Origin of the sequence: Pseudoalteromonas sp. SCSIO 43201 (assembly GCF_023716725.1) — a bacterium.
In the GTDB taxonomy this organism is placed as follows: domain Bacteria; phylum Pseudomonadota; class Gammaproteobacteria; order Enterobacterales; family Alteromonadaceae; genus Pseudoalteromonas; species Pseudoalteromonas peptidolytica.
The window spans coordinates 427,844-658,529 of the sequence record NZ_CP072684.1; the positions used below are offsets into that span (position 1 = coordinate 427,844).

163 protein-coding genes, 1 pseudogene and 1 CRISPR repeat array (2 of these 165 cut by a window edge) are annotated in these 230,686 nt (G+C 42.4%); of the genes and pseudogenes, 90 read left to right on the forward strand and 74 right to left on the reverse strand.

Features of this window, described 5'->3' with window-relative positions:
• The 3 genes in view from J8Z24_RS18680 to J8Z24_RS18690 are tightly spaced (at most 2 nt apart) and all read left to right on the forward strand, a layout consistent with a single transcriptional unit that may run on beyond the window.
• Positions 1–230 carry the end of an AraC family transcriptional regulator gene (locus tag J8Z24_RS18680; protein ID WP_128730098.1) on the forward strand. Its footprint begins 571 nt before the window's first position, so only the last 230 of its 801 coding nucleotides appear in the window; its start codon lies beyond the left edge, outside the window; the stop codon is at positions 228–230.
• Between the two features lie 2 nt (positions 231–232).
• On the forward strand, positions 233–916 hold the full coding sequence (locus tag J8Z24_RS18685) for an AzlC family ABC transporter permease (RefSeq protein ID WP_252095977.1): 684 nt from the start codon (positions 233–235) through the stop codon (positions 914–916).
• Positions 913–1,212: an AzlD domain-containing protein gene (locus tag J8Z24_RS18690; protein ID WP_125251664.1), complete on the forward strand. Its 300-nt coding sequence runs from the start codon at positions 913–915 to the stop codon at positions 1,210–1,212. The genes J8Z24_RS18685 and J8Z24_RS18690 overlap by 4 nt, the downstream gene beginning before the upstream one ends.
• Positions 1,213–1,241: 29 nt before the next feature.
• On the opposite strand, the gene J8Z24_RS18695 is transcribed toward J8Z24_RS18690, so the two are convergent.
• Positions 1,242–1,661, reverse strand: coding sequence for a DUF4920 domain-containing protein (locus J8Z24_RS18695; RefSeq protein WP_252095978.1), 420 nt, complete (start codon positions 1,659–1,661; stop codon positions 1,242–1,244).
• Positions 1,662–1,817: 156 nt separating this feature from the next.
• On the reverse strand, positions 1,818–2,492 hold the full coding sequence (locus J8Z24_RS18700; RefSeq protein ID WP_252095979.1) for a TorF family putative porin: 675 nt from the start codon (positions 2,490–2,492) through the stop codon (positions 1,818–1,820).
• Positions 2,493–2,616: 124 nt separating this feature from the next.
• Between J8Z24_RS18700 and azu the strand changes: the two genes are divergently transcribed.
• The 6 genes from azu (at position 2,617) to J8Z24_RS18730 (ending at position 10,296) form a co-directional block, all read left to right on the forward strand.
• Complete coding sequence (gene azu, locus J8Z24_RS18705) at positions 2,617–3,072, forward strand: azurin (RefSeq protein ID WP_128730102.1); 456 nt, start codon at positions 2,617–2,619, stop codon at positions 3,070–3,072.
• A 473-nt stretch (positions 3,073–3,545) separates the two neighbouring features.
• Complete coding sequence (locus J8Z24_RS18710; RefSeq protein WP_252095980.1) at positions 3,546–3,881, forward strand: hypothetical protein; 336 nt, start codon at positions 3,546–3,548, stop codon at positions 3,879–3,881.
• Positions 3,871–4,125 (forward strand): hypothetical protein, encoded by a 255-nt coding sequence (locus J8Z24_RS18715; protein WP_125251669.1) that lies wholly within the window; start codon positions 3,871–3,873, stop codon positions 4,123–4,125. The genes J8Z24_RS18710 and J8Z24_RS18715 overlap by 11 nt, the downstream gene beginning before the upstream one ends.
• 3 nt (positions 4,126–4,128) lie before the next feature.
• A complete protein-coding gene (locus J8Z24_RS18720) occupies positions 4,129–5,721 on the forward strand; it encodes a PepSY-associated TM helix domain-containing protein (protein WP_252095981.1) in 1,593 nt (530 codons plus the stop codon).
• 318 nt (positions 5,722–6,039) lie between these two features.
• A complete protein-coding gene (katG, locus tag J8Z24_RS18725; RefSeq protein WP_252095982.1) occupies positions 6,040–8,226 on the forward strand; it encodes a catalase/peroxidase HPI in 2,187 nt (728 codons plus the stop codon).
• Positions 8,227–8,385: 159 nt separating this feature from the next.
• Positions 8,386–10,296 (forward strand): S9 family peptidase, encoded by a 1,911-nt coding sequence (locus J8Z24_RS18730; RefSeq protein ID WP_125251672.1) that lies wholly within the window; start codon positions 8,386–8,388, stop codon positions 10,294–10,296.
• Positions 10,297–10,642: 346 nt separating this feature from the next.
• Here the strand turns inward: J8Z24_RS18730 and J8Z24_RS18735 are convergent, their stop codons facing one another.
• Positions 10,643–11,527, reverse strand: coding sequence for a LysR substrate-binding domain-containing protein (locus J8Z24_RS18735; protein WP_125251673.1), 885 nt, complete (start codon positions 11,525–11,527; stop codon positions 10,643–10,645).
• A 114-nt stretch (positions 11,528–11,641) separates the two neighbouring features.
• On the opposite strand from J8Z24_RS18735, the gene J8Z24_RS18740 reads away from it, so the two are divergent.
• Both J8Z24_RS18740 and J8Z24_RS18745 read left to right on the forward strand, forming a co-directional pair.
• The gene (locus J8Z24_RS18740; protein ID WP_125251674.1) at positions 11,642–11,947 is read left to right on the forward strand and encodes a hypothetical protein; all 306 of its coding nucleotides are present in this window, start codon (positions 11,642–11,644) and stop codon (positions 11,945–11,947) included.
• Between the two features lie 387 nt (positions 11,948–12,334).
• Positions 12,335–14,026 carry a hemolysin D gene (locus J8Z24_RS18745; protein ID WP_125251675.1) on the forward strand — a complete coding sequence of 564 codons (1,692 nt, stop codon included), beginning with the start codon at positions 12,335–12,337 and terminating at the stop codon, positions 14,024–14,026.
• Positions 14,027–14,668: 642 nt separating this feature from the next.
• Here the strand turns inward: J8Z24_RS18745 and J8Z24_RS18750 are convergent.
• From J8Z24_RS18750 to J8Z24_RS18770, 5 genes are all read right to left on the reverse strand, one after another.
• Positions 14,669–15,802 carry a DUF1570 domain-containing protein gene (locus J8Z24_RS18750; RefSeq protein WP_252095983.1) on the reverse strand — a complete coding sequence of 378 codons (1,134 nt, stop codon included), beginning with the start codon at positions 15,800–15,802 and terminating at the stop codon, positions 14,669–14,671.
• Positions 15,803–16,479: 677 nt separating this feature from the next.
• Positions 16,480–16,854, reverse strand: coding sequence for a hypothetical protein (locus tag J8Z24_RS18755; RefSeq protein ID WP_252095984.1), 375 nt, complete (start codon positions 16,852–16,854; stop codon positions 16,480–16,482).
• 74 nt (positions 16,855–16,928) lie between these two features.
• Positions 16,929–19,013 carry a deaminase gene (locus tag J8Z24_RS18760; RefSeq protein ID WP_252095985.1) on the reverse strand — a complete coding sequence of 695 codons (2,085 nt, stop codon included), beginning with the start codon at positions 19,011–19,013 and terminating at the stop codon, positions 16,929–16,931.
• 3 nt (positions 19,014–19,016) lie between these two features.
• Positions 19,017–21,998 carry a DEAD/DEAH box helicase family protein gene (locus tag J8Z24_RS18765; protein ID WP_252095986.1) on the reverse strand — a complete coding sequence of 994 codons (2,982 nt, stop codon included), beginning with the start codon at positions 21,996–21,998 and terminating at the stop codon, positions 19,017–19,019.
• A gap of 4 nt (positions 21,999–22,002) precedes the next feature.
• The gene (locus J8Z24_RS18770; protein ID WP_252095987.1) at positions 22,003–22,605 is read right to left on the reverse strand and encodes a class I SAM-dependent DNA methyltransferase; all 603 of its coding nucleotides are present in this window, start codon (positions 22,603–22,605) and stop codon (positions 22,003–22,005) included.
• 616 nt (positions 22,606–23,221) lie between these two features.
• On the opposite strand from J8Z24_RS18770, the gene dgt reads away from it, so the two are divergent.
• The 3 genes from dgt to J8Z24_RS18785 all read left to right on the forward strand — a co-directional run bounded on the left by dgt (position 23,222) and on the right by J8Z24_RS18785 (position 27,777).
• Complete coding sequence (gene dgt, locus J8Z24_RS18775) at positions 23,222–24,745, forward strand: dGTPase (protein WP_252095988.1); 1,524 nt, start codon at positions 23,222–23,224, stop codon at positions 24,743–24,745.
• Positions 24,746–25,579: 834 nt separating this feature from the next.
• Positions 25,580–25,861 carry a hypothetical protein gene (locus J8Z24_RS18780; RefSeq protein WP_252095989.1) on the forward strand — a complete coding sequence of 94 codons (282 nt, stop codon included), beginning with the start codon at positions 25,580–25,582 and terminating at the stop codon, positions 25,859–25,861.
• Positions 25,862–26,382: 521 nt separating this feature from the next.
• Positions 26,383–27,777: a hypothetical protein gene (locus J8Z24_RS18785; protein ID WP_252095990.1), complete on the forward strand. Its 1,395-nt coding sequence runs from the start codon at positions 26,383–26,385 to the stop codon at positions 27,775–27,777.
• 223 nt (positions 27,778–28,000) lie between these two features.
• On the opposite strand, the gene J8Z24_RS18790 is transcribed toward J8Z24_RS18785, so the two are convergent.
• The 3 genes from J8Z24_RS18790 to J8Z24_RS18800 form a co-directional block, all read right to left on the reverse strand.
• Positions 28,001–29,377 (reverse strand): glycerophosphodiester phosphodiesterase family protein, encoded by a 1,377-nt coding sequence (locus tag J8Z24_RS18790; RefSeq protein ID WP_176032057.1) that lies wholly within the window; start codon positions 29,375–29,377, stop codon positions 28,001–28,003.
• 207 nt (positions 29,378–29,584) lie between these two features.
• Entirely contained in the window at positions 29,585–30,220 is a 636-nt protein-coding gene (tmpT, locus tag J8Z24_RS18795; RefSeq protein WP_176032056.1) for a thiopurine S-methyltransferase, read from the reverse strand.
• A gap of 69 nt (positions 30,221–30,289) precedes the next feature.
• On the reverse strand, positions 30,290–32,191 hold the full coding sequence (locus J8Z24_RS18800) for a M6 family metalloprotease domain-containing protein (RefSeq protein ID WP_252095991.1): 1,902 nt from the start codon (positions 32,189–32,191) through the stop codon (positions 30,290–30,292).
• Between the two features lie 505 nt (positions 32,192–32,696).
• Here J8Z24_RS18800 and nudB point away from each other — a divergent pair.
• The 19 genes from nudB to J8Z24_RS18895 all read left to right on the forward strand — a co-directional run bounded on the left by nudB (position 32,697) and on the right by J8Z24_RS18895 (position 59,441).
• Positions 32,697–33,149, forward strand: coding sequence for a dihydroneopterin triphosphate diphosphatase (gene nudB, locus J8Z24_RS18805; RefSeq protein WP_125251686.1), 453 nt, complete (start codon positions 32,697–32,699; stop codon positions 33,147–33,149).
• A 280-nt stretch (positions 33,150–33,429) separates the two neighbouring features.
• Positions 33,430–34,380: an SPFH domain-containing protein gene (locus tag J8Z24_RS18810; RefSeq protein WP_125251687.1), complete on the forward strand. Its 951-nt coding sequence runs from the start codon at positions 33,430–33,432 to the stop codon at positions 34,378–34,380.
• A 5-nt stretch (positions 34,381–34,385) separates the two neighbouring features.
• A complete protein-coding gene (locus J8Z24_RS18815; RefSeq protein WP_176032055.1) occupies positions 34,386–34,838 on the forward strand; it encodes an NfeD family protein in 453 nt (150 codons plus the stop codon).
• A gap of 368 nt (positions 34,839–35,206) precedes the next feature.
• Positions 35,207–35,893 carry an ABC transporter ATP-binding protein gene (locus tag J8Z24_RS18820; RefSeq protein WP_125251689.1) on the forward strand — a complete coding sequence of 229 codons (687 nt, stop codon included), beginning with the start codon at positions 35,207–35,209 and terminating at the stop codon, positions 35,891–35,893.
• Positions 35,875–36,825, forward strand: coding sequence for an HlyD family secretion protein (locus tag J8Z24_RS18825; RefSeq protein WP_176032054.1), 951 nt, complete (start codon positions 35,875–35,877; stop codon positions 36,823–36,825). The genes J8Z24_RS18820 and J8Z24_RS18825 overlap by 19 nt, the downstream gene beginning before the upstream one ends.
• Entirely contained in the window at positions 36,815–37,969 is a 1,155-nt protein-coding gene (locus tag J8Z24_RS18830; protein ID WP_128732393.1) for an efflux RND transporter periplasmic adaptor subunit, read from the forward strand. The genes J8Z24_RS18825 and J8Z24_RS18830 overlap by 11 nt, the downstream gene beginning before the upstream one ends.
• Positions 37,966–39,156, forward strand: coding sequence for an efflux RND transporter periplasmic adaptor subunit (locus J8Z24_RS18835; protein WP_176032053.1), 1,191 nt, complete (start codon positions 37,966–37,968; stop codon positions 39,154–39,156). The genes J8Z24_RS18830 and J8Z24_RS18835 overlap by 4 nt, the downstream gene beginning before the upstream one ends.
• Positions 39,156–40,391: an ABC transporter permease gene (locus J8Z24_RS18840; protein ID WP_128732391.1), complete on the forward strand. Its 1,236-nt coding sequence runs from the start codon at positions 39,156–39,158 to the stop codon at positions 40,389–40,391. Before J8Z24_RS18835 ends, J8Z24_RS18840 begins: the two co-directional genes overlap by 1 nt.
• A 388-nt stretch (positions 40,392–40,779) precedes the next feature.
• A complete protein-coding gene (locus J8Z24_RS18845) occupies positions 40,780–43,197 on the forward strand; it encodes a PAS domain-containing hybrid sensor histidine kinase/response regulator (protein ID WP_176032052.1) in 2,418 nt (805 codons plus the stop codon).
• Between the two features lie 792 nt (positions 43,198–43,989).
• On the forward strand, positions 43,990–44,526 hold the full coding sequence (locus J8Z24_RS18850) for a hypothetical protein (protein ID WP_147390062.1): 537 nt from the start codon (positions 43,990–43,992) through the stop codon (positions 44,524–44,526).
• A gap of 509 nt (positions 44,527–45,035) precedes the next feature.
• Positions 45,036–48,719 carry a PKD domain-containing protein gene (locus tag J8Z24_RS18855; RefSeq protein WP_252095992.1) on the forward strand — a complete coding sequence of 1,228 codons (3,684 nt, stop codon included), beginning with the start codon at positions 45,036–45,038 and terminating at the stop codon, positions 48,717–48,719.
• Between the two features lie 10 nt (positions 48,720–48,729).
• Positions 48,730–50,679 (forward strand): Hint domain-containing protein, encoded by a 1,950-nt coding sequence (locus J8Z24_RS18860; protein WP_252095993.1) that lies wholly within the window; start codon positions 48,730–48,732, stop codon positions 50,677–50,679.
• Positions 50,680–50,736: 57 nt separating this feature from the next.
• Positions 50,737–51,978 carry an internalin gene (locus J8Z24_RS18865; RefSeq protein ID WP_128729960.1) on the forward strand — a complete coding sequence of 414 codons (1,242 nt, stop codon included), beginning with the start codon at positions 50,737–50,739 and terminating at the stop codon, positions 51,976–51,978.
• Between the two features lie 11 nt (positions 51,979–51,989).
• Positions 51,990–52,829, forward strand: coding sequence for a GEVED domain-containing protein (locus tag J8Z24_RS18870; RefSeq protein WP_147390058.1), 840 nt, complete (start codon positions 51,990–51,992; stop codon positions 52,827–52,829).
• A gap of 11 nt (positions 52,830–52,840) precedes the next feature.
• Entirely contained in the window at positions 52,841–54,349 is a 1,509-nt protein-coding gene (locus J8Z24_RS18875; protein WP_252095994.1) for a hypothetical protein, read from the forward strand.
• Positions 54,350–54,496: a hypothetical protein gene (locus J8Z24_RS18880; RefSeq protein ID WP_252095995.1), complete on the forward strand. Its 147-nt coding sequence runs from the start codon at positions 54,350–54,352 to the stop codon at positions 54,494–54,496.
• An 87-nt stretch (positions 54,497–54,583) separates the two neighbouring features.
• Positions 54,584–55,720, forward strand: a complete 1,137-nt coding sequence (locus J8Z24_RS18885) for a hypothetical protein (protein WP_252095996.1) — start codon at positions 54,584–54,586, stop codon at positions 55,718–55,720.
• A gap of 151 nt (positions 55,721–55,871) precedes the next feature.
• Positions 55,872–58,550: a PKD domain-containing protein gene (locus J8Z24_RS18890; RefSeq protein ID WP_252095997.1), complete on the forward strand. Its 2,679-nt coding sequence runs from the start codon at positions 55,872–55,874 to the stop codon at positions 58,548–58,550.
• 354 nt (positions 58,551–58,904) lie between these two features.
• A complete protein-coding gene (locus tag J8Z24_RS18895; RefSeq protein ID WP_128731641.1) occupies positions 58,905–59,441 on the forward strand; it encodes a YaeQ family protein in 537 nt (178 codons plus the stop codon).
• 133 nt (positions 59,442–59,574) lie between these two features.
• On the opposite strand, the gene J8Z24_RS18900 is transcribed toward J8Z24_RS18895, so the two are convergent.
• The 4 genes from J8Z24_RS18900 to J8Z24_RS21920 all read right to left on the reverse strand — a co-directional run bounded on the left by J8Z24_RS18900 (position 59,575) and on the right by J8Z24_RS21920 (position 62,037).
• Positions 59,575–60,849, reverse strand: a complete 1,275-nt coding sequence (locus J8Z24_RS18900) for a hypothetical protein (protein ID WP_252095998.1) — start codon at positions 60,847–60,849, stop codon at positions 59,575–59,577.
• 12 nt (positions 60,850–60,861) lie between these two features.
• The gene (locus J8Z24_RS18905; protein WP_128731643.1) at positions 60,862–61,356 is read right to left on the reverse strand and encodes a hypothetical protein; all 495 of its coding nucleotides are present in this window, start codon (positions 61,354–61,356) and stop codon (positions 60,862–60,864) included.
• Between the two features lie 405 nt (positions 61,357–61,761).
• Positions 61,762–61,896: a hypothetical protein gene (locus J8Z24_RS21870; protein ID WP_286037154.1), complete on the reverse strand. Its 135-nt coding sequence runs from the start codon at positions 61,894–61,896 to the stop codon at positions 61,762–61,764.
• 48 nt (positions 61,897–61,944) lie between these two features.
• Positions 61,945–62,037 carry a hypothetical protein gene (locus J8Z24_RS21920; protein ID WP_353507005.1) on the reverse strand — a complete coding sequence of 31 codons (93 nt, stop codon included), beginning with the start codon at positions 62,035–62,037 and terminating at the stop codon, positions 61,945–61,947.
• Between the two features lie 893 nt (positions 62,038–62,930).
• Between J8Z24_RS21920 and J8Z24_RS18910 the strand changes: the two genes are divergently transcribed.
• The 3 genes from J8Z24_RS18910 (at position 62,931) to J8Z24_RS18920 (ending at position 64,639) form a co-directional block, all read left to right on the forward strand.
• Positions 62,931–63,407: a DM13 domain-containing protein gene (locus tag J8Z24_RS18910; protein ID WP_176032046.1), complete on the forward strand. Its 477-nt coding sequence runs from the start codon at positions 62,931–62,933 to the stop codon at positions 63,405–63,407.
• 424 nt (positions 63,408–63,831) lie between these two features.
• Positions 63,832–64,206: a winged helix-turn-helix domain-containing protein gene (locus tag J8Z24_RS18915; protein WP_128731645.1), complete on the forward strand. Its 375-nt coding sequence runs from the start codon at positions 63,832–63,834 to the stop codon at positions 64,204–64,206.
• 232 nt (positions 64,207–64,438) lie between these two features.
• The gene (locus J8Z24_RS18920) at positions 64,439–64,639 is read left to right on the forward strand and encodes an MbtH family protein (RefSeq protein WP_252095999.1); all 201 of its coding nucleotides are present in this window, start codon (positions 64,439–64,441) and stop codon (positions 64,637–64,639) included.
• Positions 64,640–64,759: 120 nt separating this feature from the next.
• Here the strand turns inward: J8Z24_RS18920 and J8Z24_RS18925 are convergent, their stop codons facing one another.
• The 13 genes from J8Z24_RS18925 to ahpC form a co-directional block, all read right to left on the reverse strand.
• Positions 64,760–65,692, reverse strand: coding sequence for a CPBP family intramembrane glutamic endopeptidase (locus J8Z24_RS18925; protein WP_252096000.1), 933 nt, complete (start codon positions 65,690–65,692; stop codon positions 64,760–64,762).
• A 113-nt stretch (positions 65,693–65,805) separates the two neighbouring features.
• Positions 65,806–66,675: a cupin-like domain-containing protein gene (locus tag J8Z24_RS18930; RefSeq protein WP_252096001.1), complete on the reverse strand. Its 870-nt coding sequence runs from the start codon at positions 66,673–66,675 to the stop codon at positions 65,806–65,808.
• Between the two features lie 12 nt (positions 66,676–66,687).
• A complete protein-coding gene (locus J8Z24_RS18935; protein ID WP_252096002.1) occupies positions 66,688–69,813 on the reverse strand; it encodes an efflux RND transporter permease subunit in 3,126 nt (1,041 codons plus the stop codon).
• Positions 69,774–70,934: an efflux RND transporter periplasmic adaptor subunit gene (locus J8Z24_RS18940; protein ID WP_252096003.1), complete on the reverse strand. Its 1,161-nt coding sequence runs from the start codon at positions 70,932–70,934 to the stop codon at positions 69,774–69,776. The genes J8Z24_RS18935 and J8Z24_RS18940 overlap by 40 nt, the downstream gene beginning before the upstream one ends.
• Entirely contained in the window at positions 70,927–72,012 is a 1,086-nt protein-coding gene (locus J8Z24_RS18945) for a hypothetical protein (RefSeq protein WP_252096004.1), read from the reverse strand. The genes J8Z24_RS18940 and J8Z24_RS18945 overlap by 8 nt, the downstream gene beginning before the upstream one ends.
• Positions 72,012–73,322, reverse strand: a complete 1,311-nt coding sequence (locus J8Z24_RS18950) for an MFS transporter (protein WP_252096005.1) — start codon at positions 73,320–73,322, stop codon at positions 72,012–72,014. Before J8Z24_RS18950 ends, J8Z24_RS18945 begins: the two co-directional genes overlap by 1 nt.
• A complete protein-coding gene (locus J8Z24_RS18955) occupies positions 73,322–77,407 on the reverse strand; it encodes a type I polyketide synthase (protein WP_252096006.1) in 4,086 nt (1,361 codons plus the stop codon). Before J8Z24_RS18955 ends, J8Z24_RS18950 begins: the two co-directional genes overlap by 1 nt.
• Positions 77,401–98,562 (reverse strand): non-ribosomal peptide synthetase, encoded by a 21,162-nt coding sequence (locus J8Z24_RS18960; RefSeq protein ID WP_252096007.1) that lies wholly within the window; start codon positions 98,560–98,562, stop codon positions 77,401–77,403. The genes J8Z24_RS18955 and J8Z24_RS18960 overlap by 7 nt, the downstream gene beginning before the upstream one ends.
• 36 nt (positions 98,563–98,598) lie before the next feature.
• Positions 98,599–99,747: a retropepsin-like aspartic protease family protein gene (locus tag J8Z24_RS18965; RefSeq protein WP_252096008.1), complete on the reverse strand. Its 1,149-nt coding sequence runs from the start codon at positions 99,745–99,747 to the stop codon at positions 98,599–98,601.
• Positions 99,748–99,787: 40 nt separating this feature from the next.
• Complete coding sequence (locus J8Z24_RS18970) at positions 99,788–101,086, reverse strand: amino acid kinase family protein (RefSeq protein ID WP_252096009.1); 1,299 nt, start codon at positions 101,084–101,086, stop codon at positions 99,788–99,790.
• A 5-nt stretch (positions 101,087–101,091) separates the two neighbouring features.
• Complete coding sequence (locus tag J8Z24_RS18975; protein ID WP_252096010.1) at positions 101,092–102,465, reverse strand: diaminobutyrate--2-oxoglutarate transaminase family protein; 1,374 nt, start codon at positions 102,463–102,465, stop codon at positions 101,092–101,094.
• Between the two features lie 498 nt (positions 102,466–102,963).
• The gene (gene ahpF, locus J8Z24_RS18980) at positions 102,964–104,532 is read right to left on the reverse strand and encodes an alkyl hydroperoxide reductase subunit F (protein WP_252096011.1); all 1,569 of its coding nucleotides are present in this window, start codon (positions 104,530–104,532) and stop codon (positions 102,964–102,966) included.
• A gap of 106 nt (positions 104,533–104,638) precedes the next feature.
• Complete coding sequence (gene ahpC, locus J8Z24_RS18985) at positions 104,639–105,208, reverse strand: alkyl hydroperoxide reductase subunit C (RefSeq protein ID WP_125251725.1); 570 nt, start codon at positions 105,206–105,208, stop codon at positions 104,639–104,641.
• Positions 105,209–105,436: 228 nt separating this feature from the next.
• On the opposite strand from ahpC, the gene J8Z24_RS18990 reads away from it, so the two are divergent.
• The 5 genes from J8Z24_RS18990 (at position 105,437) to J8Z24_RS19010 (ending at position 110,077) form a co-directional block, all read left to right on the forward strand.
• Positions 105,437–105,859, forward strand: coding sequence for a DUF3429 domain-containing protein (locus J8Z24_RS18990; RefSeq protein ID WP_125251726.1), 423 nt, complete (start codon positions 105,437–105,439; stop codon positions 105,857–105,859).
• A gap of 67 nt (positions 105,860–105,926) precedes the next feature.
• Positions 105,927–106,769: a GGDEF domain-containing protein gene (locus J8Z24_RS18995; protein WP_225740798.1), complete on the forward strand. Its 843-nt coding sequence runs from the start codon at positions 105,927–105,929 to the stop codon at positions 106,767–106,769.
• 148 nt (positions 106,770–106,917) lie between these two features.
• Positions 106,918–108,000, forward strand: coding sequence for a methyl-accepting chemotaxis protein (locus tag J8Z24_RS19000; RefSeq protein WP_147390997.1), 1,083 nt, complete (start codon positions 106,918–106,920; stop codon positions 107,998–108,000).
• A 261-nt stretch (positions 108,001–108,261) separates the two neighbouring features.
• Positions 108,262–109,050, forward strand: coding sequence for a class I SAM-dependent methyltransferase (locus tag J8Z24_RS19005; protein WP_128731659.1), 789 nt, complete (start codon positions 108,262–108,264; stop codon positions 109,048–109,050).
• 178 nt (positions 109,051–109,228) lie between these two features.
• A complete protein-coding gene (locus tag J8Z24_RS19010) occupies positions 109,229–110,077 on the forward strand; it encodes an EamA family transporter (protein WP_128731660.1) in 849 nt (282 codons plus the stop codon).
• Positions 110,078–110,397: 320 nt separating this feature from the next.
• On the opposite strand, the gene J8Z24_RS19015 is transcribed toward J8Z24_RS19010, so the two are convergent.
• A complete protein-coding gene (locus J8Z24_RS19015) occupies positions 110,398–112,881 on the reverse strand; it encodes an alpha/beta hydrolase family protein (RefSeq protein ID WP_502934635.1) in 2,484 nt (827 codons plus the stop codon).
• A gap of 270 nt (positions 112,882–113,151) precedes the next feature.
• Between J8Z24_RS19015 and J8Z24_RS19020 the strand changes: the two genes are divergently transcribed.
• The 4 genes from J8Z24_RS19020 (at position 113,152) to J8Z24_RS19035 (ending at position 120,537) form a co-directional block, all read left to right on the forward strand.
• The gene (locus J8Z24_RS19020; protein ID WP_252096012.1) at positions 113,152–114,159 is read left to right on the forward strand and encodes a LacI family DNA-binding transcriptional regulator; all 1,008 of its coding nucleotides are present in this window, start codon (positions 113,152–113,154) and stop codon (positions 114,157–114,159) included.
• Between the two features lie 544 nt (positions 114,160–114,703).
• Positions 114,704–115,930, forward strand: a complete 1,227-nt coding sequence (locus tag J8Z24_RS19025; RefSeq protein ID WP_125251733.1) for a threonine/serine exporter family protein — start codon at positions 114,704–114,706, stop codon at positions 115,928–115,930.
• A 443-nt stretch (positions 115,931–116,373) separates the two neighbouring features.
• Positions 116,374–118,950 (forward strand): TonB-dependent receptor, encoded by a 2,577-nt coding sequence (locus tag J8Z24_RS19030; RefSeq protein WP_252096013.1) that lies wholly within the window; start codon positions 116,374–116,376, stop codon positions 118,948–118,950.
• Between the two features lie 258 nt (positions 118,951–119,208).
• Entirely contained in the window at positions 119,209–120,537 is a 1,329-nt protein-coding gene (locus J8Z24_RS19035) for a TonB family protein (RefSeq protein WP_252096014.1), read from the forward strand.
• A 35-nt stretch (positions 120,538–120,572) separates the two neighbouring features.
• On the opposite strand, the gene J8Z24_RS19040 is transcribed toward J8Z24_RS19035, so the two are convergent.
• Entirely contained in the window at positions 120,573–122,678 is a 2,106-nt protein-coding gene (locus tag J8Z24_RS19040) for a winged helix-turn-helix domain-containing protein (protein WP_252096015.1), read from the reverse strand.
• 99 nt (positions 122,679–122,777) lie between these two features.
• Here J8Z24_RS19040 and J8Z24_RS19045 point away from each other — a divergent pair, with 99 nt between their 5' ends.
• Both J8Z24_RS19045 and J8Z24_RS19050 read left to right on the forward strand, forming a co-directional pair.
• The gene (locus J8Z24_RS19045) at positions 122,778–123,659 is read left to right on the forward strand and encodes a TonB-dependent receptor plug domain-containing protein (RefSeq protein WP_252096016.1); all 882 of its coding nucleotides are present in this window, start codon (positions 122,778–122,780) and stop codon (positions 123,657–123,659) included.
• On the forward strand, positions 123,557–125,377 hold the full coding sequence (locus J8Z24_RS19050; RefSeq protein ID WP_252096017.1) for a TonB-dependent receptor: 1,821 nt from the start codon (positions 123,557–123,559) through the stop codon (positions 125,375–125,377). The genes J8Z24_RS19045 and J8Z24_RS19050 overlap by 103 nt, the downstream gene beginning before the upstream one ends.
• Here J8Z24_RS19050 and J8Z24_RS19055 read toward each other — a convergent pair.
• Positions 125,360–126,265: a LysR family transcriptional regulator gene (locus J8Z24_RS19055; protein ID WP_125251738.1), complete on the reverse strand. Its 906-nt coding sequence runs from the start codon at positions 126,263–126,265 to the stop codon at positions 125,360–125,362. The genes J8Z24_RS19050 and J8Z24_RS19055 overlap by 18 nt on opposite strands.
• Before the next feature lie 95 nt (positions 126,266–126,360).
• On the opposite strand from J8Z24_RS19055, the gene J8Z24_RS19060 reads away from it, so the two are divergent.
• The 3 genes from J8Z24_RS19060 to J8Z24_RS19070 all read left to right on the forward strand — a co-directional run bounded on the left by J8Z24_RS19060 (position 126,361) and on the right by J8Z24_RS19070 (position 129,444).
• Positions 126,361–126,666: a GFA family protein gene (locus J8Z24_RS19060; protein WP_252096018.1), complete on the forward strand. Its 306-nt coding sequence runs from the start codon at positions 126,361–126,363 to the stop codon at positions 126,664–126,666.
• A gap of 117 nt (positions 126,667–126,783) precedes the next feature.
• Positions 126,784–128,838 (forward strand): S9 family peptidase, encoded by a 2,055-nt coding sequence (locus J8Z24_RS19065; RefSeq protein WP_128730811.1) that lies wholly within the window; start codon positions 126,784–126,786, stop codon positions 128,836–128,838.
• Positions 128,839–128,898: 60 nt separating this feature from the next.
• Positions 128,899–129,444 carry a GNAT family N-acetyltransferase gene (locus tag J8Z24_RS19070; protein WP_252096019.1) on the forward strand — a complete coding sequence of 182 codons (546 nt, stop codon included), beginning with the start codon at positions 128,899–128,901 and terminating at the stop codon, positions 129,442–129,444.
• Positions 129,445–129,479: 35 nt separating this feature from the next.
• Here J8Z24_RS19070 and J8Z24_RS19075 read toward each other — a convergent pair whose 3' ends face one another.
• Both J8Z24_RS19075 and J8Z24_RS19080 read right to left on the reverse strand, forming a co-directional pair.
• Complete coding sequence (locus J8Z24_RS19075; protein ID WP_211091699.1) at positions 129,480–129,692, reverse strand: TIGR03643 family protein; 213 nt, start codon at positions 129,690–129,692, stop codon at positions 129,480–129,482.
• Between the two features lie 375 nt (positions 129,693–130,067).
• Entirely contained in the window at positions 130,068–130,949 is an 882-nt protein-coding gene (locus tag J8Z24_RS19080; RefSeq protein ID WP_125251743.1) for a LysR family transcriptional regulator, read from the reverse strand.
• Between the two features lie 124 nt (positions 130,950–131,073).
• Here J8Z24_RS19080 and J8Z24_RS19085 point away from each other — a divergent pair, with 124 nt between their 5' ends.
• The 6 genes from J8Z24_RS19085 to J8Z24_RS19110 all read left to right on the forward strand — a co-directional run bounded on the left by J8Z24_RS19085 (position 131,074) and on the right by J8Z24_RS19110 (position 139,584).
• Positions 131,074–131,688 (forward strand): glutathione S-transferase family protein, encoded by a 615-nt coding sequence (locus J8Z24_RS19085; protein ID WP_252095646.1) that lies wholly within the window; start codon positions 131,074–131,076, stop codon positions 131,686–131,688.
• A 7-nt stretch (positions 131,689–131,695) separates the two neighbouring features.
• A complete protein-coding gene (locus J8Z24_RS19090) occupies positions 131,696–132,064 on the forward strand; it encodes a nuclear transport factor 2 family protein (protein ID WP_125251745.1) in 369 nt (122 codons plus the stop codon).
• A gap of 10 nt (positions 132,065–132,074) precedes the next feature.
• A complete protein-coding gene (locus J8Z24_RS19095; protein ID WP_252095647.1) occupies positions 132,075–132,287 on the forward strand; it encodes a tautomerase family protein in 213 nt (70 codons plus the stop codon).
• Positions 132,288–132,543: 256 nt separating this feature from the next.
• Entirely contained in the window at positions 132,544–132,990 is a 447-nt protein-coding gene (locus tag J8Z24_RS19100; RefSeq protein WP_176032026.1) for an Hsp20 family protein, read from the forward strand.
• Positions 132,991–133,278: 288 nt separating this feature from the next.
• Positions 133,279–136,362, forward strand: coding sequence for an Ig-like domain-containing protein (locus J8Z24_RS19105; RefSeq protein WP_252095648.1), 3,084 nt, complete (start codon positions 133,279–133,281; stop codon positions 136,360–136,362).
• Positions 136,363–136,521: 159 nt separating this feature from the next.
• Positions 136,522–139,584, forward strand: coding sequence for an Ig-like domain-containing protein (locus J8Z24_RS19110; protein ID WP_252095649.1), 3,063 nt, complete (start codon positions 136,522–136,524; stop codon positions 139,582–139,584).
• Between the two features lie 482 nt (positions 139,585–140,066).
• On the opposite strand, the gene J8Z24_RS19115 is transcribed toward J8Z24_RS19110, so the two are convergent.
• The 3 genes from J8Z24_RS19115 to J8Z24_RS19125 are packed head-to-tail and all read right to left on the reverse strand — an operon-like array spanning position 140,067 to position 140,832.
• Positions 140,067–140,288 carry an EF-hand domain-containing protein gene (locus tag J8Z24_RS19115; protein ID WP_147391515.1) on the reverse strand — a complete coding sequence of 74 codons (222 nt, stop codon included), beginning with the start codon at positions 140,286–140,288 and terminating at the stop codon, positions 140,067–140,069.
• Positions 140,289–140,345: 57 nt separating this feature from the next.
• Complete coding sequence (locus J8Z24_RS19120) at positions 140,346–140,567, reverse strand: EF-hand domain-containing protein (RefSeq protein WP_252095650.1); 222 nt, start codon at positions 140,565–140,567, stop codon at positions 140,346–140,348.
• A gap of 43 nt (positions 140,568–140,610) precedes the next feature.
• Entirely contained in the window at positions 140,611–140,832 is a 222-nt protein-coding gene (locus J8Z24_RS19125; RefSeq protein ID WP_128732147.1) for an EF-hand domain-containing protein, read from the reverse strand.
• 373 nt (positions 140,833–141,205) lie between these two features.
• Here J8Z24_RS19125 and J8Z24_RS19130 point away from each other — a divergent pair, with 373 nt between their 5' ends.
• From J8Z24_RS19130 to J8Z24_RS19170, 9 genes are all read left to right on the forward strand, one after another.
• Complete coding sequence (locus J8Z24_RS19130) at positions 141,206–142,576, forward strand: ATP-binding protein (protein WP_176033574.1); 1,371 nt, start codon at positions 141,206–141,208, stop codon at positions 142,574–142,576.
• Positions 142,573–143,109 carry a hypothetical protein gene (locus tag J8Z24_RS19135; protein WP_147390148.1) on the forward strand — a complete coding sequence of 179 codons (537 nt, stop codon included), beginning with the start codon at positions 142,573–142,575 and terminating at the stop codon, positions 143,107–143,109. The genes J8Z24_RS19130 and J8Z24_RS19135 overlap by 4 nt, the downstream gene beginning before the upstream one ends.
• The gene (locus J8Z24_RS19140) at positions 143,106–144,434 is read left to right on the forward strand and encodes a sigma-54-dependent transcriptional regulator (RefSeq protein WP_252095651.1); all 1,329 of its coding nucleotides are present in this window, start codon (positions 143,106–143,108) and stop codon (positions 144,432–144,434) included. The genes J8Z24_RS19135 and J8Z24_RS19140 overlap by 4 nt, the downstream gene beginning before the upstream one ends.
• 329 nt (positions 144,435–144,763) lie before the next feature.
• Complete coding sequence (locus tag J8Z24_RS19145) at positions 144,764–146,722, forward strand: methyl-accepting chemotaxis protein (protein WP_252095652.1); 1,959 nt, start codon at positions 144,764–144,766, stop codon at positions 146,720–146,722.
• Positions 146,723–146,832: 110 nt separating this feature from the next.
• Positions 146,833–149,004, forward strand: a complete 2,172-nt coding sequence (locus J8Z24_RS19150; protein WP_176033570.1) for a S9 family peptidase — start codon at positions 146,833–146,835, stop codon at positions 149,002–149,004.
• A gap of 261 nt (positions 149,005–149,265) precedes the next feature.
• On the forward strand, positions 149,266–150,057 hold the full coding sequence (locus tag J8Z24_RS19155) for a substrate-binding periplasmic protein (RefSeq protein WP_176033569.1): 792 nt from the start codon (positions 149,266–149,268) through the stop codon (positions 150,055–150,057).
• 279 nt (positions 150,058–150,336) lie between these two features.
• Positions 150,337–150,549 carry a transcription antiterminator/RNA stability regulator CspE gene (cspE, locus tag J8Z24_RS19160; RefSeq protein ID WP_010369631.1) on the forward strand — a complete coding sequence of 71 codons (213 nt, stop codon included), beginning with the start codon at positions 150,337–150,339 and terminating at the stop codon, positions 150,547–150,549.
• Positions 150,550–151,509: 960 nt separating this feature from the next.
• Positions 151,510–151,998: a DUF1579 domain-containing protein gene (locus J8Z24_RS19165; protein WP_128732140.1), complete on the forward strand. Its 489-nt coding sequence runs from the start codon at positions 151,510–151,512 to the stop codon at positions 151,996–151,998.
• 286 nt (positions 151,999–152,284) lie between these two features.
• On the forward strand, positions 152,285–152,746 hold the full coding sequence (locus J8Z24_RS19170) for a GNAT family N-acetyltransferase (protein WP_128732139.1): 462 nt from the start codon (positions 152,285–152,287) through the stop codon (positions 152,744–152,746).
• Between the two features lie 244 nt (positions 152,747–152,990).
• Here J8Z24_RS19170 and J8Z24_RS19175 read toward each other — a convergent pair whose 3' ends face one another.
• Both J8Z24_RS19175 and J8Z24_RS19180 read right to left on the reverse strand, forming a co-directional pair.
• On the reverse strand, positions 152,991–153,776 hold the full coding sequence (locus tag J8Z24_RS19175; RefSeq protein WP_128732138.1) for a hypothetical protein: 786 nt from the start codon (positions 153,774–153,776) through the stop codon (positions 152,991–152,993).
• Positions 153,777–154,115: 339 nt separating this feature from the next.
• A complete protein-coding gene (locus tag J8Z24_RS19180) occupies positions 154,116–156,095 on the reverse strand; it encodes an alpha-amylase (protein WP_252096022.1) in 1,980 nt (659 codons plus the stop codon).
• Between the two features lie 304 nt (positions 156,096–156,399).
• Here J8Z24_RS19180 and J8Z24_RS19185 point away from each other — a divergent pair, with 304 nt between their 5' ends.
• Positions 156,400–159,006: an ExeM/NucH family extracellular endonuclease gene (locus J8Z24_RS19185; protein WP_252095653.1), complete on the forward strand. Its 2,607-nt coding sequence runs from the start codon at positions 156,400–156,402 to the stop codon at positions 159,004–159,006.
• 157 nt (positions 159,007–159,163) lie between these two features.
• Here the strand turns inward: J8Z24_RS19185 and J8Z24_RS19190 are convergent, their stop codons facing one another.
• The 3 genes from J8Z24_RS19190 to J8Z24_RS19200 form a co-directional block, all read right to left on the reverse strand.
• Positions 159,164–160,129 carry a hypothetical protein gene (locus J8Z24_RS19190; protein ID WP_252095654.1) on the reverse strand — a complete coding sequence of 322 codons (966 nt, stop codon included), beginning with the start codon at positions 160,127–160,129 and terminating at the stop codon, positions 159,164–159,166.
• Between the two features lie 186 nt (positions 160,130–160,315).
• Entirely contained in the window at positions 160,316–160,786 is a 471-nt protein-coding gene (locus J8Z24_RS19195) for an energy transducer TonB (protein WP_147390140.1), read from the reverse strand.
• A 72-nt stretch (positions 160,787–160,858) separates the two neighbouring features.
• On the reverse strand, positions 160,859–161,389 hold the full coding sequence (locus tag J8Z24_RS19200) for a GNAT family N-acetyltransferase (protein ID WP_252095655.1): 531 nt from the start codon (positions 161,387–161,389) through the stop codon (positions 160,859–160,861).
• A 485-nt stretch (positions 161,390–161,874) separates the two neighbouring features.
• On the opposite strand from J8Z24_RS19200, the gene J8Z24_RS19205 reads away from it, so the two are divergent.
• Together J8Z24_RS19205 and J8Z24_RS19210 are read left to right on the forward strand one after the other, a co-directional pair.
• Positions 161,875–164,157 (forward strand): InlB B-repeat-containing protein, encoded by a 2,283-nt coding sequence (locus J8Z24_RS19205; RefSeq protein ID WP_252095656.1) that lies wholly within the window; start codon positions 161,875–161,877, stop codon positions 164,155–164,157.
• Positions 164,158–164,378: 221 nt separating this feature from the next.
• Positions 164,379–165,098, forward strand: a complete 720-nt coding sequence (locus J8Z24_RS19210) for a DUF4386 family protein (protein WP_252095657.1) — start codon at positions 164,379–164,381, stop codon at positions 165,096–165,098.
• 91 nt (positions 165,099–165,189) lie between these two features.
• On the opposite strand, the gene J8Z24_RS19215 is transcribed toward J8Z24_RS19210, so the two are convergent.
• On the reverse strand, positions 165,190–166,380 hold the full coding sequence (locus J8Z24_RS19215) for a helix-turn-helix domain-containing protein (protein ID WP_176033562.1): 1,191 nt from the start codon (positions 166,378–166,380) through the stop codon (positions 165,190–165,192).
• Positions 166,381–166,583: 203 nt separating this feature from the next.
• Between J8Z24_RS19215 and J8Z24_RS19220 the strand changes: the two genes are divergently transcribed.
• Complete coding sequence (locus J8Z24_RS19220) at positions 166,584–167,039, forward strand: DUF6326 family protein (protein WP_128732131.1); 456 nt, start codon at positions 166,584–166,586, stop codon at positions 167,037–167,039.
• Between the two features lie 42 nt (positions 167,040–167,081).
• Positions 167,082–168,071 (forward strand): tetratricopeptide repeat protein, encoded by a 990-nt coding sequence (locus J8Z24_RS19225; RefSeq protein ID WP_252095658.1) that lies wholly within the window; start codon positions 167,082–167,084, stop codon positions 168,069–168,071.
• Between the two features lie 100 nt (positions 168,072–168,171).
• Here the strand turns inward: J8Z24_RS19225 and J8Z24_RS19230 are convergent, their stop codons facing one another.
• From J8Z24_RS19230 to pdxR, 5 genes are all read right to left on the reverse strand, one after another.
• On the reverse strand, positions 168,172–168,720 hold the full coding sequence (locus tag J8Z24_RS19230) for a hypothetical protein (protein WP_252095659.1): 549 nt from the start codon (positions 168,718–168,720) through the stop codon (positions 168,172–168,174).
• A 358-nt stretch (positions 168,721–169,078) separates the two neighbouring features.
• Positions 169,079–169,594: a hypothetical protein gene (locus J8Z24_RS19235; RefSeq protein WP_176033558.1), complete on the reverse strand. Its 516-nt coding sequence runs from the start codon at positions 169,592–169,594 to the stop codon at positions 169,079–169,081.
• Between the two features lie 12 nt (positions 169,595–169,606).
• On the reverse strand, positions 169,607–171,439 hold the full coding sequence (locus J8Z24_RS19240) for a tyrosinase family protein (RefSeq protein WP_252095660.1): 1,833 nt from the start codon (positions 171,437–171,439) through the stop codon (positions 169,607–169,609).
• A 21-nt stretch (positions 171,440–171,460) separates the two neighbouring features.
• Complete coding sequence (locus J8Z24_RS19245) at positions 171,461–173,572, reverse strand: multicopper oxidase family protein (protein WP_252095661.1); 2,112 nt, start codon at positions 173,570–173,572, stop codon at positions 171,461–171,463.
• A gap of 192 nt (positions 173,573–173,764) precedes the next feature.
• Positions 173,765–175,210: a MocR-like pyridoxine biosynthesis transcription factor PdxR gene (pdxR, locus tag J8Z24_RS19250; RefSeq protein ID WP_252095662.1), complete on the reverse strand. Its 1,446-nt coding sequence runs from the start codon at positions 175,208–175,210 to the stop codon at positions 173,765–173,767.
• 94 nt (positions 175,211–175,304) lie between these two features.
• On the opposite strand from pdxR, the gene J8Z24_RS19255 reads away from it, so the two are divergent.
• The 3 genes from J8Z24_RS19255 to J8Z24_RS19265 all read left to right on the forward strand — a co-directional run bounded on the left by J8Z24_RS19255 (position 175,305) and on the right by J8Z24_RS19265 (position 177,195).
• Positions 175,305–175,880 carry a GNAT family N-acetyltransferase gene (locus J8Z24_RS19255; RefSeq protein WP_128731724.1) on the forward strand — a complete coding sequence of 192 codons (576 nt, stop codon included), beginning with the start codon at positions 175,305–175,307 and terminating at the stop codon, positions 175,878–175,880.
• Positions 175,877–176,461, forward strand: a complete 585-nt coding sequence (locus J8Z24_RS19260; RefSeq protein WP_252095663.1) for an FMN-binding negative transcriptional regulator — start codon at positions 175,877–175,879, stop codon at positions 176,459–176,461. The genes J8Z24_RS19255 and J8Z24_RS19260 overlap by 4 nt, the downstream gene beginning before the upstream one ends.
• Positions 176,462–176,727: 266 nt before the next feature.
• Positions 176,728–177,195 carry a hypothetical protein gene (locus J8Z24_RS19265; RefSeq protein WP_176033555.1) on the forward strand — a complete coding sequence of 156 codons (468 nt, stop codon included), beginning with the start codon at positions 176,728–176,730 and terminating at the stop codon, positions 177,193–177,195.
• A 56-nt stretch (positions 177,196–177,251) separates the two neighbouring features.
• Here J8Z24_RS19265 and J8Z24_RS19270 read toward each other — a convergent pair whose 3' ends face one another.
• From J8Z24_RS19270 to J8Z24_RS19295, 6 genes are all read right to left on the reverse strand, one after another.
• Positions 177,252–178,133 (reverse strand): hypothetical protein, encoded by an 882-nt coding sequence (locus J8Z24_RS19270; RefSeq protein WP_252095664.1) that lies wholly within the window; start codon positions 178,131–178,133, stop codon positions 177,252–177,254.
• Positions 178,134–178,314: 181 nt separating this feature from the next.
• Positions 178,315–178,680: a VOC family protein gene (locus J8Z24_RS19275; protein ID WP_147391132.1), complete on the reverse strand. Its 366-nt coding sequence runs from the start codon at positions 178,678–178,680 to the stop codon at positions 178,315–178,317.
• 102 nt (positions 178,681–178,782) lie between these two features.
• The gene (locus tag J8Z24_RS19280) at positions 178,783–179,250 is read right to left on the reverse strand and encodes a hypothetical protein (RefSeq protein ID WP_176033553.1); all 468 of its coding nucleotides are present in this window, start codon (positions 179,248–179,250) and stop codon (positions 178,783–178,785) included.
• A 338-nt stretch (positions 179,251–179,588) separates the two neighbouring features.
• Positions 179,589–181,523 carry a tetratricopeptide repeat-containing diguanylate cyclase gene (locus J8Z24_RS19285; protein ID WP_252095665.1) on the reverse strand — a complete coding sequence of 645 codons (1,935 nt, stop codon included), beginning with the start codon at positions 181,521–181,523 and terminating at the stop codon, positions 179,589–179,591.
• Between the two features lie 265 nt (positions 181,524–181,788).
• A complete protein-coding gene (locus tag J8Z24_RS19290) occupies positions 181,789–183,048 on the reverse strand; it encodes a metallophosphoesterase (RefSeq protein ID WP_147390742.1) in 1,260 nt (419 codons plus the stop codon).
• Positions 183,049–183,152: 104 nt separating this feature from the next.
• Entirely contained in the window at positions 183,153–185,942 is a 2,790-nt protein-coding gene (locus tag J8Z24_RS19295; RefSeq protein WP_252095666.1) for a TonB-dependent receptor, read from the reverse strand.
• A gap of 692 nt (positions 185,943–186,634) precedes the next feature.
• Here J8Z24_RS19295 and J8Z24_RS19300 point away from each other — a divergent pair.
• The 5 genes from J8Z24_RS19300 to J8Z24_RS19320 all read left to right on the forward strand — a co-directional run bounded on the left by J8Z24_RS19300 (position 186,635) and on the right by J8Z24_RS19320 (position 192,787).
• The gene (locus J8Z24_RS19300; protein WP_241651665.1) at positions 186,635–187,492 is read left to right on the forward strand and encodes a GGDEF domain-containing protein; all 858 of its coding nucleotides are present in this window, start codon (positions 186,635–186,637) and stop codon (positions 187,490–187,492) included.
• Entirely contained in the window at positions 187,492–188,484 is a 993-nt protein-coding gene (locus tag J8Z24_RS19305) for a helix-turn-helix domain-containing protein (RefSeq protein WP_125251785.1), read from the forward strand. The genes J8Z24_RS19300 and J8Z24_RS19305 overlap by 1 nt, the downstream gene beginning before the upstream one ends.
• A gap of 467 nt (positions 188,485–188,951) precedes the next feature.
• Complete coding sequence (locus tag J8Z24_RS19310) at positions 188,952–190,487, forward strand: S8 family serine peptidase (protein WP_125251786.1); 1,536 nt, start codon at positions 188,952–188,954, stop codon at positions 190,485–190,487.
• Positions 190,488–190,580: 93 nt separating this feature from the next.
• Entirely contained in the window at positions 190,581–191,423 is an 843-nt protein-coding gene (locus J8Z24_RS19315) for a helix-turn-helix transcriptional regulator (RefSeq protein ID WP_176033550.1), read from the forward strand.
• A gap of 227 nt (positions 191,424–191,650) precedes the next feature.
• Complete coding sequence (locus J8Z24_RS19320; protein WP_252095667.1) at positions 191,651–192,787, forward strand: PepSY-associated TM helix domain-containing protein; 1,137 nt, start codon at positions 191,651–191,653, stop codon at positions 192,785–192,787.
• Positions 192,788–193,173: 386 nt separating this feature from the next.
• On the opposite strand, the gene J8Z24_RS19325 is transcribed toward J8Z24_RS19320, so the two are convergent.
• On the reverse strand, positions 193,174–193,797 hold the full coding sequence (locus J8Z24_RS19325; protein ID WP_252095668.1) for a LysE family translocator: 624 nt from the start codon (positions 193,795–193,797) through the stop codon (positions 193,174–193,176).
• Positions 193,798–194,150: 353 nt separating this feature from the next.
• On the reverse strand, positions 194,151–195,044 hold the full coding sequence (locus tag J8Z24_RS19330; protein WP_252095669.1) for a LysR family transcriptional regulator: 894 nt from the start codon (positions 195,042–195,044) through the stop codon (positions 194,151–194,153).
• A gap of 93 nt (positions 195,045–195,137) precedes the next feature.
• On the opposite strand from J8Z24_RS19330, the gene J8Z24_RS19335 reads away from it, so the two are divergent.
• On the forward strand, positions 195,138–196,073 hold the full coding sequence (locus J8Z24_RS19335) for a DMT family transporter (protein WP_128732836.1): 936 nt from the start codon (positions 195,138–195,140) through the stop codon (positions 196,071–196,073).
• A gap of 41 nt (positions 196,074–196,114) precedes the next feature.
• Here J8Z24_RS19335 and J8Z24_RS19340 read toward each other — a convergent pair whose 3' ends face one another.
• Complete coding sequence (locus tag J8Z24_RS19340) at positions 196,115–196,894, reverse strand: substrate-binding periplasmic protein (protein ID WP_252095670.1); 780 nt, start codon at positions 196,892–196,894, stop codon at positions 196,115–196,117.
• A gap of 379 nt (positions 196,895–197,273) precedes the next feature.
• On the opposite strand from J8Z24_RS19340, the gene J8Z24_RS19345 reads away from it, so the two are divergent.
• The 3 genes from J8Z24_RS19345 (at position 197,274) to J8Z24_RS19355 (ending at position 201,004) form a co-directional block, all read left to right on the forward strand.
• The gene (locus J8Z24_RS19345) at positions 197,274–197,624 is read left to right on the forward strand and encodes a hypothetical protein (protein ID WP_147391283.1); all 351 of its coding nucleotides are present in this window, start codon (positions 197,274–197,276) and stop codon (positions 197,622–197,624) included.
• Positions 197,625–197,918: 294 nt separating this feature from the next.
• Positions 197,919–199,880 (forward strand): TonB-dependent receptor plug domain-containing protein, encoded by a 1,962-nt coding sequence (locus tag J8Z24_RS19350; protein ID WP_176033582.1) that lies wholly within the window; start codon positions 197,919–197,921, stop codon positions 199,878–199,880.
• Positions 199,881–200,179: 299 nt separating this feature from the next.
• A complete protein-coding gene (locus J8Z24_RS19355; RefSeq protein WP_128732594.1) occupies positions 200,180–201,004 on the forward strand; it encodes a hypothetical protein in 825 nt (274 codons plus the stop codon).
• Between the two features lie 198 nt (positions 201,005–201,202).
• Here J8Z24_RS19355 and J8Z24_RS19360 read toward each other — a convergent pair whose 3' ends face one another.
• Complete coding sequence (locus J8Z24_RS19360; protein ID WP_176033545.1) at positions 201,203–202,357, reverse strand: iron-containing alcohol dehydrogenase; 1,155 nt, start codon at positions 202,355–202,357, stop codon at positions 201,203–201,205.
• A 397-nt stretch (positions 202,358–202,754) separates the two neighbouring features.
• Here J8Z24_RS19360 and J8Z24_RS19365 point away from each other — a divergent pair, with 397 nt between their 5' ends.
• Positions 202,755–203,654, forward strand: coding sequence for a LysR family transcriptional regulator (locus J8Z24_RS19365; RefSeq protein WP_147391285.1), 900 nt, complete (start codon positions 202,755–202,757; stop codon positions 203,652–203,654).
• Between the two features lie 88 nt (positions 203,655–203,742).
• Complete coding sequence (locus J8Z24_RS19370; protein WP_128730932.1) at positions 203,743–203,976, forward strand: hypothetical protein; 234 nt, start codon at positions 203,743–203,745, stop codon at positions 203,974–203,976.
• Positions 203,977–204,461: 485 nt separating this feature from the next.
• Here the strand turns inward: J8Z24_RS19370 and J8Z24_RS19375 are convergent, their stop codons facing one another.
• The 12 genes and pseudogenes from J8Z24_RS19375 to cas3 all read right to left on the reverse strand — a co-directional run bounded on the left by J8Z24_RS19375 (position 204,462) and on the right by cas3 (position 218,108).
• A complete protein-coding gene (locus tag J8Z24_RS19375; RefSeq protein WP_252095671.1) occupies positions 204,462–205,328 on the reverse strand; it encodes a helix-turn-helix domain-containing protein in 867 nt (288 codons plus the stop codon).
• A 66-nt stretch (positions 205,329–205,394) separates the two neighbouring features.
• A complete protein-coding gene (locus tag J8Z24_RS19380) occupies positions 205,395–206,258 on the reverse strand; it encodes a helix-turn-helix domain-containing protein (protein WP_252095672.1) in 864 nt (287 codons plus the stop codon).
• Positions 206,259–206,617: 359 nt separating this feature from the next.
• The gene (locus tag J8Z24_RS19385; RefSeq protein WP_252095673.1) at positions 206,618–207,238 is read right to left on the reverse strand and encodes a hypothetical protein; all 621 of its coding nucleotides are present in this window, start codon (positions 207,236–207,238) and stop codon (positions 206,618–206,620) included.
• 150 nt (positions 207,239–207,388) lie between these two features.
• Positions 207,389–207,661 (reverse strand): annotated as a pseudogene (locus J8Z24_RS19390) (helix-turn-helix domain-containing protein); the annotation flags it as partial.
• A gap of 228 nt (positions 207,662–207,889) precedes the next feature.
• Positions 207,890–208,759, reverse strand: a complete 870-nt coding sequence (locus J8Z24_RS19395) for a helix-turn-helix domain-containing protein (protein ID WP_252095674.1) — start codon at positions 208,757–208,759, stop codon at positions 207,890–207,892.
• A gap of 521 nt (positions 208,760–209,280) precedes the next feature.
• A CRISPR array of direct repeats spans positions 209,281–209,907; the repeat unit is 32 nt; unit sequence GTTTCAATCCACGCGCCTGCGGGAGGCGCGAC.
• 176 nt (positions 209,908–210,083) lie between these two features.
• Positions 210,084–210,377: a CRISPR-associated endonuclease Cas2 gene (cas2, locus tag J8Z24_RS19400; RefSeq protein WP_147390926.1), complete on the reverse strand. Its 294-nt coding sequence runs from the start codon at positions 210,375–210,377 to the stop codon at positions 210,084–210,086.
• 12 nt (positions 210,378–210,389) lie between these two features.
• Complete coding sequence (cas1c, locus tag J8Z24_RS19405) at positions 210,390–211,421, reverse strand: type I-C CRISPR-associated endonuclease Cas1c (protein ID WP_252095675.1); 1,032 nt, start codon at positions 211,419–211,421, stop codon at positions 210,390–210,392.
• Positions 211,418–212,041, reverse strand: coding sequence for a CRISPR-associated protein Cas4 (cas4, locus tag J8Z24_RS19410; protein WP_252095676.1), 624 nt, complete (start codon positions 212,039–212,041; stop codon positions 211,418–211,420). Before cas4 ends, cas1c begins: the two co-directional genes overlap by 4 nt.
• Positions 212,041–212,910: a type I-C CRISPR-associated protein Cas7/Csd2 gene (cas7c, locus tag J8Z24_RS19415; protein ID WP_147390923.1), complete on the reverse strand. Its 870-nt coding sequence runs from the start codon at positions 212,908–212,910 to the stop codon at positions 212,041–212,043. Before cas7c ends, cas4 begins: the two co-directional genes overlap by 1 nt.
• A 16-nt stretch (positions 212,911–212,926) precedes the next feature.
• On the reverse strand, positions 212,927–214,894 hold the full coding sequence (cas8c, locus tag J8Z24_RS19420) for a type I-C CRISPR-associated protein Cas8c/Csd1 (RefSeq protein ID WP_176032815.1): 1,968 nt from the start codon (positions 214,892–214,894) through the stop codon (positions 212,927–212,929).
• Entirely contained in the window at positions 214,891–215,595 is a 705-nt protein-coding gene (gene cas5c / locus J8Z24_RS19425) for a type I-C CRISPR-associated protein Cas5c (protein WP_147390921.1), read from the reverse strand. Before cas5c ends, cas8c begins: the two co-directional genes overlap by 4 nt.
• 32 nt (positions 215,596–215,627) lie before the next feature.
• Complete coding sequence (cas3, locus tag J8Z24_RS19430) at positions 215,628–218,108, reverse strand: CRISPR-associated helicase Cas3' (protein ID WP_252095677.1); 2,481 nt, start codon at positions 218,106–218,108, stop codon at positions 215,628–215,630.
• A gap of 175 nt (positions 218,109–218,283) precedes the next feature.
• Here cas3 and J8Z24_RS19435 point away from each other — a divergent pair, with 175 nt between their 5' ends.
• Genes J8Z24_RS19435 through J8Z24_RS19445 form a run of 3 tightly spaced genes read left to right on the forward strand, consistent with a single transcriptional unit; the run spans position 218,284 to position 220,263 of the window.
• Positions 218,284–219,144, forward strand: coding sequence for an alpha/beta hydrolase (locus tag J8Z24_RS19435; protein WP_252095678.1), 861 nt, complete (start codon positions 218,284–218,286; stop codon positions 219,142–219,144).
• A 3-nt stretch (positions 219,145–219,147) separates the two neighbouring features.
• Complete coding sequence (locus tag J8Z24_RS19440; RefSeq protein ID WP_147390918.1) at positions 219,148–219,750, forward strand: TetR/AcrR family transcriptional regulator; 603 nt, start codon at positions 219,148–219,150, stop codon at positions 219,748–219,750.
• Between the two features lie 18 nt (positions 219,751–219,768).
• Positions 219,769–220,263, forward strand: coding sequence for a GNAT family N-acetyltransferase (locus tag J8Z24_RS19445; protein ID WP_147390917.1), 495 nt, complete (start codon positions 219,769–219,771; stop codon positions 220,261–220,263).
• A 230-nt stretch (positions 220,264–220,493) separates the two neighbouring features.
• Here the strand turns inward: J8Z24_RS19445 and J8Z24_RS19450 are convergent, their stop codons facing one another.
• Positions 220,494–221,846: a hypothetical protein gene (locus J8Z24_RS19450; RefSeq protein ID WP_176032811.1), complete on the reverse strand. Its 1,353-nt coding sequence runs from the start codon at positions 221,844–221,846 to the stop codon at positions 220,494–220,496.
• 145 nt (positions 221,847–221,991) lie between these two features.
• On the opposite strand from J8Z24_RS19450, the gene J8Z24_RS19455 reads away from it, so the two are divergent.
• The gene (locus tag J8Z24_RS19455) at positions 221,992–222,597 is read left to right on the forward strand and encodes a LysE family translocator (RefSeq protein WP_128731971.1); all 606 of its coding nucleotides are present in this window, start codon (positions 221,992–221,994) and stop codon (positions 222,595–222,597) included.
• Positions 222,598–222,630: 33 nt separating this feature from the next.
• Here J8Z24_RS19455 and J8Z24_RS19460 read toward each other — a convergent pair whose 3' ends face one another.
• The 3 genes from J8Z24_RS19460 to J8Z24_RS19470 all read right to left on the reverse strand — a co-directional run bounded on the left by J8Z24_RS19460 (position 222,631) and on the right by J8Z24_RS19470 (position 224,656).
• Positions 222,631–222,789: a YqaE/Pmp3 family membrane protein gene (locus tag J8Z24_RS19460; RefSeq protein ID WP_176032810.1), complete on the reverse strand. Its 159-nt coding sequence runs from the start codon at positions 222,787–222,789 to the stop codon at positions 222,631–222,633.
• Positions 222,790–223,115: 326 nt separating this feature from the next.
• A complete protein-coding gene (locus J8Z24_RS19465) occupies positions 223,116–223,364 on the reverse strand; it encodes a hypothetical protein (protein WP_125251814.1) in 249 nt (82 codons plus the stop codon).
• 389 nt (positions 223,365–223,753) lie between these two features.
• Complete coding sequence (locus tag J8Z24_RS19470) at positions 223,754–224,656, reverse strand: LysR substrate-binding domain-containing protein (RefSeq protein WP_176032809.1); 903 nt, start codon at positions 224,654–224,656, stop codon at positions 223,754–223,756.
• Positions 224,657–225,754: 1,098 nt separating this feature from the next.
• Here J8Z24_RS19470 and J8Z24_RS19475 point away from each other — a divergent pair.
• Positions 225,755–228,346 (forward strand): M1 family metallopeptidase, encoded by a 2,592-nt coding sequence (locus tag J8Z24_RS19475; RefSeq protein ID WP_252095679.1) that lies wholly within the window; start codon positions 225,755–225,757, stop codon positions 228,344–228,346.
• A gap of 375 nt (positions 228,347–228,721) precedes the next feature.
• Positions 228,722–229,450, forward strand: a complete 729-nt coding sequence (locus tag J8Z24_RS19480; RefSeq protein WP_147391054.1) for an alpha/beta hydrolase — start codon at positions 228,722–228,724, stop codon at positions 229,448–229,450.
• 57 nt (positions 229,451–229,507) lie between these two features.
• Here J8Z24_RS19480 and J8Z24_RS19485 read toward each other — a convergent pair whose 3' ends face one another.
• Positions 229,508–230,686: the 3' portion of a methyl-accepting chemotaxis protein gene (locus J8Z24_RS19485; RefSeq protein ID WP_252095680.1), read on the reverse strand. The gene runs 1,587 nt beyond the window's last position; 1,179 of the gene's 2,766 nt are visible here — the last part of the coding sequence; the start codon falls outside the window, past its right edge — the gene reads right to left on this strand; it ends in the stop codon at positions 229,508–229,510.

The following is a 230,686-nucleotide window of genomic DNA, read 5'->3' on the forward strand; positions in this document are numbered from 1 at the left end:
TTGATATGAGTCCTTTTTACTTTATTCGAGTATTTAAGTCACAAACAGGCCTCACTCCACACGCATTTCAAATTCAGCATCGCCTCAATCACGCAAAGGCACTTATGCGCTGTGGTAAAAGTGTTGCACATGCAGCTTTGACTGTAGGATTTTACGATCAAAGCCACTTTAATCGTCATTTTAAAAAAAATATGGGGATCACGCCCAGTCAATACAGTAAGGCCTGTTAACCATGAAAGTTGCTGTATACAAGGGCTTTTGGGATATGCTACCGCTCAACCTAGCAGTGCTCCCATGGGGAATATTATGTGGCTCTCTGGCCGTACAAAATGGTTTTACGCCATTAGAAGCGCAGCTTATGTCTTTACTCGTTTTTGCCGGCTCTGCGCAGTTGGTGGCAATAGAGCTTATTGCGAAAGATACCGCTTTGATCACCTTGCTCATCACCACATTTATCATTAGTGCTCGACACTTGCTGTATGGTCTTGCTATTCGCAATAAGATGGTAGATAAGCCACTCAAATGGCGAAGTTCTATAGCATTTTTTCTAACCGATGAACTGTTTGCATTTTCTCACCACCATCGCGCATATCAGGGGAAACTCAGGCTGCTTTATGCTCTGGTTGCTGGCGGAAGCTTTTATGTCGCTTGGAACCTTTGGACACTCATTGGCATTATTGCAGGTCAGTTCTTACCAGATTTGACCAATTTGGGATTAGACTTTGCTATTGCAGCAATATTCATCGCGCTGGTTATACCAAGCATTACCACAGTGCCTATTTTATGCGCCTGTATCTGCTCTGCCATCAGTATTCTGATATTTAAGCTAGTCCACTTTGAGTTTGGGTTAATCGCATCAGCGTTACTTGGCATGACCGTTGGATATTTGCTACAAAGTTACAAGGAGCGCAGATGATAACAACGATTTTAGCAATGGCCTGCGTCACATTCGCGACACGGTATTTATTTCTCGCAAAGCAACTGCCCTTTACTATCGGACCTAAATTGCAGCGATTTTTAAGCTTTAGCGCCCCGTGTGTACTCACCGCAATTTGGGTACCCATTGTGTTTATTCAAGATGAACAACTCGCACTGAGCGTACATAATCCTTACCTAATCGCTGCAACCTTTGCTGTGATACTCGCATATCGGTTTAAAAACTTATATATCACCACGCTTGGTAGCCTGGTGCTCTTCTATCTACTGTATTAACACCCGTCCGATGTTTAGCCAATGGTGTGTTAAGAAATAGTCACTGCGGTGGGCTCAAATCCCAACTGCATTAATAAGCGGTGCTCAGCGCGTTGCTCTAGTTGCGGCTGCGCGGCTTGCTCAACGCGGGTAAAGCGCCCAGTAACATGGGCTTCACGCCCAATTGCAGCGGTAGGGAAAACCATATCACCTTGTTCCACCTGAATATTCACATCAAGGCCGTCGGCAACTTGTAACGTCATCCAGCAACCTAACTTTTTGCACACACTGGTCACGACACCTTTGAGCGTGATGACATCACTACAATATTCATTCAAATTGGGTAAGATATGCTGTACATCTATCAATTTTGACATGTCTGCTCCCCCCGCAAATTCTAGAGGGCTAGAAAAACTAAAACGGGAGAAAATCGCAAGAGACAGTGCTGTTAATTTTATCGAATCCTTCATATTTCAGCTCCACAGCGTATATGTTGTTCTTATACACGTCACTTGTCAGGCATCATAAAAAAGCCCCCTAGTGACGTTAATTGTACTACTATATAAAAGTACAATTTGCAGCTAAAATCAATACAAAAGTTAATAAAACTTGAATTAAAGGTTAAATTACCAATCGATCACTGTTGAAATTGATAGTAAAAATGTAGAGTCGGCGTAGCTGTCAATATCATTGCTTTCGTATCCTAATGACATGCTCCAGCTGTGTATCGCGTATGTTCCAGTTAAATGCCAATGTGTGTAGTCATCATCCTCAGATTCCCATTCAAACTTATCACTGTCAAAGCTCATAGAATGGTCAACTCCTAGTGTGATAGACCAGTTATCGTCAAGTACTAGAGTGTGAGTTAACATTACAATACCGTGCCCTGCACCGGTACCAAAGTAATCCCACGCATACCAAAAATCCAAGCTGGTATGGCCATAACCAAGCTTGGCGTAAGCTTCAGCATAATTGTATTCTGAACTCACGTCATCGCCATGGTAGGTATATTGAGAAACACCAATATCTAATGTTACGTTGTTAACTAGTGTAAATTTATATCCTCCATAAATATCTCCTTCAAAGTCAGTGCCATCACCAAAATCGACCTTTGAAACCCAGCCCCCTGCGTACCACCCAGTATCGCCGAGCCAATCTAAACTGAGCTGTATTACTTCGTCTTCTTTACTTTGACTTACCCCATTGAACAAGTAATCCGAAGCCAATGTAATGGTTGAAGAGGTATCAGCATTTGCAAGTAGTGGACTGAGTAAAAGTGGTACAAGCCAATATTTATTCATGATCGATTCCATTGCTAAGTTCCGTATTAGCATCAAGCATAGAACAGTTTTTTTGATCTTGATCCATTTACAAACAATAACGTACATTTGATAATAAAAATGATTTTTATTTAGGAGTTAAATTATGAAACACCTTTTTTCTGTACTTTTGATTTCTCTTGCGGCGGGAACATTATCAAAAGCGGCCTCAGCCAATGAATGCGCACTGACTATTGAAGCAAATGACATGATGCAATTTTCAGCAAAGGCGCTTAGCGCTCCAAGCAGCTGTAAAGAAGTGTCTCTCACGTTAAAACACACAGGAAAGTTACCAGCAACAACCATGGGGCATAATTGGGTGTTGAGTAAGGCAGCAGATGTGCAAGCAGTCGCCACAGACGGCATGACCGCAGGTGCAAGCAATAGTTATGTTAAACCGGGTGATGATCGCGTATATGCGGTCAGTAAAGTCATTGGTGGTGGCGAACAAACTACAGTCACTTTTTCGACTGAACGCTTAAAAAAGGGTGAAGACTATCGGTTCTTTTGCTCATTCCCTGGCCACTTTGCCATCATGCAAGGTAGCTTCTCACTTATCTAATACCAATTTGACTTAATACTTGCTCAATTTGAAGGAATAAATCTGACGCTAACAACGTTAAAAATTTCTCATTTAGAACAACTAAATAGCAAAATTTTTGCCTTGCCTATATGGATGTAGGTACCTTAGCGATAGCAGGACGCGTTAGCGGAGTTATCGACAAGATTTTCTCGCCTCAAAATAGACCACTTAATTAAGCAAATTGGTATAAAAGCTAATTCACAATCAAAAGCCGTGCTTTCTTGTCATTAGCCGCACGGCTTTACTCGGCAAATACACCACTAAGCCTTCTTGACTACTATTGGAACAAGCTGCTAGAACTTATGGTGTAGATGGGAGTTACCCCCCTCACCAACATGAAGCTATAGAGTTTGTAAAGGGCGAATAGTTAATCTCGCATCTCGCAAATAACAATTATCACTCTCCCTCTTGCAGTGCCTACCCATAATGATTACAATCAATTGCAAACAATAATGATTATCAGCATCATGAGCTTTTTCTCAATTATACCAATTTGGTTTGCAACAACCTTACTCTACTTCGCGAGTCCAAAACAGCGCTACTTGGCAACTTCGCTAAAGCGCTCACCAAGCTATGCTATCGCAGCCTTACTGATTTTTTCTGGTTTTTATATTTTAACGCTACAATTTCCCATCGTTTCAGCAATGCTTGCTGTCGTCGTTGTGCTGATGTCGTCGTTAGTGTCGGTCACTTTGCTTAGTGCTTATCCAAAAAGACGCTTTTATCTGGCCGCCACAATGGTTTGTGCTTTTTCATTGTTATTGGGAGGCATAGCATATGTGGCCTAAAACTTTACTTGGATTTTTTCTCGGGCTGCTACTGTCTATCTCTTTAGTTTTAAACTTGAATTTACTTTTGCCGTTTTCTGAAGCCGCTAAGCTTATGCTAGGCCTTATTCTTGCTTTTCCTATTTGGGCTGGCGTGATGACATGGAGCTATGCTTTTACCACCGCAGGGGCTGCAAGTAAGCGTTTATTTACTATTTTGATCCCTTCGATACTCCTCAACTCTGCACTACTGTTAATGAGATAAAACATGAAAAATCAAACGCTAAAATCGTTGACTGAGGCGCACGCTTGGATAGGACTGATTATTTCAACAGTACTGTTTATCGTATTTATTACCGGTTCTCTTAGCCTCTTTAGAGACAATATAAACGGGTGGGAGCGAGCTCAACTGGCAGTAAAATCAGCCTCCGCAGAAGAGTCTATTTCTTATGATAAAGCTATTTCAAGCTTGCAACAGCAATATAATATCGATACGCATCATAGCTTTTTCATGCGTGAGCCAAGTGAACATAACCCATTTATTGAAGTTTATTTTGCTACCCATTTGGATGAGCCACACCCAGTAACAGGTGAAGACCACCAAGATCGCCACCTACTTCTCTCGCCAAGCTCTGGAGCCGTACTTGCAGACGCCGATACATTTGAGTTTGCCACATTTTTATATCAGCTCCACTATGATTTAGGGCTTGGTCGGATAGGTCTGTACTTTGTTGGCGTGATCACTTTATGCTTCTTTGTTGCTATCTTAAGCGGCCTTGTTATCCATTGGCGTAAAATTGCTAAAAACTTTTTTCAATATCGAACTGAAGGCAAGAAAGACAAGTGGCTTGATGCACACAACTTGATTGGCACCATGGGGTTGCCATTTCATATAATGTACGCATTTACCGGTCTGGTATTTAATTTAGTGATTATCTATCAGATCTCCTATGCGGTGTTGCTATATGGAGGCAACCAAACAGCACTGCTGCAAGCGGCTGGGTTCAACGAGCCAACCGTCGAGGCCGTCGAGCAATCAGCTACGATGACAGGCATTGATGCGCTGCGTGAAAAAGCACTCAACACCTTTGGAGATGTGACAATCACCTCCGTTGAAATCACCCATTTTGGTGATAAAAATGCGGTAGTTAGTATTAGTGCAAAGAGCAATGACGCCTTCTCTAACTACAACGAAGTGCAATATAAACTTGCTGACCAATCACAAATTTACCTCACAGAAAACAATTACGACAATGCCGTTCGTGCTGGGCTATCAACGATAGCAAGTCTACATTTTGGTGATTTTGCAGGCTATGGCATGCGTTTAGCTTTCTTATGCCTTGGCCTTGCCACCGCTTATTTAATCGTCAGTGGGAATCTGATATGGATAGACAAACGAGCCAAACAGCGCAAGCAAAGTCCAAGGAGTTTACTTTTTGTTAAGCGCTTAACCAGTGGCGCTTTTATTGGCGTGTTATTAGCCATAAGCGTTGGATTTGCACTTACTACAGCACTCCCAGTAAGTCATATTGATAAATTGGAAACCGTGAAGTTTTCTATGTTTTCAGCATTTATATTTGCATTGCTCAGCAGTCAATTCGCTAAGCAGGTGCTGTCATATAGCAAAGTATTGCTCGGTCTTAGCTGCATTACATTTTGCATCACAGCAATAATCAATCTGGTCTCATTGATAACACAATTTGATGCGCTTCCCCCCACAACACGTTTTGATTTTGCTGTAGTCATCGCACTTTTAACATTAATGACCTTAATTTGTTGGAAAACAATCTCACGGATAAATACCACAGCTACAAACACACAAACGACACCTAATACCCACTCTCAGCAAGTGATAAACTAGGGTCTGTTGACCTTTACTGTTGGTAACACACCTTCACCCATGCTTTTGCAATTATTGCAAAAGCATGGAGATACCCAACCCCCTCTAGATACTGGTAAAAGCCTCCAAGCGGAACTACCTTTATGCTGTATACCAATCCAAGAAATACCAATTACTCTTGATACTTGCGCAATTGGAAGGAGTAACTTGGTATACCGCTTGCCGTAGGTTTGGGGCATACAGTTAGTACAGTTTTGCTTGATTTTAAAACAGTGAGTGCCCACACCCTGTCGCTAAGATTGGTGTTTAATCTTCGTCACCGATAACCAAGGATTTATAATGAGTAAGCAACAAAGTACCCCATCAGTTTGTCCGTTTGCACATGGCGCAAACACTTCCTCTGCACAAACCCAACACCAGTGGTGGCCAAACAGCCTTAATCTAGATATTTTACATCAACATGACACCAAAACAGACCCAATGGATGACGGGTTTAACTACAAGACCGCGTTTAATAGTTTGGATTATCAAGCATTAAAGCAAGATCTCACTAGCTTGATGACTGACTCACAGCCTTGGTGGCCCGCTGATTGGGGACATTACGGTGGGTTAATGATAAGAATGGCATGGCATGCCGCTGGAAGCTATCGTGTAGCCGATGGTCGAGGAGGTGCAAATACAGGTAATCAACGTTTTGCGCCACTAAACAGCTGGCCAGATAACGGCAATCTAGACAAAGCACGACGTTTGCTTTGGCCTATTAAAAAGAAATATGGCAACCAAATTTCATGGGCGGACTTAATCATATTAGCAGGCAACGTGGCATATGAATCAATGGGTTTCAAAACCTTCGGTTTTGCCGGTGGTCGAGAAGATATCTGGCATCCAGAAAAGGATACCTACTGGGGCAGCGAAAAAGAGTGGCTGGCTCCTTCCAATAATTCAAACAGTCGCTATAGCGGTGAACGCGATTTAGAAAATCCGCTTGCCGCTGTGATGATGGGTCTTATCTACGTTAATCCTGAGGGCGTAGACGGTAACCCAGACCCACTTAAAACTGCTGAAGATATGCGAGTCACCTTTGCTAGAATGGCGATGAACGATGAAGAAACGGTCGCACTTACCGCAGGTGGTCATACAGTAGGCAAAGCACACGGAAATGGCAATGCTGATGAGTTAGGCCCAGCTCCAGAAGGAGCAGTTCTGCATGAGCAAGGGTTCGGTTGGATGAACCATACATCAAGAGGGATCGGGGCAAACACAGTCACCAGTGGCATTGAAGGTGCTTGGACAACCAACCCAACACAATGGGATAATGGCTACTTTTACTTGCTATTTAGCTACGAATGGGAGCAAACTAAAAGTCCAGCGGGCGCGTGGCAATGGCAACCTATCAACATTAAAGAAGAGGATAAGCCAATCGACGCTGAAGACGCATCCAAACGCTGCATGCCAATGATGACAGATGCCGATATGGCGTTGAAAATGGACCCTGCTTATCGAAAAATTGCTGAAAAGTTTTATGCCGAACCTGACTATTTTAACGATGTTTTTGCCAGAGCTTGGTTCAAACTTACTCACCGTGACCTTGGCCCTAAAAGCCGCTACCTCGGACCGGAAGTCCCTAACGAAGAACTACTTTGGCAAGACCCAGTCCCTAGCGTTAACTACACCCTAAATGACAATGAAATTAGTACGCTCAAGCAACAAATTCTAGCTACCGATGTCACTATTTCAGAATTGGTAGCCACCGCGTGGGACAGCGCCAGAACATTTAGACACTCCGACTTTAGAGGTGGTGCAAATGGAGCAAGGATCCGCCTTGCCCCACAAAAGAGTTGGCTCGCCAATGAACCGGAACGCCTAGCGAAGGTCCTCACAGCATTAGAAACCGTGCAAAGTAACTTTACGCCGACCATAAGCATGGCTGATTTGATTGTGTTAGGAGGCTCCGCAGCTATTGAGCAAGCCGCGAAAAATGCTGGTGTATCAATTCAGGTACCCTTTGCTGCGGGGCGAGGTGATGCCACAGACGAGCAAACTGACATCGAGTCATTTGACGTATTAGAGCCTGTCCATGATGGTTTTCGCAATTGGCAAAAACAACATTACAGCGTAAAACCAGAAGAAATGCTGCTTGATAAAGCCCAGCTAATGGGGTTGACAGCCAAAGAAATGACCGTACTTATTGGTGGTATGCGTATGCTCGGCACCAATCATGGGCAAACAACCCATGGCGTATTCACCGATAATGTTGGTAGCTTAAGTAATGACTTTTTTGTTAACGTAACCGACATGTCATATATCTGGCAGCCTATTGAAGAAAACCTCTATGAGATCAAAACACGTGATACGGGCACAGTAAAATGGACAGCCACTCGCGTTGATCTCGTCTTTGGCTCTAACTCTATCTTGCGTGCTTACGCCGAAGTGTACGCACAAGATGATAGTAAAGAGAAGTTTGTTCGTGACTTTGTTGAGGCGTGGACCAAAGTGATGAATGCAGACCGGTTTGACCTTAAATAATTACTCCCCCTAAACTTGGTATGTGATTGACCCTTTGACTGGAAAGCCAATCACATACCAATCCTACATTGGTTTACATAAATCCCCTGTGAGATGCTTGCCATTGATTTCTATCGTTATATGCTAGAAATCAATAACAATAACGAAAGTAGGGAAATTATGTTTAAAAAATCACTCCTAGCATGTGCGTTGCTCGCGTCACTCACAGCATGCAATCAAACCAGTCAACAAGTTAATCCACCGCAAACTACTCAAGCTATCTCTGACTTTAAAACGTATTCGGCAGAAACATTTTTTGACACCACAGATATTCAAGGTAACGCGTTTCGCCCTGATGCAAAGAAAATCTTGGTGGCCTCAGATGAGTCAGGCATATTTAACCTCTATGAAGTTGATGTTAAAACAGGCAAAAGAACACAAATAACCGATGCCGCAGACTCAACCTATCCAGTTGGATACTTTCCCAACGATCCCCGTATCTTATTCACCCGAGACGGCGGCGGTAATGAACGATTTCATCTCTTTGTCCGTGACGAAAATGGCAATGTAAAAGACCTCACACCGGGAGAAAAGGTCAGAGCAGGTTTTGTCGGCTTCTCTGAGGATAACAAGGCATTTTTTGTGTTAAGTAATAAGCGCGATGAACGCTTTATGGATCTATATCGCTTTGATGCCAGCACTTACGAAAGTGAACTTATCTATAAAAATGACAAAAACTTAAATGTCCAAAAAATGAGTGAGACAGACCGCTACCTTGCACTTGTCAATGCCCAAGGTAATAAAGACAGCGACCTATTCTTACTCGATTTACATAACCCAGATGCCCCACTCGTTGAGATCTCAAACGTGGAGCACGAGGCAAACTTTTTCGCTTCAGCATTTTCTAAGGACGACAAGTATTTATACTACAGCACTGATGCCCATGGTGAGTTCTCTCAAAGTTGGCGTTATGAAATCGCGACAGGTAAACACACACCCTACATCGTAAAAAATTGGGACGTACGATTTTTGTATTTCTCCGATTCCAACCGCTACCGCGTAGTGGGTGTAAACGAAGACTCCAGTATTAAAGTGACGATCACCGACCTGAAAACAGGCAAGGATATCAATTTACCCAAGCTCCCAGCTGGTAGCATAAACAGTGTTAACTTCTCTGATGACGAAAAGCTGATGACTTTTTATTTAAATTCAGATACGTCGCCAAATAACTTGTACGTATGGCAGGTTGGAAGTGACAAAGTTAAACAACTCACCTCGACGTTAAGTGAAAAAATCAATACTGACCACCTGGTCGAAAGCACTATCGCTCGCTTTAACAGTTTTGATGGTTTGGAGATCCCTGGAGTACTTTATAAACCAAAACTCGCAAGCTCAACAAATAAGGTACCGGCACTTGTATTCGTTCATGGCGGTCCTGGAGGCCAGAGCATGACAGGTTACAGTGCACTTACTCAGCACTTAGTTAACCAAGGATATGCCATTTTTGCCGTAAACAACCGAGGTAGCTCTGGCTACGGTAAAACCTTCTTCCACTTAGATGACAAGCGTCATGGCGAAGATGATTTACAAGATATCGTTTGGAGTAAAAAATACCTACAACAACTGGACTGGGTCGATGCTGACCGCATCGGCATCATGGGTGGAAGCTATGGTGGCTATATGACAGCTGCGGCATTGGCATTCGAGCCGGAAGAGTTTAAGCTTGGGATCAATATCTTTGGTGTAACTAACTGGGTCAGAACTCTTGAGTCTATTCCTGCTTGGTGGGAGGCATATCGCAAGTCACTGTATGATGAGCTAGGCGATCCAGCTACCGATAAGGAACGTTTGCATCGTATATCACCGCTTTTCCATGCTAAAAATATCACTAAACCACTGATGGTGGTACAAGGTGCAAACGACCCCCGAGTACTGCAAGTTGAAAGCGATGAATTAGTAGAAGCAGTTCGCTCAAACAATGTACCGGTCAAATACGTCTTGTTTGAAGATGAAGGACACGGATTCTCGAAAAAGGAAAATCGTATTGAGGCCTCTCAAGCCTATCTCGACTTTCTTAAAAAACATCTTTAATTAATAAGCCTTTGGATCTGAGCATATCGCTTTAAGTTATCTCGCTCAGATCCACTTTGGTCATATCTATTTGCGTTATTAACCTAATTCAGTCTCCTATATGAAGACAAAAGAAGCTTATTCATAACACCGCTACTGCGCCTTACTACCGTCAAAGCAAACTGGCATTATCCAAAGTATAATACCAATTTGACTTAATACTTGTTCAATTTGAAGGAGTAAATCTGACGCTAACAGCGTTAAAAACTTCTCATTTAGAACAACTAAATAGCAAAATTTTTGCCTTGTTATCGACAAGATTTTCTCGCCTCAAAATAGACCACTTAATTAAGCAAATTGGTATAAATTAAATACTTGTCCTTAATTCAGCCACTAGCCAATTTCGAAATGCCTTTAATTTTGGCCACTCAAAATGCCGTTCAGGTGCCACTAAGTAATAACGATATTCGCAAGGCCACGCAAAGTCAGGGTAGATCTCTAGTTGTCCAAGCTCCAAAGATTGGTTAACCAAACGTCGGCGCAATAGCGAAAACCCTTGCCCCGCCACCGTCGCTTGTTGTACCAATGCCGCATTATCTATTTTGAGGTTACTCACCGTATGCCCCATTAATCCAAGCTGCTGATTTAATGCAAGCCAAGCCTTTTCATTATCGCGCCCTTCGTCATAGATAAAATTCAATTTAGACAATTGCATGCGAATGGGCTGACTTGGGTCTATTAACCCCGGGCGATACGCAATAACTAGCTCATCTTCTGCGAGTAGTTCACTTTTTAAACCTGGATAGTCACCTAAACCAAAGCGGATCCCTATATCAATATCATCTTGATGGAAATCGGCTAGCTGCTCTGTGGGGTCGATGCGTAACTGGTAGTTTGGCAACGCCTTATTAAAACTGGCCAAACGAGGTAATAGCCAACATGTCGCAAACGATGGCAAAACGGTAAGATTAATCGTCGACGGACTTGGATCGGCTTTAAGGGTTAATAAGCCCATTTCAACTTGGCCAAATGCTTTGTGTAAATAAGGCAGTAACGCGTGACCCTGTTGTGTCAGCATCACTTTCCTGGTTTGCCTTTCAAAGAGCAAAATACCCAGTTGTTGCTCTAATAGTCTGATCTGTTGACTCACCGCAGCTTGGGTAACAAATAACGCTTCAGCTGCCTGCTTAAAACCGCCAAGCTCAGCAGCGGTTTTAAAGTACCAGAGTCCTTTTAATGGCGGTGCTTTCATTCTAAACATACTTAACAAAAACTTAACTATAGTGCACAATTTCTCGTTTGTCAGTTTTATGAATACGCACAATACTTTTTAGCGTTTAAACCAGAGACGGAAGGAGTCTTTATCATGAAATACGCAATTATACTGGCATTTCCCATGGTTGTATTTTCATCGCATGCAATATCAACACCGGCCGAGAGAGTATTTACTGACGCAGGTTACCCTTATAAAAACTTAATTATGAAAGCGGAAAAAGTGGAGCTTGTTTATTCAGAAGAACAAGATAAAACCACATGTCAGGTTAATGTATACAGCGGTGATTTATTACATCAAGGAGAAGCCAAGGAGGTGCCCGCCAACAAGTTTTTACGTATGCCAGTGCAAAGCTGCCTTTCAAGGGAAAATGCCAAGCGTATTTTGAGCTTGTTGTAGTGCTAAACCCCACTTGAGTATAGCAAAACGAATACTTCAACCTCGAGTGTACTTATGGTCAGAGTCCGACTTTACCAGCAAGATACACTCATTTTTTACGGTATTAAAAAGTAAGAGTAAGTGCGTGGCATAGGATAATGACGTATTTTCTCAAGCCCACTAAAATAATTTCAAATAACTAAATAATAAAACCACACCATATTATGCGAAGCGATGACACCTAATCACATCAACCCCAAAACAAGTCCCACCAAATTTACAAGTTAAACACTAAAAACACTTTAAAAATAAAAATTAAACTGTTGAAACATTTTAATCACAAACTATAATCGCCACCAATATAGAGCACTTGCACTATTTTTAGCTTTTAATTTTCAAGGAGTAGATATGAAAATAAAGCCGCTTGCGCTGGTATGTGGATTAGCGCTCACCTCATCTGTCAACGCATTTACACAATTTGGTGGCCAAGGTGTCATGCCTATGGGTCACGAATGGCTAACTCGAACCGCTGCACTTGAAGTGCTAGATGCCGAGCATGTCATCAGTCCAGATCCAAACGATCCACGCCATACATGGCGCGATGGTCTTGCAAAAAATATTTCGCTAAATACCGCACTTAACGAAGTGTCAAAGCTGCAAGCAAATCTAAACAACAACGCACTATATGAGCCAAGATATGATAGTGTAAATTCTGCCATTGTTGGGGAGCGCTGGGTTGATATTGCAGGTTTTAATGTCACCAATGCAAGCATAGATCCGACTGGTCCGAATTGTTTTAGCGCTGTCTCTCAAGAGCCTGCAGATATTCAACTTGACCATTTTATGCGCCGTTATGATGATATTGGTGGTCAAGGAGGTGTTGACGCCGCATATCGAGCTCAAAAACGCTTTATTCAACACTTTATTGATGCAGCGATGGCGGAAGAAAAACGCTTGAAGGTATGGGATGGCGGCGGTCATTCAGCGCTCACAGAAGTTGACCACAACTATTTTTTATTTGGCCGCGCTGTGCACTTATTCCAAGACTCGTTCAGCCCAGAACACACCGTTCGGCTACCGAATGACAATTATGAAAAAATATGGCAAGTCAAGGCGTATCTTTGCTCAGAAGGCGCAGAGCAACATAGTCACGATACCAAGGATGTCTTGGACTTTTCCAGTGGCGACGTAATTTGGCAGCCCGACACAAGATTAGAGTCAGGTTGGCAGTCATACCGAATTAGCAGCATGAAACCTGTGGCAATTGTTGCACTTGAGGCCAGCAAAGATCTGTGGGCTGCATTTATCCGTACCATGGCAACGCCAAAAGCACAAAGGCGTGACATTGCCGAACAAGAAGCAAAACAGTTAGTTGACCACTGGTTATCTTTTGATGAAGCAGCAATGCAGGCTTGGTATCAAGACGAGGATAAACGCGATGGTACTTATGTGCTTGCACCGAATGAGACTGGAAAGGGAAAATCCTTAGCGGAATGTATGGCAGAGCTGAATGTGGGGACAACCAATCAAGCTGAACGTGTTGCTCAATTAGAAGCCCAACGCAACCAATGCTTATATAACATTGAAGCTGAGCCAGGCTATGAAGATTTAAACGATCCACACCTTGATATTCCTTATAACTGGCGCTGGAAGTCAATCACTTGGCAAACGCCACCAGCGGGTTGGACATACCCACAACTCCGCCCAGATACAGGTAAGCAGGTTGCTATAAAATCACCAGTTAACAACCAGTTTATGGCTGCACAGACGCTCACAAATAATGCGCCCGTAACATTAAGCCAAAACGAGCCGCTAATGCTAACAGAAGTCACCAGCCCACAAGGTTACCACTACTACAGAAGTACACAGGCACCGTCTTTGTTCTTAAGCTACAGCAGCAAAGCAAGTGGTTATTTAAAGTTAGTAGACTCGCCCAACCAAGCGATGTATTCGTTAATTTATCAAGGTGGCCTTTGGAACATCAAAAATGAATTTTGGCAGCAGTACATTTGGTTTAATCAAGCACAAGAGCGGCCAGAGCTAAACCGTCATGGCAAGCCAGAAAACTTAAACGCAAAATGGATGCTTGAAGCGCTATAATTCCCCAACCAAACGGCTCTATAGCATCATTTTATAGAGCCTTTTATGCTTTTAATGTAGAGGGGTTTGCACCCTGTATTCAAGCCTACTAGCTTAAAAAGGATCAAACCAATTAACACCGCATTTAAGGTTACAGATTGTAGTGACCACCTTATCGCCAGCCATAAAAAAAGACCCTAATAAATTAGAGTCTTTGGTGACAATGGTCACATGAGATTAGGTATAAACCAACGTATGTACCCGTTAGCTTGATGGTGACAGCGTCGTTATTTGCAAAATATCAAGGTGTTTTAGGCTGTTATTATTTTACTGCAAACACATTTATTCATTATGACGTAAAAATGAAAATGACCGCACCACCATAAAAAACAATTTTTTAACAGTAACGTTGCGATGTGGCCGGTGTATAGCAAGGGCCGTTATAGCTATTAGAACCGCCTGCAATTTTATTGGTAACCAATTGGCTCAACATTTTACTATCAAGTTGTTTTATAACTTTTTTATTTAGGTTTAACGGTAACTTTTTATTGTTCATTTTTGTGTTTTTCCTTAGTATCGATAGTTATAATATAACCATTTTATAAAGGAATATGGAAGTATAGGTACATTATCCTTTGGTCTAATGAGTAACATTATTCTAACTCAGAGACGATGTGGTTCTACCGGACTCTGTACAAACCGTAAAAATCTGTCATGTAAATTTGGGAAATGCTCAGCTAGCAACTTGCTCGATTCTTGATGGTTGAGCGATCTGCAACGCTCAATTTGCTCGTACAACATTAATGCCTTGAGGCTCTGCCGCCCCTTGGCTGTCGACATCAAAAAGTGAATCGCTGCCCAGCTACTCTTATACATCAAGCCCGTATTATATGACTTCCAGTCAGACTCCGCGTTAATAAGGTCATAAGGCGGTAAAATATTTCCCTTTATATAGCCACTATCTAGTCTTGCAGAATTTGGATAAACAGTGCCAACCTGCATGTTAACTTTTATGGTTTGAAAGTAACCTGCAAGCCCTTCATTTAACCAGCGCGGTGAATATCCAATTACAGCTTGATTGATTGCATGCACCGCTTCATGAACAGCAGTTTGCATCGTTGCGTATTGACTTCTTTGCTCAACCAAGGCGAGATTATGCCTGCCAAAATAAATCCCGACACTTCCTTTTGGATCACCACCATAAGACCTCACCGCTTGCTCGTACTCACGCCTGTTTGGCAGCACTTTGATGGTCAACGTCACCTTTTGCATTGCATCTAACCCCACGATACTGGTATAGCCACGAAATACAGCATTTAGTTTAGTGCTCAACACATTTTTAAACTGATTGGTGATATGGGTCCCAGAAATATTCAGTTCAAAGAAATCAATAACCTGATTACGTTTTGGTTGGTAAGATAGCGCTGAAGAGTCTGGCTTTTTATCCGAGTAATTGGTGATGCCTTTTTCATCTACCCAAGTATATATTCCATTTTCAACACGATACTTAATCCCTGCTTTGGGCTTAGATTTACACCGCCCAAACCGTCTCAAATTGGCTTGATGATCACAAGTATCACTATTCGTTAATCGAGCTAAACTTGGCTTTTTGAACCGTTGCTCAGGAGCCACTGGCGGGTTATCTACCTCAGCTTTTTTATTACTGATTACATGGGTCAATTGAGGTTGTATCTGGGTGAGCCAAAACTCACGACCATCAAAAAAGAGAAACAACAACACCGATATTAAAACCAAACTGGTCTTAAAAATAGTCTCCCTCCATTTACTCCAACCCATCTTCATTCCCTTATCCTTGACTCTCTTTTTTATTGAAATATCGTAACTCTAAGCAGAGTAGCACCGCTACTACCACATTAGCTCCCCACCGATAGGAGCCGCTTTATGTGGCGCGCTCTACAACACACATCGCGGAATAAATCCGCTCCCACAACATCAGCCCCACCGATAGGCGCCGCTTTACGTGGCGAACCATCCAGCAAACATCGCGGAATAAATCCGCTCCCACCACACCAGCCCCACCACACCAGCCCCACCGATAGGCGCCGCTTTACGTGGCGACCCATACAACACACATCGCGGAATAAATTCACTTCCACCACACCAGCCCCACCGATAGGAGCCACTTTACGTGGCGACCCATACAGCAAACATCGCGGAATAGATTCACTCACACCACATCAGCCCCACCGATAGGCGCCGCTTTACGTTGCGATCCATACAGCAAACATCGCGGAATAAATCCGCTCCCACAACATCAGCCCCACCGGTAGGAGCCACTTTACGTGACGATCCATACAACACACATCGCGGAATAAGTCCGCTCCCACCACACCAGCCCACAGGTAGGCGCCACTTTACGTGGCGATCCATACAACACACATCGCGGAATAAATCCGCTCTCACAACATCAGCCCCACCGGTAGGAGCCGCTTTACGCGGCGATCTCTTGCGCACTATTCTTGAAAACCAATCCCTCGCACAACCTTTCGACGCTCCCAACCCCAACAAAGTGCCAAAGCAAACACACCACTTGCGTAGGTTACATACAAAGGCACTGAGGTGTCGGCATCCTCAGCATACATAAACACACTCGACATCACCCAAGCGACACCTGCACCAATCAATAACCACACCGCCGCAGAATACAACTTATACACCGGCGCACTTATATAACCCGACAACACCACACAAGCCGCTGCTACACCGCCTATCACCGGTTTTTTCCACCAGCCCGCATACTCCGCCAACATTCCGGCCAAGGTGGCTGACACGATAAAAGTTACGACGACGATCATAATAGACAGTAAAAATTTAAGGGCTTGGCTCATCGGTTTCTCCTTAGTCTTGAATGTATTGGTTGAGAACCAGACAACAATGTTGTAAACCCTGTTCTATAACCAAGTTATTCGAATTCATCTAATTTACTTGTAGCTCTAACATTCGTGGCAAAAACAGTCCCTTTGCGAGATATGCTCGTTGAAAATTCAACTTTTTCTCCAACCACTATGTCTTTCTTTGGATCGACTAAGCCACTTCCGTAAAAAATATAGTCCTTGCTCTGTTTATCTATTCGAGTAATGAAACCTTTTTGAGTTTGGGGATTCCATGACTTTACTTCTGATTTTAAAGAGAACTCAGTACCAAACTTCAGATTTCTCGCATGTAGCTCTCCAGAGCTAGATTTAACAATCTCAAAATTAACTATATTTCCGACTTTAATCTGGTCAAAATCACCATCTAAATAGCTATCAGCGCTAAAGAAAAAGTCACGGGAGCCATATTCGGATTTTATAAACTTGACGTTTCCATCAACATACTTTATGACTGACGTTTTTCTTTTTCCATCTTCTCTATACAGTGAAAGTATTCTATCTATTTGCTCAATGAATTGTGGTGCACCAGATAAGTAGCTGCTTTCGTTCACGATACTATGTGCTTTGGCACAATTGAACCTTGGGGTAGCTCTCTCCCTGTCCAGCGCGATTGCTGAACTACCGCTTTTTCGAGTCAACGCTCGACCGCTTCCTAATTTCATTGAAAATAAATCTAAAAATAGCCTTGGCCCCACACCACTATAAGGTCGAAAGAGAACTTTAGATTTACATTCTTGAGCTTCACCGTCTCTGAAGTGATGAACCATTTGACGTATAACATCTTCTTTCGATTTGCCGTCTTGTGCAACAGCATCAGGGTCAAAAATAGCATCACTATGCAAAGAGTTTGCACGACTCTTTGGATATGGTTCGATATAGACAACCTCTGACACACCTGAAGCAACGATATGTTTGGCACAATTGTGGCAAGGATATGTTGTGCAAAACATCTTTGCATCAGATATAGATATACCATTTCGCGCAGCCGCTGTAATCGCTGACATTTCAGCATGGACTACTCGCCCAAATTCAGTGATATCATTCAAAGTTGTAGTTCGCAGAGCCTCAAGGGCTTTTGCTTTAATGTCTTGGTTATCGATAAGAATTGACTGTTGCTCAAGCGCTGTAAATATTTCATCAAATATTTCGTTTTTAACATCAGCATTAGCATCACTTCCAAGCACATAATCACGATGATCTGTGCCTTTCAACTTGACTTCCTTCACTCCTTCATACGTCGCGGCTATGTACGGGCTTTCTGACCAATATTGTCCTCCACCACTTTTAGGCACCTCATTTGCTCCAAAAGAGAGTACATCATTGCGTCTATTAGCTATTACGGCGCCAACCTGCCTAGACAAATCAGCTGAACGCGTGGAATACATGTATGCCATAAACATACTATGCTCTTCTTCGCGCGGTGTAATTGTGGGCGCACCGAAAATCAGGTCAACAATCCTTTGAATTTCACTACCAACACAATAATCCCTATTTTCGCTACTTGTCAGATTTATAAAAAAGTCTGAAAGTTGATATGCTTTTGCCGTGTTATTTTTATATTTGGACGTACGACCTTCTATACGGAAATCGAAATCCTCATATACTTCTCTTGCTGCTTGGAAACTCCTACTCTCATTAACACTTGATCCAATTTGGTATCTAATCCTATCGGACACAGAAGAAGTTAAACCTATTGCATAAAAAGAATTGTCATAAATATTACGAAACGTTTCAATTTCAGAGGGGTGTTTAAAACCTTCAATAATATAACAATTTCGATCGCTACTACTTCTTAATTCGTTGATTTTATTGACTGCAAGTCTTGCATATATATCTTCATAATCAACACCTTGAATAGCTGCATCATCTACTAACTTTCTCAAGCGAGGCATTGAAGACACCAAAGAGTCAATTTCTTTCCTGCAAATATTCTTCTCGTGACTCAAGGGTTCAGTCAAACTTTGAATATTAATAACCTCAACCCTACACCCAAAATCAGCCAAAGCAGTACTTAGTGTCTTAATTGCCTCATCCACATTAACACCAATAGGTGACACTAGGCCGAAAAATAGTTCAAAATCTCTACTCATATAGTAAGGTTCCTTTCTAAACATTTGCTATAAACTCGTTCTCAACCGCGCAAACGTCACAAACTCATCGTTGGCTTCCATTACTGCATACTCTGGGTTTCTTGCCACAAGTAAGTAGGTTACTTCACCTTGCGCATTAATCTGTTTTTTTACATCTCGTAATAAAAATTGTTCGTCGCCAGCTGCGTCAAAGCGCTCGATGGCAATAGTAGTATTTGTAATTGATCCCGCATTGCTTGATGTGATCCGCTCTAGTAATAACAAGTCTCCATCGAAGATAGGGTGTTTCCCACCATTCATTGAATTACCACTGGCATGAGCTAAGAAATGTTTTTCAGGGTCGACTTTTCCACACCTCGGTGGCGCAGGCACGAAGGACATTTCGCTACTTTCACCTGTTTTAAAGTGACCACAAGCAATTTTTAAATTAGGAAAATATGGCAGTTGTACCACGTGTTCCGCAACATCTGTGCTTTGTAGCTGGTTTGGTATCGCATCATCGGTCACCGTCTGTGTACTTTCAGGTTCGGCTAGCCTGTCACGTTTGGTATTAAGATATCTAGCAAGGCGATAGCGACTTAACTCCAATATACAGTCGGTCAGTTGTTCAATATCTTGCCTTTTAACTTCAAGGTTTAGCTTGAACTGCGCTTCTTCAATGGATTGATTTGGTGCTTGTTCAATTGAAAACCAGTGGTGTGTTTTGCGCTTATGTTCAGGTTTTTTTGCTTCAGTGAAAGCGTTAATCGGATTATCGAACCAATAATTGAACCAAGCTTTACTACCTTTACTTTTGCTTCTGTCCTTTTCTGATATATCTAGCTTTCTTAACTGAGGATAGTGCAATAGCACATCATAACTCTTATCTGCCAACGCTCTCAATGTAGGTGGGTAAGCTATACCATCGAGCTGAACAAAGGCTTCAAGCAAAATGGCTTTAAAGCATTTTGTCATGTTGGTCACTTCGACACCCTCTTTTAAAAACACCTTGTAGGGCGCAAGCCACTTAGCTGAAATACGACTAACGCTCTTTGCTTTTACAACGAGTTCAAACCAACTTCCATAAGCCTTTACCTTCTTAAACTCACCATATTCATGGAAAAACTCACAAGCATCAGGCGCATGACCTAGTTGATCTGTTAAATTTTGATAATCATCAAGAGCCGTAGTTCGCTGTTCTTTAGCGAGTTGCCGCCAAAAGTCGGTAATTTCTAGGTCATAATTTACAAAACATCCTTCAGGTAGCTGAACTACTTGGTTATCTTTATTTAGTTTTGTAACTAAATCTTTAGGTGAGTGCGTAGCAAAGAGTGCATAAGGCTTGTTCAAAAAACTGTGGTGGTTGCCAATAAAATCTAAGACGACCAAATGCGTTTTCTGTTGATGGGTTCTCAGTCCACGGCCTAATTGCTGTAAGAATAAAACCTTAGATTCACTGGGCCTCAGCATCATCACAGTGTCGATACAGGGTAAGTCAGTGCCCTCATTAAACAGGTCAACACTAAAAATAATTTGTAGTTTTCCAGATGCTAAATGCGCTAAAGCCTCACTACGTTTTATGCTTGACTTTCCATGTACCGAAGCCGCGTCAATTCCCGCTTTTTTGAAGTAGTTTGCCATGTAGTCGGCGTGTGCGGTCGAAATACAAAATGCCAGTGTGCGTGTTTGCGCTAACTGTTTCCAGTGCTGTAAAGCATGCTTTGCCCTATGCTCTGTGGCAAATTGGTTGTTTAGAGTGGTTGGATCAAACTTGCCGTTACGCCAAGGAATTGCGGTATAGTCAACGCTTTTATCCCAAATACCATAGTAGTGAAACGGTGCGAGCGTTTTGGCGTCAATCCCCTGCACCATATTCCGCTCATAGACGAGGTTGTTGTCACATAGACTTAAAATATCGGCTTGGTCAGTTCGCTCTGGTGTGGCAGTTAACCCAAGTAAGAATTGCGGCTCAAAATAAGACAGCAAATTTCGGTATAATTTACTACTCGCGTGGTGAAACTCATCAACAATAATGTAGTCAAAGTAATCAGTTGCAAACTGCCTCAAACTCTCTGTTTTACCAATGCTCTGTATAGAGGCAAACAAAAAATCGGCATCACTTTGTTTTTGCTTGCCAGTATAAAACCCTGCGGTACAATCAATTAATCGTGCAAACGTCTTGGCCGCTTGCTTGAGAATCTCTTCTCTATGTGCCACAAATAGAACTTTTTTCGCAGCGACTTGCTGAACATCAAAAGCAGCAAGCCATGTTTTGCCCATTCCTGTCGCTAATACCACTAAGCCTCTTTTATAGCTTTGTGTTCTTGCGTTATTCAGTTTTTCTAGGGCTTCTTGCTGTTCTACTCTTGGGCTAATTGGCTCAATACTTATGTCGTCATCGACATTATTGCTAACGGTTTTAAACTGTGGCTTCTTACGGCGCTCTTGATAGTGCTGTATCCATGGGTAGCTTAAACATGCTGTTTGAGAGTGAGTAAATAAACTGGCAAACGCAGCCTTAAACTGCAAGAATGTTGCCTTGTTATTAGCACTGTGACTAGCTATAAAATCATGCCGAAAACACCACTCTAACCCTTGAGTTAGTGCCACTGCACTTATATTGTTTGAACCAATAAACGCACTACCCTCATAAATTTGGCCATCTTCACCTTTGGTTTTGGTGAAAATGTATGACTTCATATGGAAACTCTCATTTCCGCGTGTTTCATATACTCGCAGCTCAGCCCCTAAAGTATATAGTGTCATCAATTCTTTAAGTGCGAGCGGGCAAGTGAAGTCTAGATAGTCTGAAGTAAGTAACTTTAAGGTGGTGCCGTTTACTAGGGCGTCATACAAAGCATCAAAGAGTAAATCAAGACCAGAGCGCTGAATAAATGAAACGGTAATTTCAATCTCGTCAGCTTGCTCGATGGCATGAAGCAACGCAGGCAGTAAGGGGTCATCGCCCCCTACATAAAGTTGCTTATCCGTGCACGGCGCAAGTTTTCCTCCTTGGTAATTACTGCTCACTTGATTAATCCTTCCTAAGTAGAGCGTTTAACCAAAGCTCATTATCTCGGTTGGGTCTTCTATCTTCCGTCACCCATAGCTTAATGATGTTGAGATTTGGACATGCTGCGATAACTTTTGATAGCCCCTCTTCATTGAGATCTGTAAATCTGCGACCATTGTGCTCTCGTTCACCTGCACCATATTTGAACGAAACATACAACACGCCATGGGATTTAAGCGCGTCTTGTAACTTCACAAAAACATTGGGTAGATCTTGCTCTGCGACATGTAAAAGACTGGCACAGGCCCAAATACCATCAAAAGCAGCAATATCTTGTATCTCTTCAAAGAATTGGTGCCTCACTGGCTGGCCTAGTTGTGTAGCGGCAATCTTCACTAGCTTTTCGCACGCATCCATTGCGCTGACTTCAAAGCCAAGTTGTTTGAACGCTACCGCGTCGCGGCCACTGCCACAGCCTGCGTCAAAAATATGGATATGGCGTTTCTCACGCTTTGGTAATTCAGGAAGAAACTCCCGATAAAGCGGTTGCATGTCCACATTGAGTGTTGAGTTTGCAAATTCTTCTGCGTGTTGATCGTAATAAGCGAGCGTAATTTTGGACATTTTTTACCTAACATAACTTCATTTAGTGGCGCAGTGTAAATGACGAAAAGTATGATTTCCATGTCACCATTGAAACTCCGTCAGCTCACATTTGCTGTCCATTACCAATGTGATGCCACAGTAAAGCTGATATTACTAATCTAAATGGTTGGATAAACGCTCAAACACATAAAGATCCTGTTCGTGAGCGGTTACTTCATCCTTAACCGCTGTATATATTCATTTGAAATTAGATGTAAACGAATGCTGAGAGTATTAAACCCGAAAATCCATACGTTTTGTAGTGATTTGCGTCAAATTCCGATGCTTTTGTCACAAAAGTGTTAGATATATTTTGCTAACCCATTAAAGCCAGAGTTAATTTAAATTGGTAAAAGTAACAAATATAGATGAACTAGCCCATTACAGTACATTACAGCTATTTTTATCGATTTGCTGATTCTATTGGTATTTGTTGTGTTTTTCCTGCGGTTACTTCAGCTCAGAGTTACTGCGCAAGCTTGTCTTGTATGAGGGCTTGCTTGTAGGCTGACTTGATGAAGTGTCTATTCGGTTTACAACTTTTCCACATTCACCTACATTGGAAATGTAGCTTGGGTCTCAACAGGAAAGTCGCATGCACTTCAAAAATAAAATAACAAACGAACGTTCTTACAATACCGGTGGCAGCGAGGCGAGTAGTCTTGAGAGCGACCGTGGGCGTATTATCAACAGTGCTGCACTTAGGCGGTTGCAACAAAAAACTCAGGTATTTCCGCTTGAGCGTAATGCGGCGGTGCGTTCGCGCTTAACGCACTCGTTGGAGGTGCAACAAAACGGCCGTTACATTGCTAAAAAAATTGTTGATGCGCTGGTGCAGCAAGGTCAGCAAGATTTGCTGCAATATGAAGATAAAAACGGCCAGCTAGTGGATTTGTCTGAGTGTTTGATTACTCTGTCAGAAATGGCCTGTTTGATGCACGATATTGGTAACCCTGCATTTGGTCACTTTGGCGAGGCCGCTATCAATGATTGGTTCAAGCGTTATTTGAGTCAACATCGACGGTTTGCAAAAAGTACTCAGGCGGCACTCAGATATGGTTCAAATAAGAGCAAAGCGTCGGACTTGGCGGTATTAAATCAAGAAATGGAGTTACTGCTCGATATTTGTAGTTTTGAGGGTAACGCCCAAGCTATTCGCGTTATTCATACGCTTTCTCGCCTTAATCTTACCTATTCACAGTGTGCCACGGTGATGAAATATACCCGCTGCGCAACTACACCTAAATCAACTGTGGCTACTGACAAGTCTTATCTACAAAAGAAAGTTGGATATTACTTTAGTGAAAGTGGGTTTGTCAGTGAGCTGTGCGACAAATTGCAGATCCAAGTGGGTAATCGCCATCCTGTGGCTTACATCATGGAGGCGGCTGACGACATTGCTTATTGCCTTGCTGATATGGAAGACGCTGTAGAAAAAGGCATTATTTGCGTAGATGAGTTAACGGGCTGTTTAATAGAAGAATATCAAAGTATCGCCGCAGGGTTTGGTATTACTGATGATAAACACTTGGAGCTAATGAGTAAAAAGCTCCACTATGCCAATGATAAAGCCAGTAAGCATATGGCAAATTTTGATAATGAGTTTTTTATTTGGCTCCGCGTGGGGTTGTTACACCCGCTTGCCGAACATGCCAAAACGCGTTTTATCGATAATATTGAAGCGATCTACGAAGGGAGTTTTAACGCTTCGTTATTGGAAGATAACAGCCACCTTCATGCTATTGTAAAGTCGCTGAAAACGGTGGCAATCAAAAACGTGTTTTCGAACAAAGAGGTCGAGCAGTTGGAGCTTCAAGGTTATAAGATCACCAGCAGTATATTAAACGAATATCAGCGGGTGCTTGATTTAGATGCTGATGATTTTCACGCTGCATTAAATGGCGAGCATAGTTTTGCGATAGAGTCGCGATTGATTAATCGGATTTCCAAAAAGTATGTTGCGGTATACCGCGAGACCATAGCGCAGCTTAGTGAAGCTGAACAAGCCGAGCCGATTTTTGAGTTTTATTATCGCTGCCGCCTTATTCAGGACTTTATCAGCGGCATGACTGACCAGTTTGCTTATGATACCTATCGTGCGTTGACCGCGTTGGATTGAGGTTGATGTTTGAGCCTTGTTGAAAAGATCGCCGTGTAAAACGACTCCCACCGGCGGTGGCATTTAAAGAATTACCCAGTGGTAATGATATGCTGTGGGAGCGGGTTTACCCCGCATTCTTGTTGAAAAGATCGCCGTGTAAAACGGCTCCTACCAGTGGTGGCATTTAAAGAATTACCCAGTGGTCATGTTATGTGGTGGGGTGAGTTTACCCCGCATTCTTGTTGAAAAGATCGCCGCGTAAAGCGGCTCCCACCAGCGGTGGTACTTGAAGAATTACCCAGTGGTGATGATATGCTGTGGGAGCGGGTTTACCCCGCGATATTGTTGAAAGATCGCCGTGCAAAACGGCTCCCACCGGTGGGGTATTTGAAGAATTATCCAGTGGTAATGATATGCTGTAGGAGCGGGTTTACCCCGCATTCTTGTTGAAAAGATCGCCGCGTAAAGCGGCTCCCACCGGTGGGATATTCGAAGAGTTACCCAGTGGTCATGTTATGTGTTGGGGCAAGTTTATCTCGCATTCTTGTTGAAAGATCGCCGCGTATAGCTGCTCCTACCGGTGGGGTATTCGAAGAGTTACCCAGTGGTAATGATATGCTGTAGGAGCGGGTTTACCCCGCGATATTGTTGAAAAATCGCCGTGTAAAACGGCTCCCACCAGCGGTGGTATTCGAAGAGTTACCCAGTGGTAATGATATGCTGTGGGAGCGGATTTACCCCGCGTTCTTGTTGAAAAATCGCCTTGTAAAACGGCTCCTACCGGTGGTGGTATTCGAAGAGTTACCCAGTTGAAATGATATGCTGTAGGAGCGGGTTTACCCCGCGATATTGTTGAAAAATCGCCGTGCAAAGCGGCTCCCACCAGCGGTGGTATTCGAAGAGTTACCCAGTGGTAATGATATGCTGTGGGAGCGGATTTACCCCGCGTTCTTGTTGAAAAATCGCCGCGTAAAGCGGCTCCTACCGGTGGTGGCATTTAAAGAATTATCCAGTGGTAATGATATGCTGTGGGAGCGGGTTTACCCCGCATTCTTGTTGAAAAGATCGCCGCGTAAAGCGGCTCCTACCGGTGGGGTATTCGAAGAGTTAACCAGTGGTAATGATATGCTGTAGGAGCGGGTTTACCCCGCGATATTGTTGAAAAATCGCCGTGCAAAGCGGCTCCCACCAGCGGTGGCATTTAAAGAATTACCCAGTGGTCATGTTATGTGGTGGGGGTGAGTTTATCTAGCATTGTTGTTGAAAAAATCGCCATGTAAAGCGGCTCCTACCGGTGGGGTATTCGAAGACTTACCCAGTGGTCATGTTATGTGTCGGGGTGAGTTTACCCCGTATTCTTATTAAAAAGATCGCCGTGTAAAACGGCTCCCACCAGTGGTGGCATTTGAAGAATTATCCAGTGGTCATGTTATGTGGTGGCATTTGAAGAATTATCCAATGGGTGGTGTTTGAGGTTTATCCGTCTGTGAACGTTTTTAGTGCGCCGCCCCCAGCCGCAGTAAGATACGATTATTCTAAAACTTGAAATTCACAAGTGGTTTACTAAAGTTACAAACAAGTCTATTTCGACTTTCTCGTCTTTAGTCATGCAGTATAAGGACAGCTAACAACATAATAAAAAAAAGGAATATCCAATGAAACATTCCATTTTGGTATGTTCAATACTTCTTGCTGGCTGTAGCGGTAACCCAGAGTATTCTCATACAGGGGACAATAGAGTAAATATGGCTGGTGCATCACAGCTATTTCCTCATGGAGAGTTTGTTACCATCGACTTGGCACGGCAAATTGCCAACGACACACAACTGCAAAACTGGGAAACAGATAACGGTTATATGGTGTTAGGCTATGAAATTAGTCAGGGGTCTCAAACCCCTCCAAAGGGCAAACATAAAACTGTCATTACCAGCAAAAAATTATTTTGTGAACCAGACAGTGATCCAAGTAGCAAATCTTGTATCCTCGCTCGGGCGAGACTAGATTACGCTTTTGAGCTTTACACTCAGAAGCAACCAAAAGCACAAAAAAAAATCAGAAATGAATTACAAGATCGTATTATCGCGGCATCAGAGCAGCGCTGTAACGTGTATAAAATGTATTTGAAACGCTCAGAGTCACGAAATAACTTTTGGTTGGGCACATTAACCACTGTACTTGGTGGTGCAGGCGCACTTTTTACCAACCAAGTTGGTAATCGCATTTTATCGGGTCTTGCCGGTATAAGCAGTGGTGTTCGTGCTGAGTTTAACCAAGCTTACCTTGCCAGTCAGGCCGCGCAAGTAATCACAAAAGGTATTACCTCTCGGCGCAATGAGTTACGCAAAAAATTACAAGCTAAACATAATGAAGATACAACCGTATATACATTACAAGCCGCGATTGCTGATGCTATTGAATACCATGGAGCCTGCAATATTTTAACTGGTCTGGAAGCTGCTGAGTCAGCTATCGAAAAAGTAGAGAATCCAGGTCTGGATATGATGGCTAAAACGTTATACAAAAGCCGGCACATTGAAGAAATTCTCAAAGGCACAAACCCAGAACAATTTACATTTGATAAGCTGGCTAATGTAGGCGCGGCTTCTCAGTCTTCAAGCCAAGACACGGTAGCCATGCCATTTGCAACGCACTTTGTTTCATTAAAAGGAAATTTAATACAAGCGCTGTATACAAAAGCATATGCGAAGCCGGAAATAAGCGAAAAGCTATTTGCACTAATGGATGAAGAAAAGTCGGCAGGCAAAACTTGGTTAGATGCAATTGATGAAAAATATAATGACTTTGAGACAAAAATCCAAGCGGCTTATATTGATGAATTAAATAAGCTTAAAACACCCGCTTCCGAGCAAGAAAAACTCAAGGCAGAGTTAAAGTTACAGGCTTTAGATGCACAGTTAACAGCACAACGCCTGTATGTTTCGACACTACTCGAGCAGTTTTATCAGGCGCTAGACACTGTCGATAATAAAACACAATCTATTGCAGCTTATTTTCAGTCTTTGTTTGACGGATTACCAAGCTATTCGTAGTGTGTTTTTATGTTTCTATTTGATAGGCTGCCAACTCATGCGTAGCCTATTTTTTAGTCTCTGTTCGAAGGGCTACCAACCTATCCGAAGCCTAATTTCAATCTCCATTCGACGAGCTACCAAGTTGTTCGTAGCCCGAGGGCTGGGAAAGTTTATGCCGCTAGCGCTAAAACTAGCGGCGACAAGGTGTTAACTATTTGCAGCGAAAATTGACCGTAAACTATCAAATACTCGCAGGCATACCCATGCAGCTGGCATAGTAAGTCGTTGTTGCCGGCCAATCTGAAAACACACCTAACACACCGACTTCTTTTGCCAACACATCTAATACTTCGAATGTATCGCCATCGTTGTTTATCATCGTTTCACCCGCTAGGCTGCCGTTAATGCTTTGGTAATACCAGCCGCCACCATTGGCTAAGTGACCTGAACGCTCTAATGTCCATGTTATTATGCCAAGTCCTGCTGCTTTGGCTGCATTGGCATATGCTGAAGGTACGATTTTTCCATTTTCTTCTGTCAATAACATCCAAAGTGGTGGCGCAATAATTTTCACACCATCAGCCGCAAGCTCCTGCATGGTTGGTGATAATAGCTCGGGGCTATGTATTATTTGTTCAGATGAGAGCATTGCTTCCGCAGCAACCGATTGTGCCTCATATCTATCGTCAAGATACACCGCTTGCGTGCCAAACTCAGGCGCTTCTTTTATCCAGTAAAGTACATCTTCTAGGTTAAATGACTGTGCTAAAACATCTTTGGGATCAACGTTGGCAGTCTTGTACTCATTAATCATTTTTTGCGCATAGTCAGTTTGTGTAAACCCATCAAAAGGCATCGATACTGAGGGTGCTTTTAGCTCAGGTGTCATTTTGACACCTAGGCTTTTGAATAACTCAATGCTTTGCGCATGTGTCATCAAAGTCCCTCGACTTGCGTATAAGTCTGTGCGCCAGTTTGCGGTACCATTTAAATATTCATCTACTGTAGTGGCATTTGGGTTTGCTGCATCCATCTTACCTTGCAGCGTAATAAACTCCGCAAGAGTGATGTCACTGGTACAACATTTTGCTTGCGCGGCAATGCCATTGGCGGGATCTGCGGGTACAAACGGTGTTGTGCACTTCTTACCAAGCTCAGTGGCTAAAATATTGGTTGTAGTATGTAAATCACATTGAGAGTGGCGACACACAAGCGCTTTGTCTTTTGTGAAGGTTACGTCACATTCCAGCACGCCAGCACCCATTTTTGCAGCTGCTATATAAGACTCTTTGGTATGTTCAGGAAACTGCATCGGTGCTCCACGGTGCCCGATAGAAAAGTCAGTTTTGTAAAAAGGTCCGTTAGCACATTGGGCTAACTTGGTTTTCAGTGGGCTGCTTTGCATATCTTGCACCAGAAAGTCTGGTCGTGTACCAACTTGTATGTTGTCAGCACTGCCCGCAGATACTTCAACAATGACAGGAACCTCTACTACCTTCACCTCGGTTTTTGTTGTAACGACTGGCTTTTCTACCTGTACTACTTCGACGGAGTCGTCATCACACCCACAAAGTACGAGCGCCGCTGTCAGTGCTGACAAAATACTAATCTTATTCATTGTAAACCTATGCTTATTTTAAAAGGGATTAACATAAATTTGCTGACCATCTGTTCTGAATGAGGAGCGACATGTAAAGCTATCGGCTCAGAATATCGGTAAATCTCCCAAAAAAGGGACGATTACCGTAGCAAATTTGGTCATACGCTATAAGTAAAAGGTGACAATTGTAAGAATAATTAGTGATATTTATGTTAACACAATGGATTAACTACTCAGTAACCACACACTCTCAAAGGCGTGGCTCACTTCTTTTAACCCTCCTTCAAGAACCGTGCGTTCTTGAAGCTCGATGTGGTAGTGGGCACCATAATATCGCTCAACCATTTCCGGTGATACAGCAAATGGTGGTCCAGACATTAAACCTTGCTCATATTCAAAACAAATGAGAAGTTGCTTAGCTTCTTTAGTCAACGATACTAAGTGTTTTGTATAATCAGTCCGCATTGGCTCAGGTAAGGCAACTAATGCAGCGCGATCGTACACTGCATCAATACGCCCTAATAGCTGCGCACTCACAGCAAAAAAATCGCCGACAAATATTGTTAAGTTTGGCGCTTGATATACTCGAAACGCACCTTGTTGGTGAATACGAGGACTGACCTTTAATGATTCAAATAGCGCTACAACGGCTCCTTCATATAGCTCTACGCCAACCACATGTTGGCCGTGCGATAAGAAATGGGTGATGTCCATAGATTTACCACAAAGTGGTATTAGCACTCGCTCCCCCACTTTCAAATCGAGTAAGTGGTAGTACTTGTTAAGCATCCTATTAACTTGCCCTTCATGAAACCCGGTTTGGCCACTTACCCACAAGTCTTGCCAATATGTTGCTTCCATCCTGTTCTCCTATTATCAATACCTTTATTTGTACCAATTATCTTAATTAAGATAATTGGTATTATTTAGCTATTTTTGTACGGTTAAGCGGTAATCCCCGGCTCCACGGTAGGAATAAATGATAATACGATAATAGCCAGCGCTTGCGGTATAACGTATGGTTTCTTGTGACGAGGGAGTCTCAGAGATAGCGACCTGCTGCCATTGGCCATTTTTCCATGCTTCCAGTTTTAAATCAAAATCAGCACTTGCAGGCCCTGAGAGTACGGCGTCTATCACGCCGCCATTATATTGAAACCAGCGACCATTTGGCTGGATAGCTTGCTCTTTATCAGCCAAATATCCACTATAAATATCTCCTTTAGGAGGAGGCGGTAGTGTAGCACTTACGGTAAAACGGATCTCAGCAGCGGGATCTGAAATATTACTGATCCGCAAGCCCGAATCATCACCATTCCACCACAAGGCATTGGTTCCTCTTTGCGCTAGCGCATTGGGTAAAGTAGCACTAAACTCCCCTGCTACATTGAATAAGTCACCGTTATCACCACGATTTCGACCGTTTTCTGGATCACGGCTCGCATCGCCATGCTCCATCTGTATATATGGATACCATTCATTTGAGTTGTTCCCAGCTGGGTCTACATGCCAAATCGCCAGGCCCGAGTCCAATTGTTGTGAATGCTGCCCTGATTGATGAATCGCTTCGATATAAAACGCTTCATTGGTGTTATTGGGATTACTCCATTTATAAGAGGTATTCGAACCTGAAATATGGCTTAGCTGCCCTGATGGTGCATTACTATTTAACGCGGGGTTTAGTTCAATCACGTTATCCCATCCAGCAAGCGCTCTGAAGTGTGCAACCGGCGGTGTAGGTTCAAAACGGTTTGACGTACCGATAGCACCAAAACCCATCACCCCAAAACTTGCTACTGAACCTTCCGAGCTCCCATCATAATCATATAAGTCAGGCCAATTTGTGATCAGATGCCCAGACTCATGTACAAAGGTGCCTATTGCTAAGCTATCACCCATATCTGTAATTTGATACCGATCTGTGCATACACCGTCGGCACAAAAACGTGGGCTTAACCTTGCCATATGCGGCCATAACCCTTTAGACCAAGCACTATCAGAGTTGCCTGCATAGAAGATGTTTAAGCCTCGGATCTGGCCGCTGCTGTTGGTTGTCAACGAGCGAAAGTCGAACCCTTGGTTAAACTCCAACCAATTCAATGCTTCTTTAATTAACTCTTGTGACCGAACCGTTGAGCTTAACGAACTGTCAGCATAGTATGCTTTATTATTTTTAGCTGTGTAGTACGCCGTTACCGTATTGGTATAGTCTAGTTTGCCGCCCGACACGGACGTAAAATAGCCCCGCACAGATTGCGCATTGCCAAATTCAGAGTAATTTTCGTCATTCAAAAAGCGCTCAATCTGCGCTTTTGTGATCGTACCGCGTTCATCAGGGAAATCGATAATAATCGTAAGTCCTTTTACTTTACCTGTAATTGAGGTGTTCAACTGTGTAAGCTCGGTTTTATGCTCTTCGTGTCGACGGTGAGCCAAATCGTGACTTAGTAGCCCTAGCATGCTTTGCTGAGCAGTTTTTACTTTTTTTGCAATAATGGCTGACGATAACCCTTGCTGGTAGTCCTCCGACTGACGAACTTTTACTCCCTGCTTAGCGCGATTTGAGACTAAAACACCGGTGGAAATTAACGCCTCGCCGTCTGCCGATAACTGCGCATAAGCCATACCTCGCAGCGCATCATCATAGACAACTAATTTACCTCCTACTGTGCGCTGCTGAGCAAAATAGTTATTACCATTCAAGATTAACGTAATAGTCTCGCCATCTGGTTGAGTAAATTGGTAGTGTTTATCTTGGTAAGGGATAGCAGCGTTTACTAGCGTAGTACAGGTCAGTAATGCCACAGTCATTGCGGCTGATGTGAGTTTCATATTTTTGTTCCTAGGTTACATGTTGTACAAACCATTAACATAGAACCTACATACAAAATTGCAACATCCTTTGAATAATTACAGGTACAAATTTCACCAATCACATAAATAACAATTAGTTACGAGATTAGGTTAGATAGTATATTTTTACAGCTCAGTATTTAAAAGTGAACAAAAAAAGGGCATTTAAACTATTTTTTTCAATTTTTAGTTTACAAGAGGTAAACATTGCATTAGCATTGGTTTCGTTCCTTTGGGGCTGCACCTTTTTACCTGCGTACTTAGGCGTGCCTAAAGTCACAATTGAACTCCCGAGAAGTAGAGCTTGCTAACCAGGACGTTGGCATTATTGGGATTTCCTTGGCACAGCTTGTTGCTATTGGAGTTTTTATGCAGGCCAGATGGCCTGCTTTTTTTTGCAAAAATGCCATCTCGTTTTAGTTGCTCCCCCCTGTTCATCTCGCTACACTCAGACCTAGACTTTTAATCTCTATAAACTGTACCTATGTTACGAAAACCTTTTTCAGTTTTAGTTGTGATTTATAATGAGCTTGAGCAATTTTTGTTGCTACAAAGAGCTGATGACCCTGATTTTTGGCAATCGGTTACCGGAGGTATAGATCATGACGAGCTGCCAATTGAAACTGCCTATAGAGAACTTAAAGAAGAAACAGGGATCGACGCAAAAGCGCTTGGAATAGAGATACATGCCCACCATAAAACCAACCGATACCAGATCAGGCCGCAGTGGCTTCATCGCTACGAACCCGGTGTAACACTCAATACCGAATATGTTTTTAGTGTTCAGGTGCCGTCGAACACCCCTATTCAACTTGCTAAAGACGAGCATACGGACTTTGTTTGGCTAGATAAACAACAAGCATGTGAACGCGCATGGTCACCGAGTAATAAAGAGGAAATACAAGCAATTACCATCGTTGAGCCACAGAAATGCTAGCACACATCCACGCTGCCAAATGTGCTTCCTATTGATAAATAAAGCCGTCTCCTAACCAGATACACGATAGACTACATTCGCCTAGACTCAAGGTAACAAATTAACTGACTCAATCCATGCAAATTAATATAAAGTTGTTGATTATCCAGAATTTAAGTTATTTAATGCAAAGAATAACTCAAACTTCATCTATCTGAAGCTCAGGTTACCTATACCAATCAACTAAGCTTAATATGCAAAGTACGAAATTATTAGGACTTATAGACTCGGGAGAACTTACATGGATTTAGTCACATTTATCATTGAATACCTTTTTACTATTCAAGCATTTTTGCTGATTTTTGTCGTTGTCGTACTTAAAGGGAGTATCAAATTTGTGCCACAAAACCGAGCGTGGATTATTGAACGTTTCGGTAAATACCAATCTACCAAAGAAGCTGGTCTTAATTTTATCCTGCCATTTATTGACCGCGTTGCCGCTGATAGAAGTTTAAAAGAGCAGGCTGTTGATGTACCTTCGCAATCGGCTATCACCAAAGACAATATCTCACTGATTGTTGATGGCGTGCTTTACTTCAGAGTGCTAGACCCTTACAAAGCAACTTACGGTGTGGACGACTATATTTTTGCGGTAACACAACTTGCGCAAACCACCATGCGAAGTGAATTAGGCAAAATGGAACTAGACAAAACCTTTGAAGAGCGAGACCTACTGAATACCAATATTGTCGCCGCCATTAATTCAGCATCTGATCCGTGGGGGATCCAAGTATTACGCTACGAGATCAAAGATATTGTACCGCCAAATTCGGTAATGGAAGCAATGGAAGCGCAAATGAAAGCTGAACGTGTAAAACGCGCTCAAATTTTAGAGTCGGAAGGTGACCGCCAGGCTGCTATCAATGTTGCAGAAGGTAAGAAACAAGCACAAGTGCTGGCTGCTGAAGCAGAAAAAGCAGAGCAAATCTTACGAGCAGAAGGTGAAGCAAAAGCCATCATTGCCGTCGCTGATGCTCAAGCAGAGGCACTTAGAAAGGTGGGTGAAGCAGCAAACACTGACGAAGGACAAAAAGCGATCCAGCTCGACTTAGCAACAAAAGCAATTGCAGCAAAAGAAGCGATTGCTAAAGAGTCTTCGGTGGTCTTACTTCCTGATAATGGAACCGATGCCAGCTCATTAGTTGCCCAAGGCATGTCGATTATCAACTCGTTGAACAAAAAACAAGGGTGATCTTCATGGCCTTTTTACTTGAACATTTAGCTCAAGCTTTAATTGTTGTTGGGATCGCCTGCCTAATTATTGAAGTGACGGTGCTAGGCTTTGCCACTTTTGTATTGTTTTTTCTAGGCTTATCTTTAGTCATAAGTGGTGGATTAATGTATGCAGAGTTGCTAGAGCAAACTTGGCTTACCGCACTGTGGTTTAATGCTTTAGTTACAACGTTATTGGCTATTTTTTTATGGAAGCCACTCAAACGAATACAAGAAGTTACCGACAACAAAGAGGTAAAGAGCGACTTTGCAGAGCTCACTTTTACATTAGAAAAGGATCTCAACACAGACAGCCGAATATTCCACAATTATTCAGGGATTGCTTGGCAACTAAAAAGTAAGCAGCCAATTAGCGCAGGAACAGAAGTCAAAGTAGTAAAAAAAGAAGTTGGTGCGTTTTGGGTGGAGCCTAACTAAAACCAAGTTGTCAGAAAGCCGACGCAATTTTATAAAGTTACTATGACGCTAATTAACCTGAACTCGAGTTCAGGTTAATTAAGACCTGCTTTGAACAGATCAGTAGCTAAATTTTTGTCTGCCTTCAAAGCAGTAGCAAGGCGCACAAGTCATGTTGTCGCCTAGGCTTTCTTGGCTAACAACCTAACAGTAGAAAGCTTGCTTTAGCAAATTGATATTATAACTGTCAGCCGTTCTTATCTCCCTTCGCTTTGTGTTTGCTAGATTTACTCAGAGTTAATGGCTTGTTACACTGAATTTAGGGACTAGGTTTAACACCACTAAACCAACTATAAAACCAATAAAAAAAACAAAGGATTAAAATAAAAATGATTCGGGTCGAAAACTTAAGTCGCGTGTACGGAAGCGGAGAAACGCAAGTGCATGCACTAAAATCCGTTTCTCTTGAAGTGATGGAAGGCGAATTTGTCGCAGTGATGGGCTCTTCTGGCTCTGGAAAGTCCACACTAATGAATATACTTGGCTGCTTAGACTCTCCAACTTCCGGTGCTTACTATCTGGCAGATCAAGAAATTCAAGCTGTAGAAGATGAAGCGCTGTCACAAATTAGAAATCAGAAAATCGGCTTTATTTTTCAAACATTTCATCTGCTCACTCGACTAACTGCACTGGACAATGTCATCTTACCACTGAGGTACACCAATACCTCACCATCAGAGGCCAAAAGTCGAGGGCTTGCTATGTTAAAAAAAGTGGGCCTTGACAGCAGAGCACATCACAAACCTTTCGAAATGTCTGGAGGACAACGCCAGCGTGTTGCAATTGCTCGTGCGCTTATCAATGAACCTAAAGTTATTTTTGCCGATGAGCCAACTGGTAACCTAGATAGTAAAACTTCACATGAAATCATGGAATTACTTTGCCAGCTGCACCAGCAAGGCCATACCATTGTGATGGTAACGCATGAAGACGATATTGCCGAATATGCTGAACGAATCATCAGAATGAAAGATGGTGAGAAAGTGGAGGATAGCCAATGCGCAGTTATATTATAAGCTTAGCCCTGCTCACCTCTTCGCAGGCTTTTGCCAAGCAAATTATTATCTCAGGTGTTATTAAGGCTGGTGAAACTCAAGTCTTTCACGCACCAATGAGCGACTCTTGGAAAACGCAAGTTCAATGGATGCTACCCGAGGGTGAAGTTGCCAACAAAGGGGATGTTGTGGTTGTCTACGATTCAGGCTCCATTGCTACCTCAATCGACCAAGACAAAGTCGCGCTTGATGCCGCAAAAGATGAATACAAGCGAATTGAACAAGACGGCGCCCAAAAGATACTCGAAGCCCAGTTTCAGTTGAAAAAAACCATTTTGCTCGTTGAAAGAGCCAAAATTGATGCAAGCGTGCCAAAAGCCAATATCAGCACCTACGACTACGAGCAATACCAGCTGACGTTAGAAAAAGCGATCATTGAAAACCATAAAGCCGAAATCAGTTTAAGCAAGGCCGAAACTGAAGCAAAGGCAAATACTCAGAAACAGCGGCTGGAGATAAAGCGATTAGAAGCAAGTCTCACGCACAACCAAGAGCAGCTAGAAAAAATGAGTCTAATGGCCAGTAACAGCGGCCCCATTCTGTATGCGGATCACCCGTGGAATGGCAACAAATTATTTGCAGGTGCAACCGTACAACCAGGGTGGAAAGTAGCAGAGATCCCTTCTACAGCGGGCCTGTATTTAGAAGCTTGGATACATGAAGTGGATGCTGCTGGTATCAAAGAAGGCCAAACTGCTGATTTAAAGTTTGACGCATTTCGCCCCTCATCAACGCCAAGTACACTTACAGAATTATCAACACAACCTGAAAAACGCCAAGACTGGGGCCAAGGTATGTATTACCGAGCTAAATTCACATTCAACACCGATTTGCCACTACTACCAGGCATGAGCGGAAGCATCACTTTGCCAGGAAGGAAAAATGAAAAGTAAGGTACTGGCATTTATCATTCCACTCTATTTACTTGGCTGTACCCAGGCTCCCAGCGATACACATATCGTTAAGTCACAGACAATCACTATCACAGTAGAAGCGAATGGTGAATTAGAATCAAAAAGCCGAGCGTTGATAGCACCTCCTTCAATCAAGCGTATGTGGCAATACAAGATAAAACAGTTAATGCCTGAAAATACCCCAGTTCAAAAAGGCCAAGTTGTTGTTTCGTTTGACGATCAGAGCGTGAGAGATCGCCTGATGGAGTACAATTCGAAGCTTAGCCAAGCACAAAAAGAACTGGAAAATAAACAAGCTCAAGTCGAGGAGCAAGAAGAAGAATACAAACTTGCACTGGCTGAAGCACAGATGAACTTCGATAAGGCAAAACGACGGGCAGAGATCATAGATAACTCACGCTCAGACAACGATCGTAAAAAAGCGCAAATCGACTTCACCATTGCAACTAATGAGTTAGAGCTTGCCCGCAGCAAACTTGCTTTTCATCTAGACAACAAAGAACTGAGTATCCAATTGGCAAAAAGTAAAGTTGCACGAACAGATGCTGAAGTAAAAGCACTAAAACGTGATATTGAGCGTTTAAAAGTTAAAGCACCAATGAATGGCTTAGTTGCTTATAGAGCAAATAGAGCAGGTGAAAAACCCAGTGTTGGTGAGTCCATGCAGTTTGGCCAGCCTGTGGTCGAGTTGTCAGTTATTGAACAAATGCAAGTAAAAGCGCAAATAAAGGAAGCCGATTTTGGGCGGATTAAATTAGGGCAAACAGTAAAAGTGACCATTGACAGTGCCGACGGTTATGTCATAAGTGGAAAACTCGTTGAAATAGGAAAGGCCTTCAGGGAGAAGTCGTATCAAGATAAAAGCCGCATTGTTGATGCGATTATTGAACTGGATAAAATCGATACTGATAAGCTAAGGCCCGGATTAAGCGCTCGTGTAGAGATAGTGACGGCCCAACTCGATAACGCCTTAACCGTTCCGCTTAACGCTTTAAAACAAAGTGCTGGCAAAGTGCTGCTAAACACAAATTACGGTGAAAAAGAGGTGACAATTTCTCATACAACACCGACGCTTGCCGTGGTTTCTTCTGGCATTAGCCAAGGCACGGAGGTAAGGCTATGAGCAAAAAATTACTCGCGTTGCTTGTCCCTATTTGGTTGCTTGGTTGTCAAGAAGCATCGGATAAACCAACACAACTGCTCTACACTGTTGAGTCAAAACCATTTTCGATAACAGTGGATGCCGAAGGCGAACTAGAAGCAGCAAGCGAAACCGTGATATCTGCCCCAACTTCAGCCAGAGGAGCGCAAACACTTGCTTGGATAGTACCGGAGTATTCTCAGGTGAAAAAAGGCGATGTGATTGCACGCTTCGATGGCAGCCAGTTAGCAAGACGAAAACGTTTTAGCGAATTCGACAAAGGCAAAGTAGCGCAAGACATGACCGTGACAGATAGTGACTTAACGACAAGAAAGTCCCATTTAGATAGCGACAAAAGCATTGTCAGTGAAGAGAAGCGCTTTGCCGAAACCTTTTCAATAGATGACGAACGGATCCGCTCAAAGCTCGATATTTTAGATCAACTACAAAATGTTGAGTATCTCAACGCAAAAGAAGCATATTTTGAGTGGCAGACAGACCAATTTTCCTCCTCTGCACTGGGAGAAATGGAGCTACTGAAACTGCAATCAAAACAGCATGAAAGCAAAATTGCGATGTACAACGCAAATTTGGAAAGTCTCGAAGTTATCGCGCCACATGACGGCTTACTTACCCTAAACGCGGATTGGCGTGGAGAGAAGCCAAAGGCAGGCCAAGCATTATGGCCAGGGCAAAAAATTGGCGGGTTACCAGACATTTCGTCTCTGCAAGCTAAGCTTTTTGTTCATGAAAAAGAAGCGCTTGGCCTTGAGGTTGGGCAAACGGTTAAGTTTACTTTACTCTCCAATAGTGATGAACGCTTTGATGGTAAAGTCACAAAAGTATCGCCCTATCCACAATCTATTCGCCGTGGAGATCCACAAAAATACTATGAGGTTATAGCTAGCCTCAACGAAACTCCAAGCCACTTTACACCTGGCAATAAAGTACTCGCTACATTGCTTGTTCAAGAACGTAAACAAGCACTACTTGTGCCGAAACATAGCATTATCAATGACAACAATGCGTTTTTTGTGCTAGTGAAAGACGGTAGCCAGTTTCAACGTGTAAAAGTGGAGTTAGGGCAAAGCAACCTAAGCCACACCGAAGTACTGGAAGGTTTGTCCCCTAACCAACAAATTGCACTGGTCGCGAATAAGGAATTGTAATGAAATATGTAGAGTTATTTACCGACGCCATGGTGCAATTAAAGCAGCATAAGCTCAGAACCCTATTGACCTTGCTCGGTATGATTTTTGGTGTGGGCGCCGTGATTGCTATGTTAAACATAGGTGAAGGTGCTGAACGAGAAGCGCTTAAAATGATTGATTCCATGGGGATTAATAATGTTATTGTCAGCGCCAAAGACATTGAAGAGAATGACCTAAAAGAACAACGAAAACACTCGCAAGGTCTTAACTTATTAGACGGCCAAGTGATAGTCGATGCTTTGCCCTTTGTTAATGATTTTTCTGCTGAACGACTGGTAGATACCTATCAGATATATAGCGAGTTCGGCAGCTTTGAAGGTGAAGCTGCCGGTGTCACTGCAAACTATTTTAGTCTTGCCCATTATGAGCTTGCGGATGGTCGCCTACTTAATGCAGAAGATAGCAAGGAATATAGGCAAGTTGCGTTACTTGGTGAAAATACCGCAAAAACGCTTTTTCCCTTAGGAGACGCAGTTGGTCAACAAGTAAAAGTAAATCATTTATGGTTTGAAGTTGTTGGTATTTTGCAAGCACCACACCTAAATAAAAAGGAGTTTCAGGGCGTGGCATTAGGTGGTGAGCAAAGTCGTATTTTTGTACCTCTGACAACCGCTATTTACCGTTTTAATAAGGGGCTACTGGAGCCAGAGATCACTGAGTTGAAACTGGCCATCGACAAATCTCACAGTCCAATTTTAGCATCTCAAGCTATTGCTAACATTCTCATGAATCGCCATAGCGACATTGACGACTATAAGTTAACCATACCAGCTGCCTTGCTTGCTCAGCAAAAACAAACGCAGGCCATTTTTAATATGGTGATGTCTTGCGTAGCCGGTATATCCCTCCTTGTCGGTGGCATTGGTATTATGAATATCATGCTCGCGACTGTACTTGAACGAACTAAAGAAATCGGATTATTACGTGCAATAGGTGCCACTCAGAAAAATATTCAGGTTCAGTTTATTACAGAGAGCTTTACTATCTCAATCTTAGGTGGGCTGCTCGGGGTGGTGTTTGGCATTGTGCTTTCAGAGATCATTGCATTTTATTCAAATTGGGCTGTGTCTTGGTCTCTCAGTGCAATTGTGCTCTCTTTTAGTATTTGTGCATTAGTTGGCTTAATATTCGGTGTATATCCCGCCATTAAAGCCTCAAAGCTGGATCCTATCGAAGCATTACAGAGTGACTAATTTTATATTTTGTATGCGCTTTAATTTTGTTTTTGAAAGCTAAATGAAAAATAGAAAAATAGAAAAATAGAAAAATTAAATTATGTTACAAGGACTTAATTCTAGCGCGAAGAAAATCTAAACACCGACAGGCCTGTGCTTTGTAATGATACCAATTAGCGTAAATACTTGCTCAAGCTGAAGGAGCAAGTTTGACACTAGTTGGTATTATAAATTGCTAAAATTTAACTCTCCTCCTCCCTCACAGTTATCAATGAGAAGCGCCTATTCAGTGTAATTTATTCGTGAGGTTTGGTATTTATTTGCTACATTAATAGAAGAACTTACCCCCAAGTAACGCGGCATCAATCTGAGTGCTTTTTTATTGATGCAAGCTAGGACATAAAGAATGAATCGTAGCCCTCAGGAATTGGAACAAGAAATACAAACGCTAAAAGCGCACTTGGCGGCGACCACATTTGAACGGGATAAATATAAATCGCTATTTCTCGCCTCAGGCGACGCGCAGTCTATTGTTGATTTGGATTCAGGGAAGTTTGTGGAGTGTAACCAAGCCGCCGTAGACTTACATGGCATTGATAGTAAGGACACCTTTTTAAAGCTTGCGCCTTCTGATATATCCCCTCCATATCAACCTTGCGGCACATCATCCAAACAATTAGCCACCTATTTTATACAAAAGTGTTATCAAGATGGCGCACAGCTTTTTCATTGGAACCACAGTAAAACTGATGGCACGGTATTCCCTTGCTCTGTTTCCCTTACTGCCGTGCACATACAAGATAAACGCTTAGTGCTCGCTACTGTGAGAGATATCTCTGAACTTATTGCAACGAAAGAGAAATTAGATAAAGCCAGTACCGATGCTAAACAGTATAAAACTGCCTACCAGACAGAAAAAATGAAATTCGAGCGCTTTGTTAACTCCGCACCTATTGGGATCGCAGTAAACGCGATGGACGATGGCATTTTCCATTATGTTAATGACGAATTTAGTGAGATGACGGGCTACTCGGTAGAGGAATTAAACAATACTGACTATTGGAAAATCACTCCCGAAAAATATAAGGCACAAGAACAGGTACAGCTCGATAATTTGCAAAAAACTGGCCGTTACGGCCCGTATCAAAAGGAATATATTCACAAAAGTGGTCAAGTATTTCCAGTTCTCTTGTCTGGCATTAAAGTAGCAGATAGTAACGGCAAAAACTTCATTTGGTCAGTTATCCAAAATATATCATCACAAGTTGAAGCGCAAAAACAACTCAAAAAAGCGAGAAACCAAGCGGACTCGTTGGCACTGAGAATGCAGCTTGCAAATAACTCTGCCCAAATCGGGGTTTGGGAGTGGGACTTACTCACCAATGAGCTGATTTGGGATGATTGGATGTTTAAATTATATGGGATCCAAAAAGCACAATTTTCAAAGGTATATGAAGCGTGGGAGAGTGCTGTTCACCCAGATGATATCAAGTTCGCCAGCGCACAATTACAAGACGCTATCAATGGTACCGGTGAATATGAACCTGAGTTTAGAGTCGTTCATCCAAACGGTGATATTAGAACGATAAAAGCCAGTGCCCAAATCATGCGCGATAAGGATAACTTGCCCATTAAAGTGATTGGTGTGAATTATGATGTGACAGAGAAAATCAAAGCCATCGAAGTATCTGAAACCGCACGGCTAGCAGCTGAACATTCTTCTAAAGCAAAAAGTGATTTCTTAGCGAATATGAGTCATGAGATCAGAACCCCTATGAATGCGATTTTAGGTGGCTTGCAGTTACTAGAAAATGCAAACCTTGACAGTGACTTAAAGAAAATACTCACTAACGCGATATTTTCAGCAAAAAGCTTGCTAACCATCATCAATGACATCCTGGATTATTCAAAAATAGAGTCTAACAAAATAGAGCTAGAAAGCGCGCCGATTTCAATTCGCAATATTCTCGATTCTGTTAAGTATGATCTTGATGCTTTAATTAGTAATAAAGGGGTAGACTTTGTTGTCAACATTGATAAACACTTTAAAGATGGTTGGCTTGGTGATTTGGTTCGAGTCAAACAGATAATACTAAACCTGGCATCAAATGCGGTAAAGTTTACACACAAAGGTAAAGTGTCTATCACAGCAACTAACGTTATACACAATAACAACGCGGCAATTCATCTAAGTATCCAAGATTCAGGGATAGGTATGGATGAGCAAACCCAAAAGCGTATATTCGAGCGGTTTTCTCAAGCAGATACCTCTACTACTAGGCAATACGGTGGTACAGGATTAGGTATGTCTATCACGGTTAATTTGATCAAACTTATGAACGGCACGATTAATCTAACCAGCAAGGCAGGAAAAGGAACCACTGTTGATGTAACACTTCCGCTTGAACAGTCCAACTCTCAATCACAAGTAACACAAACAAAAGCGCTGACGCCACCAAACTTACAAAACCTAGAGATCCTGATTGCTGAAGATAACCCGATTAATCAGATATTAGTGAAAACCATGCTAAAAGAAACGGGAGCAATTATTACGGTCGTTGAAAATGGTGACCTTGCTGTTAAAGCTTGCCGCGAAAACTCTTTCCATCTAATACTAATGGACATACATATGCCAGTAATGGATGGTGTTGATGCGATTAAAGCGATAAGGAAGCTAGATATTAAGATACCAGTCATTGCTCTTACTGCTAATGTGATGGTTGAAGATGTAAAGCGATACTTTAAAATTGGTTTTAACGCCCATATTCCAAAGCCAATTGAGTTGTCTATCCTCTACGGAGTGTTATCGGACTATACGAGCTAAAGTCGACATCGCTGCGGATTGTAATGAACAGCTCCCCCTTATACCACTTCTCATGGCTTTGTTATTCGACTCCCCCAAAGTAGCCATTTACTGGAATCAATAAGCTTGAATTGGACAAACATATTACTGTTTAAATTGATCGGATAGTTAAGCTTTTTGATCCGCTGGCAAATTGACCTAAACCAATAAATAATCCGCTTTTTGTTGGACTTTTTTTCACCACACGGTAAACTTTTGTGCGATTCTTATCAAAAATGATACCAATTATCTTAATTAAGAGGTCTATTTTAAGGCAAGAAAATTTTGTCGATAGCGAGGCAAAAATTTTGCTATTTAGTTGCTCTAAATAAGAAACTTTTAACGCTGTTAGCGTCAGGTTTACTCCTTCAAATTGAACAAGTATTGAGTCTAATTGGTATAACAGGAAGCATTATCGGGTATATTCGCCCAATTTGAGGGAGAGGACTGGTATTGAATTGAGATTAGGATAAGGAGTGGTTGAATATCAGTCTAGTCGATTAAGTGAGTAATCTGGTGAATTAAAGCTCCCCATACTGGAAAGTAGGCAGTAAATTTAGCAAAATTAGCTCTTAAATAGTTGATTAAAAAAACCAGTTACTCAAAAGTCAGATCACTAACAATGAAAAAAACCACATCACAAGAATAAATACACTTTAGAGCTAAATGCTCATACTCTCACACAGACTAGCACCGTGATGTACGCAATAGTTGTACAGTCAAGGGGCAAGCAAGTGAGCAGTGGCGATACTCATGGAACTTCAAGGATAAATAATGAAAAGACTTACACTTATTGCGCTTTCAATGGCCTCTCTAACCGCATGTAAAAGCAACGATATAAACCGCGTGGTTAATGATGGTGTAGACGGTGCTATCAACGGTATTTTTGGCAGCTCTGGCACCGTAGTGTCAGCAAATAGTAGTGGTTCGAGCAGTGACTACTCAGTTAAAAAGGAAAAAGTATGGACACATCACGCGGAGAAAACTCCGCGTAACTATGGCTCACTTGCGTTTGTTAAAACCGCTAAAAACCCTGATGGGAAAACTAGGCTAAAATTTAATGAGTGCAAGCACCCTCGGATCGGAAATATAAAATGTAGGGGCTACTTATATGAGGTCTCACCTGAGGGGTGGCTTGTAAAAGGTGATACCATTCATTTTGGTACAAACCATTATTCAGACATTGTCATCCCAGCCGGTCAATATTATATTAAAATTGAAGGCAAGGACGTGAGTAAAGATGTTTATGCCACAGGTACTATTGAAATAGCGCCTTTTGTGACCAACTATATTAACGTCACTGTACAATAATATAGCAATAAAAAGTACCTAGCCCACCCTTACAGCCTAGGTACTTTTTACCAGAGACTGATAAATCTAATTATCCCACTTAAAAGCGACTTTCCTTATTCATTTTATTTCATCAATATTGCAAAAAAGTTCCTAATAAAAGAACAACCGCCACTACAAAAAATAAAAAAATAACGTTTTTTTACATTAACTTAGTGATTAACTCCACACTTTCGTCAAGTCCCCACAACTTTTACAGCACAAAACCGTTGAGATTTAACTAACAATAACAACCACTAACGTTAATTCATAAAAAACCAATGTTAAAATCTAAATTACCAAAGAAAACAAGAAGATGTTAAATTGTTTATTTTTTGTTATTTATTTATTTGAAATTCTTTATTACCGTAGAGTTTGTGCTCAAAGTAAAAGCACTAATCGCAGACCACACTCATTCGCACAGAAGTAGTCTCAAATTGAGCAGTGACGTTTAGGTGGGAAGGAATCTTAAAAATAATTATGGAGTTAATATGCAAGGGTTTAAATATCTGTGCGTTTTAGCGTCAATGTTTTCGTTGCATTGCCACGCAACTGAACGAATTTCTCTATTTAATAACGCAGATCACATTACATCTGCATTACAAAAAAAACAGCCACTGTTGGGGCGTATGGACGTGCAACAGCATAACTATTTGCTCGCATTAAACACATTCGCAACCCAATATACAGGTCAGTCGTTGGAGTTTCATCAAGAACAAATAAGCGAAACACAGCACAGCCACACAATTACTCAAAAATATCACAACATCCCAGTTTGGGATCAGGATCTCGTTGTACTAACTGATAATAATGGTGTTGTCGAGCAAGTATACGGCGACATTATCGTTAATATTGAAAAAGATATTCCTCACATTGCTGAAGTAAAAGCGCAGCAACTGGAAGATGCTTTAGCCGCTGTTATTGCCCAATTTCCAGCAGAGCGCCCACGGATTTTTAAACGCAAACATGCTGAAGAGGTGATATACATTGATGATCAAGGCAAAGCCCGACATGCGGCAAAAGTAAGCTTTTTCACTGACTTTCACTCAGCGCCTTATCAGCCTCAACGAATTTTAACTTTTGTGGATCTCACCAGCAACGAAGTTATAACTCAGGCAGATGTATTACAAAAAATCGTTCATGAAGGTGGCAGTGGCCCGTCTGGAAACGACAAAGTTTCTCGTCAAGATTACAAACAAGCCGACTATGTATCATACCCACCAAAAACTTTTGTAGTGTCTATGCAAGCAAATGGACAGCAAACCAACTGCTTGTTCGATGCAAAAAATGTTGAAACACGCAACTACAATCATAGTACGGCACAGATAAGTGTCCCCTATAGCTACGATTGTTCAAATTCAACAAGAAACGACTATAAAGAATATCATGGCGCTCGTTCGGCATTGAATGATGCCCACCACTTTGGTCAAACAGCGAGCTTGATGTTTGAAGCTTACCTCGGTCAGAAACCCTATTTTGATAAAAAGATCATTCAAAATGTCCATTACGGCCTAAACATGGATCAAGCATTCTATGAAAGTGGTGAAGTGTATTTTGGTGATGGTGATTATCTCTTTTACCCTATGGTTTCTCTTGATGTAGTCGCGCATGAAATAGCTCATGGCTTTACTGAAGAATATGGGTCAAATACACCAAAGTCTATGCTCACTGGGCAGGCTCGAGCAATTAACGAAGCGTTTTCAGATATGGCTGGAGAAGCAGCTGAGTTTTTTTATTCCGGTGTCAATGACTGGAAAAGTAATCATGAAACGTTTCGGCTCGGTGATGCTTTGCGTTATTTCAAAACCCCCACCCTCGATGGCAACTCGATTGATCATATAGATGATTATGATGACTCCATCACGTCTCACCATGGTGCCGGTGTATTTAATAAGGCGTTCTACTATCTCTCTACAGCAGAGCTTGCCAATGAACCTTCGCCATGGAATACCAAATATTCTTTTATTCTTTTCGCCAATGCTAACAAAAACTGTTGGACGAGTAACAGCACCTATCTTACAGCCGCAGATTGCGTGATGCGACAAGCCAGCAGTATAAGCGATCGATTAAGACAAGACGGCGTCAGCAAGCAAGACGGAAGCCAATGGCAAACCTCTGAGCTGAAAAACCATGTTCGTAAAGCTTTTTCACAAGTGGGAATTAAGCTAACAGTTAATCAAGGGTTAGAGTCCGAGCTTAACTTTGATCGTAAATTTTTATCTTTTGATTTTAAGAACTTAACCAGAAAAGATGGACAGCACATTTCCGTAGAAAACAGTGAAGGTTGGCAATGGGAATGGAACTTTGGAGATGGTAGCGCAACCAATAGTGCCTTTGAAATCAGCCATAGCTATAACGCCGCAGGAAAGTATGATGTCTCCTTGAAAGCAACCGACCCATCTGGTCAGTCAGATACCTACACACTCCCTATTGACGTGTACGCTGACTATTGCTCGGCACAAGGGGTTAACCATAGTAAATACTACCTTTCTTCAGTCACATTGAATGATTACATAAATGAATCTGCCTCTAGTAATTACAGTGATTACTCAAGCAATGTCATTGATATTAAAGATGGAAAAGCGCTGAACATCACACTCGTGGCAGCCCCTCATCCAGATACAAAGGATAAAACTAAAAACTTTTATGTCTGGTTGGATAGGAATAACGACGGCCTGTTTCATAAAACTGAAGAGCTGGCACTTTTTGGCAGCAATAAAACACAGTTGAGCGGAGACATTTCACTAAGCGGCGAATTAAACCAAACTTATCGCATTCGTACCATGGTGTCATTTGGAATTGTTAAGTCGGCATGCGGCGATATCTCTTGGGGTGAAATCGAAGACTACACCGTCAAGTTAATTGAAAATAACGATCCAGTAGAGATGAAGATCGCTGCAAATCAAGGTGTCAACCAGATCAACTTTGTTAATAACACTGTTGATGATCGCGTTAAGCGTTGGCAATGGCAGTTTGGAGATGGAGCAACAAGCTCGAAAATGTCGCCATCACATGCCTACGCAAAATCAGGAAGTTATGCCGTTAGTGTAAAAGCGTACGACAGATTTAATAAAGAAATCGGTAGCTGGAATAAACAAGTACCGTTTAGCACCACGATTACGCCATTGTTTACTCCGCGTGTTTCAGGCAACACTGTGTTTGTAAATACTGACCAAAGTGTGATGCCAGCAGGAAGCACCGTGGAGTGGCAATTTGGAGATGGTGCGACTTCGTTGGTGCAAAATACCCAGCACACCTATCAAAATGATGGCGAATATACGATCACGCTAACCATACGCCATGAAGATGGCGAGCAAGCGCTCAGTAAAGCAGTAAAAATAGGCCAATCTTCTTTTACTCCAGAAGTCAGTTTTACAGTAACAGAGTTGAGTGATGGTACGTTTGAAGTCACATTTAATAACACTACCTCAAAACCAGATAATGCCGCACGCAACCCAGATGTCACCCTAGTCTGGAACTTTGGCGACGGTACTACGCTGACCCAACATGGCGACTTTGGCCAAGATACACAACACATATATCAGTCTGCCGGAGCGTTTAGCGCCAGTCTCTCAATCAGTTATGACAAGCCTTGGTGGGATGACTGGGGAGATAGAGTGACAGGCACCAAGAATATGTTGATAACGCTTGAGTCTGCGCAGCCTGTTGAATATTGCACAGCCGCCGGTCTGACCGATTATGAACACATTGCAAACATCACCTTTAACCAAGATGGGCCATTTGATAATAACCAACAAGCTGGTGTGGTAAACCCTAACAACCCCATCAAGCTATACGCAACACAAAATAATACCTATCGAATTGAAGCAGGTTATGCCGGTAGTGAGGCATTCGCGGAAAATTACCATGTTTGGATAGACCTCAATGGTGACGGCCAGTTTGGCAATGGTGATTGGAGAAATGACAAGTCTGAATTACTCATTATGGACTTTGATCAAACAAACCAAGACTACGGTAAAGGCTATGTTGAGGGAGAGTTTAGTATCCCAAGTAATCAACTCTCACAACCTGTCACAACAACACGAATGAGAATTTTGCAGTACTACGGATTTAGCAGAGTAAATAGTATTGACCCTTGCTCTGACTATAGCAGTGCCGCTACCTCGGGGAGCGGAGAAATTGAAGACTACTTAGTAGAAATTTATAAGAATTAAGGAAAATAATATGAAAAAGTTTAACAAAAAGATATTCATTCCGCTCACAGTCGCGCTGGCCGTCAGCAATGCAGTAGCAGCCAGCACTATCAACGAGTCACACTTAGACAGTAGTATAGTGTCAACTCAATCAGGGCCTGCTGCTTTATATGGTCAAGCAGTTACAACGCCCGATAAATTCGGGATCCGTAAATTAGACATGAGTAACCCGCTTCATTATAAGTTGGCTACATCACGCCTCAATCAAGCTGGGCGAAAAGAAAGCCAGTTCCCACAGCTACATAAAACACTAGAGGTTGCCAAACAGCAACATCTCGTAGCAAAAACAGCGAAGTTGACAGCAACGCCACCACCGGTAAGTGAATCAGAAGTTGATATTATCAAAGAAGCACATTTCTTTATGGATATGAACTTGGCTATCTCAGCAGATACCAATGAGCCTTACATCATTGTCAGAGCAAAAAGCACACGGTTTGGAGGCACAAAAGCGACTTATATTGACCTACTACTTGAAGATGAGCACGGTAACCAATTGGCACCAGCGGGGTCTACATTGAATGTGCTTGACGGTAAAGATACCACAGCTGTTTCGACTATTTCACTTAAGTCTTTAAAGAAGCACTTTCCAAACATCGACACTATCTATGCTAGCTCTTTTGTAGAATTAGAGAATGAAGATGGCACCATCAGCTCGACCATAAAATATACTGAGTACCCATTCTCATGGGAACACGCTGAGACAATATATGGCGTGGTTGCTAAAGACAGTGCAAATAAATCCAGTGTAGCAGAAATGGGTATTACGCCCGCTCTTTATGATGGTCGCCCTCAATACAACGCAACGGCACCAATAGATAAAAATAACGACGCAGTAATTAAAGTTTGCTTAAACCGCCAACACTCAGACTGTGATTACATGCCAGATCAAGTTGGCGATCCAAATGAAATCACCGATGTAAATATTCCGTTCAATGGTGAGCTTCGTGTCCCTCATGAAATTTTAGAGATCTACCCTACTGAGGGCGCGTTACCAAATGGTATTGATGAACCTACTAATATCTACCTCCAAGAGGGGGTATACGGTGGGGCAACAAAACAAAGCTACCGAGGTATCGAAAATGCAATCAAGCAATTCTCTGACTATCTAGACGTGGAAGTCGATCCGGTCAATAAAGAATCCATTATTCGCTGGAATATCCCTCGCAACGAAGGACGCTTTGGCAACGCGAAATTGTTTTCCAATATTGCAACAGCAAACTGGTACATGACATTTGCAGTTAAAGGGAACCCATATTTCAAAACAGGCCGACGTGGGCCGGTGGCTTTCCAAGTTTCATTAACGTCTGAGGCGTCAACGCGTTTTGGTAACTTCTATAGTGAAGTACTACCTATGATGAAATTGGGTTATAGCTGCCTAGCAAAAGGTACGTTAATCACCATGGCAGATGGCTCTCAGCAAGCCATTGAAAATATCGGTAAAGGAGATCTTGTGCTTGGGGCATTGGCTTCCAACGCAAATGTGAAAGAGCCGATGCAAGTGGTCGATGTGTCAGTCGGTATCGAAGCTATCAAAATGTACCGCATTAAAGGTGCAGATGGCTCTGATATTTTAATGACAGAAACACACCCAATCTCCACGTCTAACAAAGGCATAGTATGGGCAAAAGAGCTTAAAGTGGGCGACCGTATTTTAACTGAAGGGGGTTCTGTACTCGTCACAGACATAACCAAAGAAAAATATAAAGACAAGATATACAACTTAAAACTTGCGCCAACAGCGGAGTCTGTATTGTCTGAGTCTCGTAACTTTGCCATGTTTGCCAACGGTATGGCGGTTGGTGATTTAGCAACTCAAGATGAGTTTAACTATAAAGATCAGGAAATTCGCATGTCAGAAGAAGAAATCCTACAACGTCTTCCTGAGAAATGGAAAACAGATTACATCAATAGTTTGAACTAATCACTACCCGGTGACCTTTCTGCTTGAAAGGTCACACTTCTCTGTAAGGAATTCAATATGAAATTTAGTTATTCTCCATTGGCACAGGCCATGGGGGTAGTGGGACTTTTTGCCTGTAGTTTGTCAGCAAACGCAGCTGATACCAAAGAGTTCACTGCCCAAAAAAACAATTCAAACCTAGATTCGGTAACATTGGGCACTGCATATCATAGCGAAAAAGAAGGCTTTTATGCGTTGCAAAGTGTACAAGGAATGGTTGATGAGACCTATGGTAACACTGAAATGGATTTTGTCGTTGGCGTCGACATGAGTTATAGCCAACTCTCTAGTATGTTGGACGGTAACTTAGGTGCAGCACTAGATGTTCCCGTTATCAAAGTTGGAGTCGGAGCCAGCTACGCCAAGCAAAACGCCGCTGATAACTACACCGGTACTTATACTCTGTTTCTTTCTTTGAAGCCAAAAAAACGCATGCTGGTTGCCGATCCGCAAATTGGCTTTCGACCAACTCAAGTTGCATTGGACTTAGCAAACGCCAATCCTGGCGACAAATTTAACAATATTGGTAATGAGTTTGTATCAACGATTGAGTATGGCTCTCAAGTGATGATTAACCTCAAATTTCAATATAAAAATGATGAAGATAAGGTGAAATGGGGAGGCCAGCTTGGTGTTGACTGGGCCGGCAAAGTCAGTGTCAGCGGTAAACTACAAAAAGTTGATGAAGACGTAAAACGTAATATTAAAATCACCGTTTCAGCGTTGCAGCTTGGTGGTGACCCTACTGAGCTACTGAAGGTGATCCCAAACCAGCTCGTAAATTGTACGATGGAAAATCCTACACCATGTTTCGATGTGTTCAAAAACAGTATTGATTACATCAAAACCAACTATGTCACTCAATTTGACACTTTAGACAAATATAACGTCAGCCGTGTATTCACTGAAAGCTATACCGATTCAGGACCAAGTTTATCTGCATTGGTACCAGATGATATCTACCCTGCAAAAAGTATCTTAACCAAACTGGCACTTAAAAATATGAGCGATGATTGGGTGCAGGCGATCCTTGATAACCGTCGCGCCGACAACCTCCTGAATTACTACGCAAGTGAGCTCAATAACGCACACCGAACAGCATTAGAAACCATTCGTGATAATGCGTTATTCAATTCGTTCATCCTTGCTGACGCAGTTGATTATTGTAAACGTAATCCAATTGGTAATTACTGCCGCGATAGAGAGCTACAAACCCGTGATCGCGTTCATCAGTATGACCGCAAATGGCTAGAATTATAAGGAATAAGACTATGTTAAAAGTCATGCTTACCAGCACATTTATTGCCTCTGTTGCGGCCATTATTGCGCCGACCGTACAGGCAAATACAACGCTATTTGAATCCCGTGATGTGTTAACTCCCCAGCAGGCGCTTGGGCGTTTTCAATGGTTAGAGAAATGCTATCCGGGGTTACTGGTGGAAGTCTCTGACAATATCTTTGATCCCACAACCCCAATTCCCAACGAAGAAAAAATTGCTAACCTCAAAAAAGTCATGCTGTATAAGAATAGCGCGCTGAGAAATGATGCGAAGTACCTTACCTTTGGGGATGAAGACAACGCCAACCCAAAAAATTGGTTTGCTGGCATATCTCCAACAACCTCCTGCTTACAAATCCCTTCAGATTACCGTATCAGCGCTGTAATGGTCACCCCAGCAATGCCTAACTATTGTGAGACTCGTTCGCGCGAGCGCGATTATGAACACATCAAATCGGTGAAGTTTTCAAATCTCGATAACACCAGTAGCAATACTTTCTACAGTAATTATGTTGGTGATACGGCAAAAATATATGCGGACAAAAGCTACCAGTTGACACTTACTCCAGGGTTCAGTGGTGCTGAAACATACCCTGAAACTTGGCATGTTTTTATTGACTGGAACCAAGATGGTGACTTTAAAGATAGCAAAGAGATGCTATTTGCAGGTGTCTCTGAACAAGCGCTACAAGTTGAAATCACTCCTCCGACAGGAGCGAAGAAAGGAATGACAAAAATGCGCGTAACTATGGACTACTTAGGTGGCAGTAATGACGCATGTAAAGAAGTAGACTCAGGTGAGGTAGAAGATTACCTCCTTTACGTGAAGTAATAGGTGGCAACATGAATTTATACAAAAACACTATCGTGGCACTACTTGCAAGCTCAGCTCCATTTGTTTGGGCTGAAACCAACTTTGTAAATGAAGCCACATTGATGCAAAAAGCACAAAATGTAAATACGTTTCAAAGTGAAATACCCGGCTTGATGAATGATCACGTGGTATTGGGTACCGCGTTTAATAGCGACCAGAAACGATTTCTGAATGTACAAACTGTTGCTGGTGAAACCGTAGAAACTCTTGGTAATACCCGCGTACAATTCGAACTCGTTAATAACGGCAGCTACGATGAAGTTCTGCGCCAACTAAACGGAAATGTTGATGTTGATGTAGGCTTTCCCGTCATTCGCGTCAAAGCTGGAGGCCACTTAGCTAAAGAAATGTCCTCTACTGAGTTTTCAAATACTTACACCTTTCAGGCATCATTAACACCGAAAAAGCGTGTGCTCATGCCCGCCGATCCTAATATCGGTTATACCCTGACTCCATCAGGAAACACATTAGCCAATGAATATCAAAGCAAGCTAATGAGTATGGCTGGCGATGCGTTTATCAGTGAAATTGAATATGGTGCCCAGCTACTCATTAATATGAAAATTGAATATTTGAGTGAGCAGCATAAAAGCGAAATTGGCGGTTACTTAGGCGTCAGCTACGGTGCTGGAAATATAGGGATAAGCGTTGATGGTAAACTTAACTATATAGATGAAGACCTCAAAAAGAGTGTCCGAATTACCGTCAGGGCGTTACAAAAAGGCGGTGATCCGAAACAACTGTTGAGCATCATTCCAAACAATATTATCACCTGTTCGCTTGATAACTACGAACCTTGTTTTACCTTGTTTGAGCAAGCGGTAAATTATGCAAAAAATGACTTTGGTGATCAGTTTAATGCGTTATCTGATTACAACGTAGTGCGTTACAAAGCGACTCCATACGAGATCAGCTCACAAGATGTTCGTCGTTTAGATTCTGGTAATAAAGATATTCGTTTTGAAACGACCTACCGTACTTTGTGGCTGGAAGATCAATTTAAAAAGTCAGTTAATCATGAACATCGTGCTAGAGGCGTACTTGCACAATACGCCAGTTGGATGAATGATGAGCAAAGACAAAAAGCGCAAGGGGTGCAGACCGCGGCGTATAACAATGCGTGGATCTATGAGCAGTATGCCAGAATTTGTCGTGATAACCCTTATGGTACAGCATGTACAGATGCCTGGAATGATTATCAAAATACCTGTAGTGGCAGCGGTGTTGGCTGTATTCAGAATTACACGCTGGCTGATTTGAATATTCCTTCAGATAATATGACGCAATATTTCAAATGTGAAAATGCGCGAGAAGCAACAGCAAACTTCGGTGTCGAGGAAAATCACGTTTCACTCGGGTTTAGACAGCTTGGTTGGGCACCCTCTTTTGTTGATGCTAACGACCCAGCAGCTGGAGTGATGGTGTGGCTGCCATGTAAATCGGCACTGCCCACTTACGGGACAGCCTTCGAAAACTAAATGCCATTTGTTCACTGGGGTATACTTGCGCGTCGCCGTGAGCATACCCCTAATACCGTTAATCATACCGATTGTATTGATTTAAAAAGTAGCTTGGAAGCAGAGCACTCCTCGGCAACAGAGTTAACGTTAGCCATGTTGATATGAGTAAATATAAATGTGGCTTAACGCAGTTGGATCAGCTCCAAAGCGCAGCGAATTAAGTCAATTGGTTTCACCTACAGGAATGTATGTATGCACTTAAGATCCATACTAATAGTGCTCTGTGGCCTGTTGAGCTCTACTGCAAATGCACACACCTACTACTCATTAAACACAGCAAAAGAAACGCTAGGTCAAGGGTTCGAACAAACGCTTGGCATTCCCTTAGAGCCCTGTTTGGATGGTCAATGGCAATTTCAAGGCGGCAGCATGGGCGACTTGGCTTATCGTGGCGATTTTGACTCTGATACCATGATCAATACCATTACTGGTAGTGTAAAGGCTGGTATCAACTTGGTTATTTTTGGTGGCTCAGCCAAATTTTCCATGCGCAGAAAAGTAACCAAAAATAGAAATTCAGCAGCTTCAGCGGTCGAGTTAACTTATGAAAAAGGCAGCTACAACTTTGAAAATAGAACTACAAAGCCCAACATCTCTGATCTATTGAACACCAGCCCCTCTGAAGTCAGAGGTCGCTGCGGCGATAGTTTTATCCACAATATAAAGCTAGGTTCTCGTATTTATGTCACTGCAAAACTTCACTTTGCAGATCAAACCAAATACGAATGGTTTCAAACTAAAATCAAAGTAAAATTTTTATTTTTTAGTAAAACATTTACCAAAACAAAAGTGTTCCAAGATGCAACCAAAGATGCCGTATACACTATTCAAGTAAATACCGACGGTGGCATGACACCAGAGCTGGCAAGGCTAACTAAAAATGGCACAATGCACTGCAAAACCGATAATCTAACTCCTTGCATAACATACGCAGACAACTTATTTAGCTATTTGTTAGATGGTGGAGATTATGTAGACGACCTTAAAGATGAACATTTAAACGTTTTAAAATACGAAGTCGAAAGCTATGAGGATTCCGGCCACTATGACCTAGCTTACGCAGGCCAACCAGCAATATCAGAGCGTTATATTGCTCTATCGGCTCGACTAAGGGGTTATCAGGACCTTGTATACGATGAAATTGAACGCTTAACTGCTTTTAGAGCTGTATCTGAGGATCCCAGCGAAATTGCACAGCTCAATACTCGCCTTCAAGCTCGAGAAAACCAGCGTATCAGCTTAGAGCAAGCGGGAGAATACTGTGCAACTTTACCCGGCACAACCTTATGTGAAAATAGAGTTGAATCAGCCATCGCCACTGTAGATTAACACCGACTCTCCCCTACTTTATGAGGCTAAAGAAGCCTCATTTCACCTTAATGGCCCTCATTAAATTGTTCATTTATTGGAAACATTTACCCTAATCAAGTACACTACGCCGGATAAACAATTTAACAATAACACTAAGTAAGATATCAAGATGATAAAAAGCTCTATATACAAAGGGATCTTCGCTTCTCTCCTAGCATCTACTCTCGCAGCCTGTGGCGGGGGCAGTAGCGATAAAAATAATGCAGATACCACTCCACCTCCGCCAACAAACAAAGCCCCTGTTATTGCAACTCTAGCCCCGGTCACCGCCATGGAACGAGACAATATCACCGTTGTAGCGAGTGCAAATGACGAAGATGGCAGTATTGCAACATTTCTATGGGAACAAACAGCAGGTACAACTGTTGAGCTAGCAAACAACAATAGTGAGACGTTAGAATTTAGAGCTCCTGATATTGATGAAACAACTACGCTCACGTTTAAGCTAACGGCTACCGACGATAAAGGAAGCGCAAGCTCACAAGAATTAACGGTCAACCTAAATGCTTACGCTCCACTTTCAAGCTTAACGATTTCAGACGCAGCGCTGGCGCAATGTTTATCAGATACACATCAAGACGTGGGTATTTCTGTTGTTGATTGTACAGACTACCCAATTGCAACATTAGCAGGGCTCTCTGGTATTAGTGGTTTATCTACGGTATCTATTAAAAACGCAGAATTGGATAATCTCGAAGAGTTAGCTCAAATTTCTACGCTCACCGCGTTAAAGCTCGATAACGCGTTTGCCGCGCCCCAACACAGCTCAAATAATGATGCACATTTAGAACAAATTAGTAAGCTCAATAAACTTGAGTCATTGTCTATTGTTGAAGCCCAAGGAAGTGATAATTATAGTAAACGCCTAGATTTTTCTTTGTTAGATTTATCAGGCTTTGCACAGCTTCATACGCTTGAAATAGACAACGACAGTAACCAATATGAAACGATACAGCTTAGTCAACTTCCAAGTGATAAGCTCACTCGTTTGGCATTACGTACTCTAGACATTGATGATAAAAATACTCTAAAACGCTTTAGTAACTTGCAAAGTTTATCTTTGACATATATATACGATCTGAGCTCGCTGTCATTTTTAAACTCTATACCTAACCTCACAGCATTAACACTTAATAATATCGAAGCCGCTGACTCAACGGCAATAGAAGCTAAAACAAATCTGACAACTCTTGAACTCAACAGGACGCAGATTGAAGATTTCTCATTCTTAGAAAAGTTTAGTGAGTTGGAAAAACTAGATCTTCGTACTTATTCCGACAATGTTAAGCTTGATATCGCGGACATCAGTGGTAATGCGAAGCTGACCTCTCTGTCATTAGACAATTTAACCGTTGATAATGCCGGCAAGCTTTCAACTTTTACGGAACTACAATCCTTATCTTTGGAGAGCCTGAACCTTTCTTCTCTTCGGTTTTTGCAAATGATGCCGAAGCTAACATCATTGAAGCTCAATCAGTTACACAGTGTTAATGACCTAGGCTGGCTAAGTTTCACACCAAACCTAATCGAACTGTACATTCGTAGACTGGATAATAACACAGATTTTAGCGCATTATCTGAGCTTGAAAATATGCGCGACCTGACCGTCTACAACGATTACTCAAGCTTTGCACTAGATACGTTAAGTAAAATGCAAGCATTGGAGAAGGTTAACCTGAACGTTAGTTTCGTTGAGGCTTCAAATGCGGCAACATTACCGAACTTAAAGACATTAAACGTAAAAGGTAACAGCTATTCAAACATGGTCAACTTGGCTAACTTTCCTGCGCTCGAATCAGCTGAGTTATTAAAAGTATACCATTATAGTAATAAAACCAAAATCACAACACTTGACGCTTTAGGTGTAAACACAAGTCTGAAATCGCTAAAGATCGGCGGCTTTACAGAACTAGAAGATATCACCCATGTATCTCAATTTGACAATTTAGACACCCTCTTTATTGACTATGCTCAAGCGGCTGATATCTCAGAGATAGCATCACTAACCAAGTTGAAGTCATTAACACTAAGCAACTTTTCTACGTTTTTTAGAGCTGACATGCTTGCCAGTTTAAACACACTGGAAAGACTTGAAATAAACAGTAGTGCCATTTATTGTGATGATCAGGAGCTATTAAAATCTCTTGATGGTGTCACAACAAGTGTTTCTAACTATAACTGTATTATGAAGCCGGTCGATTTGAGCTTAATTACCGATGAAGCATTTAAGCAATGTATTGAAAAGCGCGGATACCAAGATGCTGTACGTAATACCTCACTCTCTTGTGATGGCTCAGCAATTGAATCATTAAATGGAATTACACAGTTTGAAGCTATTAATAGTTTAACACTAAGTGGCTCCGTGAACAGTGCGTTGTTGCGGGATCCTAGCTTAGCTCAGCTACACACCTTAAAAAGTCTAGATATCTACAGACTCACGGGTGAACTAACGGCTAAGGCTACACTCCCTCCATCATTGACCTCCTTTGAGTTAAATACAAATCGCCAAACCGTATATGACTTCGCGCTTTTTGGCTTGCCTACTACCTTAATTTATTTAGACTTGGATAGCACCAAGCTGACAAACTATGGCTCACTTAAAGATTATGCCGAACTTACCCGCTTAGAGTTGAACTATACCAACGTTTCAGATCTGTCGCCGCTATTCAAGTTGACCAATCTGAATTATTTAAGTCTATATGGAAACCCAAATATCGACTGTGCTCAAGTAAGCACACTAAAAGAGTCGTTACCCAATATTTGGAATATCTCAAGTAGCTGTAATTAACTGCTAGGACGTTAGGTAATTCAAACAAACACAGTCTCATTGCGAGGCTGTGTTTCATATCCACAATCGCACTCTGTAGTGTTGTTATTTCGACCCCTGATTAAATACCAATTGAATTAATTCTCTAATCAATTTGAAGGGTTAAATACCCTCTTAGCTTCGTTAAAATTGCTCATTTGGAACAACTAAACAGCAAAATTTTTACCTTGCCTATATGGATATAAGTAACTTGGCGATAGCAGGACGCGAGAGCGGTGCTACTTAAGCTATTGCCCTGCCTCAAAATAACGCATTTACTTAATACAACTGGTATAAAATCCGCTATACTGGCGCAAAAATTTTTTAAGCAAGTTTATGGCGCTCAAATCTACAATTATCAAAGCCCAACTATCTCTCAGTGATATGGACAGGCATGTTTACCAAGATGTTAATTTAACACTGGCTCAACACCCCTCTGAAAACGAGCAACGTTTAATGATCAGGCTACTTGCTTATGCACTAAATGCCTGTGAAGGACTTGAGTTTACAAAGGGCTTATGTGCTGATGATGAACCTGAGCTATGGGTTAAGAATTACAGCGAAGAGATTGAGCTTTGGGTTGAACTAGGACTGCCTGATGAAAAACGCCTTAAAAAAGCGTGCAATAAATCAAAGCGAGTGATCCTTTATACTTATGGTGAGAACAATCAAGCTATTTGGTGGCAAAAACATCAGCCTAAGTTATACGACTTTAACAATCTGAGTATTTTCAGCTTGGATTATAGTGCGACTCAGGCTTTAGCCCAGTTAGCAGATCGCAGCATTAAGCTTACTATTACTATTCAAGATGGCGAGGTATGGGTAAGCTCTGATAGCGCTAATATTGAAATCAAACCACAGCAGTTAATGTAAGCTCCGGCCACAAAATTAAGACTAAGAATATGTGGTGCTGACATTTGTACCTGAATTTTATGCTAGGTTTGCACAAGTAAAAATCCTCCCTCATCAAGCCAAAGGTGACATTTGATGAGGGAAAAATCAGCACTTACAACTGCTTAGCAACGTCTCTTAACAAGCTTGAGTAAACAGAGCTATCACCCAAGCGTTTCGCCTCTGCTCGCAAACGCTCACTGATCTGCAACCGGGTATATTCATCAGGTAACAATGTATTTAATTCATAGGGTGATCGACTTATTAAAATGGCTTGCTCAAGTAGGTTAGTGGTATTATTTATTTGCTTTTTATATAAACTCTCACTGCTATGCAAGTCGTTTCCTTGCAGTTTAGCCATGGCTATTGATAAATCTGCATATAGCATAACCGCATCGTAATTAAACTCAGTACTTTCAACTTCAATCTTTGGCAATTCAGTCGCTAGGAAATCTTTTACCGTATTTTTAAACTCTTGTGGTGCTTTAGCAATAAATCTATCTATTTTAATAATATTAAATAAATCCTGACGTAAAGCTTCTTTTTCTATCGTTTTTTTAGGATCTGCACTTAGCGATTCAATATACTGCGGTAAAAACTCATTGCGAGAAACAGGGTTAGCCAATGCGAGTCGATTATAAATTCCCGCTTTTGTTGCTCGTGAGGTTTCATTCTGTTCACCTGATAAAGTCATAAAGTGGTCATCAATCAGCAGTTTGGCTTGGTCAAATGGAAGATGTCCAACCACAGTTTCCAAAATCGAGAAACCAAGTTCAGCATTGTCTACATTGACTAATTGAGCGCTGATAGTATCGAGCATTTGCTGCTTAGCTTGGGCTAAATGTTCAGCAGAGACTTTTGCTGCAGTGTTGTCCAAACGTAAAATGGACTCCATCACGTAAAGAAGGCCCAGCTTTGCTCGCGCCGAAACATTTATGAATAATACTGTAAGCTCCTCGGACAACTCAACCGGCGCTAACGTAGCCATATATTCAAGTACATATAGACCTTGCTCTGTTTCTACTCCCAGCTGGTGAACCATCGTCCATAAAAGGTTTATTTTGTCTTGTCGAGATATTGCCGGATTTTTCAAAATAGCAATAAGCTCAGCTTCAAAATCAAGCATTTCTTTTTTCCCAAAGCTGTGCCTAATCTTGGATACTAAATTATTTGCTAATATTTCTTTATTTTTGTCGCCATCGCTTATTTCCTTATCCATTACATAAAAGTCAGGTAAAGTTTCAATAAGCTCAGACTGGCTTATAAAAGGAGTAGTCGGCTTATCTGGCGAATTTATATTGTTCTCATCAGTTGATGTAGATATGAAATAAAGGACAACCAAAATAACAGCCAGAGATATACCTAGTAACAATCTTGCATTTAATTTCATATCCACTCTCACTTATCGACTGCTAGGGAAACTATTATATAGATTTCTAGGAGTGAAGACGGTAACCAAGTTACTACCAGTTACCTTTTTAAAAGAATAGTTCACAAATGTATCACAGCGGAACTTTGCTTTTATTTTAACTAGGCGACCATTTACTTCATCCCATTCACCTTCTCTATATTGTGCAGTGATAGTGTATTCAGGATCGAAATCTTTTTGAGCCCACCCAGCATTAATTATTTTATCATGCTGAGAGCCACGACCATATTTTGCTCCCCAGTATGATGAAGCGCTTTTAAAGCTACTCAATGTATTTTTATGAATCACTTTGTCATCATTCAATACTTCCAATACTTTTGAACCATCCCAAATGCCAACATGCCCAGCCCAGCCTAAGCCACTAATTGACAAGTCTCTTGCTACAACATCTCCAACACTCTTCGGGTTACCTGCAAACGCAGAGCTGCTTGCCACTAAAAGCAAGGTACTAAGTGATACTAATTTCATAAAATTTCCTTTTATTAGAAAAACCAACAAAATAATAACACCAAAACAAAAACGTTCAATAACTATATAAACCATGAAATTTAAGATACAAAAAAAGCAAAGATTCAACGTTGCGAAATATTAAAAAATAAAACAATAAAACACATAAAATATAGATTTTTATTTTATTCTTTATTTTGTTTTTTTGATGGTGACTTGCTTGATTAAAAATTATTTTTTTATTCACACCAAGTGACTGATATTTTTAAGACTTTAATTACGTACTAGATGTTTAGCGCCAAGCACTCGTCCATGGTGCCTAAAGCAGCATTTCTAAAATACTCGCTCAGAATTACACTAAGTGTAATCAATCATGTTTTACTCTATTTGAACTGGCAGGATATTTTCATGACACCCAGCCTGCATTCAAGATACTGATAGCACACCTACCAGTACCTTAAATACCACCAATTGGTTACAGTTTACGCCAAACAACTTAGTGCCTAGCTGCTGACCACGCGTCCACCAGTGAGCTTGGTATTCAGCGCCTTGATAAGTCACTTTGCCTCCGCCGGTATACGCCTTATTGGCATTTCATTCGTTACTTACCTATGACTTATCAACTAGCTCCCACGCATCACTTTGATCAGGCTTCTGGTCTTTTACCCACCATTTAGCGCAATAGTTTTTACCTTGATACACCGCCGTATCGCCAGCTGTATATATTCGCTCGGCACGTCATATGCCACCATTTGGTGATGTGCTTTGATTGGTAACTGTAATGGTGAAGCTCACTGCTTTGTCAAGTGAGCCATCAGAGACAGTTACTTGCCCTTGATAGTCGATATTTTACTGAACCTCAGACGCAGTCAACGTGATAGTTGTACCGCTACCGCTGTTGGTCAGTGGCGTAGGGAGCTGCCATGCAAAGGTGAGCGGTCTTGTGGTTTAGCTAAAATGAAAAAAGTGACGTGTGTTGGGGATCACTGACAGTTAGCTGATTAGTAGCTAGTTGTACAGCATCGAATACAATACTATCGTCACTTTGTTGTAAGCCACTCAGATTTAGATTAGAGTTGGCGAATGTTGTCTATCGATGTTTCCCACTAGAAAGTTACCCCTGTCTTACGAATTCCAATGCAATAAACACAAGCTCGATAGGCCATTGCACGCCTATGGCACACTCGCCTTCATCTTTGTGTAATAAAAAAGTATCTAGGTTAATTAAACTGTGCATTTTGGAGGGGTTTTATCCACAGAAAAAACAATAACAATAGCCGAGATTATTAGTTACATTTAGTACTTTAAAACTAACTTAAAGGTATCTCTGATCACAATGATGGCTATAGTCAGCTGATTACTATAACTATTACAATAAAATAAATAATTAAAATATTTTATTCTAGAATGGCTAACAATTAGAAAAACCAACCGTTTGTAAACATTTTTATGCATAAAGAACTAGATTACATTCAGTAAAAATCCTTTAAACAATCAATAAATATAGAAATTAAAACTTTTTAATTAGATACAGCCAATAGCTAAGTATCGCTATTTGACTATACTTCTGGTTTACGATTCATTTGGAGACGACTTTGCGAGCATTTCTTACCCTACTATTACTCATTGTGGTGTTTGTCACCGGCTTTGTTGCTGGTGTGTATACCTTACCGATAATGACGCAACCTCCAGCAGCCAGCAACGCTGAAATTCAGGCAATTAGTAAAGCCGCGACTCATAAAGGCCAATTTGTGAAAGCACTTAAAGACTCTGATGCGTTGCACTATGCCATCGGTGAAATATATTTCTCAGACAAGCATATTGCCTTTGCAGGTGAAATAGCCCCTGGTCCAGATTATCGGCTATACCTTGCCAAGACTTTTATTGAAACTGAAGCAGACTTTAAAATGCAAAAGCACACGATGCTCGAAGTTGCAAGAATAAATCAATTTTCACAATTTGTGCTACCAAGATATCTTCAGGCAGACTTAGCAGAGTTTCAAAGTGCTGTTATTTGGTGTGAACATTTTGAACAATTTATTTCAGCAGCACCGTTAAACGCTCTAAAATGAATGCAGTAACCTACTCTTTTTTAAACTTATATCTAGGAACTTTGTGACAGCAAGAAGGCACAAGATAGCAATAAGGTTCACGAATAATATTCATATCACACCAGTTACATTACTAATGCAGCTAAAACCACCACACTAAAAAATTAACTTATGTTGCTTAAATGCGAAAAACAAACTTGTAGATTATTTCATTTCGTCGCATATCTGTTGTATTAATTTTGATACAGCAGTATTATAAAACCACTACTTTATGGAGTGGTTCGTGTTTTTGGTCAGCCATTGTTATCTCACTTTTCACACAGAATAAGCAACACAATTTGTTTACATAACGAAGCGATACAAACTATAAAAAGGTATGATCCTAAATCTGTTCCCCATCAATAAAGTAGATGCTGGAAGTCGTTTTCAAAGAAGGAGTTAATAGATGAATACGGTAGCCGCAAATTCGTCTGACAACGCGATGGAATTAAACAAAGGATTCATTTTTTATCATGGTGAGGATTATATTCTCTCTGAGAACCAAGAAGTCGTTAAACTTGAACCTTTAGCATCCAAAGCTTTGCTTTATTTAATAGAGCATTCAGAGCGCGCAGTATCAGTCGAAGAGTTGTTGGTCAAAGTTTGGGGAAGTAAATTTAAATCGATGAAAGTCGTAAACCGCTGTGTGTGTTTGGCACGAAAAGCGTTAGCAGATGATATGCGTAATCCTAAATTTATAAAAACGATCCCAAAACGAGGGTATAAATTTGTTGGACACTGCATGATTAAAAATCATTGTTTAGAACTAACGGCCCATTAATACCAATTTTTCTTAATACTTGCTCAATTTGAAGAAGTACACCTGACGCTAACTCCGTTAGAAATTACTTATTTAGAACAACTAAATAGCAAAATTTTGGCTTGCCGATATGACCGTTAGTACCTTAGCGTGCATAAGATGCAGTAGTGGTGTTATCAACAAGGTTTTTTGCTTCAAAATAGATCACTTAATTAAGCAAATTGATATAACAAGCAATAGATAAGGAAACACGATGCTAAACACAATAGAAACGTATACGGTACTCATTAATGCTGAAAAGCAATATTCAGTTTGGTCCGCAACCAAAGCAATACCAAAGGGGTGGAGCCAAATTGATATTCAAGGCAGCTTAGAAGAGTGTAATGCCTATATTAACGAGCATTGGAAAGATATGCGTCCAGAAAGCCTACGAAAAGCAATGGAAAATAGTTAATAGCAAACCGCTCAAAAGTTACCGTTAACAATAACCATATAACCTTATGTTGGCAGGTTAACTACGAAAGCAAAAAGCAGAATATCAACATTTTGCTTTTTGCTTTTTATTATTTCGCTCCTAAAATTGCATATTTACTTGCAACAACGGCACACTACCACCATGTTCTAACTCAGCTATTCCAGCAATAACATTTATCCAATAATGAACAGCAACTGATTGTTCTAGGTCATAGTTATTACGTTGATGTAGCCAGCCCAGATAACCACCGATCGCCGTCGCAGCACCAAAACTTGCTTGGTTACCACTGCCGCTGTGCAAAGCACCAAATAAAAGGGATGACACAACGAGGCCTGAGCGTTGTCCCAGTTGATGGCTTAGTTCAGTGTTGAGGTAACCACGGAAAAACGCTTCTTCGCCCACCGCAGTAAACAGGTTGCCAGCAAGATTTGCACTGTGTGCCTCAAACAAACTAACACTATCATCTCTTTCTATGGCATAGACGTTATCGCGTGAAGAAACATAAGCCGCAACCAATAACAATGGAATATAAGTACTTGGTTTGGATAGATTCTCCCACTTGAATGGGGCTTTCCATAATTGTGATACTGGCGTGGCTGACACGGTGACGTCATGATCAAATTGCCGGTATTTGGCTCGACTTTGATACGCGTCGTAAGATGACATAAACATGCTGTTTAATGCCACATTTGAGGTGAAATCGGCCTTTAGCGTAGTGGCATTTAAATATTCAATGTCTAATACGTCGTTATCTCGATCATCATCATCGATATAATCATCTTGATCAGAGTAGTGGCCATATCCCGCAAAACCGACCAAAGTCGACGTGGCATACCATGTGGTTTTTTGGTATTGCCCATCCAAACCTTGGATCACTCCTGGAAGGACAAATCCTGATAGCGCCCCTAAATTAGGGCTATCACTTAATATACTCGGCTTAAAATCATAGGGGTCATTATCAGAGACTTCAGCATTTGCTGTATAAGAAAATAGCCATAACACAATGACCCCACCAATGGTCGAAAACTTCATGCTCTTATTCCTTTAACGTTAACTAGTTGCGCCACTTGCTTAGAATAAAAATCACGCAAGTGGTGCTGCTACCAATGCTACTTTTAGGTAGATTGGCAGTACCTCTTGACTACCTAAGAGACATAATTGAGGTAGCCTTTGTACAATCGGAAAAACACCCGCTCTGGTAACAGCTTCATCAACCTTAATAAACATAAAAAGTTGTAATAAAAGTTAGTTACTGGTATGCCCTCGTATAGCGCTTTAACACCACGCCACGCGCTATGTTGATTATGAAAATCAATATTAAAAGACACGCAGGTATCCATAGAGCGAACATGATGCAAAGTACCGCTTGGCATAAACAAAATATCACCGGCTTCCACGTCGACGACTACCGCTTTGTCCTTATCGTACTGAGCATATTGCTGTAGATCAGGTTGTTCGGGGTCAAGTTTGAACCAACGCCAGCCATATCTGCCACAATGACGACTATCTTCATATGGCAGTAGCGTAAAGCGTTTAGTCCCCTTGATTTGGAAGAACAAATTGTGCGTCAGTAAGCAGTCAAAATGTAGCGGTGTGACACTTTGCGAGGGGCCAAGAAAAAACTGGCAATATTTCCACCAATTACTATAAGCAATTGGCATAAAGTTACTAGGAAAATCATTTATATCCTGTTTCAATTCCGGTAAGGCATGAAATATTGGAATATCGTGACAATAAGCAGGGAATTCCCCTTCACCTCGCTCATACGCATCTAATTGGTCGCAATAATCTCCAAGCGGCATTGCCTCTTTAATAATATTGCCTTTTTCAAACCGCTTTACTGGTACTTGCTGATCTGGAAAATGCTGCTTGAAATAGCGGGTTCCCCACCCTTGGGTTGCTTGCCAATGTTTGATGGCCCCCTTAATCAGTACAGGGCGGCCTGGTTTTAAATAATTGCGCTTAAACTCAGAAGCTGTCAGCGAATCTACAATGTCAACTTTATACTTATCCATGAATTTTCCTTATTAACCCAAGTCAAAATTTGCAGCAGCGATAGTCGATTTATTGTGTTTTACTGCCGCGCTTTTTAGTAGTACAGGCAACATAAATAATGTTGCAAAAGAACTGGCTATCACCCCAAATGCTAAAGACACCGCCATTGGGATCACCATGTGTGCTTGTAAATCTGTCTCAAACATTAGCGGCAATAGACCGATAAATGTCGTCAACGACGTTAAGGTAATTGCCATAAAACGCTGACTAGCCACTTGTACAATGCGACTGCCCGGTTTTGAATGGGCCACCAATAAAATCAAGGCATCATTGACCGCGACACCAAGTGCTGCAATTACACCAAATAGCGACATTACGCTCATACCTAGTCCCATAACCCAATGCCCAAATACGGCACCAACGAAACAAAATGGCAGGACACTCAAAATCAGTAGAGGCTTTTTGTAGGAGCGCAGTGGAATGGCCAATAATGCGTAAATACCAAAAAGCGATAATAGGAATAGCACCGCTTGACGAGACATTCTGCCTTGTTGCTCTTTGAGCTCACCGTTTAGGTTAAATGTCAGCCCTGGAAACTCAGCTGATAGCTCAGCGAGAATACTCTGCTCTAACAGCTCTGAGATATCATCAGGGTCCGCAAGCAGCGGGTCCACTGACGCCATTAAGACAACATTTTGTCTACCATTATCGGAGCGAATTTCTGTGGGCGCTTGGATCAACTGATAGGTGGCTACGTCCGTAAACAACAATTCAGTCCCATCATCTAGGTGAATATATATGTTATCGAGCAGGTGTAGTTGAGCACGATAGTCTTGCGGATACTTGAGCATCACCTTAACTTCAAAGCTATCTCTTAGTACTCGCTGTACCTCAATACCATAAATTGCTGTGGTAACCTGAGACATCAACATCTCTGGTGTGAGACCTAGATTCTGTCCCATTTCATTTAATGCTAACCGAACCTCTACCTCCATATTACTTTGACTGTTTGTCACATCATAAACCGCAGACAAGACGTTTAGCTTTTGCTCTAGTTGCTTAGCGGCAGCATCAACTTGTAAAGGGACTTCCCCCACTACATTGATCTGAATATCTCGCGATTCAGGGTCGCCATCTAGTGTTTCTTGGATCCGATATTCTTTTAACCCTGGCATATTAGGAAGCGCTTGCCTCCAAAGCTTTGCCAATTCAAAAGTGTCTAATTTTCTCGCCTCATCATCTACCAACTTAACGTATAACTCCGCATTTTGCGGACCATCAAGGATCACCGCAGTGTGGGCAACCATACCTTGGCCATATTGTGAAGCCAGCGATTTATCAACATCTAACACGCTTTGTTCAAAAGCTCGTATCGCCTCTACCGTCATGGCTTCAGAGGCTGTACTTTCCATCCGAAGTTGAATTGAAGGGAAATCATGAGGAACACGGGCATCTCCAATCCACTTTACATGACCACCTGAGAGCATACCCATTGCAACCATAAATAACGCAAAAAATGCACTGACTACTGGCCAACGTTTTGGTAGCAAAGTTCGCAGCACAGGTTCATATACGCCACGAATAAACGACTGCATACCAAGCGCAATGGTGTCACGTAGTTTATCTAGCACAGGAGTCACCCGCTTCTTTGGGCCTATCGCAGCAAGGTGAGCCGGTAAGATCAATTTAGATTCGATGATTGAAAACAACATCGCGAACACCACAACAAACCCAATACTGCGAAATAACTCTCTTGATTCCCCTTCTACAAACAGCAGCGGTAAAAATGCAGTAACTGTGGTGAGTACGCCAAATACCGTCGCGACTGACACTTTTTCAACTCCTTTTATTACGCTGGCTTGTTGATAGCCTGTACGCTCACACTCATGATAGACACTTTCTGACACCACGATGGCGTCGTCTACTACGATACCCAGCACCAAAATAAAGCCAAACATGCTCATTAAATTAAGCGTTACCGATACACTTTCCATGGGCAGCAGCATCATAGTGCCAAGATAGCTAATGGGGATCCCAGCCATTACCCACATGGCAATACGAGGACGTAAAAATAAACTCAGAACCACAAAAACTAACAAAGCACCTGCAAACAGGTTTTCCATCATCATGTCCAAGCGCCCTTCAACATAGTAATTAAAGTCGAGCCAAGCGGTCGCCGTTAAGCCAGCTTCTAATGACGCTGAATGCGTAGCTAGATAGCGTTCAACCGCCTCTGATACGACCGCGATATCTTGCTCTGGGGCGGCACTGATTTGGAAAATACGAGCCGGTTTACCATCAAAGCTTGAAAAGAAAGCCCCATCCGCCAAGGTGTCGTTTACAGTGGCAACTTCCCCAAGCGGTACCGTGGCACCGTTGGATAAAGTAAGTACTGGGATCGTCGCAAATTCACCTGAGCGGTATGCCTGATTCTCCATTCGCACAGTGATTTCACCTTGCTCATTTCGGATAAAACCACCCGTTTGGTTTATTGAGTAAGCATTGATCCGTTCGCTCAATTGCGTCATGGTTAGGCCATAACGCCTCAGTGCATCAGGGTCTACTTCAATACTGACCTCAAAATCGCGACCACTGTCATGATCAACATATTGCACCTCAGGTAACAGTAAGAGTTCCCGTTGTAGCTTGGCTGCCGCCATTTTTAGATTTTTTTGATCTGCACTGCCGTACAAGGCTAGAAACATTACAGTATGGCGTGGCGATATATATTCAATCACAGGACGTTCAATGCCGACGGGGAGTGTTGATAACGCGTCAATTTCACGCTTCACACGGGCTAACAATTGTTGCGCATCACTATCGTCACTCAAGGTCAAACGAACTCGGGCCAACTCCTTGTTGCTGAGCCCCACCATACGGCGCACCTCAGGTAACCCTTGCAGTGCATTCTCTATTTTTTCGGTCACCCCAATTTTTACTTCAGCAGCCGATGCTCCTGGATACTCAACGATGATCTCAATTTGCTGATTGGGCTCAAGTGGCAATAACTGCTTATTAATAGACAAAAACGATAACACACCGCCAATCAATAAAAACAACATCAGTAAATTGACGGCGATAGGGTTTTTAATAAACCAAGCAATCACGTTGCGAAGCATCACTGCATCTCCTTGTTCGGTGTAGCCGTCTGTACCCACTGTTCACCTGATGAGATGTGTCTGACTTCAACTTGCATCCCAGCAACTGGGTTTTGCAGTGGAGTCACTATCAAGCGATCACCCGCTTCCAACCCAGCCGAAATTAATGCCTGATCTTCATAAAAGCTTTTAACGGTTAATTGCCTGTGGTGTAAGCGGCCCTCGCCATCTACAACCCAAGCGCTGCCTTGACGTAAAAATTTAGCTGGGATCGCTGTGTGACGGACACTCTGCTCAAGCTCTACCTTTGCTATTACATAATCACCAAATCGCAGCGCATCTAGGTCTGAATGTAAGGCTAACGGATCCATAACACGGACAACCACGTGATTTACCGCATGTTCACCCGTAGTGTTTTCAATACGTACAATTTCGCCATAGCGTTTTTTACTCAGTGATGAAGTAAGTTCAACTCGCTTTCCAATGAGTGATGGTGCGCGCTTTAGCTGAGCAACACTTAGTGGTAGTCGGATCTGTGCGATATCTGTGCTCATTAACTGCCCTAACACCTCTCCTTGTTCGACGTATTGACCCAGTCCCACCGAGCGCGTGGCTACAACGGCATTAAATGGTGCTCTAATCACCGTTTTGTTTAAGTCTCTTTGGGCAATCAGCAAGTCCGCCTTAGCAGCTTCAATGTTTGCCAGCTCCCTGGCTAGTTGTGGCTTATAAAGCGCAAGATCGGAAGGTGTTTGATCTGTGACACCTTGCCACTCTTGCTCTGCGACCTTGGCTTGCGCTTCGATCAAAGTGTACTCAGCTTGAGTGCGGCTAAGTTCAGCTTTTGCTTTTAACAGTGCGGCATGATAACTGTGCTGTTCAATACGGAGTAACGGGCCTTGATTACTGACCAAGTCGCCGTCGTTAAATTCGGCAGCCACTTCTTCGATCCGACCACTCACCTCCGCCGCCAGCTGAGTATGATACAAAGGTTCAACTCGACCTCGAGTCGTTAGGGTGATCGGTGCTTCCACTTCTTGCACTGTGATGGCACTTACGACGGGCAGCTGTTGCTGTGGTTCAATGACATCCGGCTCATCTTGGGCGCTTAGTCCAACAAAAGCGACCACACCAAAAACCAAAATTGCACCTGACAAGGCAACCGTTTTCAGCTTATTCATGGTGCGCCTCCAGCAGTAATACTGACAGCGATTGTAATTGATTAAGTAACGCAGGGATCCGAGCGCTAGCCTCGTGAACTGAACCAAGTACGGTGTCGGAACCTTGCTCCGAACGACCACAGACATACTCTTGGTGACGCCATAAAAGATATAACTGACGTAAGAACGCCTCAGCATAAAACGCAGTTTTTGGTACATGTTGGGTGATGCAGGTTTGCAAAAACCCTTCCCCTAATGGCGCTAAGTTCGTGACCCAAGCTCGCTCATCGTGCTGTGTCATGTTGCCGCCTAGAAGGAGCGGCCAAAAGTATACACAGTTAAGCCAAAAGTGCGCTAAAAATCGCAGTCCTGAATCGATAGATACTTGCGGGTCCATTACCGCAAGTTGTCCATTGTGCTGCAATACCAAGTTTTCTGGATGAATATCTTCATTTACCAATGTAAGTGGCCATTCATGTAACGCTTGCAGCTCATAACTCAGCGTTAGCGCGTCAATTAATGCCGTCGCTTCTGTTTCTATGCTTATTTCTTTAATAAGATTGATAAAGCGTTGTTTTTCAAATTGGTACTGAAGCTGTTGTGCGGTTTCATTTTGGCCCTTTAAACCGCCTTCAGTGGTCAAAAGTAACTTGCCCATACCGTCACAAGGCGCTGGCTTTTTATAAGCACTGAGTAAAGATCGCGCCAACGTGCAACCTGCCTGATGAGCTTGCTCAGAAGTAAAATCGGCAAAGGCCACTGCCTGTTCTAATTTTGACTCTATGACCCAAAATTGACCATCTAACTGGCCACTTTGATATTGCTGAGGGACTGCCAACTCACTACCTGCAAGCGCTTGGTAAAACAATTGCGTGCCTTTATATTCTCCGGCAATCAGCGACGCTGAATGGTTCTCTACTTCGCCATATGGAAAGCGCTTTCTAAACTTAACCACCATTGCGGGCTGTTGTGGCGATGTCACTTCATACGCAACGTGAATGTCCCCGTTTCCAAGCTCTTGGTACTGTATTCCTTCATGGCTTACAAACTGATCAGCAATGAGGTGATTAAGCTGAGTTTGACGACGTACTGATAACATTAGATACCTCCTGCTTTAACGGCTTTATCCAATGCGGGATAGCTGGTTTTTAAAAAGTCACCCGCCTGTTCGGCTTCTAGGCGCATAAAGGTTTTAAAATGCGGCAATAAATACAGGCAAGGTGCAACCACTAATGCAACAGCTCCTAACATCAATAATGTAGTTGAAAAGCCCACTTTATCTACACTTATCCCGACCGCAGACATGCTGACAGGCTCAATCCCTTTACCCATAAATCCAAGTGTTGCACCAATTCTTGAACGCAAAATATCTGGCACGGAAGCCATCACTTGCGAAGACAGAACCACATTTGCCCATACGGTTGCCAAACCAATTAGCGTCAATGAAACAAGTACTTGGTAAATGTGAATGTTAAATGCCATGGAGCCGATACACACACCAAGGAGTAGAAATGCAAAAAGCATGATGCGGTCTAACGACACTTTTTGGGCAATAAAACCGAACAACACCACACCTAAAATACTGCCGACTGCCAGTCCTGATTCAAGCAAACCTACGTACCAAGCTGGCAATTGCTCCACTTCTTTCACAAGGTAAGGAACCAGTACTTCCAATGGCGCAACAGTGAAATTGATAAACATGACAATCAATGACAAACCAAGCAGTATGCGTACTTGAAAAACCACTCTGAATCCCTCTAATACTGCATTCCACCAAGTTTTCACTCCCATCACACCACTACTCTCGCTGGCTTTTGTGTTAGCGCGGATCAGCAGTGAGCAAATCATCGCCACCAAGAAAGTCGCCGTATTGACCCAAAATGCCACCATCACACCAAACACAGATACTAATGCACCACCGAGCAGGCCACCAACGATCCCCGCCATCGCGTTGATACCCTCTGTTTTATTGATGGCCTCTTTGAGTAACGCTTTATCGACTAGCTGAGCAACAATACTGCGAGACGAGCTGCTAAAGAGCGCCCCAGCGGTGGTGTTCACAGTGAACAAGGCAACTAACAGTGCTTTATCAAAGTGGTCAAACATCACACAGGCCGCCAAAGCGACAAACACTATCGCGCGAATGATGTCACTCAAGGCAATCACATGCTTACGACTGTAACGGTCTCCGATGGGACCAAATAGTGGGGTTAGGACAACCCCTATCGCCATAGGAATGGCCAACATTGTACCCATCACAGCAGCCGATCCGGTTTTTTCTAGGATCCACCAACCTAACGCCAGCATGCCCACGGCATCACCAACTAATGAGAGGCTTTGTCCCAATCGGTAAATCCAAAAGTCTCTACCTAATCCTTGCTTTTTTGTGGTGCTTTTTTGCTCGCCCATTATTCTTCCTCAGTCAGTACTGCTGCACTTTTTTCTTGATTGTTAAGTTCAGTTACACAGGGTAAAAATCCACGTTCCATCAGTCTTTGGATGTAACGGTTTACCGTACCTGCGCTAATTTCTGGTAGACTGTGATGCTCCTTTTGTAACGTTTCACAGAGCAAGTCGTTATTAAAACGAAGCTGCTTATTGACCTCTGCTTCCCCCTCTTGCGCCTGCAACATACGATATAGCGGACGCTGCTGCGCTTCTGTCAGCATCTGAGTTACCCGTTTCGCCCAAAGTGTGTCATCGAGAATTTGCAGTGGATAACCTAATGATCTGGCTTGCTCGGCTAGGTCGTGGAAGGTCAATAAATTATGTGGTACTAAATGATATACCGAGCCTGCAGGTGCATGTTCGGCCAATGTATGAGTGATAGCGCAAGCTTGGTCAACCGGTAACATATCAACATATAATCCTGCCGCTGAACGAGGATAAGCCGACACTTGAATACAACCTTTTACCAGTGCCCAAATCGCATCTTTTTCATTGCATTGTCCGCTTTCTTGAGGACCGGTAATGTTACCTGCTCGCAAGACAAGCGTATCAAATCCACGTGCTTTGGCCTGCCAGATCAGCTGCTCTGCCGCCCACTTGCTGTGCCCATATCCAGAACTAAATTTGCCAGTTAACAGTTCAGGTTGCTCGGTAACTTGCGTTTCGCCCACATAAGCCGTGTTAGAGTAGACTGAAATGGAAGAGGCGAAAATAAGCCGCTTTTTCGGCCCTTGTGCGGCCAATTGCAAGCAAGTTGTTACGCTATCAATATTTGCAGCACGCAATGACTCAACACCATAGAAATGGTTAACTGAAGCTGCCAGATGGTATATTTTGCTCACTTGTTGGCCTAATGCCTCAAACGCCTCTGACGGCAGACCAAATAAAGGCTCACAGATATCACCGATGATGACCTTGATCCGCGAGCTGGCGATCTGTAGCGGCAATCCATACTGCCGAGCAGTTTGATACAACCTTTGCCTTGCGGCACTTTCGTCTTCAGCTCGGACTAAGCAATATAAAGTACTATCACTCGAATCTAGCAATTGCTGCAGCAGGTGGATCCCCCAAAACCCAGTACACCCAGTGATCAAAGCAGCGTCAACCTGAACATCGGTATTATTAGGTTGCAGTGTTTCACTCAGAGTGAGCGCGAGTTCAGTTCCATTCTTTTGCTCAGATTGCGAGGTAACAAATTGACTCAATTGACTGGCCGTAGGAGCTTGCAAGAACTGATCGAGTGTTAAGCTGGTACCGAGTTTACTGTTGATGTCTTTCAACACACTCACTAACAGTAGAGAGTCACCCCCCAGACTAAAGTAGTCGTCCTCCACGGTAAGGTCATCACGGTCAAAGTAGGATGAAAAGACACTTAGGATCTGTGCTTCAGGGCTGAGTCCATGAGCTTGAGGTTCAGACTTTGGCGTGACAGAAGCAGCAACTTCCGTATGGCTTAAGCGTTTTTCTCCCCACCAATAGGTTTTACGCTCAAACGGATAGGTTGGCATTACTTGACGTTGATAAGCGCCTTCTCCCAACATGGCGTCCCAATTAGGTTCAACCCCGCACGTCCATAGTTGAGCTATCGCTCGCAGCAACGACTGCTGTTCATGACCAAGTTGTTTTGCATTGCCAATGGTTGCCACGCCATAATGATAATCTTGTCGCTTCAATAACTGTGTGAACAGCTGCCCAGGACCTACTTCTACGCAAATATACTGCTGTGATTTTAGCAAGGCTAAACCATCAGCGAACTTCACTGTATGCCTTACATGCTCACTCCAATACTGGGGCGTTGCAGCTTTTACAAAATCGACCCACTCGCCGCTTCTATTTGAAATCCAAGGCGTACTAGGTTGAGTAAACTTAAGTTTCGTCAAATAACGCTCAAATTCGCTTAACATGGGAGCCATTTGTTGACTGTGATAAGCATGAGAAGTCTTTAGGCGTTTTGGTGACAGCCCTTCTTCAGATAGGATTAACTCGGCTTCCTGAATTGCCTCAAAACTGCCCGCAATAACACATGTGTCGTGACTGTTTTCAACGGCTAATTCAACACCGTCTGGCATCAAATCCGCAATACTTTGCCAACTTTTCGAGATACTTAGCATGGCTCCTGTGGGCATGCTATCCATTAATCTCGCCCGTTCAATAACGGCACCAAGGGCATCTTCTAGCGAAAATAACCCACTAAGACAGGCCGCGACCCACTCTCCTAAGCTATGCCCAAGATAAGCATCTGCTTGAATACCATAATAAGCCAGCAGCTTAGCTAAACTGTATTCCACAGCAAACAATACTGGCTGAGTGTTTTTGGTGATGGCCAGCTGAGCGTCATCACTGTGTAATAGCTGAATAATGTCTACACCGCGATTTAACGCATAGGCTGCGACTTGGTCTAAGTGACGACGATATTCAGGCTCACTGCGATATAACGCCATCCCCATTTGTACAAATTGGGTTCCTTGCCCTGGGAAGATAAACGCCACTTTGGCTTGATGTTGCGCTTGATGCTCACCAACCTGTCCGTATACTTCGCCTTGATGCAATAACACTGCACGCCTCAGCGGATAACGCTCGCGACCATGTACCATGGTTTTTACGCAATCTCGAGACAGATTGCCTCGGCGCTCAGCTTCCGCCAAAATGGCTTGGTTATAATCGCTCAACGATTTCGTTGATTTTGCGCTCAATGGTACAAAACTCCACGGATTAAGCTGCGCTGTTGCTTGCGTTTTAGCAGGCATATTCTGCAGCACCACGTGAGCATTGGTGCCACCAATACCAAACGAGCTAACTCCCGCCAATAGCGTTTCTTGCTGATTTAACGCAACCGCTTGCTGGTTTACTCTCAGTGGACTGGCCTGCATTGCAAAGGCAGGATTGGGCTGTTCAAAATGTGGCATCGGTGGAATAACGCCTTTATCCAATACCAGTGCCGCTTTGATGACTCCCGCGATCCCCGCAGCCGCATCCAAGTGGCCATAATTCGTTTTTAGCGACCCCACATAGGTTTGCTGCGCCGTCGCACCAAGCTCTTCATAGGCGCGACTCAAAGCATTGAGTTCAATTGGATCCCCCAACTTGGTGGCTGTTCCATGTGCTTCTACAAATTTAACTTGCTCAACGGATAAATCAGCGGCAGTCATGGCTTCAATTACCAATTCTGCCTGTGCATTTTCGCTGGGCGCGGTATAACCGACCTTCTCATTGCCATCATTATTTAGCGCTGTGGAACGGATCACCGCGATAATGTTGTCGCCATCTTCAAGGGCCTCTTTGGTGCGTTTGAGCACCACCGCAGCAACGCCACTGCCGGTCAAAGTACCTGACGCTTTTTCATCAAATGGTCGGCAAATTCCATCTTGCGAAAAGATAGCGCCTTCTATGTATTGGTAGCCCTTTTCATCTCCTAACTGAAGCGAACTGCCGCCCACCAGCGCCATATCACAATGGAAGCTTTCAAGGTGTTGCACCGCCACAGACAAAGCGGTAAGCGAAGTTGAGCAGGCCGTTGCCAGCGTCATTGCTGGCCCCCGGAGGTTTAAATGCCACGCTACGCGAGTTGCTAGTTGGTCTGGCAAGCTACCAGAAAACAAGCTCATGGCGTTGTGACTGTCGACATGATGGATCACATTTTCAATAAAGTATTGGCTTGGACTGACTCCCGCAAATACGCCAACCTTGCCGTCGACTTGGCTCGGTGCATATCCGGCGTGTTCCATAGCGGTTTGGCACACTTCCAAAAAGCAACGTTGTTGCGGGTCAATCATGGCCGCTTCACGAGCCGACAAATTATATAAATTAGCATCAAAGTCAGCGGCGCCCTCTAAATTCAGTGTTACTGGCACCCAATCCTTTGGCAATTGCGCTTGCTCTTCTGCACTCAGTTGATGCACTGTCATGCCACTTTGACCTGCACATAAGGTTTGCCAAAAGGCGTCGATATTTTCAGCTTTAGGAAAACGTCCAGCCATACCTATGATGGCAATGCTGTCTTCCAATTCTTCTGCCAGCTCAGTTATTGTTGTTGGTTCGCTTAGCATGTTTCTTTCCCTCTACGTTGACGTTGACGCGCTTGGCGTCGTTTATTACCAGCTTGACTACCTAGCTTGGGCTTAGCTGCAACTGTCTCATCACTTAACCAGCTGGCTTGTGCCGAAATTGTGGTGTGTTTGAATAAAGCCAATAATTCAACTTCTTTTTCGAATGCTTGATTTATCGCCGCTTGTAATCGCGTGGCGAGAATCGATTGGCCTCCAACATCAAAGAAATTGTCGGTTACTCCAAAGTCGCTATGACCCAAAATTTCCTGCCAGAGTGTCATTAAGGTTTGTTGTACCTGACCACTCGCTTGTTGCCTTGGGCCAGAACTCACCACCTCAGCAGCGGGTAAGGCTGAGCGCTTGATCTTACCGTTGACGTCGGTGGGTAAAGCTGCGAGTTCACACCACAACTGAGGCACCATGTAACTCGGTACTAGTGATTGCAATTGCGCTTTGACTTGTGCGGCTGGAGCTGTGGTTACAATATATGCAGCGAGCGCTGTGACGGTTTCGCCTTCGTACTGCGGCACCACCGCGGCTTGGCTTACTTCGGCTAAGTTGCACAGTACCGCCTCAACTTCTTCAAGCTCAACACGGTGACCACGCAGCTTTATCTGATTATCGGCGCGGCCAATAAACACCAAGTTACCGTCGCCGTCATAGCGCACGAGGTCGCCAGAGTTATACAAACGGCCATGGCTTGGATGCGTGGTAAACCGCGCGTCTGTCACATCTGGCTTGCGCCAATAACCTAACCCCACACATGGACCGCCGATGTATAGCGTACCAACAGCCCCAGGTGGCACTGGTTGTAATTGGTCATCCAATACAAACAACTTACTGCCTGGGCGTGGGATCCCCATGTGCGGTTTGCGATTGCGACTAATATCAAAATCCCCCAATGACACACCTACCCCCGTTTCACTCGGGCCGTAGGCATTAATAATACGGCGCGTTGGTGCACTCCAAGATTGCAACAGCGCATAGGAAGGCGCTTCACCTGCCGTTAAAATGGTGTGCAGTGCTGGATACGCATGAACAGGAGTATTGGCTAATACCGATGGGAATAGGATGGCAAAATTTACCTGCATGGTTTCAAGGGTTTGGGCCAAAGCAATGCCCGGCATAACAGCCATTTTGTCTGCTAACAGTAAAGTTGCACCATTCATTAACGCCGCCCAAAACTCTAATACGGCAGAGTCGAAGGCGATGGAAGCAAATTGCAACACCCGAGTACCCACTTGAATATCCAGTAAATTATCTGAATTACGGGCAAAGCCCATGACTGCACTATGCTGTAACAATGTGCCTTTAGGACGCCCAGTAGTACCCGAGGTATAGATCACATAAGCCAGTTGATCGCAACGAACCTTGATTTGAGGATTTGTCCGCTCTATAGACGCGATAATATGCTCAAAATCATCCAAAAATAAGCATTCCCCTTGCACTGACTGAGCAGTTTCTTGGGTACACAGCAACAAGTCAGCATCACTGTCTGATAAAATATAATCTCTACGTTCGGCTGGTAACTCAGGGTCTAACCCAATGTAAGCGGCACCCGCTTTCAACACAGCAAGGGCAGCAATCACACTGAGTTCATTACGCGGCAGGCACAGCGCCACCCTCGAACCTACTTGCACGCCTCTAGCTAATAGAACACGTGCTAAGCCATTGGCCTTTTCGTCGAGCATGCGATATGTCAGCGAAGTGCCATTTAACACCTCAACAGCAACGGCATCGGGATAAGCTTCTGCGCGGCGTTCAAACTCTCCGTGTAAGGTAGCGGTTTGCGGCCACTGACCATCAACTTGACTCCAATGACTAAGTTTTTGCTGTTGCTTAGGAGAAACTACACTTAGCTCATTGATAGGCATTGCTAACCAACTCGACAGTTGCGTTAATGCATATTCATAGCTACCAATTAAGCTATCAATCAGTCCGGCTTCAAACAAATCAACATCATACTCAAGTTGGATCACCATGCCGTCGTCGCTATGCTGAACAAACCAGCATAAGTCGAGTTTTACACTCTCAGGTTCACTTTCAACTGGAGTGATAGTTAACCCGTCTAATGTGACCGAATCCGAAGGCAAGTTGTGCAACGAGAAAGTGATCTGAAACAGTGGATTCATCCCAGCTAAGCGGTTGGGTGCAACAGCTTCAACAATTTGGCTCAGTGGTATGGTTTGATGATCTAGCGCATCAAATGCACTGTCACGCACCTGTGACAAGAATTGCTGGAGCGTCTGCTGAGGATCCAACTGACCGCGCAGTGGTAACGTATTCACAAACAAACCAACCGTGCGCTCAAACGCCACGTCATCTCGTCCCGACACAGGGAAACCTGTCACTAAGTCCGTTTCTCCGGTGAATTTATGCTGTACCAACTGCCAAGCTGCCAGCAGTAACATAAAGCTAGACATGCCTTGAGATTGTGCCAGTTGGGTCAAATCGTCAGTGACATCCTGAGTTAATACCACCTCTCGTCTTGCGCCTTGTTGACGGCTCAACTCTCGCTCCATTTGTAGCGGCAATTGGTGACTTTGCGGTGCAGCAGCCAAATGACCTCGCCACCAGTCTAAGCCTTCTTCAAGCTGCGTTTGCGGCAATGCCTGATACTGCCAGTAGTCTGAGCCACTGATCATGGTTGTGTTTTTGGCTTGGTATAAAGCCATAAACTCTTCAGCTAAAATGGTCAGTGACCAACCATCGGCGATTAAATGCGAGACTACAAATTGTAAGCACGCCTGCGCACCTTTGGTCAGCAATACCACTTTAAATAACGTATCTCCATCAAAGCTAAAGGGTTCTGCACCAAGTTGTTGCGCATGTTCGATTAATGATTCATTTGGCCCTAAATTGATGACTTCAAAGGGCGCAGGCGCGGTCGCTTCACGAGCATGCTGCCAAAGACCTTGGGTGTCTTGTTTTAGATACACACGTAAGGCTTTGTGACCCTGCCAAAGCGCAGTAACCGCGTGCTCGATACGACCAAGGTCATAGGTTCCATCAATCAATAACGCCAGCGGCATGTTGTAAGCACTCTTATCACCTAGCAAGCTCTGTGCAATCCAAAAGCTTTGCTGCATCAAAGTCGCGGCTTTACGCTCCACCTGAGGTAACTCTGCCAACTCGGTTTTTTCTTGCGTAAGCGGTTCGTCAGGACCAACCAAAGCAGCCAGTTCGCGAACGGTTGCCATTTGGAAAAAGTCACGCATGGCAATTTTGTAATTGAACTGCTTTTGTAAGCGCGATATGACACGAGTTGCTAACAGTGAGTGTCCACCAATTTCAAAGAAGTTGTCGTCTCGGTAAACCACTTCTAAGTCGAGTAATTCAGCAAATACTTGGGCGACAAACTGCTCAGAATTGGTTTGTGGCAATTCGCCCTCTCGAGCTTGCAATGCAGCCTTAGGTTCAGGCAATGCACGGCGGTCGACCTTGCCGTTGGCAGTCAGAGGGAAAGCTTCCATCATCACAAAATAAGCAGGCACCATATATTCAGGAAGACGCTGTTGTAACGCGGCTCGAAGTTGCTGTTCACTCGCACGACCTTGACTGTCCATGATATACGCCACCAAAGCAGTACCTCCCTGAGGCTCTTTGTGCGCCATGACCAACGCTTCATCGACGCCTGACATGTCACTTAGCAAGGCCTCGATTTCACCAAGCTCAATTCTAAAACCACGAATTTTTACTTGGTTATCGCAACGGCCGAGATATTCTAAATCGCCATCAACCGTTACCCGTGCCAAATCACCCGAACGGTAGAGGCGATCTCCATTGACTGTAATAAAGCGATCTGCGGTTTGCTCTGGTAAGTTGAGATACCCACGAGCCAGACCAGCACCTGCAACATAGATCTCTCCTGCTACGCCCACAGGCACTAAGTGTTGATGTTCATCAAAAATCAAAATATCAAGATCGGCTATACCATCACCAATTAAGCTGGCAGTGGCTGTCTGCTCAAGTACATCATTAGCTTGAATACGGCGGTGGGTTGCATGTACTGTGATCTCGGTGATCCCGTACATATTGATAATTTCAATTTCATCTTGATAACGCTCAAACCAGCCCCGAAGCGCCGTAAAATCGATTTCCTCACCCCCAAGTACCACGCGGCGCACTGGCAGTTGCTGACTACTTTGTAGGTTTTCTCGAACCACTTGTAAAAATGCCGATGGAGTTTGACTTAACTGAGTGACGCCTTGCTCACACAACAGTTGATGGAACGCTTCGCTGTTGCGTGTTGTTTCATAAGGCACCACCACCAATTTACCACCATGTAATAATGCCCCCCAGATCTCCCATACCGAGAAATCAAAAGTGCATGATGAGAACAGACTCCACACATCGTTTTCAGTAATTGGGATCCGTGTAGCGGTCGCATCAAACAGACGCACCACATTGCGGTGCTCTAGTAACACGCCCTTAGGCGTCCCGGTAGAGCCTGAGGTATAAATTACATAGGTTAAATCCTCAGGTTGACAACGCACCGGCGGGTTATCGCTGTTGTGGCTAGACATCATGGTCATTGCCGTATCGAGATACTCGACCGTGCTAAATTGCCCGCTGTACTGAGTATCGCCAATCACCAACGTAAGGTCAGCGTCATTAACAATATAATCAATACGCTGCTGCGGATGTGTTGGGTCTAGCGGCACATAAGCACCACCGGCCTTCATCACACCTAAGATTGCAATCAGCATATTAATTGAGCGATCTACACAGACACCCACTAAACTCCCCGCCGTAACGCCTCGTTCAATTAACTGCCAAGCAATACGGTTAGCGTGTTGATTGAGCATTTGATAGCGGATTGATTGTCCTTCACACACAATCGCAATGTGTTGCGGATATTGCGCAGCGATCCGTTCGAATCGGGCATGGGTCGTTTCATCGCACATAAAGTCCTGACGCGGTCGCTGGTATAGCTCACACACCTTACTCGCCACCTCATCACTAAGTAGTGGTAAGCTATCAAGCTGTGCCGTTGGCTGCGCCAACATACGCGCTAGTATCGCGGTAAAGTTAGACATCATGTCAGCAATTGTGCTTTCATCGAATAAGGCACTGCTATATTCCATTGTCAGCCATGTCCCCTCAGATTGAGGCGTAACATTGAGCAGCAAGTCGTACTTAGCTACGTCCAATTGTGGGTCGATGGCGCTTACCTCAAGACCATTAAGCTCCAAGCCGTCATAGGCCAAATCTTGATAGGACAGTACCGCTTGGAATACAGGCGTGCGGCTAGTATCTCTAACCTTTACGACCTCTTGCACAATGCGCTCAAATGGAACTTGTTGATTCGCCATCGCCGCTGCCAATTGACGTTGTACAAGAACCAGCAGCTGCTCGAAGCTCTGCTGCGCATCGAATTGCAACCGCAGTGGCAGCATATTGACGAAGAAACCCACTAATTGCTCAAGTTGCGTCGTCGCTCGGCCCGCCACTGGAGTACCAATAACAATGTCATCTTGGCCGGAGTAACGTCTCAACACAGTGGCAAAGGTCGCCATCATCACCATAAAGCCGGAATAACCTTGGCGTTCATAGCTATTCAATGTTGTCACCAGCGATTGCGGCAATAGGCAGCTATACGTCGCTCCAGCTTCACTGCGGGTCTGCGTGCGAGGTCTGTCGGTATATAACTGCAGATCGGGAGCATCGGCCAATGTATCACGCCAGTAATCCAGCTGTGCGGTAAACGCATGATCATCAAAATGTGATCTTTGCCACTGAGCAAAATCACCGTACTGACAGCTTAGTACCGGCAACTCTGGTGTTTGCTGGTCACAATAAGCACGATAGGCCTGTCGTAATTCATCAGCAATAATGGCCAAGGACCAGCCATCCGCCATGGCGTGATGTACATTGATAAGTAGTGCTACATCCTCGCTATCTAGCATAAAGACATCAGCACGAAATACTGGTCCTTGGCGTAAATCAAATGGCGTCGCGGATACCTTAGCCATCATAGCTTCAAGCTCATCCTCAGCGCAGTAGTGCAGATTAAAAGGCACTTTGGCGCTGGGGTCGGCTTGCTGGTAGGCTTGCTCATTGTCTAAAACAACACGGCTTTTTAGCACTACATGACGATTAGCAACCAATTCAATGGCTTTACTTAATGCGTCTAGCCTTACCTTACCGCGCATTCGGTAAGCAAGAGGGAGGTGGTACGCTAAGCTTTCTGGTTCCATATCGTGTAAGAACCACAGTCTTTCTTGAGCAAACGATAAGGGGTGTATCGCGTCAATAGCAGCGGCTTGGATGCGTTCTTGTTGCCCTGCCGCGCCATCGTTTTGAGCTTGTTGTAGCAGCGCTAGCTGATCCCCTAACCGCTGTTTTAGGAACACTTCAGCAATGGGCAGTTCGATATCAAATTCATCTTTTACTCGGTTTACAAGCTGCATAGCAAGTAACGAGTTACCACCTAAGGTAAAGAAACTATCTTGTAACGAGGGCTGTTTACCTAAAAGCTCTTGCCAGATATCAGCAAGCTGTGCAGCTTGACCTTCCAAGACACCGCTACTTGCCAATTGTCCCCAATCTTCTGCACTTGGCGTTGGCAATACTTTGCTGTCTATCTTGCCGTTTGCATTCAACTTAAAGCGCTCAACAAAGGTAATCGTCGACGGCAACAAATAGTGCGCCACTTTATCTGAGAGCCACTGCTGAAGAGATTGGCGAGTTAACGCATGACCTGGTTTTAGCTGCACATAAGCGGCTAAATAAACCTGCTCTTCGTCTTGACGAACTTGAACATAGCTAAGCTCTACGGCGTCATGTTGGTTCACCCGAACTTGCAGTTCTTCAGGTTCGATGCGGTGTCCACGAATTTTCACCTGATTATCAGTACGACCAATAAAGTGCAGTACACCATCGCTATCTTGACTCACTCTATCTCCAGAACGATAGAGTTTTTCTTCACTGTATGGGGTGAAAACAAACGCCTGCTCAGTTAAGTCTGGACGGTTTAAGTAGCCATGGGCGACACCTGCCCCACCGAGGTACAGCTCACCAGGTACGCCCAATGGTAACAGGCTACCGTGGTCATCCATTACTAAGTGATAACTCCAAGCACAGGCACGGCCAAGTGGCACATCTTGACCAGCAAGAACACTTGGTGTCAGCGCAAATGTGGTTGAGAAAATCGTATTCTCTGTCGGTCCATAGGCACTACACAATTGCCCCTGATAGCCACTAGCTAGTAAGTCACGGCAATAGCGGATTGGGATCACTTCACCGCCAGTCCAAAGTACCCGATAGTGATGTAATATTGTCGGGTCGGTTTGCACATATTGATTAAACAAGGCCACCGTCATAAAGCCATAGTCAACGCCATAATTCGCTAAAGCCTGCCCAAAGTCAGCGGGCGACAATACTTGCGAATGGGAGATCACGGCTAAGCATGCGCCACTTAGGAGCGCAGACCAAATTTCGAAGCTTGCGCCATCAAAAGCAGGGTTATTCATAAAGCTAACCACATTATTTTGGGTTAACTCACCTTGCTCTGGGTTAAGCACCAAGCGGCTGATCCCACGATGAGGAGTGATCACGCCTTTCGGCTTTCCGGTAGAGCCTGAGGTATAAATAACATGGGCAACGGTCTCTGATGAGACACTCTTAAACGGCGCAAGGGTAGAATAATGAGTGAGCGCTAAGTCCCTACTATCAATTGAGGTTAACTGGTTACTACTGAGCGTTGCTTTACTGTGCTTATCAACAAATACCAACTGCATTGCTGCTTGCTCGGCCACAAAATCTATTCGCTCTTGCGGCCAAGCTGGGTCTAACGGCACATAACCTGCGCCAGCTTTTATGATAGCCAAGGCATTGATAATCCAGTCTACCGAGCGAGACATCGCGATTGCAACAAGCGTATTTTTTTGCACACCTTGCTCAATAAGATAGTGTGCCAGCTGGTTAGCCTGCTCGTCTAATTGTCGGTAACTCAGTGCGCTATCTTGTTGTTTTACCGCTATACGCTCGCCGTGCTCGGCAACCACATGCGCAAAACCAGAGACGAGATCACTAGGTTCAGCCTGCGCCTCAAAATCGGCTTGTCCCAGCGCCATTAATTGCTCAGCTTGCGCTGCGGACACCAAAGAAAGTGATGCAATGGATGCCGATTGCGCTAAAACAAGCTCTCCAACAAAATGGATAAAGCCATTAACTAGTTGGTCGCCTAGCGCTTTAGGGAAGACATCCAGTGCAAACTCAAATTCACCAAACACCTGTCCTTCACGTTCAGCCATCGCGAGCAAGAGATCGAATTTAGCGGTGTCATGACTCATTTCAAGCTCGGAAAATTGCACCGTCTCTAGCTCAGCTCCCCCTCCTTGTTGGTCAAGCGTAAACAAAGTCTGTACTAAGGGGTTAACACCAGCGATCCGTTCTTGTTCAAGAGCGTCTACTAAATGTTCAAATGGCACATCTTGATGTGCAAGTACTCCTAACCACTGCGATTTAACCTGGGCAAGATAGTCTGTGAACGAAGCTTGATGCTGACACTGACTACGCAGAGGTAAAGTGTTAACAAATAACCCAACTACCCGTTCAAGTTCTGAATGTTCACGACCAGAAACAGGCACTCCAACTATCAGATCTTGTTGCCCAGTTAAACGCGATAAATAGGCATTATATGCAGCTAACAAGACCATAAATAATGATGCATCTTGCTGCTGGGCGAGCTTACTTAACCCAAGGCTAGTAGCATCATCCAAAGTAAATGCAATACTATAGCCAACAAACGAGCGCTGTTGTGGACGGCGATGTGGGGTTGGCAAGCTTAGCACCGTTGTCGCATCACCCAGCGTTTCTTGCCACCAATTGAGCTGCTCGGCAAGCTGCTGCTGATAACTATCACTCATTTGCCAGTGGACAACATCACTGAAGGTGATTACGCTTGGGTTTTGCACGGCTTCACCGCTTAACAGCCCCCGTAAGTCATCAAGCAGTAACTGACTGGACCATGCATCCGTGATCACATGGTGCATCATTAGCATCAGCACTTGCTCACCTTGCTTTGAACGCAACAGGTAAGGTGCAAATAAACTCGCAGCAAAGTCAAAGCTTTGTTCCGCTCGGTCGCGACACCAAGCCATGAGTGCCGCATCGGTATCAAATGTTTTAAGTTCAAGTGCTTGAATATCATCGCTGATATACTGTTGTTGCTGTGCCAGTTGCACCCTTGCTCTTAACATCGGATGTTGCTGCTGCAACTGCTCCATCGCGAGGTTAAGCTGTGCCTCATCCAAGTGTCCATGCACGCGCCACAACGTTGGCATATTGTACAGTGGCGTGCCCGGCTGTAAGGTCTCAAACCACACCATTTGCTGTTGTATCGCACTGAGTGGGAAATGCTGCAGTGGCATGAGTTCATGATGACTGATCTGCGCACGCGCCTCGGGCTGTAACTGAGTGATATATTGTGCCAATGCCTGTGGACTCGGCTGTTCAAATAGGTCTTTAACGGTAAGCGCATTACCTACTTCCAATACACGGCGTAATGTTGAGATCAGGCGCATTGCAAGTAGTGAGTGTCCTCCTAATTGGAAGAAGTCAGACAGCCTACCGATCCGATCGACATCAATTTTTAGTAAGGTCGCCATATGCGCCGCAAGTTCAGACTCCAGTCCCGGTTGCGGCGCTTCACCACGCTCGTCAATTCCCGCCTCCGCTAAATTGGGGAGAGATTTGCGATCCACTTTACCGTTGGCAGTAACAGGGATCTGAGCCATCAAGATATAATGGGTTGGCACCATAAAGTCCGGTAACCAAGCGGCAGCATGAAGCTTTAATTCAGCCAATTCAGCGCGGCTTTCTAAATAAGCAATGAGTACCCCGTTTTCGACACTGACGACACAGCGTTTTGTCTCTGGAGCTTGTTCCATCACAGATTCAATTTCGCCCATCTCAATCCGCATTCCTCGGATCTTAATCTGGAAGTCGCGGCGCCCCAGGAACTCAAGCTCGCCAAGATGGTTATAGCGTCCTAAATCTCCTGTTTTATAGAGTCGGCTGCCCGGTTCTCCAAATGGATTGGCAACAAATGCATTGGCGGTTAATGATGGTGCATTTAAATAGCCTCGACCTAATACCACCTCACCTGCAACACAGATCTCCCCTACCGCGCCTTGCGGAACAGGCAGCAGATCGGCATCGAGTAAATAGATGGCCGACTGATACACGGGCTTGCCAATAGGAAGTTGCGCGTAGAACGCTGCCGGTGTTTCTTTCATCACATGCAACGTCACATCATCACTACATTCCGCAGGGCCATAGGCATTCATCATAGGAATATGGGGATAACGCTTAAACCACCTTCTTGCCATTTCTGGCGGCAGTGCTTCACCGGTAGGAATAAGATGGCGCAAATCACCTAAGCTGTCATAAGCGCCTGCAGCAACTTCATCCATCAGTTGCTGAAGCTGAACTGGCACTGTTTGTAATACCGATACTTGATGACGTGTTAGGGCCTGTAAAAACAGCAATGGGTCAAGCACAGTTTCATCACTGAAAATTGCCACGCAGCCCCCTTTCATCAATGCGCCTAGGTACTGCCAAACACTGATATCAAACGACAATGCTGCGGTCTGTGCAAAGGTATCGACAGCGCTAAATTTAAGGGTATCTAGCGCCGCCCAATTATGGTTTACCATGCCCTGATGGGTGGTCATCGCCCCTTTAGGTTTGCCCGTTGTACCTGAGGTGAATAACACATAGGCAAGCTGCTCTGGATGTCGCACTACAGCGCTAAGATCAACGTTTTGCGTCGCTCGGTCATTTGGGTTTACCACACAAACGTCATCAAATGGGCCAGCTCTATCTGTGATCACTTGTTTTATATGATGCTCGTCTAACAACATGCGAATTCGCTCGGTTGGTAAACGCGTATCCAGCGGTAGGTAACATCCACCAGCTTTAAATATTGCCAACATCGCAATCATCACGTGGCAACTACGAGTGAGGTGAACTGCAACCGGATGATCCGCCACAGCACCTTGTTGTAATAACACAGCGGCCAGTCGATTGGCTTCGCTGTCTAGCTCTCGGTAGGTCAGGCTACGCTGGCCATCATCAACAGCAATTTTATCACCATATTGTGCGACGACTTCATCGAAGACATCCAAGTAATGTGCATTACGATGTTGAGTCGCGGGCAACGTTGCAAAGTCGTGCCAAATGCTGTTGTCGCCTTGATCAAGTAGCTCAAATTCTGCAATCACCTGTTCTGGCTTAGCACTCGCTTGCTGCAATAGCGTTAAGTACTTGTGTGCAAATCGGGCGATGGTTTCAGGTTCGTATAAGGTAGCGTCATATTCAAAGCGCAAACGTGTACCTTGCGGTAACGACTCAAGCACCACAGTCATGTCAAATTGTGGCTGATCCGCTGGCAAATCGAGTAATGTCAGTGGCTGTCCAGCTAACTGAAGAGAATCACTTGAGAAACTATTTTGCAGATCGAACATCACATTAAATAGCGGTGACTGTCCGCCACGAGAGAGCGCACTCATTACCTCATCATAAGGCAACATTTGGTTTGCCATCATGGCACCAAATTCATGACCCGATTGCTTGATAAGGTCAACAAAGCGCATTTGTGGTGAGTAACGTTGCCGATAAGAAAGCGTATTGACGAACATCCCTAATGTTTGCTCAAAGCCACTTTGCGTGCGACCAGCTGATACGGTGCCAATCACCAAATCTCGCTCACCGCTTGCATGGCTGAGCGCCAAACTAAAGGCACACAAATAAAGGTTAAATGGTGTAACAGCATATCGACTAGCCAGTTGCTCAATTTGAGCCACGACACTCGCTTCCAGATTAATATCATAATAAGCAGCGACAGGGTTACGCTCTGGACGCTTTTGGTGGTCAACCGGTAAGCTAATCCCTTCATTGGCTTGCTCTAAATATGCTTGCCAAAAGGCGCGTTGCGCTTGTGCTTCGGCGCTTTGCATCCAGTTCGTTTGTTGATAGCAATAGTCGTTATAATCCAATGCAAATGGTTCTGCGACAGCAAGTTCACCACCTTCATACGCTACAGCTAAATCATTGAATAACTTGTTTAGTGACCATCCATCCAAGGCAATGTGGTGTGCACTCAACGCTATAAAGTGTCGAGATTGGCTGTTGATTAACGTAACACGTAAAGGACAGTCGCAGGCCAAATCAAAGGCTTTGCTAACACATTGCGCTGCATATCGCTCGACCTCATGTTGATCATCACTATCAAGCTCAACCACTTCAAGCTGGCATGGGTTTCCTGCAATGCGTTGGATCACACCCGCTTGCTCTTCAAACCGTTGACATAGCACCGGATGCATATCGCTCAGCGCTATCAAGGCTTGCTGTAATTGCTTCGCGTCAAGCGCTGCACATTCAGCCACAAGATTGATGTTGTAAGCCGTACTTGTGGGCTCCAACTGCTGCATAAAATACATACGAGTTTGTGCAGGACTTGCTTGTGAGAATGATTCAGGTGTGGATATTGCAGCAACTTGAGACCGGTCAGCTTGCGTAAGTAACTCGGCTTGCTCTTCGAGCGTTTGCGCCATAAACAACTCAGCAATGCTTAGGTCTGTTGCTAATGCCATTTTCACTTCACTGACCAACTGCATCAGCAAAATAGAGTTACCACCAAGCGCAAAGAAGTTGTCTTTTGCGGTGGGTGTCACCTTTAATAGTTTATGCCAAATGGCGGCTAGTTTTTGCTGCTGTTGGGTCAGTGGCATGTCATCTATCACTTTGCCCCAATCAGCTTCAGTTGGCTCAGGTAAGGCCCGCGCATCTACTTTGCCATTGTGCGTAAGCGTAAATTGCTCAACTAGAGTAACAGTAGATGGAAGCAAATAATGGGCGACACGAGATTTCAGCCAAGTTAGCACTGATCCACGGTTTATCTGCGCTTGAGGTGTTACTTTGATATACGCAGCCAAATACGCCAGCTCACCGCGTTGTTTCACAACAACAACGCTATTTTCAATGTCTGGGTGCTGATCTAACTGATTTTTTAGCTCTTCAGGTTCTATTCGATGACCACGGATCTTAACCTGATTATCGATTCGCCCAAGGAAATGTATAGTGCCATCAGCTGCCATATACACCTGATCTCCTGAGCGATACAAGTTCCCTTCACCATAAGGGTTTTGAATAAATGCTTGAGCCGTTAGTTCAGGACGAGCAAGATAACCGTGCGCCAATCCTTCACCGGCTAAACATAGCTCACCCGGCGTGCCCAATGGCACTAATTGTCCTGCGGCGTTTAGTATAAGGTGACTACCCCAAGCACAAGCATGCCCAAGTGGTACATCTGTCCCTTGCACCATCGCTAAGGTGATCTCACAGGTTACAGAGAAAATCGTATTTTCCGTAGGGCCATAACCATTACACAATTTGCCTTTAAAACCACTTTCAAGCAGTGCCTTACAGCTCGGAGAAGACACCGCTTCACCGCCAATCCAAAGACGTCGATAGCTGTGTAGCATGCGCGGTTCGGTTTTCACATATTGATTGAATAACGCAACGGTCATAAAGCCATAGTTAATTCCCGTTTGTTCAACCACTTTGGCAAATTCAGTTGGCGCAAGCACTTGCTGCTCTGTCACCACAGCCAAGCAACCGCCGCTTAGCAGCGCCGACCAAATTTCAAATGTCGCGCCATCAAACGCTGGGTTATTCATAAAACTGACCACACAGTGTGAATCTAACCCACCTTCTGCTGGGTTCAGTACCAGCCTGGTGATCCCACGGTGTGGCGTCACAACCCCTTTAGGTTGACCCGTTGACCCTGAGGTATAAATAATATTGGCAACACTGTCGGCAGTTACGCTCTTAATTGGCGCCGTGATTGCATAGTCATTTAACTGAGGAAGCAGAGTGGGCAAAGAAAGTGACGAGACTTGCTCAGACAACGACTGCTCAGCAAATGCAATATTGATATTAGCCTGTTGTAAAACAAAGTGAATGCGCTCTTGCGGCCAGCGCGGATCAATAGGCACATAAGCCGCACCTGTTTTGATTATGGCTACTGCTGCAAGGATCCAATCCATTGAACGAGGCATAACAATAGCAACATTACCTCCTGCCTGAACCCCACTTTCAATCAAGTAATGAGCTAATTGGTTAGTCACTCGATCAAGCGCTTGATAACTCAGAGTTTTATCTCCTTCACGCACGGCAATTCGCTGTGGATACGCGGTGGCGCTGGACATAAAACTGCTGATAAGATCGCATGAAGTATGCTGAGGAGATACCAAAGACTGACCAAGCTTAAGCACTTGCTGTTGCTGCGCCGTATCAATAAGTGGTATCGCCGCTAATGGTTTGTCTGCATCTTGAACCACTTGCTCAACAAAATAAGCAAAGCCATTAACAAGTGCCTGCGCTTGAGCGTCATGGTAAAGATCGCTAGGAAGCTCAAAGCTCCCCTGACACAGCTGACCATCATAAGACATCGATAACAGGCAATCGAATTTGGCGGTATCGTGATCTGTGACTATTTCAGTGCAAGTCAATCCACCAAAAGTTTGCGATGCGCCACCTTGTTCAAAGTTGAACATCAGCTGCACAAGAGGGTTAATACCCGCGCTTCGCTCAACACCTAAACCATCAATAATAGCTTCCAGTGGGGCTTGTTGATGCGCAAGTATCTCTAACCATTGTTGCTGTGTTTTTGCCAAGTATGCTGTAAAACTGAGCTCAGGCTGGCACTGGGCTTTGAATGGCAGCGTATTCACAAACAAGCCAACTACCTCATCAAATTCAGTGCGGTCACGGCCTGCAACAGGCACCCCAGTTATTAATTGTTCAGCCCCTGTCAACAGCGACATATAAGCCGTATAACAGCTTAGCAATAAGGTAAATAAGCTAACTTCAGCATCCTGCGCCAACTCAGCAACCGCGCTAGATGCCTCAGAAGACAGACTAAAACTCCACGTTTGACCTTGGAACGTACGTTGCGGTGGACGCTTTTGCGCCGTAGGTAACGCCGACACATGCGGTGCATCATGTAAGTAGTCGCACCACCAAGATACCGCTTCTTGAACCTCTTGCTGATAGCTCGCTTGCTGCTGCCAATTCACCAAATCAGCGTAATGATAGGTGCTTGTGTCTTGCACTGGCTGATTGCTGTAAAATGCCATCAAATCCGCCAACATCACTTGGCTTGACCAAGCATCCGAGATCAAATGATGCATGTTAAATACTAATACCTGCTCACCACTTGGCCAGCAAAGTAAAATGGGCTCGAACAAGCCAGCTGACAGATCAAATGGCTGCTTGGCTATCAACTTAACTGCTTGCGACATAGAGGTGGTTTTGGGCACTTGAGTCACAGTCAGTGGTTGATTGTGTTCAGAGATAAACTGTAGGTTACGGGCCTCATCAATACGTGCGCGCAACATCGGGTGTTTGCGTTGTAAAAATGTCACCGCAGCCTCTAGTTTGGCACGCTCTAGCTCGCCATTAATTTGCCAAGCATTAGGCATATTATAAAGCGCGGTGCCCGGCTGCAGTTTCTCAAACCACAACATTTGCTGCTGCGTTTGTGTTAATGCAAAATGCTGGTTATCGGCAAGCGTTACTTGGGCCAGTACCTCACCCGGTGCAATAGTCGATTGGGCAACAAACGTGGCCAGTTCGCTTAAGTTAGGATAATCAAAAATCGCTTTAACGGTTGCTTTTTCGTTGAGTGAATAGTGCTTACGTAAGGCAGAAATTAGCTTCATCGCCAACAGTGAGTGTCCACCTAAACGGAAGAAATGCGCATCGCGGTACACTTGGCTTACTTCTAAATCAAGCAGTTGCGCGTATTGCTTTGCTAAATACTGCTCAATTTCCCCGTAAGGTGACTCACCCACTTCCGTTGTTCTAACTTGTGCCAATGTTGGGAGTGCTTTTCTGTCTACTTTACCGTTGGCAGTCACAGGCAAATTATCCATCACCACAAAGTAGCTCGGCACCATATGCTCTGGCAGTTGCTCCTGTGCATGTAGGCGCAGTGTATCGACGCTTAATTCACTTTCCAGATATGCTAATAAGAGCCCTTGTTCAGCACATACGATACAGCGAGCTGTGTTGGGTGCCATTTCCATCACAGACTCAATCTCACCAATTTCAATCCGCATACCACGGATCTTAATCTGGAAGTCGCGACGACCAACAAACTCCAATTCGCCCGCAAAATTAAAGCGACCTAAATCACCGGTTTTATACATTCTGCTGCCAGGCGCGCCAAACGGGTTTGCCACAAAAGCATTGGCGGTCAGTGCTGGAGCATTCAAATAACCGCGTCCAAGTACCACTTCTCCGGCAATACAAATTTCACCGATAGCGCCAACAGGTACCGGCTGCAGTGCTTCATCTAAAAGATATACACCACACTCAGTAATGGGTTTCCCAATAGGTAAAACGCTTTGATGAGCAGGAGGCGCTACAAATAAATGATGCAACGTCACATCATCACTACATTCTGCGGGGCCGTATGCGTTAAACATTGGAATGGAATAATTATCAAACCAAGTTCTCGCAAGACTTGGAGGCAGCGCTTCTCCGGTTGGGATCAAAATGCGTAGGGCAGCAAGCGGGTCATGTGCCAATTGCGCTGCTTGATCTATAAGTTGTTGCAACTGCGCAGGCACCACCTGCAACACACTCGCGTTATAACGTCCTAGCGCTTGCAAGAATAACAAAGGGTCGAGCACTTCTTGGTCGCTTAAAATAGCCACCCGAGCACCACACATTAATGGTGCTAAATGCTGCCACACGCTAATGTCAAAAGATAATGCAGCCGTTTGCACAAAACAGTCAGAAGTTGAGAATGACAGTTCGTCAAGCAATGCATAATTGTGGTTCACCATACCTTGATGGGTTGTCATTGCCCCTTTTGGTTTGCCCGTGGTACCAGAAGTAAATAGCGTGTACGCCAATTGAGCAGCAAAGCGTGGGATCTGTGTTAACTCTATGGTGTCACAACCAACTGCGTCCGAATCCACAACAGTAACGCCAGTAAACGGACCTTCACTGTCGCTAATCACAAACTCTATGCTTTGGTCTTCGATGAGACTGCGGATCCGCTGCGCAGGTAAGCGCATATCAAATGGTAAATAACTGCCACCCGCTTTAGCAATGGCTAACATTGCCACCAGCACTTTATGACCGCGCGCTAGATGGACCGCAACGGGTTGCTCTAGCTTCACTCCAGCCTCAACTAAAGCCCTAGCTAATGCGCAAGCCTGTTGGTCTAGCTGAGTGTAAGTCAGTGTTGTATGACTGTCTTGAACCGCGATAGCATCAGCAAACTCAGCTACACTGGCGTCAAAGGCGTCGAGATAGTGCTGATGGGGATACGAATTAGCTCGAACCGATGCATAGTTATCTACAAGCTGCTGCTCTTGGCTAGTAAGCGCCATTAGCTCGTATAGGGGTTGTTCTGGATGTTCGCATGCTCTGCCGATTAGCTCACGATAAGCGGAAATAAAACGCACAATCGTGGCTTCTTGATAGAGGCTCGCATCATACTCACAAATAATGTTAAGACCGTCATGCTGAGACTCTAAAGTGACCGTCAAATCAAACTGGGGGTCATCAACACGCATCCGCGTGCTAGACCAGTTCCCTTCACTGTTGCCGCCCCAAGTGATTGCGTTTTGCATATCAAACATCACGTTAAACAGGCTTTCACTGCCACTAATGCTATGCTGCACTCGCTCATAGGGTAGCTGTTGCTGTGCAAATGCTTGCTGATTTTCGGTGCCGACTTGTTTGCAGATTGCTTGAAAACTATTGCTAAGATCAACACTGAAGTTTAGCGCTAGCGTGTTGACGAACATGCCCACAGTATCAGCAAACCCACCCCACTCACGACCAGCAACAGCAGTACCTAAAGTAAGCTGCCTTTCACCATTTTGATAGCCTAGTTGCGCATAAAAAGCACTGAGGAAAACGTTAAATGGCGTTAGCTGCCAGCGCTTAGCCAGCTCAGTTACCTGCAGATTAATATCGTTACTGATCACTTGTTTATGCACAGCTGCACGTGCCTTATGATCCGCTTTTTTCGCAAAATCAAACGGCAATGCACTGCTAGGGTTATGCTCAGCTAAGTATCGAGACCAAAAGTCGGTACTCAACTCGGCCTGCTCACGGGTTAACCATTGCTGCTCTAGTTGGCAATAGTCGTCAAAAGCGCGGGCTTCTTCGTTGTGTTCAACACCATGATAAAGGCTATGTAGTGTCCGTAAAATAATATCTAGTGACCAGCCATCCACGATGCTGTGGTGTGCACCAATATATAACGTGGCACTATTATTATGAGTTAACAAAGCAACCCTAAAGAGACAATCTGTGTTTAAGTCATACACCTGCTGATTAAGTAAGTGCAGCTGTGTATTTACGTCTTGCTCGCTAGTACAGGCATGCTCTGTTACGCCATCAAAACGACGTGTTTCGCGCCATAATTTACCATCATAAGCAAAGCCTTGTGTCAGCACTTCATGTTGATGAATTAACTCGTTTACCGCGACAGCTAACCGTTTTGCATCAATGGGTGTCTGGCTCGTTAATGTTACTCCTAGGTTATAGGCAACACTATGAGGGTCTAATTGCTGCATAAAGTACATCCGCTGCTGCGCCGCTGATGCGAGCTTTTTACCGGTAGCACAAGCGGCTTGAAGCTCGACGTTACGCAATGGCTGCAGATGTACGGCCATTTCATGTAACCTTGGGTGTCTGCTAATACAAGCAGGGTCTAATTCAAAGCCGTGTAAATAAGCATGATGAACAAGCTTCATTGCCGCGATGGAATCACCACCCAAGTGATAAAAGTTGTCGGTTCTGCCTACCTTCACCTCGAGCACGGTTTGCCATAACGTCGCCATCGCAGCTTCTAACTCACCTTGTGGGGCGATGTATTCAGATTGCTCGCCACGATCAGCTGCGCTCGGCTCAGGCAAAGCTGCTTTATCAATCTTGCCGTTGGCATTTAAAGTAAAGCCAGAAACTTGAGTAATACTAGACGGTAACATGTATGGTGGAAGACGCTCAGCAAGCCAAGATAACAGCTCGGCTCGGCGCTCCGCCGACAATGTCGTCGTATTGGTAAAACATATAAATGCGGCTAGGTACTTTTGGCCGTTGCGCGTCATAACACGAACATGACTTTGGGCAATATCAGGGTGTTGACCGAGTTGCACCTGTACTTCCTCAGGTTCAATACGATGTCCCCGGATTTTTACTTGGTTGTCAGCACGTCCAACAAAGTGCAGTACGGCATGTTCATCCATCCACACCAAGTCACCAGAACGATACATAGTACCTAAGTTAAATGGATCACTCACGAATGCTTGTTCTGTTAATGTTGGTGCGGCTAGATACCCTTCCGCTAATCCATCACCCGCTAAGTAAAGTTCGCCGGTGACACCAAGTGGAAGTAGCTGCCCCTGAGGATCCAGCACATAATGATTGGAATAGGCACAGGCGCGTCCCAATGCAACCGAGTTTTGCTCTAGCGCTAACTCATCAAGCAGATGCGTGGTAGAAAACACCGAGTTTTCTGTGGGTCCGTAGCAGGCAATCAGTTTCCCTGAAAATGAATGTTGTAATAGGCGACGACAGGTTTCGACAGGGATCACTTCTCCACCGAACCACAAAGCCTCGAGACCACATAAGATGCTCGGATCAACTTGCACATACAAATTCACCAGCGCTACGGTTAAAAAACTATGCGTGACACCATGCTGAGTAAGTGCATTACCAAAACGCCTTGGATCTTGAACCTGCTCTTGTGAAATAACGGCCAACGATGCCCCATTTAATAGCGCCAGCCACATCTCAAAGCTACAAGCATCAAATGCGGTATTATTACAAAAGGCAACCACACTGCTTTGGTCGGTATCAACATGGTCTAAGTTGAGTGCAATACGATTGAGGCCTCCGTGCTTTAATATCACACCTTTTGGCTTCCCCGTAGAGCCCGAAGTATACAAAATACAAGCTCGAGTACTCGGGTCCAACTCACTTATCACAGGTTCAATAGCCGCTTCACTTAACGCTGTTTTATCAAGGTTTATCACCGCAACGTCGGGCACTCGCAGAGTAAAGCTTTCCCCGCACACAAGAGCGGCAAATTGACACTGTTCATGCAATAAAGTCAGGCGCTCTATGGGAGTATTTAACGCAATCGGTACGTAGGCGGCGCCCAGTTTAACGATTGCCAAGCACGTCTCAACCAGTGCGACTGAACGTGGTAGCGCCACCGCTACGGTATCTCCACTAGAAACACCAAGCCCCTGTAAGATGTGCGCCAATTGTTCACTGCGCTTGTCCAACTGCTCATAGGTAAGGTGAAGCGCTTCCTCTCGTACTGCTATTTGCTGCGGATGAGCTGCGACTCTTGCCCGAAAGACACTGACTAAGTCGCTGATCTCAGCTTTTGCCTGGTAGCTTGGCTGTCCAAGCTCTAGCAATGTTTCTGCTTGCTCTCCAACCAGGGCTAAGGTGTTTAATGGCGCTTGCGGTGTCGAGGTTGCAGCCTCTAAAAAACCTAAAAAGCCGCTAAATAGGCTATGAGCAATCGCTTCACTGTAAAGTGCGGTTGCAAATGACATCTCACAGCTATATCCAGATTCGGTATGGCGCAAACATAATAATATCGCCATTTGTGACAAGTTGACTTCAGCGCTTTGGCTGCAACTGGCAAATCCAAGTTGTGTAAATGAAGCGCAACCGGCATGACTTTCTAGTTCATGTTGCTGCGCCAGCTGGCTAAGCGCTTCATTTGATACGGGCGCAGCAGAGGCTAAAGTGGTCTCACATTCTCTAATTGCCTGAGAAAAGTCTGACGTAAAGTCAATATTGAACAACGCTATTTGCTGCGATAGAGGTGCAGCCTGTACTGCAAGCACTTGCTCAGAATGCAGGGTAAGTCTTGCTAAATAAGCGATAAACGCGGTGAGCAAAGTACTGCTGGCGGATGCTTCAGTTGCACTTAGTAAGCTTGAAACATCGGCTACATAGTGCGTATGCTCCTGATTTGCCGAATGCTGTGTATTTTCTGAGGCCGGTATCGCTGAGCGAAACCCACGTTTCGCTTGACTTTCGAACCAGCGCGCTGCTGTCGATAATTGCATTGAAGTCTTAGAATTATTGTTCATTTTTGTATTCCGTGAGTAAAACGTTCCTAGGGAAGCTCAGTGTTTATGGCGAATGTCAAAACTGGCGGCGTGAAAATTAATATGCATGCGAAGGCTGTCTGCGGTGTCGACACCCAATCGACCATCGCAACGACTATGGCTGCAATCTTGATGGTCGGCACGTACCGTCAGTTTTTTAAAATGCTGTGTGATCGATGGAAAATGGATGCTGATAGGGCCAAATTTAGCGGTTTTCTCCACCGCCCCTTTGCCCCCTAACCCATTAAACTTTCTCTCTTTCCAAGTGATGGATTGGTATTGTTCGGCACTTAAGTAATCACTGGTGATTTGACTCTCCATTGCGCCGGTATCTAAAAACCAGAGTTGATTTGTACTTTTTGCCTTGGTGATCACCATAGGGTCGTCAAACAGCCAGACGAGATTTCCGTTTTTCTCTTGCTGCAGTGTAGGCTTTTTGATTTCAGCGATTTGTTCTTCAAAATCAAGCGTTAAATCCAATGCTTTTATGATTGGCCAGCCGATAATGCCATCAAGTTGATACCAATTAATCCCCAAAAACCGCTGTTCGAGTTCAGTGTGATCAACAACGAGCGCAAGCTGATCTTGGGCTTTAACCGGACCGAGCTGAAACGGTGGCAAGCGCACTAAGTCAGCCTTGACTGTATTTGCAGTTGCAGTATCGATTTCGACTTGCTGCTGTGAGGCAATATCAAGTTGTAATTGCTTCACCACTTTGTCTGTCACTAGACTTTGAGAAGCACCGGTATCGAGCACAAAGTAGAATTCATGTCCATTTAGCCTCAGCTTTACTCTTGGCAGAGGCACTAACCAGTGGCCTTGCAACGGGATGGAGGCTTGTGATTGTTCGAAGTAAAGTTGTGGTAAAGAGCCAGAAGCGAGCGTGTTGGCTATCACAGCACTACTATGCGTAGGGGAAACAATTCCCTCGTCAACTAACTTGCGGATCTTTTCGTATTGCTGTTGCTCAGTCAGCAACGCAAGCCACTGCGGTAATACTTGCGGGACTTCCTTATATAGCTTTGCCAACTCGGTTTCAGCCAACGTAAAGTTGCCAGCTAGCATATGACGATAAATGTCGTTTAAAGTGCTTTGCTGCTTCTCGGTGATGGCTTCTAGTTTCGGTGCCCAAGCGTTTATCGCTGGGTCAACTTGTGCTTGGCTCATTGATATACCTAGGAATAAAATCAAAATAAAAAACAAGGTTCTATACTGCATCGTTCACTTCTATACATTGACTTTGTGTAATTTGCTGGCGTAACTGGGCATGTGCAATCCGCATTGCTTGCGCTTTTTCTTCCGCGACAATAACGAGATTCACGCATTCGTTGGCACCATCGGAACACACTGCCAATACCGATATCCCGTGCTTGGATAGCTGACTTTTTAACGCCTGAGTATCAATAGCAAACTGATTGCTGAATAACGTAAGCAGCAACAGGCTTTGACTTTTCTGTATCTTTTGAAGAGCATGTAATATTTTGTTTTGTAAAAATAATTCCATAATAAAACGCAGTTCAGCCGCACCTTTATCAACACAAAATAGTCCTAGGTGTTCGCCATGGGGCAAGACTTGCACGCCACTCAATAGTGCTAATGCACTTACAGGGGGGCGCTCGCCACCAAAATGAATATGAGTGGCTTTTGGCGTGTTTGGATTTTTTGGACACTTTAGCGAAAGTATTAAGCGCTGTTGTCGCAATAATTGTAACGCGGGGTAATGGATCACAGATGCACCAAATTGTGATAAAACACACAGATCGTCAAACGCAATATCGGTGATTAAATTGGCTTCTGGAATAATGTTAGGATCGGCATTACATAACCCTTTTACTTCTTTCCAAATTTCAAGGCGACTTGCATTTAACGCAACAGCCCAGATTGCTGCAGTTGTATCTGAGCCGTTGCGACCTAATGTGGCGATTTGTCCATCTTCCGCGCGAGCAATAAAGCCTTCACTGACATTAACGTGCTTGGCTTGTCTCGCAACCTGTTGCAACAAACGACTGATCTTCTCAATGGCTGGCTGATGTTCGGATTTTTCACCGCATAAATGAATAAACTCTGCGGCATCCAAATAGCCACAACTGAGCCCTAATACACGTAAAACACCGATCATGATCTGTGCGCTCAGCCGCTCGCCGAGTGTGAGTAAGTCATCATGAGCCACCTCCGGGTAATCAAGCAGCTCAAGTGCGTGGTCACATAGATCATAAATCACATGTTGGGTGGCGGTGAGTTCAGGCTCTGCCTGTAAAGTTAGGGCGCATTGCCGAAGTAATTCACTGTGGAACAACTTGACTTGTTCTAATGCGCGTTTTTGGCTCGGTTTGTGTGGGTCAGCAAGAATGGTTTCAAGATCATTTGTCACGTTGCCACAGCCTGACACTATCACGATGACTCGAGTGTGCTTCTGCTGTTGCTGGATAAGCCTTGCGACACGTAATATCGATTCAGCACATCCCAATGATGCACCGCCAAACTTCATGACAACGGGACAATTCATCTTACTTACCCCTGCGCTAGTTGACTCATGCTAAGATCAAGCAGTTCAAGCGCACGCTCGAGCTCATCCATCGAGATAGTTAAAGCTGGTAATAAGCGCAATACAGCCCCAAAGCGACCACCAGTTTCTAAAATCAAGCCATTGGCAAAGCATTGTTTTTTGATTGCTGAAGCCAATGAGCCATCGCCCAAATCAGGGTGCTTTGGTGATCTGGCTGTGTTTGGGTGAATAATTTCAACTCCTAACATCAAGCCCCGCCCCCTAACATCCCCGATAAAGGTGTACTTTTGCTTCAGTTTTTCCAACTCGGCTTTAAGCCATGTCCCTTTTTTTTGAGCAGCTTCGGCCAATTTATCACGACGGATAATTTCCATACCTTTGCGACCTGCAATCATCGCCAACTGGTTTCCTCGGAAGGTGCCGGTGTGCGCCCCAGGTTTCCAGTGATCATATTTTTCACGATACACAACAACTGACATTGGCATGCCGCCACCAAGTGCTTTTGATAGTAAAATCGCATCCGGCATGATGTCAGCACTTTGAAAGGCGAATAAATCACCAGAGCGAGCGAAACCGCACTGAATTTCATCGAAAATCAGCGGAATATCGTATTCATCACACAATTGACGTAAGCCTTTGAGCCACTTGGCAGGGGCAGGAATACAGCCACCTTCCCCCTGGATTGCCTCTAATATCACAGCAGCAGGCTTGGTTATACCGCTTTCTGGGTCGCTAAAGACGGTTTCAATATGGTGTAAAGAAGTCTCTATTAACTCGTCACCTTGTACCAAGTAAGGTGAGCGATAGTCATAAGGGAAAGGAAGATAATGCACATCAGGCATCAATGACGCTACAGCATCTTTGGCACTGAGATTACCGGTAAGTGATAATGCACCGGCTGTCATACCGTGATACCCACCATGAAACGCAAGTACCGTGCGACGTTTTGTTGCAGTTTTGAATAGCTTAATCGCAGCTTCAGTGGCATCTGCGCCAGATGGGCCGCAAAATTGGATACGTGCTTCATCACGAAACTTTTCTGGCAGTAAACCCAATAACTCTTTAGTAAACGCATATTTTGCGGGTGTTAAAATATCCAATCCTTGCATCACTTCATCTGTATGAAGGTACTTAATTAACTCTTGTTTAATTTCTGGATTGTTATGACCCAGTGCTAATGTCCCTGCACAAGCTAAAAGATCGACATATTCTTTTCCATCAGCATCGGTAAGGATTGAACCTTTACCAGAGACGATGACTTTATCGATAACTCGCGAATACGTTCTTGCACTTGACTCTACGTAGCTTTGATAGGTGTACCAGCTTGCTGTATCTTGTGATTCAGTGTAGTTGCTTGTTAATTCCTGTGTTCTATCCATTGTGTTATCCCCCTCATTGTTACATTGAAGTTTCATTCACATTACAATTAAGGCTGGTCAAGATATAGAAATATTCACACCACAGCAACGACTGTGAAATAATTTAAAATAAAACAAACCTTAAAATTAACACTACAAAAACAAAACCAAACCTTTTCATAAACACTAAATCCATATTAATCAAACAGTTACAAGTCATTTAAACTAAAAATTCGATTGAGTTGCTTTATTTTTGCTATTTACTAAAAGACTGTTGGAGCATAGAAAAGCCACTTCACAGCGGAAAAACAGGCACATTAATGCAAATATAGGGATAAAAATCACTTTTAGTCGTGCTGCGATGACTGCTCTTATCATTTCGCTACCCTATGTGTAAAACAAATGCTGACAGCTTAAGGTGGGAGGAGGGATAAATAAAAAAGCCACACTGCTGGAGTGTGGCTTGGGAGCATTGCATGGGTGTATAGTTGCAATGATTCTTTGTGATAATGCAAATACTTAAGCAGCTTGCTCGTCGTCTTGTCCTAACCGAATTAGATAATCAAAAGCGCCTAAACTTGCTGTCGCTCCCCCACCCATCGCAATAATAATTTGCTTAAACGGTGTGGTGGTTGCATCGCCTGCCGCGTAAACGCCCGCTAAACTTGTCGCCCCTTTGTTGTCAATTTCAATCTCACCAAAGCGACTAAGTTCGACTTCACTCGATTTTAACCATTCAGTATTTGGCACCAGCCCAATTTGTACAAAGATGCCAGCGAGTGCTAACGAATGAGTGTCACCGCTTACCCTGTCTATATAGTTAAGACCGGTTACTTTGTTACCATCTCCAACGACTTCAGTGGTTTGTGCGTTTTTGATAATGGTAATATTCGTAAGGCTGTTTGCTTTTTTGATCAGCACTTCGTCAGCTCTTAGTGTATCGGCAAACTCTAATACCGTGACATGCTCAACAATATTTGCTAAATCAATCGCGGCCTCTATACCTGAATTTCCACCACCGATCACCGCAACGGGCTTACCTTTGAATAACGGACCATCACAGTGCGGACAATAGGCAACCCCTCTTCCTTTATATTCGGATTCACCAGGTACATTCATACTTCTCCAACGCGCACCGGTTGCCACTACCACCGATTTAGCTTTTAACACTGCACCGCTTTCAAGAGTGATATCAATGGTTTCGCCTTTGTTAATCGCCGCTGCACGCTGGTTCTTCATCACATCAACGCCATATTGGTTAACATGCTCTTCTAACTGTGCAACCAGTTTAGGGCCTTCGGTTTTTTGTACAGAGATAAAGTTCTCAATGCCTAAAGTATCCGCAACTTGACCACCAAAGCGTTCAGCCACAACACCGGTATTTAGTCCTTTACGAGCGGCATAAATAGCAGCTGATGCGCCAGCAGGGCCGCCACCAACAACGAGCACATCAAACACGTCTTTGTTGTTAAGTACAGCTGCTTGTTTTTCGCCAGCTTTGCTATCAAGTTTTAGTAAAATATCGCTTAGGCTTACTGCGCCTTGACTGAATTGCTCACCATTTAAGTATACGGTTGGCACGGCCATGATGTTGCGTGATTCGACTTCTTCTTGGAACAAAGCACCATCAATCATCGTAGTCGTAATATTTGGATTAACTGCCGCCATGAGATTCAATGCCTGCACGACTTGTGGACAGGTTTGGCAGCTCAGTGAAATGTACACCTCAAAGTTCAATGGGTTATCAATACCCCTGATCAGTTCGAGATCGTCTGCCGATGCTTTAGTGGCATGCCCGCCTGAGTGCAATAATGCAAGAACCAAGCTGGTAAATTCATGCCCCATAGGTACGCCTGCAAACGTAATTTCACTCTTTGTGTCTACGCCGCGAACTGACATTTGTGGTACGCGCTCGCCTTCACTCGATTCAGATAGTGAAATTTTATCGCTCAAAGACGCTAAATCTTGCGCCAACTCTTTTAGCTCTTGCGATTTTTTACTGTCATCAAGACTAATGACGAGTTCAATCGGGCGTTGTAGAGAGCTAAAGTGGCTTTGTAGTTGAGTTTTAATTTGGTTGTCTAACATAAATGGTAACCCTCTGCAGAAACTACAGTAAAAATTCGCAAAAACAATGAACTCTGTTCATCTGGATGGTTGATTTGGGAGTGCATACTGCACTCCCTTTGACAATTTAGATTTTGCCAACTAGGTCTAGTGAAGGTGCTAATGTTTCTTCGCCTGGCTGCCAAGACGCTGGACATACTTCTCCATCATGAGATGCGATGTATTGAGCAGCTTGTACTTTACGTACTAGCTCTTTAGCGCTGCGACCGATACCTAGGTCATGCGTTTCAATAACTTTGATTTCACCCTCAGGGTTGATTACAAAAGTACCACGAAGCGCTAACCCTTCCTCTTCGATCATTACACCGAAGTTACGAGTAATACGGCCTGTTGGGTCGCCAATCATAGGAAACTGGATTTTCTTAATCGTTTCTGACGCGTCATGCCACGCTTTGTGTGTGAAGTGTGTGTCTGTTGATACTGAATACACTTCAACACCCATTTCTTGAAGCTGTGCGTAATAATCAGCTAAATCACCAAGCTCTGTCGGACATACAAAAGTGAAATCCGCTGGGTAGAAGAATACGATTGACCATTTACCTAATAGGTCTTGCTCAGAAACTTCTACGAAGTCGCCACCATGGTATGCTGTTGCGTTAAAAGGTTTAATTTTTGTGTTGATTAATGAAGTGCTCATCGCTTTCCTCACTGTTGTTTAGTTTGAATTAATGTTGGCAATTGCTATTCGCCTTGGCTTGAGTACAAAGATAAGGGGAAGTGATATTTAAATAAAATGGATTGTTTGAATCACTGTAATCGAAAAAACTGATAATAGCTTTTTGAGTGATCAACTAATTTAGCATAAGAGTATAAAAGTACTGTAAATACGGTATGATCCAATCATCAGATATAACAGAGCGTTACTATGCACCCCTATTTTAATCATATCCAACTTGGCTACCTTGGTTTTGTTCCCTTTCTTGCCTGTATTGCATGGACCTTAATGACCGGCGCATCAGCTAACACAGTACAAGCGTTTCAATTTTATAGTTTTGGTATTTTAGCCTTTATGGCTGGCAGTTTATGGCGTGCAGGTCAACAAACGCAAAGCCAAGCGATACTGGCTGTTGTTGTTGTGATCCCCTATCCGCTACTGAGTTTTCTAACGCTCGAGTGGTCATTGGTATACTTATCCGTGGCGTACTGGCTGGTCTATCTGATTGAACGTTTATCCCCAATGTGGAAAGAATACCATAAGGATTACCAGAAAATGCGCACCGTGCTAAGCGCAATGGTTTTCGTCGGGCACCTCTTTATGATTTCTCAAGCCCTTGAACTCAGCGCTTAGGAAACTTGCGTCCCATGACCCATTAACTATAACTAACTGTAGGCGAACCATAGCGAGCTAAATTACTTTGATAAAAACGGCAGTTCCATTGCTACTGTTCTGGATAGTGAATATCGCGTTAGCGGTGTTTATGTACACCAATGGTCACACAGATTACGAGAGTTTCGAGGAGCTTTTTTGGTTTGCTGTTTCGTTCACGTTATTTTTTATCATTACCAAAGAAGTCGTCAATAAACTATTACGTGTAGCATTACTTGTTTATTCCGTTGGCTTACTACTGGATATTTTTGACAGCTTTATCGGCAACACTAATCTGCCTATTTTAGGCTTAGATACATCTTTGAAAAATCTAGGTTTTTTATTAATAAGTGTCGGCTTTTATCGCATGATCAAAGAAAAGCGTAAAGACGTTTACAAGCTAAAAGCAGAAGTGGAAAGAAGAAGGCAGCTCGAACAGCAGATGCGTTACGAAGCAAATCACGACTCGATGACCGGAGTGGGCAGTCGCAAAGCTTGCTTCGAAGGGCTACAAGCACATAAGTTTGCGGGTCTATGGTTACTCTATCTCGATGTCGATAACTTTAAACAAGTAAATGACACGTATGGGCATCACGTTGGAGATAAGGTACTCATTAGCTTCACACAAAATATGCAGCAATACTTTGGTTTGTCACATTGCTTTCGGATAGGAGGGGATGAATTCATTGCTTATGTGGATTGTGAGCTGCCTAACCTAGATGAAATCAGAAGTGCATTACTAAACGGGCTGCTTGAATACAATATCAATGTCAGTATAGGACAGGTTATGGTCGACCCTGCAAAGCAAGCTGATTTACTTATCCATGAAGCAGATAAACAAATGTATGGTGATAAGAAAGGTAAATCTCTTCGTTCCAGCTCTAGAGGCTAAAAGACCCAAAAGCGGTAAATTTGTAAACAAAAACTGACTTTTTTGCAGTAAGAATCATCAGTTGACTTGCTGCCCTCACTAAATTTGTAGCACTAATACACAATAATTGCTAAGCTATCGTTAATATTAAGTTATAGGGGAATGTGCAGTGTTTGCAAAGCTATTTACAAACAACGAGACCCAGCAAGCGCTCGAAAAAGCGCAACAAGAACTGCTCCAACTGAAACAACAAAATGAACAGTTAAGTGCCGAAAATGAATCACTCAAAGCAGAGGTGGTCAGCGCTCAGGTGTCTCTGAATGACAACACAGATAATCAATTACTGCAATGTGCGCTGACTGGACTTGGTCAAGTGCAGGGGATCCGCGAAACAGTACTCGCAAGCTTTATGGGGATCGAAGAAGAAAGCCATTCTATAGAGAAAGTAAACGCTGCCTTTTCTAAGTCGGAAACGGCATTACGAAAAATACTCGTAGGCATGGATCAGCTTGGAACAAATATGGACAAAATGACGGCCAACATCTCTGGCTTGTCGCAAATGGCTGATAGTATAAATACGTTTGTAACCACGATTTCTAAGATTTCAGATCAAACTAACTTACTGGCGCTTAACGCCGCCATAGAGGCGGCGAGAGCTGGCGAAGCTGGCAGAGGGTTTTCTGTTGTAGCTGATGAAGTAAGAGCACTTGCCACCAACACGAATGAATCAGCGAATGAAGTTTCAGATCTCGTGAAGAAAATCATCGACACGACGCACACAACCGTGAATGCTGTAGAGGAAATTCAAGCCTCCAATATTACCCTGTCCGACAGTATTGGACATTTAAATGATGAATATGAAGGGATTGTTGCATGCTGTGATTCAATGAAAGACACAATTTTAGTGTCTACAACACAGACATTTATCCAAACAGTAAAGCTTGACCATGTGGTGTGGAAGGGGGATGTTTACAACGTGATTATCGGTAATAGTCACAAGGGAGTAAATGATTTTGCCGACCATACAATGTGCCGACTAGGAAAGTGGTGGAGCGGCGAAGGCGCTGACAAATTTGGAGCTCACAATGCCTTTAAACGTTTAGATGCGCCACATAAAGAGGTACACCGTGCAGGCGTGGAAGCAATTAGAAAATTCCAATCCGGTGATCCTCAAGGCGCAGTTAAGCAGCTTAATCAAATGGAACGAGCAAGTGTCGAAGTAATGGACTTACTTGACCAGCTAGGGCATTGATAAGTAAAGCGATACACTGTTTTATCGGATACCCGCTTTAACACTTAGGGAAATTATACGACGCCATAGTAAATGACCTATAGGCTGTATGTTTCTTTGTGTATTTTGCGGGTATTGCAACATTTGCTGCCGCGGCGAATTTATCTAATTTATACGAATTATATTCATTAATTGGTATTAATCCCCCCAGACAAGAGCCAACCGCTACAAGATACCAGCCTAATTTGGTAAACTCTCCGTTTTGCTGATTTAGACAGTTCCATGATCCTTGATAAAAACTGGCGTATTCTCACTGTTGGCGATGGTGATTTAAGCTTTTCTTACTCTCTAGCAAAGTACCTAAAGCCAATTCATCTCACTGCCAGTATTTATGACAGCGAAAGTGCGCTTAAACATAAATACCAAGACAACGCATTTGATAAACTTGCAAATATTGGTATTGATATTATCACCGAGTTTGATGTTACCAAGGCGAGCTGCTGGCATAGGCTCTCTAAGCAAAGCTTTGATGCGGTGATATTTCAGTTTCCATTAATCCCGGCATTTGCCTCTTATGAAAGCTTCCAGCAGCAAACACTGAGCGTAAACACGTTAAATCGCCAGTTGCTAAGAAAGTTTTTACTCAACGCAACAAAGTATGCGTTAGACCCAGCAGGTGTAAACCTTGGGATAATCACCTCTAAAGACGTCAAGCCCTATATTGAGTGGAATATAGAGCAGAGCCTGATAACAAACACAGACTTGTGTTACCTCGGTCAGTCTACTTTTGATATTTCACAATTCCCTGAGTATCTTATCCGTAATGTAGATCGAGATAAACATGTAAAGGATACTAGTGGCGTCAGCTATTACTGGTCGATAAATCACTCGCACCCAATAACCTCAAAACTGCAAATGCCACATTACTTAGCGCCAAATCACTGTACTATTTGTAGAGCAGGCCCATTTGTCAGCGAAGTTGATGCGCTATCACATCAAGAATCGAAAAAACATAAAAGTATGCAGAAACACGAAGACCAGTGGCAATTATATTTACAGCAACACAAGTAAAATAAAGGTAAAAAATAAAACATAAACCTCAATTAAAAGCAGCCTAGAGGTAACGTTTAGAGAGTCTGAAAAATAAAAAGAATAAAATATACAAAAATATTTGAGCCGCTCACTACAGAAGATTAGACTAACGCCATCTGCAAACTCTTTACCTGCTTTTTTATCTACAGGGGGCATAATGCCACTCATTAACCGTGACTTTATCATCGCGATTTTATGTCTACTGTGCGCTATGATAACAATCCAATCAGGTGCTTCTATTGCCAAGCAGCTGTTCCCATTCGTAGGCCCTGAAGGAACAACCGCATATCGCCTTGGCTTTTCAGCATTAATTTTATGTTTGGTATTCAAACCTTGGCGACACTTACCATCAAATTGGCGGCCGCTTATTGTATATGGTCTGTGCTTGGGTGGCATGAATATCACTTTTTATTATGCTATAGAGCGTATTCCAATAGGCATTGGGGTTGCTTTAGAGTTCACCGGACCACTCGCGGTCGCGCTATTTTCTTCTAAACGTAAACGTGATTATTTGTGGGTAGCCTTTGCGATTGCGGGCATTTTATTGCTATTGCCTGATCTGGGTGATGTAAATGGACTTGACCCAATAGGCGTCGTATTGGCGTTAATTGCTGGCGCTTGCTGGGCGGGGTACATTTTATATGGTAAGCGCTCAGGCAGTGAGAGTTCTGGTGGGGCAACAGTTGCCATTGGTATGAGTATAGCCGCGCTCGCGATTGTGCCATTTGGCGTGATCTCCCAAGGTACCGCTTTACTAGATTGGTCAATTATCCCGTTAGGGATTGCCATCGGCCTGCTTTCAAGCGCCCTACCCTACAGTTTAGAGATGGTCGCACTGCGAAAAATGCCAGCACAAGGTTTTAGCATCTTAATGAGTGTGGAGCCTGCAGTTGCTGCATTGGCTGGTTTTTTAATTTTGGGAGAGTTACTCACTGTATGGCAATGGCTGGCAATATTGATGGTTATCACTGCATCTGTTGGCAGCTCAGTATCGAGCAAAGAGTAATACCAATTAGACTTAATACTTGCTCAATTTGAAGGTGTAAATCTGACGCTAACCGCGTTAAAAATTTCCTATTTAGAACAACTAAATAGGAAATTTTTGCCTTGCCTACAGGACGTAGGTACCTCGGCGTGAGCAGGACGCGGAAGCGGTGTTATCGACAAGGTTTTCTCATCTCAAAATAGACCACTTAATTAAGGAAATTGGTATAAACTCACTTAAAGAGGCTTCAATAGCTAAGCCTTCTAAACACTCATAACAGTAATTATCTCGAATTTTTAGTTTTCATCTAAGCGCAGTACTGCGCTTAGATGAAAGTATGTTTACTGCTCAACAATAGCTTGTGTTGCAATAGAAGTCGGTTCATTAGGCAACATTTCTATCTCTTCTTGCGCTTTTTCTGGAAACAAATAGGTATCGAGCCACTGCTCTTGCTCCCAAAGAACATGTAAGATGCTCTCTCGTGCTTTATACCCATGACCTTCCTCAGGTAACATGACTAACCTTGCATTACCACCCAAGCCATTCATTGCAGCAAACATCCGCTTAGACTGCATTGGGAAAGTGCCTGAATTTGGGTCTTCCTCACCATGGATCATTAACATAGGCTCGTTAATCTTTTCCGCGTGGAAGAAAGGTGACATATTGGCATACACATCTTGTGCCTCCCAAAAACTACGAGGCTCACCTTGGAAACCAAATGGAGTCAGTGTCCGGTTATACGCACCACTGCGTGCGATACCGGTAACAAATAAATCACTGTGCGCTAAGAGATTCGCAACCATAAATGCACCGTATGAATGACCTGCAATCGCGATACGCTCAGGGTCAGCAATCCCTTTTTCAACTAACGTATCCACCGCAGCTTGAGCACTTGCCACCAGCTGCTTCCTGAAAGTGTCATTCGGCTCGGAATCTCCGGCTCCCACTATAGGCATAGTTGGATCATCAAAAATAGCGATACCTTTGGCAAGGTAAGGCATGGGTCCCCAATAACCAATATAAGGAAATTGATAAGGTGACTCTCGTACCTGAGAAGCAACCGCTTTATCTTTATATTCAAGTGGGTATGCCCACATTAATACCGGTATTCTGCCTTTAGAGGGATCATAGTTGGTTGGCAAATACAAATTACCCGATAGTTCAACACCATCATCGCGCTTATATTTGATTTGCTCTTTCACAACTCCTTTAAATGCAGGATATGGGTGTGGAAACTTTGTTAACTGTTCTAGCGTATCAAATTGTAAATCACGGACAAAAAAGTTAGGCTGCTCTTGACGTGACTCACGTACAGTAACAAACCGCATTCCTTCGTCATCGAGTAATGCCCGAACTCTTTCATAATAAGGTGCACTAGATTGCCATAGCCGAGTCGATGTATTCGTTTTTACGTCAAATCGATCTAGAAATGGGATATTGCCTTGATCAGATGCGCCATTGCCGGTTAAAAATAAATAGCGACCACCAACTAGCTTCAGCACACGAGAGCCTAAATCACTGTTTTCATATACAAAACTACCAGGGTCTTTGTAGGCATCATTATAACTGCGCTCTGAAAATACCACGCGGTTCATATCTGGGTTGCGAGGTGAGAATATCGAAGCGCGCACACTACGATCTGAAAAGCGCCACTCATTTAAAATAGCGACATTATTATCAGCCCACTGAATACTTGCAAAGCGTCGTTCAACTTTTGCAAATAATTCAGGCTCTTTTTTGAAAGGTGCACTAATTGTGTACAAATAGTCATGATATTCAACATCTTTACTCATATCACCACCATCTTGCGCCTCAGCCCAGATAAGAGTTGCCCCTTTGTCGTCCCGCCACTGGATTTTACGAGGCCCTTCTCTCACACTGTCAAAGCCCGCGGGTAAGGCGTCTGCAACAGGTTGCCTTGCCACTTCAAATAGCGGGAACCCTCTCATGCCCCACACCTGCCATACCGCAGGGAAACGGCTATACGGTACTTGGTAAGAAAATGGGTCATCCATCATGCCTACAATTAGATTGGTTGAATCAGGAGAGATTGAAAAGTCTTTCAAGTAGGTGGGGTTACCAATTTTTTGGGCACCTGAATTAAGGTTAATTTTTATCAGTTGGCCTTCAGCATAAAATTTAAACAACTGAATATCATAAGGGCTTGATAATAAGTTTTGATAAGTTCTGGTCGATGCTTTTTTACCAGATGTTGTCTGCACGATTGGCGCCAACTGCGACCTATCACGCTCGCTCGGTTGTTTGCCATGGTTAACCGCAATGTTTGCAACAATTGCAGTGCTGTCAGGCAGCCATTGATAAGGGGTTGAGGTCACTATTCCATTTAAAGTCGATTGCGTTAATTGCTTCAGAGCGCGCTTTTCTATATCAAATGCCCACAGCGTAGAGCTGTTCGCTTGCTCAAGAATAAACGCCAGATAACGGCTATCTGCACTCCAGCTAGGTGCCTTTATTTTACCCTCAGGTAGACCCTGTACTTTGATCAGCGCCCCAGTATCCACATGTTTAAATTCAATTGAGCTATATTGTCGACTGGACGTTCTCATAAAGCTCTCAGGATTAAATTTAATGCCTGCTAATGCTTTTTCCGGTGTACCTAGCTCTTCAAGAGAAAGGACTCGATTACGCAGCATTAGCGCAAGCCATTTTCCGTTAGCGCTCAACTTTGAAGCTGGAATGAGAGGAGCATCAACTAACTTAGCAAGTTCTGAAGAAGGCCTCATATAGCCTTGTTCATTTGCAAATACCGTTTGTGATACGGCAGTTATCATTATGATAAATGCAACTTTTTTTAATAATTTCACTGTATTCACCTATCTTGGGCGTTCATTGTGCGATCATATAATGATTTTTGGAAAATGTGCACAGATTTGCGATGTTATGTAAAGAAAACTTGCGGTACCATTAACCCTGAAAAATCGCTGTTGGTGAGTCTGGTCAATCTGAAAATTTTGATACAGATAATACCAGTTTGACTTAATACTTGCTCAATTTGAAGGAGTAAATTCAGCGCCGTTAGCATCACATCTAGATGTTAGAAAAGTATTCATGATCCGAAGTTCAGGTTAATTAGCATGAAAAATGATAAAAAACGCGCTAATGTCACCATCTTTGATGTTGCCAAAGAAGCACAAGTTTCAAAGTCTACGGTCTCTCTCGTGCTTACTCAAAGTGAGAAAGTGAGCGATAAAAGCAAAGCCAAAGTGCTACATGCAATTGAAAAGCTGGGCTATGTCTACAACCGAGAGGCTGCTGCACTTAGAAGTAAGCGTACCAATTTAGTTGCCTTGGTGATGAATGACTTAACTTGTCCTCTGTGCGCACAACTAGCTGTTGAACTCGAAAAGCAGGTATATACGTTAGGTATGGTTCCCATGCTGGTAAGTACGAATGAATGTATTGAACGTCAACAGCAAGCGGTACAGGCATTTAAAGAATATAATGTTTCTGCCTTCATTATGATCCCTGCCAAAGGTACTTCCCGACAGTGGCTAGACAATCTTTATGACTCCGGTTTTTTAGTCATCACAATAATGCGAGAAATTGCTTTTGCCAAAGCCCCCTCGATTCTGCCCGACAATAAAAAGGGGACTCACCTTGCAACTTCTCACTTGATTGAAGTTGGAGCTCGACATATTGCTGCACTTGGTGAGCAAGACTGCTTTGAGTACCAGGCTAAACTGGCGGGTTTTCAAAGTGCATTAACATCACACCACGTTAAGCATCAGGCGACTGTTATTGACGTCCAAAATAACCGTCGAGCCGGCAAAAAGGCATTCAAACAACTGATCGAAACTCATCGTAATATAGATGCGGTTATGTGTTTTAGTGATTTTATTGCCTATGGCGTTGTAGATACGATGCGGGAGATTGGACTTTCACCAGGTAGAGATATAAAAGTGATTGGTTTCAATGATTTTGCTGATTCTCAGTTTATGACCCCCTCCTTGAGTAGTGTAAAAATAGATATTAACGAGATATGTAGACGCACTTGTCAAACCCTCTCAGAGCAGCTCAGTGGCACAACTCCTGCGGCGACAACCATAGTCGATGTAACGCTTCAATTGAGGGATTCTTCGTAAATATGCGAAATCGGCTTATAGACAAGCGCTTTGATTACTATCAAATTACATTTTAAAAAAATGCAAATATTTGCGGCCAAACCTATAGACATTGTTGAGAATCTGGATAGAATTCGCAGCAATCTCAGCCGTCTATATTTACATTTAGGAAATATGCACAAGTGACTGATGTCGACTTACACCAATTATCTTAATACTGTAGTCTATTTTGAGGTGAGTAAATCTTTTCGATAACTCCGCTACCGCGTCCTGCTATCGCTAAGGTACCTACATCCATATAGGCAAGGCAAAAATTTTGCTATTTATATGTTCTAAATAATAAATTTTTAACGCAGTTAGCGTCAGATTTACTCCTTCAAATCAAGCAAGTATTAAAGATAATTGGTATTAAATAAATCTAGTAAAAGCAAATAGATGTACCATACTAGAATGGCGAGTTTATACTTGGCACAACGTTACTTTTGTTGTCATATTCCTGTTTTTTAACACTTTTACCAATCGTATTTTAAACAGATTGGTAGTACACATTTAAGGTTCTCTTTCGTTGAATAACGCAACCTTTACAGAGAAACGCCGCTTTATTGTGAAGTTAGGCAAAATGCTTCATAAATACGGTACCCCTGCCTATCGGCTCGAAGCACACTTAATGGAAGTTGCCACTCACTTAGGGTTAAAGTCTTCTTTTGTTATGTCCCCAACATCCGTCACATTTGTGATTTGGACTGAAGGCCATGAAGAAGAGTACACTCATGTGGCACGGGTTGACCCAGGCGATCATGACTTAGGCTCGCTTGCTGATACTGATGGCGTAGTAACTCGAGTGCTATCCGGAGAGTTATCACTGCAAGAGGCCGAGCAATGCCTCGAAGCCATTTTGCATGCCCAGCCCCCATATAATAAACTCCTCACTGGACTTGCTTTTGCTACTTCTGGTGGTGCGTTTGCAATGCTAATGGGCACCAGCTGGAACGACGTCGTGTGGTCAGCATTACTTTCCTTGTTGGTGTTTTTGTTTGTACTTTGGGCGAGTATCTCCAAGCGCGTGACCCATATGCTTGAGCCTTTGGTTGCCATTGTTTCGGCTGTAGCTGCCTGCGCAGTCTCTGTGTATATCGATCCACAAATAAATATCCGTTTGGTTGTGCTATCGGCGATTATCGTGTTTATTCCAGGGTTAGCACTCGCACTTGGATTTGCTGAATTATCAGCTCGGCATTTGGTCTCTGGAACCGCTCGAGTCATGGACTCGATCATGTTGCTGTTTAAGCTCTATTTTGGTGCTTTTTTAGGTATCACGCTAGGGTTTGCGTTATTCGGGAAAGTCGATTTTGTCCAACCCCTACCATTACCAAGATGGACAGCGTGGCTTGCTGTGCTTTTGCTTTGTAGCAGTCTTGTGGTGATATTTAGAACTAAATTAAGACATGCGAGTTGGTCGCTAGCATCAGGTTTTATTGCTTATGCAGCAAGCATCAGCTCTGCGGTTTACTTTGACTACGCACTTGGTACGTTTGTCGGTGCATTTGCAGTGGGTGTCTTTAGCAATATCTTTAACCGCGTTGTCAACGCTCCAGCTTCTATTGTTGCAATGCAAGGTTTGATTGTACTGGTCCCTGGTTCTAAAACTTATATTGGACTTAATTCACTGATCGAAGGCCAAAGCTTTGTCCATGCGGATCATATTGGCCAACAAACCTTCTTAATATTTATGTCTCTTATTGCTGGCCTTATCTTCTCAAACGTTGTGCTGCCACCTAAAAAGAGCTTATAACGTGTAAAAGGAACTGGAAAAGTGACTTTCCAGTTCTTTGTAGTTGTGAATGTTAACAAAAGACTAAGCAAAATCATTCAAGTAAACTTAACTTAAACTACAAAACCTCCAACTTAACTTATTTTATATCTATATATTTCAGTACAATGGTAATTATTGAAGTAGAAATCCATTGAATTCACAACTATTCATTTCAATTCAAGATTTAACAAACCCCGCTGGTGTTTAATCTTTCTCGAGGTCAACCTCTCAATCACAAGTAATACCAATTATCTTAACTAAGTGGTCTATTTTGAGGCGAGAAAACTTTGTCGATAACAAGGCAAGAATTTTGCTATTTAGTTGCTCTAAATAAGAAATTTTTAACGCAGTTAGCGTTAGATTTACTCCTTCAGACTGAGCAAGTATTAAGGCTAATTGGTATAGGCACTCAAGGGGAATGTATGTTTCGCAATAATAAGAAAAAACTAGTAGTCTTAATCAGCCAATCTTTGCTCGGCTCGGTACTTTTTGCACCAGGTATAGCGCTCGCTGAAGAGAGCAATAATCAAGAAGCAGCTAAAAATGGTGAAGTTGAAGTTATTCAAGTCAGAGGGATCCGTGGCAGCGTTGTTCAATCACTCAATACTAAAAGATACTCTGACGCCATTGTCGATGCAGTAACTGCCGAGGATATTGGTAAATTTCCAGATCAAAACGTTGCCGAATCGCTACAACGCATTACCGGTGTTTCAATCACCCGCAGTTTTGGTGAAGGTGAGCGCGTTAGCATTCGAGGCACAGGTGAAAGCCAAAACCGAACCTTATTAAATGGTCAAGCCGTTGGTTCAGCAGATTGGTGGACCAACTCAGCGGCGAGTCGTGGTTTTAACTATACAATGTTACCCTCAGAAATTATTTCTGGGCTTGAAGTTTACAAATCACCCGAAGCCGATATTGATGAAGGTTCTATTGGCGGCACCGTGATTGTGAGAACACGTAAGCCACTTGAGTTAGAGGCAAATAAAATTGCAGGTTCAATTATCGCACAGCACAGCGAAGTATCAGGTGAAACCGATCCGCAACTATCCGCTATGTACAACTTTAAAACCGATGATGAATCTTTTGGTGCATTAATTTCTGTTGTTCGCCAAGAACGTAACTTGCGCCGCGATGGTATTGAAGCATGGTCTTGGACCTATCGTGATATCACACTTGAAGATGGTACTGTCGTCAACAATGTCTACAGCCCTGGCGGTGGGGGCTCAGCCATGTTCTCACAGCAGCGCGTACGCACAGGCATAAACCTCGCCTTGCAATATCGTCCAAGTGAAAATATGGACATTGTATTCAATGCCTTAGACTCTACACTAGAAGCTGATAATGAAAACCAAAACTTCCTTTGGTTACCCGGTTACGGCGGCTCACAATACACTGACATTACCGTTATCGACCACCCTGTCGTTGGCAAAATGGCCGTTGGTGGTACGCTTGGCTTATCTCCAAATGCCAATAATATTCTGGATGAGACCAAAGTACGTAACTCTGAGCTCAAAACCAAGTCGTACGACTTAAAAGTTGAACATCAAGGACAACTTTGGGAATCGTCATATCACTTAGGTTACACAGAAGGTTCGGGGGGGTCGCAAGCTGATCGCTCCGTTGGCTGGGAAGGTAATTATGTTCACAGCTTTGATACGTCACAAGTAGAAGATGTAAAAACCAGTTATGCCGCCGATCCAAACGACGGAGAGAAGTGGAATTTAGGTTTTTTACGCTATGACAGTAATGATGCCAAAGATGATGAAACTTACTTTCAAGCCGATTTTAAGCGTCCAATTGATGTTGCCATCTTCAGCCAGATCAAAGTCGGCTTTAAATACCGTGACCACAGCCGCTTTAATACCAAACACACCACAGACAATCGTACCGACTTAAACTGGAGTTTGGCTGACTACTCCAAAGCCATGCCATCTGATTATCTATCAGGCATAGGCTCTTCAGGCACAACACGCAGCTATGCGATTACTGATCCGGACAAAATACGCCAAGAAGGTGATGCACTAGGTTGGAATTACCGAGTATTGAAGGCCAGTACTTTCGATATCAATGAAAAAATTACCGCAGGCTACATTAAAGCGAATCTGGATGCAGATGGTCTACGCGGTAATTTAGGTGTAAGACTTGTAAATACCAAACAAACCTCATCCGCGTTTGCAGGTGAGTCAGGTGCTGAGGTCTGGACAACGGAAGAAAAGGACTACTTCGACATTCTTCCAAGCATTAACTTGGCAATTGACTTAGATGATGATTTATTAATGCGCTTTTCTGCGGCACGAGTTATGTCTCGCCCAGATTACGCCGATATGACCGCATCAACTTCATACAACCTAGAAACACAAACCGGCACTGGCGGTAACCCTGACATCGACCCCTATCGAGCGACGCAGTTTGATACCGGTATCGAGTGGTACTTTAGCGACGCAGGCCTTTTTTCTGCGGTATTTTTCTACAAAGATATTCAGTCGTTTATCGAGAGCCAACCAGCACTTGAAACTCACGAAGGTAAAGAAGTACTGATCAGCCGCCCTGTTAATGGGAAAGCAGGCCGCATTCAAGGCCTAGAAATCGGTTATCAACAAGAGCTATATGAAGGTTTTGGCGTTGCCGCTAACTATACCTATGTTGATGGTGAAGCAAAAGATGATGAAGGTAACGACATCACTATCCCTGGTAACTCTGAGCATACCGTTAACCTAAGTTCTTATTATGAAAACGAATTCATTAGTGCCCGCATCTCATACAACTTCAGAACAGGGTATGATACTGGTCGAGACTGGCCAGGATACATTGACGATTATGGTCAAGTAGATGCCAACCTTACCTATAACTACAACGAGAATGTGGCGTTTATTCTTGAGGCCATCAACTTGACGGATGAACATACATTTAGCTATCAGGAAGAGGGAGTTGAACAAGCACTGACCGGTGTTTATGCCGATGGAAGGCGTTTTAGCGCAGGAGTTAGATTTAACTTCTAACTCTGAAAAGTGAATGAAACTTTTACCACTAAATCTGGTCTTACTAGTTGCATAGGAATAGTTTCATGACTCGAATTAAGTCGCTTCCAAGCTAACACAGGTTCGACTTAGTAAACTCCCTGCCCGGAGTTCCAAAAAGCTGATAGCATTTGCTATCAGCTTTTATTATTTAAATTTCCTTTATATTATGGTTATATAGCGTATTAAAAATGACCATAGCAACCCCACAGAGCAGGCCAAGGATGAGTAATCAATAAAATGCGCAACAATCTCATTTCTGGGCTTATTTTTACATTTTTTCTAGGTATGAGCTGGCTAACAAAAGCCGATCTTTACGACGCCACTCTTGCCTATCAAAACGAAGAATTTACTCTCGCATTTTCAAAATTCAGTCGCTTAGCGCAATTAGGAAATGCTGACGCTATGTATAATCTTGGGGTGATGTACTTGTATGGGCAAGGCACCGAACAAAGTGCTGCAAATGCCTTTGCTTGGTTTTCATTGGCTAAAGAGTTTGGTATCGCTGAAGCATTCCAAACTGCACAACTTGTTTTGCAACAGTCAAACGACCAAAGTGGCCTAAAGGACTTTTTAAAACTTCAAAAAAGCCGCTTGTCAAACACCTACTTGCTTGATTCAACGCTCACTAAGCTTAAACAACACAGTACTACACCAACACTGAGTAAAACCCACGATGTTTTACCTGAATATCCAGATGAAGCGGTAAGACAAGGGATTGAAGGCTGGGTTTGGTTGGAATTTGACATCGACCAAAGCGGTAAAGCAACCAATATTGAGGTTATTGACAGCTACCCAAGACATGTATTTACTGCAAGTCTGCTAAATGCTGTGGAGAAGTGGCGATATACGGGTTCAAAACAAGCACACACGTTGATCTACCACTTTGCAACGCATAAAGATGAGCAATATCGCGAAACTTTGGCTATTCAAAAAAAGGCTTACGAAAAACAACTAAGGCAGAATATCGACGCTGCGGAGCGTGGTGTGGCGCAAGTACAATACTATATTGCTAACTGGTTGAGTATGAAAGAGTACAACGCCTATCAGTTACTGCGCTACCATTGGCGTTCTGACGAACCGATGAATGAGCTCTATCTCGCTGCCGCCAAAAATGGCTTGGACTTGGCACAATATCGCTTAGCTACTCAGCTTATTAATGCAGGAGCACATCAGCTTGGTGTACTCTGGCTCGAACACGCAGCACAGACCATGGATATTGCAAAATATCGTTTAGCAACTGTGCTGCTTAACACCGGTGAACCTCAAGATGTTCCTCATGCACTACAGGTACTCATCGAGGCATCGAATAACGGCCATTTACGCGCCACACTGTTATTAGTAAATACGTATTTAACTCGCCTCAGCGATAAAGCTCAGGCCAAGGCTTGGCTGCGCCATGGTCTCATCATCGATCCCGAACACCCTGAGCTGCTGCTACTTTTGGCACGGCTTGCAGAGAATCAGGCAGAGGCCAAAAAGCTTGCTTCTCAAGCATTAAAGTCAGCATCTCAGCGCAATTGGAGTAGTCATGCAATACACTTATTCCTGCAAAAGCTTGCTAACTAACAACATCTATTTAGCGCTTCACAACATTAATGTCTTCACCTGTTACCGTACTCCAATAACACGATGTCGCTTTCATAGTTGTTGATCCGATTGAATATTACGTGCCTGCCATCAAAGCTTGCTAGTATCTGTAGCTCGCTAACCCCTGCATAAAGGTGTAATCCAATAGGTTGAATTTCTTCAACCTTATTTTCACTACTTAAATAGCGGTAAAGCACCAATTGATGACCTCTTTTTAGTACAAAGTAAATTCCATCTCTATAAACCGCCGGTTGGTAGAGCGATAAAGATCCGCGTAACTGCTCAATATCAAATATCTCAGCGAGTGCCGTAATTAGGTATTCCCTAACTTGTTCTTTATACCCTACAAAACTAGAATTCTTATGAGTAAGAGGTAGATCAGGGAAATAAGTCGCCAAGGGCTGTTGCTCACTGCGCCCTTGAGATACGGTAAATTGCCATGCCTGCCATTTTGCTTCCATAGCAGGCTTCGCTCGATAATACAGCTTTCTACCATCCTGTGACCAATGCAAATCAGCAATTTCGGTAAAGTTATCAACTACTTTTTTAACTTCTTTAATAAAAGAGCTGATTAAATACACTTTATGCGACTTTGATAATACAGCGAGATACTCGTTATTAGGCGAAAGTAATAACAGAATAGGCACTTCCCCCTGGGGCATGGTTCCAAGCAAACTAGACGTTGGTCGAAAAGCATGTTTATGCCACAACTCAAATTGTGGCGCATCATTATTTTTGGTTGTCACCGAAGCATACACAAAATGCGCACCATCACCAGATAAAGCAGCAAGTAAATCCATCCTTGCGGGCGACGTTAACTGCTTTTGCGCCGCTTTGTTTCGTGAGTCTACGTCAAGCTGATAATAGTTTATCTCAGCTACCCCCTCAGTGTGCGCCGAAACACGTAACTGCGCATTTACATCAATTTCAGATATCACGCCAAATCCAGAGTATAAAACCTGTTGAACGCGACCTTTAAGTACACTCAAGTTTTGTTTGGCAAGCATGATAGTATCGTCCTGATACCCATGGCTCAGCGCGGAAAAAGACTGTTTAGAGAGCGTGATTTTTTGGTTTTCAGACTCTGTAAGTTGATTTAGGTTGAGCTGATAAACCCCCTGCTCTTTTATCTGATACAACAGCGTTTGTTGATCCACTTGGTAATGTGTTACGTCGCGAATAGGTAACGCAACGATGTTGATCACCATAGGGTTATTGTCTGCAAAAGTAACCTCTACAGATTGCAGATAGGTTCCGGCTTTGTCCCAAGATTTAGTGATAAAATGGCCTGCTCGATATTCAAACCAAGGCGCTGAGTCTTGTGCACTATTACAATTGCCAAGCACGCTATCGCGCGCGAGTCGCCACATTTCTATTGGGCCTTTGACGTGTAACGCCCGTACTTCGCAGGAAACCGGATCCGAACGCGAATAAATCAGCCAATTACCATCTAAAGACCAGCTTGCCGACTCTTCACTATACCCACTGTTTTTAATGGTATGGGTTGTTTTGGTCTCAAGATCATAGACTGCAAGATCAAACTGATCAGCGCCCTCTGCTAAATAGCTGTATGCCAAATATTTACCATTTGGAGAAAAGCTAACAAACACTTCAGCACCCGGGGAGGACGTGATCCGAGTAGCAGAGACTGGATCTTGTTGCACGTCACTTTGCCACTGCTCAGCGATGAATAACGCAAGTACAGTTACCAGTAAACCAATAAAAAATCCGAGCAAAGCAAACTGTACACCGCGCCCACGAGACAGCTCCTCTATTTGCTCAAGTAACGTCGGGGCTTTTTCAATTTGCGCAATACACTGATAACCTAGGCGCGGTACTGTTTTAATTATTTTTGACTCGCTTGAGCTGTCACCAAGCAGCTTACGTAGCTGTACCACCAGCTGGCTCACAGAATTATCACTGACAATAGTACCCGGCCACACCGTGTCTAAAATGACTTCCCGACTGACCGCCTGCCCCTTATTGGCAATCAACAGACGCAATAGTTCAGCATGCTTCGCTTCGATGCTTCTCCAAGAACCGTCAACACATACAGATAAATTACTCAGGTCAACAAGTATCTCATTGATTAAAAAACGTTTATCTAAGCTTTCAATCATCAACCACTAAAAATTTGTGAAACTATGGTTAGGCTCGTAATAAAAGCGTATTATGAGCATTAACTAAAGGTAACTTACTCGTATTATAAGTTGAGCACAATGTCAGCATCTCTCATCCGAACCGTTTCTTGTTGTGTATTATTTATTACAACTGCAAGTGATGCCGTTGAGCAAAATCAGGCTGCTGAAAACTCCATAGAACGCATCGAAATTCGTGCCTTCCATGACAGCGTTGTCAAGTCTCTCAGTAATAAACGCCACAATCAACAAGTTTCAGATACGATCAGTGCTGAAGACATCGGGAAGTTTCCGGATAAAAACGTCGCAGAGGCGCTGCAACGGATCACTGGTATCTCACTCTCTCGAGCACAAGGTGAAGGTGAACGGATCGGCGTGCGCGGCACAACCCCTGAGCAAAATAGAACCTATTTGAATGGCCAATATCTCGCCTCGGCTGACTGGTGGATCTCAAGTCAGCCAAGCCGAGGTTTTAACTTTATCTTATTACCCAGTGAAATCGTTTCCAGCCTAGAGGTATTCAAGACACCACAAGCTATGCAGGATGAAGGCTCACTAGGTGGCGCAATCAATATAAAAACCCGCGACCCTCTGTTTACACCTTCAGGCTATGGCGTTACAACAGCCCAATTCCAATACAGTGACTTAAGCGATAAACTCGACCCACAACTATCTGCAATTTACAACTACCATAGCAAAAGTGGCGATTATGCAGTGCTTTTTACTGCGACACGACGAGATCGCAGCCTCAGGCGCGACGGCTTAGAATCTTGGGGATGGCACGATAGGACGTTATACCAAGGTAATAATGATACTTGGTATGCCACCCAGCAGAGCCCACAAAATAAAAGCCAGACGTTATGGTTTCCAGGGGGGGGGGATCTGCGATTTTTCAGCAGCAAAGAGAGTTGCACGCTTATACAGTCAATGCCGCGTTCCAGCTTTCCCCGCGGCTTCGATTAAATAGTCACTTACTTTATTCTCATCTAAACGCAGACAATAACAATCAAAACTTTCTCTGGCAAAGTGCAAAGTCTATTGACCTAGGCGGCGGGGTAACCGATTTACACGTACAAGATGGTACTTTGGTGAGCGGCCATTATTTACCCACAGCTGCACTGTTCAATACCAGCATGGAAGCCATTTGGCGAGACTCGCAGGTCAGCACAAAAAGTGCCCACCTAGACTTGGTCTATGATGGCATTTATTGGTCAAGCCAGTTTCAAGTCGGTCTAAGCCAAGGTTCAGGCGGTACCAAAGAAGACGTCACCTCACAATTTTCTGCTAACACCCAGTTTCATGTTGATACATCAATGCGAAAAAACATCGTTACAAGTTATGGTATTTCACCGTTAGATGCACCTAGCTGGTTTATCACCGAAGCTCGAAATGACAGCCAAGATGGCAAAGATAAATCATACTTCGCGCAAGCTGATTTTGCGTACGATATCGACTTTAAACAGCTCGACGCGATTAAATTTGGTGTTAAATTCAAAGACCATCAACGAGACTTTTTGCGCTATCGCTCCAAAGATGGAGGGCTTGATGGTCTAGCCGGTGAGCTTGGCACTACCCTGGCCGCCTATCCGGGCACTTTTGTGGATGATTATTTGCGCGGCGTAGGTAGTGACAACACTTTAAAAAAGTACAGTTTTGCAGATATTGCACTGCTTGCCAAAGACTTTAATACGCTCAATTTTGAACAAGAAATAGAAAAAGCCAGTCGTTTTCATATTACAGAAAAAACCGCCGCTGCTTACGGTCAAATGCAACTCGCTGGTGAATCCTATGCTGCCAACATTGGGGTTCGAGTGGTCAAAACCTTTCAAGACTCTGGCGCATTTAAGCGTGTCGCCTCCCCCATCGATGCGCCAGACAGCTATATTTGGCATGAAGAATCTCGGGATTACAGCGATATTCTACCCAGTGCCAATATCAAGTTTGACTTAAGCGAGAGCCTAATTAGCCGTTTTTCCATTGCACGCGTCATGTCACGAGCGCAATTTCACCATCTTATGCCCTCCACCAATTACAACGTGACGCAAGCTCAAGGACAAGGTGGTAACGCCAATCTAGATCCATATAGAGCAGCGCAATTTGATGTCAGCCTTGAGTGGTACTTTGACGATGCTGGGCTCGCCTCAATCGCGCTATTTAACAAAGAGGTGGAATCCTTTATTGAGTTTGAACGAAAACTTGAGCGTCATGAAGGCATTTTAATGTCTATCGATAGACCCAATAATGGCGCTGGCGGCAGTATCCGTGGCGTTGAACTAAGTTATCAGCAAACACTTGCGTACGGATTTGGGCTAATCGCCAATTACACCTACGTTGATGGAAAACGTGATAACGCTGAAGTTGGCTTACGGGACAAAGTGCCTGGCACCTCTAAACACAGCACTAACCTCACTGCTTACTACGAAAACCACCAATTTAGCGTACGGCTTAGCTATAATTATCGAACTCAGTTTGCCACCGGTGTAGGCGAGACCATGATGGATAATTACGGCCAATTGGACGGCAGCCTCACGGTGAAACTAAGTGATAATCTCGATGCACAATTTGAGTTTATTAATTTAACCGACGAACAGATCTATACCTATGATCGCAACGAGTACGCACCAACCGGAGTATATGTTAACGGCCGACGTTACTATGCGGGATTAAGATATCAGTTCTGATCGCGATGATAATCGTTCCTGCACAAACCCTAAAAATAAATCCAATTTAGCGGAATGCTCTCGCTTCACTTTATAAATGGCATGCAAAGGAACTTGTGGTCTATGTAGTTCAGTAAATAGTTCAACCAAGGCTCCTGAGTCTATATCTTTTTGACAAAAATAAGACGGCAGTATGGCAATTCCTAAACCAGCCAATACTGCCTCTCTAATATGAAAACGGCTGTTTGCTATTAGGTTACCTTGAAGCGGATAACTCTTAGTACCATCATGCCAGCTATCCTCGACATGATTAAGTTTAGATAACAATATGTTATGGCTACTTAGTTCATCAAGCTGTGCAGGTTTACCACGCGCAGCAAGATAACTAGGAGCAGCAACAAACGTCGCGTTTACGCTAAGCAATTTCAACACATAAAATTGACTATTTTTCAATGCTGCTGAGAACCTAAAAGCCACATCTATCTCGTCTTCGATTAAGTCCTGATTTGCCGCGGTAAACATTAATTCAAGTTTTATTTGTGGATAGCACTTTTGAAAATCGATACAGATTTGGCTCAGAAGCATACGACCAATCGTATTTGGGAAGGTAATTTTTAGATGCCCTGAATGATGCACGCCAACTTGCTCGACCTCCTCTTCTAAATCGCGTAATGCGCGGAGGATCTTTTTTCCTTTCTCGTAAACCAATTTACCCGCATCCGATAATGCAAGTTTGCGTGTTGTGCGATTTAACAATACTTGGTCATACACAGATTCTAACTGTGCAATCGATTTACTCACCGCTGATGTTGTGGTGCCAAGCTGCTCAGCTGCACGACTAAAGGAGTGCTGTTCAGCAACGCAGCAAAATATCTTGAGTAAGTGAAGTTTGTCGTATTCCTTCCTCATTGTTTCTCATTAGGAAAAAGTCTTTGTATTAAATCAATATATATCAACTAAAAATAAAAAGTAAACTTAACACATCAAACAAAAAGGACATCAACATGATCAGCACATCTTGTCACTGTGGACAGATCCACTATCGAATTTTTACCACTGTCACCATCACACAAGCTTCTACGGGTGTACAGTTCGTTAAAGCAAATGGCCTTATCGAAAACTCAAGTCAATCTTTGGAAAGGTTTGTAACTACACGCTCAGAAACACAGTCAATCCGAGAGCATGGTTTTTGTGGGCACTGTGGTGCATCTATCTATATTTTGGATAACCAAGGTTATGTTTCCTATGCGATTAATCACCTTAGTGCATATCAAGTCGAGCACTCAGGTGCGCTGAACTTTGGATTATAAGTGCCACCGCTTCATTTTATCAGCCTTAACCGGCAACTAATCGCAAACATTGGTTTTTATTTTCGTGACAAGTAGAATATCGCAGCTACAACAAGTGAGTAAAATTCAGGATAAATAATGAAACTACTTAAGTCTGCTTTGGCTTTAGCGATGGGCTTTACCAGCGCTGCTAGCCTAGCTAGTGATACTATCACCATTGAAGATATACCTAAGATCCAGTCGGTAAGTTCAACGTCTGTCAGCCCTGATGGAGAGCTTGTTGCTTTTACACGCTCAGTACCACGTGAGCTTTACGTTGACAAAAATGGTACAAACTACAACGAACTTTACGTAGTTGATGACGAAGGTGTTGAGCGCCCATTTATCACCGGAAAAGTCAGTATTTCAAGCATTTCTTGGTCGGCCGATGGTCAATTTATTTATTTCCTTACTAAGAAGAAAGAAGATAAGCAACGTGCGCTTTATCGCATCGCCGTGAACGGTGGTGAAGCACAAAAAGTACTTGCGCTAAAAGGCAGAGGGATCTCTTCATATAACCTAAGTCCTGATGGCAAAAAAGTAGCTGTTCTGGCAATGCCAGCCGCTGAGAAATCAGAAAAAGAGCTGAAAAAACTTGGTTTTATGGCTGAAGTATATGAACTGGGTTTAAAAAACAAACAGCTTCATATTATTGACCTTACGGCTTCTGAAAAACCGCTGACCCCAGCGGCTCTTAATATCGAAGGGTATGTGAGTGAAATCAACTGGGCTGACGATGCCTCAAAGTTGCTCGTTAAAACTCAGCCAACCGCACTTATCGATGATAAGTACATGAAGTCACAATGGCATGTACTTGATGCGAAAACACAAAAAATCACCACTTCGTTCAAAACAGAAGGTAAGCTTGGCACCGCTGAGTTTTCTCATGATGGTAAATACATCGCGATTTTAGGTGCTGAAGATAAGCACGACCCTGCAACTGGTCGCTTATACCTTGCCGATGCACAAAGCGGTAAAGTAGAAGAGTGGATCCCGAACTTTATGGGTCACATTGGTGATTTTGAATGGTCAAACCGTAAGAACCAGCTAACTTTTATTGCAAACGTAGGTGCTGAAAGCTTTGTAGGCCAAATTAAAGTCGGCTCTAAAAAATACAAGAAGCTTATCAAAGAAGGTAAGTTCATCGCATCGAATCTATCTATCTCTGATTCAGACAAAACCATTGCTCTACGTGCAAACACCGCTAAGCACCCAAATGAAGTGTTTATGATCCGCTCAAGTAAAGCAACTCGCCTATCAAACTCTAACCCATGGTTAGATAACAAGCGCTTTGCAAAGCAAGAGGCTATTAACTTTAAAGCCCGCGATGGCGTTGAAATTGGTGGTGTATTAATTTACCCACTGGATTATCAAGAAGGCACCCGCTACCCATTGATAATGTCAGTGCACGGCGGTCCAGAAAGCCATGATAAAAACGGCTGGCTTACCAGCTATTCTGATCCAGGTCAAATGGGCGCGGCACGCGGCTATGCGGTATTCTATCCAAACTATCGTGGATCAACAGGTAAAGGTGTTGATTACTCAAAGCTTGGCCAAGGTGACTACGCAGGTAAAGAGTTTGACGACTTGGTAGACATGAAAGAATACCTAGTCAATACCGGTTTAGTAGACACTAAGCGCGTTGGTATTACTGGCGGCTCTTACGGTGGTTATGCGTCAGCTTGGGGTGCGACAAAATTAACCGAACACTTTGCAGCAAGCGTGATGTTTGTTGGCGTAACCAACCAGCTGTCTAAGTTTGGTACTACCGACATCTCAAACGAAATGTACTTAGTACACGCTCGTTCTTACCCTTGGGATAAGTGGCAGTGGTACTTAGAGCGCAGCCCAATCTACTGGGCAGGCCAGTCTAAAACACCATTACTCATCATGCACGGTAAAGATGACCCACGTGTGCACCCTGCACAATCAATGGAGCTTTATCGCTACATGAAAGTACAAGGTAAAGACGTACGCCTAGTTTACTACCCAGGTGAAGGTCACGGTAACCGCAAAGTAGCTGCACAGTACGACTATAGCTTACGCTTGATGCGGTGGATGGACAACTACCTAATCGAAGGCAAAAAAGACATGCCAGATTACGAAATTGACCATGCAGCAAAGCTAAAAGCAGTTAAAGACGCGAATAAATAAGCAACTCAGTTTGTTGTGAAGGGCGCTAATTTGCGCCCTTTTTTATCAAGGAAAAAGATATTGCAATTAACTTCAATCAAACTCGACACCGAGCGATTCACCCTTAGACCCTTAATCTCACAAGACGCCGAAGCGCTATTTGCCATATTCTCAGACACAGACGTCATGCGATATTGGAACACGCCACCTTGGGATAGCCTCCATGATGCAACGCAATTTATTAAGCAATCACATGAAGATTTGACCACTCAAAAAGCGCTCACATTGGCCATCGTTTCAAAAGGTGATAAAGCATTAATTGGTAAATGTTTACTGTTTAGCTTGGATAAAGAGTCACGTCGAGCCGAGATTGGCTTTGGTATTGCCAAATCTCAATGGGGGCAAGGTGTTATTCCAGAAATTGGCACTGCGCTCATTGACTATGCCTTTTCAACACTAAAGTTAAGACGCATTGAGGCGGAAATTGATCCCGCTAATATTGGCTCAGCCAAAGTACTCGCAAAACTTGGGTTTACTAAAGAGGGACATTTGCGCGCTCGCTGGGAAATCGCTGGCGACGTATCAGATTCTGCGCTTTACGGCTTACTTGCAAGCGACCCTCGGTAAAGAAAAGAGTAAAAATCAAAGGTATGGATACAGAGTTACCTTTGTTTGTATTGGGTTTTGCAATACCCGCGATTGACCGCTTTGCTTCTAAGTTTAACATGCTTGGTGTTGCGCCCACTTACTCGTTGCCGCCAGAGCTTGAAACTACTGGGTTTTAGGCTGCTACGCATTAGCTTGATCACTTCAGGCTCACTCAGTTCAAACTGTCGTTCGATAGCTTCAAATGGCGTTCTATCTTCCCACGCCATTTCTATGATCCTGGAGATTTCTGAGTCACTAAATTGCACTTACTTAATCTTGTTGTCTTTTAATCGGAACCACAGATACGCATCAAGTGTCAAAAAGGATTAAAAATACTTACGGCCAATCAAGATTGCCATCGCAATGCCGATAGGTAAGGTGTACATTATTCACCCAGATGCAACGCCCACCGCTGCACCAATCCCACCCCGATAGCCAGCCCCAAACCTATTTTTCCATTGGTATTTTGCTTATCACATTTCATTGACTGTTCCATCATCCAAACCCGTAGTTATACCAATTTGACTTAATACTCGCTCAATTTGAAGGAGTAAAACTGGCTGCTAGAAAGGCATTAATTATCCGCAGCTTAGGTTATATAGTCAGTGCCCTTCTCGTTTAAACCAAGCCTGTAAAAACTCGATACACTGAAGTACCGCAGCTGGCACAAATTGGCGTGCTGGATATAGCGCATATAAAGTTAACTTAGGCTTTTTTGCATCCTGTAAAATACTCACAACTTCGCCCTTATCAAGCGCTTCCCTGCAAGCAAATTCAGGTAAAAAACCGACGCCCAAGTGGCTTTTAATTGCTTGCAGCATAAAAAGAACATTATTCACTTTAAGAGGGCCTTTTACTCGCACACCGTCGTCTAGTGGCCATAAATTTTTACGTTTTGAATAACTGTATTCAAAACAATTATGATGCACTAAATCCTGTGCTGAATGGATAGCGGAATGACACTCTAAATACTGTTTTGATGCACATACATGATAAGTAAATCGAGTAATTTCCTTACCTATATAGCTTGAGTCAAACGGGCGACTAGAAGCCCGAAAGCCTAAATCGAACCCTTGCTCTACTAAGTCGACATCCTCATCTCCTAAATGTATTTCGAGGTCGACATCTGGATGCGCTTGCATGAAATCAGCAAACATTGCAGCCAAGTCAGTGATCCCAAGCACCATTGGCACATTTACCTTTAACTTGCCTTTGGGTGCTTGCTGTGACTCTTGAACAAAGGTATCTGCGTCTTCTAACTTATTGAGAATATCTTTTGCCCGTTGCAAATAGCCTTCTCCCACGTGCGTAAGCTGCAAATTACGTGTGGTGCGGTGTATAAGCCGCGCGCCAAGCTCAGCTTCTAGTCGGCTGATCTCCTTACTGACCATGGATTTAGACGTATTGTACTGCTCTGCAACACGAGTAAAACTGCGTACCTCAGTCAGTTTTACAAACATTTCTATCGCTCGTAGCTTGTTCATACTTTCCTTGATAATTGTTTCCACTATGTGAACTCTTGGTTCTCATTGTAGCTATATATCAAACATCATCAAGTTTATACACTGAGCATATCTTTTAGCCAAGAAGCAAATAAGGAAAGCAACTATGTATACGTTATATTACCTACCGGGTGCTTGTGCGCTAGCAACACAGGTCATACTAAGAGAATTAAAGCAACCCTTTGAACTTGTTGACAAACGCGGTGTAGATAACTTTTTAGCCATTAACCCAACAGGTAAAGTCCCAGTTCTTAACGATGGCGAAAACACGTTAGTAGAAGGAGCAGCAATCCTACTTTATCTACTCAATAAACACGAAAATAACCTTCTTCCTCAAGCTGATGCTTTTCATAAGCAACAAGCAATAGAAAACCTTCTTTTTGCCAATGCCACGATGCACCCAGCTTACAACCGCCTATTTTTTGCTACAGGTGCAATTGCAGATGAGCGTGCACGTCAGCCATTTTTAGAAGCGGCAGCGATTGCCATCAACGAATTATGGATGTTGGTCGAGAAAAAGCTCGAACAGCAAACATTTTTAGGGGGCGATCAAATTTCCGCTGCGGATATCATGCTGGCTGTATATGCACGTTGGGGAGCCTATTTTCCAGTCGATATTATCATTCCCGAAAAAGTACGAAAGATGTTAGCGGCGGTTGAAGCAAGGCCTAGTTTTACCGCCTCGATAGCGGCAGAGCAAGCACACAGCAAATGCGCATGAGCTTAATATGACTAAGGCTATTTCTAAACAACAAGATTTAGACAAAGTAACCGAGGTTATCCAGCAATATTTTGAAGGGCTACACCAAGGAGATATTAAAAAGCTGGATGTAATTTTTCACGCAGACGCGGTGCTCAAAAGTCCTGGGGTGAGGCGCACTAAATCACAGTGGCTAGATTTGGTTTCATCTCGACAAACACCCAAAAGCCAAAATGCAGCTTTTAATTACCGTATTTTGTCCGTGGATGTTGTAAACCATCAAGCAATGGTCAAGCTGTATTGCCCTCTGTTTGAACATCACTACATCGACTTTATTGGTTTACTTAAAGAAGATGGACAATGGTGTATCGTCAATAAGATGTACGATGACCTGTAGGAGGTAACCTGTGCCAATCATCAATATTAAAATCACCAAGGAAGGCGTTACACCTACTCAGAAACAAGCCTTAATAAAGGGGGCAACTCAGCTTATGGTGGATGTCCTTGATAAAGCGCCGAAAGTTACTTTTGTCGTCATTGAGGAAATTGAAACTGACGACTGGGGGATAGGGTTTGATCAAGTCTCTATGTTGCGACAGCAAACCTTAAGCCCGAAATAATGCACTAAGAAGGAGGCATCAAATGATGCTTCTTTAACCTGCAAAGACATTTTTTTTTTAAAGAACCTTATAAAATTCAGGTAAATAAAAATTTTTTTAAAAAAGTTTCTTGAAAAGTATTTGCTTCGTCCATAAATAGTATTGTGAGGACGCCGACAGGGTCCCAACCCAAACTAAGTAAATGTTTTATATACTATTTATTGGCTTTAATTGAAGCAATAAATAGCTTAATTATCGCTTTATGAGGATACAAATTATGCGTACAGTAGACCTATCTCCACTTTATCGTTCATTCATCGGTTTTGACCATTTAGCACAATTAATGGATGCGGCATCACGCAACGAAAAGCAGCCAAGCTTTCCGCCATATAATATCGAAGCTACCGGTGAAGACAAATACCAAATTACCATGGCTGTTGCTGGATTTACTGAGCAAGAGCTTAGCCTTGAGTCAGAAAACAACACCCTGACAGTCAAGGGTGAAAAGCAAAACAAACAAGACAAAGCCGATCGTAAGTTTATTCACCAAGGTATCGCAGAGCGTAACTTTGAACGTAAATTCCAACTTGGTGACCACGTAAAGGTGATTGGTGCAGGCCTTGAAAACGGCCTACTATTTATTGACCTTGAGCGCGAAATTCCTGAAGCACTCAAGCCAAGAAAGATTGAAATTGGCAAAGGTACACTCATCGAAAATAAATAATCGATTGAGCTCCCCCCTGTTTTTACATGATGTCACGTTTCCAAGTCGCCCTCGGGCGACTTTTTGTTTGCAAATAACTAAAGTAAGCAGTTCAAAACAGCCTTAAAACAAGCAAACATAGTGTCGTGACATACTTATTTTTTAAGAGCTGCTAAAAAGTTAACATTCGCTTTCTCCATACCCTTCCCTAATTCAGTTACAGAATAAAGCAAATTATGCTAACCTTGTTTATGTCACCTATCGCCAGTATCAAAGTACATTGATAGTATAATAGTTTAAAGGAATAGCATGAAATTTATCATCACGTCTACACTTCTCACCTTGCTATTAGCAACCCAACAATCACAGGCTCACGTCGAGAAGATAAAGCATTTCTCAAGCTTTAGAGACTTGAGTAATATCAGAATCATCGATGTTGATAATGATAATAAAAAAGACATCGTTACAATGATTAATAACGACAAGCAACGATTGTATATTGTAAATACACCTTCTGAAAATGAAAGTATAAAAACAACACTGACTGATTCAATAAAACTCGAGAGCGACAATGAATCAATAGATTCTTTTGAAATTTATTATGATAGACGATCTGATAATCACTTTGCTGTTGTTATAAGCCAGGCACAAAACGTACACCTTCTCAATTTAACTGCTAGAAAATATGTAAAAGCGCTCCCAAATGTAACCGCTGATATCGTTAAATTTAAAGACATAGATAACGATGGTGACGTCGAAATCCTGCTGATAAATGAAAGCAGTATGTCTACGCTCGACATGCACACACTAGAAACCAAAGCGCACTACAACTTACCACACTCTGACTTTGTTGTTGGGAAGTTTACCAATCATCTGTTTAATGAAATGCTGACATGGGACGGTAAAATCTACCGAATTCAAGATAGTGAAATGAATCAAGTTGGCACGCTTGCGGTAACAGGCACTTATTTATTTACTAAAGATATAAACGATGATGGAACAGATGAAGTAGTTAGTGAGGACTGTACTATCGACGTAAAAAATGGCAGTGTTATTTGGCCTGTAGGGAATTCTCTAGAAAATTGTAATCAGGAGCCTGGCTATTCAAAGTATGGCCGAGCATCAAAGTTCAACAACACTTTATATCAACTTAATACGAAAATTATTAACGGTTACGATTTTCCCTATAATCATTACCTTTTAGATATTGAATACTATGATTACCTAACTCGAGAAAAAGAGGTTATCGGTAAAAGTTTCACAGAAGGAGGTGGAGATTATCAACCTAAAATCTATCACCATATCTATAGCTATTTAGACTTGTATGGTGATGAGCAAAAAGAAAAGATTGAGCAAAATACTAAACTTCACGTCGAAGAAGTTTTATTTGGTGAAATAACTGAACTGGGATTCAATGGTGATGTGTATTTAGCCAACCAAGATGGTGAATTAAGGATTATTGATGTAAATAAAAAGATTTCAGCAGGCGCTTACCCCTGGAAATCACCGTACCCACCGTTTATATTCCAAGATATTGTAACATTCAGCAATATATCCCCTATCACGCAAAGTGAATTATGGGCAAAAGAAATTGCTGGTAAAGACACTACGCAACGGTCAGTGTTGAGAAAAATTTCTGTTGATTCTTTTGGAAGCAACCTTGTTGATAAAATTGTATATCAGACCAGAGGTGAACCATATGACGAATATATTTATAAAACTAAAATAATGAATATGGATGGCTCGTCATACACAACAAAACCTATTCTTGGATATTTTCAGTTCTTGGGTGATATTGATGGTGATAATAATCCTGAGTATCTTCGCCAAAATAATCACTTAATACTTGACATTACAAGGCCATTCGAAATCAAAGACTTTAATAGTGACGTGGCTAAATATAGCATTTCACTGGTTGCTGAGCCCAACTACAAAACAGGATTAACAGCATCAATAGACTTTGATGGTGATGGTGTTAAAGAGTTAGTATTCAAACATGAAAATCAAACGACAATTTATAATCTTGTTCAAAACAGCCACTCATCACTTGACCTCGGCGATCTTAAATCACTCCACACGTTTACCAATAACGAGATAGAAAAGCTTTACGTGACGACGCAAAATGGCACTTTGCAGTCCATTTCAGCACAAGGAAGCAAACAAGAAATCACGACCTTATGTACATCGTCGAAATTAATTGATATAGAACAACACCCTGACGGCCAACTCCATGTTACCTGTGAAAATGAGTTGGGTACCTTTAATTTGGCTAGCCAACAATATAGTAAGCTGGTAAGCCTTGATGTGGCTGCAAGCCATGCAGATATTAAAGTAATCGGTCAGGATACTTATTGGCTAGTACGACATGCTAATGGCAGAGAATTATATAAAATTTCAGAAAGTACTGAGCTGCCTTTTCAGCTAAGTGCAGCTGAGTTTAATACCAACAAATTTACCCCCGTGAATTTTGCTTTGTTAGATGAAAAAGATGCTTTTAACTATCGCTTTTATATTTCTAAAGCACCGAGCAAAGGCAATATCTCCTTCTCTGATAGAACGCTGGGTCATTTCAACTATACACCCACAACAGGCGAAGTCGGACTAGACCAGTTTGAACTTTCTATGAGTGTTGGAGGTAAAGCTACCGAAAGCGTCTTAGTCTCTATTAATATTGAAGGAACTCCACTTCTTATTGAATCTAGTTCACTTTCTGCCCACTGGCGTACTCCGCTTAATGGCACATTGTCATTATCAGGCATAGACGAAAATACTGTTCTTCAGTTCGGAGTGACTAGCACACCGGCTTCAGGTGAGTTTGTATTCAGTAATACAGCAACGGGGGAATTTACATATACACCATCGACTTCAACGTTAGAGCCTGCAATGCTTACCGTGAATGTGAGTAATGAGCATGGTCTATACATTGAGAAAGTCATCACTGTAAACCATACGAATACGACGCCGCAGGCACCACCAGTCGAATTCGAGGTCAATCAATCTGGAGTGGCTGACATCCCGCTTTTGGCTAAGGATGCTGATTCAGACCCACTTACTTACGAATTGCTCTCACAACCAGATAAAGGTGCGGTCGAGATAAATAGTAATACGGGGCTGATGTCTTACACCCCAGAAAATGATGCTACTTATGAAGTAAACTTTCAGTATCGAGTGTTTGATGGCATGAGTTATTCAGAGCCAAGCAATGTTATCCTTAACGTCAACACGACAAAAGCTGGCGTCAACAAAGACAATACAGATAAAGAGTCAGGGGTCACTGAACCAAAGAGCAAAAGTGGCGGAAGCATGCCTATCTACCTGCTCTCTCTGCTGATGCTGGTAGGGTTCTTCCGCAAAGTGAGAGTCTGCGTTACTGCTCCCAATTCAACATTGTAATAATCAGTTTTTACCCTTGGATCAATTTACTTGATCCAAGGGTAATATCCGATCTCTCTGGTTATTCATGATAAGAAAATTATGTTAGTTTATTTTATATTCTATTTGGATTTTAAATAAAACTTCATTATAAATAGTAGAAAACCTAGAAGGAATAACATGAAATTTTCTACAACAGCACTTCTCACTATATTAATAATGACGCAATCATCATTCGCGCACGTAGAGAAAGTTAAGCATTACTCGAGTATTAACCAGATCGGTTATATAAACGTTGTTGATATTGGTAATGACTCGAATAAAGATATAGTTGGGAAGATTAACAGTGATCATAAAACACTAGCAATTATTGAAATCAACCGTAATGATAAACTTGTAAAAACAACAGTGACTGACTCAGTGAAGCTCGAGAGCGAAGATGAGTTAATTAGCGAGTTTGGAATTTATTACGATCAAAGATCGGACAATCACTATGCAGTTGTTATTAGTGATAAAAGTAACGTACACCTTCTAAATTTAACTGCCAGAAAATATGTAAAAGTGCTCCCAAATGTAACCGCTGATATCGTTAAATTTAAAGACATAGATAACGATGGTAACGTCGAAATCATGCTGATAAATGAAAACAGTATGTCTACACTTGATATGCATACGCTAAAAACCAAAGCGCACTACAACTTACCAAACTCTGACTTTGTTGTTGGAAAGTTTACCAACCGTCTGTTCAATGAAATGCTGACATGGGACGGCGAAATCTACCAAATTCAAAATAATGAAATGAACCTGATTGGTACGCTTGCGGTAACAGGCACCTATTTATTTACTAAAGATATAAACGATGATGGAACAGATGAAGTAGTTAGTGAAGGCTGTACTATCGACGTAAAAAACGGCAGTGTTATTTGGCCTGTAGGGAATTCTCTAGAAAGTTGTAAGCAGGAAACACGCGACTCAAAATATGGTTGGTCATCAATGTTCAACGATGAGCTAAACCAAGTTTTTGGAACAATTAGCTTTAATTCGGACGGTATCACTGTTTCAAACATCATTTATTATGACTATCTCACGAGAGAAAGCGAGATCATTGGCAAAAACATAACTAGACAAAACGCAGACTACCAACCAGATACATATAATTACATTTATGAATATCTAGACTTGTACGGTGATGAGCGAAAAGAAAAAATAAAAAGCACGAAGAAGCTCGATGTCAAGGAAATAACATTTGGTGATGTAACTGAGCTGGGATTCAATGGTAATGCCTATTTAGCAAAGCAAGACAACAAACTAAGAATTATTGATGAACATAAGACGCTAGCTGCTATCAGATTTACAAAATGGGAGCCAAGCTTCAACAAAGTCACTAGTGCAACATTGAAAAATATATCCCCATTTACTCAAAATGAATCATGGTCAAAAGAAGTCGCAAAGAATATCGACTATTTTACAGCAACAACACTTGAAAAGGTGTCAGTAATTCCTTTTGCTAAAAATAGCAACGATAAAGTAGTGTATCAGCTCTATGATTGGGGCCTTAGCAACAGAAAGAGCTATATATTGAACATGGATGGATCTAATCACATCAAAGAGCCCATTATTGGCAGTTTCGAATTTTTGGGAGATATTGATGGTGATGGTAGTCCTGAATACCTCCACCAAGAAGGACATTATTCTGCCAATATATCAAAACCATTCGAAATCAAAGACTTTAATAGTGACGTGGCTAAATATAGCATTTCACTGGTTGCTGAGCCCAACTACAAAACAGGATTAACAGCATCAATAGACTTTGATGGTGATGGTGTTAAAGAGTTAGTATTCAAACATGAAAATCAAACGACAATTTATAATCTTGTTCAAAACAGCCACTCATCACTGGACCTCGGCGATCTTAAATCACTCCACACGTTTACCAATAACGAGGTAGAAAAGCTTTACGTGACGACGCAAAATGGCACTTTGCAGTCCATTTCAGCACAAGGAAGCAAACAAGAAATCACGACCTTATGTACATCGTCGAAATTAATTGATATAGAACAACACCTTGACGGCCAACTCCATGTTACCTGTGAAAATGAGTTGGGTACCTTTAATTTGGCTAGCCAACAATATAGTAAGCTGGTAAGCCTTGATGTGGCTGCAAGCCATGCAGATATTAAAGTAATCGGTCAGGATACTTATTGGCTAGTACGACATGCTAATGGCAGAGAATTATATAAAATTTCAGAAAGTACTGAGCTGCCTTTTCAGCTAAGTGCAGCTGAGTTTAATACCAACAAATTTACCCCCGTGAATTTTGCTTTGTTAGATGAAAAAGATGCTTTTAACTATCGCTTTTATATTTCTAAAGCACCGAGCAAAGGCAATATCTCCTTCTCTGATAGAACGCTGGGTCATTTCAACTATACACCTACAACAGGCGAAGTCGGGCTAGACCAGTTTGAACTTTCTATGAGTGTTGGAGGTAAAGCTACCGAAAGCGTCTTAGTCTCTATTAATATTGAAGGAACTCCACTTCTTATTGAATCTAGTTCACTTTCTGCCCACTGGCGTACTCCGCTTAATGGCACATTGTCATTATCAGGCATAGACGAAAATACTGCTCTTCAGTTCGGAGTGACTAGCGCACCTACTTCAGGTGAGTTTGTCTTCAGTAATACAGCAACGGGGGAATTTACATATACACCATCGACTTCAACGTTAGAGCCTGCAATGCTTAGCGTGAATGTGAGTAATGAGCATGGTCTATACATTGAGAAAGTCATCACTGTAAACCATACGAATACGACGCCGCAGGCACCACCAGTCGAATTCGAGGTCAATCAATCTGGAGTGGCTGACATCCCGCTTTTGGCTAAGGATGCTGATTCAGACCCACTTACTTACGAATTGCTCTCACAACCAGATAAAGGTGCGGTCGAGATAAATAGTAATACGGGGCTGATGTCTTACACCCCAGAAAATGATGCTACTTATGAAGTAAACTTTCAGTATCGAGTGTTTGATGGCATGAGTTATTCAGAGCCAAGCAATGTTATCCTTAACGTCAACACGACAAAAGCTGGCGTCAACAAAGACAATACAGATAAAGAGTCAGGGGTCACTGAACCAAAGAGCAAAAGTGGCGGAAGCATGCCTATCTACCTGCTCTCTCTGCTGATGCTGGTAGGGCTCTTCCGCAAAGTGAGAGTCTGCGTTACTGGGCACAGTCCAGCCTTGTAAAGGCAGGCTTTACTCTTGGATACACATGTCTGATCCAAGGGTAAATCATACGGGCACCCTAAATTTTTCAAGCCCTGAACCTAAAAGCTTAAAAAGTAAGAAATGATTTAAGTTCAGCTTACTAAACCGGAAGAGCCTGAAAAACAAACAAAAAAAGCTTGGCTATTTAGCCAAGCTTTGGGCGCGGTGTGAATAATCGCCTTATTCTTACCGACTCTGATCCTTTAGTTTATTTCCCTAATGACATCCAAACTCTCAATTTGGAGCTCAAAGATTCTGATAGCGATGCCCCGCTGTAAGTATTCCTTTATACCAGTTTGTTTCAACTAGCCCGAAGACAGGCGCTTAGTTGCGCAAATCAGTAATATTGTCAGTTACTCAACAATCATCATAATCTTTGAACTCTATTCCCTGCTCCCTGGCATCAGTTCCTTTTCCTCACTCATTCCCTTGCGCAGGTATGTTTACTGCTCCAGCTCTAATTAGCCTTTAAAGTTTGCGAACTCTGTTGTGCTTAGCTCGCCATTTGCATCAGCGTCTAGTGCTTTAAATTGCTCTGCAAGTGCCGTGTGTGCTTGTGCTTCGCTCATGCTGATTGTGCCGCTTTGATCTGTATCTAGCGCTGCGAAGTCTTCACTCGCCATTGCATTAACAGACGCGAAAGATAAACCTGTGATTGAAAGTGCAATTAGTACGTTTTTCATCATTTGTTCCTCAAAAAATGTAAATACTGTTCGTCTTATAAATTGGAAGGCTATTACTTAGCCTTTAAAGTTTGCGAATTCTGTTTCGCTTAGCTCGCCATTTGCATCAGCGTCTAGTGCTTTAAATTGCTCAACAAGATTTGGATTTACCTTTGCTTCGCTCATGTTAATTGTGCCGCTGCCATCGGCATCGTATTTAGCAAAGTCGTCACCGGCCATCGCATTAACCGACACCATTGATAGACCAGCAAGGGATACTGCTACTAGTAAATTTTTCATGATCTTCTCCTTAACGATTAGAGTGATGTGATAACTCGGCAAATTAACCTTCGTAGTTATCAAATTCTGCTTGGCTTAATTGACCGTCTTGGTCTGCGTCTAGCTCGTTAAATTGAGCAAGAAGGTCTTCATCTGCTTTTGCTTCTTCAATAGAGATGTAACCATCACCATTCATGTCTAGTTTGTCGAAATCAGTGTTTGCATGTGCACCTACTGATGCCAAAGTCATTACTGCTGCTGATACTGCGATTACTAGATTTTTCATCGTGTCTACCTCATAAGATTAAAAACTAATTTCTGTGTTAACCGTTTTGCTATTAAAGCTAAAACTGATTTTGCATTTGTTTTTGCGTTTCGTTTTTTGCTTTCGAGATAACTATTCCAACTTTGATGCCAAAATTAAAAAAGCAATATTTATCAGATAGTTAAAGAAGTTCGCTTGGAAAGGTTAAGGTTGGATTAAGGCTAACTGTTGCTAAATGGCGACAGCTGAAGGTATGGAAAATAAAAAGTCTTTATTTCTCTGAGTATTAGGTTGTCGCATATTTGCAACAACGCCACTTTTTCACACTAAGTTTTACAAACCGAACAGCGCTACTTGGTCAAAATTAGTTCACCTTTGGGAAGGGTTTGGTATCGTGAAAAAAATTTTTTCTCAGTCTTTACAAAAACAGGCACTTATTGCCATGTTTATTGGTGTGCTTCCAATACTCACACTGACTTTGTGGTACGCCCAAGCACTGTCCAAAAACCAACAAAAAACGCAGGATATTTATAATAAAAATCAAAAGCTTATTCTTGAATACAATTTTGTAAAAGCAGATATCAGTGCGCTTGAAAAAGCACTGCAAAATAATCAACTGCTGCAAAGTGAAACACTGCAAGAAAGCATCGAGCAGAAGTGGCAAAACACCAAAAAACGTATTCAATTATTAAAAATAAACCTACCCGATTCGCTGTTTGTTGCTAAATGGCGACAGTTTGCTCCGGATGAGATCAATGCCACCTCAAAAGCTGAAGAGTTTCAACGATTGGTTAAAGTGCTTAATCAATTCGAGGAAAGCTTTCAGCAAACACTGAATAAGCGCTTATCAGATCAAGAAGCCCATTTCGTGCAGCTGCAAACATGGTTTATGTTTGGCCTCATCATCTTGCTACCCACCCTTATCGTGATCAGCATCTTTTTGATCAACCGGATTTGTCAGCAGCTTAATCAGGTAGAATCTGCGGTATCTGAGGTGGGTAAAGGTAATTTTGATAAGTCGGTAGAACTTTCTGGTAGCCATGAGTTACAGCAACTGGGTGACAGGTTAAATTGGTTAAGGCTCGAACTTAAACGCATTCAACAACAAAAAGAAACTTTCTTGCGCCATGTTACTCATGAGCTTAAAACCCCTTTAGCATCACTAAACGAGGGAAGCAGCTTATTAAATAGTGGATTGCTTGGAGCTGTTAATCCAAAGCAGCAACGTATTCTCACCATAATGGAAAACTCTGTTGCAAAGCTTGGATCGCTGATCGACGATTTGCTCAGCTATAGCGCGGCCAGTCACCCTGATAGCCTACATCACAACGCCGAAATGAATCTTATCCAAAAAGAAGTCTCAACGCATCTTAGCGATAAGCTAGGAAAGACTGATGTAATAGTGAACTGGCAAAACCATGATGACCTCAAAGTGCCTTATCTTCCCTGCAAATTAGTGTTAACTCAGCTAGTGAGCAATGCCATCGATCACGCTAAAAGCAATGTCACTATTTCAATTAAAGAGCAAAATGGCGAAGTATTGTTGATAGTCCGTGACGACGGTGATGGCATCGACATTAATGATGCCGATTCATTATTCCAGCCATTTGTTCGTGGTGAGAAAAATAAAAATAATAATGGCAGTGGCTTAGGTTTAGCCATTGTCTCTGAGTGTGTGAAGCAATTAAAAGGCTATGTGAAATGGCTACCAGTAGAATCTGGCGCCAGTATTCAAGTCGCCTTTCCAAAAAGGGATCCAAAATGAAATACATCGCATTAAGTATCATGCTATTTTTGCTCAGTGGTTGTGCCACAACGGAGCATAACGTCGAGCAAACAAAGCAGTTTATTGGCCCTGTGAAAACAGAAACTAGCGCTAGGTTTGTGCCTTTAACTGAAGTGATCAAAGCCTTAGTCAGTCAATGCGCCCAAAAACATAACGTGACATTTAACCAATACTATAAAGGTGCTCAGCACTTACAAGGCTTTATTCACACCTATTGCGGTACAGACTCAACCACCAAGCAACTTAAAGCCATTGAAGCGCTAAGACTACAAGATTATTGGCCGGAAGATTATAACATTTGGTTTGAATCATTAGCTTGGCATACTCAAAACCTTCGTGAGCAAAAAATCAGCAATTATTACGCTGACAATAAAGCACAACAGCACCAAGCACAATTGCTACAAACACAGAAGCAGCTTGCTGAGCTGAAACAAAAGTTGGCAGACATAGAAACTCAACGTCTAAAAACCGATCTATCTGAAACCCCATCACTTGAGGAGGATGTACTATGAGTCAAATACAACAGGGTGCAAAGTTGCTTTTAGTAGATGACGATACATCTTTGACAGAGCTGCTGGCGATACGGTTAGAAAGCCATGGATACGAAGTTGAAGTAGCGCATCGTGGTACGCAAGCATTAAACATCCTCAAACAAATGCCCATTGACTTGGTTATCACAGACCTAAAGATGGCGCACATGAACGGTTTTGAACTTAATGAACAGATAAAAAAACACTATACGGGAATGCCCGTTGTGATGATGACCGCTCATGGCTCAATTCCAGATGCTGTCGACGCTATGCAACAAGGCTTTGTCAGCTTTTTAACCAAACCCATTGACTCTCAACAAATGCTTGATGTCATCAATGAGGCGCTTGCTGGAAAAGTAAGAACAGCCCAGACTTCAGATCCTAATAACTTTCATGGCTTGTTGTTTCAAAGCGCCTCAATGCGTCAGTTAGTACAGCAAATCCAAGCGCTTGCTAGTAGCAACGCAAACATCCTGATCCAAGGCGAGAGCGGCACTGGTAAAGAGGTGACGGCAAAAGCGATCCATCTGGCAAGTAATCAATCTCAAGGGCCTTTTATCGCGATAAACTGTGGTGCAATGCCTGCCCACCTTTTAGAGTCAGAGTTATTTGGCCATAAAAAAGGAGCATTTACTGGTGCTGTGAGCGACAAAGAAGGTTTAGTACAAGCCGCCGATGGCGGCACCTTATTTCTCGACGAAATTGGTGATATGCCGCTTGATTTGCAAGTTAAACTACTGCGTGTTTTACAAGAACGAACCGTTCGTCCGGTGGGCGGCCAAACCGAGCATAAGGTCAATGTTCGTTTTGTCTCTGCAAGCCATAAAAACATTCAAAGCGCTGTTGCCGAAAAACAATTTCGTGAAGATTTATACTACCGCTTAAACGTGGTGTCCGTTGAAATCCCAAGCTTAAGAGAGCGATTGGAAGATATTCCACTACTTGCATCACGTTTCTTAAGTGCTCTTAGCGATGGCGAAAAGCAATTTAACCAACAAAGTATTACGCACTTGTTGAATTACCATTGGCCGGGCAACATTCGCCAGCTCCATAATATTGTAGAGCACTGTGTCGCCATCACTCCAGGTAAAGTGATAACCGAAGATATTGTACAAAAAGCCTTACCAAAAGATTGTGTGCAAAATGCTTTTACTGGGTTGAACGAAGCTAAACGTCAATTTGAATATGACTACATTCAAAAAGTACTCGCGCTTTGTGAGGGGAATGTCTCAGAAGCGGCAAAACTTGCACAACGAAATCGCTCTGATTTTTATAAATTACTTAAAAAACACGAGATCCAATGCTAAACCTATTTATAGAGGAAGATAAAATTATGCCTCACACGGTCGGATGCCCACTACCTGCAACCGACTGTAGTGAAGCCTAAGACATAGCACTTCGCTCAATTAAGAGAGTGAGTTTGGGTAAAATGCGTTGCCATGTAGGTACGCTCGTAGTAGCTCTAAACAAGAGGTTTTTAACAAAAATAGCGCCCAACTTACCTTCTCAAATTGAGCAGGTAGTGAAGCAAAAGACGGCAAATCATAGTGTCGCCAGCTCCAAAGTACTTCCTTCCCTAAATACAGTGCCGTGATATGGCACCTGACAACATAGTCCAATTAATGGGGTCTCTGCGATGAAGATGCGCAAAAAACTGATAATTAGCTTTGTACTCACCGTTATTATTCCTATTTTGGCAATTTCGATTGTGAGTATTTCGCAAACCAAGAAAGATTCTCTTGAAAAGTTTTTAGACGCATCCGGCAATGAAATTCGGCAAGCGGAACGGTCATTTGTATTATTTTTTGAGCAAATGAAAAAGAGCGCCCGGTTTTTAGCACAGGCCGAGGCTGTACAAAATGTTAGTGAAAATACCACCACTTACTTTGGTGCAGAGAAACCAATGACTCCGTTGCAAAATGGTCAGAATGAAGCGCAAATTTATGAGCTTTATCGCGCATTCGGACAAACCCATGAAGAGTTACTGTTTGTCTATTTAGGTACGAGTTCTGGTGGCTTTATCCAATACCCAGCAGAACCTCTGGGCAACTATGATCCAACTAAACGCCCTTGGTACAAAAAAGCCGCAGCAAACCCCAATAGCGTTATCCTCACAGAGCCTTATCAAGGTGTTACAGGGCAAGCTATGGTCTCAGTCGCGACGGCGATTAAGCGTAACAGTAGAATGATAGGTACACAATCGCTGGACGTGACGCTCTCCACTCTCACTGATATTGTTAGTAACATTCGCTTGGGGGAATCTGGCTATCTACTTTTACTCGACGGTAACGGTATTGTACTGGCTGACCCAAAAAACAAAGACAACAACTTTAAACACAGCAAAGATCTCAACAGCCCACTTTATAACGCAATTCGAGATGTGAAAAACGAAGCCTACCTCACCATTGAAACCGATAATAAAACCTACGTTGCTAAAATTTATCGTTCATCAAACCTTGGCTGGCAGTTTATTGCAGTTATTGATGAAGATGAAATTTTAGCTGCTGCATACGATATGACTATTAGTATTGCGGTAATTGCGATGTTAATGGTGATTATTTTTGTCATTACCGCTATCACACTGGCAAATAAAATTGTCCAACCGATAGAAATGGTTTCTTTGGGTTTGAGAGAAATTGCCCAAGGAGAAGGAAACTTATCGAAACGTTTAAAGGTGATCAGCAACGATGAAATTGGTGAACTTGCAACCTGGTTCAACAAATTTCTCGATTCGATTAACCTGTTAGTGAAAGACATTCAGCATAATGCCGCGACACTCAACAGCGCAGCACTAGACTCCCAAAAAAGTATTAACGATATTCGTAGACAATGCCATGCTCAAGCGGATGACTCTGCCAATGCTGCAACAACAACTGAAACCGTGGAGCAGCTTGCAATAGAAGTGACTGGACATTGCACCCAGACACTTGAAGATGTGGTTAGCGCTGACGAGCATGCCCAACACGGCAACAAAACCATCGAATTAACCGTGTCACAGGTGGCAAGACTCAATCAGTCACTAGCTGAGTCTGCAAGTGCGATGAATCAACTTGAGAGTGAAAGCCAAGACATTACCAATATACTTGGTGTGATCCGCTCGATTGCAGAACAAACCAACCTACTTGCGTTAAATGCAGCCATCGAGGCGGCTCGAGCAGGAGAGCAAGGTCGAGGGTTTGCTGTGGTTGCAGATGAAGTGAGGACACTGGCACAACGTTCTCATGATGCCACGCAAGAGATTGAGCAAGTGCTGACTAATCTTATCGCGCAAACTAGAAATGTATCTAACCAGATGACGGTGAGTGTGAGCGAATCAGAAACCACAATTACGCAATCGCAAAGCGCTCAACAAGCATTTTCAGACATTACAGCAGCCGTATCACGCATTAAGTCTTCGGTATCAAATATTGCAGCACAAGCAACACAGCAAGGTCAAAATGCTGGTCAAACCAAACGATTGATTGGCTCTGTAGATGTTTCGGTAAGGCAAGTTGGTGACGGTGCGGCTGCACTTAATGCCGGAGCTGACCAATTGGTGGCACTTGCTAAAGATCTAGAGCAATTAGTTGGCCGCTTTGATATTGATGAACAATAGTTAACCTATCCCATTTAATTATTGTTACAAAAATGGTGTACTGCCCAGTTGTCCTCATATTGACAACTGGTTTAGACTGGGCAAACTTATTTATCTATAGAAAAATAACAATGAAGAAATTTAAATTCACATTGATCTCTACTGCTCTATTTGCAGTTCTTGGTTGCCAAGAAGCTCCGCAACAAAACCAAATTGAAGCGCAAACTCAAGCACAACAACAAGTGGCGGTGGCAGCACCTATCGCTGAAAAAGTTCCACATAAAGTGATGATTCATGGGCAAGAGTTTACTGATAACTACCATTGGTTACGCGACGACACTAGAAGCAATGAAAAAGTACTAGGTCATCTCAATCAAGAAAATGCCTACGCAGACAGTAAACTTGATGCGACCAAGCAACTCCAACAAACACTTTTTGAAGAAATTAAAAACAAAGTTGTTAAAGATGACCGTAGCGTACCGACATTAAACGGTAGCTATTACTACTTCACAGCAACGGAAGGCGACAAAGAGTACTTTACCTATTTCCGTAGCGAGCATAAAGACGGTAAAAATGCTGAAGCAATTTTTGACGCGAATACTCGTGCTGAAGGCCAGAATTATTATGGTGTAGGCGCACTACAAATTTCATCTAACGAAAACCTGTTAGCATTTGCTGAAGATACCCTCAGTCGCAGAATTTATACTATTCAAGTTAAAGATTTAACAACAGGTAAATTGTTAGAAGACAAAATCGAGGGTACGTCTGGTTCAGTTGTGTGGGCTAATGACAACAAAACACTTTACTACATCAAAAAAGATCCCGTTACTTTGCTTGGCTTCCAAGTTTTTCGTCACACTTTAGGTACACCACAAAGCGATGATGAATTAGTCTATGAAGAAACGGACAACAGTTACTTCACCAATATTTCTAAGAGCAAAGATAAAAGCACTATATACATTCACCACGGCAGTACCGAATCGTCTGGTGTGTCTCTTATCAATGCTGACGATGCAAAAGCCAAACCAGAGCGTTTCATTCCAAGAGAAGCAGGTCACGAATACAGCATTAACAAACTAGGTGATTGGTTTTACGTTCATACAAACAAAGATGCTATTAACTTTAAACTAATGCGTGTTAAGGCAACTGATGTAAAAGATCGGTCAAAATGGCAGACGGTGGTTGAGCATAACCCTGATGCAAAATTAGAAAGTATTGCCTTGTTCAACCAGCACCTGGTTTACGAAACACGCGAAAACGGTCTAACTCAAATCACGGTTAGTAATTTAGATAACAGTAAAAGCAAGCGCTTAACGTTTAATGACCCAGCGTATACGGCATACCTGACAGGCAACAAAAACATAGACACTGACTCGGTGAGAATTGGCTATCAAAGTATGACCACACCAGCTTCTGTGTTTGATGTTAATTTGGAAACTCTTGATAAAACGTTATTAAAACAAAATAAAGTGCTGGGCGACTTTAATCCTGAAAATTACAAATCAGAGCGTATATTTATCACTGCACGTGATGGGATTAAAGTACCCGTTTCAATTGTGTATCGCAAAGATAAATTCAAGCAAGATGGGTCTAATCCACTGCTGCAATATGGCTATGGGTCTTATGGGTTGAATGTCGAACCAACCTTTTCTATAAGTCGCTTAAGTTTGTTAGACAGAGGTTTTGTGTACGCCATCGCTCATATTCGAGGGTCAGAAACACTTGGCCGCCCTTGGTACGAAGATGGTAAAAAGTTAAATAAGAAGAACACTTTTAATGATTTTATTGACGTGACCAAAGCATTAGTAGAACAAAAGTACGGTGATGCCTCAAGAATATATGCTAGAGGTGGTAGCGCCGGAGGTCTGCTGATGGGGGCGGTGATTAACCAAGCTCCAGCGCTTTATGACGGTGTTCATGCAGCTGTGCCGTTTGTTGATGTCATTAATACTATGCTGGATGAAAGCTTGCCACTTACCACTAATGAGTACGATGAGTGGGGCAATCCAAATGATAAAACCTACTTTGACTACATGCTATCTTATTCACCTTATGACCAAGTGAAAGCACAAGCATATCCGAACTTGCTAGTTACAACTGGCTTACATGATTCGCAGGTACAATACTTTGAACCTGCCAAGTGGGTTGCAAAGCTACGAGATCTTAAAACTGATGATAACTTGCTACTATTTAAAACCGATATGGAAGCAGGTCACAGTGGTGCATCGGGTCGATTTAAAGGGATCCATGATATAGCACTAAGCTATAGCTACTTTATCGCACTTGCTGAGAATAAAATCTAGCTTTTAGCTTTTCTAGACACCAAAAGAGGCAATGCTTCTTTTGGTGTTGCCCGCTCGCTCAACCAGTTATGTTGGCCTGCGTTTCTAAAGCATAAACGCTCATGATATTCCTGCCAGTTATATCAATTCATCAAATTACGTGATCTATTTGTGGGGAAATGACACCAAGCACCCGACTCAATAAGCACAATGGAGATTACTAACAAATTGCACCATTGTTGACTATATTAAAGAGACGACACATTTTTATATCAGTGAAAAATGAACGTATTTCGCTATGTTTTTATCTGGTATTGTTTAACCCTGCCCTTCGATAACTGTGCGACCCCTCATAAGCCGGAGCTAGCTGCACCGATCGCTGTTACCATTTTAGTGGATGATGCTTATCCGCCTTATAGCTATCAGATAAATGGCGAGCTGTATGGCATTTATGTTGATATTGTCAAACAAGCCGCTCGAATACTAAGCAAAGAGTATTCAATTACTTTGCGGGCCATACCTTGGAAACGAGGACTTTCTTCGATGGCATCAGCAGAGGCAATGGCACTCATGCCTCCCTATATTCATATAAAAAAAAGACCCTACATCTGGCCATACTCTGTACCACTGCAAGAAGAAGTGGTGGTCGCTTTTTGCAATAAAGGGGTCACGCTAAAAAAGCTCCCACATATAAAACCGGAACAAGCCATCAATGTCGGCATAAACGCAGGATATATGATCTTGGATGAAGACTTAATGGAAGCTCAAAAATTAGGCTTGATTAAGCTGTGGGAGAATAAAAGCACAAATTCAAATATCGAAAAGCTTTCTCGCGGCCGCATTGATTGCTATGTGAATGACAGGCTTTCCACCTTACTCGGAATAAATAAAACATCTCTCGCTTCTTCTCAGCTTAGCAGTGGAAACATTATTGAAGATAAAGTGATCATGAGGCGTACTGCACATATTGGTTACTTAAAAGGCTTTGAAGAAAAGTATCCACATAAGCAACACTTTATTTTACAAATGGACAATGCACTTAGGCAGGTACTCCAAAGCGATACGACTGAGTAACTCAGGCCACAGAGTCCATCCAAATAACACTTTGCAACCTAAAAGCGATTGCTTTTTGAACTATTTTATAAACTTCATTGGACAGCCATGTAAGAACGCTATATTATAATAGCGCTTTAGATACTTAGAGCACTTACTACTGCTGCACTGTTTTTTCTTGATACTCTTTTTTTTAAAAAGTCGTTTATAGATATACCAATGCGTTACTAGCTAAGTTTTATCTATCGCTTTAACGGTGATTTTCACCACACAATTAATTTTTTGAAAAAGGTTTCAATTATGTCTAACACAGTAAACGGCACAGTTAAGTGGTTCAACGAAGAGAAAGGTTTTGGTTTTATCACTCAGGAAAACGGCGGTAAAGATGTATTCGTACACTTCCGTGCTATCGTTTCTGACGGTTTCAAAACTTTAACTGAAGGCCAATCAGTGTCTTTCACAGTTGAAGAAGGCCAGAAAGGTCCTCAAGCAAGCAACGTAGTAGTTAACTAATACGTTTTGCAAAAGAGCTGGTGTAAACCACTAGCTCTTTAAAGCCCCAACCCCTTGTAGTCCTTGAGCAGCACATCAGGCAACAACAGCACAATTCATTAACAATGAAATAACACCCGTAATATCTGTGATAGTCGTCAGTACTTTTGGCGAAAATTTTGCAGAATCTAATCCAAACATTTTCAGTGCAATTGGTACGAGCCCCCATGACTTCCCGCAATCACAAGCGAAGAGAGCTTCACTGATACAAACCCCAAAACCTGAAACTTCTGACCTCACCAGTATCAAAAAGCGCATCGACCATGAAGGTCAAGTAAAACAACCAAACAGCCTACCACAGCTTTTGCAGACAGTTTTCTGAACTCGAGTCTTATTTGGAATTAGCCGAGCTTACTGGGAAGTATATTTACACCGATAAAAAGCAAATATCTTTGATTATCAATCTATTTTGTCTCAACGAAACATCGAACCTGATAATTGCGTGAGACTTACAACACAACTTTCTCGGCTCTTCCACTGCGCAGTTGGTCAAGAGCAAGTGCTCACTGCTTATTGTTGAACACTCAAACAACGGCGCACAAATCTAGCAAATTGTGAACGTTTGTAGGTTTAGCCAAAAAAAAGCTTTAAAGCTGGTTGAATCGCGGTACCTTTGTTGTGCGAGACTCTCTAGATTTAATGTCAAAACATGGATAACAGGCAATCACTTCCTCTGAAATGACGCAATACACTCACGCTTGCAACCCTTTAAGCAACTTTTCCCAGCATAACTAAAAAATAGAGTAAACAAGATATTGTGGGTGCCAGTGTTAACTTTGCGGATCTCAGCCTAAACCCTTTTGCCATCCATTTTGTGAGGTTACCCATCCAAAAATACACAAACATTAAAATAAAACTGTATAAATAATCAGTATTCATGTTATTGTGCTTTAAAATTACAACAACAAACAGGGTAGTAAGATGTTACTGGATTCAGAACCTAATGCGCCGCAAGATTTTGACTTCATCATTGGCGATTGGAATGTAAGACACCGCCGATTGAAAGATATACTCAACGGAGGTGAAGAGTGGATTGAATTTGATGGGCTCTCTTCAACCGTTCATACTCTCGGTGGTTATGGAAACATCGAAGATGTCCAACTGAATTTTCCAAATGCTTCAGTAAGAGCAAAAGCTATTCGTTCATATAATTCTGCAACAAGAGAGTGGTCTATTTGGTGGCTAGATGGTCGAAACCCAAGTGCACTAGATACACCTGTTGTTGGTAAATTCTCTGATGGGATTGGATGCTTCTATGCAGATGAGCGCTACAATGATACTCCAATTAAAGTGAGATTTCTTTGGAATTCAACTAACCCCATAAAACCTACATGGGAGCAAGCATTTTCAAAGGATAACGGAAAAACTTGGGAGACAAATTGGTTAATGGAGTTCACTCCGAAGAATTAATCTGCTTCGAGCCAATAACAAAAGATTATAGCGTCAATAGCTAATTTTACGCCTTTGGCGCTTCCCATATTACATCTAATTTAATCTCAAACTCACCTTCTGAAATTCGCCACTCTCCACTTCCTTTTAGATAAGGCATGTTTAATTAGAACTCTCTACAAGATCACAAATAGGAGAAACCGATGAAGACATGAAGACAAATATTGCTTTAGCACAAGGTCATTTTATAGAAGTCAAAAAAGCGATAGTATGACATGTAAAGTTCAATTATCACAAAGAGTTCATCATGAACATTGTCAAAGTAGACACTAATAATGCTCAGGTTTATGCCAACCTTTACCAAGGTTATGGCGCAGAATTTTCTCCAATTATAGACGATAAACCAAACGAAAATGGTTTGTTTGAGATTTACCCTCAGCTTACAGGCTCTGTTACAGGTTACTTATTATATTTGGACGGTATCCCAGCAGCTCTCACGGCAATAGACGAGAAATCTCCAAAAGCATATGAAATCTGTGATTTTTATGTATTACCTTGTTTTCGTAAAAACAAAGTAGGAAAACGTTTTATCTCCAGTTTGTTTGAGCAGCTTGGTGGTTCTTGGGAAATCAAGCAAGTTGCAGGAGCGGAACATGCAACCAGTTTTTGGAGAGATGTGGTCGGGGATTATACCTCAGGTAACTACATTGAAGACATTTATGAAGACCATAAGTGGGGTACCGTAACAAGGCAGTGTTTCTCACACTAATGAATGCCATCATTTAAGAGAGAATAGCTGCTAGGATCTTGTTAACGAGTATTTTCATAACCCATAATTAATATTTAGTGGTTTTTGTTGTAATATTTTTGGTTTAGCTTCACCTTACCCGATTAAAAAGCACAATATATTAAAAACACTAAATTCAATAAAAATTCAAATTAAAATATAAAAATAAATTTAAATAAATTGAGAAATATGAGCGTAGCTTTAGCCACGCTCTTTTTATTTTTTGTTACTTAATCACATGTTCTTCATGGATAACATTAATGCTATTTGGATTTGTTAATGACAAAACCTTAACTGCTAGTGTTTTTCCTGCCGCATTTTCACATTCAATGATCTGATACAAGACAGGCTGTCCAGCCTGAGAATTATCAACTGTGATGTCAGTCATAAATACATCTGAATGGAATGGACCTTTGCCACTTTCACCGTGGAAGAGTCCAAGTTCAACTCCGCGGTTAGACAGTGTTGTGCAGCGTCCACTATTACTTTGACTATCCACACTTAGGCGACTCTCAACATGATACGCACTATGGTAGCCGTAGGTATTCGGACGGTGTACAAATTCACCTGCAGGCTGCGCGTTTATCTCCCATTCTACAAGTGGTGCACCAGGCACATTAACATATACGTCGTATTGTTCCCCTGATGCGCTGGTGCAAGAGACTTCAACGCGTTTATTCGCTGTTAAGTACTGCTCAGGAATGGTAGCTGTTGCCTGCTGAACATAATTACTTCCTGATAGCCCTTGTACGTTAGCATGCGCGATTTGCTCACCAGTTGTATGGTGATATACGTTCGCGTAACTACAAAAATCGCCCTCTCCTCGTGGGTGTAAATCAACCTTTAGGTTATGTGCAAATTCACTTGCAAGGATCGCTGTTGCTACAGGACCGTTGGTGTATTCAGTTACGCGTTCGAATCCATCAGTATCATGTGCCAGACTTGGTAAAGCCATACTATTTGCTGAGACAAATACAGCTGCTAAGGATAGTGCGAAACAAAACTTCTTCATTTTAAATTTTCCTTTTTTAATCTCATAGAGGGCATTGTTGTCTATTTGAAAGGGCCCGTTCGTAAACAACGAGTTGATAATAATTCCCAATGACAGCGCTGACAATAGCTTGTGAACACATTTTAATGATTTAAATCAATTTATCTAATTTTATTTTTAAAATGTTAATTTATTGAATTTATATGACTACATTTTAATCTAGGTTAATTTTAAACTTATCATTATTGCAAGCAAAAAAGTAGAAGATAGTAAATAACAGAGGAAAGGCCATTTAAAATAAAAAGTGAGCTAAGTGCTTTTATCTCGACACTCAACTCACCTTATTATAAAGAATAGAGTTTATAAGGGTAAAATCATCGCTGAGTCTTTACCAAACTCAAATACATTCGTTTTTCCACATTGTGCAAAGTGGTTGTTACTCATATAAGGTGTACCCTGCTGATTAATATCAGCTTCCCAACCTTGTCCATTGTTCACAAAAGCTTTAACTTCAAACCAACCGTTAAAGGTATGATTGCAATTCATCTCGACTTCCAAAAGCCAGTAGTGAGCGCCCCACTGATTAAGCGGCATCACACCAAAACCATCTCTATCATAACGTTTTTCAGCTCCCCACTGAGCAGGCCATACATCTGAGGTCCAATCGAGTGGGCTCCCCTTTGCACCATTTGCTTGCCCGTTTTGAGCTTCAGACCAGTCCAACATGGTGTCACCTACCTTCCAAGGCGCAGTGGTTACATTTCTCATATTTAGATGCTTTATTGGTAATGCACAGCGCATGGGATTAGCAGAACAATCAACACCACGCTGTAATGACGCGGTATGGTCAAGGCCACCACGAATGAACATATCTTGTCCTGATTGTGTCTGTGCTTTGATAAATACTAAAGTGCGCTGCCAATCCTCTAAATCCGGTGGTGGCGCTGTTATTTTACTTTGGTGATGAATTGCAAGTGCCTGCATCGCCTCAATTGACACATGTGCATAGCCATTCTCGTCAACTTTTATACTTTGGCCTAAGCACTGTCCTTCAACCTTTGCACCTGTTAATACATTACAATAAGTACCTGGCTCCATGCCTGTCTGCAATTGTTGGTTCATTCCAAAAGGCTCTCTGTTTATCGCGACAAATCCTAAGTTACCTCGAGAAAAAGCGATTTGGTTATTGCCGTTATCCCACCAATTGTCGACATTCCAATTTCCCGATGTATGGTTTCTAAACTGCATTGCTCCAGAGATCATTGGACGACGATGCTCACATTGCCACTGTGCACTGTTACAATTTAGATTACCGTTTTGATGTACAGGTAATGAAGGCGCGCCAGCATCAGTATTACCGTTAAACTCATAGCTAGACATGACTTTTGGATAGCCGTAAGGAAACGCCAACATAAATACATTAGCTAAGTCATAGAGGTTGCCATCTTTAAAGGTCACAATCGAGCCTGCACCTCCATGTCCGCGTTGATTGTCATGATTATCCGTAAACACTACCGCTTTATGACTCGGCATTAATCCCCATGATTCACCAAAACTTTTTAGCCACGCCAGCTTGCCTTGTTTAAAGGCGTTACTGAGCTTTATGCTATATTTAAATTCTGTGACTAACCCATTTTGATGATATTCAGATGCGGTAATGGCTTCACCGCCTTGATCAATCACCTCTTGAAAAATCACCGCTGGCTTATTTAATTTAGCAAGCACATCGGCAATATCATTTGCCGGCATGTGCTTACTGGCATCAAGACGAAAGCCTGCAACTCCCAGTGACAAGAGGTCATTTAGAAAGCCTGCAATAGTATTTTGTACGTAGTCTGCGTCAGTATCTAAATCATGAAGCCCTACCAGTTCACAATGCTGAACTCGCCAAGCATTGTTTGCGTAATCTTCAGAGTTGATTGCACATGTGTTATGAAAGTCCCGAGGGCTATATATTGGGTACTGCTTGTTACCGAAGGCATTTCCAGCAACGCCTTCACCGCTCCCGTGTGCCATGTGGTTTATCACAGCATCAACATATATATCAACTCCAGCTAACTTACAACGTGAGACCATATCGGCAAACTCAGCGCGATTGCCACCGCGACTCACAATCTCATAGCTTACCGGTTGATAACGCGTCCACCATTGTGAGCCCGTTATATGCTCATTCGGTGGTGATACTTGCACGGCTGCATAACCGTTTGGTCCTAAAAATGTTTCACACTCAGTCGCAACGTCACGCCAAGACCATTCAAATAAGTGAACAAATGTTGTTGGATCGCCCTGCGAGGCATTAATAGGGGCAGCTAAGCCTAACGCAAGTAGTGCTGTAGCCATAGATTGGATTCGTTTTGTTGTCATCATTATTGCACCTTTTCATGTTACACAAATTTAACAATATAGGTATCAATAATGATCGATCCATTGAATACGTATGCAGCAGTGGTTTTTTGTCAATGCACTTAGAAAAGAGGCATAAACACGACTTTGCATAACTTCAATGACATTTGCCCTACAACCACAAACATTAAGTAAACCAATGTAAACAAAACATCAAGTTTAATTGAATTGTCATCAATAGTGATTAGAATATCGACCCGAATAAATATTCGAAAAATTATAATACACGGGAAAATAAAAAATGATTAAAAAATCAATTTTGGCCTCTGCTGTTACATTAGCTTGCCTAAACGCTCAAGCAGACGTCATTATCTCCGAATATATTGAGGGTAGTAGCTATAACAAAGCAGTAGAGCTCTATAATGGTAGCAATACTGCGGTAGACTTGAGTGGCTACTCAATAAACTTCTTCTTTAATGGTGCAACCGAAGCCCGCACGCAAATCGAACTATCTGGAGCGCTAGCGCCAAAGTCTACTTACGTTATCGCACATGCTGATGCAGCTTCAGATATCTTAGCCAAAGCGCAGTTAACTAACTCTAGCAGCTGGTTTAATGGTGATGATGCGATCACACTGACACTTGATGGCAATACTATTGATAGCTTAGGTCAGCTAGGTGTTGACCCAGGTAGTGAATGGATTGATGGCGAAATCAGAACAAAAGACAAAACTCTAGTCAGAGATCCGGCGGTAACGCTTGGACGCACCGATCCTAGTGAAGCATTTATAGGTGAAGGGCAATGGCTCGCGCTGTCTAAAGATGACTTTAGTAGCCTAGGTGTACACTCAAACGGTAATGATATACCAGAGCCAGAACCTGTAAAGTGTGGTGAAGACAATACCTTAATCAGTACAATTCAAGGTGCGGGCGATTCTAGCCCAGTTGCGGGTGAGGTCGTTGAGGTTCAAGCTGTGGTCACCTCAAGCTTGCAGTCTGACACAGGTCTTAAAGGCTTCTTTATTCAAGAAGAAAGCGCTGATTACGACAGCGATGAAAATACTTCAGAGGGTATCTTTGTCGCATATAACAACACCTCGGTTAGCGTCGGAGATGTTGTGAAGCTGCGTGGTAAAGTTGAAGAAAAATATGGCCAAACGCAACTTATAAATGTTGATGCAATTGAACTTTGTGGTACAACAAACGTGTTTGCAACCGCCATAACATTGCCTGTTCAAAGCAGCCTTGAGGCATACGAGGGCATGCTTGTTTCTATTACTAACGAGTTGGTCGTCAACGATACATACGGACTTGCACGTTACGGCGAAGTGCGTTTAGCTACCGAGCGCTTGTATCAGGCGACTCAAATCGCAGCGCCTGGTGAGCCAGCAAATCAATTAGAAGCACAGAACAAACGCAAAGAAATTTTGTTAGATGATGGTTCGTCAGTACAAAATCCTGAGGTGATCCCATACCCTTCCCCTACTCTTGACGCTTATAACACGTTACGTTTGGGTGATTCGGTGACTAGTCTCGAAGGGGTCATAGGCTATGGCTATAGCCAATACCGTATTCATCCAACCACAACACCAAACTTTGTTCATACCAATTTACGTACACAAGCCCCTGAAGTGGAATCCCGTGGCGATCTACGTATTGCCAGTTTTAATGTCCTAAATTATTTTAATGGAGATGGCCAAGGAGCCGGATTCCCTACTCCTCGAGGCGCTGACAACGCTGAAGAGTTCGAACGACAAAAAGCAAAAACAGTCGCAGCAATCACTGCACTCGATGCTGATATTGTTGGCTTGCTCGAACTTGAAAACGACGGTTTTGATGAGCGCAGTGCGATTGCTGATCTGGTTAATGCGCTAAATGTGTCAGATCCTGTTAATACCTATGCGTTTGTTAACCTAAATACTGAGCGAGTTGGTGGTGATGCTATTACTTCAGGCATTATCTATCGCAGCAATAAGGTATCCGAAGTGGGCACACCAGCTTATACGGAAACTGTCCCCTTTGACTATGGTAACCGTCCACCAGTAGTACAAACTTTTAAAGACATCACTAGTGAAGAAACATTCACTGTCGTAATGGCTCATTTGCGTTCAAAGGGAAGTTGTTCTAAAGCTGAGGGCTTAGATCAAGATCAGAACGATGGTCAAGGCTGTTGGAATCAAACGCGTGTCAATGCAGTAAATACGCTGTCACAGTGGTTAAATACCAATCCAACAGGGGTAGTAGAAGACGATGTCATTATATTAGGTGATATGAACGCGTATGCAAAAGAAGATCCAATTAACACTTATATTACAAATGGTTATGCTAATATCAAACAAGCCTTGCATGGTGATAATTTAGACTACTCGTACGTATACCAAGGACGTATTGGTAGCCTAGACCACGCGTTTGCTTCAACTTCCATGATGACAAAAATAAAGTCTGTGACTGATTGGCATATTAATGCAGATGAGCCTGTTGCGCTGGACTACAATACTGAATACAAATCAGATAACCATAAGGCAAGCTTGTACGCGCCACACCCTTATCGCGCGTCAGATCATGATCCAGTTGTTATCGATCTTAAGCTAGCGGTAGAGCCTACTGTTATCGAGGGTGAATTTTCTGGTCTTGCAGGGTGGTTTTGGTGGCAACATCGCGAAATAGAGCTACCAGCAGGTTTTGATAAATTAGAAGTGTCAATGACAGGTCAGGGTGAAGCTAATCTGTACGTGCGCCACCAGCATGTGCCAAGCTTTTTCCAGTATGACTGTCGCCCATACCTTTGGGGTAGCACTGAGAGTTGCACATTTAATCAGCCAGCCGAAGGAAAATGGAACATACGTGTGCGCGGTTTGTTGCCGTATTACAATGTCACTATTAAATATAAGGCAACCAAAGCAAATTAACCTAAGGTTTGGCTAGTTAATAACACTTATCAGCTTTTACTAATTGGCTTATTTAGATTTTCTAAATAAGCCAATTCATCACTTTTCAAAGCTTTCCTTAACAAGTTGAGCTAAGCAGAGGCTTTAAAACAATTTTCTTATTGAAATGCGCTAGCCGTTAAACGCAGCTGACTGGACACTTGTCGGGGCCAAGTGGATTTTTCCTACGTACGCTATCTAATTGTACTTCAATCGCATTTGAAATTTTTACGTTTAGTGAAGCTGTATGAGGCTGATCACTATATGTTAATGAATTACCAGACACAGAGATGCGAACCGATTGACCATTACTCATATTGCGAATAGCATCTTTGGCTTTGACACCCAAGTCTTCACCAGCATAGAAAAACTCACCACTGGGGATCGCTTTATCCAAAGAGAAGATGGTACGAGCGCCGCTGAGTTTATCGTCATTTACAAACCCTGCCATTTCTTTTTTCATTTTTGACTCAAAAAATGAATCAACGAGGTTAGAAAGACCAGGAATGCTGATCCCCAAAAAGCGTGTTTCAATATCAACATCTAAATTGATAGGTCTAACACTTAAGTTGGATACTTCACCACTGTAGGGGTTGTAAGTTGCGGTTGCCCAAATCTCAGGTGTACTTATTCTTCCATACGCTTTGAATATAATAGAAGGTGTGTTTTTAAGGGTAATTTTTGACTTTGAATTAATACCAATGCCGCCGATCTTAGCGGTTACTTGACCATTCGACTCTTTCAATTCAAATACCAAAGGCCCATTGATACTTGTTGAGACATAGTCTAGGTCAAAGCTGCCATTAAGATTTGCATCCATCATCTGATACATTTGCTGTTTGATGTCCGCTTCTAGCGCATTTCTACGTGCGGAAGTCTTAGCCAACACTGATTTTACATAATTGTTTTGATCCAATGCGCAGCTTTGATAGCTACCATACGCAACTGAAGCCGAAACACGTGTAACATAATCATCACGGTTATACTGCTCGAACAAGTTATATAGGTTACATTCGCCAATATTATTATTAATTGCGGCAGAAGCGGCTGTTGGTACAACGCCAGCGGTAAGCACAGTTGCAAACACAAGTGACTTTGAAATCATTTTACATCTCCTTTGGTCTATTTCAGATTTCGGGTACACGTTAATATTCCCAAACTTCATTGTCAAAGAATAATTAACCTAATTAACAACCAAAGTAAGGGTGTAACAAGTTGTTACACAAGTGTTTTGTTTTAGAGTTTTCATCCTAGCTGCAATGCCTAGCTATATGACAAACGAGGCAAAAGACTAACGCCTAAGTTGTGATGCAAACTGACATACTCGCTGTGCTTCATCTGCGTTGCTTTGCCCTTGGGTAACCCAAAACTCGAGCTTAGTATCAATAAGAATAGCTTGACGGGTAGAATTACCCGGCTCAGGCTCCCAGCGCCATTTATTTACCGCTTGAAGTGCTGCGTCATCAAAAACCCCTTCTGGGTAACTCTGGATCACTTTATAGCCCCCAGCTTTTCCCTCAGGAGTGATAGCTATTGATAAAGTAACGCATCCAGAGAGACCCTTTCTAGCTGCATCTATTGGGTATAATGGCTCACTCCTTTGGGTTTGCACCCAATATCCATCAGCTTGTACCTTCATCGGTAAATGTCTCATATCAAGATATTGGAAACGTTCTGCCTGTTTTTCGGTTGCTGTGGTAGCCGCATTGTTACTTTGGCACCCACAAAGTAGTAGTAATGCTACAAGCGAGATTTTTTTCATATTTAATGATTCCCTTTAAATAAAAGCGATAACGAGTGTGTAGTTGAATCTTACATATTTTGTTTGCTGCGCTTAACAGATTTTTTTATTGTAAATCTGATAGGTATAAGCATCATGCTTGTCACCCGCTATATCTAAAAATGCCGGTAAACAACTTTTACGTTTCATGCCTAATTTAACCATAAGTCTCTGAGATTGAAGATTATCGACAGCACATATGGCTTGAATAATATTAACATTAAAGCTGTTGAATCCCTGCTCAATGAGAGCGCTTGCTGCCTCTAATCCGTATCCTTTACCAATCTCACGTTCAGCCAAGCGAAGTCCAATTTCCCCTATTTTTTGCGTTTTATCAACATATTTGAACACCAACTCACCGATAAGTTGTGCTCGCGTTTTATGTATAATCGCAAGAATAAGGCGCTCACCTGATTCTGCGTTCCAGGGTTTACATGCTTGTCTCAGCCTTTCTTTTGCAGACTCTCGAGTAGCTGGCAAACCAATATACTTAGAGGTGATCGGGCTTTTTCTGTGTGCGAATACAGCATCTAAATCTGCCATTGTCATTCGCCTTATCGATAACCGTTTTGTTTCAAACTGCATCTTCACTTTCCTTATTAACCAACGTAAAACACAACCTTGCGGCCTACTCAAACACTGGCGTTACATGCTTTACATCACCACAAGGACTATTAGTTAATCGTAAAGATTATCGTTTTTTACATTTGTTCACAAATTGGAGTCAGTGGTGTCTCTGTAAAACCTATACATCATGATAAATTAGGTTGTTTACTCCAATATAAGTGCTAGTAACGCAATGTCAGATTGCTGCAAAAGTGCATCAGCGGGCAAGTACAAGATTTGTAATACAAATATGCTTAACTAAGTGATCGATTTTGAGGCAAGAGTTTTTCTGTTTAGGTGTCCTAAACAAGAAATTTTTAACGCAATGGGCGTCAGATTTAGGCCTTCGAATTGAGCAAGAATTAAGACTAATTGATATAAATTAACGTCTTAACAAAGACAGTACTCCAGCAGTTTAGATTATGCTCACTAGCAAGCTAGATAATAACTCTAAAGGAATAACAATGAGTTCAAACCGTTTATACTCAATCAAATTACTCTCTGTGCTATGTGGCATGACTATAATAACTACCCATGCTCAAGCGCAGTTACAGACTGATAACGTTATAGGCTCAGCAGTAGAGTGTAATAGCAAGATAGACTTGCTCACCGACAACCTTAAAACAACCATAGGTCACCATTCTATACCCGCAAAAGCGCAACTAGAGCTAATCGCTACAGACTGTCAGCAAGCGCAACCTACTACAACTGCCGACCGTACACCTCCTGAATTAAAGTCCATTTATCTCAGTAGCAAAACTGTTAATGTTGAACAAGGCGATAAGACCATTAATGTAACCATTCGGCTTTACGACGAAAGCGGTATCAAGAGTACGCGTGTGTATCTATCTCCTCCAACAGGGTTTAATTGGGGAACCAATAAGTCTGCGGTTGCAGCAAATTGGCAACAAACGGATGAAGTAGGCGTTTATGAAAGTACCGTTAGCTTTAACTTTACCGAAACAGACCTCAACGGCACGTGGTTTTTGACCTTAGCGATGCTAATAGATAACAACAACGCAGCACGCTTTTGGGTACGAGATAGCGAAATGGAAGCTGCAGGCTTCGACCCGTATGTCACCGTGGTGAATAGTAAAGTCTCAGAAACAGTTGCACCAGAAATAAAGAATATCACCATTTCAGCATCAGAGATTGATGTAGATTCTGGCGACAAAAACATTGATATAACCATTGAAGCTTATGATCAATCAGGAATGTCCAAAGGGGTTGTGAAACTATCGCCACCAACTCAGTATAAATCAGTAGCAACTAAACAGGCAGAATCTACACAGTGGCAAGAAACGCAAGAAGAAGGGATTTATAAATCGACTTATTCATTCGTATTTTCAGGGGATGCTCTGCCTGGTGAGTGGCTTATTTCTTCTGCAACATTAACAGATAGCAGTGGCAATACTGGCGTTTTCAACCATGGGCAATTACACCAACTTGGTGTGCCTGTTACTTTCAAAGTAAGCAACAGTAACCAGTTAGACATTTTCCCTCCCCGCACTGAATTTGTTGCGCTTTCTACAAATGAATTGTCATCCGCAGTAGGAGAGCAAAGTATTACTTTACAAGTCACTATGTCTGATACTTCTGCTATGGAAAAAGGCTACTATGTACTGCGCTCACCAGAAGGCAGCACGGCTCAGGATAAACTATTTACCATCGAGCAGTGGCAACAAGGCGACAAGGAGCATGAACAAATAGGCACTGCAACAATCCAGTTTAGTGGTGAAGAGCTAAAGAGCGCTCAAGGGGTGTGGACGTTCGAGTCAAGTATCCAAATCGACTCGAAGGGAAATTACAGCTTCGGTGCGACGGCTCGCGAACTAACAACTTTAGGGGCAACACCATACCTGTTTGTTGATGTTGATAATGTAAGTAACCTTGCAGTATTAAACCTACCAGATCCGCATTCCATTAAACTAGGTGCTTCACAGACAATAAATTTTGAAGTATCGGAGCAGACACTGAATTTGTTGCCTGACTATTTCACCATAGAAATAGACGCAGCTTCTGAACTGGCTGTGGATGTTAAATCAGAAGATCAAAATTATTCCGTGACCTGTAGTAATGAAGGCCAAACTAAATCATGTCTGTTTAGTGGTATTAGTGGAGTTAAATCAACTTCTGCGGCGCTGACTATCACGCCAAATAAAATAGGTACTTTCCCTGTATCTTTGAGACTGACAAGCCAAAATCATGAGTTAAAGTATAGTGATAATCAACGCACTTTAGCTGTGTTGGTTGATGAGCCAACGTTATTTGAAGTTATTTTTAAGAACTGGGATGGCACCTTACTCTCAACTCAAACCATTGCTGAAAATGCTCCTGCAACAGCCCCGGAAGTACCACTTAGAGAGGGCTACACCTTTTCAAACTGGAGCGCTGACTTTAGTAAAATTACGCAAGATCTCACTATTACTGCAAAGTTTCAAATTAATAAATACCAAGTCAAATTTGTAGATTGGAATGATGCGTCAATAGCAACCGTTGAAGTCGAGCATGGCGCCGCAGCAACACCTCCGAGTGCACCAACACGCAGTGGCTATACTTTTATTGGCTGGGATACGACATTTGAACGCGTAACCGGTGAGATGGTGGTAAAAGCAAAGTATCAGGCGGATCAAGGCACCGAGAGTGCTGTACAAAATGATGCCGGTAGCTCTGGTGGTAGTGTTGGCTTTTTCATTCCGTTATTGAGCGCCTTATTAATCTCGTTTAGACGTAAGTATCGTGCTTAACTAAAAGTGATGAAAGAAACGGCTCAATATAACGTATTGTGCTGTTTCTTTTTAGGGCATCATCGATTTTTCTTTGCATATCTTTTCAATTGATTTTCGCTACAGAGCGTAACCCAATATAACACCTCTTGTTACAAACAAAGCGATGCCCCTTGGTGTGTTCTACTTTATATGTTGCTAAACTGCTAACAACAATCACTTATCAGTTAGAAGGAACCTCTATGTCACTACAACAATGGGGAGGTATTGCTGCACTCACCAAAGCTGCAACTTATCTATTTGGTTTTGTGCTTTTTTTCGGTGTATTAGATACCAGTAAGTATGATACTCCTGAACTTTCTTTAGATTTCTTAATACAAAACCGAGATACATTTTTTCTTGGCTATATTGTTATCGGCATTATCTTTAGTTTAGCCTTAATTGTGTTAGTGCAGACTATTTACCAACGCTTTAAGCGGTTTTCGCCCGAACTGATGAAGTTCACTAGTGTTATTGGTTATATTTGGGCAACAATCGTGCTGGCAAGCACTTTTGTATTCTTGACCAGTATTGAAGTAATTGCAGCATTGTATGAACAAGATCCAACCTTGGCACTAACGGTAAAGCAAACCATTTCTATCGTTGTTAATGCGCTCGGAGGAGGCATTGAATTAGTGGGAGCCTTGTGGGTGCTGGCAATCAGTTATGTTGGCATAAAACATCGGGTATTTAGCCCTCTATTACATTATTGGGGGCTATTGGTCGGGTTAGCTGGGGTCTTAACTTTGTTTTCTGGTCTGTCTTTTCTCATCGAAAACCCGTTTTTTGAAGTCACCACGGCTATATTTGGTTTGGGACAGATCGTATGGTTTATTGCACTTGGTGTTATTCTCATCAAACACGCACCTGCTGGGTCATCTGACTCATATCAAGGACAAACGAGCAAGCATTCACCCATATAAAAAGTAGCTTGAATGGGAAAAGAGCTTAACCTCATTCTGTTTCAAAGCTTCTGGTTACTAGCGGGAGCTTTGGATACCACCTCCACCGGTATTATACGCGTCTGTGTTCAGTGTTTTTTTGTCTAAAAGCCTTTGGGGTCATACCCGTTTCTTTTTTAAATGCTTTGTAAAATGACGAGCGGGCATTAAACCCTACTTCAAGCGCAATATTAAGCACTGATGACTTACTTGATAGCAAATGTGACTTTGACGCTTCTATGCGCCATTGATTAACAAAATCAAAAAAGCTAACTCCTAAGGTCTCGTTTAGTGTCTGGGAAAGATAATTTGGAGACACCCCCGTGGCTTGCGCCAACTTTTGTAATGTCAGGTTGGGATCTAAAAATAATGCCTGATCTTGCATAGCCTCGTTTATTTTGCTCACAATGCGTTTTGACTGAGCAGCCCCAAGTGCAGATTTAGCGTATTTTTTATTGTCCAATTCGTTTACTATGGTTCCATCGGTTCCTTGCAAGGTGCCCGCAGCTTGAAACTCCAAAGGCAAAAGTAGCCGTTGCTTTTGTTGCATCGCAAAAAATGTCACACACCAGATCAATACCAATGCTGTAAACACCTCAAGTCTCAGTGTCAGTATGGCCTGACCCAATAAATTAGATAAAAACGTAGTAAATAGTACAAATATCCAAATACAGATCAACGCAAAGACTAAGCGCTTAGCAGCATAAAAGTGATGGTTGTCTAGGTTGGAATAGTAGCCTTTGATATGTGCATTAAATACAAACAGCCGCTTTGTGATGATAATAAGCGTATATGCACATTCAATTAACCACATACATATAAGTAACAACATCGAGACCGCTAATAAAATAGAGAAGCGTGCACTTGGCTCTTCATTTTTAACGAAAAGTGCATGGTGTTGCTCTGGTGGAAGCACGGCCATCATCGCAGCAACGAGCATCGCGGGCCATAACAACAAAAATGCGCGCAATTGTGAGCGATGCAACGTCCAGCTGTCTACCGTTGTGATCCCTTCAATATATAACCTCATTGCGGGGCACAATACAAATAGCATGACAAACCCAAAAACTGTGTAGGCTTGATACCACGTCGGTAAAAACGTCTGCACTAAGGTGTTCATCGCCAGCACACCACAAGCTGACAAAAATAGTACTAAAGGTAAGCGAAAAGTCCGAGCTCGTTGATGACTCAGCAATACTGGCACACTTAACACAATTTGACCAACAAGCATTGCGCTTAACACCATCACTATCGGATCTGTCACTTTTCACCCCTGAAATGTTATAAACAGACTTATATAGTCCTTTGTTTTTAATACTTTTAAATTTTATTTTGGCACTTTTATGTCCGTGCCTTTACGCATGGACGATCCATTCGTACATAACACTTATCCTCAAATGGCTCTGTAAGCAACCACGAAACAAAAAGTAACCTAAATGGGTACTTCATACGACTTAAGGAATTGGTATGACACATTCAACACCAGCAGATGAATACAAACAAGACCCAAAAATACGAATTAAACTAGCAACACTATGGCTTTTAGTCATGCTCAATATGGCATACGCTGACATTCTTGCTTTTGTATCAGCGTTTATCACACCAGGTGTGATTGATTCACTCATGGCCGGCTACTCTGGCGATGTTAAGCTATCACAACCTTTGCTACTGATCTCTGCAATATTAATAGAGATCCCAATCGCCATGATTTTTCTATCTCAGTTTCTTAACTATCAATGGAACCGAGTATGTAACCTGATTGCCGCCCCATTAACCTTTGTATTTATACTCGCAGGCGTTGAAACTGAGCCATTTTATGTTTTCTTGGCAACCATTCAGCTCACTTTACTTTTATACATCGCATGGACAGCCATTAGGTGGCCTAATCCACTCACCCTTTCTGTGCAAAAAACACTTTCATAAACTCGCAGCCATTACATATTGTTGAATTTAAGGAATAAAACTATGTATATTCACGCTATATTACTATTTATGTTATTCGCCCATAGCACACTTACCCATGCTAACCTTGAACTCAGTCAACAAGCGTTTGATGAAGGAAACCTGCACCTTGCTCAGTCATTGTTAATCGAGCAACCGGCCTCAAGTTATAAAAAACCATTGCTGCTTGCCCACATTGCCATGAGGCGCGATGATTATAAAGCGGCGCGACAGCAAATCGAAGAGGCACTCAATCTTTACCCAACAGTGCCAGAACTTTATTTTGCCCACTCTCAAGTGGTGGCAAAAATCGCTGAACAAGCCAGTATTTTTAGTGTTGCAAGACATATCAAATCCCTCAAGCAATCTCTTATCAAAGCTGTTGAGCTTGCACCAGAGCACTCCGATTATCGTAGCGCTCTCATCAAGTTTTACATTAATGCCCCGTCGATGTTTGGCGGTGATAAGCAAGAAGCTAAAAGACACATTGAAAAACTAGAAAAAACAGACGCTTTCTCTGCTCTATTAACACGGCTATGGCTGTATGCAAGGTTAGACGAGCAAGCAAAGTTTACTTATGAACTTGAACAAGGAGTACAGCAATACCCTCTAGAGCCTGCGCTTTATCATACTTTAGGTGCACTGTACTACGAATTAGACAAGCCACAACTTGCCTTATCATATTTACGTCAAGCCACCGAGATAAAAGCACAAACCAAAACACAACAAAAATACAAAGCCTTGTCGTTAGTATTGATAGGGACTGTTAGTCTGCAACTTGAAGCGCACTATGATGAAGGCCAAAAAGCGTTAGAGCAATACCTAAATAACATGACCCCAAGTCATGATATGCCTGATAAGAGTCAGGTTAAATTTAAGTTAGCAACCATCGCCATACAGCAAAACAATGGTGAAATTGCCCGGCAATGGCTACAAGCGGTAATACGGGAAACGCCAAGCAACAAACTCAAACGCGAAGCGAAATCCGCACTCAAGAAGCTGACTCGCTCGTAACGAGTACTTTCGCTTTGCAGCAACATAAAGTAAGAGGGCTTACCTGCACTCTTACTCTTTGTGCGTAAATTAGCCGCACTAGGATTATGACCGCTCTGCATTACTCCCAGCGCATCACACTATCGTAGGTTTCACAATACTGCATAGCGTCTTGCGCTTCTACAATAAAAAGTTGCTGAGACTCAGAAACAGGATAACTGAGATATTCCGAACATTTTGCACTTTGGCCATTGCCAACCACGACTTTGGTTCCAGCCTTTAACGTGCATTTTACCAACTTATCCAGAGGTGACCATTGGTAGCAAATCTCAAAATCTTTGCGATAGTCAGCTGTGAGACCAGATGGGCGTGAAAATGACCACCATTGACCAAACTGGCTTTTTGGATTGGTGCTGTTCCACGCTCTATACACAACAATGTCTTGCGTGCTTTGATAAACGGCGCCTTGACACAATTTGCCTTGCAATGGCGCTCCTATCGCCTTGGAAAGTAAAGCGTCGTCTTGGATTGGCAAAAATTTATCGCTAAATTCACTTTGCACCGCAGTACTGCCGATACAGTATGACTGTGGCTCTGCTGTTGCCGCTGTGTGGGTATTGGCACACCCTTGAAGCGCACCGAGAGCAATAAAAATACCAACCTTCTTCATATTAGCTACCTAATTTTACTGATTTAACCTGAGGTTTAGATAAGGAAAAGGAATGCGCTAACTCTGGTTTTTAAAGTCACACTGAATTATTGCTGCTCTAGCCAGAGAGTTTTGGCGAAAACACCGCTTCTGCTCACACCGAGGTACCTACATCATGTAGGCAAACCGAATTCACTTCCAATAGCTGGGATTAGAAGTGAATTCAATTCAGTTCGCGCTAACACCAAATGCTATAAAAACATTAATAATCAAAACTTTAGCTTGATTTAACCAAGCAGGCTACGCTTTTGCCTTTTCCAATTTAACTTTGCTACGCGCCAGCGTTGAAATTGAGATTAGCTTTGGCTTCTAGTTCCGCTTACTTTTGCATTCCTGTCGAAATCCAACTATCAAAATCTGCAATTTTATTTCGACTCAGGCGACCCGACGGTGGCATGGCATGGGCTGCATTTACGTGAATAATGGCTTGTTCGACACTGGCTTCGACAGCCCCTTCAATACCTTCCACAATCGCCTCTAATTTATGAATACTATCTATGATATCAATGAGACGACTCTCAAAGTTCACATTGAAGCCCTCAATATTATTAGATAATACATAGGTCTCAGTAGTACGCAGCGCTCGTAATTGGGCTAATACATTTCGCGCATCTATTATTTGTGAAAGGTATTCGGTGGTATCTGCCGCTTTAGTTTTGTCCAAGTCGTGACCATGAATTGCTACTTGTATTTGTGAGGCAAACCGCACCACAACATCATAATCAGACAAGTCTAAAAACTCTGTGCCATCATCATCCGAAACTTGGATGTTTCTCATGCAATTGGTTGCACTGGCAAAATTATTTTTGACTTGATCAAAAGTCACTTGAGCCATGTCCATTCCCCCTTATTTAAACTCAATTTTTAATGGTTCAAAGTGGTCAGCAGTTGCAGCTTCATGACCGCTTACTACCAGTACCAATTGCCATGGTTTGGCTTTATTTTTACCACGCAGGATGGCCCCGATTAGATGTACTAACTCTTGATCTAAAGAGACTGATGAGGCTTTACTCATATGTTCACTGTGTCCGCCATGACCATCGTGGGCACTATGATCACCTAGTGCCCAATACGCCGTACTGACCGCTAAGTGGCTCGCCCTAAAGTCATCATTTTTAATCACCTCTGGCGTTACTTTGACGCTTGCTGGAACCAAATAAATGTCAGCTTGAAAGCTGTAGTCTTCAATGTCCATAGGCTTGCGAACAATCTTTAACTGCGCCGTATTAATCGTCGTAAAATTAGCCTCAGGTAATATCAGCTTACTTGTTTTGATTTGCGACTCAGTTACGCGCGACGCGGGTGCATGTGCGCCATAGCTTAATAACTCACTGAATAATGACGCAGTCGTATCAATGGATTGACGTGTAGTGCCATCTTGAAGATAGAAGTCAAAGCCAGCATCGCGATGCTTTTTAATCAGCTGCGCGATAACTTCACCATCTATAAACTCCTTGCTCGGATCCGCATAGTTATAGCCAACTTTCTCACTATCAAAGTACAACTCTGCACGGCCCATATTGGCAAACCGTCCTTCAACAGGCTTGGTTTTTCCTTCACTAAAACCTTGTGGTACAGGTAATGAGTCACTTTGTGTGCCGCGCATGAACATACGCCCACCAGTGACACAATATTCGTTATTATTTACACATTTAGCAGCATTTGTTTGCAGCCATTGATCGTACGCAAAGTCGATAAAAGCATGAAACGAATAGAAAACTGGATCAAACCCTGCTTGGCTATTATCTTCCATAAAGCAAACTGGTCGATTTGACTGCCCTTCACATCCAGCATAAATGGCGTGCATTGGGTTATGAATTTGCGCTTCAAACGCGCCAAAATTACCCGCGCGGTTATAAGGAGAGCCACCAAACTCACGCCAATTATTAAAGTGGATTTGGTATGCTAGAAGATAGGGTGAGGTATAACCACAACTAAGTGGTTTGTCCGCTGTCGAGTCTGAGCGATTGAAGCCACAGAAATTTGGATCAGAGACCGTCGAACTGCGTCTATTGTTACTAGGGCTCAGCGCTGGCTTCATGTTTCGATGAATTGAATACAAGGGTGATTGTGTATTCTCAAATGCCTTAGGGTAGCGCTGGCCAGTCGGTGCTTTGGTAAAGTTCCAAAAAGGGACTGTTACATTTTTAGTGCTTGGGCCAAACTTGCCCTCGGGATCAGCATTTTGTAATGCCTTTTCAAAGAAGTAAAACTCCGCCCGATGCCAATGCAAAAATGTATCTTTGGCATGTTCACACTGACCAGGATGAACTTTCACAAAATCATCATCACCCAGCCCTAGTTTGCTTTTCAGCAAGGGTCTAAAGTCACAATATTGCAAAAACTCATTACTATTACCAATCCAGTCCTGTTGTGTGCTCAATGCTGCTAATGGCACTACACTTTGGTTCTTAGGTTGCCACACGGTAGGGCAATTATGCACCCAAGCTTGCCACAAAAAGCCTTGAGGATCGTAAATATTGTCACGACTCTTTTGCTTCATTCTGGCAATAGCGTGCTCATAGGCCTTTAGCTCATTATCCGTCAAGGCATCGATGTTTTTTCTGGTTAGCACTTCATCATGGCGTGGCGGCTCGCTTGGAGGTGAAGTTAACTTACAGCCCCCAGTAAAAGCCGCCAGAGTCGCTAACGCCAATGAGCTTAATGTATTACTTTTCATCTTCATTTTCCTTAACGAGTATTACTTGCTCTCTATTAACTTCACTTTTTGCATCATGCCTTGATCTTCATGATCCAGAATATGGCAATGTAATACAAATTCACCGGTGTATTGTTGTTTTACATTGCCGTTAAAGCCTGGCAGAGACTCCGGATAGCGATACTTGCTATAAACCACAGTATGCGGTGCCGAGCCTGATAAATTGACGCCATTTTTGTCAGTTTGAGGCTTATCTGCGCCTTTTTCTATCGCTAATGTATCTCGCCACACCCATTGCTCTTTTCCATCAGGCCCCACTCTTGGGGCATAAAAAGGGTTCACATGAATATGAAACGGGTGCATTGGCGCAAGCCCTCGAGTACATAAGTCCCATCTTTGCCATGTGCCCAGTGTCAATTCTCGAGTTTCGATTTGACCATAAGGTTTACCATCTACAGAGAAAATAGTGTCTTTGTCTTTCTCTTTATCACTGAGATGATGGTTATCTAAAAGCACCCCATTGTTAATATCTTCATTCCAAATGTTCTGACAATTAAAGTCTTTTTTCTCTTGTTTTGCCGTTGCTATCGCTGCATTGACTGACACGCGAGATCCCAGATAAAACATCATGCTTTCTTTATTTTCGCTCTTATCCATCGCGGCGATTTCACCTTGGGTTGGTGCATCATGAGCACGGTAAGATATTAGCTCAGCACTGGTTGGTAACACCGCATCTTTGCTGGCAACAGGTTCACCTTTTACTACTATTTGTAGTAACTCAGCGGTGTCTTCTGGTACACCCTGCAAAGATTTTTGCGGTGCAGAGTCTAAATCCACTAACCAGTACACCCCCGCTTTACTTGGTGCTTGATACAGGTAGTCAGCACGATAACCAGGTTGAAGTGCTTCAATTTCAGTCTTTTGACCGTCTAATTGCCATCTATCGATGCGGCCGGTATTGAGACCATCAACCGATATTTGGTTCAAAAAGCCCAGTGGAACTGGGTTCATATTGTTTTGCCATTCAGGCTTATCGATCACAGACAACTTTATCGTTTCTCGTACACCTGCATGGATAAAGCGCCAGCGCTGAATTTCATTTGGTCGCATCTCAATTTTTGGTACAACCTGACCATTAATCAGTGTTCTTCGTTTGGTTTTTTGCCAGTCTCCAGGGCCAAAAATATTGAGTGCTTTATCGTCCGCTTTACAATCCTTAACGTACTCAGGTCGTTCATCGGCTTCATAATATTCAATGGTACCATTACAGTCATAGGCAACCTGCTGAAGCACAAACAGCTGATCTGTCTTGTCTTTGATCTGAGCTTGAGTACCAATATCTTTTTTAGGGTTACCGCCTTCAATAATAATGGCACCTGCCATACCACTAGAAACTTGTAATGCTGTAGAGCCGTGAACATGGGCGTGATACCAGAATGTTCCCTGAGGATGAGATTCAGGTATTCTCACTTCATATTCAAACCCTTGACCTGGCTGGATCTCAAGTAGTACGTTGTCACTTCGCTCGCTCGGTGATACCCATAAGCCATGGGTATGGAAATTAGTGACATTAAAGTTATGCGGGGTGTTGATGTGATTGGCTTCTTCATCTGATAGCATGGCATTTGAGTGATGACCCGCATGACCTTTTCCTGAGCATAAATAATCAGGTGCAAGTTCACAGCTCGGTAAGCGATTTTCAAGCGTGAAACGCAATACATCTCCCGGAGCAACTTTAAGCGTCGGTCCAACTGGTGCAGGTTTAAATTCTTTTTGGCCATCTTGTTTATACGCATAGTTTCTTAACCACGTATTACACCCTGCTATCTCTCGCTCGTGATACTGTACCGCTAAAGTAAAGTTAAGTGAGCCACCTTTTGATTGGATGACGGCAGGCGCTACAAACTTATCCAGTTCTGGCGCAATATATTGATAGTCGCAGCTATTTATTCCTTGGGCATGGGCTGCTGATATAAACTCGGGTGTTATGTTAACGGGGTTATAATCTCGTAGATCAAAGTAATTCGGTTCGAATACTTTGTGCTGCTCACTATGGTTTGGGTGATCCGCTGTGTGGCTCTCATGTGAGTGTTCTACTGAAGTACATGAGGCGGTCATAACCACACCTAAAATCGGTAGTATCGGGTTTTTCATATGCGCTGCTTATATGCGTTACAAGTATGTAAAAACAATATTAAAAGCAAAAAAAATATAGCGCTATTACATGGCATTACATCAAATTACGAGCGTCAAACTGTTAATGCTAAGTTTTTCGAATAAAAATCATATTCTCGGCGAGACATCGAGCACCTTAGCTCTGGATACTTTGTGGCTCAATATCAAAATTCAGCAAACCCTTTCCACTAACTCAAATAACTCGTCAAGCCCAGTACGTTGCTGCTCAATGGCTTGTGCTGCAAAACCCAAGCGTATATGGCTAAACCGACTTCCTTTATCAAGTGAAAATTCTGGTTCACATTGCACATAAATATCCTGCTTTTTCGCCAAACGAGACAACTCAGAAACATCACGTTTGCTATCCACCCAATATGCCATACCACCTTGGGGGACAATAAAATCAATATTTAAACGCTCCTTAAGTTCACTTAAATGTGTATTCATGGCTTGATGACGCGTCTGATACGCTTTAGTCATGCGTCTCATATGCCGCTCAAACCCGCCCTCTTCCATCCAGTAAGCCACTGCCAATTGAGTTAGCGCGTCATTCTTATGATTCAACAATTGCTTTCGAGCCACAAGCTGCGCTAACACATCAGCCCGAGCACTCAAATATCCGACTCTTGCGCCTGCAAACATGATTTTAGAAAAGCTAGAAATATAAATCACAATGCCACTGGGGTCATTTGCTGCCATCGGCTGAAGCGGTGGACACAAATAATGAAATTCATGATCATAATCATCTTCAATGATGAACACGCCGTACTGTTGACATAGCTGATAAATTGCCATCCGCCGTGGTACAGATAACGTAACCGTTGTGGGATATTGATGCAGCGGTGTCAAGTACAGCAATTTAATATTATTTTGCCGCAAACAACGCGCTAGAGCCTCAACTTTGATCCCTTCATCATCCTGTGCCAACGCAAAAATATTAGCACCGATACTTTTAAAAGCATGTCTTGCGGGAGGGTAGCCCAGCATTTCAATTGCCACTCCATCGCCTTTATTGATAAACGCACTGGCAACCAACGATAGTGCCTCTTGAGCACCATTACACACCAATAAATCGTCACAAATAAGACCCCGGGCTCGGCGCAGGTACGTTTGGATTTGGACTTTTAATAACCCACAACCTGCACCACCTGCGTAATGGAAGTGCTCAATATTACTCTTACGACATGCCTTCACTAAGTAACGCTTAAACTCATCATATGGAAATGCACTCAAGTCAGGCAAGCCTCCTGCGAAATTATAGCGAAAGCCACTGCGCTCGCTGTCTTTAGGAGGGTTAAGAACAGCAGCAAACCTTGGCGCGACTACAACATTTGGCGACAATGCCGTGCTCACCTGCTCACTACTTGATATTGGCAGTTGAGCATTTACCCAATACCCACTTCTTTCCTTTACGACTAGCCACCCTTCAGCTACTAAATTTTGTAAGGCGGACATCACAGTGTGGCGGTTCATTCCGTGAAGTTGCGCAAGTTTACGTGCAGAAGGAAGCTTATCACTTGGCTTTAATTTACCTTGCTTGATCATGCTCCGTAATTGATTAGCAAGCTTTTTATGTTTTGCCTCTGACTGATGAGAGTTAGTGTCTATCGAAATCACAAACTGGTCTATTTAAATTGTATATTCTGGTTGTTTTATATCAACCAAAAACAGCGCATTATGCAAGCAGTAAAACACAAGAGGTGCAATTATAATGCTATCAAAACAAACCTTAGAATCTAGCCGGATAAGATTGGTTCCACTGGCGAGTGAACACCTTCCTGAATTACTACGCTGCGGTAAAGATAGTGAGCTTTGGAAGTGGGTATTTACTAACTATTGTCGAGATCAACGCACTATAGAGCAATGGTTTTATGGTTCTGCTCAATTTGATGAAAGCGAACAATTAGTGGTAGCAATCATAGACAAAGCATCAGGTAAAGTAGCAGGTAATACTCGGCTTTTTAGAGTCGATAAGTTAAACCTAAGCGCAGAAATTGGCCATACCTTCGTTGCCACTCAGTTTCAGCGCACTCATATAAATACCCACGCCAAGTACTTGCTTTTAAAGTACGCATTTGAAGCAATTGGATTAGTCCGGGTGCAGTTCCAAACTCATGAACAAAATCAAAAATCTCGTGATGCCATCACAAGATTGGGCGCACAGTTTGAAGGTATATCTCTCAAAGATAGGCGCTTACCCAATGGCAACTATCGTAACACCGCACGCTTTTCTATTACTGATGAAATGTGGTCAGACGTAAAAATGAATTTAGAGGCAAAGCTATGAGCTATCCAAGAAAGTATTACACCGAAAACAACCAAGAAACACTATATGCACTCATCGCGATGAACCCCCTTGCAACGATTAACGTGATCCAAGCAAACAAAGTTCGTTCTGTTTTTATACCACTCACCCTAAGTGATGATAAAACCTACTTACTGGGGCACGCTACTAAAGATAACCCACTCTTTAGTGAAGATGATGATAGCTTACAAGCCATTTTTCATTGTCAGAATCATTACCTATCACCTGCGCTGCTTCCCGACATCCAATTACCGACTTGGCTATATGCCAACGTGATTGTTGAAGGTGAGCTAACCTTGGTCAGCCAAGACAATGAAAAATACGCACTAATGCAAAACCAATTACAGCACTTTGAGCAGTTTTCACGAAGCAATTGGCAGCTTGATAGTGTACCACAACCACAACAACGGTCTCTTTTTAATGCCATTAACTTCTTTCAAATCAGGATCACACAACTACACGGCGCTTTTAAGTTAAGCCAAAACAAATCACCGCATACCCGCATGCAGATTAAGGCTCACCTTGAGCAGTATAAACCCACATTGAGTCAACGAATTATATAAATAACCTGCGAGTTGAACGTAATTTGATAGTAATCACCAACATTAAAAAAAGGTGACATCTATGCCTGTTTTTACTATGTTATCCAACGGATTGGATAACAATCAACCTAAATCTGTATCTATACTGCTAGACTGACCTTAGAGTAAGTTACTTTGTAAGGCTAATTTTCACCAAAACCGAATATATTAGGCTGGTGCTGCTAATAGTGTCTCACCGCACCAGCTGCTATGTTTCAATAAAAAACTTCTATTTTAAGGATAAAATAATGAAAAAATTGACCATGCTTGTCTCTTTATACTTACTCAGCGGTTGTGCAACAACAGACTACACTACTATCCCCCTCAGCAACGCCTCGCTATCTAATCTAAAAACGTCAGAAACAGGGAACATACAGCAACGAGAGCACACGGTTACTGTCTCGTTTGATTACGCCATTGAAAATTTCAATGAAGCAACCAATCTATACACTTGCTCTGTGCTATTTATTAACGTTGATGGTACAGCCGTCACCAGCACCAAAAGCGGTAAAAAACATCCCTGTATACTTGATAGTGCCAACGGCAGTATTTCTGTAAGCTGGCCTACACCACTGGATAAGAGCAGAAATGCACCTCAAATGGTGCTATCAAGAATGAAATATCCAATTGAGTACTTTGTTACTATCCATCAAAAAACGGGCAAACATTCCACAAAATTAATTGCAAAGTCAGAAGTAATTAAAAGCCGTCTATAATCTGACATTGTGAATATGCGTTAGCCTCACAGCACGTAAAGCGTAACTGTGGGCTACTACAGTTCACTTTGTTGCCTGATCTGCGCCCTTGTGGGCGCATTGGATGGTGTAAAATATTCAACTTCAGCATCCGCCCCAAAGGCTTGCGTAAACAGTTCGGCTACCTGCGAGGGGGAGCGCTTGGGATCTATCATAAACAAAGGCTCAAGTTCAGCGTTATCAATACCTTTTTGCTGCGCTATATCCAATAGCTTTCTGCCCATATCAGCAAAGCCATTTTCATCTATACCACCCACTATCTGGCCTTCCACTTTAAATACTGCCACTTGAGGAGCTTGATCAAACATGATTTTATTACGCAGATATTGGTCTTGCTCCAGCTTCGCTTGATCGCTTGCGTGCTGACGTGAAGTGATTTCTTCTGCCACAAAACTCTGAAAGCTTCGGCCAGTGTATCGCTCAAAGATTTCGGCATTAGTTGGCCGATTTGAACCTTGGAAAACCTCAACCATAGCGCCATCGCCATATTTTTGCTGAACTAGTCGTTGCAGCTGCTTTACATCGCCATTAGCTTGTTTGATAAGCTCTCCAGCTTCATTCTTACTTGTTATGTAACCCTGCTGATTTTGATATGCCTTCAGCTCACCGTTGATAGTAATACCAAGCACAACTTCCTGTGTTTGCCCATGCTTCAAATAGGCTGATTGAGCTACATCAGGTAACACCTGACTTCTTTCTAGGATCTGCTTAATGTCATTGAGGGCTTCTGTTGAAATCTTGTTGATGGCTTTATTTTCTATCTGAAACATCAGATTAGTTTTTCCAACAAGGTCTGTGGACTGTTCAGTAGCGTGTGCTTTTTTTGAGGATAATGATTCAGCCCCGGTGCTCAACATCGAGTTATATGCACCCTTTGGACTTACCGAATTAAAATACATAACCTAGCTCCTTGATTAAAAATCAATATCGGTGTTTTATTGCCGCATGGCGGCGCCTTTGTAGTTTTTAGCAAAAAATACGCCAAATTTATGAAAGCTAAGTCTTTATAAGTAGAGCCAATTTTTTTAATTAAACACACTATATTGAGGCGAGAAAGCATGGTTAAAAGCTAAGCTAGTGTCACTTATTCTCGGCAATACGCCATAGTACTCCACTTGGATCCGTCACACAAAATTCAAGCATCCCCCACGGTTGTTCAACAAGTTCAGAGATCTGAGCACTAAACTTTTCTTCCAAATCTAATTGTAAAATGTGCTTGTACCAGCTTTGCGCATCCTCGACGAGCAAGTGCATCATGAAGTTTTGACTGTGAGTTGGCTCATAAAAGTCTTGGAGTAAAAATGAGCACATGCCTAATTTAAAATAAGCAACGCCCTCAAACTCAGAGGCCATTTCGAAGCCAATAGATTGGTAAAATCGCTTAGAAAGTGCAAATTTTTTAGCAGGCACGAACGATTTTATTTCAACTGTATTGAGGTTATACATTTTATTGTCCTTGTGAAAAATATATGGAGGAAAACCATTTTTGCACTGCTAACCTATGCGTTTTAAAACCAACGCATGATTACAAGGTAAATAGCTTTCAGCTCAGTTAAATAGTTTAAACTCCTGATAAGACAAACCTTTGGAGCTTTCTATTGTGCCATCCTCTGTGAATGTCACCAGAGCCCACGCTTCACATACATCTCTACAATTACCTCCGCTCCAAAAGGCAATAATAGCCTCTCGTTTGTCTGTACATTGCTTGATCGTCGCAGAATAATACCTGGTGGGGTCTATGCGTTCATATTCAGGCCACACATTAGATATTGAATGTGTTGTGACGCCAGCCTTCGAGATATAAACCAGTTCTTGCGTCAACAGATAAGGGTTGCCAAAGTGACCCGCTGACTCATCTAAGATGGATTGTTCAGGGATGTTACGATTTAACTCAAGAGAAACTATTTTTAATTGATAGTCCCCACATTCAGAAACCACTTCCTTTCTAACTGGACCGGGCTGCGCACCAGGAACTGATGGTGAAAACAATATAAAGCTCAACAATAGCCACAACATAATACAATCCTTTTTTATAAAAATACCAATTCGCTAGATGAGCTTGTTATACCAATTTTCTTAATTAAGTGGTCTATTTTGAGGCGAGAAAACCTTGTCGATAACTCCGCTACTGCGTCCTGCTATCGCCAAGGTACCTACATCTGTGTAGGCAAGGTAAAAATGGTGCTATTTAGTCGTTCTAAATAAGACGTTTTTTACACTGTTAGCGTCAGATTTACGCCTTCAAATTGAGCAAGTATTAAGACTAATTGGTATTAACCCTAATGTTACTCAACAACACTATCGCACTCGCGATAATATATCAGAGTTCGAACAACTCTCATAAAAGTAAAGCATTATGGTTTTGTTTGTACTTCAACCCTATCTCTGCCTAACTCTTTGGCACGATAGAGGCATTGGTCAGCAGCTTTAAAGGCGCTATCATCATCCAAATTTGCGATTGGTCGGCTAGCGCTCACACCGAATGATGCGGTGACAGAAATGCGCAGCTCACCTAATTCAAAAGGTTCAGAGCGCAATGCAGAAGCCATTTTTTCAACAGCATCTTGAATGTTTTCTCGGGCCTTTAACACCATCAAAAATTCTTCGCCTCCCCAGCGTATAAATAGCTCTTGAGGCTGAACAAAACGCTGTAAGCGAGCGGCTGCTATCGCCAATACAATGTCTCCTTTATCGTGTCCATAGGTATCATTGATACGCTTAAAATGATCCAGATCGATGATCACTAAGTGATACTCTGCTTTTTTGTCCAGCATACTGGGAGTGTGTATTTCTTGGTGATAAAGACGGCGATTTGACGCTCCCGTTAATGGGTCTCGATAGCTTAAGTCATGTAATCTGCGGTTATCTTTTCGCATCAATCTGGTGTTTACTCCAAGCCAAATTAGGATGATCACGGCAGCAAACAACCACAGAGCAAGGAGCCTTAAGCGTTGTTTATCTACGAGTAACTCAAGCTTAGAAAGTTGATGTTTGGCACTCAATAGATCTCTTTCTTGTGCGATCTGCTGAATTTCTAATGCGCTATTTAATGCAGATAACTGCCCTATAATCATTGCTTTTTCTTGTGTATGAGCAGCTTTTAACACGTTCAGTGCATTGCTGGACTCCCCCAGCCCTTCCAGTATTTGTGAGCGTGTAAATTGACTTCTAAGCAACCACCTTTGATGATTCAGCGTAGTAAATATTTGAGTCGCTTGGTTAATCAAAATGGCTGCTTCATCTAAGCTATTTTGCTGATAAAGCGCCTGTGCTTGAATAAGCGCACAGATCCCCTGCTGCTTGGCAAGTACTTCCTGTTTGGCGAGCTGTATACATAACTGAGCTTTTGCTATAGCAAGCCTAGTATCGCCTTCAAGTAACAGTAATCTCGCTTCATTTTTGAGTAATATTGCCTTGTAGAATTCACTTGTCTGTTTATTTTTGAAGGTCAGCGCTTGTTGGAATTTCTCTCTCGCGTCACTAAGTTGGCCAAGACGACCATACGCAAATGACTGATTTAACAGAATAACCAGCATATAATTGGGGTTACTATTTGGTGATAGCGCGTATAGTTCTTGTGCTTTGCCAAGATGTAATAACGCATTTTGCCATTGCTCTAAATGCACATAGAGCAAACCCAAGTTGTTATTAAAAAGTGCATTAAAGTCACTTTCTGGGTATGCCCCCACCAGCTTTATACCATGTAAAAAATACTGCTGTGCCTTAATCAAATCATTTGTCGCATTATATGCAACACCAGCCGTGTTATAAATCTCTAGCAATAAAAGCTCAGCTTGCGCGCTTTTTGCCAGATTAACACTGTGCTCAATGGCAAGTTGTGCTTGTGCCAACTCGCCGGCTCTGATCGCTCGCTTGGCATCCTCCTGCGCACTCCATGCTGCCAACCAATCTAGCTGGTTTGTAACTGCAAAAGTGTCAATCTCACGCTTTATCTGTGCAAATTTAGTATCGTCTCCCATCTTTTGTGCCGCCCGTCTTTGCGTCCACAACAGATAAACTTGCTCTATGTGTGATAAAGATTGACGACTTTCACGCCAAGCTGATAGTGCTTTAAGCGCCGTTGCAGGTTCAGTTTTTGCGCGCTCATAAATGCTCAACAGCGGGTGGTCAGGTGCAATACGTTTTAACTGTGCTTCAGGCGTCAGCCATTTTGCTGTGGCTGTGTTTGTTGCCTTGTCGGCTTGATGAAACCAAAATGTATCTAGCGTTGCAACGACGAGCAATAACAAAAGGGTAAGGAGCAGCGCTATAGATACTTTTTTGTACATATTGGATATTGATAATCAAAATTTATCTAAATTATACAATAATGTCACCGGCTTGCCATGACCTCTCTTCGCAGATAGGAGTCGAAAATGTGCCTGTACCTTTGCGTGTTGGCCCCCATTTCGCCAACACGCTCCTGTCATTTTACCTCGATTTACTTTGTGTAAAAGCTCACTTTTAGATACAAACGCTTTATACTAATTATTAACCAGCTAATACCTTAGCTTTTCGTTCAACTTGAGCTGGAATCAAACCCACAGACACGTATCAGTTGCTACGATGTGCAAAACTAAAACGTTGCTCAGGTACAACTTGACCACTTAAGTCGCGTGGCGTGGTATAAAATGCCACGTTAAGAATATCATTGTGGTTATCAAGCTCGATATGGGCAAACCCCCAGATAAAAGCTTTGTTCCAGACTAAGTCATATTCTGGGTAACGTAGTGCTTGGTAGTGAGCAAGCGGAGAATGGGTGCCACGCATTTTTGAGGCTGCACCACTAATGATAAGTGGTAATTTAGGCTTTTTATTATTCGGTAAAACCCTTGAGCAGTCATCTGTTAGTAGCTCCAAATCATGCTCGTGACCCGCGATATAGGCATCAGCATATTCGCATAATTCAGGTAAAATCAGGCGGCGAAGTACGTGTGCTTCGTCATATTTAGTGCCACCCACAGACCAAATCACGTGATGGCCATACACAATTTTCCATTTTGCTGTGGAGTGCTTTAATCCATTTGCAAGCCATGCCAGCTGTTTATGATCTTCACCATTGACGGGCTGCTCATGTCTTTCAATATCTTCAACCTTAGCTTGACCACTAGCAAGTGCACTGGCAAGTCCTTGCTCGCTACCATCAGGCTTTAGAGGAATTTCGTAATAATGCTGACCAGAGAGCAGCATATTAGTATCTAACACAAAAAACTCAACGTCATTGCCTTGTTCTCCTATGGTATAGCTGTAGTATCCTTTCCTGCCCATATGAAAGTTAGCGTGCTTTTCCATCCATTGTGTTTGTAATTTGACACCACGGCGAGAGGTTTTCCAATCATGATTCCCCAAAGCAGAATAAACGACCAAATTAGGATTTTGAAGCAACAAAGGGCTAAGTGGCGCTAAAATTAAATCATCCATACGCTGCTTATCATCCTTACCATCGTTTGCAGCAGCGCCGTCAGGGTAAATGTTATCACCGAGCTGAATCGCAAAATCACAAGGTTTGTTTTGACATAACTCAGCCATCGCTTTGCCAACCACTGCGGCACCTGATGCTTCAGTTGCTGTTTCTGTTCCTGGGTAAACATAAATCGGCGCATGATTAAACTCTGCAATTGGACGGTGCTCTGCAAGCCAATCCGCTTTTTCAGCCGCGATAAACTCGGCCTTCGTTTTTGGAGAATGAATATGTTTAGCCTTGGGATAATCAGGGTGGTACCCACCATCTCCAAAAGCCAAAAAATTAATATTATTTGCGGCCAGTGCCGTGCTATTTAGCGTCAATAGTAAAACAACAAGGGTTATTTTCATTATTATTGCACCGTGTTACCACGGTGCGCTCCTACCTATGGAAGTGGGCTGCGGTATTTAAGGGATAACTCAACAGCAGCATATTCTAAATTAACCAAAAATAATTAAAATGAGGTCACTGTCACCCCAATTTCAAATGAACGACCGTAAGTCTCATATTGATAGTTATACCGTGTATCCCCTTGGTAAATACTCATCGCTTCATCTGTGATGTTTATTGCATTAAAATATAGTTGCGTCTTGTCGGTGTAAAAATACTTCATACTCAAGTCGAGTTGCAGATGGTCGTCTTGATAAACATCTTGATTGTTTTCTTCAAATAAAAAACTTTTGCTTTTATAAGATGCACTTAGACGAGCACTAATGAGGTTACTTTCGTAGCCAACCATAAAATTAGCAATGGTATCAGATTGATTTGGCAAGTTATCGTCAGCATCAATTAATGTGCCGTTTGCCGAGATCATCAACCCATTTTGGAAGTTTTTCGTGTAGGCTAATTCTACCCCTGTTAAATCAGCTGCACCGCCGTTAATGCTTTGGATAACTTCTTTGTAGCCTTCCCATTTGCCATTATCTTGTACCTGCGCTTTGATAATGAAATTATCAATACTCTTATGAAAAACCCCAGCTGATAGCACCCCAATAGAACCTGGGTAATACTCCAAAGAAAAATCATAATTACTCGACTTGTATGGGTCTAGGTCTGGATTCCCCACCTCAGCTTTGCGTTCAATTTCAATCGCATCATCTTCTTGTGTAGTTTCGGTCTCTATAAGTTGGAATGCCGCGGCATCTTCAAAGCTGGGTCGTGCAATGGTTTGTGTATACGCAAATCGGGTGATCAGTTGTTCACTTAGCTCATACCTCAAAGTCAAGTTCGGAAGTAAATGATCATAGCTATCTTCCACTTGCCACTGATTTATTGCTACACGTTCTATGTCACTGACTTCATCATTTATCAACTCGACACGATTGCCTGTGGTTGCGTAGTCTGTATCCTCATACCTAAATCCTGCAATGACATTCAGCTTTTCAACATCAACCGTTAACATGGCATATAACGCTGTCACAGTCTCTTCACTGGTGTATGAACGCCCTTTGGTTTCAATATCTGTTTCAAGTTGATTTATCGTAAGCGCATCACGCTTGCTAAAGAAGTAATCTTTGATCTGGTTGCGACTTAGGCCAAGGCCAAATTTACCAAGATCATACTCTGGCTCCGCTGCGCTGAAATCTTGCGCTGTTAACGCCCCAAAACCATCATCGTATAAAGTTGCATCAACACGATTAAATTTTTCACGATCCGCATACTTACCACCAAACTTAAACTGGGCATTATGTCCAAGCAAAACAAAATCTTTGGTTAAATCCAGCCTAAAACTGATATTTTCATCTTCACTTAAGTTGTTCTCCCATACGATTTCATCTAATACAAATTGATTAAGCTGACCAGATGCTTCGTCTGCGGCTAAAGTAGGTGTCTTGCCATCAAGTACATAACCAAGTGTAAAGTCCTCTCCAGCAAATGCGGTGTCTAAACGATTTGGCTCACTTTCTTCAGACTTTGAGTAGCCTAAACTGTATTCAATAAACCAATCTTGTATTAGGTTTTCTCCACCTAATACCAAAGATAAAATACTTTGTTCTTCGTATCTGTCCTTGGTATCTCTGTCCATCTCTGCGCCTCGAAAGTACGCTGCACTTTGACTTAATTCGTCAGCTAACACATCACCTTTGTCAAATTTGTACTCATTACGCTGGCGAAACTCATCATCAGAAAACTGACTGTAAAGTGTACGCAAGTAATATTTATTAAACCCTTTGTGATGGACGTCTACGTTCAATGCCGCCCCTAAACGCTCCCGAGTAATACGATAATGACGTTGTTCCATTTCTTCGGCACCGAAAAAACTCACTTCTTCATCAGTATTGACATCGGCCATCTCAAGTGTCTTCCACCCGCCATCGGTTTCAATATTATGAGAGCCAAACTCACGCTCGAACCAAGAAACCGCTGTCGCAACGCCAACTTCAGTGTTGTTGTTCAGTGTATAAATATCAGTAAAGCTGAAGGAGGCTTTAGGGCTAGTTTCGCTAACTTGTTGGTTATGCGATGCTTGCAGCGTGACACTATAACTTTGTTGCTCGCGGTCAAATGCACTTAGACTTTTGACTTCAATGCTACCCCCAACCGCAGAAGCATCCATGTCAGGGGTCACAGTTTTACTTACCTCTAGACTTTGCACAAGCTCACTGGGGATCACATCCATTGCAACTGAGCGCACACCAGCTTCTGGTGAAGGTACATTAGCACCATTGATGGTCACATTATTCAAGTTTGGATCGATACCACGGATAGCGACAAAGCGCCCCTCACCTTGATCTCGCTGAATGGACAGCCCAGGTAAGCGCTGGAGTGCTTCTGCCGCGTTTTGATCTGGCAATTGGCCAATCGAATCAGCGCTGACAATAGACTTTAACGATAAAGCATTTTTCTGTCTATTTAATGCGCCAGCTTGACCTGCACGTTGCCCAATAACAATAATGTCATCCATTTGGTTCGACTGTGAGCCTAATTGCACTTGAACATTAGTCACTTGGTTTTCATCAATGGTGATGGTTTTTGTTACTGTCTTCGCGCCTAGATAGCTTATCTCAAGTGTATAAGTGCCAGCCGGTACATTGGTTGCTGTAAAGCGACCATCTCGCTCAGAAATAAGCGTTCTTTCTAGCTCTTTTATTAATACTTTCGCCCCTTCAAAGTGGCTTTTTTGTGATACGGAGCTAACTTGGCCAGTTAACGTGTTAGCGCTTGCTGCTGAGCTAAGCACAGATCCAGCACAGATCATTGCAACAGCTGAAAGTTTAAAGCTCGTCGGTAGATTTTTTTTCATTATTTGCTCGCACAGGTTGAGTTATACCAATTTGCTTAATTAAGTGAACTATTTTGAGGAAAAATTGAGCAAATATTCAAACAAATTGATATTGGGTTTTGATACCTCGATAAAACATCGTGGCTACCCTAGTGCGAAAAGGTGACGTTTTTATTTCACGTAGATGCTCAAACTCATGACTTTACTGAATAAATATGAATAAATTAGCCGTCTGAGCCAATTAGACCCCTTTACAAGCAGGGCACATGCTTACCAGTTGATTGGTTTAGTAAATAAAGAATATTCTTATTACTAACAAGTCCTTATACAAATTTTAAGTTAGCATCGCTGCGCCTTTTCTTACCGTTAGACCTCGCCGCTCGATGGTGCAAGCATTAAATGCTTGTAGCACAGTCATAACACTTACCGTGCGTAGAAATGGGTGATTTACTTAACCTAAATTCGGAGTTAATAGGTAAGTTAATCAAACTAATACCAAAGTTCAAAAGACGTAATACCACGCTAGTCAAAAGTTATGATGGTCTTAAATTTTAAAAATTGCAGTGCCTGTCATAAAAATACCGCCTTTACTGCGCTAAATTGACCCTATCGAGTCCAAGCACAAGTTTTTACCATGGCACGCCTTTTAGAACTGAACGATTAATATGAAACTGCAACCTTTTTTGTTACACCAATCAAAATGGAGCACACTTGTGGGATTGACGTTGCTTGCGATAACGGCCACTTACCACACCTCTGTGCCTAAACCCTTAGCAGATATTAATTTACTCGACTGTCTTGGTGAAGGTGGACTGGCATTAATAACCTTAATGTGGATAGTCGTTACTCTCCTTACTCGTCCAAAAGGTCTGGTAACTAACCTATTGTTTGCAGGATTAAGTGCTATGTATGTATCAATGCTATGGGATTTTTTAGACGAAATGGTGATTTTTACGCCGCCCTATTTAACTAGTTTTGAAGCTATTCCCGCCTGTATTGGTATGATCTTGATGAGTATTGCTGCTCACTATTGGTACAAAGAGCAAAGTATATTTAATCAAACATTGATGAAAAAGGAGCGGTTTTATCGCGATCACAGTATCACTGATTTTGTGACTGGACTTTACAGCATCGAGTACATGAAAAATCAGATAAGCCATGAATTGGCACGCTTAGAAAGCGAACATTGTACTTTTTGTTTAACCATGTTTGATATTTGCAATTTCGCCGCCTTTTCGCGTCAACATGGTCTACAAAAAAGCAATCAACTACTCAGAGATACTGCTGATATGCTTTCTTTAAGTATGCGTGAAAGCGACTTACTATGTCGATTTGCGGCAGATAAATTTGTCATCATTCATCCTCAAACCACACAAGCACAAGCCAATGCTTTTGCCGCCCGCGCAACCGCTTTTATTGCTCGCCACGCCAACTACCATGACGACAAAAATCAACCACAATTCAGCGCGGTAAGGTGGAGCAGTATTGAAATACATAACCAGCAGTGGGAATTTGAGTCGCTCATGACAAATCTTGTCGCTGCATTAAATCGCACTAAGGTCGCTGCTTGATGCAAACGCTTGAATGTCATATGAAGCAATTAGAAAGTTGTTATTTTGCACAGCCTCTCGTCGATTTAGCGCAGCAGTGTGGTGTCCATGCAGACATTACACTAAAAGGCAGCAAGCTATTTCGCTCAGATCTTTTTGCAAACACTACAACCATTTCTTTTGAGCAACTTGAGCGCATTATCATCAATATTTGTGCACAGCCAAGCTGTCGAGAGTTAAGCTTTATATACGGCCAATATCTACTCAACACACTTATCAGTCACTACGGCTCTTTACTGTTTAATTGTCGCAGTATACAACATCTCATCAATGTATTACTGCTCAGAGGGCTGACGATATTTCCGCTTTTCCATTTTAGAAAGTTGCACAAAGAAGATGGTTATCACTTAACTTTTTCACCGGCTATCGCCCAAACTAACGCCACAGTATTGCGTTTTCTATATGAAGTACTGGCTAGTATCCTCTGCGGATATGTTAAATGGCGCTGCCCTGAGGCACGCTTTACCATACAGTTTCCTTTCGATAAACCAAAAGAAATTGCGCAATATCTCAGTTATTTATCTCAAAGCTATAGCTTCCAGCACAGTGACTTTGTGGTTGCCATCAACAAGCCAACATTAATAAAGCAGCAGATCAATAACTTCCCATTTTTGGTCAACAAACAATTACAAATAACACCAAAAAACACACGCGGATTTCTTGCACAGTTACACCGGCTGCAATTGAAATACCCAAAGTATCACAGTGAGCAAATAGCATCATTAATGGGCATGAGTGCGGCAACGTTCAAGCGTAAACTCAAACTTCACAACACGACTTTCTTAACAGAAAAAGATAGGGTACACCGTCAACAAGCTATGTTTTATGTCGCTGAACAAGGCTACTCAAATGAACAAGTCGCCAGTGCACTACACTTTAGTGATATTACAAATTTTCGCCGCGCTTTCAAGCGCTGGACAGGGCTTACTCCTTCTTATTTTCGTAAAACCTAATAACATTTCCCCAACTTGAAATGTAAAGAATTATTTACCAAAAAATTACAAAAAACATTAACAGATAGAAAATTCGTAGATATCTTTGAAAAAACTTTCCCTGTAACCATACACTATATATTTTAACAATTTCTAGAAAATTATCGTAACCTTCTGTCTTTTATACTTATAAAGTTACTTGTCTAATTCTCGTAATGAACTAAGTAGCACTTTACTCAGTGTACCCACAACACTTTGTAAATTTTATTTGTATTATTTGTTTATTTTTTAATCTTGTGTTCTATTATAATGTAACTAGTACGAGTTGATGTACCCAGGTTCAGTTGACTTTGGTTACCCTGATATTCATTTGTTACTTTTTAATCAAATTGAGTTGAATGGTGAGTAGAGTGTCTACAGCAACTGCGCCAAATCGAACTTGTACTAGATAACACAACTAAATAAAACAACATGTAAGGAACAACAAAATGCGTAAATTAAGTGCAATTAGTTTTGCCATTTTAGCGGGCATGACCTCGGTTAATGCTCAAGCGGCTAAGCTCGTTAGCGTAAGTGCTGAAAAAGCAATAGAGAACCAATATATTGTGGTGTTTTCTACACCTTCAGTACTTGATGTAAATGACAGTAAAGCCGTTGCAGCTTTTGCTAAAAAGCAAGCTAACGAGTTGCAAAACAAGCATAATGTCAGCATAACAAGAGAGTTTGGCGGTATCCTTAATGGCGTTGTGATAAACGCATCAGCAAAACAACTCAAAGGGCTAATCCAAAACCCGAATATCGATTATATCGAGCAAGATCAGACTGTCACCGTAACCCCTTCAATTTCTGCAAACGGTGATCAAGCTAACCCAACTTGGGGCTTAGACCGAGTTGACCAACGCAACTTACCCCTCAATTCAAACTATCATTATGATTTTGATGGCACGGGCGTAACAGCGTATGTAATCGATACCGGTGTTCGTATTAGTCACAATGATTTTGGTAACCGTGCCACTCATGGTTATGATTTTGTAGACAATGATAACGACGCAACAGACTGCAACGGTCACGGTACTCATGTAGCGGGTACAATTGGTGGCGGAGAGTATGGTGTCGCTAAAAATGTAAATATTGTTGGCGTACGAGTGTTAGGGTGTAACGGCTCAGGCTCATATTCAGGCGTGATCGCAGGTATTGATTGGGTTAAGAACAACGCTTCAGGCCCTTCAGTTGCTAACATGAGCTTAGGTGGTGGTGCTTCTCAGGCAGTAGATGATGCCGTGAATAATGCTGTGGCAGCAGGTGTTAGCTTTGTTGTTGCTGCGGGTAACGACAATAGCAACGCTTGTAATTATTCTCCAGCACGCGCAGCTAATGCTATCACTGTTGGTTCAACAACAAGTAGCGACGCTCGCTCTAGTTTCTCAAACTATGGTAACTGTCTTGACATTTACGCACCTGGCTCAGGTATCAAGTCTGCTTGGTACAACTCTGACTCAGCAACAAACACCATCAGTGGTACGTCAATGGCTGCACCACATGTTGCAGGTGCAATTGCACTATACTTGGATGAAAACCCAAGTTTAAGCCCATCTCAAGTTGATTCACTGCTTAGCCAACGCGCTTCTAAAGGTAAAGTATCTAACCCTCAAAGTGGTTCGCCAAATGAGTTACTATACACACTTGCCGGAGGCACAGATCCAGACCCTGATCCAGATCCGGTTCCTAAGCTAGAAAATGGACAAGCAGTTACAGCTTCAGGTTCAACGAACCAAGAGTTGCTTTATACAATTGATGTACCTGCTAATGTAACGCTAAACGTGTCTATTTCAGGTGGTTCTGGTGATGCAGACCTTTATGTAAGAAAGGGCGCTGAGCCAACAACAGGTGTATTCGACTGTCGCCCTTACCGCTATGGTAACAATGAATCTTGTACTTCAAATTCAGGCCAGGGTGGCACTTATTACATTAAACTGCGCGGCTATACAAGCTTCTCAGGCGTATCACTAGTTGCAAGTTATTAAGGTAATACGTTATCAATAATTCTCATTTCGTTTGGGATTTATTGAGAAAACACGTACAGTGGTAGCCCTTATTGGGCTGCCACGTTTGTATTGATGAGTATAGTTTTAGATCTCCATTCCAAGTTGTTACAGCAACACTTTTACGATCATGTATCTCAGCATGAGCTGCACACTGAAGTTCCACTGATTTCAACAAGTATCTCCCAAGTTAAATTACGTGGCATTATCTACCATCGTAATGCTCAGGTTGCCTCGTCAATGCCAGAAGATTATGGCAGTCTCATTTTAATCCAAAAAGGGTCGGGATGGTGGCTTACTCAGCAATCCATAAGTGCCGCAGATAACATGCAGCTGATTTTTATTGAAGCAGAGCAAAAGCATATCTTTCACCTGCCAGCACATTATCATGCCATTAGCTTTAACTTTCCTATTAGCTGGTTGGTTAAACATACCGGCAAAAGGCTATCACATGGACAAGCAATCAAAATAACTCCAGCGCTCTCACAGCTATTTACTCAAGCACTATTCGTTAAGCAATTAACTAAAACCCAAGCCCAGTGGCTTGAAGCAAATATTCTTCAAAGCCTGAGCCATGCCCTACAATGTTGTCATCTACACTCACCGCTTACAGCGTTGAAGCAGCTGATAGTTAAACATGCGAGTAATGATGCGCTGTGTATCGATATGTTGTGTGAGTATTCAGGTTGGTCAAAACGGTATATTCATAAGCTTTTTACTCGCTCTGATCTCAGTGCCTCAGAATACTTAATTCGTACACGCTTAAATCACGCTTATTTTGAATTGGTAGAGCAAAATTCATCACTTAACCAAATCGCCATTAACTCGGGTTTTAAGAGCCAAGCGCACTTCAGCCGTCGCTTTAAACAGCTTTTTGCTCTTTCTCCTAAGCAAATTCCACAAAGAGTGCACTCTTAGGCAAAACCTTCCACCACAACATGGTATAATAAGAATCACTCTCATTTTTATAGCAATAAATCACTGGCACTGTGATAGTCGCAACTATCCTAGGTTCGTTATCAACATTGGCCAAACAGAATGATAAAAACCCGTGATGTAAGCAGATTGATATAGATATTCAGCGTATCTAACCTGAGTTTTAGGTAGCGCATCAGCTAAGGTGGTTTAGTTTTTAAAGGATAATAATGCGCAAAACATTATTTAAATGGCACAGCCTAATGGCACTGATCGCAATGTTGCCATTACTCATCATTTCACTCACTGGCAGCATGTTGGTATTCAAATTTGAGATAGATAGCATCCTTCTCAAAGATCAAGCCACCTTGAATTATGTAGGCCAAGATATTCAGCGCAAGCCAATGAAAGAGTTAGTCAATTTGGTTGCCGATGCGCACCCCAACTATGAAATTGGTAGTTGGGAGCTATTTGATGACGGCTACGAGGCCGATAGAGTTTATCTACTAAAACATGGTACTGATACTTGGTTTAAAACCTACCTCGATCCCTACCAAGGAGAAATGCTGAGTACGCCTGTGGGGATACACAGCGACTTTACCGACTTTATACTTCACCTTCATTACACCTTGTTGCTCAACGACAGCAACCGCTATTTTCCAAATATGGGCGTCGCTATCGGCTTATTTATTGCGATTCTGTTTACCTTTTTAGGAGCGTCTGGTTTAATTATTTACCGTCGTTTTTGGCGACGTTTTTTTAGCTTTAGACGACACACTCCAAGAGTAATCTTGTTTTCTGAGTTACATAAATTAATTGGAATATGGAGTGCACCGGTATTACTGTGCCTTGGGATAACAGGTGTCTATTTTAACGCCGTAGATTACTACCATGAGGCTTTTGAACATGATGAAGCTGATCATCATATTGTCAGTCAAGCAATGTTTAATCGCACACTCGACTTTGATGCAATGATGGCGCAGAGCCTTGATGCAATTGGCGGCTTTACCCCCACTTACTGGTTATTTCCGTTTGAACCACAACAAAAACATATCACTATTTTTGGCAGCGTTGCAGATACGAACCCTTTTATTAGTAACTACGCTTCTACTGTAAGCTTCGATGCCACTACAGGCGCACAAATTGCCGTGTATGACATTCGCACAGCAACCTCTCTAGAGAGGATAATTGATAGCTTTAGAAAACTACATTTTGGTCACTTTGCGGGGCTTCCCAGTAAAATTATTTGGTCTTTAATGGGGCTTGCGCCTATTTTACTTGGCTTTAGTGGTGTCTATTTATGGTGGCAACGAAAACGCAAAAAACATCAAAGTCGACGTTTGCGTAATGCCAATTTGCTTAATTAAGTGGTCTATTTTGAGGCGAGAAGATCTTGCCGATAACTCCGCTACCGCGTCCTGCTATCGCTTTGGTACCTACATCCATATAGGCAAGGCAAAAATTTTGCTATTTAGTTGTTCTAAATGAGAAATTTTTAACGCAGTTAGCGTCAGATTTACTCCTTCAAATTGAGCAAGCACTAAGTCAAATTGGTATAAATTCGCTTCTCAGTAAGCTAAGGCAGGGGCAAGGGCTGAGCCGCCACTTTGTTTTTGGACTCGCGTTACGCTATCCCAAATCTGGTCTGCACGCTTTGCTAAAGCTTAGGTACCTAGACCTTCTAGGCTAGACAAATTCACTTCCAATAGATGAGCTTTGGAAGTGAATTTGAGGCAGCTTCCGCTATGTATAATTAGCGCTCAGCGCTAGCTAAAACACACCCTGCACCAATAAATGTCATGCCAAACATTTTACCAATTACATGACCGGACACCCATTTTATCGCTCGCTTTTTAGCACTTTGAGCCAAAAATGAATACATACATAAACAACAAAAAGAAAGGCACATAAAAGTAGTGACCAGCAACGAAAACTGCGCTAAGAGTGGTGCTGAAGTATCGATAAATTGAGGGAATAACGCCGTTGTAAAGACAATAGCTTTTGGGTTAGTTAACGCCACCAGCACGCCATCTAGATATAGCCTCACTGCGCTTTTTTGTTTTTTTACACCACCTGGAAGAGATACCTGACCCAACCCTTTTCGCCATAAGTTGATCCCAATATAAATCAAATAGAGCGCGCCTAATATTTTCACAACCGTAAATGCCGCTGTTGAGTGGAGCAATAATCCACTCAAACCAATAACGGAGCAGCTCGACATCAACAACAACCCTGAAACGTTACCAAATACAGTTAGCAACGCCCGCTTAAAACCCACAGCTAAACTATTCGTCGCCACCAACAATGCAGCGGGACCTGGTGTCGCTGTGGCCAGCAGCGCAATTGTACAAAAAGCTAGCCAACTTTCAATTGTCATAAAACCACCTATTTCAGAGATGAGCTTACTCATTTAGACACGGTTTTAACCAGTGCCCAAAATATAGACACTTGCATAATAACCACATCACCGCTCATATTTAAAGCATTTTCAGTAATAAGAAATTAAATAACCTGAGGTTTGGATCAAAGCATGAGCTAGCTCAGTGTTTTTAAGACCATATTCAATTATCCCCTACTCTAGCCAGACTGCTTTGGAGATAACACCGCTTTCGCGTCCTGCTTTTGCTAAGGTACCTACACCTTGTAGGCAAGGCGAATTTACGTACCAATAACTGCCTATTGGAAGTGAATTCAACGCAGTTGGTGCTAAATCTGGCTGCTAGCAAGGCATTAATTATCTGAAGCTCTGATTAAATAATCAATAAATAAGCGTAACCGATATGGCATGTTGTCTCTATCTCGATATAACAAGTGAACCGTTCTCGGTTGCCCAGACCACTTTGGTAGCAAACGAACTAACTTGCCACTTTCTATCCACTCACTAGCCATAAAATAAGGGATAAAACCCACACCAAGCCCTTCAATCACAGCTCGAGAAACAACATGTAAATCATCTGCTTCTAGTCTAGCGGGAGGCAAAGGCGTATAGCTAAATTTTTCACCGGTGGTGGTCTCAACCAACTCCCAAACCCTGACAGGGTTACTTAAAATAACAGGCAGTTTCTGTAGTTCTTTAGGGTGGCTAATTGTATTTGCTTCAATTAAAGCTGGACTACTACACACTATTGACTTTACTTGCTTTAACGGCCTGCTTATCCAATCAAGCGGAACCTCGTCACAGGCTCTGAAAGCGAGGTCAATATGCTCTTTTTCAAGATCAATATTTTTATTAGACAGTGAAAGGTTAATAGATATTTTTGGGTATTCGCGCAAGAACGCATTAAAGATATGCGCTAACTTATATTGAGTAAAATTATTCGGTGCTGACACGTTAATCGTCCCACTCGCCTCTCCTTTTTCATCAAATAGCGCATCACCTGCACTTTGCAATGCTTCTAACAATCCGCCACAACGCTGAAAATATTGCACACCGCTTCCTGTTAATGTCACTCTATGCGCATCACGATTCAGTAATCGCAATTGTAATGATTGCTCTAAGTTTTTGATACGTCTGCTTAATGTAGAAATAGGCATACTCAATTCAAGCGCTGCTTTACTAAAGCTACCTTGCTTCGCAACGACCCAAAATAGTCGCATATCATCTAAAGAATAGTTAATTTTCATATTTGGAATCTAATATATCAAAAACGCTTATATCTTGTTGATATTGGAATATATAAACTTATCTTAATTTCATTCAATTAGTTACCCATTTATATGAAAAAAAATGCCATTATCGTAATGATGCTTGTATGTGCATTCTCTTGGGGCAGCGTATTCCCCTTAGCAAAAGTTGTACTCCAAGATATGTCAGGCTTATCGCTGTCCATTTGGCGCTTTGCGATTGCTGTTTCTAGCCTTTTAGTTTTTATGTATATAACCAAAAAGCGCATAGTTTCATTATCACTAACTCAGTATCTTGCGTTAGCAGTCATCGGCTCTATTGGCATTGGAGGGTTAAACTTTGCTCTGTTCTCTGGATTGGAGCACACATCAGCCACAAATGGCGCGTTAATCATGGCTTTAAGCCCCATTGTTACTGCACTTCTGGCAGCCATCGTTGATCAAACCTCCTTGCGGAAATTGCAGCTGTGCCAACTTGGCATCGCCTTATCAGGGGTTTTATTGGTCATTACCAAGGGTGATTTAAACAGCCTTATCAATTTAACAATCAATAGAGGCGATGTGACTATTCTCATCGGTATGTTGGCTTGGTCATGCTACACGGTCTGTGCATCCAAGGTATCGCATTGGTTAGCCCCCCTTGAATTTTCATTAATAACGATGGCTATGGGACTGACGACCTTGTTAATAATTAGCTTGTTTAGGGTAGAAGTAACACCTTGGGAATCGTTTATCACTTTGCCTAACTTCTCATTGGCGAGTTTAATTTACATCGGCGTCTTTGGCACCGTGGTTGGATACCTGTGCTGGAACAGTGGAGTGAAAGCATTTGGCTCCGCAAAAGCCTCGTTATACTTCAACTTGGTGCCGGTATTTGCTGCTTTGGTTTCTGCGTTGATGGGACAAGCAGTCAGCGCAATTCAGTTAATGGGGATGTGTGTTGTATTAACTGGATTAATGATGCCTACCCTACTGCGCTTTATTAATACCAAATATGCAGCTGTCACGGCCTCAAAAATTAAGAGTTAAAATTGGATAATGGCTCATTTATATTAGTTGGGGGTATTACTTCAATAGATAGCAGCATCAGGGTGAAATTCTGCATTGAGCAGTCGCTGCCATTGGCGATCCCACTCTCTAGAGCGCTTTAGCTGGCTTAAGCCTTTGTTAAAATCGTTTTTCAACACTAGGCTACCCTCTCGAGATTTAGGAAATAAAACGTGGGCGGTGTAGGCCAAGAATGGTTTGTCGCTCGCATGAATTAACGTGGCATGCTCTGGTGTAAAGGCTTTAATGAGCAGCGCCTGCATCGCGACATCACTTAGCAGCACCAAGTCAACGCGGTCGTTGAATAGCATGTTTAAGCTGTGTTTATCATCCGTCACCATCAACACATCCAACTCACCTTGCTCTACCGCTTTATGAAACTCTGGCACATATTCATACCCCAATGTTGCACCAATCCGAAACTTTTTCAGATCATATATGTTTTCCCATTTTGGCAAAGGAGTTGTCTTTCTAAAATAGGCGAGCAAATTGCCTTTATAAATCTCATCGCTACAATAAAACGAATCAGCATATTCAGGCTCACACACCCAGTAAGACGCCATATCAAATTGCCCCAAGTTAGTTGATTGAAAGCTACGCTTCCAAGGCAAATACTCAAAGTGTACTTGGTAGCCTTGGCTTTCTAGTGCTAGACGGATGATATGGTTAACAAAACCATCGTTTGCAAGTTGCTTGCCCGTATATGGAGGGTATTCTCCGGTGGCAACCGTTACTACACGCTTAGGTTGAGCCGAAGCGAACAATGAACAAGCCAATAAAATTAAACTCAAAAGTTGAATCATTGTTTCTTCACTATAAAAAACGTCTCTTTTAACTATAGTTGCTTTTTCGAACACCTTCTTCCATACGCTAATTGCCAGCTTTAATACCAATTTTCTTAATTAAGTGGTCTATTTTGAGGCGAGAAAATCTTGTCGATAACTAGGCAAAAATTTTGCTATTTAGTTGTTCTAAACAAGAAACCTTTAACGCGGTTAGCGTCAGATTTACTCCTTCAAATTGGTATAACTCCCGCCTTTTGTGGTTGAAATAGCGTGTTAGCGATGTGCAAATAACACATAGACACCCAAAGACTTCACTTATCACGTAAAAGCTCTTACAATACCGAGGCCATTTTTGTTGCAGATAGTTATGTATAACCCATTGTCAAAGCTAGTTTTAATGATAACGTTATTGGTTGCCCTTGTTGGCCAAACCATGGCTTTTGACTTTGTAGGCAGCAAGGTTTCAGCTTCAATCATAGAAGCAGCCGAGCATCAAACTGTAGTATTGAGCGATGGTAACCTGTCTACAGATACCGATGACTGTTGTGATACACAGTGCTGTGAAAATGACTGCATTTGTCCAGACAACGCATGTACTACATTTGTTTTCATCACACTTCGGCTCAACGTTCCATATCGATTACATACTCATGACCTAGATATTGGTCTGACGCATCGGTACACCGGACGGCATGTGCCGCCCCTTGAACGACCACCTATTTTACCTTCTCCATTAATACCGATATAGCCTGAACCTCAGGTTTTATATCCCGTAGGCTAACTACAACCAATACAAAATAATACCAATGTGCGTAGCCGTCAGTGTGCAACGGACACAGCATGCGTTGTAATACCACTTTGTTTTAATACTTGCTCAACTTGAGGGAGTAATACCAATTAGACTTAATAAAGCAAATTGGTAAAAGCAGAATATGTTGCAACTGAACTTTACAGCTTGAGTGCTTGGTATTGCTATTCAAATGAAGTAGACATTGCTAAACGTTGGTGTCACACCCAACGCTTTGTATTATTAGAGGTAAAAATGCGATATACATACTCTCCAGTGGCACTCGCCATCCTATTAGCTCCATCTATATCTCATGCTGGAGAACAGCATCACCATGAACATGACGACAATAAAATTGAAAAGATTCAAGTAACGGCATCACGCTTAGGACGGATCGTAACCGAGTCAGCAACAAGAACAGAGATTATAAATGGTGAGGAAATCCAAGAAAAAGCCCTAATGCGTCCGGGTAATATTTCAATGTTAGTTGCCGAAACAGGCGGAGTGCGAGTACAAAATACCTCCCCAGCCCTTGGCAGCGCCAATATTCGTCTACAAAGTTTATATGGTAGATACACCCAGTTATTGAGTGATGGATTGCCACTCTATGGCGGGCAAACAGCTTCAATTGGGTTATTGCAAATCCCGCCCACTGATTTAGCCAACGTTGAAATCATCAAAGGCTCAGCCTCCTCGCTTTATGGTGGCTCCGCACTTGGTGGAGTGATTAATTTGATCTCTCGTACTCCTTCAGATGAATTTGAAGGAGAAGTATTACTCAATGCTACATCAAAAAGTGGTCAAGACATCACTTCGTACTTCGCAGCACCTATTCATGACACCACAAGCATGTCATTAACTGCTGGGATACACCATCAAGCTCAACAGGATTTAGATGATGATGGCTGGCTTGATATGGCAGGATATGAACGTGCAACAGTTCGCCCTCGTCTATATTGGGAAGGTGAAGACGGGGAAAGCTTGTATTTTACGCTTGGCGCAATGACAGAAAATCGTGAAGGCGGTACTCGAGAAGGAGCAACACTAGCTGATGGTAACCCCTTTGTTCAAAGTCAGGACTCACAAAGCATAGACGCTGGCTTTATCTTTGATAAGCCACTGGCACAAACACTGAGCCTAAACCTACGAGGCTCGATGATGCACCAAGAGCATGATCACATTTATGGTATCGTTGAAGAAAATGACACCCATGAAAGCTACTTAATTGAGTCTAGCGTATCCGGGTATAACGACCATATTGCATGGCTTATTGGTATGGCATATCAAGAAGATAGCTTTGATTCACAGGACTTTTCAACTTTTAATTATCGCTATCAGGTGCCGGGATTATTTTCACAGGTAGATTATGAAGCAAGTGAAGATCTTGCTGTGTCATTGAGCGCGCGTACGGATTGGCATAATGAATTCGGCACTCAGTTTAGCCCGCGTATTTCGGTATTATACAACCCGGAACATTGGATTATTCGAGGCTCTTACGGACAAGGTTTTTTTGCCCCAACACCTTTTATTGAAGACATCGAAGATACGGGCTTGTCACGCCTTATGCCCATCACCGATCTTGAGGAGGAGGAAGCAACAACTGCCTCTATTGACCTAAGTTATGTCACTGATAAATTTGAGAGCAGCATTACTTTATTTTCCTCTGACGTTGAAAATGTCACGGCGCTAGAAGTTGTTAATTCGAATACGCCTTCACAGCAGCAACAGGTTCGCTTAATAAATACGAGTGGCCAGAGCGAAATACGGGGCGCAGAGTTACTACTGCGTTATCGTTGGCATGATATCAAATTCACAGGAAGCTATTTATACACAGATGCTACTAAAAACAGCATGTTCGATGCCTCTCGCGTACCACTTTATTTAACCCCAACACACACCGCTGGTGCAGTTATCATGTGGGAGAAACATGGCAGCCACTTATTGGGTTTTGAAGCTTACTACACGGGCACACAACACCTTGAAAACAACCCATACCGAACCAAAAGCGATGCCTATTGGCATCTCGGTCTACTTGGGCAAATTACAGTGGGAAATATTAGCTATTTTCTGAACGCAGAAAATTTACTCAATGTAAGGCAAACTAAAGAGGAACCGCTGCTGTTAACTGCACAAGCGCCAAGTGGCCGCTGGACAACTGACATTTGGTCACGCAATGATGGATTTACCGTCAACGCCGGGATACGAATAAAATTTTAACCTTAATGATTCTTTAACAAAAATAGAGTAAACTACCTAAACTTAGTCATTTTTGATTAACTAAAAAACAAAAGACAATGTTAATTCATTACTTTTAAAATAACATGTTAAATCAATGGCTGAGTTTACGTAGTTAACCTGGGGCTGGATAAAAAGAGCACTAAGTCCTTGCGGGTTGTGTTCACCCCATTTAACTAGCACGCTTGGAGAATAGCTTCACGTATCAAAAGCGTGCCTCGGGATAGTTATCCAAATCTCAGGTTAGTTAATAACTATATGTGTTAATAAGGATTATTTTAATGAAACTTAGTTCAATCGCCGCAATAGTCAGTCTAACGCTATGCAGTGCAACATTTTCTGTTGGTGCTACCGAACAAGAAGAAAAAACAGCAACAATCGGCGAACAAATCTTAGATAAAGTAAAAAGCAAACTATTAAATGGTTTTGGCTCTTTACTTGCCGACGCTGTATTTGGCTCTGGTGGCCCGCAATACGTAATGCTTAGCGAAGAAAGCCTACAAGCGATACAAGATAGAGTTAGAAAGGAAATTGTTCGTGATGCTGAGTATGACTTTATTGCAGAGTTTCGCAGTGTAGAAGCAAGCTTAAAACATTATGGAGATACCGTAAAATACAAGGGTGAAGATCCAGTGTTATTAGGTGGTCTGTTAATTAAAGCCAATGATTTAATTAACCACAGAGCACTTAACAGTCGCTATAATGATGACTTTTTCTACCTTGCTGATACCTACGCGCTAGCTGCATCTGTAGTAGTTGCAATATATACTGAGCGTCACTTAGCAGGGCTGGTACCTAAGTCTACCGTCGTGACCGCAGCAAGAAATTTAGCCAACCAACTCAGCACAATGCTCGCACAGAAAAAACAAGCCGATCTCCCACTTAGATCAGGCTGTGACGACCCAGACCCTTATGATCAAGCGGTTGAATATAGATGCTGGCTAAGAGACCCGTACGGTAATCACCTAGCGTCTTATGTGGTTGAACCTCAGTACCCTGAAGACCATGCTTATTGGGAGAGTAGAAAAGCACAAGCTGAGCTGGAATACAAACAAACAAAGTTTGATAAGATCCAAGCCGTTATCGACCAGTTAAGAAACCTGTAACGTATCGCATACTCGCGTACATTACAAATACGCTGAACGTGGCATAACTTTAACTTTTAGCTAAAGCGATATTACGCTGTTAACCATAGCTATTTTAGTTGATTAACTCCCTTTTATGCTAAGTTCAAGTTAAGTAAAAAAGCCAGTGACGCTATCACTGGCTTTTATTTTGATGCAATAGCTATATTACCTAAGCTGTTACAGCGCTAATCCTAGTATTTGCGCTGCTTTTTCTAAATCGATATCGCCGTGCTCACCCAAAGCAGTCATGCCGTTCTTTTCAAGATTAGCAACTACCGCCGAGATTGCTTTTTCGTCCAAATCGTAGTCTGTTAAACGCGTTTTAACTAGCATCGCTTCAAAAAAGTCTTGCACTGCTTTGATTGTTTTATCAATTTGCACCGCCGTGTCGGCTTCGTTAATATCAAAAACACGCTTACCTAACTGCTGGATTTTCTCTGCTTTTTGCTCTTTCTGTACATACATAAGCGCTGGCAAAACAATAGCAAGCGTTTGTGCATGATCTAGGTTGTATAGTGCGGTCAACTCATGCCCTATCATATGTGTAGACCAATCTTGTGGTACACCTTGACCAATTAAGCCATTTAACGCCATGGTAGCCGACCACATCACATTAGCTCTGACATCATAGTTTTCAGGCTCGCTCAGTGCTTTTGGACCTTCAGTGATGAGTGTTTGTAAAATACCTTCTGCAAATCTATCTTGTAGCGGCGCGTTTACCGGATAAGTCAGATATTGCTCAATTACATGAACAAACGCGTCTACTACACCGTTACTTACTTGACGAGGCGGTAACGAGTAGGTGTATTCAGGGTCAAGTACTGCAAACTGTGGTTGTACTGTGGGCGATGAAAATGCGCGCTTCTGCGAAGTGGCCTTTTTTGTCACCACTGAGTTGCCGTTACTTTCTGAACCTGTTGCTGGTAAAGTCAATACCGCTCCGATAGGTAAAGGGTCGCTAAAGCTTGCACCTTTAACCAAAATATCCCACGGCTCACCATCAAAATGATAGGCAGCTGCAACGAACTTTGCACCATCAATCACGCTACCACCACCCACAGCAAGAATAAAGTTGACGTCGTGCTCCTTTGCCGTGGTCACCGCCTGCATTAATGTTTCGTAGGTTGGATTAGGCTCTACCCCCCCAAACTCAATGACATCAACACCAGCCAGTGCGCTCATTGCTTGGTCGTATACCCCATTCTTTTTGATAGAACCACCGCCAAACAGCAATAGCACTTTTGCTTGCTCTGGTAATCTTGATGTTATTTCACTCATTTGGCCTTTACCAAAGAGGATTTCGGTTTGGTTTTTAAATACAAAATTAAGCATGCTTAATTCCTCTGTGTTGTCTATACGGTAGATATAACGTTCATTCTCTACACTTTGGCTCATTCTCAGTGTAGTTTTTATTGATTTTTGTCTTATTGTCGCCTGTCTGCTACTGGTTGTGGCTTAATCGCGCCCAATACTTGCAATAGCGATAAATATTTTTATGTTTAGGCGAGTAACCAAAAACAGTGAGAGCCTGCAAGCTATGCAAGGCGGTATTCGACATTGCACCACTACTCTTTTAATACAAAGCGCTGTAAATAAAGCACGGCGATTTAAAAGTCTGATATCGTTGCGCTTTACCTGTGTTAATGGAAGCATAATACGTGATTTGCGAATTGAGGAGAATTCGGATAAGTTTGGAGGAGCAATCAGAATTCTTATGGCTTAATATGTTATGTCCCATCTAACCCAGTTAAAAACCTTTGTTGAAGTGTACCGCTGCAAAAATATTACCAAGGCTGCTGCCAATTTAGGCATGTCGCAACCCGCAGTCACGGCACATATTCAAACAATGGAATCAGTGGTCGGAAAAGCCTTATTTGAACGCCAAGCAAGAGGCGTAAAACCAACTCCAACAGCACATGACTTAGCACTTCAGGTATCTAGTCATATTGACATTTTAGAGCAGAAGATAACCTCTATACGGGCGAGATCAGAGGCTGTGTTTGGAACACTAAACATTGCAGGCCCTGCTGAATACATCAGCTTTGTGTCGGGCCCACAAATTGCTAATTTACTCCAAGCAGGTAATATCAATGTAGTGCTACATATCGGCAATAAGATTAATATTTTTGATGCGTTGCTCAACGATACCGCAGATATTGCAATTGCTGCATCAACCCCCGATCCTGCAATATTCGACTATCTAGTGTTAGATAAAGAGCAACTATGGCTCGTCATGAATCGTCTAGAAGGACGAGAGATCCAAGACCGTAAGATCACCGCAGAGTTACTCTCAACCTATAATGTTGTAACTTACGATCAAGACTTGCCACTAGTACGACAATATTTTGACCGCGTATTTAATGCCAGCTGTAACTCCAATGTTATTGCAATTTGTCCAGACATTCGCGCCATCGCACACATTATCCGCTCGGGCATTGGTTATTCAGTACTACCAGACTACTTATGCCGTGATTTAATTAAAGCTGGAGAGCTTATCCAATTGGGATCTGTTGGCCCAGAGAACAACATCTACTTAGTATGGAAAAAAGGCGCTTTGAAGCACCCGCGTATTGCATTTGCAAAAGATGTCATCTCTGCATTTGCAAATATTAACTACCTATCGAATTAAAAACTTGTAAAAAATAATTCTCCGCAGATTTTTTCTCGGTTTCCCTGTTACTTTCATGTGAACGAATAGAGACGGGGTTGGAACAACAATGGACTATCAAAGCCAATATCGTGACTTAACAATTTATTATAACGCGCTAAAAAAAGCGACCAAACAAAATGGTGCTGTACCAGACACAACGCTAAAGTGGCTCAGGCTGGTTGAAACGACATTATTTGAATTACAAGAGCTTGCCCACATGGAAAAAGCCTATATTCAAAAATCAAGAACCATGAATAACCTGATTGAAATGGTATACTCTAGTGCGCCAAATTTAGAATAATCACCGTGCGGTTCGATTATAAAGCAAATAAAAAAGGTGCAGTTAAAAGCACCTTTTTTATTAAAACTGGCGAGCCTAATCTTAGGACGGAAAAACAGTCAGCTTATAGCAATTTTCTTAATTAAGTGATCTATTTTAAGGCGAGAAAATCTTGTCGATAACACCGCTTTCACGTCCTGCTCACGCCGAGGTACCTACGTCCTGTAGGCAGGAAAAAATTTTGCTATTTAGTTGTTCTAAATAAGGATTTTCTAACGCTGCTCACGTCAGACTTACTCCTTCAAATTGAGCAAGTATTAAGTCAAATTGGTATTACTTATCTAGTCAGTGCATTTTAGCAGTAAGTATGAGTTTATTCCTCGTAGCTAAAACCCTGTAGACAAGGTCAATTTACTCCCCCCATCAATACAATAACCAGCTGCTGGAATCTAATTTACGTACCAATACAGTAGCTAACCGCTATACCGTTATGAACTCTTCAAAGCTCAAATTAAATGCTGTGGATTTTGTAATGGTTGCTGTCGAACAATAAAGCCAATATAAAGTACCGCTACACACAACAACATAGGTAGTGCTTTTAAATACTCAAAATAATCATAAAAGAAAGTTACTTCCCAAAATATTTTTGCGAACTCTTCGTTAACACCCACCTTCTCAAGGTTACGAATGAAGTTTTCAACTAGCGCAAGTAAATCTACAGTAGTCATAAACATTACCAAAAAATATAGTGGCCCTTCTGCGTAATTCTTCTCAAAAGCAGTGCAAGAGCTTCCTCGACTAACCAATACAAGTAAAACTTGTCTATTTTTTAATAACGAAAGTAAAACTATATTAATACATAACTGAATCCCAAAAGCAGAAGTATTTTGTATGAAGTTACTTTCAACATTTGGAAAAATTAAGTACTTAATAATAGCGATCATGAAAACATCTAGGCTAAATATAGCTGCAAAAATTAACGCTAAAGATGCACAACTCCTATCACTTCGGAAAAGAATTAAAAGTATACAGATCAAACTACAAATAATAGGCTCAAATACCAGCGAGCTTAATGCTGTAGTCATTATTAATGTTACGAGCGTGCTCTTATCTTTCAAGTTATTTGGATATAACCTCGAGAGCGTCTCTGTATCATCCAAAATATCAGCAAGTCTTACGCGGCATAAATCTGCAAACTTTAATAATGTCCCCAGCTTAAAAGAACTTGCACCACTCAAATAATTATCCAGTGTACGTGTGCTAATATCTAAGTGCCGACATATTGTCTCTTTCGACATGCCTCGACGATGCTTAAGCCCTTGGATTAACTGTCCGACTCGCTGACTGACTTCATATTCTTCTGGTGTTTGCATCGGCTTACGTTCTTTCCCTTATATCCGTTACATTAAACGAGCTTTAAAGCAGTTATCTTCACCAGGTTACCAACTGTTCAGGCTAGCTTTATTATCTTTACGTGCGATTATTGCTGTAAACAGTACCATTACACATGCCCAAGTTGGAGCAGCCTTAAGGTACTCAAAATAATCATAAAAAAAAGTCACTTCCCAAAAAGCTTTAGCAACACTTTCTTCAACACCCAGCCTTTCCAGATTGCGAAGAAAATTCTCCATGAGCGCTAAAAAGTCGACTGATGCTAAGGTAAGAACCAAAAAATAAACGCTTGCCTCTATAGGGCTTCTCTCGAGCACAGATGCAGAGCGACCCCTCGTCACCAAAACACTTAAAAACGCTCTATTTTTAAGCATAAAAAGTAGCAGTAAATTTATACAAAGCTGCAAACCAAAGGCATAAATATTTTCAAAGTAGTAACTTTCAACAGCAGGAAAGATAATAAATTTCAAGCAGTAGGCGACGATAACCTCTAGCATAAAAGCAATAACAAATATGCCAATGACACTTTGACTATTTTTATCTTTATTAGCGTAGAAAAACAACACGCAAAGAATTATCAGTATAATATTTTCAAAGAAAAACAAGCTCCAGATAGAGCTAAAACAAACAATTAGAATACTAAACTTATCTTTTAACTTATGAGGGTGTAATCGCGATAACGCTTCTGTTTCATCTAAGATATCAGCCAGTCTGATACGGCATAAATCTGCAAACTTTAATAAGGTACCTAGCTTAAAAGAGCTTACGCCGCTTAGGTAATTGTCCAATGTGCGTGTACTAATCCCCAAATGCTGACATATTGTCTCTTTCGACATGCCTCGACGATGCTTTAGCCCTTGGATTAGCTGTCCGACTCGCTGACTGACTTCATACTCTTCTGGCGTTTGCATCGTCCTGATACCCTTTTGACTAATCGAGTGAAAAAACATAATGTGAAACCATTTACACAATATATCTGTAGATAAAAGGCTACATATTACTTTAGAAGTTAACAGCTATCTTCATTCTGCGAAAATGGCTAACATGCCTGAATTCATCAATGAAAGATGGATAATTAAACCGTTCTGTTTTTCTAGAGCACGATTTTTTATACTAATCACCTTAATTAAAAGGCCTATCTTGAGGTGAGAAACCTTGTCAGTAACTAGGCAACAATTTTCTATTCAGTCGTTCTTAGTAAGCAAATTTTAACACTATTTAGTGTCAAATTTGATCCTTCAGATTAAGTAAATATTAAGACTAGTTAATATTAGTTTTTTATTGGCTCTCTCTTGGTTCTTACTATCAGTCCTATATATAGTAAAAGTACACACAATAACATCGTTATAGTTTTAAGATACTCGAAGTAATCATAGAAGAATGTTATTTCCCAAAAGACCTTCGCTTTTTCCTCATCGACTCCCAAATGCTCTAAGTTACGAAGAAAATTTTCCATCAACGCTAAGAAATCAATTAATACAGAAGTAATCACCAAAAAGTATAGGGGGCCTTCCGCATAGTTTTTCTCAAACACAGAAGCAGATTTACCTCGAGTAAGAATAACAGCAATAGTCATTCGGTGCCGAAGTAAGATCAGTAAAAGAAGGCTTAAAAGAAGTTGGATTGAAAAGGCATAAATATTTTCATAATAAAAGCTTTCAACTGCTGGGAAGACAATATATTTTAACCCAAATGCAACAGACACCTCTAATGCAAAAACTGCTGCGAAAATGATCGTCAGCAACAAACTATTCTCATCTTTTCTAGCGAAAAATGCCAGCATGATTAACAAAAGAAAAACGATTGGCTCAATGACTGTCGCTTTTGCTACAGAGGCAAGCATTAATGCGGCTACACTCGTTAGTAACGACAGGTTAAATAGACTTCTCATATATTATTATCCTAACCACTAGAACTCTGTGTTTATGCTTCTGAGACTTGATCTTTCGCTCCCCCCCCTTTAGAGGAACCAGAGCCATAAACTTGTTTACATAACGAACGATCAAGGACTATCTTTTTTGGCTTCTTCTGAACAGCCTTCATTGTTCTTTTCCTCATTCTTTTCTCCGTACAGGCTAGAGAGCTTATCTGTATCTTCTAAAATATCCGACAGCTTTACTTTACAGATTTCAGCAAACCTAAGCAATGTACCTAGCTTAAACGAACTGGAGCCATTTAAGTAATTGTCTAAAGTTCTGTTACCCACGCCCATACGTCGGCTAACTTCTTCTCTCGTCCAGCCTTTTTTACGTTTTAGCCCTTGTATCAGTCGGCCGATACGCTGGCTTACCTCATATTCTTCTGGCGTCTGCATCGCCCCACCATATCTCTCGTTCACCCCAACTAAAGTTAACCAAAAGTTTACATGCGGTTAAATTTAAAGACAAGTAGATGACGGTATTATTTTTATGCAGACTGACATACAAAAGTATGCCTTCAGCTGAATACCTTATCACTATCTTGTAATTTTTGGTATAAATGGTTTTTAAAAAACACTCATTATAAAAAAGGGTAAAATCTATTTTACTTCATTATTTTCCTACTAGCTTGCTATTACACCCTCGCTGCTCGCCGCTCTTTTTCTAATTTCGATCCCCATGTACAATACTGATAATATCATTAATGAAGGGATTGCCTTAAAGTACCAAAAATAATCATAAAAAAAGGTGACTTCCCAAAATTGTTGCGCTATTTCAAGTGGTACTCCTAATCGTTCACTACTACGAATAAAGTTTTCAATAAGCGCCGCAAAATCTACAAACATCAAGCAGCAAGCTAAAGAGAATAGCGGGGCATCAACATAGTTTCGCTCAAAAATACTAGGCACTTTACCCCTTGTTACCCAAGCAGCTATCAACATTCTGTGTTTTATCGATAGCGCCATCATGGTACTGAGTAATAAATGCAAGCTAAAAGCGTAGGTATTCTGCATATAATAGCTCTCAGCCATAGGAAAAATAATGTAATTAAGACAATAACCTGAAATCAACGTTAGGAAATAAATGACAAGTAGTATGGAGATAATACTTAAACTATTCTTATCTTTATATGCGTAGAAGAATAACGCAACCAATAATAAAAAGACTGTTGACTCGAATACCATTACGCCTGCTAATGAGCCAAGCAATATGGTAAATATACCTCCTTTGTCTTTCATGTTTTTTGAGTACAAACGCGACAGCGCATCTGTGTCATCTAAAATATCTGCAAGTTTTACTTTACATAAATCGGCAAGTTTTAGCAGCGTACCAAGCTTAAAAGAGCTAACCCCACTTAAATAGTTGTCTAACGTACGAGTGCTAATTTCCAAGCGTTTACATATTGATTCACGGGTCATACCGCGTGTATCTTTTAAGCCTGCAATTAACCGACCAATACGTTGGCTTACCTCATGCTCTTCAGGTGTTTGCATCGTACTACCATGATTGTGTTGCTATCCTTTTACATTTAACCCAAACATTACATTTAGTTAATTATAAAGACAAGTCTCTCACGATAAAGTACACAGATAAAATTGCAAAAGTACACTACCGGAGAGGCAAAATGCCAATATGTTAACAAGCATACCAGCCCCTAACATGGAAAATACTCTACGCATCACCATCACAGTAAGTACAATTACAATCTCACCTATACAATAAGATGTTGAAATAAAAGCTAACTTTTTAGCGGCCAATAATCGTCATGAACTTTGCAAAAGCAACTAAGAACGTGTTAGCTATTTTGTAAATAGTATGACAAAGTAGACGAGTGCGGCAGTGTTTCCAATGGGTAACGGTTATACACAGTATATGATGTGAGTTCGAGTCTCGCCCTGCCGCCATCTCCTCTTTTGAATAAAGAAAGCGATAACACATCAAAAACCCATTACGTCTCCTTTACCAAACAAAGACAAAATCAGCTTAAACACTGAATTTCACATTACTCACTGAGGTTGTAATCCACGCGCCTGCGGGAGGCGCGACCAAGTGCCTTTTGTTGTCTACGCTGCTTTGCTTTTGTTTCAATCCACGCGCCTGCGGGAGGCGCGACGTAAAACTGTGCTGTTAATGAGCATTGAACAACTGTTTCAATCCACGCGCCTGCGGGAGGCGCGACGATGCAAAGAGCACGTAAAAAATCATCTTAAGCAGGTTTCAATCCACGCGCCTGCGGGAGGCGCGACATACCTCATTGTTTAACGCAGTCGATGTAATCTGGTTTCAATCCACGCGCCTGCGGGAGGCGCGACGCACCATAGTTAAACTAAGCGCGTACTTTTCATTGTTTCAATCCACGCGCCTGCGGGAGGCGCGACGACCATACCGGATGACTCATCTATTGAGATCATCGTTTCAATCCACGCGCCTGCGGGAGGCGCGACTTTTAACGTTATCCCAGCGCACCGGATTTAGGTAGTTTCAATCCACGCGCCTGCGGGAGGCGCGACTATCAGCCGTTGTCTGGCCATCATTAGGAACTCGTTTCAATCCACGCGCCTGCGGGAGGCGCGACATGAGGAAAACAATGATTGAAATCTTTTGTACTGGTTTCAATCCACGCGCCTGCGGGAGGCGCGACAGCCTTCTCTCAAAGGCACAAATACACTATCATGGTGTAGAGGTTTCCGCTAGCCATGAGCAAATGTATCAATATCCTTAAAGCTAATCACCAAGAATAAAATTTTTCTTATATTTTTAAAGAGCTTATAAAGTCGCTAGATCCACAGGGATTTCATGAGAACCAAGCCCTAGCGATTACAAAATTAATGGGTCACGAAAAATATCTAACGCAACTTTAGCACCATGATGCTCAACTTTGTTATGCCAATTTTTGCCAAGCTTGTAAAAACGTAAACTGTCGACTTCGGGGTCATAGATAGATAAAAGCTTATTTTTAAAAATAAGCCATTGCGTTGCATCTATTTCACACTCAAATACAGAGTATTGTACGCGAACGCCATAATCTAAACATACTTTTGCTAATTGCCTAAGGCGCTTTTGCCCATCTTCACTAGTAAACGAGACATCGTAAGTGACCAATACCATCATGGTTCATAATCCTTATTTTTTAATCACAAATGGCGGATAACTTGCTAAATCACCACGTAAGTGGCGTGCTAATAACATTGCCTGCACATGAGGCAACAAACCAATTTGCACTTTCTCTTGTAAAAAAGGGTGGAGTACTTCTTCTTGTTTCTTAGCTTGATATGCTTGGAACACTTGCTTTCGAGCATCATCTTTAATGGTCACGCCACCTAAACAATCAGTTTCAAAATCTCTCAAAGTGAGGGTTTGGTTGTTAAACAGCTTTAACGCAATAGTATCGACGGTATAGGCTCTAAACTCTTCTAAAATATCGAGGGCTAAACTGTTTCTGCCGGGTCTTTCTTTATGTAAAAAACCTACTTGAGGATCAAGCCCGACGCTTTGCAATGCACCGCTTATCTCTTGCCCAAGGACTGAATAGAGTAAAGAAATAACGGCATTGACTGGATCTTTAGGTGGCCTGCGTGTGCGTTTATCAAATAGCTGCTTTTCAGCATTGCCTTTGAACATATCAGCAAATGCAGCGAAGTAATGCGATGCGGCTTCACCTTCTAGCCCTAAAATGGTTTCGTAGGCAGTTGCACCTTTTAGTTGCTCAATAATTTGTTTTAAGCGTTCTATCGCTTTTTCGATTTGTGGTGTGGCTGTGTGATTACGCCTAAAACGCAACAGTAACATACGTGATGAACGAATTTTTGCAGCAACAATATGTTTTGCCAGTTCGTTTGCGGTTAATTCATCAACATTAAACTGCTGCCTGCGCAGCAATACATTACCCGTTTGCTTACCGACCACATTAGCTAAAAAGCGGCCGTGCATATCAAAAAAAGCCAAGTGTGTACCGTTTTCGCCACAAAAACCCAATAACTGCGGCGAAACCATAATGTTACCAAAGCAAAATATACTGCCTATGGAGTGGATTGGCAGCTGCATCAACTTTTGCTTCTCGCCTGCTATTTTTTGCTCAATCAACAAGGTTTCTCGTTGTTTGTGTAAATACACGCCGTCTTTGGTGATATAGAGCGAATTTTGTAGCTTTTTCATTCAGCCTCCATGTTAAATAACGACTCGATATAACGGTTTGAAGCATCATGTTCAGTTAAGTTTGGTTGGCAAATATCAATGAGTGAGCAAGCTTTACAATGTTTGCCTGTTGTCGGTGCGGGTGTGCTGCCGTTTATAAATAATTGTTGTACTTGTGCTATTAAGTCTTTAGTTTGCCTTCGCAAGCTTGTGTCGAATTCAATTTCAATGCGTTTTCGTGTTTGCCAATACCACAGCGCACCTTGCTTTACTTCAACGGCGAGCATTTCTTCAATGCACATTGCCTGCGCACAGAGTTGCACTTTATCTATGTCGTTAGTTTTTGGCTTACCGCGTTTGTATTCAACAGGAATAAACTGGTTACTTGTCTTATGGTGTTCAAGCAAATCAAGTTTGCCCGTTAAGCTAAGTTGTGGCGCAGTCACCACTACGCCACGTTCAAACCGCACGCCTTTTCGCGTTTCAGGCTCGCCATTATCTACACGCTCATGTAGCTGCCTACCATGCGCGGTTAAATAATTTTCTTGCCACACTTGCTCAAGGTGGATCAACGCACATTGGCGCTGACAAAAAGCAAAGTGTTGTAGAGCGAAAATGTTGATAAAGCGTGCGTCAGTCACTAGAAGCCTTCTATGACTTCAGGCTCCAGCCCTTGCAATGCACTGATCAATGAATCATTTAATGCTGCGGTTTCAAGTGGTAAACCTTTCTCGATATGATCTCTTAGGCTTTGGTGTACTTTGGCTGAAGAATATTGCCCCGACTTTGAGCCGTGCTGCCACCACACAAGGTGTGAAATCCCCATTGACCCCTCAGGCCGAGCTGATGATGCGTCTCCTTCAAATAATTTCACTAATACTGCTTTTATCTTTTCTGCATCTGCATCACTAAAGCCGGTTTTTTCAGCCAGTTGCGGAGTCATCGCGCCAAATGCAACATACGTGGCTTTGTCAACTCGATGTTTCATCCCCATCGTATCTGAGGACTTTTTACTGCCATCCCCTTCACCGCTGACACTTTTGGTAATTTGGGTACTCGTAATGCTCACAGGTTCAATACTAAAGGCACTTTGAATAGTGACGGGGCCGCGGATCGGAATAGATACGCCATCGGAGCCTGTCCCCTTAAACGCAAACACTTGGCCAAATGCACGCACATCTAACCATTTTTCACAGCACTTTTTAGCGGCTTCATCAGGCGCTGTTTTTTTGCTGTTAAACGTCTCTTTACCTAACCCAAATTCATCAGACTCAGCACGGTTGCGTAAACTAGTCATACCGTCAGTTTTCTTTTCATCAGATTGTACAAAAATACTCTCTCCCACTTCTTGCAAACGGTCTCGTATTTTGCGCTTTAAGCAAACATCGGTAATTTCGCCAAAACCATCATAATCTGTTCGAGGACGATTGCCGTTGAGTGGATCGCCATTTGGGTTAGCGTTTAACACGTTAAAAATTAATGCAAAGTCGATTTTATTTTGTAAGCTCATTGTGATATTCCTTTTCTTAAACGGTTTCTTCTAGTGGCGCTGTTGTTTGCGTATCAGTTACTTTTTTAACCCACAGACCTTGCTCAACCTTGTGGCTCTCTAACCACATCATTTGATTGTGAAAGCCAAGTAAAAACTCTGGGCTTAGCTTTTGGTTTGACGTAAAGTCAGCGGGGTCAAACATATCCGTTATTTGACTAATTACTGTTTTAGTTGCTTTGTCATATCCTTGGTAATTATTAAATAGCCTTTGTTGGTAAGGCACTAACGCATTGCTGATATTCAGCCAAGTATCAGAAGGTTTGTTGACAAATTGCGTCATAAAACGCTCAGCTGTTGTTAAACGGTTTGTCTCACTACTTGAAAGCGCAATTTTTTCAATCTTATTTGCCACCGCCAGTAAGCGACCAAACAAGTAGTCGCGGCTGGTATTATCTTGTTGTAATGCCATTGGGTATTCCTTTTGAAGAATTGAATTGGTGGTTCTGATATAAAACCCTTTGATCAGTGAGCAAGCTATCCCCACGTTTTGTAACCAAAGCCATGTTTGATCCGATTTATAAGCAGCTCGGTTAATGGCGCGGTGAAAAGCGCTTTGCATGATGTCTTGCGGAATAGATTTACCCTCAACAATGCAGGGGTATAAGCGTGTGATCAGGTTTTTCTTTAGTGTGTCGGCTGACTTAAGCACGTCTCCATAAACACCATCAAGTACCCTGAATAAACTCGGTGCGCTATACACCCATCGCCAATGCTCGTTGATTTTGACTCTTTGCTGCCAACCCAGATCTCGCTGCCATTGCTCTAACCGAGCTAAAAACTCTTTTGCTATGGTTTCACGATAATACAAAATACCCATACGCCCCGGTGTGGCAGAGTCTAACCCCAGCAGAGCAATTTGCTCATTATCGTCTAATTGGTTTTTTACTTTTATGCCGTTAAAATAACGCGTTAACTGACTGGCATATTCCCGCCCTAAATCCTGTGTATGATCAACAATGTTGCTTGTTTCTAATAAGTTTGCGAAGTCAATAAAGTCTGGTTCGGTAGCTTTTGGCACCGTTTTGCCTGACACCGCCCATGCCAGATAAACTTGATCACCATTTCTAAATACACTTTGCTTCGTTAACAAACAACGCAGTGCATTATGGGCTTTTTGTGTCACTTCAAAGCTAATGTTGCACGCTTCTTCATTAGACAAGAAACGACCTCTAAAGGTATAACCGCTTTTGTCGTTTGCGGAGATTAATTTGGCTTTATCACCACTGTGGCGTATTTTTGCAGGATGATTGCTAGCAACAAGTTTATTTTCTCCGGTGGCATAGCACAACGCTGAGTTATCACCATTTTGGCTGTCAAAAGCAATCCAACTTTGCTGAATACTGGGGTCACGCCAAGTTTTCGCTTGCGGTTCGCCGGGAGTTTCTACGCTCCAGCATACAAGTGCTGAGCCTTGATCAAATAGTCCTTTTTCTTTTGGTAGTGTTTTGAGTAATGTGGGAGCTTCTCCAGCATCTTGCCACTTTGTCAGTAACTTTCTATCTTGCTGATGCAGCACTTTTTCAGCAATGAGGTCTGCTACCACAGTACCTTTGGCAATGTATTGGAGCACAGCAGTTACAGCGGGGTGGCTATACCCTGAATCACACCACGCTTTTAATTGCGCTTGATATAGTTCAAACCCTGGCTTTTTAACCCCACCAAAATCAGCGTAGTCTTTCGCAACGTATTGAATTTTATCCGCCAATGGGTGTGCACATAAACCGCTACTACGCCCCGCAGACTGCTCGGTTGCAGGTAATACAATTTGCGCTTTTTCAAGCACCTCAGCACGAAGAAACTCACCTCGATTGTTGATGACAATATGAATGTGTGCATTTTGAAGAGTATGACAAATCGGCATGACTTGCTGTTCAAACGGCAATGTATCGTTGCGTTTTTCAAGCTCATCATAAGTTTTATAGAGTGTTGTTAACCAAGTCATAGGCAGCGCTCCGTTTGTTCAGCGCTCTGAATATTATGTTCAAGCTCAAAACTTTTGGCATTCATTTTTCTCACATGGCGCGTAACCGGACATGCGCTTACATGAGGATAATCAATCACTCCGTTTTTCATTACGCCATGCCAAAATCGGCTGGTCAATTCGTTGTTGCCGGTTTCATCAGGATACCCAAAACTGTGGAACATTAGGCCAAAACCTAGCTCGTCAATGTTGTCGTAAGCGCCTTCTCCTTCGCCAAACACGCAAGGCTCAACATATCCTTGGCAGTCACGAGTGCCTAAAAAAATGTCTTGTCGGCCACCTTTTTCAAGCATGCGATTTGCTATGGCAAAGTGCTTTCCATCAACCCTATCTCGTGCTAGTTCAGGTCGGTGCTCATTCCACTCAAAATGGGCTTCTACTTGGTATTCAACCTCATGCAAAAAGGTGTAATAAGCCAAGGTATTTCCCCCGCTCCAGTTTAATGGTTTGGTACCCTTGGTTTGAGTGCGTAGTGGTTTTATCACCCTAACTCGGTCAACATGCCAAACAAGCGTCGGCTTCCAGTAAATTGACTTTAGTACCCCTTTTATTGCCTCGTAAGTTGGAAGGTGGTATGTGCATTTTTCACCTCCTACTTTTGTTATAGGATCGGTAAACAATGCGTACCTTCCCCATAATCTAAAGCTAATACTGTTTTTCACTTAGCTCTCCTTGTTAAAAACACAATTATTTTTTAAAAAATTAAATCTTGCTGAGCATTTGCTACCTCTAGGCTCAAGCCAAAATCTTGACTGTAAAATGCTTCACTTAAATAAAACACAGCTTCGTCTTGCGCGATTGGGTATACAGCCTGTTGTTCATTGAGCTTTTGCCATACGTTAGGAAAAATGTTCACACTGTACTTTTGCGCGGCTTTTAATAAATTGTGAAAGGTCACAGCATCAAAAGCCTTATTGATAGCACATAGCTGTGTGATGATGGATTGCGCTTCATCATTAAATGGCACGATCACTGAGTGGATCGGCGCATCTATCGCTTTGAATTGTTTGGCGGCAGTCATAAATGACTGCTTTAAAGTAAACTGTGTTGGGTTGATATTATTTAGATTGCTACTTAACAAATTCAGTAAGCTTTGGCCGCCCTTGAGTGGATATGTCATCTCCTTAAGACGCTCGAAAAAGTAGTATTGGAAGTACCGCTCCATCGCCTCTGGTTTTAGTAAATCAGCTTCATCAAACTCCGTAAATATGCGGTTTGTGGCTGCAATTCCAGTCCTAATATCGTGTAACATGCCAATATTCTCGTCATTTGGATTAAGCACAAACACGTTACCTTTTTGCTGCTTACCATTACGGTTACAACGCCCCGCCGCCTGAGCAATAGAATCAAGGCCAGCCACAAAGCGGATCACACAGCCAAAATCGACATCAACACCCGCTTCAATAAGTTGTGTACTGATACAAAGTGTCATCACCCCCTCTGATAACCGCATTCTGATCTCATCTAAAATCGCTTTACGATGCGCTGGGCACATTCCCGTACTTAGATGGAATATTGCCATTTCATCACTAACTTGGTGTTGCAACGCTTGAAATAGAGTTTTAGCCCACGCTTTGGTGTTCACAATCACCAAACAGCTTTGCTCTGCCGCTAGCTGTTTTTGAATAAGTTCGGTGATTTCAGCTGCATTCCACCCTGTTTTTTTAGTGATGTCTTGTATACTTACTCTCTCCAATTGCTGATAAAGCTCGGCAATATTTGGAGTTAATTCATTTTCTCGTGGTAATTGCAGCTCACCTAAATGCTTTATCTGTTGTGGTAATTGATTAAGTAAAGGTTGAGTTGCTGTACACATCAGTGCTGTGGTGCGGCAAAAACGCGTCAAATAATTAAGGGTATTATTGAATAAGTGCACACAACGAATGGGAAGTGTCTGAATTTCATCAAACACCAGCACCGCATTACTAAGCTGGTGTAATCGCCTTGAGCCACGTGTACCACTTGCAAATACTGTTTCAAGAAATTGCACCATGGTGGTCAGTATGATGGGCTTATCCCAATTTTCACAGGCCAGTTTTGAGCGCCACGTTTGTTGCTCTGGTTCCAAATTACAATGGTGCTCTAACACCCAATCGTCTGTATTTAGCCCCTTGAGTACATTACGAATAGCCGCGGCGTTTTGCTCAATAATTGAAGTAAATGGAATAATATAGATGATCCGATCAAGGTTATGCCTATTGGCATGGTGCAGTGCGAATCTCAGGCTCGCATAAGTTTTTCCTCCACCAGTAGGTACCGTTAAGCTATAAATACCAATCTCTTCTTGGGCGCGATTAACGCAGTTTTCTGATATTTCTGAGCGAATGTGGTCTATCGGGTTAACTGGTACATACTTAGCAATGAAACTTTCTATTTTATCGCATGCCAGCCCCCAATCAGCTGGCTTAAAGCGTTCAGCTCGATTATCTGGTTGCTCAAAGTCCGCACTGTCGATCCGATCGGCATCAATTAAGCAGCTAAATAGCAATTTGGTAAACATGCCAAAATAATAATCCTGCTCAATTACAGAAAGCTCGTACTTTTGAAACATACTTTTAAGATTTTGACTGCACTTAAAAAGACCGTTATAGCTGGCAAGAGATTGTGCTTGCGTAAGTACTTCAGGATCAGCTTTTTCTACGCATTCACTCAGGTGCGTTAAGTCGTCGTGTTTTTTGATCCGATTAGCAAACACATGCTCATTTTTTGACAAGCAATCAATTAATCCACTGTGGTGAGATGCGATACAGATACTTAACGCTTGTACAATCGCAAGACCGAAAGGCACTAGCGTTTGGTCTTGTTGCTGTAACTTGTCCAAATGCGCCAGTAATGCCTGATAGACCCACTGCGCCCCCGCACTGGAGTGGTCAATTTTACCTTTTAGACTTTTACTCGCGGAACTTTCAGTACTTCCTTCATCATTATCTGGGTTATAGCCTGCTTGCTCTTGAATAATAAGGCGCATGTAATGCTGGAATGCGCTGCTGTATTTACCAAAATCATGCAGTAAACCGATTAACTGTCCTTGCTCAGTAAAGCCTATTTTAGTTGCTAGCACCGCGCTAATCTGGCTTACACCCTGCAAGTGCGCAAATACACTTTGATGATTACCATGCTGAATATCTGGATGCGCAATATGCGCTAATGACTTTGCCTGCTGAAAGTTACTCATTACCATCCCTGTCTTTTCATACCATCCATTAACATAATAAACATATCTATTTACTTTCCTGGAAACAAGTAAATTCATCCTAAGCAAGAAAACGAGTGGCGAAAAATTGCGCTTTACAAAAAAGTACAAGTGTACTATTTTAAAAAAGTACAAGTGTTCTTTTTTGGAGATAAGGATGAAATTCAGCTACTTTAACGATAAAGATGGGTCTGTATTAACTCGTGCAAGCAGAGGGATAACAGGATTGATGTGTACGCTTGCGCCACCAGTAACGGCAAGGCTTGGGCAAGTACTATTAATGAGTCCACATGGTAAGCGTGACTACCGGTTTAAAAATAAGAAGCCTAATGGCGAGATGAATATTTTGACTTCTCTTGGCCGTGTGCATGTGAACATCTTTGGACTTGGTTCAAAAACGGTTATTCTCAGCCATGGTTGGGCCGATAATAGTAGTTGTTTCGATACCTTAATACCTGAGCTAGTCGCAGCAGGCTATTGCGTGGTTGCCATAGATCATGCAGGTCATGGTCAATCTTGTGGTAAACGTGCACATTTGCTGGCGTTTATTGAAGCCCTTGACACCTTGATAGAGCAGCTTGAAGCACAACGCCATGAAATTGTAGCATTAGTTGGGCACTCCATGGGCGCGGTAGCATTAATGAACTTACCCGATTACCATTTACATAATCGTGTTATCATCAATATTGCAACACCTGTACAGTTTTTTGAGTTAATGTTCGAGCGTGTAACCCGTGCGGGAATTTCTGAAAAAATGCTAGCCCAAGTGTTAGACGCTATTACGGCTAAATATGGTACTCACTGGCACCGTATCCGAGATAAGTTTCATGATAGTGTGGCTCAGTTTCAACCTACTTTTATTCACGATACTCAGGATAAATTTGCGCCATTTGAGCATGTGCATGCGCTCATAGCGACAGCACCAGAGCGTTTAATTCAAACTTCAGGCCTTGGACATCGCCGCATTTTAGGCGATACTGGCGTTATCAAAAGTATTACTCAAAGAATAACCGCATAACTGATGAATAAAGGCGAGAAAACACGGCTAAGCATATTAGAACAAGGGATGCGCTTTAGTAGCCAATATGGCTTGATTGAAGTAACTATCGGCGCTATGGCAAAACTTTGTGGCTTATCTCGCAGTGGACTTATCTCTCACTTTGACAGTAAAGAAGATATGCAGCTGGCGATTTTAGATTACTGCGAATCGCAGTTTATGCTTCACGTTGTAGCGCCAGCAAGAGATGACGATCCACTGACTCAGTTAACAAAACTGTTCTCTATTTGGGCTGATTGGACACGTGAGTTATTTAACGAGCCACATTTAACCTGTCCTTTTATAAAAGCCTTGGTTGAGTTTAACTGCCATACCAATAGCCCAATTCACAAAAAAGTTACCGAGCAGCATAATCGGCTTTTTGGTTACATAAAACACAAAGTAGAGCTCGGTATTCGTGCTGGTATTTTTAACCCTCAGTTGGATCCTCAGTGTGCAGCTTACGAGTTGTACAACTTGTATTTAGGACATGCCATCGCAAAAAACACTGTATTAACCGAACACGCAAGTGAGCTATTTAAACGCAATATTGAGCACTTACTCACCAGCTATACTAACAAAACTTAAAACAGGAGCCATTAGGGCATGATAGAACGTGTTTCTACACCAACCGATGAGATAGTTGAACAACTGACAGAGTTGTACATTGCAACCTTTTCAGCCCCTCCTCGTAATGAGGAAATTGATAGTGCTGAGATCCGTTTACTGATGATAAAAGAAATCACAGAAGGCGATGTACATGTGATTTTTGATACCTCAACACAAAAATTGATCGGTAGTTTGTCTATTGTACCAATAGCACACTTTAAAGATAGAGCACGTTTCAAATTACAAACTGGCTTATATATTTCTAATTTTATGGTAGACACCGAAACTCGTGGTAAAGGCATTGGTAAGCAGCTATTACACGCTGCATTAAGTGAAGCTCAGCAAGAGATCCATACACGCTGTCGCGTGGACGCATTAGCTGTAAATCATCTGTTTAGCACCCACGGTTTTGAATTGGTCGCAAATTACACCACAACAATGAATGGCTCTGTCGCTGAACGCAACATCTATACTTATAACGCAAAGCGCTAATATGTATTGTTATTAGGGCTTGGTACTCTAGCAAGCGCCAGTAGTTCAGCTTGCGCCAGGTTTACTCCTTCAAATTAGCAAGTGTTAACTAGGCACATTATTACCGAATTCATCCTCTATTCTTTAACGCCAAAAAAATGCCACCTTAGCGTTACTAAGGTGGCAAAACCACTATCTACAGTGTGTTATATCAACCCACATACATGGGTTAATAGAACTCGTCGAGGGAGTTATTCGTGGTCGTGAGACGCTTCTTCAGCAATACCTAACCAAACAAGCTTTTCAGGTACATAGTCAAGCTCAATAGTGTCTTGCAATGTTGCTGATGCTAAGTCATATTTTTTAATTTGCTGAGCAATTGGGTCACTCACGTAGACCGCTTGCTCTGCTTGAGAAAATGTCATTTGAAATTTGTGGCCTGTCGGCATGGCGGTAAGATCAGCATCACTCACTTGAGTCACACCGCTTATTTCCCAGTGCTGTTCATTGTCATGCTCATGGGCTGTGAAAACGCTCAATTTACCCGCGGTGTCCATTGCTACCAAGTGCTCTCCACCAAAACTAAAGCCATAGCTAGCAATACGATATTGTTCACTCGCTTGCCACTCCAACTTCTCAATATGACCAGTTGCTGGCGCTAGCAGAACAAGATCATTACCGGCAGCAGCGATAAACTGGTTTACTTCATGATGCCCTTTTATGGCGAAGATCCGCTGCCCCTGTGCAAAAAAGTCGGGGTTTGTTACTTTAGTAGCGTTAAAGCTTGAGCCTTGCTGACTGATAAGTGCAACACCGTCAGCACACGCAAACGCAACAACATCTTCGTTTTGTGCACTGCCATGTAAAGCAGGGCAGTTCAAGTCAAATACTTGCGCTTGATGGAAGTGGTCGCCATGGGCATGATACAAACCGATTTGCGAAGGCAGTGACGTTTCACTCTCTGGTGCTCTTATAGTGCTGACCAAATACTCGCCTCTAGCTTGCGCAGCGCCGTGCATATAGGTGTTATATTGCAGTGTTGCGGCCTCACTTTGCTCGCCACTAATGTGATGCTCACTAAACATAGTAACGCCTGCATTTTGCGCCGTTTCTTCGTCACCATCGGAGAATACCGCAATACCTGACTCGCCAACGGTTACATGAGTAGGCTTTACCGAACTTAACTGAAAATCAACCAAAGCAGGCACATGTTGATAGGCATGATAATGATCACCGTGTGCTTCTCGATATAAGCCACCATCAACAAATTCAACTCTACCCTCATCGCGCTGTACTAAAATTGCAAAGCGATGATTTTCTGACGGGTAAATATACTGTGGGTAGCTAGTCGCACCGATTGCATCAATTAATGACTTATCTGCTGCTGAATACAAATTGACAACGTTACTCTCAGCGCTAGTAACTAGGATACGACCCAGTGTATCTGTATTACTAGTGTGGTGATCGGCATCGTGATCATCATTGTGGCTGCTATCATCATGAGTTGATGACTCAGCTTTTACAATTGTGTGTTCAGTACCGCCGCAAGCAGAAAGAACAAGTGCAGAAATGGCAACAGCCAAAAGTTTACCTTTTAGTACCATGAAAGAGTCCTACTCATACATATGTGATGTTATAACTTTAATAAATGCTACATTATAACAAAATAAAAAACAACTCGAGGTTTAATTTGCTTTCTACTGCGTTGTGATATAAAAAAGTAAAGTGACAAGTATTAAGGAAAGAAACTTGGATTATCTGATTGCAGTCACCTTATTTGCTATTGCTTCTTCAGTAACCCCCGGACCCAACAACATCATGGTGATGTCGTCAGGCATGAACTTTGGGTTCAAAAACAGTATCCCATTACTTAGTGGTATATGTGCAGGCTTTGCCATCATGCTACTGCTAGTCGGTCTTGGGTTTGCAACACTGTTTGCCCGCTATCCCATACTGCATTATTTACTCAAGTGTATAGGCGTTGTTTATCTGCTTTTCCTCGCATATCAAATTGCCAAGTCATCAAGTATCAAACTCGCCGAAACCCACACAATGCCATTTTCATTTCTAAAAGGTGCATTATTTCAGTGGGTGAACGCTAAAGCGTGGATAGTTGCAGTTGGGGCGGTTTCAACTTATACAACGACGGGTACAGAGTTTACATATCAGCATGTCATGATTAGTGTCGTCTTTCTTTTGGTGTCGTTTCCCTGCGTGGGAGTTTGGCTGGTGTTCGGTTCAACACTCCAACATGTTTTAAAGAGTGCTAAAGCACGTCGGTGGTTTAATTTTATAATGGCAATGCTCTTGGTACTTTCAGTTGTCCCCATCATCATTGAGATCTTTGCAGGTTAAGCGGCAGACCTGCAAAGATGACCGTGACGCTTGTTACCTTCTAGCAATGACCCATACAGCATGCACAATCCCCGGAATGTATCCAAGTAACGTAAGCAGGATGTTCAACCAAAAAGCACCACCTAGGCCTACTTGTAAGAAAACCCCCAGAGGTGGCAGTAAAATTGCGATAATAACTCTCAATAAATCCATATTTTTCTCCTAGACGTGATGAATACGATGTAGCAGCAACAATGATGCCAGCAATAAACTTACTTCCTTATCTAGCCAGAGAGAACGGGGATAACACCAGCGCTAATCAGGCGTTCGCATCTAATCGGTTGTCTCGTAATATTATGCGTTGCTGGACTAACAACTAGCTCTGGCCATAGTTAGTTAGAGAATTATTTACAGTATAGAAGATAAAAAATACAGAGGGATGTAAATTATACCCAACAATTATAAGTGAGTTGACCATGTAGAAGTAATTGACATGTACATTCAAAAATCGTTAAACCAAAATAGGAGAAGTGTAAATATTAGGTTGAACTGCCTCTCTTTTTATTAACAACTTGTTTTGCCGATGAGCGCTCCAATTGTAGCTTCTCACCAAAGAAGTGATCGTATGCTAAAAGCGCAATAAAATAGAAAAAACCGAACACACTAATATCTATTAGCAACTTACCAACATCCAAGGGTTCACCTATCATGAGATAATCGAAATCCCATACATAAAAGACCACTTTGGTTAAGATCAGTGCTGGAAATAGTGAAATAATAAATTTCAAATTAATGTCCTTTTAATTTGTCCGTTAAGCAACTTATTGGCAGTGTACCTCCTTTTTATAGCGATTGCACGCAATATACAAACAACACAAAAAAAGATACAAAATAAAAACCAAAAATTAACATGACCAGATAATGGCAATACTTATACCAATTAGACTTTATGCTTGCTCAATTTGAAGGCGTAAATCTGACGCTAATAGCGTTAAAAATTTCTTATTTAGAACAACTAAATAGCAAAATTTTTACCTTGCCTACATCGATGTAGGTACCTTAGCGGTAGCTAGGTGCCTCCCAAAGTAAGCAAAGCGAATTTATGCGAAAAACGTGAAAACTAGCCATAAGAAAGACATAATATGACTTTGTTAGTGCGCATACCGATTAGCGCTATTTAAGGAAGGCTGTCGATTAGCCAGTCTATAAATACTTGAATACGTTTGCGTTTAGGTGAATGAGGGTCATAAAGTACATAACGCTGCCAAACTACAGGGTGCGGAATATCAAAAAGCTGTACAATAAGCCCTGCTTGTTGAAAGTCTAAAAATAATTCCTTAGAAACCAATGCAACGCCTTGCCCTTTTAATGCTGCACTCAGCGCTAAATCATTGGATGAAACACGTGTATGCGGCCCTTTTGCACAAGCACTCGTGGCACATAAACCTTGCGCCTCAAACCACTCCTTCCAGCTCACTTTATTGTCATCGTGATGGATTAAATCGCATCTTGCTAAATCCGCGGGCGTTTTAAGATCGAGTTTTGCTTTATAATTTGCTGAGCAAACTGGGTAACTTTTATCTCCCCCCAAGTAAATCTGTTCAAGTCCTATAGGGCAAGCTAAATCGGCCTTAGTTGAGAACCGGATCGCTACATCAATATGATTAAGCCTGATGTCTTCTAAGCGGTTAGAGCCAAGTACACGAATTTGAATATCATCATAAGCGTCATAGAAAGAGCATAAATTGGGCATTAACCATAATGAACAAAATGACTGTGTTGAAGTAATAGTTAAACTCCCTGCCATTTCTTGCATTTGGATCTGATTTAAGCCATCAATTAGACGGTTAAATGCACCTTGAGTTGACGTCAACAGTACCTCAGCGGCTTCAGTTAGGTGCATGTTACGACCTTTTCTAACAAATAATTTAACTTCCAGGGCTGTTTCTAGTTGGCGCATTTGTTGGCTCACCGCAGCTTGTGTAATATTCAATTCTGATGCGGCTTGTGTATAACTTTGCAACCTAGCTGCACTTTCAAAGCAACGTAACGCATTTAGGTATCTGAGCCTCTTATCCATAAGTTCAACTTATATTAATTGTAATTAAACATCGTTGGTATCCTGCCATATTTTGAACCAATATACAGTTATTGATTTCGTAAAATTAGTAAAGGAAAGACGATGCACTACAGCAAACCCAAGCCTAAATGGACGCTCGTGAACTGGTTAAATTTCATTGGCTCATACTTAAAACTTGAACACGTGATAAAGCATAAATAGCCAAGCGCTCGATAATTATTACTTTTCGAGCCACCTACATTTTGTACGTAAATTTGCTTATTTAGCCGTGGTATACCTTGAGCACATTAGATACTAAAACGCGCAATACATTTGTATTTTTGCTATTTAAACTGCCCAGTAGTTAACTTTCAAGGTGAAACACAAAAGCTGTTGAAGAACACTTTTTGTTACATAAAATCTAACGATAAATTGCCTACCTATAGACAGAGAAATTGTTATGGTAAAGGGGACGCAGGTAACCCCTGCTCACCGCGATTGTTTGGTATCGATAAGCCATTCAACGTGCTGAAAAATTGGGCTCTGTTTATCTTTCAAGTTTGTTTTTGCAGCAGTTTGGGTTCACTTGAGTGCACTTAGTTCATTGTTGCTCAACAGTTGCCTAGATCACTAAACGGCAAACCAAGCGCTGCGACTAAAACTCACTCAGGAGAAAAAAGTAAAACGGTAAAGATCAACAAGCCCTTATAATAATAATATTTTTTGCTCAATTTAACCTGAGGTTTGGATAAGGAGTGGGCTAACTCATTGTTTTCAAAACCACATTAAATTATCCCTTCTCTAGTTATACAGTTTTGGGGGAAACACCGCTACCGCGTCTTGCTCTCGCTAAGGTAACTACATCCTGTAGGCAAGGCGAACTTACGTACCAATAGCTGACTATTGGAGGTGAATTTAACGCAGTTAGCGCTAAAACTGGCTGCTAGGAAGGCATTAATTATCCGAAGCTCAGGTTAATTTAACTTATCGCCATGATGTAAGAAAGCCATGCTGACACAGAAGCAGCATTGCGACTCACCTGTTTTATTTAGGGGTTTTCTGGTCAAATTGATAATTAACCAAGCAAAAATAACACTATCACAATAGGCAAGGAATTTTATGCTAAATACACATCATTCAGTCGGTGCTGTCTTGTTAATGATAAGTACCGTATCTCTCGCACAGGATAACGCAGCACTCCATCGCTTGGCACCAGTAGCAAAGCCACTATCGCAAACTGTGGCTTTTAATTTAGATCCCAAAAAAGATGTATTTTCGGGCAGTACAGTCATTACACTTGAGGTTTTAAACGAGACGTCATTCATTGAAGTTAACGGCCTTGATTACAACATTGAAACCGCAAAATTAAACGGAAAACAATTTTGCAATCTTGAAAGTCAAATGCTTAAAACTGGTAAAGTTAAGCTCAGCTGTGAGCATAGCTTCCCCAAAGGTCGTTACACCCTGACGATGGATTATACTGCACCTTATAATCGGAAAAGTGTTGGTTTATATAAAACGATTGATAATGGAGTTCCCTATCTATTCAGCCAATTTCAAATGAGCGACGCACGCCGTGCATTTCCTGTATTTGATGAACCTGAATATAAGATCCCCTTTAAAATAACCATCACAGCGCCTGAAGATCAAAAAGTCTTTACCAATACACCATTGCTAAAAACAACAAAATCAAAAGGGCTGGTTACTCATTACTTTGATAAAACACTTCCACTACCATCTTATTCACTAGCGATCGCGGTTGGACCATTTGAAGTGCTAAAAGTACCGGGAATGTCTGTTCCTGGAAACCTAATTACACCGCAAAACAAGTCAAGTCTTGCCGCATATAGCATTGAAAATACGCCAAAAATATTAACAGCACTGGAAAAGTATTTTGACATTCCCTATGTCTATAAAAAATTGGATCAAGTCGCCGTACCTGAGTTTCCTTTTGGAGCAATGGAAAACGCAGGCCTAGTAACATACCGAGAAGATATTTTACTTATCGACCCAGCTCGTTCAACTCAACGTGTTCGTATTGATCACCTCAATATTATTACTCACGAGTTAGCACATCAATGGTATGGAAATTTAGTAACAATGAAGTGGTGGAACGATTTATGGCTCAACGAAGCATTTGCGACATGGATTGCATCCAAAATCACCCACCAGCTCCATCCTGAACTGGAATCTAACTTGGCATTGCTGCAACACTACGCGATGGACTTTGATGCTCAAGCCACGACCTCTCCTATTCAAAAGCCAATCAATACCGAAGCAGACATTATGGATGGCTTGTGGCTAGCTTACAGTAAAGGCAGTGCCATTTTGTATATGGTCGAACAATGGTTAGGAGAGGACGTTTTTAAGCAAGGCATGCGAAACTATGTCCGTCAGTATGCACATAAAAATGCCGAGGCAAAAGATCTCTGGAGCGCATTGAGTAAAGTCTCGAATAAAGAGGTTGCCGCTGTGTTAAACTCTTTTGTTTCTCAAGCTTCTTTTCCACTTCTAACCGTGGAACAAAAGGGCGCAACACTGACAATATCACAACAACGTTTTGCGATTCACGGGCAAACAGTACCATCTCAAACTTGGCACATTCCAATCATTCTACGTTATGGGAAAGGGGAACAATCGGCCACCACATCGCTGCTACTCGACGCACAATCTAAGCAAGTCACGCTGGCATTTGAACCTGAGTGGATATTACCTAATGCCAATGTCACAGGTTACTACCGCTGGCAGCTTTCATCAGAAAACCTCATTGGCTTAACGCAGCACGCCACCAGCAAGCTCAATACACGTGAAAAACTGGATGTGCTTGATAATGTCGAGGCGCTATTAGATGCCGGAAAGATTGATACTGCCACCCTCATGACAACATTAGGCCACTATACTAATGATGACCACCCTGAGGTCGCTAAAACCGCATTGACGAGTTTACTCAGTCAATATCATTTGTATAAAGAGAATATTGACCAAAAGCGCTGGGCGGCATTTTTTGCCACCTATATTGAGCCTGCATTTAAGCATTATGGGCTAACAGCGACTAAAGAGGAGCAACCAGCTAGCTCTGAGATCCGCGCTCAGCTAATAGAAATACTGGCTTTTGAGACTAAGCATAGTGAGATTATTACCCACGCCAAAAAGCAAGCGCTACTTTATCTCAGCAACGCAGATAAGGTTGACCCATACCTAGTAGAAAGCTTTTTAAAAATAGCAGCTTATTATGGCAGTGCTGAGCTATTAAAGGCATATCAGCAGCAGTTTGAGTCAACGACTAATCCAAGCAAACGTACGCACTTGCTGTCAGCAATGGGTTATTTTGGTGAGCCAGCTTTGCAACAAGAAATGCTTAAGTATGCGCTCACTAAGCAGGTCACGGCCTCTGATTTAGGGTATATCTTAGCGGGTAACAAACAAGGTAAAGCGCGAAAAGCGCGTTATCAAAAATGGTTTTATAACAACTTTACAAGCCTTAAAACAAAACTCCCGCCATTTGCGGTTCCAAGGTTACCTTTCTATTTATTTTCGCGTTGTGATACATCACACCTCAATCAAGCTAAGCAGTTTTTCGAACCGATGCGTTCCGATATTGATGGGCTAGAAAAGAGTTTGCAACAGCTTGAGTTAGCTACAAAAACATGCGTCAATAAAAAGCAAAGAGAATTAAGTTCAATAACGGCATTTTTAAACCAATTAAGTTGAGCTTGTGGTAGTTATACCCAACAGTGTTGACACAAAGTCGATTTAAAACTTCGACAAAGGATAATAGCTAAGGGCAACCAATAATTATCCTAAAACAAAATTATATTTATACCAATTATCTTAATTAAGTGGTCTATTTTGAGGCGAGAAAATCTTGTCGGTAACACCGCTTCCGCGTCCTGCTCACGCCAAGGTATCTATATCCTGTAGGCAAGGCAAAAATTTCGCTATTTAGTTGTTCTAAATAAGAAATTTTTAACGCGGTTAGCGTCAGGTTTACTCTTTCAAATTGAGCAAGTATTAAGTCTAATTGATATTAATCACCAACCAAAGGCGGCGTAGCAATTAGACGCCGCCATTTTTAGGACTGCATACATGTTCAGAGCGTTAGTAATTTACTTATTTTTTCTACCTTTTTGTTCACTTGCACAAACAGTAACAGATCCCTCTCGTGATAGAGAGATCCCCATTGAAACCTACTTTCCTGATAACGCGGTTAACTGCTCACCCACTGCTCGCTGCGCCGTTGCAATGTTAAGTGCAGGGTATGGAGTGTCGCATAAAGACTACCAATTTTTGACGAAAACGCTCAATCGAGCCGGTTATTTAGTCGTCGCGGTTGGACACGAATTACCAAGCGATCCACCGCTGTCTGTAGAAGGTAACTTATACGAAACACGTGCTGAAAATTGGCAAAGAGGTGCAGACACCTTATCTTTTATTCGCGCCCATTTTAAAACTCAGCTACCAGCGTATAACTTCGATAAAGTATTGCTTATTGGACATTCCAATGGTGGAGATATATCCGCATGGCTTATCAATCATGGTGCTACATTTGCTGATCATATTATTACATTGGATCACCGCCGCGTACCGCTACCAAGGGATCCAAAAATCAAGGTGCTTTCCATCCGAGCAAGTGATTTCCCAGCAGATCCGGGCGTATTGCCAAATAACGAAGAACTTAAAAAGTATCATAGCTGCGTAGTGACCATAGCAAAAGCAAAGCATAACGATATGTCAGATGAAGGACCTCATTGGTTGAAGCACAGTGTTGCGCAAATGGTGACCGCCCACCTTAACGGGTCACCCTGCCAGAATTAAACAGTGCTTATAGTAAAGACTTTATCAAAAACACACTGTCTTATTGGTAAGGTCTTGTTAGCCCACACATTTTATTAATTCGGTTTTGGATTTCCCAATATCAAATTGCTCAACCATATCGCGAAGCTCATTCGCTTTACTCAGTAAAGAAAGTCCTGAGGCGTTGGTCATCTCAACCAATGTATTATTTTGCTGTGTAATGCCATCAATTTGCTTAATTGCAAGGTTGATTTGCTCAATGCCAGAAGATTGTGTATCGCAAGCTTCTGCTATTGTTTGCACTTGTGAGGCTAAACCATAGACATTTTCAACTATGGTTTTCAAGGTTTTTCCTGACTCTGAAGCCAATTTCGAGCCTTGCTTCACCTTGCTGGTGCTATCGCTCAAAAGCTTTGAGATGTCTTTTGAGGCACTTGCGCTGCGTAATGCTAAATTCCTCACTTCAGCAGCTACTACTGCAAACCCTTTGCCTTTTTCTCCAGCTCTTGCAGCTTCAACAGACGCATTAAGCGCCAACAAATTGGTTTGAAAAGCAATTGAATCAATAACCTCTATCACCGTAAGGATTTCGCTCGCACTTTTCGTTATTTCTGCCATTGACCCAATCGTCGCTTCGACCACTTCTCCACCTTGTTTTGCTTGTTGATTAACCGAGATTGCAAGTTGGTTCGCTGATTGTGCATTACTAGCATTAGAGTGTACGGTTTCGGTGATTTCTCCCACAGATACACGTGTTTCTTCAATAGAAGCAGCCTGTGAAGATGAGCGCTCACTTAGCTCTTCAATACCTGTGGTGATCTGCTGAACTGAAACAGTGATCGACTCAGCCATCGCAATCAGTTTTTGGATCATATCTGCTAAATTCGCAACACTGGTATTCACAGACTGTTTCAGCAAGGCAAAATCTCCACTGTAACTTTGCTCGACTTGTCGTGTTAAATTTCCCTGCGACAGGCCGTCCATCACATTCATACACTCAGTTAGTGGTGCTTCAATGGAGTCTAAGGTCTTATTCATCGCCAAAATTATGCTGGCATAAGCGCCCTGATGTGTATCAGCCTTTGCTCGATGATGTAAATCCCCCTCGCTGGCAGCTTCTGCAAGTTTCTCTGCATCTGTCAGCATTTTCTCAATCGCATCAATACTACGCACCAAGCTTTGATAAATACGCTCAAATTCGCCCTTGTAGCCAGCTTTATTTAGCTCTGGAAGTTGGCCATTTGCTATACTTTCTAG

What these genes read in the sequence shown, in the direction of transcription:
- J8Z24_RS18685 (WP_252095977.1), top strand. Translation starts at nt 233, where the DNA reads ATGAAAGTTGCTGTATACAAGGGCTTTTGGGATATGCTACCGCTCAAC.
- J8Z24_RS18690 (WP_125251664.1), top strand. Translation starts at nt 913, where the DNA reads ATGATAACAACGATTTTAGCAATGGCCTGCGTCACATTCGCGACACGG.
- J8Z24_RS18695 (WP_252095978.1), bottom strand. Translation starts at nt 1,661, where the DNA reads ATGAAGGATTCGATAAAATTAACAGCACTGTCTCTTGCGATTTTCTCC.
- J8Z24_RS18700 (WP_252095979.1), bottom strand. Translation starts at nt 2,492, where the DNA reads ATGAATAAATATTGGCTTGTACCACTTTTACTCAGTCCACTACTTGCA.
- azu (WP_128730102.1), top strand. Translation starts at nt 2,617, where the DNA reads ATGAAACACCTTTTTTCTGTACTTTTGATTTCTCTTGCGGCGGGAACA.
- J8Z24_RS18710 (WP_252095980.1), top strand. Translation starts at nt 3,546, where the DNA reads ATGATTATCAGCATCATGAGCTTTTTCTCAATTATACCAATTTGGTTT.
- J8Z24_RS18715 (WP_125251669.1), top strand. Translation starts at nt 3,871, where the DNA reads ATGTGGCCTAAAACTTTACTTGGATTTTTTCTCGGGCTGCTACTGTCT.
- J8Z24_RS18720 (WP_252095981.1), top strand. Translation starts at nt 4,129, where the DNA reads ATGAAAAATCAAACGCTAAAATCGTTGACTGAGGCGCACGCTTGGATA.
- katG (WP_252095982.1), top strand. Translation starts at nt 6,040, where the DNA reads ATGAGTAAGCAACAAAGTACCCCATCAGTTTGTCCGTTTGCACATGGC.
- J8Z24_RS18730 (WP_125251672.1), top strand. Translation starts at nt 8,386, where the DNA reads ATGTTTAAAAAATCACTCCTAGCATGTGCGTTGCTCGCGTCACTCACA.
- J8Z24_RS18735 (WP_125251673.1), bottom strand. Translation starts at nt 11,527, where the DNA reads ATGAAAGCACCGCCATTAAAAGGACTCTGGTACTTTAAAACCGCTGCT.
- J8Z24_RS18740 (WP_125251674.1), top strand. Translation starts at nt 11,642, where the DNA reads ATGAAATACGCAATTATACTGGCATTTCCCATGGTTGTATTTTCATCG.
- J8Z24_RS18745 (WP_125251675.1), top strand. Translation starts at nt 12,335, where the DNA reads ATGAAAATAAAGCCGCTTGCGCTGGTATGTGGATTAGCGCTCACCTCA.
- J8Z24_RS18750 (WP_252095983.1), bottom strand. Translation starts at nt 15,802, where the DNA reads ATGGGTTGGAGTAAATGGAGGGAGACTATTTTTAAGACCAGTTTGGTT.
- J8Z24_RS18755 (WP_252095984.1), bottom strand. Translation starts at nt 16,854, where the DNA reads ATGAGCCAAGCCCTTAAATTTTTACTGTCTATTATGATCGTCGTCGTA.
- J8Z24_RS18760 (WP_252095985.1), bottom strand. Translation starts at nt 19,013, where the DNA reads ATGTTTAGAAAGGAACCTTACTATATGAGTAGAGATTTTGAACTATTT.
- J8Z24_RS18770 (WP_252095987.1), bottom strand. Translation starts at nt 22,605, where the DNA reads ATGTCCAAAATTACGCTCGCTTATTACGATCAACACGCAGAAGAATTT.
- dgt (WP_252095988.1), top strand. Translation starts at nt 23,222, where the DNA reads ATGCACTTCAAAAATAAAATAACAAACGAACGTTCTTACAATACCGGT.
- J8Z24_RS18785 (WP_252095990.1), top strand. Translation starts at nt 26,383, where the DNA reads ATGAAACATTCCATTTTGGTATGTTCAATACTTCTTGCTGGCTGTAGC.
- J8Z24_RS18790 (WP_176032057.1), bottom strand. Translation starts at nt 29,377, where the DNA reads ATGAATAAGATTAGTATTTTGTCAGCACTGACAGCGGCGCTCGTACTT.
- tmpT (WP_176032056.1), bottom strand. Translation starts at nt 30,220, where the DNA reads ATGGAAGCAACATATTGGCAAGACTTGTGGGTAAGTGGCCAAACCGGG.
- J8Z24_RS18800 (WP_252095991.1), bottom strand. Translation starts at nt 32,191, where the DNA reads ATGAAACTCACATCAGCCGCAATGACTGTGGCATTACTGACCTGTACT.
- nudB (WP_125251686.1), top strand. Translation starts at nt 32,697, where the DNA reads ATGTTACGAAAACCTTTTTCAGTTTTAGTTGTGATTTATAATGAGCTT.
- J8Z24_RS18810 (WP_125251687.1), top strand. Translation starts at nt 33,430, where the DNA reads ATGGATTTAGTCACATTTATCATTGAATACCTTTTTACTATTCAAGCA.
- J8Z24_RS18815 (WP_176032055.1), top strand. Translation starts at nt 34,386, where the DNA reads ATGGCCTTTTTACTTGAACATTTAGCTCAAGCTTTAATTGTTGTTGGG.
- J8Z24_RS18820 (WP_125251689.1), top strand. Translation starts at nt 35,207, where the DNA reads ATGATTCGGGTCGAAAACTTAAGTCGCGTGTACGGAAGCGGAGAAACG.
- J8Z24_RS18825 (WP_176032054.1), top strand. Translation starts at nt 35,875, where the DNA reads ATGCGCAGTTATATTATAAGCTTAGCCCTGCTCACCTCTTCGCAGGCT.
- J8Z24_RS18830 (WP_128732393.1), top strand. Translation starts at nt 36,815, where the DNA reads ATGAAAAGTAAGGTACTGGCATTTATCATTCCACTCTATTTACTTGGC.
- J8Z24_RS18835 (WP_176032053.1), top strand. Translation starts at nt 37,966, where the DNA reads ATGAGCAAAAAATTACTCGCGTTGCTTGTCCCTATTTGGTTGCTTGGT.
- J8Z24_RS18840 (WP_128732391.1), top strand. Translation starts at nt 39,156, where the DNA reads ATGAAATATGTAGAGTTATTTACCGACGCCATGGTGCAATTAAAGCAG.
- J8Z24_RS18845 (WP_176032052.1), top strand. Translation starts at nt 40,780, where the DNA reads ATGAATCGTAGCCCTCAGGAATTGGAACAAGAAATACAAACGCTAAAA.
- J8Z24_RS18850 (WP_147390062.1), top strand. Translation starts at nt 43,990, where the DNA reads ATGAAAAGACTTACACTTATTGCGCTTTCAATGGCCTCTCTAACCGCA.
- J8Z24_RS18855 (WP_252095992.1), top strand. Translation starts at nt 45,036, where the DNA reads ATGCAAGGGTTTAAATATCTGTGCGTTTTAGCGTCAATGTTTTCGTTG.
- J8Z24_RS18860 (WP_252095993.1), top strand. Translation starts at nt 48,730, where the DNA reads ATGAAAAAGTTTAACAAAAAGATATTCATTCCGCTCACAGTCGCGCTG.
- J8Z24_RS18865 (WP_128729960.1), top strand. Translation starts at nt 50,737, where the DNA reads ATGAAATTTAGTTATTCTCCATTGGCACAGGCCATGGGGGTAGTGGGA.
- J8Z24_RS18870 (WP_147390058.1), top strand. Translation starts at nt 51,990, where the DNA reads ATGTTAAAAGTCATGCTTACCAGCACATTTATTGCCTCTGTTGCGGCC.
- J8Z24_RS18875 (WP_252095994.1), top strand. Translation starts at nt 52,841, where the DNA reads ATGAATTTATACAAAAACACTATCGTGGCACTACTTGCAAGCTCAGCT.
- J8Z24_RS18880 (WP_252095995.1), top strand. Translation starts at nt 54,350, where the DNA reads ATGCCATTTGTTCACTGGGGTATACTTGCGCGTCGCCGTGAGCATACC.
- J8Z24_RS18885 (WP_252095996.1), top strand. Translation starts at nt 54,584, where the DNA reads ATGCACTTAAGATCCATACTAATAGTGCTCTGTGGCCTGTTGAGCTCT.
- J8Z24_RS18890 (WP_252095997.1), top strand. Translation starts at nt 55,872, where the DNA reads ATGATAAAAAGCTCTATATACAAAGGGATCTTCGCTTCTCTCCTAGCA.
- J8Z24_RS18895 (WP_128731641.1), top strand. Translation starts at nt 58,905, where the DNA reads ATGGCGCTCAAATCTACAATTATCAAAGCCCAACTATCTCTCAGTGAT.
- J8Z24_RS18900 (WP_252095998.1), bottom strand. Translation starts at nt 60,849, where the DNA reads ATGAAATTAAATGCAAGATTGTTACTAGGTATATCTCTGGCTGTTATT.
- J8Z24_RS18905 (WP_128731643.1), bottom strand. Translation starts at nt 61,356, where the DNA reads ATGAAATTAGTATCACTTAGTACCTTGCTTTTAGTGGCAAGCAGCTCT.
- J8Z24_RS18915 (WP_128731645.1), top strand. Translation starts at nt 63,832, where the DNA reads ATGAATACGGTAGCCGCAAATTCGTCTGACAACGCGATGGAATTAAAC.
- J8Z24_RS18920 (WP_252095999.1), top strand. Translation starts at nt 64,439, where the DNA reads ATGCTAAACACAATAGAAACGTATACGGTACTCATTAATGCTGAAAAG.
- J8Z24_RS18925 (WP_252096000.1), bottom strand. Translation starts at nt 65,692, where the DNA reads ATGAAGTTTTCGACCATTGGTGGGGTCATTGTGTTATGGCTATTTTCT.
- J8Z24_RS18930 (WP_252096001.1), bottom strand. Translation starts at nt 66,675, where the DNA reads ATGGATAAGTATAAAGTTGACATTGTAGATTCGCTGACAGCTTCTGAG.
- J8Z24_RS18940 (WP_252096003.1), bottom strand. Translation starts at nt 70,934, where the DNA reads ATGAATAAGCTGAAAACGGTTGCCTTGTCAGGTGCAATTTTGGTTTTT.
- J8Z24_RS18945 (WP_252096004.1), bottom strand. Translation starts at nt 72,012, where the DNA reads ATGTTATCAGTACGTCGTCAAACTCAGCTTAATCACCTCATTGCTGAT.
- J8Z24_RS18950 (WP_252096005.1), bottom strand. Translation starts at nt 73,322, where the DNA reads ATGGGCGAGCAAAAAAGCACCACAAAAAAGCAAGGATTAGGTAGAGAC.
- J8Z24_RS18955 (WP_252096006.1), bottom strand. Translation starts at nt 77,407, where the DNA reads ATGCTAAGCGAACCAACAACAATAACTGAGCTGGCAGAAGAATTGGAA.
- J8Z24_RS18960 (WP_252096007.1), bottom strand. Translation starts at nt 98,562, where the DNA reads ATGAACAATAATTCTAAGACTTCAATGCAATTATCGACAGCAGCGCGC.
- J8Z24_RS18965 (WP_252096008.1), bottom strand. Translation starts at nt 99,747, where the DNA reads ATGAGCCAAGCACAAGTTGACCCAGCGATAAACGCTTGGGCACCGAAA.
- J8Z24_RS18970 (WP_252096009.1), bottom strand. Translation starts at nt 101,086, where the DNA reads ATGAATTGTCCCGTTGTCATGAAGTTTGGCGGTGCATCATTGGGATGT.
- J8Z24_RS18975 (WP_252096010.1), bottom strand. Translation starts at nt 102,465, where the DNA reads ATGGATAGAACACAGGAATTAACAAGCAACTACACTGAATCACAAGAT.
- ahpF (WP_252096011.1), bottom strand. Translation starts at nt 104,532, where the DNA reads ATGTTAGACAACCAAATTAAAACTCAACTACAAAGCCACTTTAGCTCT.
- ahpC (WP_125251725.1), bottom strand. Translation starts at nt 105,208, where the DNA reads ATGAGCACTTCATTAATCAACACAAAAATTAAACCTTTTAACGCAACA.
- J8Z24_RS18990 (WP_125251726.1), top strand. Translation starts at nt 105,437, where the DNA reads ATGCACCCCTATTTTAATCATATCCAACTTGGCTACCTTGGTTTTGTT.
- J8Z24_RS19005 (WP_128731659.1), top strand. Translation starts at nt 108,262, where the DNA reads ATGATCCTTGATAAAAACTGGCGTATTCTCACTGTTGGCGATGGTGAT.
- J8Z24_RS19010 (WP_128731660.1), top strand. Translation starts at nt 109,229, where the DNA reads ATGCCACTCATTAACCGTGACTTTATCATCGCGATTTTATGTCTACTG.
- J8Z24_RS19020 (WP_252096012.1), top strand. Translation starts at nt 113,152, where the DNA reads ATGAAAAATGATAAAAAACGCGCTAATGTCACCATCTTTGATGTTGCC.
- J8Z24_RS19030 (WP_252096013.1), top strand. Translation starts at nt 116,374, where the DNA reads ATGTTTCGCAATAATAAGAAAAAACTAGTAGTCTTAATCAGCCAATCT.
- J8Z24_RS19035 (WP_252096014.1), top strand. Translation starts at nt 119,209, where the DNA reads ATGCGCAACAATCTCATTTCTGGGCTTATTTTTACATTTTTTCTAGGT.
- J8Z24_RS19040 (WP_252096015.1), bottom strand. Translation starts at nt 122,678, where the DNA reads ATGATTGAAAGCTTAGATAAACGTTTTTTAATCAATGAGATACTTGTT.
- J8Z24_RS19045 (WP_252096016.1), top strand. Translation starts at nt 122,778, where the DNA reads ATGTCAGCATCTCTCATCCGAACCGTTTCTTGTTGTGTATTATTTATT.
- J8Z24_RS19050 (WP_252096017.1), top strand. Translation starts at nt 123,557, where the DNA reads ATGGTTTCCAGGGGGGGGGGATCTGCGATTTTTCAGCAGCAAAGAGAG.
- J8Z24_RS19055 (WP_125251738.1), bottom strand. Translation starts at nt 126,265, where the DNA reads ATGAGGAAGGAATACGACAAACTTCACTTACTCAAGATATTTTGCTGC.
- J8Z24_RS19060 (WP_252096018.1), top strand. Translation starts at nt 126,361, where the DNA reads ATGATCAGCACATCTTGTCACTGTGGACAGATCCACTATCGAATTTTT.
- J8Z24_RS19065 (WP_128730811.1), top strand. Translation starts at nt 126,784, where the DNA reads ATGAAACTACTTAAGTCTGCTTTGGCTTTAGCGATGGGCTTTACCAGC.
- J8Z24_RS19075 (WP_211091699.1), bottom strand. Translation starts at nt 129,692, where the DNA reads ATGGCGTGGGAAGATAGAACGCCATTTGAAGCTATCGAACGACAGTTT.
- J8Z24_RS19080 (WP_125251743.1), bottom strand. Translation starts at nt 130,949, where the DNA reads ATGAACAAGCTACGAGCGATAGAAATGTTTGTAAAACTGACTGAGGTA.
- J8Z24_RS19085 (WP_252095646.1), top strand. Translation starts at nt 131,074, where the DNA reads ATGTATACGTTATATTACCTACCGGGTGCTTGTGCGCTAGCAACACAG.
- J8Z24_RS19090 (WP_125251745.1), top strand. Translation starts at nt 131,696, where the DNA reads ATGACTAAGGCTATTTCTAAACAACAAGATTTAGACAAAGTAACCGAG.
- J8Z24_RS19100 (WP_176032026.1), top strand. Translation starts at nt 132,544, where the DNA reads ATGCGTACAGTAGACCTATCTCCACTTTATCGTTCATTCATCGGTTTT.
- J8Z24_RS19105 (WP_252095648.1), top strand. Translation starts at nt 133,279, where the DNA reads ATGAAATTTATCATCACGTCTACACTTCTCACCTTGCTATTAGCAACC.
- J8Z24_RS19110 (WP_252095649.1), top strand. Translation starts at nt 136,522, where the DNA reads ATGAAATTTTCTACAACAGCACTTCTCACTATATTAATAATGACGCAA.
- J8Z24_RS19115 (WP_147391515.1), bottom strand. Translation starts at nt 140,288, where the DNA reads ATGAAAAACGTACTAATTGCACTTTCAATCACAGGTTTATCTTTCGCG.
- J8Z24_RS19120 (WP_252095650.1), bottom strand. Translation starts at nt 140,567, where the DNA reads ATGAAAAATTTACTAGTAGCAGTATCCCTTGCTGGTCTATCAATGGTG.
- J8Z24_RS19125 (WP_128732147.1), bottom strand. Translation starts at nt 140,832, where the DNA reads ATGAAAAATCTAGTAATCGCAGTATCAGCAGCAGTAATGACTTTGGCA.
- J8Z24_RS19135 (WP_147390148.1), top strand. Translation starts at nt 142,573, where the DNA reads ATGAAATACATCGCATTAAGTATCATGCTATTTTTGCTCAGTGGTTGT.
- J8Z24_RS19140 (WP_252095651.1), top strand. Translation starts at nt 143,106, where the DNA reads ATGAGTCAAATACAACAGGGTGCAAAGTTGCTTTTAGTAGATGACGAT.
- J8Z24_RS19145 (WP_252095652.1), top strand. Translation starts at nt 144,764, where the DNA reads ATGAAGATGCGCAAAAAACTGATAATTAGCTTTGTACTCACCGTTATT.
- J8Z24_RS19150 (WP_176033570.1), top strand. Translation starts at nt 146,833, where the DNA reads ATGAAGAAATTTAAATTCACATTGATCTCTACTGCTCTATTTGCAGTT.
- J8Z24_RS19155 (WP_176033569.1), top strand. Translation starts at nt 149,266, where the DNA reads ATGAACGTATTTCGCTATGTTTTTATCTGGTATTGTTTAACCCTGCCC.
- cspE (WP_010369631.1), top strand. Translation starts at nt 150,337, where the DNA reads ATGTCTAACACAGTAAACGGCACAGTTAAGTGGTTCAACGAAGAGAAA.
- J8Z24_RS19165 (WP_128732140.1), top strand. Translation starts at nt 151,510, where the DNA reads ATGTTACTGGATTCAGAACCTAATGCGCCGCAAGATTTTGACTTCATC.
- J8Z24_RS19170 (WP_128732139.1), top strand. Translation starts at nt 152,285, where the DNA reads ATGAACATTGTCAAAGTAGACACTAATAATGCTCAGGTTTATGCCAAC.
- J8Z24_RS19175 (WP_128732138.1), bottom strand. Translation starts at nt 153,776, where the DNA reads ATGAAGAAGTTTTGTTTCGCACTATCCTTAGCAGCTGTATTTGTCTCA.
- J8Z24_RS19180 (WP_252096022.1), bottom strand. Translation starts at nt 156,095, where the DNA reads ATGGCTACAGCACTACTTGCGTTAGGCTTAGCTGCCCCTATTAATGCC.
- J8Z24_RS19185 (WP_252095653.1), top strand. Translation starts at nt 156,400, where the DNA reads ATGATTAAAAAATCAATTTTGGCCTCTGCTGTTACATTAGCTTGCCTA.
- J8Z24_RS19190 (WP_252095654.1), bottom strand. Translation starts at nt 160,129, where the DNA reads ATGATTTCAAAGTCACTTGTGTTTGCAACTGTGCTTACCGCTGGCGTT.
- J8Z24_RS19195 (WP_147390140.1), bottom strand. Translation starts at nt 160,786, where the DNA reads ATGAAAAAAATCTCGCTTGTAGCATTACTACTACTTTGTGGGTGCCAA.
- J8Z24_RS19200 (WP_252095655.1), bottom strand. Translation starts at nt 161,389, where the DNA reads ATGCAGTTTGAAACAAAACGGTTATCGATAAGGCGAATGACAATGGCA.
- J8Z24_RS19205 (WP_252095656.1), top strand. Translation starts at nt 161,875, where the DNA reads ATGAGTTCAAACCGTTTATACTCAATCAAATTACTCTCTGTGCTATGT.
- J8Z24_RS19210 (WP_252095657.1), top strand. Translation starts at nt 164,379, where the DNA reads ATGTCACTACAACAATGGGGAGGTATTGCTGCACTCACCAAAGCTGCA.
- J8Z24_RS19220 (WP_128732131.1), top strand. Translation starts at nt 166,584, where the DNA reads ATGACACATTCAACACCAGCAGATGAATACAAACAAGACCCAAAAATA.
- J8Z24_RS19225 (WP_252095658.1), top strand. Translation starts at nt 167,082, where the DNA reads ATGTATATTCACGCTATATTACTATTTATGTTATTCGCCCATAGCACA.
- J8Z24_RS19230 (WP_252095659.1), bottom strand. Translation starts at nt 168,720, where the DNA reads ATGAAGAAGGTTGGTATTTTTATTGCTCTCGGTGCGCTTCAAGGGTGT.
- J8Z24_RS19235 (WP_176033558.1), bottom strand. Translation starts at nt 169,594, where the DNA reads ATGGCTCAAGTGACTTTTGATCAAGTCAAAAATAATTTTGCCAGTGCA.
- J8Z24_RS19240 (WP_252095660.1), bottom strand. Translation starts at nt 171,439, where the DNA reads ATGAAAAGTAATACATTAAGCTCATTGGCGTTAGCGACTCTGGCGGCT.
- J8Z24_RS19245 (WP_252095661.1), bottom strand. Translation starts at nt 173,572, where the DNA reads ATGAAAAACCCGATACTACCGATTTTAGGTGTGGTTATGACCGCCTCA.
- J8Z24_RS19255 (WP_128731724.1), top strand. Translation starts at nt 175,305, where the DNA reads ATGCTATCAAAACAAACCTTAGAATCTAGCCGGATAAGATTGGTTCCA.
- J8Z24_RS19260 (WP_252095663.1), top strand. Translation starts at nt 175,877, where the DNA reads ATGAGCTATCCAAGAAAGTATTACACCGAAAACAACCAAGAAACACTA.
- J8Z24_RS19265 (WP_176033555.1), top strand. Translation starts at nt 176,728, where the DNA reads ATGAAAAAATTGACCATGCTTGTCTCTTTATACTTACTCAGCGGTTGT.
- J8Z24_RS19270 (WP_252095664.1), bottom strand. Translation starts at nt 178,133, where the DNA reads ATGTATTTTAATTCGGTAAGTCCAAAGGGTGCATATAACTCGATGTTG.
- J8Z24_RS19275 (WP_147391132.1), bottom strand. Translation starts at nt 178,680, where the DNA reads ATGTATAACCTCAATACAGTTGAAATAAAATCGTTCGTGCCTGCTAAA.
- J8Z24_RS19280 (WP_176033553.1), bottom strand. Translation starts at nt 179,250, where the DNA reads ATGTTGTGGCTATTGTTGAGCTTTATATTGTTTTCACCATCAGTTCCT.
- J8Z24_RS19285 (WP_252095665.1), bottom strand. Translation starts at nt 181,523, where the DNA reads ATGTACAAAAAAGTATCTATAGCGCTGCTCCTTACCCTTTTGTTATTG.
- J8Z24_RS19290 (WP_147390742.1), bottom strand. Translation starts at nt 183,048, where the DNA reads ATGAAAATAACCCTTGTTGTTTTACTATTGACGCTAAATAGCACGGCA.
- J8Z24_RS19295 (WP_252095666.1), bottom strand. Translation starts at nt 185,942, where the DNA reads ATGAAAAAAAATCTACCGACGAGCTTTAAACTTTCAGCTGTTGCAATG.
- J8Z24_RS19305 (WP_125251785.1), top strand. Translation starts at nt 187,492, where the DNA reads ATGCAAACGCTTGAATGTCATATGAAGCAATTAGAAAGTTGTTATTTT.
- J8Z24_RS19310 (WP_125251786.1), top strand. Translation starts at nt 188,952, where the DNA reads ATGCGTAAATTAAGTGCAATTAGTTTTGCCATTTTAGCGGGCATGACC.
- J8Z24_RS19315 (WP_176033550.1), top strand. Translation starts at nt 190,581, where the DNA reads ATGAGTATAGTTTTAGATCTCCATTCCAAGTTGTTACAGCAACACTTT.
- J8Z24_RS19320 (WP_252095667.1), top strand. Translation starts at nt 191,651, where the DNA reads ATGCGCAAAACATTATTTAAATGGCACAGCCTAATGGCACTGATCGCA.
- J8Z24_RS19325 (WP_252095668.1), bottom strand. Translation starts at nt 193,797, where the DNA reads ATGACAATTGAAAGTTGGCTAGCTTTTTGTACAATTGCGCTGCTGGCC.
- J8Z24_RS19330 (WP_252095669.1), bottom strand. Translation starts at nt 195,044, where the DNA reads ATGAAAATTAACTATTCTTTAGATGATATGCGACTATTTTGGGTCGTT.
- J8Z24_RS19335 (WP_128732836.1), top strand. Translation starts at nt 195,138, where the DNA reads ATGAAAAAAAATGCCATTATCGTAATGATGCTTGTATGTGCATTCTCT.
- J8Z24_RS19340 (WP_252095670.1), bottom strand. Translation starts at nt 196,894, where the DNA reads ATGATTCAACTTTTGAGTTTAATTTTATTGGCTTGTTCATTGTTCGCT.
- J8Z24_RS19345 (WP_147391283.1), top strand. Translation starts at nt 197,274, where the DNA reads ATGATAACGTTATTGGTTGCCCTTGTTGGCCAAACCATGGCTTTTGAC.
- J8Z24_RS19350 (WP_176033582.1), top strand. Translation starts at nt 197,919, where the DNA reads ATGCGATATACATACTCTCCAGTGGCACTCGCCATCCTATTAGCTCCA.
- J8Z24_RS19355 (WP_128732594.1), top strand. Translation starts at nt 200,180, where the DNA reads ATGAAACTTAGTTCAATCGCCGCAATAGTCAGTCTAACGCTATGCAGT.
- J8Z24_RS19360 (WP_176033545.1), bottom strand. Translation starts at nt 202,357, where the DNA reads ATGCTTAATTTTGTATTTAAAAACCAAACCGAAATCCTCTTTGGTAAA.
- J8Z24_RS19365 (WP_147391285.1), top strand. Translation starts at nt 202,755, where the DNA reads ATGTCCCATCTAACCCAGTTAAAAACCTTTGTTGAAGTGTACCGCTGC.
- J8Z24_RS19370 (WP_128730932.1), top strand. Translation starts at nt 203,743, where the DNA reads ATGGACTATCAAAGCCAATATCGTGACTTAACAATTTATTATAACGCG.
- J8Z24_RS19375 (WP_252095671.1), bottom strand. Translation starts at nt 205,328, where the DNA reads ATGCAAACACCAGAAGAATATGAAGTCAGTCAGCGAGTCGGACAGTTA.
- J8Z24_RS19380 (WP_252095672.1), bottom strand. Translation starts at nt 206,258, where the DNA reads ATGCAAACGCCAGAAGAGTATGAAGTCAGTCAGCGAGTCGGACAGCTA.
- J8Z24_RS19385 (WP_252095673.1), bottom strand. Translation starts at nt 207,238, where the DNA reads ATGAGAAGTCTATTTAACCTGTCGTTACTAACGAGTGTAGCCGCATTA.
- J8Z24_RS19395 (WP_252095674.1), bottom strand. Translation starts at nt 208,759, where the DNA reads ATGCAAACACCTGAAGAGCATGAGGTAAGCCAACGTATTGGTCGGTTA.
- cas2 (WP_147390926.1), bottom strand. Translation starts at nt 210,377, where the DNA reads ATGATGGTATTGGTCACTTACGATGTCTCGTTTACTAGTGAAGATGGG.
- cas1c (WP_252095675.1), bottom strand. Translation starts at nt 211,421, where the DNA reads ATGAAAAAGCTACAAAATTCGCTCTATATCACCAAAGACGGCGTGTAT.
- cas7c (WP_147390923.1), bottom strand. Translation starts at nt 212,910, where the DNA reads ATGAGCTTACAAAATAAAATCGACTTTGCATTAATTTTTAACGTGTTA.
- cas8c (WP_176032815.1), bottom strand. Translation starts at nt 214,894, where the DNA reads ATGACTTGGTTAACAACACTCTATAAAACTTATGATGAGCTTGAAAAA.
- cas3 (WP_252095677.1), bottom strand. Translation starts at nt 218,108, where the DNA reads ATGAGTAACTTTCAGCAGGCAAAGTCATTAGCGCATATTGCGCATCCA.
- J8Z24_RS19435 (WP_252095678.1), top strand. Translation starts at nt 218,284, where the DNA reads ATGAAATTCAGCTACTTTAACGATAAAGATGGGTCTGTATTAACTCGT.
- J8Z24_RS19440 (WP_147390918.1), top strand. Translation starts at nt 219,148, where the DNA reads ATGAATAAAGGCGAGAAAACACGGCTAAGCATATTAGAACAAGGGATG.
- J8Z24_RS19445 (WP_147390917.1), top strand. Translation starts at nt 219,769, where the DNA reads ATGATAGAACGTGTTTCTACACCAACCGATGAGATAGTTGAACAACTG.
- J8Z24_RS19450 (WP_176032811.1), bottom strand. Translation starts at nt 221,846, where the DNA reads ATGGTACTAAAAGGTAAACTTTTGGCTGTTGCCATTTCTGCACTTGTT.
- J8Z24_RS19460 (WP_176032810.1), bottom strand. Translation starts at nt 222,789, where the DNA reads ATGGATTTATTGAGAGTTATTATCGCAATTTTACTGCCACCTCTGGGG.
- J8Z24_RS19470 (WP_176032809.1), bottom strand. Translation starts at nt 224,656, where the DNA reads ATGGATAAGAGGCTCAGATACCTAAATGCGTTACGTTGCTTTGAAAGT.
- J8Z24_RS19475 (WP_252095679.1), top strand. Translation starts at nt 225,755, where the DNA reads ATGCTAAATACACATCATTCAGTCGGTGCTGTCTTGTTAATGATAAGT.
- J8Z24_RS19480 (WP_147391054.1), top strand. Translation starts at nt 228,722, where the DNA reads ATGTTCAGAGCGTTAGTAATTTACTTATTTTTTCTACCTTTTTGTTCA.